This is a genomic window from Ancylobacter sp. WKF20, assembly GCF_029760895.1.
Lineage (GTDB): Bacteria > Pseudomonadota > Alphaproteobacteria > Rhizobiales > Xanthobacteraceae > Ancylobacter.
The window spans coordinates 3584249-3803213 of sequence record NZ_CP121679.1; the positions used below are offsets into that span (position 1 = coordinate 3584249).

General features: G+C 69.4%; 218 protein-coding genes, 2 tRNA genes and 1 pseudogene (2 of these 221 cut by a window edge). 106 read left to right on the top strand and 115 right to left on the bottom strand.

Translation table 11 applies throughout. The features are described from left to right. From infB to rimP, 4 genes are all read right to left on the bottom strand, one after another. Positions 1 to 1293 carry the start of a translation initiation factor IF-2 gene (gene infB, locus AncyloWKF20_RS16495; protein ID WP_279315074.1) on the bottom strand. The gene continues 1476 nt to the left of window position 1, outside the view, so the window shows 1293 of its 2769 coding nt (coding positions 1-1293); the start codon lies at positions 1291 to 1293; its stop codon lies off the left edge, out of view. A 66-nt stretch (positions 1294 to 1359) separates the two neighbouring features. After that, positions 1360 to 2124, bottom strand: coding sequence for an RNA-binding protein (locus AncyloWKF20_RS16500; protein WP_279315075.1), 765 nt, complete (start codon positions 2122 to 2124; stop codon positions 1360 to 1362). Between the two features lie 42 nt (positions 2125 to 2166). Beyond that, positions 2167 to 3786, bottom strand: coding sequence for a transcription termination factor NusA (gene nusA, locus AncyloWKF20_RS16505; protein ID WP_279315076.1), 1620 nt, complete (start codon positions 3784 to 3786; stop codon positions 2167 to 2169). After that, the gene (gene rimP, locus AncyloWKF20_RS16510) at positions 3786 to 4637 is read right to left on the bottom strand and encodes a ribosome maturation factor RimP (protein ID WP_279315077.1); all 852 of its coding nucleotides are present in this window, start codon (positions 4635 to 4637) and stop codon (positions 3786 to 3788) included. The genes nusA and rimP overlap by 1 nt, the downstream gene beginning before the upstream one ends. A 194-nt stretch (positions 4638 to 4831) precedes the next feature. Between rimP and AncyloWKF20_RS16515 the strand changes: the two genes are divergently transcribed. Next, entirely contained in the window at positions 4832 to 5722 is an 891-nt protein-coding gene (locus AncyloWKF20_RS16515) for a 4-(cytidine 5'-diphospho)-2-C-methyl-D-erythritol kinase (RefSeq protein WP_279315078.1), read from the top strand. Between the two features lie 15 nt (positions 5723 to 5737). After that, positions 5738 to 6076, top strand: a complete 339-nt coding sequence (locus AncyloWKF20_RS16520; RefSeq protein ID WP_279315079.1) for a YnfA family protein — start codon at positions 5738 to 5740, stop codon at positions 6074 to 6076. Between the two features lie 4 nt (positions 6077 to 6080). On the opposite strand, the gene AncyloWKF20_RS16525 is transcribed toward AncyloWKF20_RS16520, so the two are convergent. From AncyloWKF20_RS16525 to AncyloWKF20_RS16560, 8 genes are all read right to left on the bottom strand, one after another. After that, positions 6081 to 7034, bottom strand: a complete 954-nt coding sequence (locus AncyloWKF20_RS16525) for a patatin-like phospholipase family protein (RefSeq protein ID WP_279315080.1) — start codon at positions 7032 to 7034, stop codon at positions 6081 to 6083. Between the two features lie 56 nt (positions 7035 to 7090). Continuing rightward, entirely contained in the window at positions 7091 to 8362 is a 1272-nt protein-coding gene (gene purD / locus AncyloWKF20_RS16530; RefSeq protein ID WP_279315081.1) for a phosphoribosylamine--glycine ligase, read from the bottom strand. Positions 8363 to 8558: 196 nt separating this feature from the next. Further along, entirely contained in the window at positions 8559 to 10544 is a 1986-nt protein-coding gene (locus AncyloWKF20_RS16535; protein ID WP_279318005.1) for a MacB family efflux pump subunit, read from the bottom strand. A gap of 58 nt (positions 10545 to 10602) precedes the next feature. After that, positions 10603 to 11721, bottom strand: a complete 1119-nt coding sequence (locus AncyloWKF20_RS16540) for an efflux RND transporter periplasmic adaptor subunit (protein WP_279315082.1) — start codon at positions 11719 to 11721, stop codon at positions 10603 to 10605. A gap of 229 nt (positions 11722 to 11950) precedes the next feature. Further along, a complete protein-coding gene (locus AncyloWKF20_RS16545) occupies positions 11951 to 12142 on the bottom strand; it encodes a hypothetical protein (RefSeq protein WP_267584409.1) in 192 nt (63 codons plus the stop codon). Positions 12143 to 12166: 24 nt separating this feature from the next. Beyond that, positions 12167 to 13060: a S49 family peptidase gene (locus AncyloWKF20_RS16550; RefSeq protein WP_279315083.1), complete on the bottom strand. Its 894-nt coding sequence runs from the start codon at positions 13058 to 13060 to the stop codon at positions 12167 to 12169. A 104-nt stretch (positions 13061 to 13164) separates the two neighbouring features. After that, positions 13165 to 13959 (bottom strand): methyltransferase, encoded by a 795-nt coding sequence (locus AncyloWKF20_RS16555; protein ID WP_279318006.1) that lies wholly within the window; start codon positions 13957 to 13959, stop codon positions 13165 to 13167. A gap of 14 nt (positions 13960 to 13973) precedes the next feature. After that, positions 13974 to 14198: a DUF2007 domain-containing protein gene (locus AncyloWKF20_RS16560; protein WP_279315084.1), complete on the bottom strand. Its 225-nt coding sequence runs from the start codon at positions 14196 to 14198 to the stop codon at positions 13974 to 13976. Positions 14199 to 14450: 252 nt separating this feature from the next. Between AncyloWKF20_RS16560 and AncyloWKF20_RS16565 the strand changes: the two genes are divergently transcribed. Next, positions 14451 to 15473: a polyprenyl synthetase family protein gene (locus AncyloWKF20_RS16565; protein WP_279315085.1), complete on the top strand. Its 1023-nt coding sequence runs from the start codon at positions 14451 to 14453 to the stop codon at positions 15471 to 15473. Between the two features lie 10 nt (positions 15474 to 15483). On the opposite strand, the gene AncyloWKF20_RS16570 is transcribed toward AncyloWKF20_RS16565, so the two are convergent. Next, positions 15484 to 15912: a nucleoside deaminase gene (locus tag AncyloWKF20_RS16570; protein ID WP_267584405.1), complete on the bottom strand. Its 429-nt coding sequence runs from the start codon at positions 15910 to 15912 to the stop codon at positions 15484 to 15486. A gap of 150 nt (positions 15913 to 16062) precedes the next feature. Here AncyloWKF20_RS16570 and AncyloWKF20_RS16575 point away from each other — a divergent pair, with 150 nt between their 5' ends. Further along, a complete protein-coding gene (locus tag AncyloWKF20_RS16575; RefSeq protein ID WP_279315086.1) occupies positions 16063 to 18285 on the top strand; it encodes a pseudouridine synthase in 2223 nt (740 codons plus the stop codon). A gap of 17 nt (positions 18286 to 18302) precedes the next feature. Beyond that, positions 18303 to 18860: a 16S rRNA (guanine(966)-N(2))-methyltransferase RsmD gene (gene rsmD / locus AncyloWKF20_RS16580; RefSeq protein ID WP_279315087.1), complete on the top strand. Its 558-nt coding sequence runs from the start codon at positions 18303 to 18305 to the stop codon at positions 18858 to 18860. Positions 18861 to 18874: 14 nt separating this feature from the next. On the opposite strand, the gene AncyloWKF20_RS16585 is transcribed toward rsmD, so the two are convergent. After that, on the bottom strand, positions 18875 to 19654 hold the full coding sequence (locus AncyloWKF20_RS16585) for an alpha/beta hydrolase (protein WP_279315088.1): 780 nt from the start codon (positions 19652 to 19654) through the stop codon (positions 18875 to 18877). 333 nt (positions 19655 to 19987) lie between these two features. Here AncyloWKF20_RS16585 and infC point away from each other — a divergent pair, with 333 nt between their 5' ends. Continuing rightward, complete coding sequence (gene infC, locus AncyloWKF20_RS16590; RefSeq protein WP_279315089.1) at positions 19988 to 20512, top strand: translation initiation factor IF-3; 525 nt, start codon at positions 19988 to 19990, stop codon at positions 20510 to 20512. Positions 20513 to 20664: 152 nt separating this feature from the next. Here infC and AncyloWKF20_RS16595 read toward each other — a convergent pair whose 3' ends face one another. The 5 genes from AncyloWKF20_RS16595 to AncyloWKF20_RS16615 form a co-directional block, all read right to left on the bottom strand. Beyond that, the gene (locus AncyloWKF20_RS16595; protein ID WP_279315090.1) at positions 20665 to 22026 is read right to left on the bottom strand and encodes a bifunctional folylpolyglutamate synthase/dihydrofolate synthase; all 1362 of its coding nucleotides are present in this window, start codon (positions 22024 to 22026) and stop codon (positions 20665 to 20667) included. A gap of 8 nt (positions 22027 to 22034) precedes the next feature. Further along, a complete protein-coding gene (accD, locus tag AncyloWKF20_RS16600; protein WP_279315091.1) occupies positions 22035 to 22973 on the bottom strand; it encodes an acetyl-CoA carboxylase, carboxyltransferase subunit beta in 939 nt (312 codons plus the stop codon). A 137-nt stretch (positions 22974 to 23110) separates the two neighbouring features. Continuing rightward, positions 23111 to 23962: a tryptophan synthase subunit alpha gene (trpA, locus tag AncyloWKF20_RS16605; protein ID WP_279315092.1), complete on the bottom strand. Its 852-nt coding sequence runs from the start codon at positions 23960 to 23962 to the stop codon at positions 23111 to 23113. After that, entirely contained in the window at positions 23959 to 25191 is a 1233-nt protein-coding gene (trpB, locus tag AncyloWKF20_RS16610; protein ID WP_279315093.1) for a tryptophan synthase subunit beta, read from the bottom strand. Before trpB ends, trpA begins: the two co-directional genes overlap by 4 nt. Next, positions 25188 to 25922 (bottom strand): phosphoribosylanthranilate isomerase, encoded by a 735-nt coding sequence (locus tag AncyloWKF20_RS16615; protein ID WP_279315094.1) that lies wholly within the window; start codon positions 25920 to 25922, stop codon positions 25188 to 25190. Before AncyloWKF20_RS16615 ends, trpB begins: the two co-directional genes overlap by 4 nt. 243 nt (positions 25923 to 26165) lie before the next feature. On the opposite strand from AncyloWKF20_RS16615, the gene cysP reads away from it, so the two are divergent. The 3 genes from cysP to cysW all read left to right on the top strand — a co-directional run bounded on the left by cysP (position 26166) and on the right by cysW (position 29041). After that, on the top strand, positions 26166 to 27191 hold the full coding sequence (gene cysP, locus AncyloWKF20_RS16620) for a thiosulfate ABC transporter substrate-binding protein CysP (RefSeq protein WP_279315095.1): 1026 nt from the start codon (positions 26166 to 26168) through the stop codon (positions 27189 to 27191). Positions 27192 to 27311: 120 nt separating this feature from the next. Continuing rightward, positions 27312 to 28133: a sulfate ABC transporter permease subunit CysT gene (gene cysT, locus AncyloWKF20_RS16625; RefSeq protein ID WP_279315096.1), complete on the top strand. Its 822-nt coding sequence runs from the start codon at positions 27312 to 27314 to the stop codon at positions 28131 to 28133. Between the two features lie 2 nt (positions 28134 to 28135). Then, entirely contained in the window at positions 28136 to 29041 is a 906-nt protein-coding gene (gene cysW / locus AncyloWKF20_RS16630) for a sulfate ABC transporter permease subunit CysW (RefSeq protein WP_279315097.1), read from the top strand. 178 nt (positions 29042 to 29219) lie between these two features. Here cysW and AncyloWKF20_RS16635 read toward each other — a convergent pair whose 3' ends face one another. The 8 genes from AncyloWKF20_RS16635 to AncyloWKF20_RS16670 all read right to left on the bottom strand — a co-directional run bounded on the left by AncyloWKF20_RS16635 (position 29220) and on the right by AncyloWKF20_RS16670 (position 35304). After that, positions 29220 to 30179, bottom strand: coding sequence for an ornithine cyclodeaminase family protein (locus tag AncyloWKF20_RS16635; protein WP_279315098.1), 960 nt, complete (start codon positions 30177 to 30179; stop codon positions 29220 to 29222). A gap of 10 nt (positions 30180 to 30189) precedes the next feature. Then, positions 30190 to 30576, bottom strand: a complete 387-nt coding sequence (locus AncyloWKF20_RS16640) for a LapA family protein (protein WP_267584392.1) — start codon at positions 30574 to 30576, stop codon at positions 30190 to 30192. Positions 30577 to 30609: 33 nt separating this feature from the next. Continuing rightward, positions 30610 to 30903 carry an integration host factor subunit beta gene (gene ihfB / locus AncyloWKF20_RS16645; RefSeq protein ID WP_183188827.1) on the bottom strand — a complete coding sequence of 98 codons (294 nt, stop codon included), beginning with the start codon at positions 30901 to 30903 and terminating at the stop codon, positions 30610 to 30612. Between the two features lie 76 nt (positions 30904 to 30979). Then, positions 30980 to 31960, bottom strand: a complete 981-nt coding sequence (sppA, locus tag AncyloWKF20_RS16650) for a signal peptide peptidase SppA (RefSeq protein WP_279315099.1) — start codon at positions 31958 to 31960, stop codon at positions 30980 to 30982. A 107-nt stretch (positions 31961 to 32067) separates the two neighbouring features. Continuing rightward, positions 32068 to 32682: a DapH/DapD/GlmU-related protein gene (locus tag AncyloWKF20_RS16655; RefSeq protein ID WP_279315100.1), complete on the bottom strand. Its 615-nt coding sequence runs from the start codon at positions 32680 to 32682 to the stop codon at positions 32068 to 32070. A 3-nt stretch (positions 32683 to 32685) separates the two neighbouring features. Then, positions 32686 to 33378 carry a DUF1045 domain-containing protein gene (locus AncyloWKF20_RS16660; RefSeq protein WP_279315101.1) on the bottom strand — a complete coding sequence of 231 codons (693 nt, stop codon included), beginning with the start codon at positions 33376 to 33378 and terminating at the stop codon, positions 32686 to 32688. A 5-nt stretch (positions 33379 to 33383) separates the two neighbouring features. Further along, positions 33384 to 34526 (bottom strand): alpha-D-ribose 1-methylphosphonate 5-triphosphate diphosphatase, encoded by a 1143-nt coding sequence (locus AncyloWKF20_RS16665; protein ID WP_279315102.1) that lies wholly within the window; start codon positions 34524 to 34526, stop codon positions 33384 to 33386. A 361-nt stretch (positions 34527 to 34887) separates the two neighbouring features. Further along, positions 34888 to 35304 carry an Ohr family peroxiredoxin gene (locus AncyloWKF20_RS16670; protein ID WP_267584387.1) on the bottom strand — a complete coding sequence of 139 codons (417 nt, stop codon included), beginning with the start codon at positions 35302 to 35304 and terminating at the stop codon, positions 34888 to 34890. 239 nt (positions 35305 to 35543) lie between these two features. Between AncyloWKF20_RS16670 and AncyloWKF20_RS16675 the strand changes: the two genes are divergently transcribed. Genes AncyloWKF20_RS16675 through AncyloWKF20_RS16690 form a run of 4 tightly spaced genes read left to right on the top strand, consistent with a single transcriptional unit; the run spans position 35544 to position 38199 of the window. Continuing rightward, positions 35544 to 36395 carry a folate-binding protein gene (locus tag AncyloWKF20_RS16675; RefSeq protein ID WP_279315103.1) on the top strand — a complete coding sequence of 284 codons (852 nt, stop codon included), beginning with the start codon at positions 35544 to 35546 and terminating at the stop codon, positions 36393 to 36395. Next, positions 36392 to 36976, top strand: coding sequence for a DNA-3-methyladenine glycosylase I (locus tag AncyloWKF20_RS16680; RefSeq protein ID WP_279315104.1), 585 nt, complete (start codon positions 36392 to 36394; stop codon positions 36974 to 36976). Before AncyloWKF20_RS16675 ends, AncyloWKF20_RS16680 begins: the two co-directional genes overlap by 4 nt. Before the next feature lie 9 nt (positions 36977 to 36985). Beyond that, positions 36986 to 37696, top strand: coding sequence for an HD family hydrolase (locus AncyloWKF20_RS16685; RefSeq protein WP_279315105.1), 711 nt, complete (start codon positions 36986 to 36988; stop codon positions 37694 to 37696). Then, positions 37693 to 38199, top strand: coding sequence for a protein tyrosine phosphatase (locus tag AncyloWKF20_RS16690; protein WP_279315106.1), 507 nt, complete (start codon positions 37693 to 37695; stop codon positions 38197 to 38199). Before AncyloWKF20_RS16685 ends, AncyloWKF20_RS16690 begins: the two co-directional genes overlap by 4 nt. A gap of 205 nt (positions 38200 to 38404) precedes the next feature. On the opposite strand, the gene AncyloWKF20_RS16695 is transcribed toward AncyloWKF20_RS16690, so the two are convergent. Then, positions 38405 to 39082, bottom strand: coding sequence for a L,D-transpeptidase (locus AncyloWKF20_RS16695; protein WP_279315107.1), 678 nt, complete (start codon positions 39080 to 39082; stop codon positions 38405 to 38407). Between the two features lie 243 nt (positions 39083 to 39325). Next, a complete protein-coding gene (locus AncyloWKF20_RS16700; RefSeq protein ID WP_279315108.1) occupies positions 39326 to 40939 on the bottom strand; it encodes a gamma-glutamyltransferase in 1614 nt (537 codons plus the stop codon). 86 nt (positions 40940 to 41025) lie between these two features. Here AncyloWKF20_RS16700 and AncyloWKF20_RS16705 point away from each other — a divergent pair, with 86 nt between their 5' ends. Continuing rightward, positions 41026 to 41265: a hypothetical protein gene (locus tag AncyloWKF20_RS16705; RefSeq protein ID WP_279318007.1), complete on the top strand. Its 240-nt coding sequence runs from the start codon at positions 41026 to 41028 to the stop codon at positions 41263 to 41265. Positions 41266 to 41359: 94 nt separating this feature from the next. Here AncyloWKF20_RS16705 and AncyloWKF20_RS16710 read toward each other — a convergent pair whose 3' ends face one another. Further along, entirely contained in the window at positions 41360 to 42787 is a 1428-nt protein-coding gene (locus tag AncyloWKF20_RS16710; protein WP_279315109.1) for a homospermidine synthase, read from the bottom strand. A 367-nt stretch (positions 42788 to 43154) separates the two neighbouring features. Here AncyloWKF20_RS16710 and AncyloWKF20_RS16715 point away from each other — a divergent pair, with 367 nt between their 5' ends. Next, positions 43155 to 43445, top strand: coding sequence for a GIY-YIG nuclease family protein (locus AncyloWKF20_RS16715; protein WP_279315110.1), 291 nt, complete (start codon positions 43155 to 43157; stop codon positions 43443 to 43445). A gap of 134 nt (positions 43446 to 43579) precedes the next feature. Here the strand turns inward: AncyloWKF20_RS16715 and phaZ (AncyloWKF20_RS16720) are convergent, their stop codons facing one another. Beyond that, complete coding sequence (phaZ, locus tag AncyloWKF20_RS16720; protein ID WP_279315111.1) at positions 43580 to 44806, bottom strand: polyhydroxyalkanoate depolymerase; 1227 nt, start codon at positions 44804 to 44806, stop codon at positions 43580 to 43582. 359 nt (positions 44807 to 45165) lie between these two features. On the opposite strand from phaZ (AncyloWKF20_RS16720), the gene AncyloWKF20_RS16725 reads away from it, so the two are divergent. Further along, positions 45166 to 45948, top strand: coding sequence for a glutathione S-transferase (locus AncyloWKF20_RS16725; RefSeq protein WP_279315112.1), 783 nt, complete (start codon positions 45166 to 45168; stop codon positions 45946 to 45948). Between the two features lie 266 nt (positions 45949 to 46214). Here the strand turns inward: AncyloWKF20_RS16725 and AncyloWKF20_RS16730 are convergent, their stop codons facing one another. The 5 genes from AncyloWKF20_RS16730 to AncyloWKF20_RS16750 form a co-directional block, all read right to left on the bottom strand. Next, positions 46215 to 46814, bottom strand: coding sequence for an N-acetyltransferase (locus AncyloWKF20_RS16730; protein ID WP_279315113.1), 600 nt, complete (start codon positions 46812 to 46814; stop codon positions 46215 to 46217). Positions 46815 to 46977: 163 nt separating this feature from the next. Further along, positions 46978 to 48108 carry a type III PLP-dependent enzyme gene (locus AncyloWKF20_RS16735; protein WP_279315114.1) on the bottom strand — a complete coding sequence of 377 codons (1131 nt, stop codon included), beginning with the start codon at positions 48106 to 48108 and terminating at the stop codon, positions 46978 to 46980. A gap of 572 nt (positions 48109 to 48680) precedes the next feature. After that, positions 48681 to 49304: a hypothetical protein gene (locus tag AncyloWKF20_RS16740; RefSeq protein ID WP_279315115.1), complete on the bottom strand. Its 624-nt coding sequence runs from the start codon at positions 49302 to 49304 to the stop codon at positions 48681 to 48683. Further along, positions 49301 to 49702: a hypothetical protein gene (locus AncyloWKF20_RS16745; RefSeq protein WP_279315116.1), complete on the bottom strand. Its 402-nt coding sequence runs from the start codon at positions 49700 to 49702 to the stop codon at positions 49301 to 49303. The genes AncyloWKF20_RS16740 and AncyloWKF20_RS16745 overlap by 4 nt, the downstream gene beginning before the upstream one ends. Then, positions 49692 to 50744, bottom strand: a complete 1053-nt coding sequence (locus AncyloWKF20_RS16750; protein ID WP_279315117.1) for a hypothetical protein — start codon at positions 50742 to 50744, stop codon at positions 49692 to 49694. The genes AncyloWKF20_RS16745 and AncyloWKF20_RS16750 overlap by 11 nt, the downstream gene beginning before the upstream one ends. Before the next feature lie 320 nt (positions 50745 to 51064). On the opposite strand from AncyloWKF20_RS16750, the gene AncyloWKF20_RS16755 reads away from it, so the two are divergent. From AncyloWKF20_RS16755 to AncyloWKF20_RS16830, 16 genes are all read left to right on the top strand, one after another. After that, positions 51065 to 51619, top strand: a complete 555-nt coding sequence (locus tag AncyloWKF20_RS16755) for a NifU family protein (protein ID WP_267584373.1) — start codon at positions 51065 to 51067, stop codon at positions 51617 to 51619. A gap of 265 nt (positions 51620 to 51884) precedes the next feature. After that, positions 51885 to 52568, top strand: coding sequence for a tRNA (adenosine(37)-N6)-threonylcarbamoyltransferase complex dimerization subunit type 1 TsaB (gene tsaB / locus AncyloWKF20_RS16760; protein ID WP_279315118.1), 684 nt, complete (start codon positions 51885 to 51887; stop codon positions 52566 to 52568). After that, a complete protein-coding gene (rimI, locus tag AncyloWKF20_RS16765; protein ID WP_279315119.1) occupies positions 52565 to 53056 on the top strand; it encodes a ribosomal protein S18-alanine N-acetyltransferase in 492 nt (163 codons plus the stop codon). The genes tsaB and rimI overlap by 4 nt, the downstream gene beginning before the upstream one ends. 74 nt (positions 53057 to 53130) lie before the next feature. Continuing rightward, on the top strand, positions 53131 to 53559 hold the full coding sequence (locus AncyloWKF20_RS16770; protein WP_279315120.1) for a Fur family transcriptional regulator: 429 nt from the start codon (positions 53131 to 53133) through the stop codon (positions 53557 to 53559). A gap of 9 nt (positions 53560 to 53568) precedes the next feature. Next, positions 53569 to 54351 carry a lysophospholipid acyltransferase family protein gene (locus AncyloWKF20_RS16775; protein ID WP_279315121.1) on the top strand — a complete coding sequence of 261 codons (783 nt, stop codon included), beginning with the start codon at positions 53569 to 53571 and terminating at the stop codon, positions 54349 to 54351. A gap of 226 nt (positions 54352 to 54577) precedes the next feature. Then, on the top strand, positions 54578 to 56002 hold the full coding sequence (miaB, locus tag AncyloWKF20_RS16780) for a tRNA (N6-isopentenyl adenosine(37)-C2)-methylthiotransferase MiaB (RefSeq protein ID WP_279315122.1): 1425 nt from the start codon (positions 54578 to 54580) through the stop codon (positions 56000 to 56002). Between the two features lie 134 nt (positions 56003 to 56136). Beyond that, complete coding sequence (locus AncyloWKF20_RS16785) at positions 56137 to 57195, top strand: PhoH family protein (RefSeq protein ID WP_279318008.1); 1059 nt, start codon at positions 56137 to 56139, stop codon at positions 57193 to 57195. After that, a complete protein-coding gene (gene ybeY / locus AncyloWKF20_RS16790; protein WP_279315123.1) occupies positions 57192 to 57710 on the top strand; it encodes an rRNA maturation RNase YbeY in 519 nt (172 codons plus the stop codon). The genes AncyloWKF20_RS16785 and ybeY overlap by 4 nt, the downstream gene beginning before the upstream one ends. A gap of 7 nt (positions 57711 to 57717) precedes the next feature. Further along, complete coding sequence (locus AncyloWKF20_RS16795) at positions 57718 to 58950, top strand: hemolysin family protein (RefSeq protein ID WP_279315124.1); 1233 nt, start codon at positions 57718 to 57720, stop codon at positions 58948 to 58950. Beyond that, complete coding sequence (lnt, locus tag AncyloWKF20_RS16800; protein ID WP_279315125.1) at positions 58951 to 60561, top strand: apolipoprotein N-acyltransferase; 1611 nt, start codon at positions 58951 to 58953, stop codon at positions 60559 to 60561. 108 nt (positions 60562 to 60669) lie between these two features. Further along, the gene (locus AncyloWKF20_RS16805; RefSeq protein ID WP_267584364.1) at positions 60670 to 61077 is read left to right on the top strand and encodes a helix-turn-helix domain-containing protein; all 408 of its coding nucleotides are present in this window, start codon (positions 60670 to 60672) and stop codon (positions 61075 to 61077) included. Positions 61078 to 61202: 125 nt separating this feature from the next. Beyond that, a complete protein-coding gene (gene metK / locus AncyloWKF20_RS16810) occupies positions 61203 to 62396 on the top strand; it encodes a methionine adenosyltransferase (RefSeq protein WP_279315126.1) in 1194 nt (397 codons plus the stop codon). Between the two features lie 118 nt (positions 62397 to 62514). Further along, positions 62515 to 63216: a tRNA (guanine(46)-N(7))-methyltransferase TrmB gene (locus AncyloWKF20_RS16815; RefSeq protein ID WP_279318009.1), complete on the top strand. Its 702-nt coding sequence runs from the start codon at positions 62515 to 62517 to the stop codon at positions 63214 to 63216. A 79-nt stretch (positions 63217 to 63295) separates the two neighbouring features. After that, positions 63296 to 63643 (top strand): hypothetical protein, encoded by a 348-nt coding sequence (locus AncyloWKF20_RS16820; RefSeq protein WP_279315127.1) that lies wholly within the window; start codon positions 63296 to 63298, stop codon positions 63641 to 63643. After that, complete coding sequence (locus AncyloWKF20_RS16825; protein ID WP_279315128.1) at positions 63643 to 64071, top strand: phage holin family protein; 429 nt, start codon at positions 63643 to 63645, stop codon at positions 64069 to 64071. The genes AncyloWKF20_RS16820 and AncyloWKF20_RS16825 overlap by 1 nt, the downstream gene beginning before the upstream one ends. 147 nt (positions 64072 to 64218) lie before the next feature. After that, a complete protein-coding gene (locus tag AncyloWKF20_RS16830) occupies positions 64219 to 66054 on the top strand; it encodes a tetratricopeptide repeat protein (protein ID WP_279315129.1) in 1836 nt (611 codons plus the stop codon). 65 nt (positions 66055 to 66119) lie between these two features. Here the strand turns inward: AncyloWKF20_RS16830 and AncyloWKF20_RS16835 are convergent, their stop codons facing one another. The 4 genes from AncyloWKF20_RS16835 to AncyloWKF20_RS16850 all read right to left on the bottom strand — a co-directional run bounded on the left by AncyloWKF20_RS16835 (position 66120) and on the right by AncyloWKF20_RS16850 (position 70451). Further along, positions 66120 to 66545, bottom strand: a complete 426-nt coding sequence (locus AncyloWKF20_RS16835) for a DoxX family protein (RefSeq protein WP_279315130.1) — start codon at positions 66543 to 66545, stop codon at positions 66120 to 66122. 212 nt (positions 66546 to 66757) lie between these two features. Beyond that, on the bottom strand, positions 66758 to 67294 hold the full coding sequence (locus tag AncyloWKF20_RS16840) for a hypothetical protein (protein WP_279315131.1): 537 nt from the start codon (positions 67292 to 67294) through the stop codon (positions 66758 to 66760). Positions 67295 to 67498: 204 nt separating this feature from the next. Further along, a complete protein-coding gene (locus AncyloWKF20_RS16845; protein ID WP_279315132.1) occupies positions 67499 to 68743 on the bottom strand; it encodes an MFS transporter in 1245 nt (414 codons plus the stop codon). 1213 nt (positions 68744 to 69956) lie between these two features. Further along, positions 69957 to 70451 (bottom strand): universal stress protein, encoded by a 495-nt coding sequence (locus tag AncyloWKF20_RS16850; protein WP_279315133.1) that lies wholly within the window; start codon positions 70449 to 70451, stop codon positions 69957 to 69959. A gap of 323 nt (positions 70452 to 70774) precedes the next feature. Here AncyloWKF20_RS16850 and AncyloWKF20_RS16855 point away from each other — a divergent pair, with 323 nt between their 5' ends. Next, on the top strand, positions 70775 to 72040 hold the full coding sequence (locus AncyloWKF20_RS16855) for an EAL domain-containing protein (RefSeq protein WP_279315134.1): 1266 nt from the start codon (positions 70775 to 70777) through the stop codon (positions 72038 to 72040). 74 nt (positions 72041 to 72114) lie between these two features. Here AncyloWKF20_RS16855 and trpS read toward each other — a convergent pair whose 3' ends face one another. Both trpS and AncyloWKF20_RS16865 read right to left on the bottom strand, forming a co-directional pair. Further along, positions 72115 to 73146: a tryptophan--tRNA ligase gene (gene trpS, locus AncyloWKF20_RS16860; RefSeq protein WP_279315135.1), complete on the bottom strand. Its 1032-nt coding sequence runs from the start codon at positions 73144 to 73146 to the stop codon at positions 72115 to 72117. Positions 73147 to 73269: 123 nt separating this feature from the next. Next, positions 73270 to 74820, bottom strand: a complete 1551-nt coding sequence (locus AncyloWKF20_RS16865) for a lipid II flippase MurJ (protein ID WP_279315136.1) — start codon at positions 74818 to 74820, stop codon at positions 73270 to 73272. Positions 74821 to 74993: 173 nt separating this feature from the next. On the opposite strand from AncyloWKF20_RS16865, the gene AncyloWKF20_RS16870 reads away from it, so the two are divergent. Both AncyloWKF20_RS16870 and AncyloWKF20_RS16875 read left to right on the top strand, forming a co-directional pair. After that, positions 74994 to 75992 carry an adenosine kinase gene (locus AncyloWKF20_RS16870; RefSeq protein ID WP_279315137.1) on the top strand — a complete coding sequence of 333 codons (999 nt, stop codon included), beginning with the start codon at positions 74994 to 74996 and terminating at the stop codon, positions 75990 to 75992. 97 nt (positions 75993 to 76089) lie between these two features. Continuing rightward, positions 76090 to 76929, top strand: a complete 840-nt coding sequence (locus tag AncyloWKF20_RS16875; protein ID WP_279315138.1) for a class I SAM-dependent methyltransferase — start codon at positions 76090 to 76092, stop codon at positions 76927 to 76929. Between the two features lie 49 nt (positions 76930 to 76978). Here AncyloWKF20_RS16875 and AncyloWKF20_RS16880 read toward each other — a convergent pair whose 3' ends face one another. Continuing rightward, positions 76979 to 77527: an ActR/PrrA/RegA family redox response regulator transcription factor gene (locus tag AncyloWKF20_RS16880; RefSeq protein ID WP_279315139.1), complete on the bottom strand. Its 549-nt coding sequence runs from the start codon at positions 77525 to 77527 to the stop codon at positions 76979 to 76981. 117 nt (positions 77528 to 77644) lie between these two features. After that, positions 77645 to 79045: an ActS/PrrB/RegB family redox-sensitive histidine kinase gene (locus AncyloWKF20_RS16885; protein WP_279315140.1), complete on the bottom strand. Its 1401-nt coding sequence runs from the start codon at positions 79043 to 79045 to the stop codon at positions 77645 to 77647. A gap of 159 nt (positions 79046 to 79204) precedes the next feature. Here AncyloWKF20_RS16885 and phaZ (AncyloWKF20_RS16890) point away from each other — a divergent pair, with 159 nt between their 5' ends. Next, positions 79205 to 80572, top strand: a complete 1368-nt coding sequence (gene phaZ, locus AncyloWKF20_RS16890; RefSeq protein WP_279315141.1) for a polyhydroxyalkanoate depolymerase — start codon at positions 79205 to 79207, stop codon at positions 80570 to 80572. Between the two features lie 25 nt (positions 80573 to 80597). On the opposite strand, the gene AncyloWKF20_RS16895 is transcribed toward phaZ (AncyloWKF20_RS16890), so the two are convergent. Next, a complete protein-coding gene (locus AncyloWKF20_RS16895) occupies positions 80598 to 81518 on the bottom strand; it encodes a LysR family transcriptional regulator (protein ID WP_279315142.1) in 921 nt (306 codons plus the stop codon). A gap of 135 nt (positions 81519 to 81653) precedes the next feature. On the opposite strand from AncyloWKF20_RS16895, the gene AncyloWKF20_RS16900 reads away from it, so the two are divergent. Continuing rightward, positions 81654 to 82418 carry an SDR family oxidoreductase gene (locus AncyloWKF20_RS16900; RefSeq protein ID WP_279315143.1) on the top strand — a complete coding sequence of 255 codons (765 nt, stop codon included), beginning with the start codon at positions 81654 to 81656 and terminating at the stop codon, positions 82416 to 82418. Between the two features lie 83 nt (positions 82419 to 82501). After that, positions 82502 to 83599: a methylated-DNA--[protein]-cysteine S-methyltransferase gene (locus tag AncyloWKF20_RS16905; protein WP_279315144.1), complete on the top strand. Its 1098-nt coding sequence runs from the start codon at positions 82502 to 82504 to the stop codon at positions 83597 to 83599. A 15-nt stretch (positions 83600 to 83614) separates the two neighbouring features. On the opposite strand, the gene AncyloWKF20_RS16910 is transcribed toward AncyloWKF20_RS16905, so the two are convergent. From AncyloWKF20_RS16910 to AncyloWKF20_RS16945, 8 genes are all read right to left on the bottom strand, one after another. Next, entirely contained in the window at positions 83615 to 85018 is a 1404-nt protein-coding gene (locus tag AncyloWKF20_RS16910) for a hypothetical protein (protein WP_279315145.1), read from the bottom strand. A 244-nt stretch (positions 85019 to 85262) separates the two neighbouring features. Continuing rightward, a complete protein-coding gene (gene phoB, locus AncyloWKF20_RS16915; protein ID WP_279315146.1) occupies positions 85263 to 85964 on the bottom strand; it encodes a phosphate regulon transcriptional regulator PhoB in 702 nt (233 codons plus the stop codon). A 32-nt stretch (positions 85965 to 85996) separates the two neighbouring features. Continuing rightward, positions 85997 to 86710, bottom strand: coding sequence for a phosphate signaling complex protein PhoU (gene phoU, locus AncyloWKF20_RS16920; protein WP_267584343.1), 714 nt, complete (start codon positions 86708 to 86710; stop codon positions 85997 to 85999). A 19-nt stretch (positions 86711 to 86729) separates the two neighbouring features. After that, positions 86730 to 87551: a phosphate ABC transporter ATP-binding protein PstB gene (pstB, locus tag AncyloWKF20_RS16925; protein ID WP_279315147.1), complete on the bottom strand. Its 822-nt coding sequence runs from the start codon at positions 87549 to 87551 to the stop codon at positions 86730 to 86732. 8 nt (positions 87552 to 87559) lie between these two features. Continuing rightward, complete coding sequence (pstA, locus tag AncyloWKF20_RS16930) at positions 87560 to 88393, bottom strand: phosphate ABC transporter permease PstA (RefSeq protein WP_279315148.1); 834 nt, start codon at positions 88391 to 88393, stop codon at positions 87560 to 87562. Positions 88394 to 88403: 10 nt separating this feature from the next. Further along, a complete protein-coding gene (pstC, locus tag AncyloWKF20_RS16935) occupies positions 88404 to 89381 on the bottom strand; it encodes a phosphate ABC transporter permease subunit PstC (protein WP_279315149.1) in 978 nt (325 codons plus the stop codon). A 248-nt stretch (positions 89382 to 89629) separates the two neighbouring features. Then, on the bottom strand, positions 89630 to 90667 hold the full coding sequence (gene pstS / locus AncyloWKF20_RS16940) for a phosphate ABC transporter substrate-binding protein PstS (RefSeq protein ID WP_279315150.1): 1038 nt from the start codon (positions 90665 to 90667) through the stop codon (positions 89630 to 89632). Between the two features lie 148 nt (positions 90668 to 90815). Continuing rightward, positions 90816 to 92165: an ATP-binding protein gene (locus AncyloWKF20_RS16945; protein ID WP_279315151.1), complete on the bottom strand. Its 1350-nt coding sequence runs from the start codon at positions 92163 to 92165 to the stop codon at positions 90816 to 90818. Between the two features lie 115 nt (positions 92166 to 92280). Between AncyloWKF20_RS16945 and ppk2 the strand changes: the two genes are divergently transcribed. Together ppk2 and AncyloWKF20_RS16955 are read left to right on the top strand one after the other, a co-directional pair. Then, positions 92281 to 93312: a polyphosphate kinase 2 gene (gene ppk2, locus AncyloWKF20_RS16950; protein WP_279315152.1), complete on the top strand. Its 1032-nt coding sequence runs from the start codon at positions 92281 to 92283 to the stop codon at positions 93310 to 93312. A 36-nt stretch (positions 93313 to 93348) separates the two neighbouring features. Next, positions 93349 to 94020, top strand: coding sequence for a hypothetical protein (locus tag AncyloWKF20_RS16955; RefSeq protein ID WP_279315153.1), 672 nt, complete (start codon positions 93349 to 93351; stop codon positions 94018 to 94020). Between the two features lie 9 nt (positions 94021 to 94029). Here the strand turns inward: AncyloWKF20_RS16955 and AncyloWKF20_RS16960 are convergent, their stop codons facing one another. Together AncyloWKF20_RS16960 and AncyloWKF20_RS16965 are read right to left on the bottom strand one after the other, a co-directional pair. After that, a complete protein-coding gene (locus AncyloWKF20_RS16960) occupies positions 94030 to 95103 on the bottom strand; it encodes a UPF0104 family protein (protein ID WP_279315154.1) in 1074 nt (357 codons plus the stop codon). A gap of 262 nt (positions 95104 to 95365) precedes the next feature. Further along, a complete protein-coding gene (locus AncyloWKF20_RS16965) occupies positions 95366 to 97249 on the bottom strand; it encodes a KUP/HAK/KT family potassium transporter (protein ID WP_279315155.1) in 1884 nt (627 codons plus the stop codon). Positions 97250 to 97852: 603 nt separating this feature from the next. Here AncyloWKF20_RS16965 and AncyloWKF20_RS16970 point away from each other — a divergent pair. Then, complete coding sequence (locus tag AncyloWKF20_RS16970) at positions 97853 to 98479, top strand: TetR/AcrR family transcriptional regulator (RefSeq protein WP_279315156.1); 627 nt, start codon at positions 97853 to 97855, stop codon at positions 98477 to 98479. On the opposite strand, the gene AncyloWKF20_RS16975 is transcribed toward AncyloWKF20_RS16970, so the two are convergent. Genes AncyloWKF20_RS16975 through AncyloWKF20_RS16985 form a run of 3 tightly spaced genes read right to left on the bottom strand, consistent with a single transcriptional unit; the run spans position 98467 to position 101218 of the window. Next, the gene (locus tag AncyloWKF20_RS16975) at positions 98467 to 99348 is read right to left on the bottom strand and encodes an NAD-dependent epimerase/dehydratase family protein (RefSeq protein WP_279315157.1); all 882 of its coding nucleotides are present in this window, start codon (positions 99346 to 99348) and stop codon (positions 98467 to 98469) included. The two genes, AncyloWKF20_RS16970 and AncyloWKF20_RS16975, sit on opposite strands and share 13 nt — an antisense overlap. After that, entirely contained in the window at positions 99345 to 100553 is a 1209-nt protein-coding gene (queG, locus tag AncyloWKF20_RS16980) for a tRNA epoxyqueuosine(34) reductase QueG (RefSeq protein ID WP_279315158.1), read from the bottom strand. The genes AncyloWKF20_RS16975 and queG overlap by 4 nt, the downstream gene beginning before the upstream one ends. Continuing rightward, positions 100529 to 101218 carry a glutathione S-transferase family protein gene (locus tag AncyloWKF20_RS16985; protein ID WP_279315159.1) on the bottom strand — a complete coding sequence of 230 codons (690 nt, stop codon included), beginning with the start codon at positions 101216 to 101218 and terminating at the stop codon, positions 100529 to 100531. The genes queG and AncyloWKF20_RS16985 overlap by 25 nt, the downstream gene beginning before the upstream one ends. 250 nt (positions 101219 to 101468) lie before the next feature. Here AncyloWKF20_RS16985 and AncyloWKF20_RS16990 point away from each other — a divergent pair, with 250 nt between their 5' ends. The 13 genes and pseudogenes from AncyloWKF20_RS16990 (at position 101469) to AncyloWKF20_RS17050 (ending at position 112074) form a co-directional block, all read left to right on the top strand. Next, positions 101469 to 101855: a VOC family protein gene (locus AncyloWKF20_RS16990; protein WP_279315160.1), complete on the top strand. Its 387-nt coding sequence runs from the start codon at positions 101469 to 101471 to the stop codon at positions 101853 to 101855. 163 nt (positions 101856 to 102018) lie between these two features. Continuing rightward, entirely contained in the window at positions 102019 to 102945 is a 927-nt protein-coding gene (locus AncyloWKF20_RS16995) for a sugar phosphate isomerase/epimerase (protein ID WP_279315161.1), read from the top strand. Between the two features lie 87 nt (positions 102946 to 103032). Continuing rightward, positions 103033 to 103446 (top strand): hypothetical protein, encoded by a 414-nt coding sequence (locus AncyloWKF20_RS17000; RefSeq protein ID WP_279315162.1) that lies wholly within the window; start codon positions 103033 to 103035, stop codon positions 103444 to 103446. Then, the gene (locus AncyloWKF20_RS17005) at positions 103439 to 104671 is read left to right on the top strand and encodes a biotin/lipoyl-binding protein (protein ID WP_279315163.1); all 1233 of its coding nucleotides are present in this window, start codon (positions 103439 to 103441) and stop codon (positions 104669 to 104671) included. The genes AncyloWKF20_RS17000 and AncyloWKF20_RS17005 overlap by 8 nt, the downstream gene beginning before the upstream one ends. Positions 104672 to 104897: 226 nt before the next feature. Then, positions 104898 to 106793 (top strand): molecular chaperone DnaK, encoded by a 1896-nt coding sequence (dnaK, locus tag AncyloWKF20_RS17010; RefSeq protein WP_279315164.1) that lies wholly within the window; start codon positions 104898 to 104900, stop codon positions 106791 to 106793. Between the two features lie 201 nt (positions 106794 to 106994). Then, on the top strand, positions 106995 to 108134 hold the full coding sequence (gene dnaJ / locus AncyloWKF20_RS17015) for a molecular chaperone DnaJ (protein WP_279315165.1): 1140 nt from the start codon (positions 106995 to 106997) through the stop codon (positions 108132 to 108134). A 123-nt stretch (positions 108135 to 108257) separates the two neighbouring features. Then, positions 108258 to 109013, top strand: a complete 756-nt coding sequence (locus AncyloWKF20_RS17020; RefSeq protein WP_279315166.1) for an rRNA adenine N-6-methyltransferase family protein — start codon at positions 108258 to 108260, stop codon at positions 109011 to 109013. A gap of 70 nt (positions 109014 to 109083) precedes the next feature. Next, positions 109084 to 109665: an NAD(P)H-dependent oxidoreductase gene (locus AncyloWKF20_RS17025; RefSeq protein WP_279315167.1), complete on the top strand. Its 582-nt coding sequence runs from the start codon at positions 109084 to 109086 to the stop codon at positions 109663 to 109665. Positions 109666 to 109684: 19 nt separating this feature from the next. Further along, positions 109685 to 110404 carry an orotidine-5'-phosphate decarboxylase gene (gene pyrF / locus AncyloWKF20_RS17030; RefSeq protein ID WP_279315168.1) on the top strand — a complete coding sequence of 240 codons (720 nt, stop codon included), beginning with the start codon at positions 109685 to 109687 and terminating at the stop codon, positions 110402 to 110404. A 22-nt stretch (positions 110405 to 110426) separates the two neighbouring features. Beyond that, positions 110427 to 110729 (top strand): annotated as a pseudogene (locus tag AncyloWKF20_RS17035) (DUF1330 domain-containing protein); the annotation flags it as partial. A gap of 6 nt (positions 110730 to 110735) precedes the next feature. Then, positions 110736 to 111047, top strand: a complete 312-nt coding sequence (locus tag AncyloWKF20_RS17040) for a DUF1330 domain-containing protein (protein WP_279318010.1) — start codon at positions 110736 to 110738, stop codon at positions 111045 to 111047. Positions 111048 to 111255: 208 nt separating this feature from the next. Beyond that, positions 111256 to 111495, top strand: coding sequence for a 30S ribosomal protein S21 (gene rpsU, locus AncyloWKF20_RS17045; RefSeq protein ID WP_213755039.1), 240 nt, complete (start codon positions 111256 to 111258; stop codon positions 111493 to 111495). 102 nt (positions 111496 to 111597) lie between these two features. Further along, positions 111598 to 112074, top strand: coding sequence for a GNAT family N-acetyltransferase (locus AncyloWKF20_RS17050; protein ID WP_279315169.1), 477 nt, complete (start codon positions 111598 to 111600; stop codon positions 112072 to 112074). A gap of 3 nt (positions 112075 to 112077) precedes the next feature. Here the strand turns inward: AncyloWKF20_RS17050 and AncyloWKF20_RS17055 are convergent, their stop codons facing one another. The 3 genes from AncyloWKF20_RS17055 to AncyloWKF20_RS17065 form a co-directional block, all read right to left on the bottom strand. Continuing rightward, positions 112078 to 112350: a hypothetical protein gene (locus AncyloWKF20_RS17055; protein ID WP_267584319.1), complete on the bottom strand. Its 273-nt coding sequence runs from the start codon at positions 112348 to 112350 to the stop codon at positions 112078 to 112080. Positions 112351 to 112498: 148 nt separating this feature from the next. Then, positions 112499 to 112876, bottom strand: a complete 378-nt coding sequence (locus tag AncyloWKF20_RS17060; RefSeq protein ID WP_279318011.1) for a TIGR02301 family protein — start codon at positions 112874 to 112876, stop codon at positions 112499 to 112501. Between the two features lie 49 nt (positions 112877 to 112925). Then, positions 112926 to 113384, bottom strand: a complete 459-nt coding sequence (locus AncyloWKF20_RS17065) for an NUDIX hydrolase (protein ID WP_279315170.1) — start codon at positions 113382 to 113384, stop codon at positions 112926 to 112928. Between the two features lie 137 nt (positions 113385 to 113521). Here AncyloWKF20_RS17065 and AncyloWKF20_RS17070 point away from each other — a divergent pair, with 137 nt between their 5' ends. Next, positions 113522 to 113863 (top strand): porin, encoded by a 342-nt coding sequence (locus AncyloWKF20_RS17070; protein ID WP_279315171.1) that lies wholly within the window; start codon positions 113522 to 113524, stop codon positions 113861 to 113863. Between the two features lie 4 nt (positions 113864 to 113867). Here AncyloWKF20_RS17070 and dapE read toward each other — a convergent pair whose 3' ends face one another. The 4 genes from dapE to argB all read right to left on the bottom strand — a co-directional run bounded on the left by dapE (position 113868) and on the right by argB (position 117941). Next, on the bottom strand, positions 113868 to 115094 hold the full coding sequence (gene dapE, locus AncyloWKF20_RS17075; protein WP_279315172.1) for a succinyl-diaminopimelate desuccinylase: 1227 nt from the start codon (positions 115092 to 115094) through the stop codon (positions 113868 to 113870). A gap of 142 nt (positions 115095 to 115236) precedes the next feature. Continuing rightward, a complete protein-coding gene (dapD, locus tag AncyloWKF20_RS17080; RefSeq protein ID WP_279315173.1) occupies positions 115237 to 116079 on the bottom strand; it encodes a 2,3,4,5-tetrahydropyridine-2,6-dicarboxylate N-succinyltransferase in 843 nt (280 codons plus the stop codon). 83 nt (positions 116080 to 116162) lie between these two features. Then, on the bottom strand, positions 116163 to 116879 hold the full coding sequence (locus AncyloWKF20_RS17085; RefSeq protein WP_279315174.1) for a pyrimidine 5'-nucleotidase: 717 nt from the start codon (positions 116877 to 116879) through the stop codon (positions 116163 to 116165). Between the two features lie 171 nt (positions 116880 to 117050). Then, a complete protein-coding gene (gene argB, locus AncyloWKF20_RS17090; RefSeq protein WP_279315175.1) occupies positions 117051 to 117941 on the bottom strand; it encodes an acetylglutamate kinase in 891 nt (296 codons plus the stop codon). A gap of 229 nt (positions 117942 to 118170) precedes the next feature. On the opposite strand from argB, the gene AncyloWKF20_RS17095 reads away from it, so the two are divergent. Beyond that, the gene (locus AncyloWKF20_RS17095; RefSeq protein WP_279315176.1) at positions 118171 to 119628 is read left to right on the top strand and encodes an MATE family efflux transporter; all 1458 of its coding nucleotides are present in this window, start codon (positions 118171 to 118173) and stop codon (positions 119626 to 119628) included. A 5-nt stretch (positions 119629 to 119633) separates the two neighbouring features. On the opposite strand, the gene AncyloWKF20_RS17100 is transcribed toward AncyloWKF20_RS17095, so the two are convergent. Both AncyloWKF20_RS17100 and AncyloWKF20_RS17105 read right to left on the bottom strand, forming a co-directional pair. Further along, on the bottom strand, positions 119634 to 120164 hold the full coding sequence (locus AncyloWKF20_RS17100) for a chromate transporter (RefSeq protein WP_279315177.1): 531 nt from the start codon (positions 120162 to 120164) through the stop codon (positions 119634 to 119636). Continuing rightward, positions 120161 to 120766, bottom strand: coding sequence for a chromate transporter (locus tag AncyloWKF20_RS17105; protein WP_279315178.1), 606 nt, complete (start codon positions 120764 to 120766; stop codon positions 120161 to 120163). Before AncyloWKF20_RS17105 ends, AncyloWKF20_RS17100 begins: the two co-directional genes overlap by 4 nt. A gap of 157 nt (positions 120767 to 120923) precedes the next feature. On the opposite strand from AncyloWKF20_RS17105, the gene AncyloWKF20_RS17110 reads away from it, so the two are divergent. From AncyloWKF20_RS17110 to AncyloWKF20_RS17125, 4 genes are all read left to right on the top strand, one after another. Beyond that, positions 120924 to 121427 carry an MmcB family DNA repair protein gene (locus tag AncyloWKF20_RS17110; RefSeq protein ID WP_279315179.1) on the top strand — a complete coding sequence of 168 codons (504 nt, stop codon included), beginning with the start codon at positions 120924 to 120926 and terminating at the stop codon, positions 121425 to 121427. Between the two features lie 89 nt (positions 121428 to 121516). Then, complete coding sequence (gene mutS, locus AncyloWKF20_RS17115; RefSeq protein WP_279315180.1) at positions 121517 to 124261, top strand: DNA mismatch repair protein MutS; 2745 nt, start codon at positions 121517 to 121519, stop codon at positions 124259 to 124261. Between the two features lie 76 nt (positions 124262 to 124337). Then, positions 124338 to 124583 (top strand): type II toxin-antitoxin system Phd/YefM family antitoxin, encoded by a 246-nt coding sequence (locus tag AncyloWKF20_RS17120; protein WP_279315181.1) that lies wholly within the window; start codon positions 124338 to 124340, stop codon positions 124581 to 124583. Continuing rightward, positions 124573 to 124854, top strand: a complete 282-nt coding sequence (locus AncyloWKF20_RS17125) for a type II toxin-antitoxin system RelE/ParE family toxin (protein WP_279315182.1) — start codon at positions 124573 to 124575, stop codon at positions 124852 to 124854. The genes AncyloWKF20_RS17120 and AncyloWKF20_RS17125 overlap by 11 nt, the downstream gene beginning before the upstream one ends. 2 nt (positions 124855 to 124856) lie before the next feature. On the opposite strand, the gene AncyloWKF20_RS17130 is transcribed toward AncyloWKF20_RS17125, so the two are convergent. The 4 genes from AncyloWKF20_RS17130 to ppdK all read right to left on the bottom strand — a co-directional run bounded on the left by AncyloWKF20_RS17130 (position 124857) and on the right by ppdK (position 129173). Next, on the bottom strand, positions 124857 to 125411 hold the full coding sequence (locus tag AncyloWKF20_RS17130; protein WP_279315183.1) for a cysteine hydrolase family protein: 555 nt from the start codon (positions 125409 to 125411) through the stop codon (positions 124857 to 124859). A gap of 173 nt (positions 125412 to 125584) precedes the next feature. Then, entirely contained in the window at positions 125585 to 125998 is a 414-nt protein-coding gene (locus tag AncyloWKF20_RS17135; protein ID WP_279318012.1) for a carboxymuconolactone decarboxylase family protein, read from the bottom strand. Then, positions 125934 to 126362 (bottom strand): MerR family transcriptional regulator, encoded by a 429-nt coding sequence (locus AncyloWKF20_RS17140; RefSeq protein ID WP_279315184.1) that lies wholly within the window; start codon positions 126360 to 126362, stop codon positions 125934 to 125936. The genes AncyloWKF20_RS17135 and AncyloWKF20_RS17140 overlap by 65 nt, the downstream gene beginning before the upstream one ends. A gap of 132 nt (positions 126363 to 126494) precedes the next feature. After that, positions 126495 to 129173 carry a pyruvate, phosphate dikinase gene (gene ppdK, locus AncyloWKF20_RS17145; RefSeq protein WP_279315185.1) on the bottom strand — a complete coding sequence of 893 codons (2679 nt, stop codon included), beginning with the start codon at positions 129171 to 129173 and terminating at the stop codon, positions 126495 to 126497. Positions 129174 to 129467: 294 nt separating this feature from the next. Here ppdK and AncyloWKF20_RS17150 point away from each other — a divergent pair, with 294 nt between their 5' ends. Next, positions 129468 to 129860, top strand: a complete 393-nt coding sequence (locus AncyloWKF20_RS17150; RefSeq protein WP_279315186.1) for a DoxX family protein — start codon at positions 129468 to 129470, stop codon at positions 129858 to 129860. Between the two features lie 68 nt (positions 129861 to 129928). Here AncyloWKF20_RS17150 and AncyloWKF20_RS17155 read toward each other — a convergent pair whose 3' ends face one another. The 5 genes from AncyloWKF20_RS17155 to AncyloWKF20_RS17175 all read right to left on the bottom strand — a co-directional run bounded on the left by AncyloWKF20_RS17155 (position 129929) and on the right by AncyloWKF20_RS17175 (position 136984). Next, a complete protein-coding gene (locus tag AncyloWKF20_RS17155; protein ID WP_267584301.1) occupies positions 129929 to 130093 on the bottom strand; it encodes a DUF3096 domain-containing protein in 165 nt (54 codons plus the stop codon). Between the two features lie 957 nt (positions 130094 to 131050). Further along, positions 131051 to 133228, bottom strand: a complete 2178-nt coding sequence (glyS, locus tag AncyloWKF20_RS17160; protein ID WP_279315187.1) for a glycine--tRNA ligase subunit beta — start codon at positions 133226 to 133228, stop codon at positions 131051 to 131053. Positions 133229 to 133337: 109 nt separating this feature from the next. Further along, positions 133338 to 134648, bottom strand: coding sequence for an MFS transporter (locus AncyloWKF20_RS17165; protein WP_279315188.1), 1311 nt, complete (start codon positions 134646 to 134648; stop codon positions 133338 to 133340). Between the two features lie 97 nt (positions 134649 to 134745). After that, on the bottom strand, positions 134746 to 135981 hold the full coding sequence (locus AncyloWKF20_RS17170) for an FAD-dependent oxidoreductase (protein ID WP_279315189.1): 1236 nt from the start codon (positions 135979 to 135981) through the stop codon (positions 134746 to 134748). Positions 135982 to 136039: 58 nt separating this feature from the next. Next, the gene (locus AncyloWKF20_RS17175; protein WP_279315190.1) at positions 136040 to 136984 is read right to left on the bottom strand and encodes a glycine--tRNA ligase subunit alpha; all 945 of its coding nucleotides are present in this window, start codon (positions 136982 to 136984) and stop codon (positions 136040 to 136042) included. Positions 136985 to 137296: 312 nt separating this feature from the next. Here AncyloWKF20_RS17175 and xseA point away from each other — a divergent pair, with 312 nt between their 5' ends. Both xseA and AncyloWKF20_RS17185 read left to right on the top strand, forming a co-directional pair. Beyond that, positions 137297 to 138913, top strand: coding sequence for an exodeoxyribonuclease VII large subunit (xseA, locus tag AncyloWKF20_RS17180; protein WP_279315191.1), 1617 nt, complete (start codon positions 137297 to 137299; stop codon positions 138911 to 138913). An 88-nt stretch (positions 138914 to 139001) separates the two neighbouring features. Then, the gene (locus AncyloWKF20_RS17185; RefSeq protein ID WP_267584296.1) at positions 139002 to 139226 is read left to right on the top strand and encodes a DUF2093 domain-containing protein; all 225 of its coding nucleotides are present in this window, start codon (positions 139002 to 139004) and stop codon (positions 139224 to 139226) included. Positions 139227 to 139244: 18 nt separating this feature from the next. Here AncyloWKF20_RS17185 and lpxK read toward each other — a convergent pair whose 3' ends face one another. The 5 genes from lpxK to AncyloWKF20_RS17210 form a co-directional block, all read right to left on the bottom strand. After that, entirely contained in the window at positions 139245 to 140255 is a 1011-nt protein-coding gene (gene lpxK, locus AncyloWKF20_RS17190; RefSeq protein WP_279315192.1) for a tetraacyldisaccharide 4'-kinase, read from the bottom strand. Positions 140256 to 140258: 3 nt separating this feature from the next. Next, the gene (locus AncyloWKF20_RS17195; RefSeq protein ID WP_279315193.1) at positions 140259 to 141554 is read right to left on the bottom strand and encodes a 3-deoxy-D-manno-octulosonic acid transferase; all 1296 of its coding nucleotides are present in this window, start codon (positions 141552 to 141554) and stop codon (positions 140259 to 140261) included. Then, positions 141547 to 142242 (bottom strand): lysophospholipid acyltransferase family protein, encoded by a 696-nt coding sequence (locus AncyloWKF20_RS17200; protein ID WP_279315194.1) that lies wholly within the window; start codon positions 142240 to 142242, stop codon positions 141547 to 141549. Before AncyloWKF20_RS17200 ends, AncyloWKF20_RS17195 begins: the two co-directional genes overlap by 8 nt. A 56-nt stretch (positions 142243 to 142298) precedes the next feature. Beyond that, positions 142299 to 142535, bottom strand: coding sequence for a DUF4170 domain-containing protein (locus tag AncyloWKF20_RS17205; RefSeq protein WP_279315195.1), 237 nt, complete (start codon positions 142533 to 142535; stop codon positions 142299 to 142301). 67 nt (positions 142536 to 142602) lie between these two features. Further along, a complete protein-coding gene (locus AncyloWKF20_RS17210; RefSeq protein WP_279315196.1) occupies positions 142603 to 143430 on the bottom strand; it encodes a 3'(2'),5'-bisphosphate nucleotidase CysQ in 828 nt (275 codons plus the stop codon). A gap of 217 nt (positions 143431 to 143647) precedes the next feature. Between AncyloWKF20_RS17210 and AncyloWKF20_RS17215 the strand changes: the two genes are divergently transcribed. After that, positions 143648 to 144244, top strand: a complete 597-nt coding sequence (locus tag AncyloWKF20_RS17215) for a DUF6101 family protein (protein WP_279315197.1) — start codon at positions 143648 to 143650, stop codon at positions 144242 to 144244. A 106-nt stretch (positions 144245 to 144350) separates the two neighbouring features. Then, the gene (locus tag AncyloWKF20_RS17220; RefSeq protein WP_279315198.1) at positions 144351 to 144698 is read left to right on the top strand and encodes a hypothetical protein; all 348 of its coding nucleotides are present in this window, start codon (positions 144351 to 144353) and stop codon (positions 144696 to 144698) included. Positions 144699 to 144719: 21 nt separating this feature from the next. On the opposite strand, the gene AncyloWKF20_RS17225 is transcribed toward AncyloWKF20_RS17220, so the two are convergent. Both AncyloWKF20_RS17225 and AncyloWKF20_RS17230 read right to left on the bottom strand, forming a co-directional pair. Next, on the bottom strand, positions 144720 to 145394 hold the full coding sequence (locus AncyloWKF20_RS17225) for a YoaK family protein (RefSeq protein ID WP_279315199.1): 675 nt from the start codon (positions 145392 to 145394) through the stop codon (positions 144720 to 144722). A gap of 160 nt (positions 145395 to 145554) precedes the next feature. Continuing rightward, on the bottom strand, positions 145555 to 145881 hold the full coding sequence (locus AncyloWKF20_RS17230; RefSeq protein WP_279315200.1) for a hypothetical protein: 327 nt from the start codon (positions 145879 to 145881) through the stop codon (positions 145555 to 145557). A 184-nt stretch (positions 145882 to 146065) separates the two neighbouring features. On the opposite strand from AncyloWKF20_RS17230, the gene AncyloWKF20_RS17235 reads away from it, so the two are divergent. Then, complete coding sequence (locus AncyloWKF20_RS17235; RefSeq protein WP_279315201.1) at positions 146066 to 146767, top strand: AIM24 family protein; 702 nt, start codon at positions 146066 to 146068, stop codon at positions 146765 to 146767. 12 nt (positions 146768 to 146779) lie between these two features. On the opposite strand, the gene AncyloWKF20_RS17240 is transcribed toward AncyloWKF20_RS17235, so the two are convergent. From AncyloWKF20_RS17240 to AncyloWKF20_RS17250, 3 genes are read right to left on the bottom strand one after another with little or no spacing between them, the layout of a single operon-like run. Next, positions 146780 to 147304, bottom strand: coding sequence for a chromate transporter (locus AncyloWKF20_RS17240; protein ID WP_279315202.1), 525 nt, complete (start codon positions 147302 to 147304; stop codon positions 146780 to 146782). Continuing rightward, positions 147301 to 147912 carry a chromate transporter gene (locus AncyloWKF20_RS17245; RefSeq protein ID WP_279315203.1) on the bottom strand — a complete coding sequence of 204 codons (612 nt, stop codon included), beginning with the start codon at positions 147910 to 147912 and terminating at the stop codon, positions 147301 to 147303. The genes AncyloWKF20_RS17240 and AncyloWKF20_RS17245 overlap by 4 nt, the downstream gene beginning before the upstream one ends. A 10-nt stretch (positions 147913 to 147922) precedes the next feature. Further along, positions 147923 to 148762 carry a hypothetical protein gene (locus tag AncyloWKF20_RS17250; protein ID WP_279315204.1) on the bottom strand — a complete coding sequence of 280 codons (840 nt, stop codon included), beginning with the start codon at positions 148760 to 148762 and terminating at the stop codon, positions 147923 to 147925. 303 nt (positions 148763 to 149065) lie between these two features. Here AncyloWKF20_RS17250 and tal point away from each other — a divergent pair, with 303 nt between their 5' ends. Then, positions 149066 to 150037, top strand: a complete 972-nt coding sequence (gene tal / locus AncyloWKF20_RS17255; protein WP_279315205.1) for a transaldolase — start codon at positions 149066 to 149068, stop codon at positions 150035 to 150037. Between the two features lie 105 nt (positions 150038 to 150142). After that, positions 150143 to 150901, top strand: coding sequence for a sulfite exporter TauE/SafE family protein (locus tag AncyloWKF20_RS17260; protein WP_279315206.1), 759 nt, complete (start codon positions 150143 to 150145; stop codon positions 150899 to 150901). On the opposite strand, the gene AncyloWKF20_RS17265 is transcribed toward AncyloWKF20_RS17260, so the two are convergent. Further along, positions 150898 to 152133 carry an MFS transporter gene (locus tag AncyloWKF20_RS17265; protein WP_279315207.1) on the bottom strand — a complete coding sequence of 412 codons (1236 nt, stop codon included), beginning with the start codon at positions 152131 to 152133 and terminating at the stop codon, positions 150898 to 150900. The two genes, AncyloWKF20_RS17260 and AncyloWKF20_RS17265, sit on opposite strands and share 4 nt — an antisense overlap. Before the next feature lie 14 nt (positions 152134 to 152147). Next, positions 152148 to 153335 (bottom strand): M20 family metallopeptidase, encoded by a 1188-nt coding sequence (locus AncyloWKF20_RS17270; RefSeq protein WP_279315208.1) that lies wholly within the window; start codon positions 153333 to 153335, stop codon positions 152148 to 152150. A gap of 198 nt (positions 153336 to 153533) precedes the next feature. On the opposite strand from AncyloWKF20_RS17270, the gene AncyloWKF20_RS17275 reads away from it, so the two are divergent. The 6 genes from AncyloWKF20_RS17275 (at position 153534) to AncyloWKF20_RS17300 (ending at position 159239) form a co-directional block, all read left to right on the top strand. Continuing rightward, entirely contained in the window at positions 153534 to 155729 is a 2196-nt protein-coding gene (locus tag AncyloWKF20_RS17275) for a VTT domain-containing protein (RefSeq protein WP_279315209.1), read from the top strand. Next, a complete protein-coding gene (locus AncyloWKF20_RS17280; protein WP_279315210.1) occupies positions 155726 to 156634 on the top strand; it encodes an endonuclease/exonuclease/phosphatase family protein in 909 nt (302 codons plus the stop codon). The genes AncyloWKF20_RS17275 and AncyloWKF20_RS17280 overlap by 4 nt, the downstream gene beginning before the upstream one ends. Before the next feature lie 399 nt (positions 156635 to 157033). Next, positions 157034 to 157540, top strand: a complete 507-nt coding sequence (locus AncyloWKF20_RS17285) for a ferritin-like domain-containing protein (RefSeq protein WP_279315211.1) — start codon at positions 157034 to 157036, stop codon at positions 157538 to 157540. An 89-nt stretch (positions 157541 to 157629) separates the two neighbouring features. Next, the gene (locus tag AncyloWKF20_RS17290) at positions 157630 to 157824 is read left to right on the top strand and encodes a DUF3008 family protein (protein ID WP_279315212.1); all 195 of its coding nucleotides are present in this window, start codon (positions 157630 to 157632) and stop codon (positions 157822 to 157824) included. A gap of 34 nt (positions 157825 to 157858) precedes the next feature. Beyond that, entirely contained in the window at positions 157859 to 158719 is an 861-nt protein-coding gene (locus AncyloWKF20_RS17295) for a glucose 1-dehydrogenase (protein WP_279315213.1), read from the top strand. A 76-nt stretch (positions 158720 to 158795) separates the two neighbouring features. Beyond that, entirely contained in the window at positions 158796 to 159239 is a 444-nt protein-coding gene (locus AncyloWKF20_RS17300) for a low affinity iron permease family protein (protein WP_279315214.1), read from the top strand. 54 nt (positions 159240 to 159293) lie between these two features. Here AncyloWKF20_RS17300 and AncyloWKF20_RS17305 read toward each other — a convergent pair whose 3' ends face one another. Beyond that, positions 159294 to 160427: an ROK family protein gene (locus tag AncyloWKF20_RS17305; protein WP_279315215.1), complete on the bottom strand. Its 1134-nt coding sequence runs from the start codon at positions 160425 to 160427 to the stop codon at positions 159294 to 159296. A gap of 134 nt (positions 160428 to 160561) precedes the next feature. Here AncyloWKF20_RS17305 and AncyloWKF20_RS17310 point away from each other — a divergent pair, with 134 nt between their 5' ends. From AncyloWKF20_RS17310 to AncyloWKF20_RS17330, 5 genes are all read left to right on the top strand, one after another. After that, a complete protein-coding gene (locus AncyloWKF20_RS17310) occupies positions 160562 to 161116 on the top strand; it encodes a sigma-70 family RNA polymerase sigma factor (RefSeq protein ID WP_279315216.1) in 555 nt (184 codons plus the stop codon). Then, the gene (locus AncyloWKF20_RS17315; RefSeq protein ID WP_279315217.1) at positions 161100 to 161888 is read left to right on the top strand and encodes an anti-sigma factor; all 789 of its coding nucleotides are present in this window, start codon (positions 161100 to 161102) and stop codon (positions 161886 to 161888) included. Before AncyloWKF20_RS17310 ends, AncyloWKF20_RS17315 begins: the two co-directional genes overlap by 17 nt. Before the next feature lie 33 nt (positions 161889 to 161921). Continuing rightward, complete coding sequence (locus AncyloWKF20_RS17320; RefSeq protein ID WP_279315218.1) at positions 161922 to 162644, top strand: Bax inhibitor-1/YccA family protein; 723 nt, start codon at positions 161922 to 161924, stop codon at positions 162642 to 162644. A gap of 26 nt (positions 162645 to 162670) precedes the next feature. After that, complete coding sequence (locus AncyloWKF20_RS17325; RefSeq protein ID WP_279315219.1) at positions 162671 to 163447, top strand: DUF2076 domain-containing protein; 777 nt, start codon at positions 162671 to 162673, stop codon at positions 163445 to 163447. A 211-nt stretch (positions 163448 to 163658) separates the two neighbouring features. Beyond that, on the top strand, positions 163659 to 166352 hold the full coding sequence (locus AncyloWKF20_RS17330; RefSeq protein ID WP_279315220.1) for an HAD-IC family P-type ATPase: 2694 nt from the start codon (positions 163659 to 163661) through the stop codon (positions 166350 to 166352). Positions 166353 to 166355: 3 nt separating this feature from the next. Here AncyloWKF20_RS17330 and AncyloWKF20_RS17335 read toward each other — a convergent pair whose 3' ends face one another. The 8 genes from AncyloWKF20_RS17335 to AncyloWKF20_RS17370 all read right to left on the bottom strand — a co-directional run bounded on the left by AncyloWKF20_RS17335 (position 166356) and on the right by AncyloWKF20_RS17370 (position 172803). Further along, on the bottom strand, positions 166356 to 167207 hold the full coding sequence (locus AncyloWKF20_RS17335) for an NlpC/P60 family protein (RefSeq protein ID WP_279315221.1): 852 nt from the start codon (positions 167205 to 167207) through the stop codon (positions 166356 to 166358). Positions 167208 to 167233: 26 nt separating this feature from the next. Then, the gene (locus AncyloWKF20_RS17340) at positions 167234 to 167581 is read right to left on the bottom strand and encodes a MarR family transcriptional regulator (RefSeq protein WP_267584267.1); all 348 of its coding nucleotides are present in this window, start codon (positions 167579 to 167581) and stop codon (positions 167234 to 167236) included. Between the two features lie 84 nt (positions 167582 to 167665). Continuing rightward, complete coding sequence (locus AncyloWKF20_RS17345) at positions 167666 to 169045, bottom strand: leucyl aminopeptidase family protein (protein ID WP_279315222.1); 1380 nt, start codon at positions 169043 to 169045, stop codon at positions 167666 to 167668. 27 nt (positions 169046 to 169072) lie between these two features. After that, the gene (locus AncyloWKF20_RS17350) at positions 169073 to 169663 is read right to left on the bottom strand and encodes a histidine phosphatase family protein (protein ID WP_279315223.1); all 591 of its coding nucleotides are present in this window, start codon (positions 169661 to 169663) and stop codon (positions 169073 to 169075) included. Beyond that, complete coding sequence (locus AncyloWKF20_RS17355) at positions 169660 to 170244, bottom strand: hypothetical protein (protein WP_279315224.1); 585 nt, start codon at positions 170242 to 170244, stop codon at positions 169660 to 169662. The genes AncyloWKF20_RS17350 and AncyloWKF20_RS17355 overlap by 4 nt, the downstream gene beginning before the upstream one ends. A 41-nt stretch (positions 170245 to 170285) precedes the next feature. Beyond that, positions 170286 to 171101, bottom strand: coding sequence for an enoyl-ACP reductase FabI (gene fabI, locus AncyloWKF20_RS17360; protein WP_267584263.1), 816 nt, complete (start codon positions 171099 to 171101; stop codon positions 170286 to 170288). Positions 171102 to 171264: 163 nt separating this feature from the next. Continuing rightward, positions 171265 to 172230: a J domain-containing protein gene (locus AncyloWKF20_RS17365; RefSeq protein WP_279315225.1), complete on the bottom strand. Its 966-nt coding sequence runs from the start codon at positions 172228 to 172230 to the stop codon at positions 171265 to 171267. A 111-nt stretch (positions 172231 to 172341) separates the two neighbouring features. Then, positions 172342 to 172803 carry an RT0821/Lpp0805 family surface protein gene (locus AncyloWKF20_RS17370; RefSeq protein WP_279315226.1) on the bottom strand — a complete coding sequence of 154 codons (462 nt, stop codon included), beginning with the start codon at positions 172801 to 172803 and terminating at the stop codon, positions 172342 to 172344. Between the two features lie 73 nt (positions 172804 to 172876). On the opposite strand from AncyloWKF20_RS17370, the gene pdxH reads away from it, so the two are divergent. Together pdxH and AncyloWKF20_RS17380 are read left to right on the top strand one after the other, a co-directional pair. Then, positions 172877 to 173503 (top strand): pyridoxamine 5'-phosphate oxidase, encoded by a 627-nt coding sequence (gene pdxH / locus AncyloWKF20_RS17375; RefSeq protein ID WP_279315227.1) that lies wholly within the window; start codon positions 172877 to 172879, stop codon positions 173501 to 173503. Positions 173504 to 173602: 99 nt separating this feature from the next. Continuing rightward, positions 173603 to 174352, top strand: a complete 750-nt coding sequence (locus AncyloWKF20_RS17380; protein ID WP_279315228.1) for an SDR family NAD(P)-dependent oxidoreductase — start codon at positions 173603 to 173605, stop codon at positions 174350 to 174352. Positions 174353 to 174370: 18 nt separating this feature from the next. On the opposite strand, the gene AncyloWKF20_RS17385 is transcribed toward AncyloWKF20_RS17380, so the two are convergent. Then, positions 174371 to 175345, bottom strand: coding sequence for a magnesium transporter CorA family protein (locus AncyloWKF20_RS17385; protein ID WP_279318013.1), 975 nt, complete (start codon positions 175343 to 175345; stop codon positions 174371 to 174373). A 219-nt stretch (positions 175346 to 175564) separates the two neighbouring features. After that, positions 175565 to 175795, bottom strand: coding sequence for a hypothetical protein (locus AncyloWKF20_RS17390; protein WP_267584257.1), 231 nt, complete (start codon positions 175793 to 175795; stop codon positions 175565 to 175567). Positions 175796 to 176089: 294 nt separating this feature from the next. Here AncyloWKF20_RS17390 and AncyloWKF20_RS17395 point away from each other — a divergent pair, with 294 nt between their 5' ends. After that, positions 176090 to 176692: a L,D-transpeptidase gene (locus AncyloWKF20_RS17395; protein WP_279315229.1), complete on the top strand. Its 603-nt coding sequence runs from the start codon at positions 176090 to 176092 to the stop codon at positions 176690 to 176692. Between the two features lie 255 nt (positions 176693 to 176947). On the opposite strand, the gene AncyloWKF20_RS17400 is transcribed toward AncyloWKF20_RS17395, so the two are convergent. After that, entirely contained in the window at positions 176948 to 178330 is a 1383-nt protein-coding gene (locus AncyloWKF20_RS17400; protein ID WP_279315230.1) for an aminotransferase, read from the bottom strand. 101 nt (positions 178331 to 178431) lie between these two features. After that, entirely contained in the window at positions 178432 to 179901 is a 1470-nt protein-coding gene (locus AncyloWKF20_RS17405) for an extensin family protein (protein ID WP_279315231.1), read from the bottom strand. A gap of 46 nt (positions 179902 to 179947) precedes the next feature. Here AncyloWKF20_RS17405 and AncyloWKF20_RS17410 point away from each other — a divergent pair, with 46 nt between their 5' ends. Further along, positions 179948 to 180655, top strand: a complete 708-nt coding sequence (locus tag AncyloWKF20_RS17410) for an HAD family hydrolase (RefSeq protein ID WP_279315232.1) — start codon at positions 179948 to 179950, stop codon at positions 180653 to 180655. Between the two features lie 10 nt (positions 180656 to 180665). Further along, positions 180666 to 181451 carry a DUF1499 domain-containing protein gene (locus AncyloWKF20_RS17415; protein ID WP_279315233.1) on the top strand — a complete coding sequence of 262 codons (786 nt, stop codon included), beginning with the start codon at positions 180666 to 180668 and terminating at the stop codon, positions 181449 to 181451. Positions 181452 to 181484: 33 nt separating this feature from the next. Here AncyloWKF20_RS17415 and AncyloWKF20_RS17420 read toward each other — a convergent pair whose 3' ends face one another. Then, positions 181485 to 182396 carry an MBL fold metallo-hydrolase gene (locus AncyloWKF20_RS17420; protein WP_279315234.1) on the bottom strand — a complete coding sequence of 304 codons (912 nt, stop codon included), beginning with the start codon at positions 182394 to 182396 and terminating at the stop codon, positions 181485 to 181487. A gap of 171 nt (positions 182397 to 182567) precedes the next feature. Here AncyloWKF20_RS17420 and AncyloWKF20_RS17425 point away from each other — a divergent pair, with 171 nt between their 5' ends. Next, positions 182568 to 183188 (top strand): carbonic anhydrase, encoded by a 621-nt coding sequence (locus AncyloWKF20_RS17425; RefSeq protein ID WP_279315235.1) that lies wholly within the window; start codon positions 182568 to 182570, stop codon positions 183186 to 183188. 98 nt (positions 183189 to 183286) lie between these two features. Continuing rightward, positions 183287 to 183826: a DUF892 family protein gene (locus AncyloWKF20_RS17430; protein ID WP_279315236.1), complete on the top strand. Its 540-nt coding sequence runs from the start codon at positions 183287 to 183289 to the stop codon at positions 183824 to 183826. A 3-nt stretch (positions 183827 to 183829) separates the two neighbouring features. Here the strand turns inward: AncyloWKF20_RS17430 and AncyloWKF20_RS17435 are convergent, their stop codons facing one another. Both AncyloWKF20_RS17435 and AncyloWKF20_RS17440 read right to left on the bottom strand, forming a co-directional pair. Further along, positions 183830 to 184762, bottom strand: a complete 933-nt coding sequence (locus tag AncyloWKF20_RS17435; protein ID WP_279315237.1) for an amidoligase family protein — start codon at positions 184760 to 184762, stop codon at positions 183830 to 183832. A gap of 113 nt (positions 184763 to 184875) precedes the next feature. Next, positions 184876 to 184952, bottom strand: a tRNA-Pro gene (locus AncyloWKF20_RS17440). 156 nt (positions 184953 to 185108) lie between these two features. Here AncyloWKF20_RS17440 and AncyloWKF20_RS17445 point away from each other — a divergent pair. Continuing rightward, positions 185109 to 185183: transfer RNA gene (locus tag AncyloWKF20_RS17445), tRNA-Gln, on the top strand. Between the two features lie 13 nt (positions 185184 to 185196). Here the strand turns inward: AncyloWKF20_RS17445 and AncyloWKF20_RS17450 are convergent. After that, positions 185197 to 185841: a hypothetical protein gene (locus tag AncyloWKF20_RS17450; protein ID WP_279318014.1), complete on the bottom strand. Its 645-nt coding sequence runs from the start codon at positions 185839 to 185841 to the stop codon at positions 185197 to 185199. Between the two features lie 244 nt (positions 185842 to 186085). On the opposite strand from AncyloWKF20_RS17450, the gene AncyloWKF20_RS17455 reads away from it, so the two are divergent. Then, a complete protein-coding gene (locus AncyloWKF20_RS17455) occupies positions 186086 to 186835 on the top strand; it encodes an aspartate/glutamate racemase family protein (protein WP_279315238.1) in 750 nt (249 codons plus the stop codon). A 16-nt stretch (positions 186836 to 186851) separates the two neighbouring features. Here AncyloWKF20_RS17455 and AncyloWKF20_RS17460 read toward each other — a convergent pair whose 3' ends face one another. From AncyloWKF20_RS17460 to AncyloWKF20_RS17490, 7 genes are all read right to left on the bottom strand, one after another. Further along, positions 186852 to 187265, bottom strand: coding sequence for a MarR family transcriptional regulator (locus AncyloWKF20_RS17460; protein ID WP_279315239.1), 414 nt, complete (start codon positions 187263 to 187265; stop codon positions 186852 to 186854). Between the two features lie 149 nt (positions 187266 to 187414). Further along, positions 187415 to 188113: an ABC transporter ATP-binding protein gene (locus AncyloWKF20_RS17465; RefSeq protein ID WP_279315240.1), complete on the bottom strand. Its 699-nt coding sequence runs from the start codon at positions 188111 to 188113 to the stop codon at positions 187415 to 187417. Continuing rightward, positions 188110 to 188865, bottom strand: coding sequence for an ABC transporter ATP-binding protein (locus AncyloWKF20_RS17470; protein WP_279315241.1), 756 nt, complete (start codon positions 188863 to 188865; stop codon positions 188110 to 188112). Before AncyloWKF20_RS17470 ends, AncyloWKF20_RS17465 begins: the two co-directional genes overlap by 4 nt. After that, entirely contained in the window at positions 188862 to 190784 is a 1923-nt protein-coding gene (locus AncyloWKF20_RS17475) for an ABC transporter permease (protein WP_279315242.1), read from the bottom strand. Before AncyloWKF20_RS17475 ends, AncyloWKF20_RS17470 begins: the two co-directional genes overlap by 4 nt. 50 nt (positions 190785 to 190834) lie before the next feature. Continuing rightward, on the bottom strand, positions 190835 to 192052 hold the full coding sequence (locus tag AncyloWKF20_RS17480; RefSeq protein WP_279315243.1) for an ABC transporter substrate-binding protein: 1218 nt from the start codon (positions 192050 to 192052) through the stop codon (positions 190835 to 190837). A 96-nt stretch (positions 192053 to 192148) separates the two neighbouring features. Continuing rightward, complete coding sequence (locus AncyloWKF20_RS17485) at positions 192149 to 193066, bottom strand: DMT family transporter (RefSeq protein ID WP_279315244.1); 918 nt, start codon at positions 193064 to 193066, stop codon at positions 192149 to 192151. Positions 193067 to 193069: 3 nt separating this feature from the next. After that, positions 193070 to 193612 carry a GNAT family N-acetyltransferase gene (locus AncyloWKF20_RS17490; RefSeq protein WP_279315245.1) on the bottom strand — a complete coding sequence of 181 codons (543 nt, stop codon included), beginning with the start codon at positions 193610 to 193612 and terminating at the stop codon, positions 193070 to 193072. A gap of 199 nt (positions 193613 to 193811) precedes the next feature. On the opposite strand from AncyloWKF20_RS17490, the gene AncyloWKF20_RS17495 reads away from it, so the two are divergent. The 18 genes from AncyloWKF20_RS17495 (at position 193812) to AncyloWKF20_RS17580 (ending at position 216102) form a co-directional block, all read left to right on the top strand. Further along, positions 193812 to 194339 (top strand): hypothetical protein, encoded by a 528-nt coding sequence (locus AncyloWKF20_RS17495; protein ID WP_279315246.1) that lies wholly within the window; start codon positions 193812 to 193814, stop codon positions 194337 to 194339. 145 nt (positions 194340 to 194484) lie between these two features. Further along, on the top strand, positions 194485 to 195504 hold the full coding sequence (locus tag AncyloWKF20_RS17500) for a L,D-transpeptidase (protein WP_279315247.1): 1020 nt from the start codon (positions 194485 to 194487) through the stop codon (positions 195502 to 195504). A gap of 137 nt (positions 195505 to 195641) precedes the next feature. After that, positions 195642 to 196415, top strand: coding sequence for a bifunctional demethylmenaquinone methyltransferase/2-methoxy-6-polyprenyl-1,4-benzoquinol methylase UbiE (ubiE, locus tag AncyloWKF20_RS17505; RefSeq protein ID WP_279315248.1), 774 nt, complete (start codon positions 195642 to 195644; stop codon positions 196413 to 196415). 4 nt (positions 196416 to 196419) lie between these two features. Continuing rightward, the gene (gene ubiB, locus AncyloWKF20_RS17510) at positions 196420 to 197988 is read left to right on the top strand and encodes a 2-polyprenylphenol 6-hydroxylase (protein ID WP_279315249.1); all 1569 of its coding nucleotides are present in this window, start codon (positions 196420 to 196422) and stop codon (positions 197986 to 197988) included. Positions 197989 to 198000: 12 nt separating this feature from the next. Continuing rightward, positions 198001 to 198222 (top strand): amino acid transporter, encoded by a 222-nt coding sequence (locus tag AncyloWKF20_RS17515; protein ID WP_279315250.1) that lies wholly within the window; start codon positions 198001 to 198003, stop codon positions 198220 to 198222. A gap of 234 nt (positions 198223 to 198456) precedes the next feature. Further along, complete coding sequence (gene coaBC / locus AncyloWKF20_RS17520) at positions 198457 to 199686, top strand: bifunctional phosphopantothenoylcysteine decarboxylase/phosphopantothenate--cysteine ligase CoaBC (RefSeq protein ID WP_279315251.1); 1230 nt, start codon at positions 198457 to 198459, stop codon at positions 199684 to 199686. Next, complete coding sequence (gene dut, locus AncyloWKF20_RS17525) at positions 199686 to 200171, top strand: dUTP diphosphatase (RefSeq protein WP_279315252.1); 486 nt, start codon at positions 199686 to 199688, stop codon at positions 200169 to 200171. Before coaBC ends, dut begins: the two co-directional genes overlap by 1 nt. A 67-nt stretch (positions 200172 to 200238) precedes the next feature. Then, entirely contained in the window at positions 200239 to 200682 is a 444-nt protein-coding gene (locus AncyloWKF20_RS17530) for an Rrf2 family transcriptional regulator (protein ID WP_267584232.1), read from the top strand. A gap of 161 nt (positions 200683 to 200843) precedes the next feature. Then, positions 200844 to 201821: a cysteine synthase A gene (gene cysK, locus AncyloWKF20_RS17535; protein ID WP_279315253.1), complete on the top strand. Its 978-nt coding sequence runs from the start codon at positions 200844 to 200846 to the stop codon at positions 201819 to 201821. A 189-nt stretch (positions 201822 to 202010) separates the two neighbouring features. Then, complete coding sequence (locus AncyloWKF20_RS17540) at positions 202011 to 204623, top strand: PAS domain-containing sensor histidine kinase (protein WP_279315254.1); 2613 nt, start codon at positions 202011 to 202013, stop codon at positions 204621 to 204623. A gap of 4 nt (positions 204624 to 204627) precedes the next feature. After that, positions 204628 to 206502 (top strand): tRNA (adenosine(37)-N6)-threonylcarbamoyltransferase complex ATPase subunit type 1 TsaE, encoded by a 1875-nt coding sequence (gene tsaE, locus AncyloWKF20_RS17545; protein WP_347710381.1) that lies wholly within the window; start codon positions 204628 to 204630, stop codon positions 206500 to 206502. Beyond that, positions 206499 to 207233 (top strand): nucleotidyltransferase family protein, encoded by a 735-nt coding sequence (locus AncyloWKF20_RS17550; protein ID WP_279315255.1) that lies wholly within the window; start codon positions 206499 to 206501, stop codon positions 207231 to 207233. The genes tsaE and AncyloWKF20_RS17550 overlap by 4 nt, the downstream gene beginning before the upstream one ends. A gap of 22 nt (positions 207234 to 207255) precedes the next feature. Beyond that, positions 207256 to 210309, top strand: coding sequence for a double-strand break repair protein AddB (gene addB, locus AncyloWKF20_RS17555; protein ID WP_279315256.1), 3054 nt, complete (start codon positions 207256 to 207258; stop codon positions 210307 to 210309). Beyond that, entirely contained in the window at positions 210306 to 213728 is a 3423-nt protein-coding gene (addA, locus tag AncyloWKF20_RS17560; protein WP_279315257.1) for a double-strand break repair helicase AddA, read from the top strand. Before addB ends, addA begins: the two co-directional genes overlap by 4 nt. Positions 213729 to 213803: 75 nt before the next feature. Then, a complete protein-coding gene (gene trxA / locus AncyloWKF20_RS17565; RefSeq protein WP_279315258.1) occupies positions 213804 to 214124 on the top strand; it encodes a thioredoxin in 321 nt (106 codons plus the stop codon). A 165-nt stretch (positions 214125 to 214289) separates the two neighbouring features. Further along, positions 214290 to 214754: a DUF3429 domain-containing protein gene (locus AncyloWKF20_RS17570; protein WP_279315259.1), complete on the top strand. Its 465-nt coding sequence runs from the start codon at positions 214290 to 214292 to the stop codon at positions 214752 to 214754. Further along, on the top strand, positions 214751 to 215740 hold the full coding sequence (locus AncyloWKF20_RS17575; RefSeq protein ID WP_279315260.1) for an NAD(P)-binding protein: 990 nt from the start codon (positions 214751 to 214753) through the stop codon (positions 215738 to 215740). Before AncyloWKF20_RS17570 ends, AncyloWKF20_RS17575 begins: the two co-directional genes overlap by 4 nt. Continuing rightward, a complete protein-coding gene (locus AncyloWKF20_RS17580) occupies positions 215737 to 216102 on the top strand; it encodes a DUF393 domain-containing protein (protein ID WP_279315261.1) in 366 nt (121 codons plus the stop codon). The genes AncyloWKF20_RS17575 and AncyloWKF20_RS17580 overlap by 4 nt, the downstream gene beginning before the upstream one ends. Here AncyloWKF20_RS17580 and AncyloWKF20_RS17585 read toward each other — a convergent pair. From AncyloWKF20_RS17585 to mmsA, 3 genes are all read right to left on the bottom strand, one after another. After that, the gene (locus AncyloWKF20_RS17585) at positions 216099 to 217073 is read right to left on the bottom strand and encodes a hypothetical protein (RefSeq protein ID WP_279315262.1); all 975 of its coding nucleotides are present in this window, start codon (positions 217071 to 217073) and stop codon (positions 216099 to 216101) included. The two genes, AncyloWKF20_RS17580 and AncyloWKF20_RS17585, sit on opposite strands and share 4 nt — an antisense overlap. Before the next feature lie 121 nt (positions 217074 to 217194). Beyond that, a complete protein-coding gene (mmsB, locus tag AncyloWKF20_RS17590; protein WP_279315263.1) occupies positions 217195 to 218382 on the bottom strand; it encodes a multiple monosaccharide ABC transporter permease in 1188 nt (395 codons plus the stop codon). Further along, positions 218379 to 218965: the 3' end of a multiple monosaccharide ABC transporter ATP-binding protein gene (gene mmsA / locus AncyloWKF20_RS17595; RefSeq protein ID WP_279315264.1), read on the bottom strand. Its footprint extends 1018 nt past the window's final position; only the last 587 of its 1605 coding nucleotides appear in the window; the start codon falls outside the window, past its right edge; it ends in the stop codon at positions 218379 to 218381. Before mmsA ends, mmsB begins: the two co-directional genes overlap by 4 nt.

Below are 218965 nucleotides of genomic sequence, written 5' to 3' on the forward strand. Positions count from 1 at the left end.
GTCGACATGGCCCATGATGGTCACGACCGGCGGACGCGACACCAGCTCGTCGTCGGTGTCGGCCGTATCGAACAGGCCTTCCTCGACGTCGGATTCGGCGACGCGGCGCACGCTGTGGCCGAGTTCCTCGGCGATGAGCTGGGCCGTGTCGGCGTCGATCACGTCGGTGATCTTCACCATCTGGCCCTGCTTCATCAGCAGGCGGATGACGTCGACCGCGCGCTCGGCCATGCGGTTGGCGAGCTCCTGGATGGAGATCGTCTCCGGGACCGTCACTTCACGCGCGATCTTCTCCTTCGCCTCGACATGGCGATGACCGCTCATGCGCTGGGTGCGGCGGCGGAAGGAGGCGACCGAACGCTGGCGCTCGTCCTCGGAGGACTGGGCGGTGACGACGGTCAGGCGGCCACGGCTCTTCTCGGGGCCGGCCGGACGGGTCGGCTTGGGCGGGGTGACCGGACGCGCGGGAGCGCCACCGGGGCCACGACGGACCGGACGGCGATCGTCCTCCTCGGAATCCATCGCGTTCGGGCTGCGCGGGGTCGCCACGCGCGGCGCGCCGGGAGCGGCGGCCGTGGAGGGGGCGGGCGCGGCCGGCTGGGCGGCGCGCGGCGCTGCCGGGGCGGAGGGCGCGGCGGCCGGCTGGTTCTCGCCGAAACGCTTGCGGGCCTCTTCCTCGGACTTGCGCTTGGCTTCGTCGTCGGCGGCGCGGCGGGCCTCTTCCTCACGCTTGCGCGCTTCGGCGGCCTCACGCTCGATCTTCTCGCGCGCCTCGCGCTCGGCGCGGCGGCGGGCTTCTTCCTCGGCGCGCTTGCGTTCCTCGACCTCGCGGACGCGGGCGTCCTGCAGGGCCGCGGTGCGGGCGCGGGCCTCTTCCTCGGTCAGCGAACGCAGCACGACACCGCCCGGGCGCGGGCCCTGCGGGGCCGGACGCGGCGCCGAGAGGTTGGCGTTCGGCGAGGGCTGGGTGCTGCGCAGCGGCGGGCGCGCGGCCTGCGCCGCCGGAGCGGGGCGGGCCGGCGACGCGGCGGGAGCCGGAGCGGGACGGGACGGCTGGGCCGACGCCGGGGCCGGAGAAGGGGCAGCCGCGACCGGCGCCTCGGGCTTGTCGCCCGGGCCAAGTACACGACGCTTCACCTTCTCGACCACGACGGACTTGGACCGTCCATGGCTGAAGCTCTGGCGGACGACGCCCTGCTCGACAGGTCGCTTGAGCGTGAGGGTCTTGCCCCCCTGGCCAGCACCCTGGCCAACGCCCACCGTCTTCTCGCCCGGGTTCTTCGTATCGGTCATTCGGTATCCGTTCCTGTGCACTCCCGCCCCGTGCGTGAATGCGTCACTTATCGTTCGGCGACTGGCTTAGTCGGCGCGCCAGTCTTCGAGCCTTTTTACACGCGCGAGGAAGCCCGCGCTCGTCGGATGCGCAAGCAGCGCAGCATGTACCACATTTGCCCGCCCGAGTGCCAAGTCCAATTGCGCGCCCGGAAAGGCCATGACGCGGGCGATTTCCCGTCCCGCGGCCTCGCCGATCCGGCGGGCCAGTGCATCGAGTTTCGCCATCCCGTCCTCGGCCGCGTCCGCCGCGTGCATCAGCCCCGCGACGGGCACCTGCTTCATGCCCGGCCGCGGCGCCGCAGCCTGCAGCGCCTCGACCACCTTGGCATTGCCCGTCACCACCCGCCCGGCCTTGTTGGCGAGAGCGAGGGCGGCGAGCGCGTCCTTTTCGAGCAGCGCCCCCACCAGATCGGGGAGGCTCTCCTCGGCACGGCCACGGCCACGAAAGGCGCGGCCGAAAGCCTTCTTCTTCATCGCCTGGCGCAGCGCCGCGCGATTGGCGGCGACCCAGGCGCCGCGACCCGGCAGGCGGGCCGCGAGATCGGGAACCACCACGCCGTCGGGACCGACGACGAAGCGGATCATCCGGTCGACCGGCATCACCTCGCGGGTGGCGAGGCACTGCCTTGTGGTCTCCCGACGCGCGGCCGCGGGGCCGGCATCGGTTTCCGGCAGCTCCGGTTCCGCCACCTCGGTGCCGGCCGCAGCCGCATCGGCGGTGGGCACGTTAATCTCGGGCACGTTCGTCTCGGGCACGTCCGTGCCGGGCACCGTGTTCTCGTCAGGCATTCCCGCCTCCGTCCCCGGCGCCCAAGACGCGGCCAGAGCCGATCAGGCCCGGGCCTCGTCCTCGGCTTCCGCCTCGCCGTCCGCCGCGTCCTCACCGGCCACGGCCAGCTCCGACTCGTCGATCCAGCCGGCCTTGACGCGGGCCTGCATCACCATCGCCTCGGCCTCCTCGCGGGAGATCTCGAAGCCTTCCAGCGCGCCCGGCGTGCGGACGGTTTCGCCGTCCTTGCGCTCGGTCCAGCCGACGAGGTCGTCGGTGGCGCAGCCGGCAAGGTCCTCGACCGACTTGATGTCGTTCTCGCCGAACGCCACCAGCATGGCCGAAGTCACGCCCGGCACCTCGCGCAGGTCGTCGGCGACGCCCAGCTCGCGGCGGCGCGCGTCGAGATCGGCCTCGACCTGCGCCAGATAGTTCTGGGCGCGGCTCTGCAGTTCCTGCGCCGTGTCCTCGTCGAAGCCCTCAATGCCGGCGAGCTCGTTGAGCGGCACATAGGCCAGCTCTTCCAGCGTCGCGAAGCCCTCGGAGGCCAGAAGCTGGCCCATCATCTCGTCGAGATCGAGCGCCTCGGCGAAGATCTTCGAGCGCTCGGCGAATTCCTTCTGGCGCCGCTCGCTCTCTTCCGCCTCGGTCATGATGTCGATGTCCCAGCCGGTGAGCTGGGAAGCGAGGCGGACATTCTGGCCGCGACGGCCGATCGCCAGGCTTAGTTGGGCATCGGGCACCACGACTTCAATACGCTCGCTATCCTCGTCGAGCACCACCTTGACCACTTCGGCCGGGGCGAGCGCGTTGACGATGAAGGTCGCGACGTCCGGCGACCACGGGATGATGTCGATCTTCTCGCCCTGCAGCTCGTTCACCACGGCCTGCACGCGCGAGCCGCGCATGCCGACGCAGGCGCCGACCGGGTCCACCGAGGAATCGCGCGAGGTGACGGCGATCTTGGCGCGCGAGCCGGGGTCGCGGGCGACCGCCTTGATCTCGACGATGCCGTCATAGATTTCCGGCACTTCCTGCGCGAACAGCTTCGCCATGAACTGCGGATGGGTGCGCGACAGGAAGATCTGCGGGCCGCGCGGTTCGCGCCGCACGTCATAGACATAGGCGCGGATGCGGTCGCTGACCTTGAAGACTTCGCGCGGCAGCAGCTCGTCGCGGCGCAGCGAGGCTTCGCCCTTGCCGAGATCGACGACCACGTTGCCATATTCGACGCGCTTGACCGCGCCGTTGACGATCTCGCCGATGCGATCCTTGAACTCGTCATACTGCCGGTCGCGCTCGGCCTCGCGCACCTTCTGCACGATGACCTGCTTGGCGCTCTGCGCGGCGATACGGCCGAAATCGAAGGGCGGCAGCGTGTCGGCGATGGAATCGCCGACCTGCGCGGCCGGATTCAGCCGGTTGGCGCTGGCGAGGTCAATCTCGATGGCGGGGTTGTCGACCTGATCGACCACGAGAAGATGGCGCGCCAGGCGCAGCTCGCCGGTGCGCGGGTTGATCTCGGCGTGGATGTCGGTCTCCGCGCCGTAGCGCGAGCGGGCCGCCTTGGCGATCGCATCTTCCATGGCGGCGATGACGATGCCCCGGTCGATCGATTTCTCGCGCGCGACCGCATCGGCGATCTGCAGGAGTTCGAGCCGGTTTGCGCTGACCACTGCCATCAGTGGATCTCCTTCGCGAAAGATTTGCGTTTGGCGTTGGATTTCTTGCCGGGCTTGGCGGCGCCCTTCGGCTTGAAGGCGGGCTTCGCCTTCACCTTGCCGCGCACCGGCATCTTCTTCGGCGGGATGGCGCGCGTGGGGGAAGCCTCACCCGCCTCCTCGCTCGCGTCCTCGTCACCGTCGGTCTCGTCCTCGAGCGCGTCGCCGAGATCGGCCGTGTCGATGTCGTCCTCGTCGATGCCCGCGCCCTCGCGCAGCGCCTTGTCGCGCCGCAGCGCCTCGCGGATCAGCGCCTCGGTCATGACGAGGCGCGCCTCGCCAATGTCGGCGATCGGCAGGGCGAACAGGTCCGGCGTGCCGGCCGGGGCGTCGGGCAGGCGCACCAGCGCCTCGCCGTTCTGCGCGCCGGTCAGCATGCCGCGAAAGCGCTTGCGGCCCTCCAGCGGCACGGCCATCTCGACCTTCACCTCATGGCCGGCCCAGCGCTCGAAATCGCTGAGGCGCACCAGCGGGCGGTCGATGCCGGGCGAGGACATTTCCAGCGTGTAGGCGCCGGAGATCGGATCCTCGACATCGAGCACCGGCGAGATGGCGCGGCTCGCCGCCTCGCATTCCTCGATACCGAAACTGCCATCGGGCCGCTCGGCCATGATCTGCAGCGTTATGCCCTCGCGGCCCGACAGCCGGACCCGCACAAGGCGGAAGCCGAGGCCCTGGAGCACCGGGCCGACAATGCCGGCGACCCGCGCGGCCGGACCGGTCTCGGTCACGAGCCGCGGCTCGTCGAGGCGCGATTCCGGCGTGGTGGCCGCTTCGTTTGCCTGCTCGGCAGTGATGTTCTGTTCGCTCATCCGTCCCGTCCGAACCCATCAGGTCCGCAATGCAAAAAGAGCGGGTTCCGGCGGCGGAACCCACTCTCAACCGACCAGAAGTCGTTGTGAGATATTTGGATTGGCGGTCTTATACATCCAAACGCCCGCCGCTGGCAAGCACGGGCCGGAAGCGCCGCCTTGCGAGCCCCGGCCCGCCGTCGCATAAGCGGACCATGCTGCACCCGCCTGTATCCGCGCCATCCGCCGTGCTCACCGAACGCGCCCCCGCGAAGGTGAACCTGTCGCTGCGGGTGCTCGGACGGCGGGCGGACGGCTATCACGAACTGGCGAGCCTCGTCGCCTTTGCCGGCACCGCCGACCGGCTGTCGCTCCGGCCGGGAGACGAGCTGTCGCTGAGCCTCACCGGTCCGGGCGCGGCGGGGCTGGAGGCGGGGGCCGACAATCTGGTGCTGCGTGCCGCGCGCGACCTCGCCAGCCGCGTGCCCGGCCTTGGGCTCGGTTCTTTCACTCTCGACAAGCGTCTGCCCGTCGCCGCCGGCATTGGTGGCGGCTCGGCCGATGCGGCGGCGGCGCTGCGGCTGCTGGCCCGCGCCAATGGGCTGGCGCTGGGCGATCCGCGCCTCATGGCGGCGGCGCTCGTCACCGGTTCGGACGTGCCGGCCTGCCTTCTGGGGCGGGCCTGCCTCATGGGCGGGCGCGGCGAGAGCCTCACCCCCGTCGCCCTGCCGCGCTTCGGCGCCGTGCTGGTCAATCCGCGCGTGCCGGTCGCGACTTCCGGCGTGTTCCGCGCGCTGGCGCTGGAGCCGGGCACGGCACGGGCAAGCGCGACGCCGCTGCCCGCCTTCACCAGCCGCGCGGTGACGCTCAGCTGGCTCGCCGCCGAGCCGAACGACCTGGAGGCGCCCGCCCGCGCCCTCGCGCCGGTGCTGGATGAGGTGGAGGCGGCGTTGGCGGCGACACCGGCGGTCCGGCTGGCGCGCATGTCGGGTTCCGGCGCGACGATGTTCGCGCTCTATGACGACTGCCGCGCCGCCGCCCGCGCGGCTAAGCAGGTCGCCGCCGCCCGGCCCGGCTGGTGGGTGAAATCCACCGTGATCGGCTGAAGCGGGGGCCAACCCATGACCAGCGCGCTCGTCCCCACTGCCCTCCTCTTCGGCCTCGCCGCCTTTCTGGAAATTGCCGGCTGCTTCGCCTTCTGGGCGGTGTTGCGCAGCGGGGCGAACCCGCTCTGGCTGGTGCCGGGGGTGCTAAGCCTCATTGCCTTCGGCGCGGCGCTGACGCAGGTCGAGGCGAGCGCGGCCGGGCGCGCCTTCGCCGCCTATGGCGGGGTCTATGTCGCGGCCTCCCTCCTCTGGCTCTGGGCCGTCGAGGGCTTCCGGCCGGACCGCTGGGATCTGCTCGGCGGCGCCGTGTGCCTTTTTGGCGCGGCCATCGTGGTGTTCGGCCCACGCGGCTGACGCCTCAGCCCAGCACGGCCTCCAGCCGGCGCTTCACCTCGTCCTTGGCCGGCTCGGCGGCCTTGAGGATGGCCATTACGCGGAAGAAGTCGAGCACGCGGAAATCATGCACGTTCGGGCGGATGAGAATGTCCGGCGCGCCGGATTTCAGCTTCTCGCCGACAATCGAGCTCGCCATGATCTGCAGCGTGGCGAACATCGCCTCCAGCGATTGCGGGATGCCGCGCGTGTCCGCGCCATGGCCGCCGGTAATGTCCACCGCCAGCACGATGTCGGCCTTGGAGCGCAGGAGGTCGAAGGGCAGCGGGTTGACCGCGCCGCCATCGACCAGCGTGTGGCCGCCGAGTTCGACCGGGCGCATCAGGCCGGGAATGGCCAGCGAGGCGGCGATGGCCGGGCGGATCGGCCCGTGCTCGAACATCTTCTCGCAGCGGCCCCAATAATCCGTCGCCACCACCTGGAAGGGGATGGTGAGATCCTCGAAGCGCTCCGGCACCATATCGGGGAGGAAGCCGGCGACCACGCGCTCGGCATCGACCAGTACGGGATTGCCGAGGCCGCCGAACAGGTCGGCGATGCGCCCGACGCGGGCGGCGAGCAGGCGGCGCATCACCTCGCCGCGGTTGCGCAACGTGTGCGAGACGAGCTGCCGCAGATCCTTGGCCGGCATGCCGGCGGCGTAGATGCAGCCGAAGAAGCCGCCGATCGAGGCGCCGGCGATGGCGCAGGGGCGGATGCCGAGTTCGTCCAGCGCCTCCAGCACGACGATATGCGAGAGGCCGCGCGCCCCGCCTGAGCCCAGCGCCACGGCGATGCGCGGCCCGGCCGGTTCCGGCGTCGCCACGCTCTCGCCGGAGACGATGACGCCCTGATGGGGCGCCTCGCCGGGCGGATGGTGAAGGTCGGGGGCCGGGCGGGGATGGCGCCGACCGCGGGAAGAGGCGGGATGTTCGTCCATGGCCTCACCTCATGCCGCTGTCACGCGGCGATTCTGTGAACGGTGCCGCGCCGCGCCTATGTGGGGTCGCTGCCCAGCGCGCGCCAGGCAATGTCGCTGCGGCAGAAGCCGTCCGGCCAGTCGATGCGGGCGACCGCGTCATAGGCCCGTTCACGCGCCTCCGCCACATTGGCGCCGATGGCGGTGACATTGAGCACCCGCCCGCCATTGGCGACGAGCTCGCTGCCCGCCTGCTTCGTACCGGCATGGAACACCTTCACGCCGGGAATCTGCTCGGCAGCATTGATGCCGGCGATGCGCGTGCCCTTCTGGTAGCTGCCGGGATAGCCGCGCGCCGCCATGACGACGGTGATCGCCGCCTCGGGCTTCAGCGGCACCGGCTGGTCTTCCAGCCGGCCGGTGGCGACCGCGTGCAGGATCGGCAGCAGGTCGCCTTCCATGCGCAGCATCAGTACCTGGCATTCCGGGTCGCCGAAGCGGACATTGTATTCGATGAGCTTGGGCCCCTCGCGGGTGATCATCAGCCCGGCGAACAGCACGCCGCGATAGGCGCTCGCCGCATCGGCCAGCGCGCGGGCGGTCGGCTTGATGATGTCGTGCAGCGCGTGGCGCTCCATCTCGGCGGTGAAGACCGGGGCGGGCGAATAGGCGCCCATGCCGCCGGTGTTGGGGCCGCGATCGCCATCATAGGCGCGCTTGTGGTCCTGCGCCGAGCCGAAGGGCAGCACGGTCTCGCCATCCACGAGGCAGAAGAACGAGACTTCCTCGCCCTCCAGAAACTCCTCGATCAGGATCTCGGTGCCGGCCCCACCCATGGCGAACACCTCGTCGACGCCGTCCAGCGCCTCGTCGATGGTCATGGCGACGATCACACCCTTGCCCGCCATCAGCCCATCGGCCTTCAGCACGATGGGCGCGCCCTGGGCGCGGATGAAGGCGCGCGCGGCCTCGGCCTCAGTGAAGCGGCCGAAGGCGGCGGTCGGGATGTCGTGCGCCTTGCACAGTTCCTTGGTGAAGAGCTTGGAGCCTTCCAGCTGCGCGGCGACGCGGCGCGGGCCGAACACCGGCAATCCCTCAGTGATCAGCCGGTCGGCGATGCCGTCCACCAGCGGCGCTTCGGGGCCGACCACCACAAGGTCGATCTTCTCCGCGCCGCACAGGGTGACGATGGCGTCATGGTCGTCGAGCGGAATGTCGATGCAGGTCGCATGCCCGGCGATGCCCGGATTGCCCGGCACCGCAAAGAGCCGGCCGAGAAGCGGGCTCTGCGCCAGCTTCCAGGCGAGCGCGTGTTCGCGGCCACCCGAACCGAGCAGTAGAACATTCATGCGGCAAGCCTCCAGCACCCGGACATTGCGCTTCGCCTAAACGTTCAGGCGGCAGGGGGCAAGGGTTCGTGTCGCGGGCATCGGCCAAACGCCGTCATGGCCGGGCTTGGCCCGGCCATCCACGTCTCCTGGCCCCTCGCGCTAAAAGTCGTGGATGCCCAGGCCGAGCCCGGGATTAACGCGGCAGGTTCGCCGCTCACTCGTAGGCCAGCGCCACCACGGGGTCCATGCCGGCGGCCTTGCGGGCGGGGAGGTAGCCGAAGATCAGCCCGGTGAGGAAGGCGCAGCCAAAGGCCAGCACCGGCGGCAAGAGCGACAGCACGATGGTGACGCCGAGATATTCGAGCAGCAGCGCCACGCCGATGCCGAGCCCGACGCCCACCGCCCCGCCGACGCCGCACACCACCAGCGCCTCGGTGTTGAACTGCAGCATGATGTTGCTCATGCGCGCGCCGGTCGCCATGCGGATGCCGATCTCCCGGGTGCGCTCGGTGACGCTCACCAGCATGATGTTCATCACGCCGATGCCCGCCACCAGCAGCGAGATGGCGGCGACGCAGCCGAGCACGAGGGTGAGGGTGTTCTGCGTCTCCAGCGCCGTCTCGAGGAATTGCGCGGTGTTCCGCACCTGGAAATCCTCGACCTGATGGCGATCGGTGATGACGCGGGTGATGGCCTGCTCGACCTGCGGGATGTCCTCGGCCTTCTCCACCTTCACCGTGATGGAGTTGACGAAGCGCCGGCCGAACACCCGCACGAAGCCGGTGGAGATCGGCACCAGCGCCACGTCGTCCTGATCCTGGCCAAAGGCATTGGCGCCGCGCGGGGCGAGCACGCCGATCACCTCATAGGGCACGTTCTTCACCAGCACGTAGCGCCCAAGCGGATCATCCTCGCCGAACAGGTTGGTGACGACGGTCTGCCCGAGCACGATCACCGGCGCATAGGTGCGCACATCGGCGGCGGTGAACATCACGCCGCGCGCCAGCGCCCAGTCGCGGGCGTCGAGATAGTCGGCGCTGGTGGCGGTAACCGAGGTGTAATAGTCGGCCGAGCCGAAGCGCATCGTGTAGCGGCCGGCGCGCTCGGGCGCTACGGCGCTGATGCCCGGAATGACCCGTAACGCGTCGGCATCCTCCGGCAGAAGCGTCGCATTGTCGCCGCTGGTGCGGATGCCTGCCGCCCCCGGCCGCACGATCAGCAGATTGGTGCCGATCTGCGAAATGCGCTCCAGCACGCTCTGCTTGCCGCCATCGCCCACCGCCAGCATGGTGATGACCGAGGCGACGCCGATGACGATGCCGAGCAGCGTCAGCGCCGTGCGGAACACGTTGGCCGCCATGGAGGCGAAGGCCATGCGCACGGCTTCCGCCAGATCCGGCACGAAGCGGCCAAAGCCGCCCCCGCCGCCGGCGCGCGTTCCCGGCAGCGGCGCGCGGGCGGGTTCCGGCTCGCGCCGCTCGTCGGAGACGATGTGCCCGTCCTGAAAGCGCACCACGCGGCGGGCATGCGCGGCGACATCGGGGTCGTGGGTGATCAGGATGACCGTGTGGCCTTCCGCGTTCAGCTCGGTGAGCAGGGCCAGCACATCCTCGCCGCTGCGCGAATCGAGCGCGCCGGTCGGCTCGTCGGCGAGGATCACCGGCGCGGCGTTCATCAGCGCGCGGGCGATGGAGACGCGCTGCTGCTGGCCGCCGGAAAGCTGGTTCGGGCGGTGCTCGGCGCGATCGCCAAGGCCGAGCCGGGCGAGCAGCTGGTGCGAGCGGGTCTCTCGCCGCTCCTGCGGCGTGCCGGCATAAATGGCGGGAATTTCGACATTTTCCGCCGCCGTCAGCGTCGGCAGCAGATTGTAGCGCTGGAACACGAAGCCGAAGGTCGAGCAGCGCAGCGCCGCGAGCTGGTCGGGATCGAGATCCGCGACATCGACGCCGTCTACCCGGTAGGCGCCCGCCGAGGGGCGGTCGAGGCAGCCGACAATGTTCATCAGCGTCGACTTGCCCGAGCCGGACTGGCCCATGATGGCGACGAACTCGCCGGGATGGATGGCGAGCGACACGCGGTCGAGCGCGCGCACCACCGTCTCACCATTCGGGTAGATGCGGCTGACATCGGTAAGTTCGATGATCGGGCGCAGCGGCACCGCCTGCCCGGTTTCGGGGGCCGGCAATGCGTCGAGGCGCATCGCCACACCCTCGGTCCCATCCATCTCTCCCGGCATATCCTCGCTCATGCCGCCCTCCTCAGCCGAGGCGCGGCGGCATGGCGGGCGGGCGCTGGCCGCCCGGTCCACCCGGACGCGCGCCGGGGGCGCCGGTGCCGGTGACGACGGTGTCGCCGGGCGACAGCCCCTCGATCACCTGCGTCATGGTGCGGTTGGCGATGCCGATCTTGATGTTGCGCTCCTGCGGCCCCTGCGGGGTCATCACGCGCACGGTCGCGGTGCCGTCGCGGCGGGTGCGCACGGCGGCGGTCGGCACCAGCGGCACGCCCTTGGCCTCGCCGAGACGGAAGAAGACCTGCGCGGTCATGTTGGTCATCAGCGTCAGGTCGGGGTTGGGCACGTCGATCAGCACATTGTAGAGCACGACGTCGTTGACGATGGTCGGCGTCGGCTCGATCTGCCGCACCGCGCCCTCCCAGCGCCGGTCCGGCAGGCCGAGCGTGGAGAAATAGGCGGGGGTGCCGACGGTGATTTTCGGAATGTCGCCCTCGGCCACCTGCGCCGTCACCGTCATGGTCTGCAGGTCGGCGATGCGCAGCACGATAGGCGCGCTCTGGTTGGCGTTGAGCGTCGAGCCCTCGCGGGCGGTGATCGAGACCACCGTGCCGTCCATGGGCGCGTAAATCTTGGTGTAGCCGAGATTGGCGAGGTCGCCGTCGAGCGTCGCCTGCGTCTGGGCGATCTGGGCCTTCAGCGCGTCGATCTTGGCGATGGAGATGCGCATCGTGGCCTCGGCCGCCTCCGCCGCGTCACGGCTGCCGGCCTGCTTCGACCAGAGTTCCTGGGCGCGGTCGTTGCGCAGCCGGTCGAGCGTGAGCTGCGCCTCGGCCTGGGCGAGCTGGGCGCGCAGATTGTCGAGGCTGGCGCGGTCGCCATTCACGCGGGTCTGGTAGACGGTGGGGTCGATCTCGGCGAGCAGGTCGCCCTTCTTCACGATCGCCCCGACATCGGGATGGATCACCCGGAGCTGGCCGGAGACCTGCGTGCCGACATCGACATAGGTCTTGGGCTGCATATTGGCGATGGCGGTGACATTGGTCTGGATGTCGCCGATCTCGACCTTGGCGGTCTGGAACTCGGGCGCGGCCGGCGCCTGAGCGCGGGTGCCATAATAGTAGCCGCCCGCGCACGCCGCCACGAGAACGGCCAGGCCAACCCAGCGCCACCGCCTGCGTCGCCGCACCGTCGTTCCCGCCTTCCAGCCGCTCTCAGACCTTTGAAGCATCGCGTATCCACCCGCCTTTCCCACACTTTCGGGATAAGGCCGAAGCGGGGGCGGACCAAGTGAATTCGCGGTAATGATAGGCAGAGCCTATCGAATTGGAAAAGCTCCAAATTTCGGCATTTCCGGCCGACGGGCGGCGGCTTCAGGAATCGTGCGGGCGGTAGTCGCCGGTGGACGGGTCGCGGCGCAGCGTGCCGCGGCCGGCCTCGCGCGCCGCATCCGCCGCGCGCTGGGCATCCAGCTCGGCATTGACGCGCCGCGATTCACCGGCGAGCCGCTTCACCAGCGCGGCGGCGCCGAGGGCGCCGAGGGCGAGCACGAATAAGGGGGGCATGCGTTTGTCTCCCTCAGCCGGGTGTCACAGGCCGAAGCGGCCCCACAGGGCGCGCTCCTCGGCCTGGGCGGCCAGCGACTGGGCGAAGCCCGCCCCGGCGGCGCCGGCGGCATCCCCGCCAAGCGCGGAGAGGCCCGGCAGGCGGCGGCTGAAGAAGCCGGCGCGCTGTTCGATCACCGGGGTAAGCACCTTCTCGCCATAGCGCGCCCGCAGGAAGGAGCGCACCTCGCCGATGGAATCGACCAGCCCCAGCTCCTGCGCCTGCGGCGCCGCCCAGAACTCGCCGGAAAACAGCGTGTCGTCGTCGCCGGTGAGCACATCGCCCCGGCGCTGCTTCACCAGCCCGCTGAAGGCGGCGTGGATGTCCTGCTGGATCGCCTTGAGCCGCTCGATATCCTCGGCCTTTTCCGGCTGGAACGGGTCGAGCATCACCTTGCGCGTGCCGGCGGTGTAGACGCGCCGGTCGATGCCGAGCTTGTCGATCACCCGGTCGAAACCGAAGCCTGCGCTGACCACGCCGATCGAGCCGACGATCGAGAAGGGGTCGGCGACGATCTCATCCGCCGCGCAGGCCAACATGTAGCCGCCGGAAGCCGCGACATCCTCGACGAAGGCGATGACCGGGATCTTCTTTTCGTCCGCCAGCAGACGGATGCGCCGGTAGATGAGATGCGACTGCACCGGCGCGCCGCCCGGCGAGTTGATCACCAGCGCCACCGCCTTGGCGCCCTTCACCGCGAAGGCGCGGTCGAGCGTGCGGGAGATGCCGGCGAAGGTCAGGCCGGGATTGAACGGGCGCGCCATGCCGATGGCGCCGGAGAGCCGGACCACCGGGACGATGGCGGCACCCGCGCGCATACGCGCGGGCAGGATGGGATCGAGGCGGCGGCGGAGGTCGGCGAGAAATGAGCTGGCCATGGGTTCCCTGATGATCACCACCCGTCGTGATCTGCTTCTGACATAGGGTGCGAGGGGCCAAGGCTCAAGCGGGGGCCCTCAAGCGGTGCGCCTTGAACGCGCCGTCATAGCCCGCCCGCTTCCCGCAGCAGGCGCTCGGCGTTGAGGCTCGGGCGCCCGTCGTCACCGGCCAGCACGAGCGGCGGCAGAAAGGCCGGCGGGGTGCGCCGACCCTTGATCGCGCCGATCAGCAGGCGAATGGCCGGCGCGTCAGGGCGCGGATGCACCGCACGGATCGTCACGGCTCCGAAACGGCCTCTCAGCCCCGCCAGCAGCGCCTCGATGGCCTCCGGCCGGTGGATCAGCGCGAGACGCCCGGCCGGAGCGAGCAGCCGGTCGGCGGCCTTGATCCACATCTCCATCCCCACATCCGGCACGCTATGGGCGAGCGCTCGCCGCTCATGCGGGGAGGCGCGGTGGCGGGCGGGATCATTGAAGGGCGGGTTCATCAGCACGAGGTCAGCCGCCCCGGCCGCCGGTTCGGGCGGGCCGGCGGGCCGTCCCAGCGTCGCCACATCGGCCTCGACGACGCCCACGCGCCCGGCAAGATCCGGCGTCTGCCGGGCCGCGTTGCGGCGGGCGAGGGCAGCGGTGACGGGGTCGATCTCGACCAGCGTCACCACTACCTCGGGCACGCGGACCGCCAAGGCGAGCCCCGCCGTGCCGACGCCGGCGCCGAGATCGACCGCCATGCGGGCATCGGCCGGCGCGCTGGCGGCGAGCAGCAGCGCGTCATGACCGGCGCGGTGACCCCGCGCGGGCTGTAGCAGGTGCAGCCGCCCGCCGAGAAAGGCATCGTCGGTCAGCTCCGCGCGGATGTCAGCGGGCAAATTGGCAAAGGGCGCCGCGTCGGTTTCCATCACGCCGCCATCCCTCACTCGGCCCGCAGCTCGGCGCCGAGGCCGGCCTCGCGCAGCAGGGTGCGGGCGCGCGACATCTCGTCCTCCCCGACCAGAAGCCGGCGCGGCAGCAGGCCGATCGAGCCTTCCATCACGCTCATATGCTGGTCGAGCACGAGATGGACGATGCCCGCCCCGTCAAGCAGCGCCTCGACGGCGGAAAGCAGCACGATGTCGTTGGTCCGAAGCAGTTCACGCATGGCGCCATAGTGGCATGAAAGCGCGCGTCGCGCCTGACGCTGCGTCATTCGCGCCGGACGGAGTATTTCCGTCCGCCCGGCAATTGCGCTATGCCGGGACCGGCAGAGCGTGCGCGCCTTTCCCGATTGCCGGGTGGGCTTGCCGAACGTGCCGCCGGCGCCCACTTGTCGGCATCTACTTGCCGGTACTTGCCGGAACACCTGCCCGCCCTTCATATGGGCGTCCATAACCGACCAACCGGAAAGTCCGCCGTGGCCGTCGTCCTGCCTTTCAATCCCGCCGCCGAGGTCTCCGCCGCCCCGTCCATCGAGGGCATCGTCAACCTGGTGCGGGCCGATATGGACCGGGTGAACACCCTGATCCTCTCGCGTACCGGCTCGGACGTGACGATGATCCCGGAGGTCGCGCAGCATCTCATTTCCTCCGGCGGCAAGCGCCTGCGTCCCATGCTGACGCTCGCGACCGCCGATCTCTCCGGCTATCAGGGCGAGGGCGATGTGAAGCTCGCCGCCTCGGTCGAGTTCATGCACACGGCGACGCTGCTGCATGACGACGTGGTCGACGACAGCGAGATGCGGCGCGGCAAGCTCGCCGCCCGCATGCTCTGGGGCAATGAGGCGAGCGTGCTGGTGGGCGATTTCCTGCTCGGCCAGGCCTTCCGCATGATGATCGAGGTCGGCAACCTCTCCGCGCTCGACATCCTCTCCACCGCCGCCGTGGTGATCGCCGAGGGCGAGGTGGCCCAGCTCGCCGCCGCCAAGAACACCGCGACCAGCGAGGACGAATATCTCGCCGTCATTCGCGGCAAGACCGCCGAGCTGTTTGCCGCCGCCTGCGAAGTCGGCCCGGTGCTCGCCGGCCGTCCGAAGCTGGAACAGGCCGCCTGCCGCAGCTACGGCATGAATCTCGGCATCGCCTTCCAGCTCGTCGATGACGCGCTGGATTATGGCGGCTCGGGCGCCGCGCTCGGCAAGAATGTCGGCGACGATTTTCGTGAGGGCAAGATTACCCTGCCCATCGTGCTGGCCTTCCGGCGCGGCAGCGAGACCGAGCGCGACTTCTGGCGCCGCTGCCTGGAGCGCGGCGAGATCGCCGAGGGCGACCTCGATCAGGCCATCGAGCTGCTCGCCCGCCACCGCGCCATTGCCGACACGGTGGAACGCGCCCGCCATTACGGCGCCATGGCCAAGGATGCGCTCGGCATCTTCCCGGCCGGCCCCGCCCGCAGCGCGCTGGTCGATGTGGTGGATTTCTGCGTCTCGCGGGTGAACTGAACCGCCGGAATCAGCGCCGGCTGGCGAAGAAATCCTTCAGCAGCGCCGCCGCCTCGCTCTCGCCGAGCCCGCCATAGACATCCGGCCGGTGGTGGCAGCTCGGCTGGGCGAAGAAGCGCACGCCGCTCTCCACCGCCCCGCCCTTGGGGTCCGCCGCGCCGTAATAAACCCGGCGCAGCCGTGCCCAGGCGATGACGCCGGCGCACATGGTGCAGGGCTCCAGCGTCACATAGAGATCGCAATCGGTCAGCCGGTCCGAGCCCAGCGCCGCGGCTGCCGTGCGGATCGCCAGCATCTCGGCATGGGCGGAGGGATCGTTCAGCTCGCGCGTGCGGTTGCCGTCGGCGGCGATCACCACGCCCTCGCGCACCACCACCGCGCCGACCGGCACCTCGCCGCGCGCGGCCGCCGCCCGCGCCTCGTCCAGCGCGCGTGTCATGAAGCTCGAGCGTCCCGTCACCGCGCGCGTCCTCCCGTAAAAGCTCGCCTCGCGCCCCCGGACGTGCTAGCACCCGCGACCCATTACAGATATCGCTTGAGACGCCCGGCGCCTTTTCGCCCGGCGCGTAGCCCCGGACGGCCGCATCCCATGCCCAAGAATACCCCGCCCCGCAAGGAACAGAATCGCGTGCCGCGTGCCCCCCGCGCGCTGGCGCCGGCCGAACCGCGCGAGGCCGAGCGCATCGCCAAGGTCGTCGCCCGCGCCGGTCTCGGCTCGCGCCGCGAGATCGAGGAATGGATCCTCGCCGGTCGCGTCGCGGTCAATGGCGAGGTGCTGGAGAGCCCGGCCCGCACGGTGACGGCGGAAGACACCATCACGGTGGACGGCGTGAAGCTGCCGGAAAAGGAGCGCACGCGGCTCTATCTTTACCACAAGCCCAAGGGCGTGGTGACGACCAATTACGACCCCGAGGGGCGCCCGACCCTGTTCGAGATCCTGCCCGGCGGCCTGCCGCGCTTGGTCTCGGTCGGCCGGCTCGACCTCAACACCGAGGGTCTGATCCTGCTCACCAATGATGGCGGCCTCGCCCGCGTGCTGGAGCTGCCGGAGACCGGCTGGCTCCGCCGCTACCGGGTGCGCGCCAAGGGCGACATCACCCAGGACAAGCTCGACGCGCTGATCGCCGGCATCACGGTGGACGGTGTGCATTACGGGCCGATCGAAGCGGTGCTCGACCGCGTGCAGGGCGCCAATGTGTGGCTGACTCTGGCGCTCCGCGAGGGCAAGAACCGCGAGGTGCGTAACGTTCTCGGCAGCCTCGGCCTCGACGTGAACCGGCTCATCCGCCTGTCCTATGGCCCGTTCCAGCTTGGCGAGATCGTGCAGGGCTCGGTCGAGGAGGTGCGCACGCGCATTCTCATGGACCAGCTCGGCCCGGAGCTTGCCGCCGCCGCCGGCGCTGATTTCGAGGGCCCGGTGTTCGACCACGCGGTCGAGGACGAGGCGCCGCGCAAGCCCTCCAAGGCGCGCTACGCCAAGGTGGAAGGCGCCGAAGATCGCCCGCGCCGCCGGCCGATCGACACCGAGGCTGGCCCGGACAAGACCGTGAGCTCCGGCCTCGTCGCCGACCGCAAGGGCCGCAAGGTGCTGGTGCAGCGCGTGCGCTCCACCGAGCCGGCGCCGACCGAGGAGGAGCGCCCGTTCCGCGACGAGCGCCGCCCCGAGCGTCCCGGCCGTGGCCCGAGCCGCGACCGTAAGGCCGCCGGCCCGCGTCCCTCCCGCCCGCGTGACGCCGAGGACCGCGCCCCGCGCGCCGACCACGAGGAACGCGGCGGCGAGCGCACCTTCCGCGGCCGCAGCGAGCGCCCTGCCCGCAGCACGGAGGACCGCCCCGTCCGCAGTGAGGGCGACCGTCCGTTCCGCGAACGCGCCCCGCGTGCCGAGGGCGACCGTCCGTTCCGCGAACGCGCCCCGCGTGCCGAGGGCGACCGTCCGTTCCGCGAACGCGCCCCGCGTGCCGAGGGTGACCGTCCGTTCCGCGAGCGCGCCCCGCGTCCCGAGGGTGATCGTCCGTTCCGCGAGCGCGCCCCCCGTGCCGAGGGCGACCGTCCGTTCCGCGAGCGCGCGCCCCGCCCTGAGGGTGACCGCCCGTTCCGCGAGCGGGCTCCCCGTGCCGAGGGCGACCGTCCCTTCCGCGAGCGCGCGCCCCGTCCCGAGGGCGACCGTCCGTTCCGTGAGCGCGCCCCGCGCGCCGAGGGTGACCGTCCGTTCCGCGAGCGGGCTCCCCGTCCTGAGGGCGACCGTCCGTTCCGTGAGCGTGCGCCCCGTCCCGAGGGTGGTCGTCCCTACCGCGGGGCCGACAGCGACCGTCCGTTCAGCGGGCGGGTGAAGTCGGAAGAGAACCGCACCCGCCGTCCGCGCTTCGCCAAGCTGGCTGGCAGCGGTGATACCGAGCGCGCCCCGCGCGAGGAGCACCCGCGCCGCGAGGAGGGTGATCGTCCCGCGCGCAATTACGGCGCCAAGAACTTCGCCGACCGGCCCACTCGCTCCTTCGGCGACAAGCCGCGCGGCGAGCGCCCCGCCGTGGATCGTCCGCGTGGCGAGCGCCCGGCCGGCAAATCCTTCGGTGACCGGCCGTTCGGTGACAAGCCGCGTGGAAAGTCCTTCGGCGACAAGCCGGGCGGGCGTCCGGCGGGTGGTCGTCCGGGTGGCAAATCCTTCGGCGACAAGCCGTCGGGCGGCAAGTCCTTTGGCGGCAAGCCGTCCGGTGGCCGTCCCTCCGGCGGAAAGCCCTCGGGTGGCCGGCCTTCAGGTGGCAAGCCCTCGGGCGGCAAGCCGGGCGGGCGTCCCGGCCGTCCGCCGCGCGGCTGATCCGGCGAGGCTGAGCCGTGCGCATCGTCGGCGGGCGCTTCAAGGGCCGCACCCTGAGCGGCCCCTCTTCCAACGCCACGCGGCCGACCTCGGATCGGCTGCGCGAGGCGCTTTTCAACGTGCTCGCCCATGCCTATGGCGACCCGGCGGACGGCGCGCGCGTGCTCGACCTGTTCGCCGGCACGGGCGCGCTGGGGCTGGAAGCGATCTCGCGCGGGGCGAAATTCGCCGTCTTCGTCGATGAGGCGACCGAGCCGCGCGGGCTGATCCGGGCCAATGTCGAGGCACTCGGCCTCGGCGGCGTCACCCGCATCTTCCGGCGCGACGCCACCAAGCTCGGCACCGCCTTTGCCAATGACGCCTTCGATCTCGTCTTCTGCGACCCGCCCTATGGGCGCGGCCTCGCGCTGGCGGCGCTCACCAGCGCGCGCGACGGCGGCTGGCTGGCGCCCGAGGCGCTGATCGTCGTCGAGGAATCGGTCGAAGCCGCCTTCGCCGCGCCCGAGGGCTTCGAGGAACTGGAGCGCCGGCGCTACGACACCAGCGAACTCATCTTCCTGCGCGCCGCATCCTGAGGGGACGCAGGCCGCTACGCCACCGTCTCCACCGCCTCGATGATGCGGGCGATGTCCTCCTCGCGGGAGAGGCGGTGGTCGCCATCCTTCACCAGAGTGATCACCACATCGTCTTCGGCGAGGCAGGTGACGAGCTTCATCGCGTGCTGCCAGGGCACCACGTCATCGGCCACGCCCTGCAGGATGCGCACCGGGCACCCGACGGCGAAGGGGCTGCCCAGCACGAGATTGCGGCGCCCGTCCTCGATGAAGGCGCGGGTGATCGGGGTCGGCTCGCCATAGTCGGACTTGCGATACCACACGCCCGTCTGCTCGATCTCGGCACGGATCTCCGGCGTCATCGCGTTCCACATCAGTTCCTCGGAAAAGTCCGGCGCCGGGGCGATGAGGACGAGGCCGGCGAGGCGCTGGCTCTCCCCGCGCGCGGCAAGCGCCCGCGCGAGCAGCAGCGCGATCCAGCCGCCCATGGAGGAGCCGACGACGACCTGCGGGCCGGTGGTCGCGCGGTCGAACACGGCGAGCGCCTCCTCGGCCCAGCGCGAGATCGTGCCGTCGATGAAGGCGCCTTCCGATTCCCCATGGCCGGAATAGTCGAAGCGCACCACCGCGCGGCCGACACCTTCGCCCCATTGCGCGAGGCGCTCGGCCTTGGTGCCGCGCATGTCCGAGAGATAACCGCCGCACCATAGCACGCCGGGGCCGGCCTCCGGCGTGCTGGGCGTGTGGCGCAGGGCGATGCGGCGGGCATCCGCGCCCAAGGTGAGGAAGTCGGGCGGCGTGTCGGTGGCGGTCATCACGGTCCTCGTCCTTCGGACGGCACGCCGTCGCGGGGCTCTTGGCCGGTACAGCTTCTTGCGATTCGTGCCGGCGACGCCACATTCCCCTACAGGCGCCGGGCGGCGGCGCAAGAGCTTCGGCACGCGCGCGGCCCCGCCTTACCCGAACTTTGCCCTCACGGCGCAACTTTGGGTATTTTCCGTTTCGTCATGCCGTTGACTTCTGTCGGGTTTGTCACGATCTTCTGCGACCGTTTTACGCGCGCAGAAACGAGCCGGCCGGCAAGAATTCGCGGCGCGATGAGACGTACTTTCTGAAATGGCAGAGGAGAAGACGCCATTCGTCGCCCCATGAGACCCGTCGCGCCGGAAAAGGACGGTCCGCGCGTCAACGAAGACATCCGGATCCGCGAAGTGCAGCTCATCGACCAGGATGGGCAGAATCTCGGCGTCATCCAGACCCGGGACGCCATTCTGCGCGCGCAGGAAGCCGGCCTCGATCTGGTCGAGATCGCGCCGAATTCCGTGCCGCCGGTCTGCAAGATCCTCGATTACGGCCGCTTCAAGTACCAGAACCAGAAGAAGGCCAACGAGGCGCGCAAGAAGCAGCACATCGTCGAGATCAAGGAAATCAAGCTGCGTCCCGGCATCGACACCCACGACTATGAGGTGAAGATGAAGGCGATCCACCGCTTCTTCGACGAAGGCGACAAGGTGAAGATCACCCTGCGCTTCCGCGGCCGCGAGATGGCGCACCAGGAACTCGGCTACAAGCTGCTGAACCGCGTGAAGGAAGAACTCGCCACGATCGCCAAGGTCGAGGCGGAGCCCTCGCTCGAAGGTCGGCAGATGATCATGGTGCTGGCCCCGCGCTGAGCGGAGCCGGCCTGTCGACGGGCGCCGGCTCCCTGCGGGACCGGTGGCCCCTGGCGACTGCCTCTGGCGTCATCCCGGACGGTCCGCGGGGCCGGACCGGGATCGCCGCCCCTGCGCGCCTGCGATAAGCCTTCCAGAACGCCGCTGCGACATCAGTCCGGCAGGCTGCCATTCTCCGCGAGCACCGCCCCGGCGAGATAGAGCGAGCCGGCGATCAGCACGCGCGGCGCCGGGCCCGCGGACACTGTCCCCGACATATCCAGACTTTCCAGCGCCGCCGCGACGCTCACCGCCGTCGAGGCGCTGATGCCATGCGCGCTGGCCGCGGCCGCGACGGCTTCCGGCGGCTGGCCCTTGTGCTCGCCCGGCACCGGCACGGCGATGAGCTCGCGCGCCAGCCCGGCAAAGGGGGCGAGGAAGGTGCCGGAATCCTTCGAGCCGAGCATGCCGACGATCATCACCAGCGGGCGCGACACGCGGTCTTCCAGATCCGCCAGCGCGGCGGCCAGCGCCTGGCCGCCGGCGGCATTGTGCCCGCCATCGAGCCAGACATCGACACCCTCGGGCGCGCGCTGGGTGAGCGGGCCCGGCCCGAGCCGCTGCAACCGCGCGGGCCAGTTCGCCTGACGCATGCCATCCTCGAAGGCGGCGAAGGGCAGGCGCAGCGCCGGATCGCGCTGCCCGGCGATGCGCAGCGTCTCCACCGCCAGCCCGGCATTGCCGATCTGGTGCGGGCCGACGAGGCGCGGGCGCGGCAGGTCGATCAACCCGTCCTCATCCTGCACCACAAGACGGCCGCCTTCCTCATGGGCCTGGAAGCCTTCCCCCATGACGGTGAGCGGCACGCCGAGCCGCGCCGCCTGCCGTTCGATGACGGCCAGCGCCTCGCGCGGCTGCTGGGCGATCACCGCCGGCACGCCGCGCTTGAGGATGCCCGCCTTCTCGCCGGCAATGGCGGCAACCGTCTCGCCGAGGAAATCGACATGGTCGATGGAGACCGGCGTGATGACCGAGACCAGCGGGGCGTCGATCACATTGGTGGCGTCGAGCCGGCCACCGAGGCCGACCTCGAGCAGCAGCACATCCGCCGGCACCTCGGAAAACAGCAGGAAGGCCGCCGCCGTGGTGATCTCGAAGAAGGTGATGGGCGCGCCCTCATTGGCCACCTCGGCGCGGGCCAGCGCGTCGGTCAGCGTCGCGTCGTCGACAAGGTGGCCGGCGAGGCGGATGCGCTCGTTGAAGCGCACCAGATGGGGCGAGGTGTAGACATGCACGCGCTTGCCGGCGGCCTCCAGCACGGCGCGCATGAAGGCGACGGTCGAGCCCTTGCCATTGGTGCCGGCGACATGGATCACCGGCGGCAGGCGGCGCTGGGGATGGCCGAGCCGCTCCAGCACCCGCCACATGCGGTCGAGCGAGAGGTCGATCAGCTTGGGATGCAGCGCCAGCAGCCGCTCGAAAATGTCCTCGACCGGAGGCCGCTCCGAGGGGCCGGCAAGTGGCGCGGCGGACATGGCGGGCCTCAGGCGCTCGCGGGCGCGGGCAAAGCCGGGGCCTCGCCGGAACGGGCGGCGTCGGCGGGGGCTTCCACCGGGCGGGCGACCTCGACGGCGGGGGCGCGCATCAGGAGCCGGCAGAGCCGGCCGAGCGTCGCGCGCATCTCATGGCGGTGCACGACGAGGTCGATCATGCCGTGGTCGCGCAGATATTCGGCGCGCTGGAAGCCCTCGGGCAGCTTCTCGCGGATCGTCTGCTCGATGACGCGCGGTCCGGCGAAGCCGATCAGCGCACCCGGCTCGGCGATCTGGATGTCGCCCAGCATGGCGTAGGAGGCGGTGACGCCGCCGGTGGTCGGGTTGGTGAGCACCACGATATAGGGGAGCTTGGCTTCCCGCAGTTCCTGGATGGCGCAGGTGGTGCGCGGCATCTGCATCAGCGAGAGGATGCCTTCCTGCATGCGCGCCCCGCCGGAGGAGGCGAACATGATGAAGGGCGTGCCGCGCGAGGCGGCGGTCTCAAGCCCGGTCACGATGGCCTCACCGGCCGCCATGCCGAGCGAACCGCCCATGAAGCCGAAATCCTGCACGGCGATGGTGACCGGCAGGCCTTCCAGCTTGCCATAGCCGACCTTCACCGCGTCCTGCGCGCCGGTCTTGGCGCGGGCGTCCTTGAGGCGGTCGGCGTAGCGCTTCTCGTCGCGGAATTTCAGCGGGTCGGCGACCACCTGCGGCAGGGCGATGTCGTACCATTTGCCGCCGTCGAACATCGAGCTCAACCGCGCCTTCGGGTCCATCCGCATATGGTAGTTGGAGCCCGGGATGACGAAGAGGTTCGCCTCCAGATCCTTGTGGAACACCATCTGCCCGGTCTCGGGGCACTTCACCCAGAGATTCTCCGGCACCTCGCGGCGATTGAGGAAGCTGTTCAGCTTCGGGCGGACGACGTTCGAGATCCAGTTCAACGGCGTGGCTCCGGACGGGAAGGGATGGCGGCTGCCCGATGGACAGCCGCGCCCTCATCTAATCGCCGACAAGGGCGATGAAAAGGCAGGTAAGCGCGCGAAGGGGCCGGCGCGGCCGCAAAAAGGGGCGGTGGGGCCTATTCGGCCGCCGCGCGCCCTGTGCCGCGCACCGCATCGGCGAGGCGGCCGACGAGGGAGGTGACCGCCCCCACCGTGCCGGCGGTGGCGTGGCCGTCCGCGTCGAGCGTGCCGCGCAGCGCGTCGATCAGCGCCGAGCCGACCACCACGCCATCGGCACCCGCCGCGATCGCCGCCGCCTGCTCGGGCGTGCGCACGCCGAAGCCGACCGCGACCGGCAGCTCGGTGTGGCGCTTGATGCGCGCCACCGCCTGGCCGACCACAGTAGCGTCGGGCGTCGCCGCGCCGGTGATGCCGTTGATCGAGACGTAGTAGACGAAGCCCGCCGTATGGGCGAGCACGGCCGGCAGGCGCTTGTCGTCGGTGGTGGGCGTGGCCAAGCGGATGAAGGCAAGGCCCGCCTTCAGCGCCGGCAGGCACAGCTCATTGTCCTCTTCCGGCGGCAGGTCGACGACCACGAGCCCATCCACCCCGGCGGCCTTGGCGTCGGCGAGGAAGCGGTCGACGCCGTAAATATAGACCGGGTTATAATAGCCCATCAGCACCAGCGGGGTGGTGTCGTCGGTCTTGCGGAACTCGCGGACCATGGCGATGGTCTTGGCAAGCGTCTGCCCGGCCTTGAGCGCGCGCAGGCCCGCCGCCTGGATGGCGGGGCCGTCGGCCATCGGGTCGGTGAAGGGCACGCCGAGCTCGATGATGTCGGCGCCGGCGCCCGGCAGCGACTTCAGCAGGCTCAGCGAGGTGTCGTAATCCGGGTCGCCGGCGGTGACGAAGGTCACCAGCGCCGCGCGCCCCTCGGCGGCGCAGGCCTTGAAGCGATGGTCGAGCCGGGTGATCGGGCGCGTGGTCATAGGCGAGTCCCCAGAATTTCCGCCACCTGCGGAATGTCCTTGTCGCCGCGGCCGGACATGTTGACCACCATCAGGTGATCGTCGGCCAGGGTCGGCGCGAGTTCGATGACCTTGGCCAGCGCATGGGCCGGCTCCAGCGCGGGGATGATGCCCTCGAGCTTGGAGACCAGCTGGAAGGCGCTCAGCGCCTCGTCGTCGGTGGCCGAGATGTAGGTGGCGCGGCCGGTGTCGTGCAGCCAGCTGTGCTCTGGGCCGATGCCGGGATAGTCGAGACCGGCCGAGATGGAGTGCGCTTCGGTGATCTGCCCGTCATCATCCATCAGGAGATAGGTGCGGTTGCCGTGCAGCACGCCCGGACGCCCGCCGGTGAGCGAGGCGGCGTGCTGGCCGGACGGGATGCCATGGCCGGCCGCCTCGACGCCGAAGATCTGCACGGTCGGGTCGTCCAAGAAGGGATGGAACAGGCCCATCGCGTTGGAGCCGCCGCCGATGCAGGCGATCAGGCTGTCCGGCAGACGGCCTTCCTGCTCCAGCATCTGGGCGCGGGTCTCAACGCCGATGATCGACTGGAAGTCGCGCACCATACCTGGATAGGGGTGCGGGCCGGCAACGGTGCCGATGCAGTAGAAGGTGTCATGCACGTTGGTCACCCAGTCGCGCAGCGCCTCGTTCATGGCGTCCTTGAGCGTGCTGGAGCCGGAGGTCACCGGCACCACCTCGGCGCCGAGCATCTTCATGCGGAAGACGTTGGGTGCCTGTCGGGCGACGTCGACGGCGCCCATATAGACCACGCATTTCAGCCCGTAGCGGGCGCAGAGCGTGGCGGTGGCGACGCCGTGCTGGCCGGCGCCGGTCTCGGCGATGATCCGCTCCTTGCCCATGCGGCGGGCGAGCAGGATCTGGCCGAGCACGTTGTTCACCTTGTGCGAGCCGGTGTGGTTCAGCTCCTCACGCTTGAAATAGATCTTGGCGCCCTTGCCGGCCGGGGCGCCCTTGCGCAGGTGCTCGGTGAAGCGCTCGGCGTAATAGAGCGGGCTCGGGCGGCCGACATAATGCTTGAGCCCGGAATCCATCTCCGCCTTGTAGGCCGGGTCGGCCTTCGCCGCCTCATAGGCCTTTTCCAGGTCGAGGATGAGCGGCATGAGCGTTTCGGCCACGAAACGACCACCGAAAATGCCGAAATGCCCGTTCTCGTCGGGGCCGGTACGGAAGGAGTTCAGGACGTTCACGGCGGGCTCGTCTCTCTGGCGGGTGGGGTGGGCGTCGCGCCGGCCGGGCCCGGCAGGACGGCAGCCTCTCGCGCCGCGCGCACGAAAGCGGCGATGAGGGCGGGGTCCTTGATGCCGGGGGCCTGCTCGACACCGGAGGATACGTCCACGCCGCCCGGCTGGATGAGCCGCACGGCGGTGCCGACATTCGCCGGGTCCAGACCTCCTGACAGCATGAAGGAGCGGGCGCGGTCAAGATTGGCAAGGTCAAGATTGGCGAGGTCGAGGTCGGCGATCAGGTTCCAGTCGAAGGCGACGCCATTACCGCCGGGCAGCGCCGCGCCCTTGGGCGGCTTGGCGTCGAGCAGCAGACGGTCGGCGACGCCGGCATAGGCGGTGAGCGCGGGAAGATCCTCCGGCCCGCCAATGCCGAGTGCCTTCATCACCGGCCGGCCGAAGCGGGCGCGGATCGCGCTGACGCGCTCCGGCGTTTCATGGCCATGCAGCTGGAGAATGTCCGGGGCGGCGGCGTCGAGAATGGCGGCGAGCGCGGCGTCGTCGGCATCGACGGTGAGCGCGACGATCTGGGCGCGTCCGCGTGCCTGCGCCGCAAGGCGGGCGGCGCGCGCGACATCGACATGGCGCGGGCTGCGCGGGAAGAACACCAGGCCGACCATGTCGGCCCCGGCGGCAAGCGCTGCGTCCAGCGTCTCGGGCGTGCTCAACCCGCAGATTTTGATCTCAAGCGACACGGCCGCCTCCTCAAGCGCCAGCCAGTAGCACGGAACGCGCCGGGCTGGCGAGGGTCGCGGCGTTCTCACCGGCCGCGCCCCGGAACGTGCCCGCCATCGGCCTTGCATCTTTCCGACATCGGCGGCGAATTGCCCCTTCCGTGTCGGCAATTCACATGCTACTCAACATTATCTGTGAAATAGATAATTTCACGCATTAAATTTGCATTATCCGGCCTGCGGGCCGGCATTGGGAGAACCGCCATGCGCCTGTCGCGCCGCCTTGTCCTCGCCGCCGCCCTGGCGCCGCTCGCCCTCAGCGTTATCGCCCCGGGTGCCGCCCGCGCCCAGCAGGCGCCGACCTCCCTGCTCAACGCCTCCTACGACATCTCCCGCGAGCTGTTCGAGGCGGTGAACAAGGAGTTCGTGCCGGCCTACAAGGCGAAGACCGGCACCGAGGTGAAGGTCGACCAGAGCCATGCCGGCTCCTCCAAGCAGGCCCGCTCCATTGTCGAGGGGCTGGAGGCCGATGTCGTGACCTTCAACCAGGTCACCGACATCCAGTTCCTGGTCGACAAGGGCTTCGTCGCCAAGGACTGGCAGACCCGCCTGCCGAACGCCGCCTCGCCCTGGTACTCCTTCCCCGCCTTCCTGGTGCGCGCCGGAAACCCGAAGAACATCAAGAGCTGGGACGACCTCGTCCGCGACGATGTGAAGCTGGTCTTCCCGAACCCGAAGACCTCGGGCAATGGCCGCTACACCTATCTGGCCGCCTATGCCTTCGCGCTGGAGAAGTTCAACGGCGACGTCGCCAAGACCGACGCCTTCGTGAAGAAGTTCCTGTCGAATGTCGTGGTGTTCGACACCGGCGGGCGCGGCGCCACCACCTCCTTCGTCGAGCGCGAGCAGGGCGATGTGCTGCTCAGCTTCGAGGCCGAGGTGATCAGCGCCAAGGACGCCTACAAGGACAAGAACTTCGTCGTCGTCGTGCCGCCGGTCAGCCTGCTCGCCGAATTCCCGGTCGCCGTCGTCGACAAGGTCGTCGAGAAGCGCGGCTCGCGCCAGCTGGCCACCGACTACCTGACCTTCCTCTATTCGCCGGAGGGCCAGACGGTCGCCGCCAAGGCCAATAACCGCGTGGTCGATGCCAAGGTCGCCGAAAAGTTCAAGGACCGCTTTGCCCCGGTGCGTCTCGTCAAGGTCGAGGACGTGTTCGGCGGCTGGGCCAATGTGCAGAAGACGCAGTTCGCCTCGGGCGGCAAGCTGGACGAGCTGTTCGTCGGCCAGTGAGACGGCACGAGCGGGGCGCGAGCCGCCCCGCCACGCTGGACATCTCTCCCGTAATGCGGCAATGGCCGGGCTCGTCCCGGCCATAGACCGTTCGGAAGACCGCCGTTCAGGAGACCGCCGTTGAACCGCGTCATACCGGGCTTCCCGCTCGCGCTCGGCATCACCCTGTTCTATCTCAGCCTGATCGTGCTGCTGCCGCTCGGCGCGCTGATCTGGCAGGCGAGCGATGTCGGCCTCGCGCGCTATTTCACCATCATGAGCGGCGCGCGCACCTCGGCGGCCTTCCAGCTCACCCTCGTCACCGCCGCGCTCGCCACACTGTTCAACGCGATCTATGGGCTGGCGCTCGCCTGGGTGCTGGTGCGCTACGAATTTCCCGGCCGGCGCCTGCTCGACGCGCTGGTGGACGTGCCCTTCGCCCTGCCGACCGCCGTCGCGGGCCTCGCCCTCTCGGCGCTGTTCGTCAGCAATGGCTGGTTTGGCGCCCCGCTCGCCGCGCTCGGCATCAAGGTCGCCTACACCCCCATCGGCATCGCCGCCGCCATGGCCTTCACCTCCATCCCCTTCGTCGTGCGCACCGTGCAGCCGGTGCTGGAGGATCTCGCCGCCGATGTCGAGGAGGCCGCCGCGACGCTCGGCGCCTCGGACTGGCGCATCTTCGCCCGCATCATCTTCCCGGCGATCTTCCCCGCCTTCCTCACCGGCGCCTCGCTGGGCTTTGCCCGCTCGCTCGGCGAGTTCGGCGCCATCATCTTCATTGCCGGCAACCTGCCGATGAAGACCGAGGTGGTCTCGCTGCTGACCTTCATCCGCATCGAGGAATATGACTACCCGGCCGCCGCCGCCATCGCCGCCACGTTGCTGGCGCTCGCCTTCACCCTGCTGTTTCTCGTCAACATGATCCAGCTCTGGCAGCAGCGCCGCATCGGGACGGGAGACTGAGCATGAGCACCTCGCGCTCCAAGGCCTCTCCCGCCTCCGGCCGCATCCGCGTCGGCGACGGCCCGCTGACCCGCCGCCTGCTCATCGGCGCCGTGCTGGCGGTGACGGCGCTGGTTCTGGTCGCCCCGCTGCTCGCCATCTTCGCCGAGGCGTTCCGCCATGGCGTCGGGGCCTATGCCGCCTCCTTCGCCGATCCCTCGACGCGCTACGCCATCTGGCTCACCGTGCTCACCGCGCTGATCGTGGTGCCGATCAATGTGGCCTTCGGCATCGCCGCCGCCTGGGCCATCGCCAAGTTCCATTTCCCCGGCCGCAACCTCCTGGTGGCGCTGGTGGAACTGCCCTTCTCCATCTCGCCGATCATCGCCGGCGTCGCCTATCTCTTCGTCTATGGTGCGCAGGGCCTCTTGGGCCCGTGGCTGGAGGCGCATGATATCAAGATCATGTTCGCCATTCCCGCCATCATCCTGGCCAGCCTGTTCGTCACCGCGCCCTTCGTGGCGCGCGAGCTGATCCCGCTGATGATCGCGCAGGGCTCGGAAGAGGAGGAAGCGGCGGTGACGCTCGGCGCCGGCGGCTGGCGCATCCTGCGGCAGGTGACGCTGCCCAATGTGCGCTTCGCCCTGCTCTATGGCGCGGCGCTCTGCAATGCGCGGGTGATGGGCGAGTTCGGCGCGGTCTCGGTGGTCTCCGGCAATATTCGCGGCCAGACCAACACGCTGCCGCTGCAGATCGAGCTGCTCTATCAGGACAACAACGCCATCGCCGCCTTCGCCATCGCGACGATCCTCACCGCCGTGGCGCTGGTGACGCTGGTGGCCAAGGCGATCATCGAGCGACTCGACGCCCGCCGCGCCGCGCTCACCGGCGCCCCGACGCCCAAGGTCGCGGCGAAGGCAGGGCATTGAGGGCGGGGCATTAAGGGTGCGCGGGCGCCTGCCGTCCGTAACTGTCATCCCGGCCAAGCGTAGCGCAGAGCCGGGATCGTGGGCCGTTCTCGATCCGGGATGCGATCCCGGATCAGCCTTCGGCTGTCCGGGATGACAGAGGCGAACAGGGCGGGCTAAGTGCGCAGACCCCTCAACCTCAGCCCTTCAGCGCCTTCCAGACCAGCTCGGCGGCGGCGAGATCCTCGATGGCGGTGCCGACCGATTTGAACAGGGTGATCTCCTCCGCCCCACCACGACGCGGCGCCGTGCCGGCGGCGAGTTCGAACAGGTCGCCCTGAATGGCCTGCGGCGTCAGCACGCCGCTGGCCAGCGGGATGACGATGTCGCCGGCTTCCTTGCCCGCCCCGGCGCGGGTGTCGACATAGACCCGCGCCCGGCGGATGGCCTCGTCATCGGCCTCGCGCATGGTCGGCGTGAAGCCGCCGACGAGATCCACATGCTGGCCGGGCCGGAGATAGCGCCCCTCCACCAGCGGCGCGGCGGAGAGGGTGGCGGAACTCACAATGTCGGCGTCCGCGATGGCCGCGCCGCGATCGGCCTCGGCGCGGGCGTCGAACCCCTCGGTGCGCAGCGTGGCGGCCAGCGCGTCGGCGCGCTCCAGCGTGCGGTTCCAGATCGTCACCGTACGGATCGGCCGGACGCTCGCATGGGCGCGGGCGAGATAGGGCGCGAGCGCGCCGGCGCCGATGATGGTGAGCCGTGAGGCGTCCTCCCGCGCGAGATAACGCGCGGCGAGCGCCGAGGCGGCGGCGGTGCGCCAGACGGTGAGGGTGCGCCCGTCCATGACCGCGCGCGGCTCGCCGGTGGCGGCGGAGTTCAGCACATAGAGCCCGATCACGCTGTCGAGCCCGCGCGCATTATTGCCGGGAAAGACCGAGACGAGCTTGGTGCCCATCACGTCGTCTTCCGTGCCGTCGGCGCTCCAGGCCGGCATCAGCAGCAGCGTGCCGTCGCCGCCGGGGCGCTCGACATGGTGATGATGGCGCACCGGCGTGACGATGCGGCGCCGGAAGGCGTTGTCGAGCGCGTCGATCAGCGCGGGAAAGGTAAGGAGCCGGCCGATTTCCTCGGCCGAGACAAGGCGCAGCCCCTCCATCGCGGCGCGCTCAGGCGGCGCTGCGGCGGTCGGTCAGCGCCGGGCTGGCGGAACCGGAGGCGAGAGCGAGGCCTGCCGGACGCGCGGGCGCGGCGTTGCGGGCGGCAAGGCTGGCGCGCAGATCCTCCGCCTGCTGGGTGGCGCGGCGCGCCTCGCGCCCGTTGCGGCGGGCGGCGCGGCGGTAACGGCCCTGGTTGAGCCACACGCTGACCCCGCCGATCACCACGCCGAGGATCAGCGCGGCGAAGACGACGAGGAAGAGCGGGGCTTCCACCGTCCAGGCGCCACCGAAGGGATCCACCACCAGCCCGATCTTCTGCCGGTTGGCCACGGCGAGCATGACAAGCGCCACGGAGAGCGGCAGGAGGATGACGACCATCAGGATACGGCGCAGCACGGGGGCACTCCGGGAAGGTTGCGACAGGGCGTGTTACTCGAGATCGACGCCATCATTGAGGCGTTCGCGCATCTCCTTGCCCGTCTTGAAATAGGGCACCGCCTTGCCGTCGACAGCCACATGCGCGCCGGTGCGCGGGTTGCGGCCGGTGCGCGCCGGGCGCGCCTTGACGGAGAAGGCGCCGAAACCGCGCAGCTCGACCCGGTCGCCCCGCGCCAGTGCCGCAACGATCTCGTCGAGAATCGCGTTCACGATGTTCTCGACGTCACGCTGGTAGAGATGCGGATTGGCTTCAGCAATCCGCTGTACGAGTTCGGACTTAATCATCGACGCCCCGGCCCCTTGTTGTTTTCGGCTCGTCGGAAATCCAAAAACATCATATTTTGGAAAATCTTGGCCCCGTCTAGCCGCCGTGAGGGTGCCAGAGGGCCAACAGACCGTCAAGGCGGGCCTGCGCCGCTGCCTCACTTGCCGTGCGTAGCACCGTGGTCGCCAGTTCCTCAAGCCCGATCAGGGACATGGCGCCCACGACCATGCCCTTGAGCCAGCCGAACTCGTCGCCCGCGCGCTGGGTGCGCCAGGCGCGCACCGGCAGCTCCTTGGAGACGCCGCGCTCGCGGGCCAGCCAGTCGCGCGCGGTGCGCTCGTCGCCCACCTCGTCGATCAGCCGCAGCGGCAGCGCCTGATGGCCGGTGAACACCCGCCCGTCGGAAGCCTGCGCCAGCTTGTCACCCGTTATGAGCCGGCGCTCGGCCACCAACTCCTTGAACCAGCTGTACGAATCCTCGACCAGCGAACGCACGGCGGCGCGTGCATCCTCGCTCGGCGGGTCGAACATGTTCGGCGCGGCCTTGAGCGGGCTGGACTTGATCTCCTCATAGGAGATGCCGACCGTCTTCATCAGCTCGGCGAAATTCGGGAACTGGAAGATGACGCCGATCGAACCGACCAGCGAATTGCGCGGCGCGACGATGTGGTCGGCGCCCATGGCGGCGATATAGGCGCCGGAGGCCGCCATGCCGTCCACCACCGCGACCACCGGCTTCTTCGCGGCAAGCCGCCGCAGCCCGTCATAGAGCGCGGCCGAGCCGACCACCGTGCCGCCGGGGCTGTCGATGGAAAGGATCACCGCCCGCGCGCCGGAATTGCCGATCTCCTCCAGGAGTTCCAGCCGCTCGCGCTCATTGCGGATGATGCCGCCAATGGTCACCCGCGCCACATGCGGCTGGGAGCGCGGCAGGTAGTCACCATCGCTCCACCAGGCGAACAGGCCGACGCCGCCGCCGAGCAGCAGCAGGAAGGCGAAGATGCGCCAGGTCAGCAGTTTGCGGCGCAGCCGGCGCCGGGCGAGCAGCTCGTCCACCTCGATCGCGCCATAAGCCATCTTACCCGTCTCCGCCGGTCCATCCTCGGAAGCGACAGGGGTAAAGGCCGGCTCGCCCCCGCGCAAGGCGGCAAAAGTCGCGGGGGGTGACGCAGCGCCGGCGCGGCTCAGCCGGCGTGCTTGTCCAGAAACGCCTCGACGGGCAGCGCGCGGAAATCGTCCAGCGCCGCCCGCAGGCGGGCATGCTCCCAGTCCCACCAGCCGAGTGCCTGAAGACGTTCGCCGATGGCGGGGGCAAAGCGCGCCCGCACGGGCTTCGCGGGAACTCCGGCGACGATGGTGTAGGGCGCGACATCCTTGGTCACCACCGCGCCCGCCGCCACCACCGCGCCATCGCCAATGCTGCGGCCGGGCAGGATGATGGCGCCGTGGCCGATCCACACATCATGGCCGATGGTGACGCCATGGTCCCGGCGCCAGGCGAAGAACTCCGGCTCGTCGTCGGCATCCTCGAAATAGGCCGAGGCGCGGTAGGTGAAATGTGACTGGCTCGCCCGCTCCATCGGGTGGTTGCCCGGATTGATCCGGGTCATCGCGGCGATGGAGGTGAACTTGCCGATGCGCGCATAGGCGATGTCGGCATCGTTCACGACATAGGAATAGTCGCCGAGCGCCACTTCCAGCAGCTTGGTGCGCGGGCCCACCTCGGTGTAGCGCCCGAGCGTCGAGCGGATGACTTCCGCGGTGGGGTCGATGGATGGCGTGAGGCCGAGGCTTGCCATGGGTCAGTTCCCCAGCGGATAGCGGGCGATGAGGCGGAAGGCTCCGGTCTCCTGCCGGTAGAGGGCGATCTCGGAGACGATCAGCGGCCCGTCGCTGCCGGAGGCGGCGAACGCCTCCTCGAGTTCCGCCAGCGCCAGCGCCCGCTCGTCATCCTCCAGCGGGCCGGTCAGCGTCATGTGGAAGCGGAAATCGTCCAGCACATAGGGGTAGCCCCAACGGTCCAGATGGTCGCGCTGGCGCGGGGTGAGCGGGGCGCGCAGGCGCTTTTCCCGCTCGGCCTCGTTCATCGGCGCGCGGAAGTCGTCGAAGGCGGCGACCGCGCCGGCCGCCAGCCGGTCGAGCGCCGCGCAGTTCGAGGCGAGCTTCAGCGCGATGAAGCGGCTGATGGCGGAAACGCTGACCCCGGCGCAGGCAAAGCGCGTGCGCTCGGCGGCAAAGCGCGCGCAGGCCTCGCGCAGCTCGGCTTCCGTCCGGCCCTCGGCGAGGCGGAACGGCGCCTTCAGCGTGCCATGGAAGCCATAGCGGCGCGGCTCGCTGGTGATGTTGCGCCAGCGCGCCGCCTCAAAGCGGCGCAGCGGCGGGGGCGGCACATCCTGCCCGCTCTCCGCGTCATAACCGATGACGGCGGAGCCGAAGCGCCAGAGCGGCGAGGCCGCCGGAGGGGCGAAATAGACGGCGTAGCGGGCGGTGCTCATGCGCGTCAGAACACCCGCCGCCCGGCGCTGAACAATTCGCCCACCACCGGCGTGTCCTCGGCCATGCGAAAACGCACGAGATCGGCCCGCAGCCCCGGGGCCAGCCGGCCGCGATCCTCGAGCCGGGCGAGGCGGGCGGGCGCGGCGGTCACCAGCGCGAGCGCCGCCGGGATGGTGAGGCCGACCGTGCGGGTCAGCGCCATCGCCGCCTGCAACAGGCTCGCCGGCACATAATCGGAGGCGAGCGCGTCGAGCAGCCCTTCCGCCGCGAGGTCACGCATCGACACGCCGCCGGAATGCGAGCCGCCGCGCACCACATTGGGCGCCCCGCCAATGGTGGCCAGCCCCCCCGCATGCGCCGCGCGGGCGGCTTCCAGCGTGGTCGGGAATTCGGAAATGGTGCAGCCCGCCGCCAGCGCCTCGTCGACATGGGCCGGCGTGGTGTCGTCATGGCTCGACAGCACGATGCCGGAGGCGGCGAACAGCGCGACCATGCGGTCATAATTGCCGGCCACCGCGCCGCGCGCCCGCTCGATCCGGTCCGCCACCTCGCGGTCGAGATCGGCGCCGCCCTTGCCGATGCCGGAGAGATAGACCTTGAGATGCTCGACATTGCGCCATTGCCGCGTGCCGGGCGTGTGGTCCATCAGCGAGGCGAGCGCCAGCGTCGGGCGGCCGAGTGCGGCATCGACCAGTTCGGGCAGGCCGTGATCGGTCAGCTCGCAGCGCAGATGGATGCGGTGATCGACGCGGAACAGGCCGCGCGCGGTGCCCTCGTCCACGGCGTCCAGCATCACCTCATAGAGCGCGCGCCGGTCGGCCTTGGCCTGGTCGAAGCCACCGGCGCAGATCGCGTCGAACACGGTGGTGACGCCCGAGCCCGCCATCTGCGCGTCATGCGCCAGCGCGGCGGCGCGCTGATCCGGCCAGAAAACCTTGGGGCGCGGCACGAAATGGCCTTCGAGCGCGTCGGTATGCAGGTCAATGAGGCCGGGCGCGAGATAGTCGCCGCCGCAATCGACCGCGCCGGGAAGGCGTGAGGGGCCGTCGTCGATGGCGCGGATCACGCCGTCGGCGATCACCAGCGTGCCATCGACCAGCCGGTCTTCCAGCACGAGCCGGGCATGGGTCAGGACGGTCTCAGCCATGAACGGTCTCAACCATGACAGGTGCTCGCCGGTGCCGTGGGTGCGGGCCATCCCGGAGAGGGGGCCCGGCAAGGAGGGGATCGAAAGGCGCGTTCCATCGCCCGCCTCTCGCATGTTGGTGTGACGGTTCCATGAAGGGCGGGGCAGGGCAAGAGCGGTCGCGGTGGGTGGGCGCGCTCGGGGCGAGCCATCGCGCGGTGGCGTCATCCCGGAAGTCGTCGTCATCCCGGACGGCCGCAGGCCGAGCCGGGATCGCGTCCCGCCTCATTCTTCCGCCGATCCCGGCTCTGCGCTGCGCTTGGCCGGGATGACGGATTGTGGGGCGCGGGGGATTGACGTCGCCCCCGCACGCGCGCCCCCGTCAGCCGACGCTGAGCTCGACCGGGATGTTGCCGCGCGTGGCCTTGGAGTAGGGGCACATCTGGTGCGCGGCTTCCAGCACCTCGCGGGTCTCCTCCGGCGAGAGCGCGGGGGCCTTGAGCGAGAGCTTGGCGGCGAGGCTGTAGCCGTCATCGCCCTTCACCAGCGAGACCGCGACGGTGACGGCGGCGCCGGTCACGTCGAGCTTCTTCTGGTGGCCGACCGCCTCGACCGCCGAGCCGAAGCAGGCGGCGTAGCCGGTGGCGAAGAGGTGCTCGGGCGTCGTCTTGCCGGCTTCCAGCGTGCCGCCCTTGGGCATGCCGAGATCGACCGAGACGGAGCCGTCGCTGGTCTGCGAGTGGCCGTTGCGCCCGCCAATGGCGGTGGCGGTACCGGTGAACAGGACGGTGCCGGACATGGTGTTTCTCCTCGAATGCCGTTGCTGCGCCCAGCCTAGGACGCCCGTGTTGAAATGGTGCGACAGCGCCAAGGGGCAAGCCGTGGGCAAGCCGTGGGCAGGCGTGGCGGGCACGCGCTTTGCGCCGGCGCACGGCGTCGGGGCCGTTCGTCCTTTGTTCCTTTGCGCTTGCCCGCGGGCGGCGCAGGGCTTACCTGTCGAGGCGACCCCTCGCGTGAGCCGCCACCGGAACGCCCGCCATGCCGATCGCCATCTTGAAGGAGCGCGCCGTCGCCCGCATCGCCGGGGCGGACGCCGCGCATTTCCTCGACAATCTGCTGACCTCCCGCACGCCCGAGGCGCCGGGCGCGGCGCGCTATGCGGCGCTGTTGACGCCGCAGGGCAAGATCGTCGCTGACATGATCGTGCTGGCGACGGAGGGCGGCTTCCGGCTCGACGTGCCGCGGGCGGTTCTCCCGGACCTGCTGAAGCGGCTCCAGCTCTACCGCCTGCGCGCCAAGGTGGAGATCGGTCCGCTGGACGATCTCGCGGTCGCCGTGGCCTGGGGCGGGGCGACGCCGCTGGTCGACGCGCTCGCCTATGACGATCCGCGCCTGCCCGCGCTCGGCCGGCGCTTCCTGCTGCCGGCCGCCGAGGCGGCGCAGATCCAGATGGTGCCGGAGGAAAACTGGCAGGCCCACCGCATCGGCCTCGGCGTGCCGGAGGGCGGGCGCGACTTCCTCTATGGCGACGCCTTCCCGCATGAGGCGGATATGGACCAGCTCGGCGGCATCGACTTCGACAAGGGTTGCTATGTCGGGCAGGAGATCGTCAGCCGCATGCAGCATCGCGGCACGGCGCGCACCCGCATCATCCCCGTCGCGCTGTGCGGCGCGCCGCCCGCCGAGGGCACGCCGATCCTTGCCGGGGGCAAGACCATCGGCCGGCTCGGCTCGGGGGTGGAAGGGCGCGCCCTCGCCCTCGTCCGGCTCGACCGGCTGGAGGAAGCCCGCGCCGCCGGGCAGGTGGTGGAGGCCGATGGCGCCGCGCTCGTGCCGGAGCGGCCGGGCTGGGTGCGTTTCGCCATTCCGGGGACGGAGGATGCGGCGTGAGGGGGCATCATCATCCCGACGGCGTGACGCGCTGCGCCTGGTGCGGCACCGATCCGCTCTACATGGCCTATCACGACACCGAATGGGGCGTGCCGGAATATGACGACCGCGCTCTGTTCGAGAAGCTGATCCTCGACGGCTTCCAGGCCGGCCTCGCCTGGATCACCATCCTGCGCAAGCGCGAGGGGTTCCGCGCGGCGTTTGACGGGTTCAATCCCGAGATCATCGCCGGCTATGGGCCTGAGAAGGTCGAGGCGCTGATGCAGGACACCGGCATCGTGCGCAACCGCTCAAAGATCGTCTCCACCATCCGCTCGGCGCAGGTCTGGCTGGACATTCAGGAGCGCGGTCCGGGTTTTTCTGCCCTGCTCTGGGGCATCAACGGCCCGGTGCTCGACAATGCACGCCAGCCGGACGACCCGCCGCTCGTGACCTCGCCGGTGGCGCAGGCCATGTCGAAGGAGCTGAAGGCGCGCGGCTTCAATTTCGTCGGGCCGACCATCGTCTACGCCTTCATGCAGGCGGTCGGCATGGTCGACGACCATACGGTGACCTGCCACCGCCATGGCGCGCGGTCCTGAGGGGCATCGATGACGTCCCCCGGTACACCCGCCTGCGAAAGCAAGCCCGCCAAACCGCCGCGCTCGAAGCCCCCCCGCGTGTGGCAGCGCATGCTGTCCGGCCGCCGGCTCGATCTGCTCGATCCCTCGCCGCTCGACATCGAGATCGCCGACATCGCCCATGGCCTCGCCCGCGTCGCCCGCTGGAACGGGCAGACTTCGGGCGCGCACATCTTCTCGGTGGCGCAGCATTCGGTGCTGGTCGAGCTGATCGCCCGCCGGCAGGCGGCCGCGCGCGGGGTGAGCCTCGCCCCGCGCTGGCGGCTCGCGACGCTGCTGCACGACGCGCCGGAATATGTGGTCGGCGACATGATCAGCCCGTTCAAGGCGGTGCTGGGCGGCGATTACAAGGAGGTGGAGGCGCGCCTCCTCGCCGCCGTCAGCCTGCGCTTCGGCCTGCCCGCGCGCTGGCCGGCGGCGCTGGTCAAGCGGGTGAAGGACGCCGACCGCGCCAGCGCCTTTCTGGAAGCCACCCGCCTCGCCGGCTTCGCGGTAACGGAGGCGCGCGCCTTCTTCGGCGCGCCCTGCCCGCTCGACCCGGCGACGGAGAGGGATTATCTCACCCCCTGGAGCGCCGGTGAGGCCAGCGCGCGCTTCCTCGCCCGCTTCCATGAGCTGGAGGCCGAGGCGGGCGCCTGTCCGCCCACCGCCGCCGCGCCTGATCTTCGGAGCCCGTTATGATCCATGTCTGCCCGCTCTCGCGCCTTGCCGAGACCGTCGAGCGCACCGGCGCCGAGCATGTGCTGAGCGTCATCAATGTCGCCACGCCCGTCGCCCTTCCGGCGCGCGTGATGGCCGACAATCATCTCTTCGTCGGCTTCAACGACATCCTTGCCCCTCAGGAGGGGCTGATCCACCCCTCCGATGAGCACGTCGCGGCGATCCTCGGCTTTGCCCGAAGCTGGCCGCGCCGCGCGCCGCTGGTGGTGCATTGCTATCTCGGCGTCAGCCGCTCGACCGCCGCGGCCTATATCGCCGCCTGCGCGCTGGCGCCCGAGCGCGACGAGGCGGAGATCGCGCAGGAGCTGCGCGCCGCCTCGCCCATCGCCACGCCGAACGCGCTGCTGGTGTCGCTGGCCGACGCCGCGCTCGGCCGGCAGGGCCGCATGAGCGCCGCGATCAAAGCCATCGGTCGCGGCAAGGAGGCGATGGAGAACGAGCCGTTCGAGCTGCGGCTGGGGTAGGCACGCCTCTGCGGCGCGCGATCCCGGATCGGCCTGCGGCCGTCCGGGATAACGACCTCACCCCATCCCCGCCGTCATCCCGGCCGAGCACAGCGAGAGCCGGGATCGCTCTCCGCGTTCAGTGGTGCTGGCACCGGCTTTTCGGCCCGCGATCCCGGATCGGCCCTCGGCCGTCCGGGATGACGTGCATGCCGGCGCGTGACCCTCAGCTCAGCGCGCCGCCGGTTGCCGGCAGCACCACCACGCGCGAGCCGGTGGGCACACGGCGGTACAGGTCGATAATGTCCTGATTGATGAAGCGGATGCAGCCGGAGGACACCATGGTGCCGATGGTCAGCGGCTCCGTCGTGCCGTGCAGGCGGTAATAGGTGTCGCGCCCGTTCTTGTAGAGATAGAGCGCGCGCGGCCCCAGCGGATTGTCCGGTCCGCCGGGCAGGCCGCCGGCATAGGGGCCATAGCGCTCCGGCTCGCGGGCGATCATGTCGGGGGTGGGCGTCCAGCGCGGCCATTCGGCCTTGCGGGCGATGATGCCCTCGCCGCGGAAATTGAAGCCTTCCTGCCGGCCGACACCGACGCCGTAGCGCAGCGCCCGGCCATTGGCCATGACGAGATAGGCGAAGCGCTCATTGGGATCGACCACGATCGTGCCCGGCTGGTAGGGCGAGTTGTAGGCCACTTCCTGGCGCAGGAAGCGCGGGTCGATCTGGCTGATGTCGACCGCCGGAATCGGGAACGGCTCGTCGGTGACCGCCCCGTACATCCGCACATATTGCGGGTCGAGCGCGGGCGGCAGCATCTGGCTGACGCGGGGGCTTCCCGTCGTGGTGCAGCCGGCGAGGGCGACAGGGGCGGCAAGCAGAAACAGGCGACGGTCAATGAGCATGGGGGAACGCAACCGGGAATGGGACAGCAGGTCTCCCCTATACTCCCCACCCCTTGCTTTGCTCCTAATCCGGGCTTCACGGTGGCGTTATGCGCCGGATTCCCCGCCCCCCTGTGGCGCCAGCGCCGCACTTGGCGGGCCATTCCGCCGTGTCCCGGCACGCGAGCGGTAGGCTGATCCCGTCGAGGCCCGCGCGGCGGTCCTGTGCGGCGGTGGCGGCTCCCTGCCGGGCGTGGCGTGCCCTCAGATTCCCGCCGCGCCGCCATCCGCACGCGGGTCGTGCGTGCCTTCAAAACCGCGCTTGGCGGGGTGGATGACCACGGCGCCGGCGTGGCCAAAGCTGTCGGCCTCGGCGGCGCCGAGCATTTCCACCTCATGGCCGGCGCGCTCCAGCCGTTCGGCGAGGGCGCCGTCAAAGCCGTCCTCGAGCTTCAGCGTGGTGGAGGGCGAACCCCAGCTACGCCCGAGCAGCCAGCGCGGGCGGGCCACCGCGTCGCCGAGCGGCACGCCGTGGAGGGCGTAGCGGCTCATCACCGCCGCATTGGTCTGCGGCTGGCCTTCCCCGCCCATGCAGCCAAAGGCGACGAGCCGACCGTCCGCCAGCTCGGTCATGCCGGGGTTGAGCGTGTGGAAGGGGCGCCGGCCCGGCTCCAGCGGGTTCAACGCCTTGGGATCCAGCGAGAAGCTGGTGCCGCGATTCTGCATGAGCACGCCGGTGCCCGGCAGGACGAGGCCGGAGCCGAACTCCCAGTAGATCGACTGGATGTAGGAGACGAGCGTGCCGTGCCGGTCGGCGGCGCCGAGCCAGATCGTGTCGCCGGGCGCCGCCTTGTGCGGCCAGGGCAAGGCGCGGCCCATGTCGATGGCGGCGACCTCGCGCTCCAGAGCGAGAGCGGTGAGGAACTCCGCCGGCTCCTCCTTCACGCGGTTGAAATCCGTCACTACACGGTCGCGGATGAGGAAGGCGCGCTTGGTCGCCTCGATCAGCCCGTGGACATGGGCGAAGCTCTCCGGCTCCTTCACGCCTAGTTTGGCGAACAAAGCGAGGATCATCAGCGTCGCCAGCCCCTGCGTCGGCGGCGGCGAGCCCCAGAGCCGCAGCGTGGGCAGGGTGACGGTGAGCGGTGGGCGGCGCACCGCCTCATAGCCGTCGAGATCCTCGCGCGTCACCGGGCTGCCGGCGTGGTCGAGATCCGCCGCCAGCTCGCGGGCGACGTCGCCGCGGTAGAAATCGCTGAGACCCGCCCGGCCGAGCTGCTCCAGCGTGTCGGCGAGGCGCGTCTGGCGCAGCAGGGTGCCGATGGCGGGCGCCTCGCCCGTCTCATCGAGGAAGGTGGCGGCAAAGCCCGGCACGGGGGCGAGCTCGGCCTTTTTCTGCGCGGTGTGCCGGTGCTGCGAGGCGGAGACCGGCGCGCCGGCGCGGGCATGGGCGATGGCGGCTTCCAGAAGGCGGCGCACCGGCATCTTGCCGCCGAGCGCGGTGGCAATCTCGCCGGCGAGCTTCCAGCCGCCGACCTGGCCGGGCACGGTGAGCGCGGCCAGCGCCCCGCGCGTCGGCAGCTCGTCATAGCCGCGCTCGCGGTAGAAGGCCGGGGTCGCCTTCGCCCCCGCCGGGCCGGCCGCCTCGATATAGGCGACGCGGCCCTTGGCGTCGCGGATCAGCCAGAAGCCGTCGCCGCCGAGATGATTCATATGCGGGTAGACCACCGCGATGGCGGCGGCGGCGGCGAGCGCGGCCTCGATGGCGTTGCCGCCCTCTTCCAGCACCGCGCGGCCGGCCTCGGTGGCCAGATGATGCGGGCTTGCCACCATGCCGGCGCCCGCGCGCACGCTCTCATGAACGGAACCGTGACCCATGGCGTCGCCCCCCGCGGCAGGCCCCGCTTGACCCGCGCGCCGTGGCATAGCAGTTTGCCGGCCGCCGAATAAGACGGAACATGATGATGAGCACGGGCCGACGCATCCGCTGGGACAATGTGAGCACGGTGCTGAGCGCCGCGATCCTGCTCGGCGCCGAACTCATCGGCGCGGGCCTCGCCGCCGGCTGGGCGATCGCCGCCCTGTTCAATGCGAGCTGGATGGTGGAGCTGGCCTTCGAGGGCGCCTTCGCCCTGCTCGCCCTCTACGGCATCTACCGCTTCGTGATGAAGGCCAAGTCGGTCGAACCCTTCGTCGAGGGCTAGGCCTTCGAAGGCTAGGGCTTTAGAGGGCTGACGGCTCCCCCGCCGACCGCCGCATGAGAAATGGCCGGGTTTCCCCGGCCATTTGCTTGTTCGATCAGCGCACCAGCACGTTGCGGAACTGCCAGGGATCGCTCTCGTCGATATCCTCCGGGAACAGGCCGGGGCGGCCGACCAGCGGGTTCCAGTCGGTGTAATAGCCCTTCACCGTGCCGAGATAGGGCTTCTGGATCTGAAGGCAGCGCCGGTAGTCCATCTCGTCGGTCTCGACGATCCCCGCCTCCGGGTTCTCCAGCGCCCACACCATGCCCGCCAGCACGGCGGAGGTGACCTGCAGGCCCGTCGCGGTCTGGTAGGGCGCCAGCGCGCGGGCTTCCTCGATGGTGAGCTGCGAGCCGTACCAATAGGCGTTCCTGGCGTGGCCATAGAGCAGCACGCCGAGCTCGTCGCGCCCGTCGACGATCTCGTTCTCGGTCAGGATCGACCACTCGCCGGAGAACTTGCCCTCATTGCCGAACATCTCGTGCCAGGACAGCAGGGCGTCGTTGCAGGGGTGGTAGGCGTAGTGGCAGGTCGGCCGGTAGGCGACCTGCGCGCCGTTGCGCACGGTGAAATAGTCGGCGATCGAGATCGACTCGTTGTGCGTGACGAGGAAGCCGTGCTGCGCCCCGAGGCTCGGGCACCAGGTGCGCACCTTGGTCGCCGCGCCTGGCTGCATCAGATAGATCGCCGCGCCGGAGCCGAAATTATGGGTGAAGCCGTTCGCCGGCATCCAGCCCTCATGCGTGCCCCAGCCGAGCTCGGCCGGCTGCAGCCCTTCGGAAATGAAGCCCTCGACCGACCAGGTGTTGACGAAGGTGCCGAAATCGCGCGGGTCGCGCGCGCGCTGGGTGTCGCGCTCGGCGATGTGGATGCCCTTGACGCCGGCGCGGTGCATCAGCGCCGCCCAGCCCTCGCGCGTGGTCGGCTCCTCGAAATCGAGCGCGGTCTCGGTGGCGATGTCGATCAGCGCCTGCTTGACGAACCAGGACACCATGCCGGGATTGGCGCCGCAGCAGGAGATCGCGGTCGGCCCGCCCGGATTGGCGCGCTTGGCCTTGAGCATGGATTCGCGCAGCGCGTAGTTGGAGCGGCTGGCGGGGGTGGCGTCCTTGTCGAAATAGAAGCCGAGCCAGGGCTCGACCACCGTGTCGATATAGAGCGCGCCGCATTCGCGGGCGAAACTCATCAGATCGACCGAGCCGGTATCGACCGACAGGTTGATGACGAAGCCGCGCCCGCCGGCGGTCAGCAGCGGGCCGAGCACCTCGCGGTAGTTTTCGCGGGTGATGGCAAGCTGCAGGAAGCGGATGCCGCGTTCATCGAGCAGGTTGCGGTGGTCGTCCACCGGGTCGATGACGGTGAGGCTTTCCTTGTCGAAATCGAAATGCCGCTCCAGCAGCGGCAGCGTGCCTCGGCCGATCGAGCCGAAGCCGATCATCACGATGGGACCATCGATTTTTCCATAGACCGGCCATACCGACATTCTCGGGGGGACTCCTTTTGTTTCAACGGGTCAGAAGATGCGGGCGCACCATGGGGATCGCAGCCTGCCGCGTCAATGGTGACGCCCGCGTGACGGGGAACGGTCGGGTTGCCGATGAAACACGGGCGGTGGCATGAGGGGTCGCCCAGGCCGATCTCGGTTGCACGGGAGGCTGCCACAAGAACCACGTCATGGCCGGGCTTGGCCCGGCCATCCATGACTTTCAGCGGGCGTCACAGGCAAGTCGTGGATGCCCGGCCCAAGGCCGGGCATGACGGTGCGTGGGGTGGGGAGTCCAGTGCCTTCATGCAGTCTGCGTCGCGGTGCCGATCTTGCGCGGGTATGGGCCAGCTGCCACGCTCCGTCCATGAAGGGCGGCTTCGTCTATCTCCTCACCAACCGGCCGAACGGGACGCTTTATGTCGGCGTGACGTCGGACGTTGTCCGCCGCGTCTGGGAGCACCGGGAAGGCGTGGTCGATGGCTTCACCAAGCGGCACGGTCTGAAGCGGTTGGTCTATGTCGAGGCGCATGACGACATCGTGCTGGCGATTACGCGCGAGAAGGCCATCAAGCATTGGCCGCGCGCATGGAAAGTCCGGCTTGTTCACGCGGCCAACCCGGAATGGCGTGACCTTTACGACGAGATCGCGCGTTGATGGAGGCGACCCGCTAGAACCACGTCATGGCCGGGCTTGGCCCGGCCATCCATGACTTTCAGCAGGTGCCACAGGGAAGTCGTGGATGCCCGGCCCAAGGCCGGGCATGACGGTGCGTGGGACGGGAAGCCCCCTCACGCATCCGCGGCGAGGATGTGGTTGCGCACGAGCGGGTAGACCTGGCCCTTCCAGCGGCGGCCGGAGAAGACGCCGTAATGGCCGACGCCGGCCTGCAGATGGTGGCGGCGCAGATGCGGGCGCAGGCTGGTGCAGATGTCCTGCGCGGCGACTGTCTGGCCCACCGCACAGATGTCGTCGCGCTCGCCCTCCACGGTGAGCAGCGCGGTGCGGCGGATGGCGCGGAAGTCGATCGGGTCGCCGCGATAGGTCAGTACCCCGCGCGGCAAATCGTGCTCCTGGAAGACGATGCGGATGGTCTCCAGATAGAACTCGGCGGAGAGATCGAGCACCGCGAAATATTCGTCATAGAACGCCTTGGCGGTGCGCGCCTTGTCGTGCTCGCCCATGGCGAGGTTCTCGAACAGCTCCACATGCGCCTTCACATGGCGCTCCATGTTCATCGACATGAAGGCGCCGACCTGGATGAAGCCGGGATAGACCCGCCGCCCGGCACCGGCAAAGCCCGGCGGCACGGTGGCGATGAGGTTCTTCTCGAACCAGTCGAGGGGCTTCGAGGTGGCGAGCTCGTTCACCTTGGTCGGGTTGACGCGGGTATCCACCGGCCCGGCCATCAGCGTGATGGAGAGCGGCTGCGCCGGGTTGTCCTCCTGCGCCATCACCGCGCTCGCGGCGAGCACCTGCACGCAGGGCTGGCACACGGCGAGGGCGTGCGCGCCCGGCCCGATGGTCTCCAGGAAGCGGATGACATGGGCGACATATTCGTCGAAGCCGAAGGAGCCGACCTTCAGCGGCACGTCGCGCGCATTGGTCCAGTCGGTGATGTAGACGTCGTTCTCCGGCAGCAGGGTCTTCACCGTGTCCTGCAGCAGCGTGGCGAAATGGCCGGAGAGCGGGGCGACCACCAGAAGGCGCGGCTGCGGCTGGTCGATGTCTTTGGCGAAATGGATCAGCCGGCCGAAAGGCAGGTCGAGCGCCACCTCCTCGCGCACCTCCACCTCGCGGTTGCCGACGCTCACCGTGTCGATGCCGAAGGAGGGGCGGGCATGGCTGAGGCCGGTGCGCTCCACCATTTCCAGCGCGGCGGTGAGGTTGCGCAGCAGCGCCGTGTCGGCGAGGCCGATGCCGCCCAGCGTGGTGTCGAGAAAGCGGCGCGACATGCGGGCGGCCAGCCGCACCGGGTCGAACAGGTCGGACTGGGCCTGATAGGCGGCGTAGATCATGCGGGTGCGCCCGGACGGAACCGGGACGACCGGCGGCAGGCAGAGACAGGGCAGGCGGGGTCGGGGCAGGCGAGCTTCACGGCAAGTCCTCACAGGCGGCGGGACGTGTGAACGGCGACAGGCGGGCGGGCAATAACCGGCAGCCAGCCGGCAAGGCTCGCGCGCCGGCGCGCGGCCGGCAAGCGGAAAGATGACCGGCCGGTGACAGGAGAGGGGCAAACACCGTGCCGCGCCCCGGCGCGGTGCCGGCCCGGCCGATGAGGGCCGCTATCGGGGATGGCACGAATAGTGTTTGCCGCTCCGTTACCGATCATCCGGCGGGGTCGGCGCCCTGCCCTCCGCCGAGCTGGAACAATTTCATGCCGCCCGCCTCCAAAGCCGCCGCCACCAAAACCACCGGAAGCAAGACCACCGGCGCCAAAAAGGCCGCGAAACCCCGGCCGGCCAAGGCTGTGGCGGGCGAAGCGACCCCCACGCCGGTCGCCGCGCCGGCGGCGGTGCTCACCATTTCCAGCAAGAACTACTCGTCCTGGTCGCTGCGCGGCTATCTGCTCTGCCGCATGGCGGGGCTCGAGATCACGGAAGCCCGCGTCTCGGCGGATGATCCCAGCATCCGCGCCGAGCTGCTGCTGCAATCCTCGTCCTTCCTCGTGCCCCGGCTCGATCATGAGGGCCTGCGCATCTGGGACACGCTGGCCATCGCCGAATATCTCAACGAACTCACACCCGAGGCCGGGCTTCTGCCTAGGGATCGCGCAGCGCGGGCCCATTGCCGCGCCATTTCCGGCGAAATGCATTCGGGCTTCGCCAATCTGCGGTCGGCCCTGCCGATGAACCTGAAAGCGCGCCATCCCGGCTTCAAGGTCTGGGCGGGCGTGCAGGGCGACATTGCGCGCATCCTCGCCATCTGGAGCGAGTGCCTTGCCACCTATGGCGGGCCGTACCTCTTCGGCGCCGCGCCGACGGTGGCGGATGCGATGTACGCCCCGGTCTGCACGCGCTTCCACACCTATGACGTGGCGCTGCCGCCCGACGCCGCGGCCTATTGCCGGACCATGCTCGATTTCGCCCCGCTGCGGGACTGGACCGCCGAGGCGCTGGTGGAACCGGACGAGATGGAGGAGCTCGACGTCGAGTTCTGAACCCGGGGGCGGGCGAACCGGCGGAGCTCGACCCCATCCCGTCCGATGGGGAAAAGGGCAGGGAAAGGGGACGGAGGGGCGGGCGCCGCGCCATCAATCCCGGCCGCGGGTGCGGCGGCCGGGAGACCGCGAGGCTCGACAGCGCCCCTCCGATGGGAATGGGGTGGTAACCGGTTCGACCCCGTCACCGTGAATCCTCAGGCTTGCCCGAGGATGGCGCCGGCGATGGGCTCCCGGACGATCCTGCGACCGTCCGGGGAAAAGCCTCAGGCGCTGCGCTTCAGCGCCGGGGCGGTGGCGCGGGCGATGAGGTCCGTGAGGCTCGGCGCCTCAATGAGGGCGCCGGTCGGGCTGACAAGGCCGCGCGCGCCGGTGAGCGCGCCCGGCTGCAGCTCCAGCCCGAGGAAGCGGGCGCGGTCGAACGAGCCCGGCAGCCACAGCCCTTCCGTCAGCGCCACATCGAAGCCGAAGCGCGCATAATAGGGCGCGTCGCCGACCAGCAGGATCGCGCCATGGCCGAGCCGCGCCGCCTCATTGATGGCGGTGGTCATCAGCGCCTTGCCGAGGCCCCGGTCGCGGAACCACGGATGCACGGCGAGCGGGCCGAGCAGCAGCGCCGGGCGCGACGGGCCGGCCGTCACATGCCACAGGCGCAGCGTGCCGATCAGCCGGCCATCCGCGCCATGCGACGCGAAGGCGAGGCCGTCGGCCGGCTTGCGGCCTTCGCGCAGGCGCTCGGAGGTCTTGGCGAGGCGCGCGGCGCGGCCGAAAGCGAGATCCAGCAGCGCCTCGCGCGGGGCGACATCGGCCGCGGTCTCGAGCGAGATCACGGGGGCAGCGGTTTGGGTGGTGGCGACGTAGGTCATGGCAGCCTCCAACGCCCGGGATCGGCCGGGCAAAGAGGTGAAGGGAATTGTGAAAGCGTCGTCATCCCGGCCGGAGCCGGAGGCGGAGCGCCGGGATCGCCTTCCGCCTCTCGCGGTTGGCGATCCCGGATCGCCGTGCGGCGTCCGGGATGACGTAAGGCGCTCAGATCACGTAGGAGCGCAGCGGTTCGAAGCCGTTGAACGCCACCGCCGAATAGGTGGTGGTGTAGGCGCCCGTCGCCTCGATCAGCACCTTGTCGCCGATGGCGAGCGACACCGGCAGCATCACCGGGGTCTTCTCATAGAGCACGTCGGCCGAATCGCAGGTCGGGCCGGCGAGCACGCAGGGCTCCACCGCATCGCCATCGCGCGGGGTGCGGATGGGGTAGCGGATCGCCTCGTCCATCGTCTCGGCGAGGCCGCCGAACTTGCCGATGTCGAGATAGACCCAGCGCACCTCGTCGGTGTCCGCCTTCTTCGAGATCAGCACCACCTCGGCCTCGATCAGGCCGGCCGCGCCGACCATGCCGCGGCCCGGCTCGATGATGGTCTGCGGGATGGCGTTGCCGAAGTGACGCGACAGCGCGCGGAAGATCGCCTCGCCATAGGCTTCCGCCGCCGGCACGTCCTGCAGGTACTTGGCCGGGAAGCCGCCGCCGAGATTGACGAGGCTCAGCGAGAAGCCGCGCTCGGCGCAGGCCGCGAAGATCGCCGCGGCCGAGGCCAGCGCCGAATCCCAGGCGTCGACATTCTTCTGCTGCGAGCCGACATGGAAGGAGACGCCATGCGCCTCCAGCCCCAGCCGGTGCGCGTGCTCGAGCACGTCGACCGCCATTTCCGGCTCGCAGCCGAACTTGCGCGAGAGCGGCCATTCGGCGCCCGCGCCGTCGCACAGGATGCGGCAGAACACCCGGGCCCCGGCGGCGACGCGCGCGACCTTCTCCACCTCTTCCACGCTGTCGACGGCGAAGAGCCGCACGCCCAGCTCGAAGGCGCGCGCGACATCGCGCTCCTTCTTGATGGTGTTGCCGAAGGAGATGCGCTCGGCGCCCGCGCCGGTGGCGAGCACCATGGTGATCTCGTTCACCGAGGCGCAGTCGAAGCACGAGCCCATCTCGGCCAGCGCGTTGAGGATCGCCGGGTCGGGATTGGCCTTCACCGCATAGAACACGCGGGTGTCGGGCAAAGCGCGGGCGAAGGCGGCATAATTGGCGCGCACGACCTCGAGGTCGACGACGACGCAGGGACCATCCTCGCGTCGGTTGCGCAGGAATTCGCGAATACGGTCGGTCATGGCGCTCTCCACAGACCCGAAGCAAGACCCATGGATGCGAACACCCGCCCGCGGCGCCAATGGGCCGCAGGAGTGGCAGGAATGCGCATCCGTTCGCCGGCCGCACGGTTTTTGCCGCAAGGCCGGATGGAAGGGAGCCGTGGCACGAAAGCGAGCCGGCGCGTGTGGAGAGCGCCAGCGCGTGTCCGATGCCTTCGCTTGGTACGGGAGACCCGACCGCACGCCCGGCAAGAAGTAGTGCCTCTTCAGTTTCCCGACCTTTGGAGGGCCGACAGAGACCAAAAAAGCCCGCTACGTCGTTGCTTCAAGTCACGTTCCCCGCTGAGAGCGAGGTGCGCCGGTTTCGCCTCCGGCTACCGATCTGACTGGCGACTTTCCGGCCTCTTGTCCGGACTTCCGCCGATCGGCACGCGACCACAGGCACGTGCGAATATTGGGCGAGAAGGGATTTAGGGAATCAGGCTGTCACATGCAAGCGGGTGGGGGAGATTTTTTTAGGGGGCATACGCTCGAGGTGCGGGCAGCTCGATCTAATCCCTGTTTGGGATTGATTGGGCATCGCCTTCACTTCGCTAATTAGTATCACGAGGTGAAAAATAAAGAGAAACGGGAATGTGCCGAACCCGAAAAGGAAGTCCCGTCCGCTGATGAAGGTGAGTGCTGATCCTTCGATTTGGATCAGTTTGGCAATGATTTATAGTCACATCAGTTCGCTCAGATTGCAGCTTCTCGACCCATTTTTCTATAACATGGTCAATTCTTTGCTGAAAAATGAATATGATTAGGTCACCACTATCCTGCCCTGGCATTCCCGTGGAGTAACGAGTGTCAATTTGATTAAACCCCTTCAGAAGCCAGTCATATGACCCATGTATTTTAGATTCTCCTATCCATAAAAATCCACCTCTAAGCTGTATTACGATGTCGCAATGCCCCCCTATCTGTGTATCATGAGTAGGGTTTAGTCCCAATCCAGACAAGAAATTCATCATAGAGTTTGTAAGTTGATCTTCCGTCATGCCCTGATATAGTTGCGGAACCTTTATCATTTCTTGAACAGCATAATCAATGCCGCGTTCGACGCAAGATAGCTGCTTTGAAGGGCTATCTGCACAAAGTAAGTCGAGCACAATCTGAGCTGGCGTGGATTGTGACGCCATCAACTTCAAGTCTCTGAGAGTAATTTCATCGTTCATTGAGCGCTAAACCGCTCAGATGGGACAAAAAAAGGAACAATACGATCTTCGAAATCAGGAACTAGTCGCCCACTACTAGGGTGCGCAAATTCTCCGGACGACTGAGCTTGAAATAAATCTTCAGCAGAAATCTCAAACTCATCGTCATTTTCATCAATGAAAAGCCCGAAAATATCAAAAGCATGAATATTAGAAGTTGAGAGTATTGTAAGTGCGGCCATTAAATCTTGGTCAACGCGCTCTTTTCCAGCCGCTTTAATGAAGGTCCTGTATGTCAGCATTTCACGCTGGTCTGAGGGTAGACTTGCAACGTAATCAACAAGACGGAGGCATAGCTGTAGGATCGGGGAATTGGCGCCCCGCTCTTTCAGGTCTCGTTTGATGGCGTCAGCAACCATCCTCTATGTTCTCATTTCGTTCTTCGTTCATCAATCGATAAAAATGTAGCATACGGCTGCGCACGTGTTCGAACTCCGTATCGTCTGCACAGTTCCGAATCATCGCATTGGTTAAGATCGGATGCGTTGCACCTGCGCTCCTGGCCGAGGCGCTCAAAGTAAGTTCGGGCCTTGAGAGGGCGCGCCCCAGCGGGAGGGGCCAAAGTACGCTCAGTCGGTGTATCTCAATATCGGACGCCAGAGCGCGCTTCCCTCCTCGATGATAAGCTTCTTGCCGCAGGCAAGTCCTTCGGCGCCTCATTTTTTCGTGCTTGAGTGAGGCTGTCGTTGTGCCAAACGCGAGTTCAACGACTATGCCCTCTCCCTCCGCCTTGTAAATTCGGTCGATCAGCGGGAACAGGTTCATCGGTTGAGGCAACAGGTCGCCGACCGTCATAAGCGCCAGCTCTTTCCGAATGAGAGCGTGAACGACGTCACCCGCGGTGGAAGGCATTCCTAGCGGGGCGTCGACTCTCACATCAATCTCAGTAAAGTCTGGCGAAATCTTTACCACGTCCATTGCTTGCCACTTGACGTGGCGTATCCCCACCAATTCGTCAAATCGACTAAGAGCGTCGGCAGCTTCCTCGGGAAAGTCTTCACGCTCCAGCTCCTCCCTAACGGAAAGCACTCTCACCGATGCGAAAGTTGCTACCGTGCCGCCGTCGCCGACCGTCACATTCACGAGGGTGGGCGTCGTCGACAGGCCGTTCAACTGGTCGCTGGGGACGAGGGCCGGATAGTGCTCCAGAAATGACGATGGAGGAATTACCGCATCACGAATTGCCGACGCGATCTGCTCGCCGATAGCGCGATCAACGGAATGCAGTCTCAGCATTTTCTCGCCGCACTGATAGTGCTTAATAAGATATTCCAGTACGCGATTACGATATTCGTCGAGGTTTTCACCCTCAGCGATGATTTTTTCTACGGTCTTATCCCATCCTTGACCTCGCGGGAGCTCAAGGAAAGAAAGGATTTTCTGGCCGACGTTCCACGGCATGCGATCTCGCATACATCTTGCTTCTACAGCTAAAGTCATGGATTCGTTTCCTGTGATTTGCTTAATTTGGTCCCGGACTCGGTTGACGAGCAACCTCCATCCAAGAGTTCTCAACAGGGCCAACAGCAAATTTGGATACATTTCGCCTAGCCTGCGTACCCTAGGGTACGTTGCGAAATGCGGCACTTGAGCTCCAGCGGAATCTGATTGGAAGCTCCATGCAGTCCTCCCCTTCCCCTTCCCCCCGCGACCGCCTATCTAAAAAGCGATCCATCCCCGTCGCCGCGGCCTTGAACCGTGGTTGGCAAGGAGCGCTAAAAATGTTCATCCAGACCGAAGCCACCCCCAATCCCGCCACGCTGAAGTTTCTGCCGGGCCGTTCCGTGCTCGGGGCCGGCACCTTCGAGGCGCGCAATGCGGAGGAGGCGGCGCGTTCGCCGCTCGCCGCGAGCCTGTTCGAGGTGCCGGGCGTCACCGGCGTGTTCTTCGGGTCGGATTTCGTCACCGTCACCAAGGAAGGTGGCGAGTGGGCGCATCTCAAGCCCGCCATTCTCGGCGCCATCATGGAGCATTTCGTCTCCGGCAAGGCGATCCTGCCCGAGGACCACTCCCATGCGGCGGACGATGCCTTCTATGAGGAGAAGGATGCCGGGGTGGTCGATACCATCCGCGAGCTGATCGACACGCGCGTGCGCCCGGCGGTGGCCAATGATGGCGGCGACATCACCTTCCGCGGCTATAAGGACGGCATCGTCTTCCTGGCGATGAAGGGCTCCTGCGCCGGCTGCCCCTCCTCCACCGCGACGCTGAAGAACGGCATCGAGAATCTGCTGCGCCATTTCGTGCCGGATGTGGTCGAAGTCCGTCCGGTGTGAGGGACGCCCTGTGTGAGGCGCGCCCGGTCGGACCGGGCTCGCCGAGGGGTTGGACCGGGGGAGCGGATCGGGGCCGGGCGGCGGCGGGACGGGCGGTCGCGCACAGACTGGCCTGACCGGCCATTCGCCCCCGGTTTTTCCGCACAGACTGGCCTGATCGTCCACCTGACTGCACTCACTGGTCACCGGTTTCGCCCACCGGTTCCCGCGCTCTTTTCTTCCCGCGCGCGACCTGCGCATGGTGGGGGCCGGTGAAGGATTTTCGATGCTGATTCTGGCTCTGGATACCGCCCTCGAGGCATGTTCGGTCGCGCTGCACGACATGGCGCGCGACATGACGCTGGCCCGCGCCGGCCGGGTGATGGAGCGCGGCCACGCCGAGGCGCTCATCCCGATGGTCGAGGGGGTGATCGCCGATTCCGGGCTAAATATCTCAGATATCGGGATTTTTGCCGTGACCGTGGGACCGGGCAGCTTCACCGGGCTGCGGGTTGGGCTCGCCGCCGCGCGCGGTTTCGGCCTCGCCACCGGCCGCCCGGTGCTCGGCATCTCGACGCTGGCGACGCTCGCCGCGCCCTTGCTGGCGGAGGACGACACCATCCCCGTCGCCGCCGCCATCGACGCCCGGCACGGCAATGTCTATCTGCAAATGATTGGCCCCTCCGGGCGCATCCTCGTGGGCGCCCGTGCAATGGCCGCCAAGGATGCCGCCCGCGCCGTCGCCATCGGCCCGGTGCGTCTGGTCGGCTCCGGTGCGGCGCTGCTACTGGACGCCTGGCCCCCCGGCGAGCGCCCACCTGTTGAGGTTTATCAAGAGGTTACGCCCGATCCGGTGTGGCTCGCCCGGCTCGCCAGCGTGGCCGATCCCGCCCGTTCCGAGCCCCGCCCGCTCTATTTGCGCGACGCCGATGCCAAGCCGCAGACGGCGGGGCGCATCGCCCGGCGATGAGCGGGGGCTTCCTCGATTTCCTCGGGCTCGGCCGTCCCGACGCCAGCCTGCGCGCGGCCGTGCCCGGCGATGCCGAGGCGCTGGCGGCGCTTCACGCGGGCGCCTTCCGCATCGGCTGGGACGCGGCGGAGTTCGAGCGCCTGCTGGCCAACCGGCTGACCCGCGCGCTGGTCGCCACCGAGGGCGAAAAGCTCATTGGTTTCATTCTGTTGAGTGGCGTGGCGCCGGAGATCGAGATCCTCTCCGTTGCGGTATCAAAACACCGGCAGGGGCGCGGCATCGGCGGCAGGCTGATCGCGAGCGCCTTCGGCACGCTGGCGGCGGAGGGCTTCACCACGGTTTTCCTCGAGGTGGAGGAGGGCAATGCCCCCGCGATCCATCTCTATGGGCGCTGCGGTTTCACCCAGATCGGCCGCCGCACCGGCTATTACCGCGACAAAACCGGCCACCCCGTCGCCGCCCTCGTCATGCGCCGGGATATCGCCTGAATCCGGCGGACGAAACGATTGCCCTTCCCGCCCCTCCTGCGCGATAACGCAGCACAGACGGAGTGCAGGCGTAGATGAACGAGAAGCTGACCGCCATTGAGGAAGCCTGCGTGACGCGGGGTTTGCGCATGACGGACCAGAGGCGCGTCATCGCCCGCATCATCGCCGACGCGCAGGACCACCCCGATGTCGAGGAACTGCACCGGCGGGCGGCGGCGGTGGATGACCGCATCTCCATCTCCACCGTCTACCGCACGGTGAAGCTGTTCGAGGATTCCGGCATCATCGAGCGCCATGATTTCCGCGACGGCCGCTCGCGCTACGAGCCGGTGCCGGACGAGCACCATGACCATCTGATCGACCTGCGCTCCGGCCATGTGGTGGAGTTCCGCTCGGAGGAAATCGAGCTTCTGCAGGAAGAGATCGCCCGCAAGCTCGGCTACCGGCTGGTCGGCCACCGGCTGGAGCTCTATGGCGTGCCGCTCGACACCAAGAAAAGCTGAGCGACCTTCATGCGCGCCTGGCTGGTGCTGGTGCCGGTGGCGCTCGTGACCCTGATCGGCCTGCCGCTGCAATGGCTGTCGATCGCCCTCAACCTGCCGACGCGCCGCGTCATCCCCTTGATCTATCACCGGATTCTGCTCGCACTGATCGGTGTGCGGGTCACCCTCCATGGCGCGCCGGCCGCCACCCGGCCGCTGCTGATCGTGTCCAACCACGTCTCCTGGCTGGATATCCCCGTGCTCGGCGCGCAGCTGCCGCTGTGCTTCGTCGCCAAGAGCGAGGTGGCGCGCTGGCCGGGCATCGGGCTGTTGGCGAAGCTGCAGCGCACGGTCTTTGTCGACCGCAGCTCGCGCACCGCCACGGCCAAGGTCGCCGGCGAGATGGCGGCGCGGATGAAGGATGGCGATCCCGTCGTGCTGTTCGCCGAGGGCACGTCGAATGACGGTAATAAAATACTCCCGTTCCGCTCGGCGCTGATTGGCGCCGCCCGCCACGCCATGGCGGAGGGCGAGGGCCGGGACGCACCGGCGGCCACGATCCAGCCGCTCGCCATCGCCTATGTCGGGCAGCAGGGCATCCCGCTGGGGCGGGCCCGCCGCCCGCTGGTGGCCTGGTATGGGGATATGGAGCTCGTGCCGCATCTGATGGCGCTGCTGCGGCAGGGCGCCATCGATGTCGAGCTGCATTTCGGCCCGCCCCTCGATGGCACGAACCGCAAGAGCGCCAGTACCGAGGCCGAGGCGAGCGTCCGGCGGATGCTGGCGGGCGCGCTCACGGGCCGCCCGCGCTGATGGCGCGCCAAAGCGTTGACCGGCCTGCCGCGCGCATTCCCTTTTGGCGGGAATCCCGTTACACAGGACGCAGGGCGTTCTTTGTGGAGACGTGGACGATCTCGACCTCGGTGCGAGCGGCGATGTGCGAGAGCGCCCTTTCAGGGGCGCGATTGGCGCGTGCCCGCAGCTTCAACGGAAATGACCGCCGGCGCCCTGGCGCCGCGTGGCAGGTCGAACGAACCGCATGAGTGAGCCGCGCAAACTTTACGTCCGCTCCTTCGGCTGCCAGATGAACGTCTATGACGCCCAGCGCATGACGGACACGCTGGCGAAGGAGGGCTATGTCGAGACCGACACGCCCGATGACGCCGATCTCGTCATCCTCAACACCTGCCATATCCGTGAAAAGGCGGCTGAAAAGGTCTATTCCGAGCTCGGCCGGCTGCGGAAGGGCCAGGAGGAATCCGGCCACCGCGCGATGATCGCCGTCACCGGCTGCGTCGCGCAGGCCGAGGGCGCCGAAATCGTCAAGCGCGCCCGCGCGGTCGATCTGGTGGTCGGGCCGCAGAGCTACCACAAGCTGCCGGAACTGATCGCGCAGGCCGAGGCGCGCGGCGGCAACCGGCGCGCCGGCATTGTCGAGACCGAGTTCCCGGTCGAGGACAAGTTCGATTTCCTGGCGCCGCCGAGCCGCGCCGCCATCGCCAAGCGCGGCCCCACGGCGTTCGTCACCGTGCAGGAAGGCTGCGACAAGTTCTGCACCTTCTGCGTCGTGCCCTATACGCGCGGCGCCGAGGTCTCCCGTCCGCTCTCCAAGATCCTCGATGAGGTGATCCGCCTCGCTGATGGCGGGGTGCGCGAGATCACCCTGATCGGTCAGAACGTCAACGCCTATCACGGCCCCGACGCCGCCGGCCGCCCGGTGGGGCTTGCCGAACTGGTGCGCAAGGTGGCCGAGGTGCCCGGCATTGCCCGCGTGCGCTACACCACCAGCCACCCGCGCGACATGGATGACGAGCTGATCGCCGCCCATCGCGAAATGCCGGCGCTGATGCCCTATCTGCACCTGCCGGTGCAGTCCGGTTCCAACCGCATCCTCGCGGCGATGAACCGCAAGCATGATCGCGAGCTGTTCTTCGAGATCGTCGCCAAGGTGCGGGCCGCCCGCCCGGACATCGCCTTTTCCTCGGATTTCATCGTCGGCTTCCCCGGCGAGACGGACGAGGATTTCGCTGACACCATGGACCTGGTGGAGAAGGTCGGCTTCGCCAGCGCCTTCTCGTTCAAATATTCCTCGCGGCCCGGCACGCCGGCAGCGGGGCTCGGCGAGCAACTGCCCGAAGAGGTAAAATCAAACCGTATCTACGCCCTGCAGGCGCTTCTCGACCGTCAGAAGGCAGCCTTTGACGCGGCGTGCCGTGGTCGGTGCTTCGACATCCTGCTGGAAAAACCCGGCCGCTTCCCCGGTCAACTCATCGGCCGCTCGCCCTATCTGCAGTCCGTGGTGGTCGAGGCGCCCGTGGAGGCGATCGGAACGCTGGCGAGCGTGGTGGTGCGCGAGGTCAGCACCAAGAGTCTTTCAGGCGACATCGTCGGCGGTGAATTCTTCACGGCCGGCAGCGGTGTGGAATCCCAGTTCCGAAGGCAGAGCGAGAAGGTGGAGGCGTGAGCGTGCGTCGACCTGGTTCTTATCCTGACCGTGCCTTGGTAGCCCCCCGCAGCAGCGCGGGCGCAACGACGACGCCGAAACCGAGCCGTCCCGAGGCCCGCTGGACAGAGACCCAGGACGACGCCACCGGACAGATCGTGCTGGCGTTCGACGACAACCGCCTCGCCAGCCTGCTGTTCGGCCATTACGGCCAGAACCTTGCCCTCATCGAGCGGCGGCTGGAAATCGTCGCCGAGCAGCGCGGCAACCATGTCACGCTGGAAGGCCCGCGCGATGCCTGCGACCAGGCGCGTCATGTGCTGGAAACGCTCTATGCCCGCCTGAAGAAGGGCGGCGAGATCGCCCCCGGCGATGTCGAGGGCGTGCTGCGGGAAGCCGCGAGCCAGGGCATCCTGTTCGAATTCGACCCCGCCACCAAGCGCCAGAGCTTCGACGAGATCCAGCTCCGCCGCCGCCCGGTGCGCGCCCGCACCGCCGCGCAGGACGCCTATATTCGCGCCCTCAAGCGCCACACGCTGGTGTTCGGCGTCGGCCCGGCCGGCACCGGCAAGACCTGGCTGGCGGTCGCCTATGCCGTCCATCTGCTGGAACGGCGGGTCGTCGACAAGCTGATCCTCTCCCGCCCGGCGGTGGAGGCGGGCGAGCGGCTCGGCTTCCTGCCCGGCGACATGAAGGAGAAGGTAGATCCCTACCTTCGCCCGATCTATGACGCGCTGCATGACCTGATGGACCGCGCCTATGTCGAGCGGGCGCTGACCTCCGGCGAGATCGAGATCGCCCCGCTGGCCTTCATGCGCGGGCGCACGCTGGCCAATGCCTGCGTCATCCTCGACGAGGCGCAGAACACCACCTCGATGCAGATGAAGATGTTCCTCACCCGCCTGGGCGAGAACTCGCACATGATCGTCACCGGCGATCCCAGCCAGATCGACCTGCCGCCCGGCCAGACCTCCGGCCTCGGCGAGGCGGTGGCGCTGCTGAAGAATGTCGAGGGCGTCGAGGTCTGCCATTTCGAGGCGGCGGACGTGGTGCGCCATGAGCTGGTCGGGCGCATCGTCGCCGCCTATGACGGCAAGCTCGCCGGCGCCCGTGCCCGGGCCGAGGCGCAGGCGGCCGCGCTCGCCCGCACCGACGCGCCGGCCGAGACGGTGCCGGACGCGCCGCGCGCCGCCGTCGAGACGCCGTCGCAATGACGCAGGCCCTCACCATCGAGGTTGATGTCCTCGTGGAAGCACCCGCCTGGGAGGCTCACCCCCAGGCGGCTGACCTCGTTCTCAACGCCGTCCGCGCCGCCTGCGCGGGCGCGCTCGACGCCTTCGAGCTCGACATTGACGGCGCCGAGATCGCGGTGAAGCTCACCGATGATGCGGCGATCCGCGCCCTGAACCGCGACTGGCGGGGCAAGGATTACCCGACCAATGTGCTCTCCTTCCCCACGCCTGAGATGGCGCGGGCGGGTGGTGATCCCCATCTCGGCGACATCGCCATCGCCTATGAGACCCTGGCGCGCGAGGCGGAGGAGGAAGGCAAAGCCTTCGCCGACCACCTCCAGCATCTGGCGGTCCATGGTACGCTGCATCTTCTCGGCTTCGACCATGAGGTCGCCGAGGATGCCGAGGAGATGGAGGCCATGGAGCGCGACGTGCTTGCCGGCCTCGGCGTGCCCGACCCTTATGCCGATACCGACCCCGTTCAACAGCTGAACTGAAAGACCAATGTCCGATCCAGTTTCGAGCGCCGCCTCCAGCACGGGCAGCGAAGGCTCCTCCAGCGGCCCAAGTACCGGCTCCAGCACCGGTTCCAGTACCGGGGTCTCCCAGAGTAGGGGCGCCCCCGCGACCGGATCGGGCGATCTTCGCCCGGCCGACAGCCGCGGTGGCCTGTTCGACCGGCTGCGCCAGCTCATCGGCGGCCGGCGCTTTTCCGGTTCCCTGCGCACCGATCTCGCCGAGGCGCTCTCGGCCAATATCGACACGGCGGCCGACCTCACCCCGACCGAACGCTCCATGCTCAAGAGCGTGCTGGGCCTGCGGGAACTGCGCATCGGCGATCTGATGGTGCCGCGCGCCGACATCGTCGCGGTGCAGAAGGATATTTCGCTCGGCGAACTGCTCACCGTCTTCGCCAATGCCGGCCATTCGCGCCTCGTCGTCTATGACGACACGCTGGATGACCCGGTCGGCATGGTCCATATCCGCGATCTCGTGGCCCACCTCACCCAGCGGGCGATGACGCCGCGCCGGGAAGGCGCCGCCAAGGCGCTGGGGGGCGAGCGTGAGCCTGCCGCGCCCACCTCCAAGACCGTGCCGAGCTTCAATCTCAAGGCCATCGACCTCACCACCTCGCTCAGCGCCGCCAAGCTGATCCGCCGCCTGCTCTTCGTGCCGCCGTCCATGCCCTCGATCGAGCTGCTGGCCAGCATGCAGGCGAGCCGCATCCACCTCGCTCTGGTCATTGATGAGTATGGTGGTACCGACGGCATCGTCTCGATGGAGGATCTGGTCGAGGTCATCGTCGGTGACATCGAGGACGAGCATGACGACGATGACGGCCCGCTGATCGCCCGACAGGCCGATGGTAGCTTCATAGCCGATGCGCGCGCTGGCCTCGAGGAAGTGGCCGAACTGGTCGATCCCGCCTTCGCGCTCGGCGAGGAGGCCGAGGAAGTCGATACGCTCGGCGGCCTGCTGGTCACGCTCGCCGGCCGGGTGCCGGTGCGCGGCGAGATCGTGCCGGGCCCCGGCGGCTTCGAGATCGAGGTGCTCGATGCCGATCCCCGCCGCGTGAAGCGCTTGCGGCTCAGCCCCAGCGGCACGGGCACCAACCGGAACGCCGCTGCCCGCGCCGAGCGGGATGAGCGCGCGTCGCTCGGGAGCCTGCCGCCGCCGGCCGAGCAGGGCGCTGCGCGGGGCGGTGCGAACCGCCAGGATCCGGATGCGGCCGCCTAAGTGTCTCCCGCCATGCTGATGCCGGAGCGGCTGCGGGCCGCGCCCGCCCGCCTCCGCGCACTTGCCGCGTTGTTCGCCGGGGCCTTCTCGGCGCTGGCCATGCCGCCTTTCGGGCTGTGGCCGGTGCTGGCGGCGACGCTCCCCGTCCTCGTCTGGCTGGTCGATGACGCCGCCCGGCTGGAGAGTCGCGGACGCCGCTTCCGCGCGGGCTTCATCGCCGGCTGGCTGTTCGGGCTCGGCTACTTCATCGCCGGCCTGTGGTGGATCGGCATGGCCTTTCTGGTCCAGGCGGACATGTTCGTCTGGCTCATGCCCTTCGCCGTGGTCGGGTTGCCGGCCTATCTCGCTCTGTTCATCGGTCTCGGCTGCGGCCTCGCCAGCCTCCTCTGGAGCCGGGGCGCCGAGCGCGTTCTGGTGCTGGCGATCGCCCTCACCCTGACCGAATGGCTGCGCGGCCATGTGCTGACCGGCTTTCCGTGGAACAATTTCGGCTACGCGCTGGCCGATGATCTGCGCTTTGCGCAGGCGAGCGCCGTCATCGGCCTGCCCGGCCTGTGCTTTCTGACGCTGGCGACCCTCGCCACCCCCGCGCTGCTGTTCGACCGGGACGGCTCAAACGTCGCGCGCCGGGCGCCGCTCGGCCTCGCCGTGCTGCTCCTCGCCCTTCTCTGGGGCGCCGGGCAATGGCGTCTGGCCACGACGGAGATCGGCACGGTGCCGGGCGCGCGGCTGCGCATCATGCAGCCGGACCTGCCGCAGGATCAGAAGTTCCGCTACGACGCGCGGCGCAGCGTGATGGATCGCTACATCGCGACCAGCGAGAGCCAGGGCGGGCTGGCGGGCGTCACGCACCTGTTCTGGCCGGAATCGGCTTTCCCCTTTTTCCTGGAGCGCGACAGCGAGGCGCGCGAGCGCATCGCCGCGCTCCTGCCGCCCGGCGCGGTGCTCATCACCGGCGCGGTGCGGCTCGGCGCGATGCTGCCAAGCGGACGGCCGGAAGCCTTCAACAGCCTGCGGATCATCGACAGCGACGGGGGCTTCGCGGGCGACGCCGATAAGGTCCACCTCGTTCCGTTCGGCGAATATCTGCCGTTTCAGGAAACGCTGGAGAGCTTCGGCCTGGAGCAGTTGACTCGCCTGCGCGGCGGCTTCACCGCCGGCGAGGCCCGCCATCTCTTCACCATTCCCGGCCTGCCGCCCGCCGTGCCGCTCATCTGCTACGAGGCGATTTTCCCGGACGACCTGCTGCCTCCCGCGGCGGAGGGCGCGCCAGCCGTTCGCCCCGGCTTCCTGCTCAACGTGTCGAATGATGCCTGGTTTGGCCTTACGCCGGGGCCCTATCAGCACTTCGAGCAGGCCCGCCTGCGGGCGATCGAGCAGGGCCTGCCGCTTGTGCGTGCCACCAATAACGGCATTTCTGCCATCGTCGACCCGCTCGGCCGCACGACCGGATTGCTACCTCTGGGTGTGCGCGGGGTGCTTGATGGCACGCTGCCGACCCCAATACCTGCGACGATTTATGCCCGATACGGCAATTTGATACCGTTCGGTGTCCTGATATGTGCTGCTCTGCTAGCACTTGGTATGCGGCAGCGCACTATACACGCTTAGATTGATCGACGGTGTGGCGAGCTTTGCCTAGACTGGCCTTGCCAAGGTTCGCTTCCCCCGGTTCCGCCCCCGGGAGAGGTGCTTTTTTGCTTGTCGTCGAGGACGCTCATGACCAAGAAATCTCCGAACCCCATCGATAAGCATGTGGGCAGCCGTGTTCGGATGCGCCGCATGATGGTCGGCATGAGCCAGGAGAAATTGGGCGAGAATCTCGGTATCACCTTCCAGCAGATTCAGAAATACGAGAAGGGCACAAACCGCATCGGAGCCAGCCGGCTTCAGCATATTTCCTCGGTTCTGGGCGTACCGATCTCGTTTTTCTTCGATGGCGCGCCGAGCGCCCAGCCGGCCGCGCAGGGCTTCGCCGACGACGCCTCCCCGGCCTATGTTTCCGACTTCCTCGCGACTGCCGAAGGCATTTCGCTGACCCGCGCCTTCCTCAAAATCACCGACGCCAAGGTGCGTCGCCGCATTGTCGATCTTGTGGAAGCACTGGCTGGCGAGAGCGCAACCTGAGGTGAGGCTTGCATCGCGTTCGTTCTTCCGAACGATTTTCGACCTTAAATCTTGACCGCCGCGTGGCCTCTTGCGAATAAGTTGGGGCCGGATGCGAGCGCGCCGGTCTGATTGAGGAGCGACGCGTGTCCCGCCAAGCCTATCTTTTCACGAGTGAATCGGTCTCCGAAGGGCATCCCGACAAGGTGTGCGACCGGATCTCGGACGAGATCGTGGACGCCTATTTCCGCGCCGCCGTCGATAATGGCTTCGATCCGACGCAGGTGCGCGTGGCCGCTGAAACGCTCGCCACCACCAACCGCGTCGTCATCGCCGGCGAAACCCGTGGCCCCTCCTCCGTGACGCCCGAGCTCATCGACAGCCTCGCCCGCAAGGCGATCAAAGAGATCGGTTACGAGCAGGACGGGTTCCACTGGGAAAACGCCAAGATCGAGATTCTCCTGCACGCCCAGTCTGCCGACATCGCGCAGGGCGTCGACATCGCCGGCAACAAGGATGAGGGCGCGGGCGATCAGGGCATCATGTTCGGTTATGCGGTCAACGAGACCCCCGAGCTGATGCCGGCCCCCATCTTCTACGCCCACAAGATCCTCAAGGTGCTGGCCGATGCGCGCCACTCCGGGGCCGCCAAGCAGCTCGGCCCGGATGCGAAGAGCCAGGTCACCGTGCGCTATGAGAACGGCAAGCCGGTCGGCGTGACGCAGATCGTGCTCTCGACCCAGCATCTGGACGAGAGCATGACCTCGCAGGACGTGCGCGCGCTGGTCGAGCCCTACATCCTCACGGCGTTGCCGGATGGTTGGGTCGATATCGACACCGTCTGGCACGTGAACCCGACCGGCAAGTTCGTCATCGGCGGCCCGGACGGCGATTGCGGCCTCACCGGCCGCAAGATCATCGTCGATACCTATGGTGGCGCGGCCCCGCATGGCGGCGGCGCTTTCTCGGGCAAGGATCCGACCAAGGTCGACCGCTCGGCCGCCTATGCCGCGCGCTACCTCGCCAAGAACGTGGTCGCGGCCGGCCTCGCCGACCGCGCGACCATCCAGCTCGCCTATGCCATCGGCGTTTCTGATCCGCTGGCGATCTATGTCGACCTTCACGGCACCGGCAACGTCGCCGAGGACAAGCTGGAGGAGGTGCTGCGCGAGGTGGTCAATCTGCGTCCCCGCGGCATCCGCGAGCATCTCGGCCTCAACAAGCCGATCTATGCGCGCACCGCCGCCTATGGCCATTTCGGCCGGGCGCCGGACGCCGATGGCGGCTTCTCCTGGGAAAGCACCGATCTCGTTGCCGCGCTGAAGTCGGCTCTCGCCTGAGCCGGTTGCACGCGTCCCCTCGGGACGATAAGGGGGCGGGCGGCAACGTCCGCCCCTTTCGTTTGAACGCCATGTGTTGCCGATGATCCCGACCGATGAGCCCGCCCCGCGTGGCGACCTGAGCGACGACGGCGCATCGCCGCCGCGCGAGCTCGCCTTTTATGGCCGGCGCAAGGGCAAGCCGCTGCGGGCGCAGCAGGCGGCGCATCTGGCGCAGGAACTGCCCTCGCTCGCCATCGCGCCGGAGGATCTGGACGGGCGCCCGCTGGCGAGCCTGTTCCGCGTTCCGGTGCGCGCGGTGCGGCTGGAGATCGGCTTCGGCGGCGGCGAGCATCTGCTGGCGCGGGCGCGCGCCAATCCCGACATCGGCTATATCGGCGCCGAGGCGTTTCTCAACGGCATCGCCAAGGTGACGGCGGCGGTGGCCGAGACCGGGCTCGACAATCTGCGCCTGCACGGCGACGACGTGGTTCCTCTGCTCGACCGCCTGCCCGCCGGCTCGCTCGACCAGATCGACCTGCTTTATCCGGACCCCTGGCCGAAGCGCCGCCATTGGAAGCGCCGCTTCGTGCGGGCCGACAACATCGCGCGCTTCGCCCGTCTGCTCGCCCTCGGCGGGCGCTTCCGCTTCGCGACCGACATCGAGCATTACGCCGCCTGGACGCTGTCGCGCCTTGCCGGCGACCCGCGCTTTGCCTGGACCGCCGAGCGCGCCGACGACTGGCGCCAGCCCTGGGCCGGCTGGCCCGGCACGCGCTATGAGGCCAAGGCGAAGCGCGAAGGACGGACACCGGGCTATTACGAGTTCCTGCGCATCTGATTACCGCGTAAGGTGGAACCTCACCGGCGGGTCGGCGTTGTCAGGCGCATTCCCCGGGGACGTGGCGAAGGAGACCATCATGGCCGAACCGAACGCGCAGGAAGATTTCTCCAAGCTCACCAATGATCTGGCCGTTCTGCGCGCCGACGTGGCGAAGCTGGCCGATACTCTCACCACGCTCGCCCGCAGCCAGAGCGGCGCTGCCGCCGATGCGGTGACGAGCCGCGTGCGCGAGGGCAAGGCGAAGGCCGAGGCGACCGCCGCCGAACTGCTCGACGAAGGCCGCGCGGCCTATGACGAGGCCCGCGAGCGCGCCAGTCAGCTGGGCGGCGATGTCACCTCCGCCATCGAGCGCAACCCGCTCGGCGCCGTTGCCGCCGCGCTCGGCGTCGGATTCCTGCTCGGCCTGCTGACCCGGGGTCGCTGATGCTCCGCTTCCTGCTTGGCATGGTCGGCGTCGAACTGCGTCATACGGCGCGGCGGGCGGCCATTACCGGCCTGCTCTTTGCGCTCGGCGCGCTCATGCTGAGCGGGGCGGCCATCGCCTTCCTGACCGCTTTCTACATCCTTCTGGCGGTCCGCTACGATCCGATCGTCGCCGGGTTCATCATCGGCGGGATTTGCCTCATCCTGGCGCTGATCTTCTTCTTCATCGCCTATGTGCGCCTGCGCTCGCCGCGTCGCACGGTAAGCTATGGGAATGTGGCCGGCCTTGCCGCGCGGGCGCCGGTTTCGCGCCCGGTCGCCGTGGTCGATCCCGCCGCTGTGCCGACGCGCCCCGTCGGTTCCACAACTGTGATCGCGGTTGCCGCGGGAGCAGCACTCCTCGGCCTTATTCTTGGCCGACGCATCTGAAACCGTCGCGCGGAGTCGGCAAGTGACCCGCTGAGACGGTCCTGGATTGTTGCAGGGGACGTCAAAAAGGACCAATCTGCCGGCACTTCGTGAGCGGCGCGAGTCACCCTCGCCCGTTCTGTTTGCGCGCCGCAGGAGGCTTCCAACTTGACGTTCCGCCGTTTGTCGCTGCGGCCCGGTGCGGCCCTTCTCGCGACCCTTGCCGCGCTTGGCGCGACACCGGTTCTGGCGGAGGCGCCTCCGGACGCCTTCATTGCCCATTCCGCACCCGCCGGCAATTATCTCGCCGCCCGCCTTGCCACCGCCGAGCGCGACACGCCGGCGGCCGCCGCCTATTACCGCGCTCTGGCCCGCACCTTCCCGCGCAGCGGCGAAATTCTTGAGCGCGCCTTCCTCGCGGTGTTGTCGCAGGGCAATATCGACGAGGCGGTGGATTACGCCCAGCGCATCGTGCGCATTGATCCCGACCACTCGCTGGCGCGGCTGGTGCTTGGCGTGCGCGCCATCAAGTCCAAGCAGTTCGTCACCGCCCGCAGCAATCTGCGCCGGGCCGGCGGCCAGGGTGCCATCGCCGAGCTGAACGCCACGCTCCTCGGGGCCTGGACGCAATATGGCTCGGGTAATCCGCGCGCCGGCGTCACCGCGATCGACGAGCTGAAGGGGCCGGAATGGTATGCCGGCTTCAAGGATTTCCACGCCGGTCTGCTGCTCGACGCGGCCGGCGCCAAGCGCGAGGCCGGCCCCCGGCTTGAAGCGGCGCTGAAGCTCGATCCGCGCACGTTGCGCGTGGTCGATGCCTATGGCCGCTGGGCGTCGCGCTCGGGCAACAAAAAGCTCGCCATCGACACTTATGAGGCGTTCGACAAGCTGGTGCCGAATGATCCGCTGGTCGCGCAGGAACTGGCCGATCTGAACGCCGGCAAGACGCTCGCCCCGCTCATCACCACCGCGAATGGCGGTGCGGCCGAGGTGCTGTACGGGCTGGGCGCGGCGCTGGGGCGGCAGGGCGGCGAGGATCTCGCGCTCATCTACCTGCAGCTTGGCCACTGGCTTGATCCCTCGCACCCGCTGATCGAGATCACCCTCGCCGATCTTTTCGAGAGCCTGAAGCGCTATGACGAGGCCATCGCGCTCTATCGGGAGGTCGACAAGGACTCGCCCTTCAAGGTCAATGCCGAGGTGCAGCTCGGGCTCAATCTCGAGCAGACCGGCAATTTCGACGAGGCCCGCAAGATCCTGACCGGCGTCGTCGCGGCCAATCCGAAAGACCTGCGCGCCATGATGGCGCTCGGCGACGTTCTGCGTTCCAACGAGAAATATGCCGAGGCCGCCGAGGTCTACTCGCAGGCCATTGCCCAGCTTCAGGCGCCCACCGGCAATAATTGGATGCTCTATTACTTCCGGGGCACCTGTTATGAGCGCACCAAGCAGTGGGACAAGTCGGAAGCAGACCTGAAAAAGGCGCTGGAGCTGAAGCCCGACCAGCCGCATGTGCTGAACTATCTGGGCTATAGCTGGGTCGACCAGGGCATCAACCTGGAGGCCGGGCTCGACATGATCCGCAAGGCGGTCGAGCTGCGGCCGGATGACGGCTTCTTCATCGACAGTCTCGGCTGGGCCTATTACCGCCTCGGCCGTTATGACGATGCGGTGCGTGAACTTGAGCGCGCCGTTGAGTTGAAGCCGAATGAAACGGTGATCAACGACCACCTTGGCGACGCTTACTGGAAGGTTGGCCGTAAACTTGAGGCGCGCTTCAAGTGGAGCCACGCCAAAGACCTGAAGCCGGACGCGGAAGAGCTTGTGCAGATCGACCGAAAGCTAGCGGTCGGGCTCGATGAGGCGGAAAAGCTGAAGGATCAGAAGCCGGACGTGCAGAAGACCGAGGCGCCGGCCGAGCCGACGCAGAAGGCCGAAGCTGCGACGCCGGCCCCGGCCGCCGCGCCGGCACCGGCCGAGGCGAAGCCCGACGGCGGCGGCTAAGCGCTTGATCTCAATGAAAAAAGGGCGGGCGCCGGAAGGCGACCCGCCCTTTTCTTTTGGGAGCGTCAGGCGGTGGCGGGGCGGCCGACGAAGAGCAGCGGGCGCGAGCGCAGGGCGAAGGCGCCGTCGCCAATAAGCCAGAGCGCAAAAGAGGTTACGATCAGGAAGCCGGGATATTCCCAGCCGCCGCCGGTGGAGGAGAACAGCCAGCCATTGGGGATGTGCACGCTCATCGCGCCGGCCATGACCGGGATCAGCAGCAGGGCGACGTGGCGGGCGTAAACCCCTGAAATGATGAGCAAACCGCCGATCAGCTCGGCGAGGAACACCGGCCAGGCGAGGCCGGCCGGCAGGCCGAGGCTGCCGAGATAGCCGGCGAAGCCCGGAATGGTGAAAACCGCATATTTCAGAAGGGCATGGGAGACCCACATGGCGCCGAGCGCGACGCGGAGCAGGAACACGCCATAGGGCGCGGAGCGGGTGTCGATCATGGTCAGAATCCCGTGGCTGGTCAGTGCAGTGAGGTGGACGATCAGGCCGGTCAGGCCGGTGTGTCCAAAGTGCTAGCTGACAGTGCCGCGCAAGGCGATAGCCGCAATTACCGTTCCGTCATTGCGCGGTTGCAATGAGGGGGTCGGCCTATCGCGGGTCACGGGACAACAGGGAGAGAGACGCTCGGGCGCGCAGCCCGGCGCCCGCCCGCTCAGTGGCGGTCGTCGGGGAGCGCCGGCAGCGGCTCGCTGGCGACGGTGACCTCGACGGTCGGGGCGCGGCCGGCGACCGGGGCGGGCTCGCTCACCTTCGGCGCGCTGCGCTCGGCGAGGCGCGTGCGCCCGCTGCCGCCGCGCTTGAACTCGCACCACATGCGCTCAGCCCCGGCGAGGTTGCCCCGGAAGCTCTGCTCGCTGGTCTTCTCCAGCTCGAAGCAGGGCTGGAAGGCGAGGCCCTTCATCTTGGCGCAGACCTTCTCGCCCTTCACCATCACGGTGCCGGCCGGCAGCGTGACATAGCGGACATTGCCCTTGCCGCGGATTTGCACCGTGCCCTCGACCGAGCCGTCGGGCAGGATGCGCCCGGCGCCGGCCGTGCCTTCGAAGCAGCTATAGGAGAAGGTGCGCCCCACCACGAAGCGCTGGGCCGCGACCGCCGTCAGCGTCTCGCCGGCCTGCGCGGGCGCGAGCGGCGCCAGAGCGGGCGTGAGGAGCGACGCGGCGGCCAGAAGGGCGGAGGAAGCGCGCATGAAGGGTTCCACGGGTCGTTGACAGGCTTACGATGCGCCGCGAAAGCCCTGTCTTGTCAAGGCGCGGCACCCCTGCGCGGCCCGGATCGGGGCCATGCGGCAGGCACCTGTGGCCACCGCGCAACGCCGTCGGCACCACCGCACCGCAGAATGACGCAAGACGGTTAATGTCCTGCAAATGCCGGCGCCGATGCGTCGCCCGCCTCAGGCCGGTTGCGTCTCGCGGGCGACCGGGCGCTCGACGATGGGCAGGTTGATGATGGCGGAGGCGAAGCTCAGCGCTACCGAGAGCCACCAGACGCCGTCATAGGAGCCGAGCTTCTCATAGAGCAGGCCGCCCAGCCACACGCCAAGGAAGCCGCCAACCTGGTGGCTGAAGAAGGCGAAGCCATAGAGCATGGCGAGGTAGCGCGTGCCGAACATCAGCATCACCAGCCCCGAGGTCGGCGGCACGGTGGAAAGCCAGAGCAGGCCGAGCACGATGCCGAAGCCGATGGAGGTGACGGGGCTCGCCGGCAGCAGCACGAAGACAGCGATGGCGACGCCGCGGGCGAAATAGATCGCCGCCAGCAGATAGCGCCGCGACATCCGGCTCGACAGCCAGCCGGAGGAGAGCGAGCCCACCATATTGGCGAGGCCGATCACCGCCAGCGTCCAGCCGCCAATGGCGAGCGAGAGGCCACGATCAGCGAGATAGGCCGGCAGATGGGTGGTCACGAAGGCGAGCTGGAAGCCGCAGGTGAAGAAGCCCAGCACCAGGAAGATGTAGCTCGGGTGGCGGAACGCCTCGCCCAGCGCCGCGCCAATGGATTGCGGGCGCGCCTCGCCGGCGCGGGGGGCGGCGCTCGGCGTCGCCAGCGCCGTGGCGAAGGGCATGACCAGCAGCATGGTGACGCCGAAGACGATCAGCGTCTCGTGCCAGCCGATGCTCGCATTCAGCCCGGCGGCGAGCGGCGGAAACAGGAACTGGCCGAAGGAGCCCGCCGCCGTGCCCGCGCCGAACGCCATGGGCCGCCACTTCTCCGGCAGCACTTTGCCGAAGGCGGCGAGCACGATGTTGAAGGAGCAGCCGGAGAGGCCGAAGCCGATCATCATGCCGGCGGAGAGGTGCAGCGCGCCCGGCGTCGCCGCATAGGCCATGGCGATCAGCCCGAGCGCATAGAGCGCGGCGCCGGCCCACAGCACGCGCACCACGCCGAACCGGTCGGCCACCGCGCCGGCAAAGGGCGTGCCGACGCCCCAGAGCAGGTTCTGGATGGCGATGGCGAGGCCGAACGTGTCGCGCCCCCAGCCATATTCCCCGGTCATCGGCAGCAGGAAGATGCCGGAGGAGGCGCGCGGCCCGAAGGTCAGCATGGCGATCATGCAGCCGCACAGCACCACCAGCAGCGGCGCGCGGGCGGCAAGCGAGGCGGTCGGCGCGGGGGCAGACGCGGGGGGCTGGCTCATCGGGCGACACTCACCGGGGAAGGGGCGGGACGGGCGGAGGGCACGTGAGGCGGGCAAACGGGCTGTGACGAGGCACGATGATCGCGGACGGATGGGCGCACCTTGTTGGCGCACCATCGCGGGCACCGCGCCGCCCGGTCTGAACACCCTCAAGGCGGCCCGGCTCACACCGCGCCATGCTGTGGAATAGGCCCGCCCGTGCCGCGAGGGAAACAAATAGTTTTGCGGACGGTGATCAGCAATGATGATGGAAGGGGGCCGACGGCGGGGGGCGATGTCATCCCGGACGCGATGCCCGTCCGGCCATCCACGTCATCCGGAACGGCATGGCATTGTCGACGTGACGTCATCCCGGACGGCCAAAGGCCGCGCCGGGATCGCGTCCCGCGCGAGGCTGACGGGCCACCGCCAGAACCACGTCATCCCGGGGCTTGGCCCGGGGATCCACCACGTCGACCGGGTGGGCGCCTGACAAGACGTGGATGGCCGGGTCAAGCCCGGCCATGACGGCGCTATTGCGTCTCGGGTCATCCCGGACGGCCAAAGGCCGAGCCGGGATCGCGCAGAACGCGGCGGGTTCCTTCCCGTGTCCCGGACCAGCCACGCCAAGCGTGGCGCCGATCCGGGATCCAGGGGAAAGTCTTTGGCCGTGATCCCTGCACCCACCGAGAACGATTCGGCCCAAGACTCGTGCGCTGGGCCCCGGCTCGGCGCTCCGGCTACGCCGTCGCTGGGCCGGGGAACGTCGCCGGTGGCGACGCGCAGGGTGGTCGAGGTCGGGTCGGCGACGGGACCGGCCGGCGCCGTGACCGTCATCCCGGACAGCCGAGGCCCAGCCGGGATCGCGCGCCACTGCATTCCACGGCCGATCCCAGCGGCACGCTTCCCGGACAAGCCACGCGCCGCGACACACTCGCTGGCTCGCCGTCATGGCCGGGCTTGACCCGGCCATCCACGACTTACTGCCACGTACCCGGTCAACGTCGTGGATCCCCGGGCCAAGCCCGGGGATGACGGCGTAAGGGAGGGGTAGGCCGTCCTAGACAAATACGCCGTCGCTGGGCCGGGGAACGTCGCCGGTGGCGACGCGCAGGGTGGTCGAGGTCGGGCCGACAGCGTCGTGGATCCCCCGATCAAGTCCGGGGATGACGGTGCAAGGGAAGGCCGCCGCCATCCCGGACGGCCGCAGGCCGCGCCGGGGCCCCACCCACGCCTAGGCCAGCGCCTCGATGTCGGCGTCGGTCAGGGTGCCCGGCACGATGGTGATGGGGATGGGCAGCGCCCAGTGGCCGGAGACGAGGGCGGTGAGGAGAGGGCCGGGGCCGTCGGAGCCGGCGGCGCTCGCTAGAGCGAGGATGGCGATGTCTTCATCGGCCTCGACCACCGCATGCAGCGCTTCGGCGACGCTGCCCTCGCGGATCACCGTCTCGGCCTCGACGCCGGCGACGGAGCGGGCGCGGGCGACGTAATGGGCGAGGCGCATCTCCGCCTTGTCGGTCTCCTCCGCCCGCATCAGATTGGCGACGCCGAGCCATTGCGCCGGCGCGTCAGTGAGTTCCAGCACCGCCAGCAGCACCAGCCCGCCTTGCGTGCGGGCGGCGCGGCGCGCGGCATAGGTGACGGCGCGGTCGCATTCCGGCGTGCCGTCGACCATGACCAGGAACTTGCGGCGGTGGCCGGGCGCGAAACTCTGGCGGGTGCGGGGCATGGCGGCTCCTGCGGAAGGGGCGGGCGGCACGGATCGGCGGGACAGGGCGAACGGGCGGGGCGACCTGACGGGGTTTGCGGTCCCGCCCGAGGTCTTACCACAGGTGGCGCCCGGCGGCAGGTGCGGCGTCCCATCTTACCAGTCCAAGCCTGTGCACCGTCCAAGACTAGAGGCAAAACCGCGTAGAACTACGGACATACTTGTACGTTCACGCAAGGTGAGGTTTGATCTTCGTTATCGGGCGCGGCTTTACCGGCTGCAGGCCGAAGGGACAACTTCTGGTACGGGCGCCAGGCGCTGGCCGTGGCCCCGGCGGAGGCTCCATGACCGGACGTGCCATGCCGGCGCCGGGCGCCCATCTCGTCGAGGACGCTCCGCTCGGCGCCATGATCGAGCAGGAAGTGCTGCGCGCCGGCCTCGACCGGGTGCTGCGGGCCGTGCGCCGTCATCTCGGCATGGATGTCGCCTTCATCGCCCGCTTTGGCGATACCGACCGGGTGTTCGAATATGTCGATGCCGACGGCGCCGCGCCCATCGCGGCCGGGCAGAGCCTGTCGCTTCAGGAAGGCTATTGCCAGAAGGTGGTGAGCGGGGAGCTGCCGCAATGCATCCCCGACACCGCGGTCCTGCCGGCGACACGGGAAATCCCCGCGACCGTGGCGGTGCCGATCGGCGCCCATATGAGCGTGCCGATCAGCCTGGAGAGCGGGGCCGTCTATGGCACGCTGTGCTGCTTCAGCTATGTGCCCAATCCCGATCTGACCGCGAGGGACATGCGGCTGATGCACGCCTTCGCCGACGTGCTGGCCGCGCGCATCGACGAGGCGCTGGCCGCCGGCGCGCGCAGCCGTGGCCTGCATGAGGAGATCCGCCGGGCGCTGGAGGGCGGCGCGCCGCGCATGGTGTTCCAGCCGATCTACCGCGTCGGTGGGGGCCGTCCGGGCGTGACCGGGGTGGAGGCGCTGGCCCGCTTCGATGGCGAGCCGCTGCGCGGGCCGGACCGCTGGTTCGAGACCGCCGAGGCCGTAGGATTGCGGCACGAGCTGGAGCTGGCCGCCATCGCCCATGCGCTGCCGGCGCTGGAGCGGCTGCCGCGCGCGCTCTTCCTGGCGCTGAACGTGTCGCCGTGCCTCATCCTGTCGGGGCGTCTCGGGCCGGCGCTGGCGGGCGTGCCGGGCGAGCGGCTGATGCTGGAGGTCACCGAACACGCCACCATCGCCGATTATGCCGCGCTCGAGACGGCGCTGTGCCCGTTGCGCGCCCGGGGAATCCGCCTCGCGGTGGACGATGCCGGGGCGGGCTTCGCCAGCATGCGGCACATCCTCAATCTCGCGCCGGATATGATCAAGCTCGATATCAGCCTGACGCGCGGCATTGACGGCGATGCCCGCCGGCGGGCGCTGGCGCGCGGGCTGGTCGCCTTCGCCCATGACATCGGATGCGCCATCGCCGCCGAGGGCGTGGAGACGCCGGCCGAACTCGACACGCTGCGGGGCCTCGGCGTGGACGAGGCGCAGGGCTATCTGCTCGACCCGCCACTCGGGCTCGACGAGGTGCTGCGCCGCCGCCCGGCCGCCAGCGCGGCGTGAGGGGGCTGGCCCGTGCGCTCAGCGCAGAAGGCCGTCCCCCGTGCGCTCAGCGCACGAAGCCGCCCCCTGTGCGCTCAGCGCACGAAGCCGACAATGTCCTTCACCTGGCCGAGGGTCTCGTCGGCGATGACGCGGGCACGGGCGGCGCCGTCGCGCAGGATGGCGTCGATATGGGCGGGATCGTCCATCAGCCGCTTCATCTCGCCGCCGATCGGACCGAGCTTGGCGACCGCGAGATCGACCAGCGCCGCCTTGAAGGTGGAGAACTGGCCGCCGCCGAATTCGGCGAGCACCGCCGCCTTCTCCGAGCCGGCGAGCGCGGCATAGATGCCGACGAGGTTTTCCGCCTCCGGCCGGCCCTTGAGTCCGTCGGCCTCGGAGGGCAGCGGCTCGGGATCGGTCTTGGCCTTGCGGATCTTCGAGGCGACGGCGTCGGCATCATCCGTGAGGTTGATGCGCGAGAGGTCGGAGGGGTCGGACTTCGACATCTTCTTGGCGCCGTCGCGCAGGCTCATGACGCGCGCCGCCGGCCCGCCGATCAGCGGCTCGGTGAGCGGGAAGAAGCTCTCGCCAAGGCCATGGGCGGCGATGGAGGGGCCGAAGTCGTTGTTGAATTTCTGCGCGATGTCGCGCGTCAGCTCCAGATGCTGCTTCTGGTCCTCGCCGACCGGCACATGGGTGGCGCGGTAGATCAGGATGTCGGCGGCCATCAGGTTCGGGTAGGCGTAGAGCCCGACCGAGGCGTTCTCGCGGTCCTTGCCGGCCTTGTCCTTGAACTGGGTCATGCGGTTGAGCCAGCCGAGGCGGGCGACGCAGTTGAACACCCAGGCGAGCTCGGCATGGGCCGAGACCTGGCTCTGGTTGAAGACGATGTGGCGCGTGGGGTCGATGCCGGCGGCGATGAAGGCGGCGGTGACCTCGCGGATCTGCTTCTTCAGCTCGGCCGGATCCTGCCAGACGGTGATGGCATGCATGTCCACGACGCAATAGATGCAGTCATAGCTGTCCTGCAGCTCGACGAAGCGCTTGATGGCGCCGAGATAATTGCCGAGATGCAGGTTTCCGGTGGGCTGGACGCCGGAAAAGACGCGCTGCTTGAATTCCATGTCGGGCCGTCCTGTCGTGCGCTCGCGTGATCGTCGCGCGCGTGGCGCTATCGCATACGGGCACCAGTCGGGCAAGCGAAGCGTGCCCGCTCCAGCGCTTGCCGGGCACGCGAAGCGTGGCGCCTAACGGGTTCTCAGCCCGGCCTTGAGCGCCGCCGGTGACAGGCCACCGAACAGCACCGCTCCCGCGCCATAGGCGAGCATCCCCGCGAGCACGAGGGCGGCCAGCGCCGCCACGGCATGAAGCCCCCCGCCCCCGAGCATTCCCTCCAGCGGCAGGCGGGCGGCCCACACCGCGCCCGCCATGAGGAGGCCGGCGGCGAGAAGCCCGATGAGCCGGCGCCGGTTCGCCCCCGGCAGGCGCAGAAGGCCGCGCCGGATCAGCGACCCGGCGAGCGCGCCGAGGCTCACCGCGCTCGCTGCCAGCACGCCGAGCGCCGGGCCGGCAAGGCCGAGCGGGCCGGCGGCGAGGAAGCCCGTGAGCGCCCCGACCGGCAGGCCGATCAGCGCGGCACGGGTCACGTCCCGCCCGAAGCCGGCAGCAAAGGCGATGGCGGCCAGCACCTTCTCCGCCGCCTGAAGCGGCAGGGTGAGGGCGAGCAGGGCCAGCGCCTGCGCGGTCAATTCGGCGGCGGCGGGATCGAAGGCGCCGCGCTGGAACAGCACGATGACGATGGGATGGGCGAGCACGGCAAGGCCGAGCGCCGCCGGCAGCGAGAGCGCCAGCGCCGCCTCGACGCCCAAGGCGCCGGTCTGCGCCCCCGTCTGGTCGCCAATCTCCTCGCCGACCCCGCCCCGCGCGGCGAGTGCCGGCAGCAGCACCGCCCCGGCGCTGGCGCCGATCAGCCCGAGCGGCAGCTCGACGAGGCGCGTGGCGTAGAACAGCGCGGCGATGCCGCCGGGAATGCCGGAAGCCGCCGCCGCCGCGATGAGGAAGCGCAGCTGCGGCAGGCCGGCGGCGAGCAGGCTGGGACCTGCGGCGGCGAGCATGGGCAGCGCCGACGCCAGCGCCGCGCGCGAGGGCAGCGCCAGCGTGCCCCTCGGCACGGCGAGGAAGATCAGCACGAGCTGTGTCACCGCCCCGGCCATAACGCCGGCGGAGAGCCAGACCAGCGCGGTCTCCATCGCCATGGCATGGGCACCGGAGAGCCAGAGCAGGCCGAGCAAGGCGAGCACCGCGACATTGCCGGCGGCCGGCGCCATGGCCGGGCGAGCCAGCGCCCCGCCGGCATTGGCGAGGGCGGCGAGAGTGCCAGCGGTGAGCGCCAGCGGCACGCCGAGCACGGTGAGCCGGCCGGCGAGCACCGCGCCGGTCTCCCGCGCGCCGTCATCGGGAAAGCCCGGCGCCAGCACGGCGATCACCTGCGGCATGAACACCGCCAGCACGCTCGCGAGGGCGAGGCCAGCACCTGCGAAGATCAGCACCGCCGCACCCGCCCGCCGGGGGCGTTCCGCGCCATCCACCGGGGTCAGGGCCGGCAGCACGGCGGCGTTGAGCGCGCCCTCACCGAGCAGGCGCCGGGCGAGCTGCGCCAGCGACAGGCCGGCGACCGAGGCATCCGCCACCACGCCGGTGCCGAACAGCGCCGCCACCCCGGCGTCGCGGGCAAAGCCCAGCAGCCGCGAGGCGAGGGTGAGGGAGGCGACGGTGGAGGCGCGACGCAGGAGGGCCATGGCGCTAGCAATAGACGGCCCGCCGTGGCGCGCAAAGCGCCGCAATGGCCCGGCCCCATCGCCCGACCTTGCGGCAGCAACGTTGCGGCGGGGCGCCCGCTCTGCTACCGCGAGAGCCCGGCTTACCCGCTCCCGCGGGAGCTTGTTTTCCCCTGCGCAGGAAAAGGGCGTCCATGACCACCCAGCAGCTCGACGTCATCGGTTTCGGCAATGCCATCGTCGATGTGATCGCCCGCTCCGAGGAGGCCTTCCTCGACCGCCACGGCATGCGCAAGGGCGGCATGACGCTGATCGACGAGCCGCGCGCCGAGGCGGTCTATGGCGATATGGGGCCGGGCGTGGAGATTTCCGGCGGCTCGGCCGCCAACACCATGGTCGGCATCGCCTCGCTCGGCGGGCGCGCCGGCTTCATCGGCAAGGTGCGCGACGACGAGCTGGGCGGCATCTTCGCCCATGACATCCGCGCCGCCGGCGTCGCCTATGCCACGCCCGCCGCGACCAGCGGCCCGACCACGGCGCGCTGCCTCATTCTGGTGACGCCCGATGGCGAGCGCACCATGAACACGTTTCTGGGCGCGGCGCAGGATCTGACGCCGGGCGATGTCGACGCGCCGACCGTCGCGGGCGCCGCCGTCACCTATCTCGAAGGCTATCTGTGGGATCCGCCGGCTGCGAAGGAAGCCTTCCTCACCGCCGCGCGCATCGCCCATGAGGCCGGCCGCACCGTGGCGCTGACGCTGTCCGATGCCTTCTGCGTCGGGCGCTACCGGGCCGAGTTCCTGGAGCTGATCCGCTCCGGCACGGTCGATCTGGTGTTCGCCAATGAAGCCGAGCTGATGTCGCTCTACGAGACCGATTTCGACGCCGCGCTCGCCGCCCTGCGCAAAGATGCCAAGCGCGCCGTGGTGACGCGCAGCGCCAAGGGCGCGCTCTCGGTGGCGGGCGATGATCTCGTCACCGTGCCGGCCTTCCCGGTGGCGCAGGTGGTGGACACGACCGGCGCGGGCGATCTCTTCGCCGCCGGCTATCTGCACGGCTTCGCCCGTGGCTTCACGCCCGAGGAATCGCTGAAGCTCGGCGCACTCGCCGCCGCCGAGATCATCAGCCATATCGGCGCCCGCCCGGAGAAGAACCTGCGCGACCTCGCTCTGGAGCACGGCCTGCGGGTGTGAGGGGGCGGCCGGCGGGCGTGTCGCCGGCGCCTGTCGAACGAGCGACATGATTGGGGCGGATGCTAGGGGTTCTCTATGCTGACGCAGGAGCCCCGTGATGGATGCCGCTCTTTCGCCTGTCGCCGCGCCGACCGTGCCTGCCCCGATCATGCCGTTCGACGCCGCGCGGTTCCAGTCGACCGTCGCCTTCTATGAGCGCTACCGCACGCCCTACCCAGCCGAGCTGATCGCCTCCGTCGCCCGCCATCTCGGCCTGCGCTACGCCGACCGCGTGCTCGATCTCGGCTGCGGGCCCGGCCCGCTCGCCCTCGCCTTCGCCCGGCTGGGGCTGGAGGTGACCGCGATGGACCCCGAGCCGACCATGCTTGAGGCGGTGCGCGCGGCCGCGGCGGCGGCGGGTGTGGTCATCACCACGGTGGAGGGCTCATCCTATGACCTGCCGGGCGCGCTGCCGCGCTTTCGGATGGTGACCATGGGCCGCTCCTTCCACTGGATGGACCGGCCGGCCACGCTGGCCGGTCTCGACCGCCTGATCGAGCCCGATGGCGCAGTGGTGCTGATGGGCGACCGCGCCCTCTGGGCCGCGCCGGACTACCGGCCGATGCTGGAAGAACTGGGCGATCACTATGCGGCGGAGCGGGCGGCCGAGCGCCGGCTGCGCCGCTCTTCCGCCTGGGCGCCGCATGAGGCGGTGCTGCTCGCCTCGCCCTTCACTGAAGTCGAGCGCCTCGCCCGCATCGTTCGGATCGAGCGGTCGGTGGAGGATATTGTCGGGCTCGCTCTGTCGCGCTCGGGCACCTCGCCGGCCGTGCTGGGCGATCGGCTGGACGCCTTCACCGATGAATTGCGGGCGCGGCTCGACGCTCTCGCGCCGGAGGGGCGCTTCGAGGAGGTGACGGAGATCAGTGCCGTGGTGGCGCGCCGCCCGGGCGGCTGAACCTAAGGTGCGCCGCCCGGCCTCGTGAGCGGACGGCGCGGGATCAACCTCAGCGCGGGGCGCGTTTGGCCAGGATGCGCTGGAGCGTGCGGCGGTGCATGGAGAGGCGCCGGGCCGTCTCCGAGACGTTGCGCCCGCACAGCTCATAGACCCGCTGGATGTGTTCCCAGCGCACCCGGTCGGCCGACATCGGGTTTTCCGGCAGCTGGGGCTTGTAGTCGCCCTGCGCGTTGAGCGCGGCGCAGATGTCGTCGGCATCCGCCGGCTTGGCGAGATAATCCACCGCGCCCACCTTCACGGCGGTGACGGCGGTGGCGATGTTGCCATAGCCGGTGAGGATGATGCCGCGCGCTTCCGGCCGGCGCCGCTTCAGCGCGGAGATCACGTCGAGGCCATTGCCATCGCCGAGGCGCATATCCACCACGGCATAGGCCGGGGCGGAGCCTTCGACGCTGGCGAGGCCGTCGGCGACGGTCTCGGCGGTGGTGACGTTGAAACCGCGCGATTCCATCGCACGGGCGAGCCGTTGCAGGAACGGGCGATCGTCGTCGACGATCAGCAGCGAGCGGTCCTGCGCGTCCGAGGTGATATCAAGCATCTGGGCCTTCCCATGTGCCGCGCCGGGCGACATTTCTTTTTCTGGTCTTTGTACGAACGTACACGACCCGGCTCGGCAGCGCAAAATTGTCGCATGTTGCGCAAGGTCAAGGCAGTGTCACAAACCGGTGCGCGGGATCGGATCTTCCGTCAACTCGCTCTCCGGGGCGGGCTCGTCCCCTTCTTCCGAAATGTCGATCTTGGCGCGCGGCCAGCGCACGGTGACCGAGGCGCCATGAGCGGGCGCGGCGCGGTTGACGAAGCTCAGCTCTGCCCCGGAGCGCTCCAGCAGCGTCTTGGCGATGAAAACGCCGAGCCCGAGCCCCTGGCGCGTCTCCTCCTCGGCCTCGGGAGCGGCGTCGCGCCGCCAGCGGTTGCGCCCACGGCTGGTCACATAGGGCGCGCCGATGGAATCGATCAGCTCGGGCGGGAAGCCCGGCCCGTCATCGGTGAAGGTGACGGCGACTTCGGTCTCGCTCCAGCTGGCGATGACGTTCACCGCGCTCTCGGCGAAATCGACGGCATTCTCGACGATGTTGCCGAGGCCGTAGAGCAGGCCGGGATTGCGCGCGATCACCGGCTCGTCGCCGGCGGGGGCGGGCACGGCGATGGTGATGGCGATCCCGAAATTGCGGTGCGGGGCGACCACATCTTCCAGAATGTGCGACAGCGGCATGCGGTCGAAGGGCGCGTCGCCCGCCTCCAGCGAGGTGAGGCGGCGCAGGATGGTGCGGCAGCGCTCGGATTGCTCGCGCAGCAGGCGGATATCGTCGGCGAGCGGGCTGTCGTCGGGCACGGCGCGGGCGAGTTCCTTGGCCACCACGGTGATGGTGGCGAGCGGCGTGCCCAGCTCATGCGCGGCGGCGGCGGCGAGCCCGTCCAGCGCCGAAATGTGCTGCTCGCGGGCCAGCACCAGCTCGGTGGCGGCCAGCGCCTCCGACAATTCGCGCGTCTCTTCCGCCACCCGCCAGGCATGCACGCCGATGAAGCCGATGGCGATGGCCAGCGCCAGCCAGATGGCGGCGAGGTAGAGCGGGGGCAGCACCGGCGCCATCGGCGTGCCGTCGGTCGCCCAGGGCAGCGGCATCTGCCACAGCCCGACGAGGCCCGCGCAGATCGCCGCCAGGATGCCGAGCAGGATCGTCGTGCGCGGCGAGAGCGCGGTGGCCGAGATCAGCACCGGGGCGAGGAAGAGCAGCGCGAAGGGGTTGGCCAGCCCCCCGGTGAGGAACAGCAGGGCGGCGAGCTGGAGGATGTCATAGGCCAGCAGCCAGGCCGCCTCGACATCGGAGAGCCGGCGCGCGCCAGGGTTGCGCAGCCGCAATGCAAGGTTCAGCCAAGCCGAGAGCGCGACAACGGCGAGGCACGCGCCGAGCGGCAGGGTGAAGCCGAGCAGCCATTGCACCACCACGATCGCCAGCGTCTGGCCGGAAATCGCCAGCCAGCGCAAGCGGATGAGCGTGTCCAGCCGGAGGCCGAAAAACCGTTCGCCAATGGGATGATCGAGCGAAAGCGTCATGTGTTCCCCGTCGCGGCTTCCTCTATACAGGCAGATACGACGAAAGGGCGAGGGCGCGCCCGATTTGACGGCGCGGCGAAAGAGCCTATTTATGCTGCAACGCACAAAGCATCGCGTCTCCGGCGGACAGTCCCGCCGGCACGGAGATGGAGGACTTCAATGGCCATCGGCGTCTTCGGCGATCTGACGGATCTCGACGAGGCGGCCCCGCCGCCGGAGGCCACGCTGGAAGCGGCATCGGCCTTCTCGCGTCCGCTCTACTGGATGTATGAGATGGGCCATGCGGCGCTCGATCCGCTGCGCATGCTGGTGGATGCCAACCGGCTCTACTACCGCAACCCGGCCAACCCGCTCGCCCATACCGGCTTCGGCAAGTCGATCTCCGCCGCCTGCGAGATGTTCGAACGCACGACGCGGCGCTACGGCAAGCCGGACTGGGGCATCACCGAGACGGTGGTCGGCGCTACCCGCGTGCCCGTCCATATCGAGACGGTGTGGGAGCGGCCCTTCTGCCGCCTGCTGCATTTCCAGCGCGATTTCCCGGTCAATCCGCGCCGGCCGCAGCCGCGCATGCTGATCGTCGCCCCGCTCTCCGGCCATTACGCGACGCTGCTGCGTGGCACGGTGCAGACGCTGCTGCCCAATCACGACATCTACATCACCGACTGGACGGACGCCCGCAACGTGCCGATGAGCGAGGGGCGTTTCGATCTCGACGACTATATCGACTATGTCATCGACATCTTCCGCCATCTCGGCGGCGGCGTTCACGCCCTCGCCGTCTGCCAGCCGGCGGTGCCGGTGCTCGCCGCCGTGGCGCGCATGGAAGAGATGGGCGACCCGGACGTGCCGGCCTCCATGGTGCTGATGGGCGGGCCGATCGACACGCGCGAAAGCCCGACCGCGGTGAATGATTTCGCCAAGGAGCGGGGCATCGACTGGTTCCGCCGCAACGTCATCACCACCGTGCCGTGGCCTAAGAGCGGCTTCATGCGGCAGGTCTATCCCGGCTTCCTGCAGCTGCACGGCTTCATGGCGATGAATTTCGAGCGCCATCTGCAGGCCCATGCCGACATGTTCCGCCATCTGGTGAAGGGCGACGGCGATTCCGCCGCCAAGCACCGCGAGTTCTATGACGAGTACCTCTCGGTCATGGACCTGCCGGCGGAATATTATCTGCAGACGCTGCAGACCGTGTTCATCGACCATGCGCTGCCGACGGGTCAGATGACCCATCGTGGTGCGAAGGTGGACCCGTCCAAGATCCGCAATGTCGCGCTGCTCACCATCGAGGGCGAGAACGACGACATTTCCGGCGTTGGCCAGACGCGCGCGGCGCAGACGCTGTGTTCGGGCCTTTCCGACGACAAGCGCGCGCATTACCTCCAGCCGACCGTCGGCCATTATGGCGTGTTCAACGGCTCGCGCTTCCGCGCCGAGATCGCCCCGCGCATCTCCGACTTCGTGCTCTCGCACAACTGGCCGCGCAAGGGCCACAACGCGCCGGCCGACGCGCCCGCCTCGTGAGGTGAGCGCGCCCTGACCGAACCGGTCACATGGCCGGCTCGGCCTCTATCCCGGCTTCCCAATAGGGCGGATCGCCGAAGGCCGCGCGCAGGCACTCCGCCAGCGCGCGCAGCTTGGCGGTGGGATTGCGGCCCTCGGGATGCGCGACATAGATGAATTCTGCTTCCGGTTCGGCGCCGACCTCGATCACGCGCAGCGTACCGTCGCGGATGGCGGGTCCGGCGATGAACAGCGGCAGCATGGTGATGCCGAGCCCGGCGATGGCCGCGTCGCGCATGATCATGCCGTTATTGACCTGCAACCCGACCTTGGCGCGCACCTGCACGCGGCCGGACTCGGCCATGAACTGCCAGTCGGCAAGGCCGCGATGGGTGTAGAAAATCCCGCGATGGTCATTGAGTTCTGTCAGGTCGCGGGGCGTGCCGTGCTGTTCCAGATAATCGGGTGAGGCCACCAGCACGCGCCGGCTGCGGGCGAGAAGCCAGGCGGTGAGCGGGCTGTCGCGCATCGGCCCGTGGCGGATGACGCCGTCATAGCCTTCCGCCTGCGCGTCGACCACGCGGTCATCAAGCTCGATGCTCAGCTCGATCTGCGGATGGCGGCGCAGGAACGGGTAGAGCGCCGGGCCGATATGCAGGGCGGTGAGCGTCACCGGGGCGGAAATCCTCAGCGGGCCGGCCAGCGTGCCGCGCCGCTCCGCCAGCGTGGCGACCGCCGCGTCGAGCCCGCGCAGCGATTCCGACGCCATCTCCAGAAAGGCCGCGCCATCCTCCGTCAGCGACAGCCGGCGGGTCGAGCGATGCACAAGGCGCGCGCCCAGACGCTGCTCGAGCTGCGCCAGCCGATCACTGACCACCGATTTCGACAGGCGCAGCCGGCGCGCCGCCTCGCTGATCGAGCCGGCCTCGGCGATGGCGACGAAGGCGGCGATGCCGTCGAGTTTCATCGTTCGGTTTTTCCGGACATGAATTCCATTTCCGGCAGTCTAATCCGAACGCACAGCGCGGGCCATACTCTGTGACGAAGCGGGCCGGCCGGGATCGTCCGGTGGCAGGCCCTTCTGGAATCACGGAGAAATCTCATGTCACGTCTCAATGGCAAGGTGGCGATCGTCACCGGGGCCAGCTCCGGCATTGGCCGCGCCACCGCGCGGCTGTTCGCCGCCGAGGGCGCGAAGGTCGTGGTCGGCGCCCGCCGCCAGGCGGAGCTCGACACGCTGGTCGCCGAGATCGCGGCCGGCGGCGGCGAGGCCGTGGCGCTGGCGGGCGACGTGCGCTCGGAAGACTACGCCAGGGCGCTGGTGGCGCTGGCGGTCGAGCGTTTCGGCCGGCTCGACATTGCCTTCAACAATGCCGGCACGCTGGGCGAGAAGGGGCCGAGCACCGGCGTCTCCGGTGGGGGGTGGGAGGACACGCTGGCGACCAACCTCACCAGCGCCTTTTTCGGTGCCAAGCACCAGATTGCCCAGATGCTAACGACCGGCGGCGGCTCGGTGATCTTCACCTCGACCTTTGTCGGCTACACCACGGCGTTTCCGGGCCTTGCCGCCTATGCCGCCTCGAAATCCGGGCTGATCGGCCTCACCCAGGCGCTGGCTTCCGAATTCGGCCCGCAAGGGGTGAGGGTCAATGCCGTGCTGCCTGGCGCGGTGGAGACGGAGATGTACCGCGAGGCCAATGACACGCCCGAGGCGCAAGCCTTCGTCACCGGCCTGCATGCGCTGAAGCGCGTCGCGCGCCCCGAGGAACTGGCCCGCTCGGTGCTCTATCTCGCCTCGGACGAGTCGTCCTTTGTCTCGGGCACCGCGCATCTGGTCGATGGCGGCCTGTCGATCACCCGGACCTGAGAGGCCGCGAGGGAAGGACGGGCGGGGAAATAACCGCCCGTTTTCCGGCGGCGAGGGCGCCCGCGCGGTGCTAGCGTCCGATCATGGCGACCGACACGCTACATGATTTGTTCGACCTGACCCTGCCGGACCCGGCGACACTCTACCGGGCGCTGCTGGCGCGCGAGGCGACCTATGAGGGGCGCGTCTATGTCTGCGTCGCCACTACCGGCATTTTCTGCCGGCTGACCTGCCCGGCGCGCAAGCCGCTCGCCGAGAACTGCACCTTCCGGCCGACCATCGGAGAATGCATCGAGGCGGGGTTCCGCCCCTGCAAGAGGTGCCACCCGCTCCAGCCGGCGGCGGAAGCCGATCCGATGATCGCCGCCCTGCTCGCCGCGCTCGATGCCCGCCCGGCCTACCGCTTCGGCGAGGAGGACATCACCCGCATGGGTTATGACCTCTCCACCGTGCGGCGCGCCTTCAAGCGGCATTTCGGCATGACCTTTCTCGACATGGCCCGCCACCGGCGGCTGCGCGAGGGCTTCGAGACGATGGCGCTTGGCGGCTCGGTGATCGCCGCGCAGCAGGAGGCGGGGTTTCAGTCGGCGAGCGCCTTCCGCGCCGCCTTCGCCCGGCTGATCGGCTGCGCCCCCGGCGACATCGCCGGCGAAGGGCGGCTGCTGGCCGACTGGATCGGCACGCCGCTCGGCGACATGATCGCCATTTCCAGCCCCACCCATCTGCACCTGCTCGAATTCGTCGAGCGGCGCGGCCTGCCGGCCGAGATCGCCCGGCTGCGCCAGGGCGTGAAGGGCGCGCTCGGCATTGGCAGCACGGCGCCGACCGAGCAAATCCGCGCCGAGCTCGGCGCCTACTTCGCCGGGCGCTCGGCGGATTTCGCGACGCCCGTCGCGCTCGACGGCAGCGCCTTCACCCGCGCCGTCTGGGCGGAGCTGCGGCGCATCCCGGCGGGGGAGAGCGTGAGCTATGCCGAGATCGCCCGCCGCATCGGCACGCCCGCGGCCATTCGCGCGGTGGCGCGGGCGAACGGCGCCAACCAGCTGGCCCTCATCATCCCCTGCCACCGCGTCATCGGCGCGGATGGCGCGCTCACCGGCTATGGCGGCGGCCTCTGGCGCAAGCAGCGCCTGCTGGAGATCGAGGCGCAGTACCGCGTGCGGCCGCAGCGGACGGGGTGAGGCGCGCGTCTTTCCCTACAGCGCTAGGACGCGGCGCGCGTGGCGCGCGCGGGCAATGCAGGCCAGCGAGGTGACGATGACCAGTGCCGCGAACACGCCGGGCGGGAAGATGTAGCGCGCATCCCCCGCCGGGGCGGCGACGAAGAGCAGTCCCAGAAAACCGAGCGTGCCGGCATAGAGCGCGAGCGGCAGTATTGCGCCCCGCCGGTCGATCCACAGCGCCGGCAGCAGGAAGAACAGGGCAAGCCCCGCCAGCACATAGCCACGCCGCCACGGCGCGTTGGCGCCCTCGACGATCATCTGGATGAGGCGGGCCGCGCGCTCGGGAAAGGCCAGGGTGAAGCCGTAGGGATTGTCGTCGATGCCGCCATGGGTCGGGTAATAGGTGACGGGGGTGTTGAGGCCCATCTGCTGCTCGAACACCGCAAGGCGGGTGGCGAGATAGCAGCCGGGATGCGCGACCAGAATCTCCCGCCAGCGCTGCTCGATGGCCGGCACGCTGCGCCACACATAGCGGGTGCCGAGGCGCTCATTCCATAGCGGCGTGTCGAAGGTCAGGTTGATATGGCGGGGATTGTACAGCGCCCGCAGCTCCTCCACCGTGAACGGGTCGCCGGGGGTGACGACATCGGTCAGCAGGGACTGCCCGGCGCAGACCGAGGTGCCGGCGATGTCCCACAGCTTGATGTTCGTCATCATCGGCGCGACCGACGGCAGCCGCTGGAGGTCCGGCAGGCGCCAGAGCGTGCTCGCATAGGCAAGAGCCAGCGTCACCACGATGCCGAGACCGGCCGCCGCCTGCTGCCGGCCGGTCGATGCGGGACCGGCGGGCCGCCAGACGACCAGCAGCATGAAGGGCAGCACCAGCGGCAGGGCGTTGTAGCGCAGTGCGATGGAGATGGTGACGCAGGCGAACAGCGCGAGGAATCTCGCCCAGGAGAAGCGGCGCGTGCCTGAGAGCCAAAGGGCGACCGCCATGACGGCGAAGGTGCCGACGGTCACGTCCTTCCACAGCACGATCAGGGCGCCGAGCAGCGTGGGAAACGCGACGAACAGGCCGAAGAACATCGCCATGAGCGGGACCGACACGGTGGCCGATGGCGCGAGATGGCGGATGATGAGGTTGGCCGAGAGGAACAGGGCGAAGGACTGGAAGAGCAGCAGCCCGCCGGGATTGCCGGGCAGGTGCCGGAAGATGAAGAACAGATAGTCATGCACGGGCGGCCATAGCGCCGTGTCGACCCCCTCAATGGACTGGCGGTAGGCATAGAGGCTGTCGAACGACATCAGCCCCGGCCAGACTGTGAAGGCGATAAAGGCGGTCGCGAGGCCCGCCAGCAGGAAGGCGGCCCATAGATCGGCCCGTCGGGCCTCGCCGGCGTCTGCCTCCGGCAGAGGCGCGCTCTCGGGCGCTGACATTGACGTGACCATCCGCTCTCCATCGGGAGGACCGCGCCGGCAGGGAGCGAATGAGACGCGCACCGTCGCGGTAGGCGGATGATGTTTCATATCCCGCCGCGGGAGGCAACGCGGCAGGGGCGCGGTAGGGGCTGGCACGCGGGCTCCGCGCCTTCATGAAAAAGCCGCCGGTCCTCGCGGATCGGCGGCTTGTCATTCAGGTTCCGCGCCTAGGGCACGGGGGCGAACATCGCTTCGCCCCCGCTCAATGGGCGCGGGCGAACATCTCGTTGAACGAGTAGCCCGAGCCGCGCACGGTGCGGATGGGGTCCGGCTGGCGCGGGCGATTGAGCGCCTTGCGCAGGCGGCCGACATGCACGTCGACCGTGCGCTCGTCGATATAGACGTCCTGGCCCCACACGCCATCGAGCAGTTGCTCGCGCGAATAGACCCGGCCGGGCGACTGCATGAGGAATTCGAGCAGCCGGAATTCGGTCGGGCCGAGATGCAGCTCGCGCCCGGCGCGGTGGACGCGCTTGGTCTCGCGGTCGAGCTCGATGTCGCCGGCGCGCAAGAGCGTCGAGACATGCTCGGGCTTGGCCCGGCGCAGCAGGGCCCGCACGCGGGCGACCAGCTCGGGCACCGAGAAGGGCTTCACCACATAGTCGTCGGCGCCGGTGGCGAGGCCGCGCACCCGCTCGGTCTCCTCGCCGCGGGCGGTGAGCATGAGAACGGGCATGCGCTCGGTCTCCGGCCGGGCCCGCAGGCGCCGGCACAGCTCGATGCCGGAGAGGCCCGGCAGCATCCAGTCGAGGATCAGGAGGTCCGGCACGCTCTCGCGCAGCCGGGTCTCCGCCTCGTCGCCGCGCCCCACGCTGTCGACGGCATAGCCTTCGGATTCGAGGTTGTAGCGCAGCAGGAGGGTGAGGGGCTCCTCATCCTCCACGATCAGAATATTGGTGGGCATGGCGTCATCCCCGGTCGTCGGTCACGCCGGCCTCAGGCCGGGAAGGGCAGCGAGGTGAGGCTGCTGGTATCCTGCTTCGGCCGCTCGTCGGTGAGCTGCTGACCGGTGGCGAGATAGTTCACGGTCTCGGCGATGTTGGTGGCGTGGTCGCCGATGCGCTCGATGTTCTTGGCGCAGAACAGCAGATGCGTGCACAGCGAGATGTTGCGCGGATCCTCCATCATATAGGTCAGGAGTTCGCGGAACAGCGAGGTGTAGAGGACGTCGATGTCGCCATCGCGGCGCCAGACTTCCAGCGCGCGGTCATTGTCGCGGCTGGCATAGGAGTCCAGCACCATCTTGAGTTGCTCCAGCACCATGCCGGACATGTGCTCGACGCCGCGCACCAGCTTCTGCGGGTGGAACTCGCCGGTCAGCGCCAGCACGCGCTTGGCGGTGTTCTTGGCGAGGTCGCCGATGCGCTCGAGGTCGTTGGCGATGCGCATGGCGGCCACGATCTCGCGCAGGTCGCCGGCCAGCGGCTGGCGGCGGGCGATGGTGAGGATGGCCTTTTCCTCGATCTCGCGCTGGAGCAGGTCGACCGGGCCGTCGAGCACGATCACCTTCTGGGCGAGCTCGGTGTCGCGCTTGACCAGCGCCTCGACCGAATCCGCGACGAGGCGCTCGGCCTGACCACCCATCTCCACCACGCGGCGGCTGAGTTCCTTGAGGTCGGCGTCGAAGGACGAAACGATATGTTCGGTCATGGGAGGCTCCTCTGCCGGCTCAGCCGAAGCGGCCGGTGATGTAGTCGCGGGTGCGGGCCTCGCGCGGATTGGTGAAGATCTCGTTCGACGCGGCGACCTCGATCAGCTCGCCGAGATAGAAGAAGGAGGTGATGTCGGCGCAGCGCGCCGCCTGCTGCATGTTGTGCGTCACGATGACGATGGTGAATTCCTGCTTCAGCTCGTCGATCAGGTCCTCGATCTTCGAGGTCGAGATCGGGTCGAGCGCCGAGGTGGGCTCGTCGAGCAGGATCACTTCCGGGCGCACGGCGATGGTGCGGGCGATGCACAGGCGCTGCTGCTGGCCGCCGGACATGCCGAGCGCGGAGGTGTGGAGACGGTCCTTGGTCTCCTCCCAGATCGCCGCCTTGCGCAGGCACCACTCCACGCGCTCGTCCATCTGCGCCTTGGAGAGCCGCTCATGCAGCTTCACGCCGAAGGCGATGTTGTCATAGATCGACATCGGGAAGGGCGTCGGCTTCTGGAACACCATGCCGATGCGCGAGCGCACCACGGTGGAGTCCAGCTCCTTGGAGAGCAGGTCGACGCCGTCGAACAGGATCTTCCCTTCCGCGCGCTGGCCCGGATAGAGCTGGTACATGCGGTTGAAGATGCGCAGCAGCGTGGACTTGCCGCAGCCCGAGGGGCCGATCATCGCGGTGACGCGCTTCTCGGGGATCTCGAAATTGATGTTCTTCAGGGCGTGGTTGTCGCCATAGAAGAAATTCAGCCCCTCGACCTTGAGCTTGGGCTCGGCGGACGGCGCGGTGGCGCGGTTCACGGCGGAGGCGATGTCGATCGACGTTTCAGCAGCGAAATTCATGGTCCGTCTCACTTCATCTTCGCCAGGACGAGGCGGGAAAGAATGTTCAGGGTCAGCACCCCGACGGTGATGATGAGCGCGCCGGCCCAGGCCAGGGCGACCCAGTCCTCGAAGGGGCTGGCGGCGTACTGATAGATGGCGATCGGCAGCGAGGCCATCGGCGCGTTGAGGCTGATCGACCAGCCATTATTGCCGAGCGAGGTGAACAGCAGCGGCGCGGTCTCGCCGGCGGCGCGGGCGACGGCCAGCAGGATGCCGGTGACGATGCCGGCGCGGGCCGCGCGCCAGGTGATGAAGGTCACGACCTTCCACTGCGGCGCGCCGAGCGCGAAGGCCGCCTCGCGCAGGCCGATCGGCACCAGGTTCAGCATGTCCTCGGTGGTGCGCACCACGACCGGGATGACCAGGATCGCCAGGGCGATCGAGCCGGCCCAGCCGGAGAAGCCACCGACCGGGACGACGAGGAGCTGGTAGACGAACAGGCCGATGAGGATCGAGGGCGCCGAGAGCAGCACGTCATTGACGAAGCGCACGGCGTTGGCGATCTGCGTGCCCCGGCCGTTCTCGGCGAGGAAGGTGCCGCACATCAGCCCGATCGGCGTGCCGATGACGAGGGCGACGCCGATCTGGATCAGCGAGCCGACGATGGCGTTGAGCAGGCCACCGCCCGCGCCGGGCGGCGCGGTGATCTTGGTGAAGACGTGCGGGCCGAGCGCGGGCAGGCCGCGCGAGAGCAGGGTCCACAGGATCCAGGCGAGCAGCACCAGCGACAGGGCGGCAAAGCCGGTGGAGATGGCCTTGACCGTGTAGTCGGTGGCGCGACGGCGGGCGAGCGATGACATCGGCGTTCCCTCAGCCCTTGAGTTTCGAGCGGACCAGCAGGCGCGAGAGCGCCAGCACGATGAAGGAGATGACGAACAGGATGAAACCGAGCTCCAGCAGCGCCTGCAGCTTCAGCGAGCCCTGCGAGGCTTCCGGGAACTCGTTGGCGATGGTCGAGGCGATGGTGGCGCCAGGGGCGAAGAGCGAGGCGCTCATGCGCGTGGCGTTGCCGATGACGAAGGTCACGGCCATCGTCTCGCCCAGCGCGCGGCCGAGGCCCAGCATCACCGCGCCGACCATGGCGGCACGGCCATAGGGCACCGAGACGTTGCGGTAGACCTCATAGGTGGTGGCACCGACGCCATAGGCCGATTCCTTGATCATCGGCGGCACCGATTCCAGCACCTCGACGAACATGGCGGTGATGAAGGGCAGGATCATCAGCGCGAGGATCAGGCCGGCGGTCAGCATGCCGGCGCCGAGCGGCGGGCCCTGGAACAGCGCGCCGATGAACGGGATGGGGCTGAGCAGTTCGATCAGCGGCGGCTGCACATAGGCGGCCATCAGCGGCACGACGATGAAGAAGCCCCACATGCCATAGATGATGGAGGGGATCGCGGCCAGAAGCTGGACGGCGACGCCGATCGGCCGGCGCAGCGGGCCGGGCGCGATCTCGGTCAGGAAGAAGGCGATGCCGAAGGACAGCGGCAGCGCCACGATGACGGCGATGACGGCGCTGAACAGCGTGCCCGACACCATGACGCCGGCGCCGAAACGCTCGGTCACCGGGTTCCACGAGGTCGACCACAGGAAGCTGATGCCGAATTCCTTCAGCGCGGGCAGCCCGCCCTCGAACAGCATGGCGATGATGAGGCCGAGCAGGATCAGCACGAAGATCCCGCTGGCCCAGAGCAGGGCGACGAAGATCGGATCGCTGATGCGGCCGGTCGGCTTGTGTGCGGTGGCGATGACCGAACTCGCCTGCGTTCCGGTGAGAGTGGCGTCCATGTTCCTGTGATCCTGACGGCGCCGGTGGGGGCCCCGCGGGCGACCTTTACGGCCGGCATCCGGGACCGGGCTCGGGCGGCCCGTATGTCGGGCGGGTGCTCGAAAAACGTGTCGGTTCGTCGGTTCGGGTCGTTGTCGGGCCGCCGTCGGAAGGCGGCGGTGCCGGGAGAGGCTGGTGAGCGCCTAGCACTGACACAAAAGGGGCGGCCGCCGCAACGGCCGCCCCTTCGGCAGGGATCGGGATCCGATCAGTTGGTCCAGACGGCCTTGCCGTCGGCCTTGACCTCGGCGGACCAGGCCTTCTTGATGTCGGTGACGACGGCGTCGGGAAGCGGGATGTAGTGCAGCTTCTCGGCGATGGCGTCGCCCTCGGCGGTGTAGGCCCAGTTGAAGAACTTGATGACGTCGGCCGACTGGGCGGCGTTGGTCGGGTTCTTCGGCAGCAGGATGTAGGTGGCGGAGGTGATCGGCCAGGCGCCCGGGCCGGCGGTGTCGATCATCGAGGCGGCGAAGTTCTTCGCGCCCTTCCAGTCGGCGGCGGCGGCGGCCTCGACGAACGCCTTGGTCTCGGGCTTCACGACCTTGCCGGCCTTGTTCACGAGATCGGCGGCCGAGAGCTTGTTGGCGGCGGCGTAGACGAACTCGACGTAGCCGAGGGCGCCCTTGGTGTTCTTCACGGTGCCAGCAATGCCTTCATTGCCCTTGGCGCCCGCGCCGGTCGGCCACTGGACGGAAGAAGCGGCGCCGACGTTCGACTTCCAGTCGCCGCTGGCGGCGGCGAGGTAGGAGGTGAACACGAAGGAGGTGCCCGACGAGTCCGAACGGTAGACCGGCACGATCGCCTGGTCGGGGAGCTTGGCGCCCTTGTTCAGCTCGGCGATCTTGGCGTCGTTCCACTTGGTGATCTTGCCCTGATAGATATCGGCAAGCACCGGGCCGGAGAGGACGAGGCTGTCCACGCCGTCGAGGTTGAAGATGGCGACGACCGAGCCGATCACGGTCGGGAACTGCAGCAGGTTGGCTTCGACCAGCTTGTCGTCCTTCATCGGCGCGTCGGAGGCGCCGAAATCGACGGTGCGGTTGACGATCTGGTTCTGACCGCCGCCGGAGCCGATCGACTGATAGTTCAGGCCCGTGCCGGTCTTCTCCTTATAGGCCGCAGCCCAGGCCTGATAGACCGGGGCGGGGAAGGACGCGCCAGCGCCGTTGATATCGGCCGCGAAGGCGGCGCCCGGCAGCGTGAGGCTGAGCGACAGCGCAGCGCCGAGGATGTGGGTGAGCTTCAAGGGTCTTCTCCTGATCTGGGAGACCAGCAGCACACGGGCCCTTGCCCGGTGCTCCGTTGGCCGGAGGCGGCGGAAATGGGTGACACGGGCTTATCTAACGTCCCGGCGCCACGGTTGTATGACGGGTGGGTGACGCCTTGATGACAGCCTAAGCTGTTGAATTATCGCGCGCTTTTGCGTCGGTCGCGGCGAGTGCGGCAAGCCGTACGGAAAAGGTCGAGCCCTCGCCCGGCGTGCTCTCGATACCGAGCCGTCCGCGGTGGCGCGCGACGATGTGCTTGACGATGGCGAGGCCCAGCCCCGTGCCGCCCTGCTCGCGCGAATGGGCGGTGTCCACGCGGTAGAAGCGCTCGGTGAGCCGCGGCACATGCTCGGGCGCGATGCCCGGGCCGAAATCACGCACCGCCACAAGGGCATCGCCCCCCTCGCGGGTGATGGTGACCTCCACCTTGCCGCCGGTCGCGCCATATTTCAGCGCGTTCTCGACGAGGTTCTCGAACACCCGGAACAGCTCGTCGCGGTCGCCCTTCACCGTCACCGGCGCGGCGGGATGGACGAAGGCGACCTCGACGCCGCGTTCGCGCCCGAGCGGGGCCAGCGTGTCGCGCACATGGCCGACAATGGCGACGAGGTCGATCTCGGTCTCCGGCCGCAAATGGGCGTTCAGCTCGATGCGCGAGAGCGAGAGCAGGTCGTCGATGAGCCGCGACATGCGGCGCGCCTGCTCGCCCATGATCTTTAGGAAGCGCTCGCGGGCGTTGGTGTCGTTGCGGGCCGGGCCCTGCAGCGTCTCGATGAAGCCGGAGAGCGAGGCGAGCGGGGTGCGCAGCTCGTGGCTGGCATTGGCGATGAAGTCGACGCGCATCTGCTCGATGCGGCGCTGCTGGGTGAGGTCGATGAAGCTCACCAGCACCGCGTCAGTGGCGCGCCGGTCGGCCCGCTCGCGGGTCTCGGCCGAGCGGATCGGCACGATGTCGGCGCGCAGCCAGCGGTCGATCGGCACGCGCTCGGCGAATTCGATGCGGCGCGGCTGGCCGTCGGCGGCGGCGGCGCGGATCGCCTCCAGCACTTCCGGCACGCGCACGGCGAAGGAGACGGGATCGCCGACCCGGACGCTGGCGACGATGCCGGTGGCGCGGGCATTGGCGACCAGCACCGTGCCGCGCGGATCGAGCAGCAGGGCCGCCTCGGGCAGTGCGCGCACCAGCGCGGTCAGGCGCTCCTCGCCGGCGCCGAGGCGCAGCGGGCGGGGTTCGCCTTGCGTCGTGAGCCGCGCGAGGGCGGCGGCCACGGGGCGACGCGGGCCGGGCAGGAGGGCGCCGGCGAGCACCAGCGCGCCGATTATCAGGGCGGGTGTCGGCGCTATAGCATCCATCCACACCGCCCCGGCGAGCCCCAGCGCGGCCGCGCCCAGCGTGCCGCGCGCGCCGGCGAGGCGCCCGCCGAGCGTGTCTTCGGCGGTGGACGCGGGAGCGTGAGATGCGGGTTCGCTGGCCATGCTGACCGTTTCCTGAGAGCGGGGGAATTCGCTATGCTTGCCGCCCGATACGGAATCGGTCCCCGCGCGAGCATGAACGAGACCGCGCCTTATTGTACAGTTGCGAGGCTTCCATATGACGAAGAAGCCGGAAACGGCCGCCAAGGCTTCCCGGAGCGAGTCTTCCCGGAGCGAGTCGGCCTCGGCAAGCGGCTCCCGCAAGGCCGACAAGAAGGCTGACAAGAAGGCGGCCAAGGGCGCCGCCAAAGCCAACGGGACGGCGGCATCGGGCATCGACGGCGAGGAGAGCCGGCTCGCCCGCGCGCTCGCCACCTTCTCGGTGGACGCCCCCGAGCTGCCGGAGATCATCGACAGCCGCGCCTATGGCAGCGGCAACTACCCCTACACCGACCGGCCCAAGCGCGGCGTGTATGAGGAGGAGTTGCGCGCGCTGCAGATCGAGCTGCTCAAGGTGCAGGACTGGGTGAAGAAGTCGCGCGAGCGCATCGTCATCGTCTTTGAGGGGCGCGACGCCGCCGGCAAGGGCGGCACGATCCACCGTTTCGTGCAGCATCTCAACCCGCGCTATGTGCGGGTGGTCGCCCTCGACAAGCCGACCGAGATCGAGAGCGCGCAATGGTACTTTCAGCGTTATGTCGCGCACATGCCCTATAAGGGCGAGATCGTGATGTTCGACCGCTCCTGGTACAACCGCGCCGTGGTCGAACCTGTGATGGGCTATTGCACCCCCGCGCAGACGGCGCAGTTCCTCGACCAGGTGCCGATCTTCGAGAAGATGCTGGTGGATGACGGCATACGCCTGTTCAAGATCTGGCTCGATATCGGCCGGGAAATGCAGCTCAAGCGTCTGCATGCGCGGCACAAGGATCCGCTCAAGCAGTGGAAGCTCTCGCCGGTGGACCTCTCCGCGCCCTCGCGCTGGGACGCCATTTCGGCGGCGCGCAACGCCATGATTGAGGCGAGCCACAGCGCGGCCGCGCCGTGGACCGCCGTGCTCTCCAACGACAAGATGCGCGCCCGCCTGGGCGCCATCCGGCAGATCCTGTCGCATCTTCCCTATGAAGGGCGCGACGACCGCGTGGTCGGCGTGCCCGATCCGGCCATCGTGATGGATGGGCGGACCTTTCTGGAACGCCAGGCGTTCTGAGGTATTAAGGTCGGTATGACGGGCGGATTCGAGGACATGATGACGGCGCTGGAACGGGCACGGCACCATAGCCGAGGAGGCGCGGCGGCCCGGTGGGCGGCGTTGCCGGTCTGCGCCGTGCTGGCCTTCCTGCCCGTCCGGCCGGTGGGTGCAGGGCAGGCGACCGAACCCTTGCCACGCCCGCAGGTCGATTATCGTCTCACGGCCAAGGGCCCGCAGGACGCCCGGATGACGATCGCCCATAGCGGCGAACGCATGCGTGTCGAGCTCACGCAGGCCGACATGCCCGGCGACATGACCGGTATCGTCGATCTCGCCCGCAACCGCATGCTGATGCTGGTCGCCCTACCCGGCATGGGCAACCGGGCGTTCGATGTCGAATTGCCGGCCGATTTCGCCGCCTTCGATCCCGGCGGGCAAGGCACGCGGGGCGGCACGGAGAAGGTGGCGGGCGAGACCTGCCATGTCTGGCGCACCCGCGAGGACCGCACCGGCACGCCGGTCGAGGCCTGCATCACCGAGGACGGCATCGCGCTGCGGGCGAAGGCCGAGATCAGCGGCAAGCCGCGCGTGCTGTTCGAAGCCACCGAGGTCGTGCGCCAGCCGCTGGACGCGGCCTTGTTCGAGCTGCCGGCGGGCGTGAAGGTCACCCGCCTGCCCACCGGCATGCAGAGCATGATGCCCGGTTTGCCCAGCCTGCTGCGCTAGCGAGCGCGATCAGCCATTCAGCACGCGGCGTGGCGCGGGCTCGGCCGCCTCAGGTTCCAAAACCGGCGGCTCGGCCAGCGGATCGACCGATACGGCCGGCGGGGGAATGTGGCGCTTGCGCCGGCTCATCAGCACCTCGCGAATGCCGAGGATGATGAGGGCGAGCGCGAAGGGCGTCACATAATAGAGCAGGCGCAGCAGCAGCAGCGCGCCCAGCAGCGCCTCGGTCTCGAACTGCGACAGCGCCACCAGCATCGCCGCGTCGAACACGCCGAGCCCGCCCGGCGCGTGGCTGGCGAAGCCGAGCAGCGTCGCCGAGATGAAGACGACGCCGAGCGCGATCGGGTCGATATAGGGCGTCTGCGGCATCAGCACATACATCGCCGCCGCGCAGAAGGCCAAGTCGATGATGCCGATGCAGATCTGCAGCAGCGTCAGCTTCCAGCCGGGCAGCGTGACCGTCCAGTGGCCCTGCCCGACGCCGATGCGGCGCGGCTTGAGCCCCACCCAGACGACATAGGCGGCAAGGCCGGCCAGCAGGCCGAGGCCGATCAGCCGGTTGATCCAAGCCGGCAACTGGTCGACGGCGCTCGCCGCCCAGGGCTCGACGGTGATGCCGAGACCGAGCATGGCGATATTGCCGAGCCAGAAGGTGAGGCCGGTGACGAAGCAGAGCTTGGCCACATCCACCGCGCCGAGCCCGTGCGCCGAATAGATGCGGTAGCGCACCGTGCCGCCGGTGAAGGCGGAGAAGCCGATATTGTGGCCGATCGAGTAGGAGGTGAAGGAGGCGAGCGCCGCCGTGCGGTAGGGCACATGCGGCTTGCCGATGGTGCGCAGGGCGAACCAGTCATAGAAGGTCAGCGTGAAATAGGCCGCCGCTACGAACAGCGCGGCCAGCGCCACCCGCCACGGATCGGTGTCCGTGAGGGCGTCCAGCACCTCGGCCGGATGGATGTTGCGGAGCATCTCGTAGAGCACCACGGCGGCGATGCCGATGATGACGAGACTGGCGACCACGCCGAGCGTGTGCCAGCCCACATGCCCGCGCAGCCATCCAAGTATGGCCTTAAGCCCCTTCATCGCTCGCTCACCATCATCTTTGCCGCGTTCGTGGTGGTTGGCCGCAGCCCTATCAGACCCGAGGGCCGGGCGAAACCGCTTAGGCGCCCGGGCGGCGCATTACCGCATGTCGGCATGGGTGGGGGTGTGACAGCCACGCGGCGGCTGGCTTGTGCGCACAGATGGGGGCGGCGGCGTGGCGGCGCGCCCCCGCTCGCGCCAGCGTGATCGCCCAAGCCCGATGACGTCGCGCCGTATTGCTCCGTCTTGATGACCCCCGGCCTCACAAGCGGACGGGGTAGCCGATCTCGATGGTGCGCGGGCGCGGCAGCCCGAAGCGATCCACCGAGCGTTCGGCGTTGCGCGCCAGGAAGGCGAAGACATGGGCCAGCACGTCGCGCACGCCACGTATGTCTTCCGGCGGGATGATGCGCTCATGGCCGATGACATAGACCGCCTCGTCCGGGTCGATGCCCTGCGCGTAGAGCGCCGGGCCGAGCACCGCCGGCACGTCGATCGGCTGCATGTAGCCGAAGCGCACATCCACCCGCACATGGAACGGGTCGAGCGGCAGCACCCGCACGCGCTCGTCCACCGGAACGCGCGGGCGCGAGGCGATCCAGACCGACACGATGACGGATCGCTCGAACTGGACGTTGAGCAGGTCCGACACCCGCCCGAGCGCCACCGGCGTCACCGCCCCGCCGCGCGACAGGAAGATGGCGGTGCGCGGGCTGATCGCGCAGGCCGGCGGCCGGCCGCGGGCGACGAAGGCGTCGAGCGGCTCGGTGAAGCGGCGCTGCTGAATACCCAGCCCCTCCAGCCCGCGCCGCCACGACACCATGATGAGGAGCACGATGGCGGCGATGGTCACCGGCAGCCAGCCGCCATCATGCAGCTTGGTGAGGTTGGCGGCGGCGAAGGACAGGTCGATGACCAGAAGGCCGCCGGCGAGCACGATGAGCAGAGGCAGCGGCCAGTGCCAGCTGCGCCGCACATAGGCGACGAACAGGATGGTGGTCGAGACCATCGCCATCGCGACCGCGATGCCATAGGCCGAGGCGAGCCGGTCCGACGAGCCGAAGGAAATGACGATGAGCGCGCAGGCGATCATCATGATCCAGTTCAGCCGGCCGACATAGATGTGCTGGTCGTTGTGCTCGCTGGTGTAGCGGATGCGCATCGGCGGCAGGTAGCCCAGCTCTATGGCCTGCTTGGCCAGCGAGAACACGCCGGTGATGATGGCCTGCGAGGCGATCACCGTCGCCGCCGTGGCGAGGATCAGCAGCGGCACGTCGAACAAATCGGGCGACAGGTCGTAGAACGGGTTGCGCACCGCGTCGCGGTTCACCAGCACGATGGCGCCCTGGCCGTAATAGTTGAGCAGCAGGGCCGGCATGGCGACCAGGAGCCAGGCGCGGGTGATGACCTTGCGCCCGAAATGGCCGAGATCGGCATAGAGCGCCTCGCCGCCGGTGATGGCGAGGAAGGTGGCGCCCAGCACGGCGCCGGCGAACCAGATGTGATCGTTGAGCAGGGCGATGCCGTGGCGCGGATCGAGCGCCCACAGCACCTGCGGCGCCTGCAGAATGCCGTACACGCCGAGCGCCGCGAGCGAGCCGAACCAGAGCAGCATGACCGGCCCGTAGAAGGTGCCGATGCGCTCGGTGCCGGCCCGCTGCGAGAAGAACACCAGCAGGATCACCAGCACGGTGACGGCGACGATCCAGTGGTCGAGCGCGGGGGCGATGACCTCGAGCCCCTCGATGGCGGAGAGCACCGACATGGCCGGGGTCAGCACGCCGTCGCCGATCAGCATGGCGGCGCCGATCAGTCCGGCGACCAGCAGCAGCAGCCTCTTGCCGGTCGCGCTGCGGTGCAGGTCGAGCAGGGTGACGAGGGCGAGAATGCCGCCTTCGCCGTCATTGTCCGCCCGCAGCACCAGCGAGACATATTTGATCGAGATGGAAAGGATGATGGCCCAGGTAACCAGCGAGAGCAGGCCGAGCACCTCGGCATCCGTCACCGCCGCGCCGCCGACCGCGATCAGGCCCTGCTTGAAGGCGTAGAGCGGGCTGGTGCCGATATCGCCGAACACCACGCCCAGCGCGGCGAGCTCGGCGGCGAGCGGCAAGGCTCGCCCGGACGTCGCGCTGCGGCTAGCCATGATGGGGATGAGCCGCCCGTACGCGGACGCATACGTCCGACGCCGGGCGCGCAGCGCGGCCTTGCCGTCGGCGAACAGGGAATATCAGCGTCATGAGGCTCCGCAATCGCGCAGACCGGCCGGGGCACGGCAGCGCAGCATTACCCCGCTCTGGCCCGCGCGCCAAGGGGGAGCCGACTGCGGTGACCGTTCGATCGCGCGATCCCGGCGGACGGCGCGGCGCAACGGGTGGCCGCGACGGCTTCGTTGGCCGGTACGCCGGTGCGGGGGAGGCTGAGGGAGGAGGATTGGGGGGCGGAATTAACCCTCCTCCCTCGACCATCGGTGCCGGCTTCGATGAAGGCTTGCGGGGACCTTCAAGCCAGCGCCGCGGCTGAGCACTCTTCTACCCACGACGCGGGACGTCGGCAAGCAAAACTGAACGGTTTGGTCAAAAATTTCGACGGAGCCATCTGACGCTTGGGAGAAGGGGCGCTTCGTGGCATGGTGTCGCAATCGCACTTTGAACCTTTTTCCGGTTGTTTTGCGCCTAGTCAGGTCCGACTCGTGAACGTATTTCCCGCCCTGTCGCCGACCCTCGCCTGTGATGCGCCAAGCTGTGGCGTGTCGGTCCCGCCGGGACGCGATAAGTCGCGGCAGATCCTGAACGGCGCCCGCGAGGTGTTTCTGGCGCAGGGTTTCGACGGCGCCAGCATGGGTGAGATCGCCCGCGCCGCCGGCGTCTCCAAGGGCACGCTCTATGTCTACTTTCCCTCCAAGGAGGAGCTGTTCGCCGCGCTGGTGCGCGAACAGTCCGAGCGGACGGCCGAGCACTGTTTCGTGCTCGACCCCAACGAGGACGTGCAGGCGGCGCTGGTGGCGCTGAGCCATCGCTACATCCGCGCCATGATCCAGCCGGCCAATGTCGCCACGGTGCGCATGGTGATCGGCGTGGCGGAAAAGCTGCCGCAGATCGGCCGGCTCTACTACGCCTCGGCGCAGGAGCGGGCGGTCGCGCTGCTTTCCGAGTGGCTGCGGGCCAAGGTCGCCGCCGGCGAGCTGGTGATCGACGATGTGGAGCTCGCGTCCTGGCAGTTCGTCATCGGCTGCCATTCACGCATCGTGCTGCCGGCCTTCTTCTGCGGCAGTTCCTCCTCGGATGAGGAGATCGACCGGGTGGTGACCTTCACGGTCGGGGCCTTCCTGCGTGCCTATGCGCCCCGGTGCTGCCCGAGCGATCAGCCCGGCTGACCGGGCGCGGCGCGGCCTTCGCCCTCCGCGAGCAGCGCGGTGAGCCCCTCGCGATAGGTCGGGTAGGTGAGAGCCCCGCCGAGCAGCGCGTGCAGTCGGTCGTTACGCACCCGCCGGTTATCCGCCCAGAAGGACAGCGCCATGGGCGACATGGTGGCCGCCGCGATCTCGAAGGGGACGGCGGGCGGCGGTTCCACCCCGAGTAGCCCGGCGGCGAAGCGCACCGGGGCGCAGGAGGGCGAGGGCTCGTCATCCACCACATTGACCACGCCGTCGAAAGCCTGCGTCGCCGCCGCATGGATGGCCCCGGCGATGTCCCCGACATGGATACGGTTGAACACCTGGCCCGGCCGCTCGATGCAGCGGGCGGTGCTGGCCCGAATGTCGAGCAGCGCGTTGCGCCCCGGCCCGTAAATGCCGCCGAGCCTGAGCACCGCGACCGGCCGGCCGGCCGCCTGACCCGCCCTCCGCCACGCCGCCTCCGCCGCCACGCGCCGGCGGGCGCGGGGGGCTTCCGCGTCGAGCGGGGCCGTCTCGTCGATCCAGGCGCCGCCGCTGTCGCCATGCACGCCGATGGTTGAGAGGTAGATCAGCGGGCCTTTTCCGCGCGCGGTGGCGAAAGCGGGGCCGAGAGGCCCGAGAAACGGATCGCCCGCCTCGCCCGGCGCGGCGGAGGCGAGCACGACATCGGCCGTCTCCAGCGCCGCGTAGAGCTCATCGCTCGGCACCCCGTCAAAGGCGAGCATGTCCACGCCCGGCTCAAACCGGGGCGCACGGGCAGTGCCGATGATGTGCGTGAAGGACGCCCCGTGCCGGGCGACGAGGTGCCGGGCGCTATAGCCATAGCCGAGGCAGAGAAGCGTGGTCATGCGGTCGTCCGTTCGGCGGCGGGCGGCAGGGAAGCTGGCGGCGGGGAGGCGGGGTGCCCGGCGAGGTGCCATTCGGCCCGCACCTCGGAATCGGGCTCCCCGGCATGGCGTGCGGCATGACGGGCGAAGGCGTCGGCGTCAAGCAGCCGTGCCAGCGCCCACACCGCCGCGCCGCGAATGAGCGGGGCGGGATCGTCGAGCAGTCGTTCCGCCGCCGGAACGAGAGCGATATCACCCGAGTTTCCAATGGCGATCAGCACATTGCGCAGGAAGCGGGTGCGCCCGGTGCGCTTGATCGGGCTCTTGGTGAAGCGCGCGCGAAAGGCGGCATCGTCCAACCCCGCCAGTTCGGCGAGCGGCGGGGCGCGGTTCTCGTCGCGAGCGGCGAGGCGCGCCTCGTGGCCGGCCTGCGCGAACTTGTTCCACGGGCAGGCGGCGAGGCAGTCGTCGCAGCCATAGATGCGGTTGCCAATGCCTGCGCGCAGCTCCTGCGGGATCGGTCCGCGATGCTCGATGGTGAGGTAGGAGACGCAGCGCCGGGCGTCGATCTGGTAGGGCGCGGGAAACGCGCCCGTCGGGCAGGCATCGAGACAGGCGCGGCAGGAGCCGCAATGGTCGATCTCGGGCGCGTCCGGCGGCAGCGGCAGCGTTGTGGCGATGGCGCCGAGGAACAGCCACGAGCCCTTGGCCCGGGAGACCAGATTGGTGTGCTTGCCCTGCCAGCCGAGGCCGGCGGCCTGCGCCAGCGGCTTTTCCATCAAGGGCGCGGTATCGACGAACACCTTCACCGCGACCGCCTCCGGCCCGCCGGCGCGCGGCACGAAGCGCGAGCAGATGCGCTTGAGCTTGCCCTTGATCAGCTCGTGATAATCGTCGCCGCGCGCATAGACCGAGATTGCCCCGTTGGAGCGGGCGGCCAGCACGGCGCGGGGATCCTCGTCCGGCCCGTAATTGAGGCCGAGCATGACGACGGCGCGCACCTCCGGCCACAGATGGGCGGGGGAGGCGCGGCGCTCCGCCGTCTCCGGCATCCAGTCCATGTCGCCATGACGGCCCTGCGCGATCCAGTGCTGGAGGCGGGGGCCGGCCTCGGGGATGGAGTCTGGCGCGGCGACGCCGATGGCGTCGAAGCCCTCCTCGCGGGCAAGGGCGGCGATAAGCGCCTTGGCGGCGGCCGGGTCTAGAAGTCGAGATCCGCGTAGCACGGCGCCGGCGGCATCCCCGCCATGGTCACGGCGAGCAGCGGCCGGAAGGCCGGACGCGACTTGATGCGCGCGTACCAGATCTTCGCTCCCTCATCCTCGTCCCACGGCACGTCGCCCAGATAGTCGACGCAGGAGATATGCGCGGCGGCGGCAAGGTCGGCATAGCTCATGCGCTCGCCCGCCAGCCAGTTCCGCGACTTCAGCAGCCAGCCGATATATTGCAGATGATAGCGGATATTGGCCCGCGCCGCGCGGATCACCGCCATGTCCGGCGGCCCGCCGCCGAGCTCGCGCGGCATGTAGCGCTTGTACACCTTCTCGCGCACCAGCGGCTCGGACACCTCGGTGTAGAATTTGTGGTTGAACCAGGAGGCGAGGCGGCGCACCTCGACGCGGGCATAGATGTCCTGCGGCAGCAGCCGGCGGTCGCCCATGGCGTGGCCGCGTGTCTCGTCGATGTATTCGCTGATCGCGTCGACGCCCGGCACGACGAGGCCATCATCCTCCACCAGCACCGGCGTGGTGCCGGCCGGGTCGAGCATCAGGAACTCGGGGCGGCGCTCCCAGGCCCGCTCTTCGATCAGCACAGGCGTGATCCCCATCTCCCCGAGAGCGAGGCGGATGAGGCGCGAATGCGCGCAGAAGGGATGATGATAAAGCTGCATTGTCCGGGAAAAGCCTCGGCGCGCCCCGACGACGGCGCCGCCTGAAGGACCGATCTAGAAGGGTTGACGCCTCATCGCAAGTTATCGCGGCGTCAACATGGCACCCCGCCCCGCCCGTGCGCAGGGTAAGGTTCATGCATTTTTCGCGGCAGGGTGTAAGGATCGTTAACGCGCCGACGGCGTTTTCACCCGCGCGCCCCGCGCGCGCGGCCCACGTGGCCGCTCGTCCGGGGGCTTATGGGAGATCCACATGGCGAACCAACCCGAGCACGGCAATTTCATCTGGAACGAGCTGAACACGCACGACCCCGAAAAGGCCAAGGCGTTCTATACGGAAACGCTCGGCTGGACCTTCGAGGCGATGCCGATGGAAGGCGGCGCCGACTACACCGTCATCACCCGGGGCGAGCGCCGCATCGGCGGCATCTTCACCCTGGCGGCGGCCGAGTTCGCCGGCATTCCCGATCACTGGATGACCTATGTGGCGGTGGATGACGTCGATGCGCGGCTCGCCAAGGTGGAGGCGGCCGGCGGCAGCATCATCCGGCCGGGCTTCGACGTGGCGGGTGTCGGACGAATCGGCATCGTGCGTGATTCGGGCGGGGCGTTTCTTGCCTGGATGACGCCGCGCATGTGAGCCGCGATGCCGGCTAAGTTGCTGGCGACACGCCGGATTCGGCGCTTTGTAATGCGTGTGCCATAAAACCGGCGCAAGCGTGAACGGGCGCGGCCCCTCAAAGCCGTTTCCGTCGTTACCGCCCCACGGCCCTTGCGGGCCCCCGTCGAAGGAACAGCGACGCATGCAGATGCATAGGCCGGCCTCCCCCATTCGCGCCAGCGGCTATTCGATCCTCGAAGGCAGCCCGGAATTCGACGATCTCGGCGCGCATCTCGACGAGGCCGAGGCCCTCGGCGTCGATCTGGTGGAACTCCCGGCCTATGCCTGGCACCTCATCGTCGGCGGCCGCCTGCTGAAGAACCGGCTGGACGACCTGGTGCGTGCCCTTTCCGGCCGCAAGCTCGCCTATTCCATGCACGGCACCCTCGCCATCAACCTGATGGACATTCCCGAGCGCCTGCCGCGCCACGAGGCGGTGCTGGCCGCCAATATCGAGATCGCCGCCGCCATCGGCGCGCATCACCTCGTCATGCACACCGGCCATGTCTCGGACCCGGCGGATGATGTCGAGGTCGCCTATTCCCGCCAGCGCGAGGCGCTGGTGCGGGCGGGCGACCACGCGGCACGGCTGGGCGTGCTGCTCTGCGTCGAGAACATCTTCCGCTTCCGCGACGTGCGGGAGACGGCGACGCCCGCCAAACTCGCCGGGGAATTGTCGGCCATCGAGCACCCGGCGGTGCGGGCGACGCTCGACGTGAGCCACGGCTATATTCGCTGCACCGATGCTCGGCTCGATCCGATCGCGGAGATGGCGCAGCTCGCGCCCTATGTGGCGCATTTCCACCTGCACGATTCCTTCGGCCGGCCGAGCGAGATGTGGACCTACCACCCGGCGGAAGCGGTGGCGCTGGGCGAGGGCGACCTGCACCTTCCCATCGGCTGGGGCTCCATCGACTGGGACGCGGTGGTCGAGGCGGTGCAGCCGCCCGCCGGCGCCGTCGCGGTGATGGAGCTGGAGCCGCGCCACTGGCGCGAGCTGAAGGACCAGGTCGGCGTGCTGCAGGCCCTCGCCGCCCGCTTCCGCAGCCCGGCCGCGCTCGTGGTCTGAGCCCGTCTGGAGCCGCTAGACAGTAAGGTAGCGGGGTGGCACTGATCGTCTCCAAACCCGCATTCGCCGCGCTTATGGGGACATGTCGTGTCATCCTCGCTTCCGGTCACGCCTGACCATCTGCCCTTCTTCATTACCGCGCCCGGAGGCACCGACTTTCTGCTCGGCATGGCGACCGCCACGCTGATCGGCGCGGTTCTGGTCGGCGGCGTCCTGTTCCTGGCGCTGCACTCGCTGCCCGAGCGCATGGCGCACAAGGCGCAGAAGCTGCAGATGGAAATCGTCGCGGTGCTGTGCCTCTTGGCGCTGTTCACCCACATCCACCTGTTCTGGGTCGCGGCGCTCTTGCTGGCCTTTATCGACCTGCCGGATTTCGGCACGCCGCTGACCCGCATCGCCCGCGGGGTCGAGCGGCTGGCGGGTGCCTCTCCGCCGGCCGAGGCCCCGCCGCCGGAGACGCCGGCCGGCAGTCCCGCCAGCGCGAGCCGTCCCCATGCTTGAGCTGCTGCTGTGCTCGCTGGTCACGGTGTTCCCGGATTATCTCATCCGCCGCTACGCGCAGGGAAAGCGCTTCGGCCATGAGATCACGCTCTATTCGGTCTGGTACGAGCTGCGCTGGGGTATCACCGCCTGCCTGATGCTCACCGTCGGCCTGATCGCGGTGATCTTCTACAACCACCCCGCCTCCACCAATGTGACCGCCTATTTCCGCGCCGTGCCGATCGTGCCGGAGGTTGGCGGGCGCGTGAGCGAGGTTCTGGTCGGCCAGAGCGCCCATGTCGCCGCGGGCCAGCCGCTGTTCCGGCTCGACGATTCGCTTCAGAAGGCGCAGGCCGAGACCGCGCGCCGCCGCATCGCCGAGACCGATGCCGCGCTCGTCGCCGCCCGTGCCGACATCGCCGCCGCCGAGGGGCAGCTGCGCCAGGCCGAGGAAGCGCTGCAACAGGCGCGCGACGAGCTGGCGACCCGTAGCGAGCTTCAGCAGCGCAATGCCGGCGTGGTGAGTGTGCGCGAGATCGAGCGGCTGCAGAATGTCGTCGATGGCCGCGAGGGCGGTGTCGCCGCCGCGCTGGCCGCGCGCGAGGCGGCGCAGGCCCGCGCCACGCTGCTCCTGCCGGCGCAGAAGGCGAGCGCCGAGGCCGCGCTGGCCGAGGCGCTGGTCGCGCTCGACAAGACGGTGATCCGCGCCGGCACGGCCGGGCATGTCGAACAGTTCGCCCTGCGCGTCGGCGATCTCGTCAGCCCCATGCTGCGCCCCGCCGGCGTGCTGATCCCCGATGGGGCGGGCCGCCAGCGCCTCGTCGCGGGCTTCGACCAGCTTGAGGCGCAGGTGCTGCGGCCGGGCATGGTGGCCGAGGCGGTGTGCCTGTCGAAGCCGCTCACGGTCATCCCAATGGTGGTGACGGATGTGCAGGACGCCATCGCCGCCGGGCAGTTGCGCGCCGCCGAGCAGCTGCAGGACGCCCGGCAGGTCGCCGCGCCGGGCACGCTGACCGTGATGCTGGAGCCGCTCTATGAGGGCGGCCTTGCCGGCGTGACGCCCGGTTCGAGCTGCATCGCCAATGCCTATTCCAGCAATCACGCGCGCCTCGCCTCCGGCGAGGTTGGCGGGCTCACGGCGCTTTATCTGCACGCGGTCGATGCGGTCGCGGTGGTGCACGCGCTGCTGCTGCGGCTGCAGGCGGTCATCCTGCCGCTGCGCATCCTGGTGTTCAGCGGGCACTGAAACAGGGCGGGCCGGGGCGCCGGCTTCACGAGCGCGCGATTTTCGCCGCCGGCACCTTCTTGCGGCGGAAACGGGCGCCCCCTATATCGGCCACGAACGGCGCGCATGGCGCCGTACCCAATTGCTATGGGGGCCGGTCCCGGGGGACGGCGGCGGTTCGCCGCCGCGCTGTTCCTCTCCGGGTGCTTCAATAAGGTCCGGCCGGCCTGCCGGAAGGAGAAACAATATGTCTAAAGTCATCGGCATCGACCTCGGCACGACCAATAGCTGCGTCGCCGTCATGGAAGGCAGCACGCCCAAGGTGATCGAGAACGCGGAAGGTGCGCGCACCACCCCGTCCATCGTCGCCTTCACCGAGGACGGCGAGCGCCTCGTCGGCCAGCCGGCCAAGCGCCAGGCGGTTACGAACCCGGAGCGCACCTTCTTCGCGGTGAAGCGCCTCATCGGCCGCCGCTATGACGACCCGACCGTGGCAAAGGACAAGGGCCTCGTGCCCTACCAGATCGTGCGCGCCGACAATGGCGACGCCTGGGTCGAGTCGGACGGCAAGAAATATTCGCCCTCGCAGATCTCCGCCTTCACGCTGCAGAAGATGAAGGAGACCGCGGAGGCCTATCTCGGCGCCAAGGTCACGCAGGCGGTCATCACCGTCCCGGCCTATTTCAACGACGCCCAGCGCCAGGCCACCAAGGACGCCGGCAAGATCGCCGGCCTCGACGTGCTGCGCATCATCAACGAGCCGACGGCGGCCGCGCTCGCCTATGGCCTCGACAAGAAGTCGGCCGGCACCATCGCGGTCTATGACCTCGGCGGCGGCACCTTCGACGTGTCGGTGCTGGAGATCGGCGACGGCGTGTTCGAGGTGAAGTCCACCAATGGCGACACCTTCCTCGGTGGCGAAGACTTCGACATGCGCCTCGTTGGCTACCTCGCCGATGAGTTCAAGAAGGAGCAGGGCATCGACCTGCGCAACGACAAGCTCGCCCTTCAGCGCCTGAAGGAAGCGGCCGAAAAGGCCAAGATCGAGCTGTCCTCCGCCACCCAGACGGAGATCAACCTGCCCTTCATCACGGCGGATGCCTCGGGCCCGAAGCATCTCACCATGAAGCTCACCCGCGCCAAGTTCGAGGCGCTGGTGGACGACCTGATCCAGCGCACCGTCGAGCCCTGCCGCAAGGCGCTCAAGGATGCGGGCCTTTCGGCCGGGCAGATCGACGAGGTCGTGCTCGTCGGCGGCATGACCCGCATGCCCAAGGTCCAGGAAGTGGTGAAGCAGTTCTTCGGCAAGGAGCCCCACAAGGGCGTCAACCCGGATGAAGTGGTCGCCATCGGCGCCGCCATCCAGGCCGGCGTGCTCGCGGGCGACGTGAAGGACGTGCTGCTGCTCGACGTGACCCCGCTCTCGCTCGGCATCGAGACGCTGGGCGGCGTGTTCACGCGCCTCATCGACCGCAACACCACCATCCCGACCAAGAAGAGCCAGACCTTCTCGACCGCCGAGGATGGGCAGACCGCGGTGACCATCCGCGTCTTCCAGGGCGAGCGCGAAATGGCGGCGGACAACAAGATCCTCGGTCAGTTCGACCTCGTCGGCATCCCGCCGGCGCCGCGCGGCGTGCCGCAGATCGAAGTCGCCTTCGACATCGACGCCAACGGCCTTGTCAACGTGTCGGCGAAGGACAAGGGCACCGGCAAGGAGCAGCAGATCCGCATCCAGGCCTCCGGTGGTCTCTCCGACAGCGACATCGACAAGATGGTGAAGGACGCCGAGGCGCACGCCGAGGAAGACAAGAAGCGCCGTGCTGTCGTCGAGGCGAAGAACCACGCCGAGGCGCTGGTGCATTCGACCGAGAAGGCGCTGGCCGAGCATGGCGACAAGGTCGGCGCGCCGGAGAAGGCGGCCATCGAGACCGCCATCACCGAGCTCAAGAGTGCGCTCGAAGGTGACGACGCCGAGGCGATCGCCGCCAAGACCAACACGCTGGCCCAGGCCTCCCTCAAGCTCGGCGAGGCGATGTACGCCTCCCAGCAGGGTGGCGACGATGCCGGCGCGGCGCCGAAGGACGACGTGGTGGACGCCGAGTTCACCGAGGTCGACGACGACAAGAAGAAGTCGGCCTGACCTCTTCACGGCTCATGCCGCCCCCGGAAGCCATTCCGGGGGCGGAACTCTGTTTGGCAGTGCCGGACGATGTGGGCGCCCGCCGGGGCTTAAAGGCTCGGACGCGGCAGGATTCCTGCATGAAGCGGCTGCTTTGACCGGAACGGGATGGCGAGGGCGCCGCCTTCATCCGGTCCAAACCGTGCGACGGCTCAACCATCCATGTCCAAGACCGATTATTACGAGCTGCTCGAAGTCTCCCGCACCTGCAATGACGGGGAGCTGAAGAGCGCCTATCGCAAGCTCGCCATGAAGTGGCACCCGGACAAGAACCCCGGCAATGCCGAGGCCGAGGTGCGCTTCAAGGAAATCAGCGAGGCCTATGACTGCCTGAAGGATCCGCAGAAGCGCGCGGCCTATGACCGCTTCGGCCATGCCGCCTTCGAGAATGGCGGCGGCGGTGGTGGGCCCGGTTTCGGGGCGGACTTCGCCTCGACCTTTTCCGACATTTTCGACGACCTGTTCGGCATGGCCGGCGGGCGGCGCGGCGGCGGTGGCCAGCGCGGCGGGCGCGAGCGCGGGGCGGACCTGCGCTACAACATGGAAATCACGCTCGAGGAGGCCTTCTCCGGCAAGAACGCCACGGTGCGGCTGCCGACCTCCATCGTCTGCGAGACCTGCTCCGGCTCGGGCGCCAAGCCCGGCACGCAGCCCACCACCTGCCGCACCTGCGGCGGCGCCGGCCGCGTGCGTCAGGCCCAGGGCTTCTTCACGCTGGAGCGGACCTGCCCGAGCTGCCAGGGCCGTGGCCAGGTGATCGAGGATCCCTGCCCGTCCTGCGCGGGCGCCGGGCGCACCACCAAGGAGCGCACGCTCGAAGTCGCCATTCCGGCCGGCGTCGAGGACGGCACGCGCATTCGCCTCGCCAATGAGGGCGAGGCCGGGATGCGCGGCGGGCCGCCGGGCGATCTCTACATCTTCCTGTCGCTGGCCCCGCACGAGTTCTTCCAGCGCGACGGCGCGGACCTGTTCTGCCGCGCGCCGATCTCCATGGTCACGGCGGCGCTCGGCGGCACCTTCGAGGTGCCGACCATCGAGGGCGACACCCACAAGGTGAAGGTCCCCGAGGGCACGCAGTCCGGCAAGCGCTTCCGCCTCGGCGGGCGCGGCATGCCGGTGCTGCGCAGCCGCACGCGCGGCGACATGTATGTGCAGGTGGTGGTGGAAACGCCACAGAACCTCACCCGACGTCAGCGCGAATTGCTCACCGAATTCGAGCGGGAATGCTCCGGCGAGACGCACCCAGAATCGAGCGGCTTCTTTGCCAAGGTAAAGGATTTCTTTGCCGGGGATGCGGATTAGTGATGACGGCGTAACGCCGCCGTCATCGCGGGGACTTAACATCGTCAGGCAACCACTTTAGTCTGACGCCGCTTCCGCCCGTGGCCCTGCCGTTTCTTCGCGGCCGAATGGAATCAAAGTCGCATGCTCGACCGCGCTACCGACGCCTCGAAGTCCGACCGCCTGAAGGCCAAGGCCCGCAAGCTGCGCTCCCTGAAATTCCGCGACCTCAAGATCGGCGACCGCACCCTCGGCGAGCACGCCGCGGCGGGCCGCAAGGTGGGTGGCGATGCCCGCCCCGACGAAGTGCGGTTTCTCCAGTCCTGGCTGCAGAACCCGCTGCGCACCGGCGCGCTCTCGCCCTCCGGCCGGGCGCTCGCACGCACCATGGCCGGCTATGTCGATCCCGCCGGCGATGGCCCGGTCATCGAGCTCGGGCCCGGCACCGGCCCGGTGACGGCGGCGCTGATCGCGCGCGGCGTGGCCGAGGAGCGGCTGGTGCTCATCGAGTACAACCCGGAATTCTGCACGCTGCTGCGTGCCCGCTTTCCCCGCGCCACCATCATCGAGGGCGACGCCTACGGCATGAAGGCGACGCTCGACGGCCGGCTGACTGGCAAGGCGGCGGCCGTGGTCTCCAGCCTGCCGCTGTTCACCCGGCCGGTCGAGGAGCGTTACAGCCTGCTCGACCAGGCGTTTGAGCTGTCGCAGGCCCGCGCGCCCTTCATCCAGTTCACCTATGCCGTGGTCTCGCCCATGCCGCTGGCGCCCTCGCGCTTCGAGGCGCATGTCAGCCCGCGCATCTGGGCGAACCTGCCGCCGGCGCGCGTGTGGGTCTATCGCGGCCATGAAGCGGGCGTGAAGCTCGTCCACGACCTGCCGCTCGCCGCCGCTGGCTGATCCCTTCCGGCCGCGCCTCCTTTCAGCCCCGGGGTGCCCCGCGCCACGGGCGACGACCGGGAGAACCCCCATGCGCCCGCCTCGCATCCTCACCTTCGCCGGCTCGATCCGCACCGGCTCCTACTCCCACGCGCTGGCGGCGCTCGCGGCGAAGGAACTCTCCAGCCTCGACTGCGAGCCGGTGCTGATCTCGCTCGCCGACTACCCGTTGCCGATCTACGACGCGGATCTCGAAGCCGCCGAGGGCGTTCCCGGCCCGGCGAAGCAGTTGCGCGACCAGCTTGCGCAGGCGGACGGCGTGTTCATCGTCACCCCCGAATATAATGCGGGCCTGCCGTCGCTGCTGAAGAACGCCATTGACTGGGCAAGCCGCGCCAAGGGCGAGGGCGACGCCTTCAAGAAGCCGGTCTACGCCATTGGCTGCACCTCGCCGGGCGCGCTCGGCGGCTACCGCGCCTCGATGATGCTGCGCCAGGTGCTGGCTCTCGGGCTCGGCGCACTGGTGCTGGCCGAGCAAGCGATGGTGGCGGGCGCGGGCAGCGCCTTCGCCGAGAATGGCGATCTCAAGGACGAACGCGCGCAGCAAAGGTTGCGCGCGCTGATGACTGCGCTTATCGAGCAGGCGGCGCTCAGGGCGGGTCTGCGCGCCTGACCAGCCGCGGAGACAGACTGTGACGAGCGCGCCCCTTACCGATCCGAAAGACCGGCTCATTGTCGCGCTCGACCTTTCCTCCGTCGGGGCGGCCGAGAGCATCGTCGCCCGGCTGGGCGACAGCGTGACCTTCTACAAGATCGGCTATGAGCTCGGCTTTGCCGGCGGCCTCGGCTTTGCCCGCGAGCTGATCGCCGACGGCAAGAAGGTGTTCATCGACTTCAAGCTGCACGACATCGGCAACACGGTGGCGCGCGGCGTCGCCAGCCTCGCCGCGCTGGGGGCGAGCTTCGCCACCGTGCACGCCTACCCGCAGACCATGCGCGCGGCGATGGAGGGCAAGGGCGCGAGCCCCTTGCGCATCCTCGCCGTCACCGTGCTGACCTCCTATGATGAGGCGGATCTCGCCGAGGCCGGCTATGGCGCCGGCGTGGACGAGACCGTCGCCCGCCGCGTCGCGCAGGCGCGCGAGATCGGCGTCGATGGCATCGTCTGCGCCCCGACCGACGCCACCCGCGTGCGCGGCATCCTCGGCCCCAAGGGCGCCATCGTCACCCCCGGCGTGCGCCCGGACGGCGCCGCCACCGGCGACCAGAAGCGCATCGCGACTCCCTATGCGGCGATCCGCGCCGGGGCCGACCATCTCGTGGTCGGCCGGCCCATCGTCGCCTCGCCCGATCCCGCCGCCGCCGCCCGCGCGGTGCAGGCCGAGATTGCCGCGGCGCTCGCCGCCTCCTGACCCGCCACGAAGGACACATGCTATGGCCAAGGGCTACTGGATCAGCCGCCTCGATGTGAGCGATGCCGAGGGCTACAAGCCCTATCTGCAGGGCGCCATCCCGACCATTGCCGCCTTTGGCGGGCGCTTCCTCGCGCAGGGCGGGGCGTTCGAGACGCTGGAAGGCACCTCCCGCGCCCGCAATGTCGTGGTCGAGTTCAAGGATTACGAGACCGCGCTCGCCTGCTTCCACTCGCCCGAGTACCAGGCCGCCTACACCCACCGCCTCGCCCATTCCGAAGGCGAGCACCTCGTCATCGAGGGCTATGAGGGCGACCAGCCGGCGGCTGGCGTGATCGACGGGCCCGCGCAGGGGCCGGGCACCGCCTATTGGGTCATGCGCATCGATGTGCACGACCTCGAGACCTACAAGTCCTACATCGCCGCCGATGCGTTGGCGGTGCGCAAATATGAGGGCTGGTTCCTCGTGCGCGGCGGCCGGCACGAGGCGGTGCATGGCAGCGCGCGCTCGCGCAATGTGATTCTCGCCTTCAAGGACTATGAGACCGCGCTCGCCTGCTACCACTCGCCGGAGTACCAGGAGGCGTTCGGCTTCCGCTCCAAGGCGGCGGTGGCCGAAGTGCTCGCCATCCACGGCGCGTGAACGCGGCAGGTAACCGGATAGCGCGCGGCGATTGTGCAGCGCGCTGAGTCGCTTGGCAGCGCGTGCATCGCGCGGGGGGCGATGGACAAGGCCGCGGCGGTCTGCTATGTGCCCTCACCTTGATCGGTGGCCCGTGTCCTTGGGCGCCCGCCCCGGTCGCCCAAATTCAACGCATGCGCGGCACCGCGAAGCACGAAGAGGAAGACACGTGCAGGTTCTCGTTCGGGACAACAACGTCGATCAGGCCCTGAAGGCGCTCAAGAAGAAGATGCAGCGCGAGGGCATTTTCCGCGAGATGAAGCTGCGCGGCCACTACGAGAAGCCGTCCGAGAAGCGCGCCCGCGAGGAAGCCGAGGCTGTTCGCCGCGCCCGCAAGCTGGCCCGCAAGCGCGCCCAGCGCGAGGGTCTGCTGCCGTCCAAGCCGAAGGTCGTCCCCGGCGCCCGCTGATCGGCTCGGCCTTCCGGCCGTCCCAGCACTTAAGATTGCACGAAGCGCGGTGACGCAGGTCACCGCGCTTTTGCCGTTTGTAGCCGCCGGAGAAGCCGCGTGATGCCGGACTGCTGTGCCATCCTTGATTTGCGCGACGCGCCCGGCTTTGCCGAGATCGTGGCGTATCGGGTCTGGCGGGCGTGGTGGAAAGATGAGGGTGTGCCCTTCGCCGCGCTCAAGGCGCGGCTGAGCGAGAGCCTCGGCCCATCCGAGGCCGCGATTCCCACCAGCTTCATCGCCTGTCGGGGGGCAGAGTTCCTCGGAACGGTCGCGCTGATCGCCAGCGATGTCGAGGAGAGGCCGGGCCTCACGCCCTGGGTCGCCGCGCTGTGGGTCGAAGAGCCCGCGCGGGCGCAGGGTATCGGGCAGGCGCTGCTCACCCATGCGAGCGATGTCGCCTTCGCCGCCGGCCATGCCGGCCTGTATCTGTGCGCCACCGCCGCCAACGCGCCCTATTATGCGCGGCGCGGCTGGAAGCGGATCGAGCGAGATGTCGACGGCGTCGACATCTTCATGCGCGAACGCGACGACGCCTGAGGCTTATTGCCGGTTGAACGGCACGGTGTATTCGCCCGCGCGGATGCGTTCGGCGAGGCGCTCGGCAAAGCCGGCGGCGGCTTCCTCGCCATAGGTCGCAACCATGGAGCGGATGGCGGTGAACAGCGCGGCCTGCGCCAGGCAATCTTCGTCGAGGCCGTCATAGACCGCCTCGTTCCACGCTTCATCGAGATAAGCGAGCGCCGCGTGACGCTCGTCCTCCTGCGCCTGATCGGCCGGACCATCGATGTCGTGCGTTTCCGGAAGCTCGGACAAACTCATTCCTCCGCTGAGCGAAACGCTCGGTTGGACCTTAGCACGCAGCGCGGGGTGATCTGCCCAAGAATTGAAGGAGGGTTAACATGGCGCGGCATAAAAGTAACAGGTGCGGCCAAAAGCGCACAGAAAGCGCCGGGAACGGTGCCTAGTTGCTGCCGTAGCGGGCGGCGATGTCGCGCGAGAGCTTGGCGCCGGCTTCCAGATACCTCTGGCTGGCCAGTTCCGCCGAGGGGGTGCAGCTCCGGTAGACCTGCTTGTAGCTCTCATAGCCGAGATTGAACGCGCCGATGAGCTGGCCGCGCCGGGCCTCGGAGGGCGCCTCGGTCTGCAACAGCCCCGCCATCTCGTCGCGCCAGCGCGTCTCCTCCGCCGCGCCGCAGAGCGGGCGGATATAGTGCAGCGCGCCGAGAATCTCCGCGAGCCGCAGCAACTCGCCCTCATAGGGCGGCGTGCCGCCCTCGTTCTGGGCGCGCGCGGGGGCGGCGCCGAGCACGGCGAGGATGAGAAGGGCGCGCGCGAACATCGTCATGGCGTTGTGGTGATCCGGCGCGCGGGCAAGGTCAAGCGGGTTGTCACGGGGTGAGCCGGGCGCCGGCGTCTGCGCTCTGCGCGCCGGCGACGAGGCGGGCCGCCGCCGCGACGATCTCCCCGAGGCCCGGCGTGATGTCGGCGGGCAGCGCCTCCGGCTCGAACCAGCCGACCTCCGCCGCTTCCGGCCCGATGGCGGGCTCGCCCGCCTCCCAGCGGGCGGCATGGCTGACGACGACGTAATGCGCCTTCAGGCTCCCGTCGTCCGCCCGCAGGATCACGTCCACCGCCCCGGCAACGCCGATGATCGCGCAGGCGACGCCGACTTCTTCCATCACCTCGCGGGCGGCGGCCGCCGCCAGCGTCTCGCCCGGCTCGACCCGCCCACCCGGCAGCGTCCACACGCCGATGGAGGGGCGCTGGCCGCGCCGCGCCAGCAGCACGCGCCCCGCGCGGAACACGGCGGCGCTGGTGGCGAGGACGGGACGCTCGACGGCAACCATGGCGGGGGATCTCACGCGAATCGGTACAGGGCGGACGATAGCAGGCCCGCCGGCGCGGATTGGCCGCAATTCGCGCGGAAGATTCAGGCCATCCGCGCCGGATCGGCGGCCGGAGGATGGCTGAAACGGGAGGCCGCATGAACCGGGTGATGCATCTGCGCCGCCGTGGAGCCCACGCCGTCACAGGGATGGGGTTCGCCCTTTTGGCGCTCGCCTTGGCGATGGCGCTCGTCCTGCCGGCGCGCGCCGAGACACCGCCCGGCGTATCGGCCTCCCCCGCCAAGACCACCAGCGCGGCTATGCCGCCCGCCGCGTCACCCGATCCGTTCTGCGCGGCGCAGGGGGCCGGCTTCGTGCGGCTGGAGGGCACACAGACCTGCCTGAAGCTCGGCGGCTATGTGCAGATCGACAGCACGACGCAGAACGGTCCCGCCGCGGGCCTTCCCGCCGCGCGCGCCCCGGCGCTCCAGTCGCGCTGAACCCTCAGCGGCCGAGCGCGGCGAAATAGCGGGCGATGATGCCGGCATAGACGCGCGTCAGCGCCGCCACCTCGTCCACCGGCGTCGCCTCGTCCACCGCGTGCATGGTGGTGCCGACGAGGCCGAACTCGATCACCGGGCAATAATCCTTGATGAAGCGCGCATCCGAGGTGCCGCCGGTGGTGGAAAGCTCGGGCCGCTGACCGGTGGTCTGCGCAATCGATTCGACCACCAGATCGACGAAGGGGCCGGGCGCGGTGAGGAAGCTGTCGGACGAGCGGAACTCGAAGGCCGCGCTCCAGCGCACGCTGTTGCCGGCAGCGCGGGTCAGCCGCCGCTCGATCTCGGCCTGCAGCGTCTGCGGCGTCCAGAGATCGTTGAAGCGGATATTGAACCGTCCCTGCGCCTGCGCCGGGATGACGTTGAAGGCGGGGTTGCCGACATCGACCGAGACGATTTCGAGGTTCGACGCCTGGAAATGCGCGTTGCCGCCATCGAGCGGCTCGGCGATCAGCGCGCCGAGCAGGGTGATGAGGCCGGGAATGGGGTTATCGGCGAGATGCGGGTAGCCGACATGGCCCTGCTTGCCATGGACGGTAAGGGTGCAGGAAAGCGAGCCGCGCCGGCCGATCTTCACCATGTCGCCGAGCACGGCGCGCGAGGAGGGCTCGCCCAGCACGCAATGGTCGAGCCGCTCGTCGCGGTCGGCGAGCCAGCGCAGCAGCTTTGCCGTGCCGTTGATCGCCGGGCCTTCCTCATCGCCGGTGAGCAGGAAGGAGATCGAGCCAGGCAGCGCGGGATTGTCGGGGTCATTGCCATGGGCGCGGGCGAAATCGAGCCCGGCGGCGATGAAGGCGGCGACACCGCCCTTCATGTCCACCGCGCCGCGGCCATAGATCAGTCCGTCATGGATCGCGCCCTCGAAGGGCGGGAAACGCCACTGCTGGGGATCACCGGGCGGCACCACGTCGGTATGACCGGCAAAGCACAGATTGGGCCCGCGCGTGCCGAAGCGGGCATAGAGATTCTCGATGTCCGGCGTGTCGGGCGCGGTGAGCTTCACCCGGTGCGTGGCGAAGCCGGCGCCGCTGAGCAGCGCGTCGAGATAGGCCAGCGCGCCGCCTTCCGCCGGGGTGACCGACGGGCAACGGATAAGGGTGCGCAGGATCTCGACGGGGTCAGCGGGGGGGTGGAGGACCGGCTCGGAGTGCCCATTCGGGGTGGTCGCCATGCTCGTGTCCTCTCCTCGTCATCCCGGACGGCCGAAGGCCGATCCGGGATCGCGTCCCGGCAGCGTCGCCGCCTGTCGCGAACGATCCCGGCTCTTCGCTACGCTTCGGCCGGGATGACGGTCAAGCGGTGCCCCGGGCCGCTCAATCGCGCAGCAGGTCGTTGATCGAGGTCTTGGAGCGGGTCTGCTCGTCGACGCGCTTGACGATCACCGCGCAGTAGAGCGAGGGGCCGGGCTGGCCGTTCGGCAGCGGCTTGCCGGGCAGCGAGCCGGGCACCACGACGGAATAGGGCGGCACCTCGCCGACGAAGACCGCGCCGGTGGCGCGGTCGACGATCTTGGTGGTGGCGGAGATGAACACGCCCATGGAGAGCACCGAGCCCCGGCGCACGATCACGCCTTCCACCACTTCCGAGCGCGCGCCGATGAAGCAGTCATCCTCGATGATGACCGGGCCGGCCTGCAGCGGCTCGAGCACGCCACCAATGCCGACGCCGCCCGACAGATGCACATTCTTGCCGATCTGCGCGCAGGAGCCGACCGTCGCCCAGGTGTCGACCATGGAGTTGGAATCGACGCGGGCGCCGAGATTGACGAAGGAGGGCATGAGCACGACGTTCGGCGCGATGAAGGCCGAGCGGCGCACGATGGCGCCCGGCACGGCGCGGAAGCCCGCCGCGCGGAATTCGCTCTCGCCCCAGCCCTCGAACTTGGAGGGCACCTTGTCCCACCATACGGCCTGGCCGGGGCCGCCGGGAATGACGCTCATGTCGTTGAGGCGGAAGGAGAGCAGTACCGCCTTCTTCAGCCACTGGTTCACCGTCCAGTCGCCATTGGCGCCCTGTTCGGCGACGCGGGCCTTGCCGGCGTCGAGCAGGCCCAGCGCCTCGTTCACGGCCGCGCGAATCTCGCCGCCGGTCTCGAAATTGACCTCGGCGCGGTTCTCGAAGGCGGTCTCGATGATGCTCTGAAGCTGGCTCGACATCTGGCTCTCCCTGTTCGCGGCCGTCTTGTCCGGTCGCGGCGGGTTTCTGTCAACGGCAGAGTGCGGTAAGGCGGGCGCCCGCCTCAGGCGAGCGAGCGCAGGAAGGCGGTCAGGTCGTCCGTCACCACGTCGATATGGTCGCCGTCGCGGCCTTCATGCTCCCACGCCTCGCGGTCGGCGGGGCTCACGGCTTCGCCCGGCGGCACCACCAGCACGGTGCGCATGCCGAGCTGGGCGGGCACTTCGAGGTTGCGCGCGAGATCCTCGAACATCGCCGCCTTGGCCGGGTCCACGCCGAAGCGGGCGAGGAAGCCGCGATAGGCGGTCTCCTGCGGCTTGGGGTGGAATTCGGCGGCAACGATGTCGTGCACATCGGCGAAGTGCTCGGAAATGGCGAGCTTGTTGAGGATCTGCTCGGCATGGCCGCGCGAGCCATTGGTGTAGACCAGCTTGCGGCCGGGCAGCGCGCCGAGTGCTTCGCCAAGCTCAGGTGCGGGGTCGAGGGAGGACAGGTCGATCTTGTGGGCGTTGGCGAGGAACGGGTCCGGGTCCATGCCGTGCTCGATCATCAGCCCGCGCAGCGAGGTGCCGTATTTGCGGTAATAGCCCTTTTGCAGCGCGAAGGCGTCGTCCAGCGACAGGCCGAGATAATCGGCGATGTAGCTGCGCATGCGCATGTCGATCTGCCGCCACAGGTCGAGCCCGGGCGGGTAGAGCGTGTTGTCGAGGTCGAACACCCAGGTCTCGACATGGGCGAAATCGACGCGCGCGGGGGAGTCGGTGCGGAAGGACGTGGTCATGGCGCCATCCATAGCGAAGAGCGGCCGGCGCGGCGAGGGGCAAAGGTTCGCCTCAAGGCATCGTCATGGCCGGGCTTGACCCGGCCATCCACGACTTGATTATGCCCCCGAAGACGTGGATCCCCGGGCCAAGCCCGGGGAAGACGTGCAGCGTGGCGGGAGACACCCGCCTCAGCGCGTGATCAGCGTGCCGGCGCCGTGGTCGGTGAGCAGCTCCAGCAGCACCGAATGCGGCACCTTGCCGTCGAGGATCACCACCCCTTCCACGCCCTGCTCCAGCGCGTAGATGCAGGTCTCGACCTTCGGGATCATGCCGCCGGAAATCGTGCCGTCGGCGATGAGCGCGCGGGCCTGGGCGATGGTCAGCTCCTTGATGAGTTGCTTGTCGCGGTCGAGCACGCCGGGCACGTCGGTCAGCAGCAGCAGCCGCTTGGCGCCGAGCGCGCCGGCGATGGCGCCAGCGAAGGTGTCGGCATTGACGTTGAACGTGCCGCCCTCGAGGCCGGTGGCGACGGGGGCGAGCACCGGGATCAGCTCCCGGCCGAGGATCTGGTCGAGCACGGTGGTGTCGACGGCGGAAGGTTCGCCGACAAAGCCGAGGTCGATCTCATGCTCGATATTGGAATCGGGATCGCGCACCGAGCGCGTGACCTTGGTCGCGCGCACCATGTTGCCGTCCTTGCCGGTCAGGCCCAGCGCCTTGCCGCCGGCCTCGTTGATGAAGCCCACCAGCGATTTGTTGATCGAGCCGGCCAGCACCATCTCGACGATCTCGACGGTGGCCTTGTCGGTGATGCGCAGCCCGGCGGCGAATTCCGACTTGATGCCGAGCTTGGCCAGCATGGCGCCGATCTGCGGCCCGCCGCCATGCACCACCACCGGGTTCACGCCCGACTGTTCGAGCAGGACGATATCCTGCGCGAAGTCGCGTGCCACCTGCTCGTCGCCCATGGCGTGGCCGCCATACTTCACGACGATGATGGCGTCGTCATAGCGCTGCATGTGCGGCAGCGCCTGGACGAGGACGCGGGCCTTGGCGTGGTCGTCGGTGATGTCGGTCATGGCGGATTCCAGTGCGGGCGGGCGACGGCAGGGCCTGAAGCCCACGGGGCGTGAAGGCGAGCCCTTCTAGCCGATTTCGATGACGCTTCTCAATCGCCACGCCGCGCGTCTTCGCGCTGGCGCCGCAGGCGCGCGCGGCCCGGCAATGCCGCAATCGCACGGTTGCGTGCCATCGCCTATCTGGAGGCGGCCGCGCCGTGGCATAGATGGCCGGCAACAGCGAGATGTCATGAGTAAACCCGCCCGTTCCTCCCGCCCGATCAAGGCCCGTTTCGTCGAAGGCTCGACCATGCGGCATGTGGCGGTGATGACCGCCACCGGCTCGATCGGCCTCGTGGCGGTGTTCGTCGTCGACCTTTTGAACCTGTTCTACATCTCGCTGCTCGGCGAGGAGGAGCTGGCGGCGGCCATCGGCTATGCCGGCACGGTGATGTTCTTCACCACCTCGGTCGCCATCGGGGTGATGATCGCCGGCTCGGCGCTGGTCTCGCGCGCGGTGGGCAGCGGCGACCCACAGGAAGGCCGGCGGCTCTCCACCTCCGCCTTCGTCTATATGACGCTCGCCACCGTGGCGATGACGGCACTGATGCTGCCGCTGCTCTCTCCCATGCTCGGCCTGCTCGGCGCCACCGGCCGCACGCAGGAACTCGCCCGCGACTTCCTGCTGATCGTGCTGCCCTCGACCCCGCTGCTGGGCATCGGCATGGCCGCGTCCGGCACGCTGCGCGGCGTGGGCGATGCGCGCCGTTCCATGTGGGTCACGCTGTCCGGCGGCATCGCCACCGCCGTGCTCGACCCGCTGCTTATTCTCGCTCTCGGCCTCGGTGTGGAGGGCGCGGCGATCGCCTCGGTGCTCGCGCGCCTCGTCATGGCGGGCTACGGGCTCTACGCCGTGGCGAAGGTCCATGGCCTCGCCGAGCGCCCGCGCCTTGCCGCCTTCCTGCGCGATGTCGGCCCGCTCTCGGCCATCGCCGTGCCGGCGATCCTGACCAATATCGCCACTCCCGTCGGCAACGCCTATGTCACCTTCGCCCTCGCCCCGCATGGCGATGCGGCGGTGGCGGCCTGGGCGGTGATCGGGCGGTTGATCCCGGTCGCCTTCGGGCCGATCTTCGCCCTCACCGGCGCCATCGGCCCGGTGATCGGCCAGAATGTCGGCGCGCTGCGCTATGACCGGGTACGGCAGGCGGTGCGCGACAGCTTGGTGCTGATCCTCGTCTATGTGGCGCTGGTCTGGCTGGTGCTGGCGCTGGCCCGCCAGCCGCTCGCCAGCGTGTTCGGCCTGTCGGATGAGGGCGTGCGGCTGGTCGAGTTCTTCTGCCTCTACGCCGCCGGCAGCTTCATCTTCATGGGCGCGCTGTTCGTCGCCAATGCCGCTTTCAATAATCTCGGCGCCCCGCTGCTCTCAACCCTGTTCAACTGGGGCCGGGCGACGCTGGGCACCATGCCTTTCGTCTGGCTCGGCGGGCGCTGGTATGGCGCGGAAGGGGTGATCGGCGGGCAGGCGGCGGGTTCGGTCGCCTTCGGCGTCGCCGCGCTGATCTGCGCCTTCGCCGTGGTCCGCCGGCTCGGCGCCAGCAACGCCCCGCCGCCGGCCCCGCCCGCGCCGCTCACCGGCGCGCAACTCCCCGCCTTCTCGCGCGGCGAGGACGCCGCCGCCATCGAGACTGCGCCACTGCCGGAGTAAGCCGTTCAGATCACCCCGAGCGCGCCCAGAGCGCCGCCGGCGGCGAGCATCCAGAGCGGGCTCAGGCGGGTGAAGAACAGCACCAGCGCGGCGATGAGGGTGAAGGCGGCGGTAGCGGGCGTGCGGGCGGCGCCGTCGCTCAGCAGCACGCCGGAGGCGGCGATGAGGCCGATGGTCAGCGGCATCAGCCCGCCCTGTACCACGCGGCGCCAATGCGCCTCGCGGAAGCGGTGCCAGGCCCCGCCCACCACATAGGCGAGCACGCAGGTCGGCCCGCACATGGCGAGCGTTGCCACAAGCGCGCCCCAGATGCCCGCGACATGCCAGCCGATCAGCGTCACTACCAGCATGTTCGGGCCGGGCGCGGCCTGCGCGATGGCGAAGGTCTGGGCGAATTGCGCGTCGGTCATCCAGCCGGCGATGTCCACGACCTGCCGGTGGATCTCCGGCAGCACGCTGTTCGCCCCGCCAATGGCGAAGAGCGAGATGATGAGGAAGTGCAGCGCCAGCGCGCCCAAAGGGTTGCTGTCGTTCATGCCCGCCGCTCCGCCCACCAGGAGAGCAGGATCGACAGCGGCGCGAGCACCAGCATCATCACCGGCAGCGACAGCGGCGTCGCGAGGATGCCGGCAAAGGCGAGCAGCGCGATGAGGAGGGGGTGCAGGCGCGGGCGCCCCCACAGCGGCTCGGCCATGCGCGCGGCCATGGCCAGCACCAGCCCGGCGGCAGCGGCGGCAAGGCCGGCCAGCATGTCGGAGACCGCCGACACATCGGCGTAGCGGGTGAACAGCATGCCGGCGAGCACGACGCCGATGGCCGGCACCGCCGTGAGGCCGAGAAAGGCCGAGATCGCGCCCGGCACGCCGCGAAAGCGCGCGCCGACAATGACCGACAGATTGATGATGTTCGGCCCCGGCAGGAACTGCGAGAGCCCGACCAGTTCGGTGAACTCGTCCGCCGTGAGCCAGCCATGGCGTTCGACCAGCGCCCGGCGGGCGATGGGCAGCACGCCGCCAAAGGCCACCACCGCGACCGACAGGAAGCCGAGGAACAGCGCCGCGCAGCTCGGGCTCGGGCGCTCCGGGATGCCGGGCGTGGCCGCATCGGTCGAGAAGGCGGGGAGGGGCCGTTCGGTCATGGCGCAAGCCCGTGTGAGCCCGCCCGCTATAGACGAGTCGCCCCCGGCGCATAAGCCGCGCCCGCGATGTTTTCGCGGCATGGTTGGGCGGCTTGGGTGAGGCTGGCTCCGGCATCCCACTTCCCATCGCGCCATGAGAACGGATAGGGTACACGCCATGAGCGAGATGCGCGGCGATACGCGTGGGGGCGAGGCCCTCGCCCTGCCGGTGGACGGGCGGCAATCGGAAGCCGCGCGCGCCATCCAGCGCGGGGCGCTGCGCTATCTCGCGGCTCGCGGGCTGGTGGGGCTGCCGGAATTCGTCCTCGCCTCCGGCCGCCGGGCCGACATTGCCGCCATTGATTCGCGCGGCGAGGTCTGGGTGATCGAGATCAAGTCCTCGGTGATGGACTTCCGCACCGACCGCAAATGGGCGGAGTACCGGCTCTATTGCGACCGGCTGTTCTTCGCCGTCGGGCCGGATTTCCCGGTCGAGATCCTCCCCGAGGATGCCGGGGTGATGCTGGCCGACCAGTTCGGCGCCGGCCTCGTGCGCGAGGCGCCCGCGCATCCTTTACCCGCCGCCACCCGCAAGGCGCTGACGCTCCGCCTCGCCCGCACCGCCGCCGGGCGGCTGATGGGGCTGATGGACCCGGAGGCGCTGCGCGGCATCGAGCTGTGAGGCCGGGCGGCTCACCTAGGAGGGGATAAGCGGCCCCACCAGGCCGGCGTGGCTTGAAAGCCGCCCCCTGCCTCTGCCAGCGTCAAGCCATGAACGCTCCCCTTCCGACCGCCGCCGACGAGACGCCCGCCGCCGCCGTGGAGGCGCGGGTGACGCCGATGATGGCGCAGTACATCGAGATCAAGACCGCCAATCCCGGCAGCCTGCTGTTCTACCGGATGGGCGATTTCTACGAGCTGTTCTTCGAGGATGCCGAGCATGCCTCGCGGGCGCTCGGCATCGTGCTGACCAAGCGCGGCAAGCATCAGGGCGAGGACATTCCGATGTGCGGCGTGCCGGTCGAGCGCGCCGAGGAATATCTCAACAAGCTCATTGTCGCCGGCTACCGCGTCGCCGTCTGCGAGCAGGTGGAAGATCCCGCCGAGGCGAAGAAGCGCGGCCCGAAAAGCGTGGTAAAACGGGACGTTATCCGCCTCGTGACGCCCGGCACGCTGACCGAGGACGCGCTGCTCGATGCGCGGCGCGAGAATGTGCTGGCGGCGCTGGCGCGGGTGAAGAGCGGCGAGGGCGAGGACGGCTATGCCTATGCGCTGGCCTTTGCCGACATCTCCACCGGCTCGTTCCGCGTCGCCGAGACCGACGCGCTGCGCCTTTCCGCCGACCTCGCCCGCATCGAGCCGGCCGAGCTTCTGGTGCCGGACGCGATCTATGACGAGCCGGCTTTCCGGCCGATCTGGCGCACGCTCCCCGCCGTCACGCCGCTGCCCAAGGACAGCTTCGACGGGACGAGCGCCGAGCGCCGCATCGCCGGTTTCTTCCAAGTGGCGACCCTTGATTCCTTTGGCGTTTTCACCCGTGCCGAGCTCGCCGCCGCCGGCGCCGTGGTCGCCTATATCGAGCGCACCCAGCTCGGCGCCCGCCCGCCGCTGAACCGGCCCCGCCGGGAATCCTCGGCCGACGTCATGGTCATCGACCCGGCGACGCGGGCCAATCTTGAGATCCTGCGCACCACCACCGGCGACCGCGCCGGGAGCCTCTGCGCCGCCATCGACCGCACCGTCACCTCCGCTGGTGCGCGCCTGCTCGGGCGGCGCCTCGCCGAGCCGTTGACCGACCCGAAACGGGTGGCCGATCGGTTCGATGCGGTGGAGCATCTGGCCAATGAGACCAGCTTGCGCGCCGCCCTGCGCGCGCGCCTCGCCGGTGCGCCGGACCTTGCCCGCGCCCTCTCGCGCGTGGCGCTGGGCCGTTCAGGGCCCCGTGACCTCGCCGCCATCGGGCGCGGTCTCATGGAAGGCGCCGCGATGGCCGAGCTGATCGCCGCCTCGCCCGCCCCGCTCGAACTCGCGCAGGCCGCCGGCGTGCTGGCCGGCATTGATCCGTCACTCGCGGCGACGCTGCAAAGCGCGCTCGACGACGAACTGCCGCTCAATCGGCGCGATGGCGGCTTCATCCGGCCGGGCTATGCCGAGGACCTCGACGCCACCCGCGCGCTGCGCGATGAGAGCCGGCGCGTGGTCGCCGCCCTTGAGCGCCGCTATGTCGAGGAAACCGGCGTGCGGGCGCTGAAGATCCGGCACAATGCGGTGCTCGGTTATTATGTCGAGGTCAGCCAGCAGAACGCCGACAAGCTGCGCGAGCCGCCCTTCGACGCCATCTTCATGCACCGCCAGACCATGGCCGGGGCGATGCGCTTCACCTCCACCGAGCTGGCCGAGCTGGAGGCGAAGATCTCCAGCGCCGGCGACCGGGCGCTTGCGCTGGAGCAGCGCCTGTTCGACGAACTGGCGGCCGCCATTCTGGAAAAGGCCGACGCCATCCGCGCCTGCGCCGAGGCGCTCGCCGTGATCGACGTCACCGCCGGCCTCGCCAAGCTGGCGGTGGATGAGGGCCATGTGCGGCCCGAGGTCGATGACGGGCTCGATTTCCGCATCGAGGGCGGGCGCCATCCGGTGGTGGAGCAGGCGCTGCGCCGGGATGGCGGGCCCTTCGTTGCCAATGATTGCGACCTCTCCCCGCCGGAGCGGGCGCGGGCCGGGCGCATCTGGCTGGTCACCGGCCCGAACATGGCGGGTAAATCGACCTTCCTGCGGCAGAACGCGCTGATCGCCATTCTCGCGCAGGCCGGCGCCTTCGTGCCGGCGACGATGGCGCGCATCGGCGTGGTCGACCGGCTGTTCTCCCGCGTCGGCGCGGCCGATGATCTGGCGCGCGGGCGCTCGACCTTCATGGTTGAGATGGTCGAGACCGCCGCCATCCTCAACCAGGCGACCGAGCGCTCGCTCGTCATTCTCGACGAGATCGGGCGCGGCACGGCGACCTTTGACGGCCTGTCCATCGCCTGGGCGAGCCTCGAGCATCTGCATGAGAGCAATCGCTGCCGGGGCCTGTTCGCCACCCATTTCCATGAGCTGACCGCGCTGTCGCAGCGCCTTGCCCGCCTCGTCAATGCGACGGTGAAGGTGAAGGAGTGGGAGGGCGAGGTGATCTTCCTGCATGAGGTGGTGCCCGGCGCGGCGGACCGCTCCTACGGCATTCAGGTCGCCAAGCTCGCCGGCCTGCCGCACGCCGTGGTCGAGCGCGCACGCGCCGTGCTCACCGAGCTGGAAAGCGCCGACCGCGCCGCCCCAACCCAGCGCATTCTCGATGATCTCCCGCTCTTTGCGGCCCTCAACCGCGCCCCGCCGCCCGCGCCGGTGTCACCGGCCACCAAGGCGGACCCAGTGGCCGAGGCGGTCAAAGCCCAGCTCGGCGCGCTCGACCCCAACGAGATGACCCCGCGCGAGGCGCTGGAAGCGCTGTACCGGCTGAAGGCGGCGGCGAAGGGCGGGTAGTGGCCTTTGCGTTTGGCGGGTGAAGACCTATATTCAGACCCGAATAAAGCACTGTTCTGGATCGTAGGAAGCCGCCATGCAGCGTGTCGAAGCCGAGATGGCGGTGAGCGTCTCCGACCTCAAGAAGAACCCGACCGCCATTGTCGAGGATGCCCGCGGCGCGGCGGTGGCGGTGCTGAACCATAACCGCGTCATGGCCTATATGGTGCCGGCCGCCACCTATGAGGCGATGATCGACGCGCTGGACGACCGCGCTCTGGTGGAGATCGCCAAGGCCCGCGCCGGCGAGCGTGGCGTGCCGGTCCGCCTTGATGAGCTATGAGCTCGAATTCCTGCCCTCCGCCCGCAAGGAATGGGACAAGCTCGGCGCCACGCTGCGCCAGCAGTTCAAGAAGAAGCTGGCGGAACGGCTGATCCGCCCGCGCGTGCCGGCCGATGCCCTCAGCGGGATGCCAGACCACTACAAGATCAAGCTGCGGGCCGCTGGCTATCGCCTGGTCTACCGGGTGGAGGAGGCGCGGATCACCGTAGTGGTCGTCGCAGTCGGCAAACGCGAGCGTGGCGACGTCTATGAGGCGGCGCGCCAGCGATAGGGTCAGATCACTTCAGCCGCCCGCACCACGCGGCAATATTCGCCGTCCATGTTGGCCAGCGACATGGCGTGGACCTCGGCGGCGCTGCGCAGCGTGCCGGCGTGGTCGCGGCGGGCGAAGGTGAAGCAGGCGTCTTCTACCAGATGCACGTCGAAGCCGAGATTGCCGGCCATGCGCACGGTGGCTTCGACCGAATTGTTGGTGATGACGCCGCAGATTACCAGCGTGCCGATGCCGTCCGCGCGCAGCCGGGCCTCCAGATCGGTGCCGATGAAGGCGCTGTTGACGTTCTTGGCGATCACCGGCTCGCCCGGCAGCGGCGTCGCCTCGGGCTTGAACGGGCTGCCCGGCCCGTCCGGGGCATAGGTCGAGCCGGGCTCGGTCGATTCATGGCGCACATGGAACACGGGCCGGTCCCCCGCGCGCCAGGCCGCGAGCAGCCGCGCGACGGTCGCCTCGGCCTGCGGGTTGTTGCGCGGGCCCTGCGCCGCCCATTTGGGATGGTCGATGGCCTTTTGCAGGTCGATCACGATCAGCGCCGCATTGGCTGGCAGCATGGCGGTCCTCCCTGCGCGATGGTAACGCAAAATGGCCGGGCGTCAGCCCGGCCATCTGGCAGTCAACTGTCATCCCGGACGGCCCGCAGGCCCAGTCCGGGATCGCGTGATCGGGCGGCGATTCCGGTCTTCTGCGCGACGGTCGGGAGGCCGGCTCTCGCGGCGCTGGAGGGCTATGCCCCCGATTCTGCGGCGCTTTGCGGCGCGAAGACCTCCTTGGCGGCAAACAGTCCGTTGAGTGCCGCGGGGAAGCCGGCATAGACCGCCATCTGCATGATGATCTCGGTGATCTCATTGCGGGTCAGGCCGACATTCAGCCCGGCGGCGATATGGACCTTCAACTGCGGGGCGGCGTTGCCGAGCGCGGTCAGCGCGGCGATCGTCGCGATTTCCCGCGCGCGCAGATCGAGACCGGGGCGGCAATAAATGTCGCCGAAGGGGAACTCGAGCAGATAGGTGGCGAAATCCGGGGCGATGTCGGCGAGGGCGGCGACGACCTTTTCGCCCGCCTCACCGTCGATCTCAGCGAGGGCGCGCCGCCCGCGCTCCAGCCGGCTGTCGTCTGCGCTGCAATTGTGTTGCGTCATCATCCCGAATCCTCTGCTCCAGACCGGCATAGCCGGCGATCTTGGTGTCGAGGACGAGAAGGCAGTCCTGAAGCTCGGCCAGATGAAGCGCCACGCGCTCGCGGTGCTGCACCAATAGCGCGCGTCGCTCGGCTTCGGTTGCGACCCCGGCTTCCCGCAAGGCTGCGTAGCGCAGCATGTCGCGGATCGGCATTCCGATCGTTTTCAGGCGACCGAGAAAGGCGATCCACGTCAGGATGGAGGCATCGTAATCGCGCTGGCTCGAACGGTTCCGGTCCGCATAGGGCAGCAGTCCGATCCGCTCGTAATAGCGGATGGTGTGGACCGATAATCCCGATAGCTTGGCCAGTTCCCCGATCTTCATGATCGCCCTTTTCGCCACGACGCAGCCGAGGCTAGGGGTTCGAGCGCGCTCGAAGTCAAGCGGGACTGTCTTTCACGCAGGTGTCTGTCGCGGCCGGCCGGGCCGGCCGCGACAATGTTATCGCCGGTCAGGTCACGCCTGCGAGGCGACCTTGCTCTTCAGCGCGGCCTGCGCGGCGGCCAGCCGGGCGATCGGCACGCGGAAGGGCGAGCAGGACACGTAGTCGAGCCCGACTTCCTCGCAGAAGGCGACCGAGGCGGGGTCGCCGCCATGCTCGCCGCAAATGCCGAGCTTGAGGTTCGGGCGCACCGCGCGGCCGCGCTCGGTGGCGATCTTCACCATCTCGCCGACGCCGTCCTGGTCGATCGACACGAAGGGGTCGACCTCGAAGATGCCCTTGGCGATGTAGGTGCCGAGGAACGTGCCGGCGTCGTCGCGCGAGATGCCGTAGACGGTCTGGGTGAGATCATTGGTGCCGTAGGAGAAGAACTCCGCCGTCTCCGCGATCTCGCCCGCCTTCAGCGCCGCGCGCGGCAGCTCGATCATCGTACCGACCTGGTACTCGATCGTGTCGCCGGTCTCCTGCTCGACGGTCTTGGCGGCGGCGTCGATCACCTCCTTGACCAGGTCGAACTCGCGCTTGCCGGTGATGAGCGGCACCATGATTTCCGGCACCACCGGCTTGCCGGTGCTCTTCTGCGCCGCCACGGCGGCCTCGAAGATGGCGCGGGCCTGCATTTCCGCGATCTCCGGGAAGGCGATGGCGAGGCGGCAGCCGCGGAAGCCGAGCATCGGGTTGAACTCGTCGAACTCGCGCTTGCGGGCGGCGAGCTTGGCGGCGCTCACCCCGAGCCCTTCCGCGACCTCGGCGATTTCCGCGTCGGTATGCGGCAGGAATTCGTGCAGCGGCGGGTCGAGCAGGCGGATCGTGACCGGCAGGCCGTCCATGATCTCGAACAGCTCCTGGAAGTCCGAACGCTGCGCGGCGAGCAGCTTGGCGAGCGCGGCGCGGCGGCCCTTCTCGTCATCGGCCAGGATCATTTCGCGCACGGAACGGATGCGGTCGCCCTCGAAGAACATGTGCTCGGTGCGCGAGAGGCCGATGCCCTCGGCGCCGAAATTCTTCGCGGTGCGCGCGTCCAGCGGGGTTTCCGCATTGGCCCGCACCTTGAGCCGGCGCACCCCGTCCGCCCAGCCCATGAGGGTGGCGAACTCGCCGGACAGCTCCGGCTGGAGGGTGGGCACGGCGCCGGCGATCACCTGGCCGGTGCCGCCGTCGAGGGTGAGGATGTCGCCCTTCTTCAGCGTCACCCCGCCCGAGGTCAGCGTGCCCGCCGCATAGTCGACGCGGATGGTGCCGGCGCCGCAGACGCAGGGCTTGCCCATGCCGCGCGCGACCACCGCCGCGTGGGAGGTCATGCCGCCGCGCGTGGTGAGGATGCCCTGCGCGGCGTGCATCCCGTGGATGTCTTCCGGCGAGGTCTCGATGCGGACCAGGATGACCTTGCGGCCTTGCGTCTTCAGCAGCTCCGCCTCGTCGGCCGAGAACACGATCTCGCCCGAGGCGGCGCCGGGCGAGGCCGGCAGGCCGGAACCGATGATCTTCTTGTCGGCCTTGGGGTCGAGCATCGGGTGCAGCAGCTGGTCGAGCGCGGCGGGGTCGACGCGGGCGATGGCTTCCTCGCGGGTGATCACGCCGTCATTGGCGAGCTCGACCGCGATGCGCAGCGAGGCTTTCGCGGTGCGCTTGCCCGAGCGGGTCTGCAGCATCCACAGCTTGCCGCGCTCCACCGTGAATTCGAGGTCCTGCATGTCGCGGTAATGGCTTTCCAGCACACCGGCGATGCGGGTGAATTCGGTGTAGACCTCCGGCAGCGCCTTCTCCATGGAGGGCTTGTCGGAGCCGGCCTCGATGCGCGCGACCTCGGTGATGTTCTGCGGCGTGCGGATGCCCGCCACCACGTCCTCGCCCTGCGCGTTGATCAGGAACTCGCCATAGAGCGCGTTCTCGCCGGTGGAGGGGTTGCGGGTGAAGGCGACGCCGGTGGCGGAGGTCTCGCCCATATTGCCGAACACCATGGCCTGCACGTTCACCGCCGTGCCCCAGCTCTCCGGGATCTGGTGGAGGCGGCGATAGACGATGGCGCGCTGGTTCATCCAGGAGCCGAACACGGCCCCGATGGCGCCCCACAGCTGGTCATGCGCGTCCTGCGGGAAGGGTCGGCCGAGCTCGTGCACGACCAGCGCCTTGTAGCGCGCGACGATGTCCTTCCAGTCCTCGGCGGTGAGGTCGGTGTCGAGGGTGTAGCCGTGGTCGGACTTGTAGCCGTCCAGCACTTCCTCGAAGTGGTGGTGCGGGAAGTCGAGCACCACATTCGAGTACATCTGGATGAAGCGGCGGTAGCTGTCATAGGCGAAACGGGCATCGCCCGAGGAGGCCGCCAGCGCCTCGACCGTGACGTCGTTGAGGCCGAGATTGAGCACCGTGTCCATCATGCCTGGCATGGAGGCGCGGGCGCCCGAGCGCACGGAGACCAGAAGCGGGTTGGCGGGATCGCCGAAGGTGCGGTTGGCGAGAGCGCCAACCTGGCCGAGAGCTGCCTCGACCTGGGACGCGAGTTCGTCCGGGTACTTGTTGCCGTGAGAATAGTAGTAGGTGCAGACCTCGGTCGAGATCGTGAATCCGGGCGGCACTGGCAGCCCGAGGTTCGACATTTCCGCAAGGTTCGCGCCCTTGCCACCCAGCAGATTGCGCAGTTCCGCTGTACCTTCCGCGGTGCCGTCGCCGAAGGTGTAGACCCATTTCGTCATGTCAGAGTCCTTTGGTGAGGCGCAACCTGGTGCGCCCTCAACGTGTGGTGGACATTCAACCGAAGTCGAAATTTAAGCACCGTCAAAGGGTTCGTCCGCCCGGCCGTCGCCGCGCAAAACCGCTCCCCATAAAGTGATCTAGCGGTTTGAGGGGCCCCGTTCAATCCATCATTTGCACTGCACCATCCCTAGCGGCAGCGCACCACAATGTGACCGAATGGACGTATTGTCGCGGGGTCGGCAATCGGGCACCTCTGTGCGGGCCGGAAACCGATCCGTCGCAAGGGGCATCCTATGATTGCAACACTGAACCGACTCGCGCCGCATGTGCTCAGCCTGCTGCGCGTCGCGTCCGCCCTGCTGCTGCTGCAGCATGGCACCACCAAGATTCTGGGCTATCCCGCCACGCAGATGACGGGTGTCAGCCTCACCTCCCTGCCCGGCATCGCCGGCATTTTCGAGCTGGTCGGCGGCGTGCTGCTGCTGATCGGCCTGTTCTCCCGGCCCGTCGCCTTCATCCTGTCGGGCCTGACGGCGGTGGCCTATTTCCTCGTCCACGCGCCGCAGGCCTTCCACCCCATCGTCAATGGCGGCGAACTCGCGGCGCTCTACAGCTTCGTGTTCTTCTACCTGACCTTCGCCGGCCCCGGCCCGTGGAGCGTCGACAAGCTGCTCGGCAAGGCGTGATCCGCGCCGGCCATCTCTGACGTAGGGCCCGGACCGGCTTGGGGAAGCCCGGTCCGGGCCGTCGTGTTTTACAGGCCCAGCCGCTCCAGCCCGCCGGAGCCGAGCAGGCCCATGACGCCGATGAAGATCAGGTAGACCGCGACGATGTAGGCGAGCAGGCGCGGCATCACCAGAATGAGGATGCCCGCGATCAGCGCGACGATCGGCTGAAGGGCGACAAAGCTGACGGCCATAAGGGGTACTCCTGTGAGGTCCCCCTAGAACGGCCGGCGGTTGGGATGGTTCCGTGATGGGGGGCTTACGTCTGGCCCGGGGATGACGTGGTGAGCGGCGGGAACCGTTAGCAGAGAGACCGTTCGCGTAATGCGCGGGCGGGGTTCTTCACCCTCTCCGTGCAACGTCTTGGCCGGGCTTGGCTCGGCCATCCACGTCTTCCCTCCGATGCGCCACCCTAGTCGTGGATCCCCGGATCAAGTCCGGGGATGACGTTGAGGGTGAGGCACCGGTCCGGCAGGGGTGGTGCGCCGGGCGAGGCGCCTATCCCCACACGCCGTCATCCCGGCCGCAGGCGAAGCCGGAGAGCCGGGATCGCGTGGGAGTGGGGCGGGAACAGCGGGACGCGATCCCGGATACGGCCTGCGGCCGTTCCGGGATGACGATTTCCAGAGGGATGACGTGGCGAGAAGTAGGACGCCCGCCCATGACGCTCTTCATCCCACACGCCGTCATGGCCGGGCTTGACCCGGCCATCCACGACTTCCCTCCGATGCGCCACCCTAGTCGTGGATCCCCGGATCAAGTCTGGGGATGACGTTGAGGGTGAGGCACCGGTCCGGCAGGGGTGGTGCGCCGGGCAAGGCGCCTATCCCCACACGCCGTCATCCCGGCCGCAGGCGAAGCCGGAGAGCCGGGATCGCGTGGGGAGTGGGGCGGGAACAGCGGGACGCGATCCCGGATACGGCCTGCGGCCGTTCCGGGATGACGATTTCCAGAGGGATGACGTGGCGAGAAGTAGGACGCCCGCCCATGACGCTCTTCATCCCACACGCCGTCATGGCCGGGCTTGACCCGGCCATCCACGACTTCCCTCCGATGCGCCACCCAAGTCGTGGATCCCCGGATCAAGTCCGGGGATGACGGTGTGAGGGGTGGCATCGACTCGGCAGATGACAGCGGGACGCCGCCGGCGCCTAGCCCTCGATGCGGTCGAAGTCGGCGACGGTGCGGGTCAGCGCCCGGATTTCCGCCAGCAGGCGCAGGCGGTTCTGGCGCAGGGCGGCGTCCTCGGCGTTAACCGTCACCTTGTCGAAGAAGGCGTCGACCGGCGCGCGCAGGCGGGCCATCAGGCCCATGGCGCCCTCGAAATCCTCCGCCACCAGCGCCGCCTCGATCTGCGGGCGCAGGCCAGCCAGCGCCTCGCTGAGCGCGCGCTCCTCCGGCTCGGCCAGCAGGCCGGCGTCGATGCCGCCCTCGTAAGTATGGCCGTCCTTCTTTTCCTCGATGCGCAGAATATTCGCCGCGCGCTTGGTGCCGGCGAGCAGCGTCTTGCCGTCCTCGGAGCTGAGGAAGCGGGACAGGGCTTCGACGCGCTTCACGATGAGGAGCAACACGTCATTCGTGTATTGGCTGACAACGGGTGCCGTCGTTTGTCCGTTTGCTCCGATGGTCCCATGATTGACCAACTGTCCCGAAACTAGCACCGCATCGACAAGATCATGTCGCGTCCCTTGCTCGCGAAGCTGCACTTTCAGACGATCAACAATGAACTCAAGCAAGCTATAGCTTTCGAGAGTATTGTCGACTGGCCTGTTCAGAAGGTCAAAATGCTTAAAGAATACAGGGAGTAGGCCCAGCTTGATCTGGTTCTCCAGCACCATGCGCACCACGCCCAGCGCGGCGCGGCGCAGCGCGTAGGGGTCCTTGCTGCCCGTGGGCTTCTCGTCGATGGCCCAGAAGCCGACCAGCGTGTCGAGCTTGTCGGCCAGCGCCACGGCGACGGAGACCGGGGCGGTGGGCACGCGGTCGGTCGGGCCCTGCGGCTTGTAATGTTCCTCGGCCGCGGCGGCGATGGCGGGGTCGAGCCCTTCCAGCTCCGCATAATAGCGGCCCATAAGGCCCTGCACTTCCGGGAACTCGCCGACGACTTCGGTGCGCAGGTCGGACTTCGCATAAAGCGCGGCCTGCTCGGCAAGGTCCGGGTCGGCGCCGACCAGCGGGGCCAGCGTCTTCGCCAGAGCCGCGATGCGCCGGATGCGCTCCAGCTGCGAGCCGAGCTTCTCGTGGAAGGTGACATTGCCGAACTTCGCCAGCCGGTCCGGGAGCGAAACCGTGGCGTTGGTCTTCTTGTCGGTCTCCCAGAAGAACTTGGCGTCGGACAGGCGGGCGCGGATGACGCGCTCATTGCCGGCGATGATCGCCGCGCCGCCATCGGAGGCGATGAGGTTCGACACCAGAATGAACTTGTTGGCGAGGCGCCCGGTGGCCGGGTTCTTCAGGACGAAGCACTTCTGGTTGGCGCGGATGGTGGCGCGGATCACCTCGTCCGGCACATCGAGAAAGGCCGGGTCGAAGGCGCCCATCAGCACGACTGGCCATTCGACGAGGCCGCAGATTTCCTCCAAGAGGCCGGCATCCTCGACCAGCTCCAGCCCCTGCGCCAGCGCAAGATCCTTGGCGTCGTTGAGGATGATGTCCTTGCGCCGCTCGCGGTCGGCGACGACATTGGCGGCCTCAAGCTTGGCCATCCAGTCCTCCAGCCGGCGGACCTTGATCGGGCCGGGGCTGAGGAAGCGGTGGCCGCGCGTCACGTCGCCGGCCGTGATGCCGTCGACATCGAAGGCGACGATTTCCGGTTCCTCGGTCTCCGGCCCGAAGGTGCAGAGGATCGACTGCAGCGGGCGCACCCAGCGCAGCGCGCCGGGCTGGGCCGAGGCCTTGCCCCAGCGCATCGACTTCGGCCACGGGAAAGAACGGATGATGGCCGGCACGATCTCGCCGATCACCTCCGGCGTCGGGCGGCCATGCTTGTGGATATGGGCGACGTAGGAATCGCCCTTCTTCGGGTCGCTGACGATCTTCGCCTGGTCGAGCGAGGTCAGCCCCGCCGCCTTAAGGAAGCCGTCGATGGCGCCCTGCGGAGCGCCGACGCGCGGGCCCTTGCGCTCCTCATGCGTGTCCGGCTGCTGCGCCGGCAGGCCGTGCACGGCGAGCGCGAGGCGGCGCGGGGTCACGAAAGCCTTGGCGCCCTCATAGACCAGACCGCGCTCGACCAGCGCATCGGTGACGAGCTTCTTCAGGCTGTCCGCGGCGGCCGCCTGCATGCGGGCGGGGATTTCTTCGCAGAACAGTTCGAGCAGGAGATCGGGCATGGCGCTGTCGGCTGATGTGGCGGGGCAGGATGAGGTCCGCACGCCCTAGCACGTCACGCCGGGCGAGGGGAGTGCGTTTAGCCCAAGGGACGCGTTAGCCAAGGGATGGTTAGCCCAGAGGCGCGCCGCGCCGCTCGGTCATGGTCAGCGTCGCCGCGAGCGAGATGACGGAAAGCCCGATCAGATACCAGGCCGGGCCCATGTCCCAGTGCTCGCGGCTGACCAGATAGACCGCGACCATCGGCGCGGTGCCACCGGCAAGGCCCACCGAGATGTTGTAGGACAGCGAGAGCGCCGAGCAGCGCGTCGCCGAACGGAACATCTCCACCAGCGCGCAGGGGATCGGCCCGGCATACATGGCGATCAGCACGGCAAAGCCGATCTGGCCGAGCAGCGCGCCTTCCGCCGTGCCGGAATCCAGCAGGCGGAACAGCGGCCAGGACAGCAGCACCATGCCGATGAGGCCGCTGGCGATCATCCATTTGCGCCCGATGCGGTCGGACAGCCCGCCGAACACCGGCGCGAGGATCAGCACCGTGACCATGGAGATGGTGTTGATCTGCAGCGAGAGCCGGGCGGTCAGGTTGTCCACCTGCTGCATGTAGGTCGTGAGGTAGACGAAGATCAGGTAGAAGCTGACGCCCAGCGTCAGGTTCATCAGCAGGGCGCGCAGCATGTTGGCGCTGTCGGTGCGCAGCGCGAGCGCCAGCGGCAGCCCTTCCGTCACCGCGCGGGCCGGGGGCGCCTCATCCTCGCCGATGGAGGCGCGGCGCAGATAGAGCGTGAAGCCGCCGAGCAGGATTCCCGCGAGGAAGGGGATGCGCCAGCCCCAGGCGGTGAGGTCGTCGGTGCTCATCATCATCGCGGTGACCGCGCCCACCGCCGAGCCGAGCAGCGTGCCCGCCGAGGCGCCGCAGCCGGCGAAGGAGGTGATGAGCCCGCGCCGCTCGGCCTTGGCGTTTTCCGCCAGATAGATCGCCGAGGTCGTGTATTCCCCGCCGATGGACAGCCCCTGCAAGAGGCGCATCACCAGCAGCAGCACGGGCGCGGCCGCGCCCAGCGTCGCGTAGGTCGGCAAGAGGCCGATGGCGACGGTCGAGCCGGTCATCAGCGCGGCGGAGATCAGCAGCGCGCGCCGGCGGCCATAGCGGTCGCCGATATGGCCGAACACCACGCCGCCGACCGGGCGCATCAGGAAGGAGGCGGCGAACACGCCGAAGGCCGAGATCAGCCCGACAAAGGCGTCGCTGTCGGGGAAGAAGTTCTTGGCGAAGATCGCGGCGAGGAAGCCATAGGCGGCGAAGTCGTACCACTCCAGCACATTGCCGAGCGCGCCCGCGACCAGGCTGCGCACCGGCGCGCGCCGGGTCGAGCGGAGATCATCGATGCGTCCTGCGTCACTGAATTCGGCGACCGACACCGGCGCGCTCCCTTGCGGCGCCGCCGGAATGGCGGCCTGTGGGCGGCCAGCCTAACCGCCCTCGCCGTTCAGGAACATGGCTTTTCTGCGGGCAGCGTCAGGGAGCGGCCCGGTCGAGCGCCACATCCTCATACCAGGGCTCGCGGTGGCCGGCGATGAGCCGGGCGATGATGCGCGAGGCCATGTAGCTGAAGGTGATGCCGTTGCCGCCATAGCCATAGGCCGCGAACAGGCGCGGATGGCCGGGAACCTCGCCGATCAGCGGCAGGCCGTCGCTGGTGCGGCCGAAGACGCCGGACCAGACCATGTCGGCGGCGATTTCCGCCTGCGGGCGGAGCGTAGCGAGCTTGCCCAGCAGCGCCGCCGCCTTGGCCGGGCCCTTGGCGGCCCGCTCCGGCGCGTCGGTCATGCCGTCCTCGTCCTCGCCGCCGATGACGATGCGCCCGTCGGCGGTCGTGCGCGCGTAGAGATAATCCTCGGAGGCTTCCCAGATCAGCGCGCGCTCGCGCCAGAGCGCGGCGGGTGCCTGCGCGGGGGTCGCCAGCGCCCAGCTCGCGCCGATGTCGTGCAGGTCCGACCGGACGATGTCGGGCAGCACATAGCCGGTGGCGAGAACCACCGCGCCCGCCTCGATGCTGTGGCCGCTGGCGAGCGTCACGCCGGCGCGGCGGCCGAGGCTTTCATAGCGGACCGCCTCGTCATGAAAGAGCCGCGCCCCGCGCGACAGGGCGCGCGTCAGCAGGCCGTGGGCGAGCCGCAGCGGATCGGCCTCGGCCGAGCCGGGCGACAGGAGGGCGCCCTCGCGGGTGATGCCGAAGGTGCCGAGCAGGTCGGCATGGCCGAGGAAGGCGCCGGGCAGCTCGGCGCGGTGGCGCAGCGCCAGCTCGTCCATCAGTGCCCGCGCGCCCACCTCCTCCGCCGCGAGATAGAGCGAGGGGCGGAGCGTGAAATCGCAGGCGATGGCCTGTTCCTGCACGAGGGCGGCCAGCCCCGCGACCGACCGGTAGCTGTAGCGGTAGATGTTGGCGGCCCGTTCGAAGCCGATGCGGTCGGTGAGGAAGCCCAGCCGGCGGTCGATCTCCCACAGCAGCATGGCGGTCGAGGCGACGGTCGAGCCCCGCCCCGGTTCCTCCCGGTCGATGAGCACCACATCATGGCCGAGCGCGGTGAGATGCTCGGCCATCAGCGCGCCGCTGATGCCGGCGCCGACGATCAGCACGTCGCAGGAAATGTTCTGCGCCAGCGGCCGGAACGGGCTGGCGACCCCGTCGCTGTGCCAGGGGGACCGGCCTTCGCGAAGGTCGGATTGCTCGGTGGTCTCGGGATCGAACATGGGGTCTCGCTGCTGGAGGCGATGCGAGAACCCCGGCCGGTGCGAAAGGTTGCGCGGGTCAGCCCGCCGGCGTGCCGCCCGCTTCCGTGGCGAGCCAGGCGGCGCCGCAGGCCTTGGCCAGTTCGCGCACCCGCAGGATGTAGCTCTGGCGCTCGGTCACCGAGATGACGCCGCGCGCATCCAGCAGGTTGAAGACGTGGCTCGCCTTGATGCACTGGTCATAGGCCGGCTGCGCCATGAGGTGGCGGGTCTTGGAGTCATCCTCCCAGCCGGCCTCGAGGTACTTCGCCGCCGCGCTCTCGGCCATGCGGAACTGCTCGAACAGCATGGCGGTGTCGGCGTGCTCGAAATTGTGCCGGGAATATTCCTTCTCGGCCTGCAGGAACACGTCGCCATAGGTGACCTTCTCGTCACCCTCGCGGCCGTTGAAATTGAGGTCGTAGACGTTTTCGACGCCCTGCACATACATGGCGAGGCGTTCCAGACCATAGGTCAGCTCGCCCGCGACGGGGGCGCATTCAAAGCCGGCGACCTGCTGGAAGTAGGTGAACTGCGAGACTTCCATGCCGTCGCACCAGCACTCCCAGCCGAGGCCCCAGGCGCCGAGCGTCGGGCTCTCCCAGTCATCCTCGACGAAGCGCACATCGTGCAGCTTGAGGTCGATGCCGATGGCTTCCAGCGAGGCGAGGTAGAGTTCCTGCAGGTCCGGCGGCGAGGGCTTCAGGATCACCTGATACTGGTAATAGTGCTGGAGCCGGTTGGGGTTCTCGCCATAGCGGCCATCCTTGGGCCGGCGCGAGGGCTGCACATAGGCCGCCTTCCACGGCAGCGGCCCGAGCGCGCGCAGCGTGGTCGCCGGGTGGAAGGTGCCGGCGCCGACTTCCATGTCGTAGGGCTGGAGCACGACGCAGCCCTTGTCCGCCCAGAAGGCATGGAGCGCGAGGATGAGCCCCTGGAACGACTTGTCGGGGCGCATATGCGGCGGCAGCTTGGGATCGATCATCGGGAAGGCCGGCGGTTGGCGGGAAAAATCGCGCGCAACCTAGGCCGCGCGGGGGCGGGGATCAAGGTGGCGGGGCCTGTTCCGCGCAGCGTCCCGCGGGACGTCATCCTGAGTTGCCCGGTCAGCGGCCGGGCCGCGCCCGCTTGCCGTCATCCCGGACGGCCGCAGGCCGATCCGGGATCGTGAGCCGGATGGAGAGCGATCCCGGCTCTACGGCTGCGCCTCCGGCCGGGATGACGGTGGGCCTGCGGCCGGGATGACGGTAGACCCCACCGGTTCCCGCCCTCGGCAAAACCGACTATCACTCCCCCCATGCCCGACCTCGCCCCCGAATCGCCCGTCTCCAACGCCCCCGACTGGACCGTCTCGGAACTCTCCGGCGCGCTCAAGCGCACGGTGGAGGATGCGTTCGGCCATGTGCGGGTGCGCGGAGAAATCTCCGGCTATCGCGGGCCGCATTCCTCGGGCCACGCCTATTTCAGCCTAAAGGACCAGAACGCCCGCATCGACGCGGTGGTGTGGAAGGGCGTGTTCGGCCGGCTCAAGCTGCGGCCCGAGGAAGGGCTGGAAGTGGTCGCCATCGGGCGCATCACCACCTTTCCCGGCAAGTCCTCCTACCAGATCGTCATCGAGCAGCTGGAATTCGCCGGCGCCGGCGCGATCATGGCGATGCTGGAGGAGAGGAAGCGCCGGCTCGGCGCCGAGGGCCTGTTCGCGCCCGAGCGCAAGCGCCGCCCGCCCTTCCTGCCGCGCGTCATCGGCGTCGTCACCTCGCCGACCGGCGCGGTGATCCGCGACATTCTCCATCGCCTCGCCGATCGTTTCCCCCGCCATGTGCTGGTCTGGCCGGTGCGGGTGCAGGGCGACACGTCCGGGGCGGAAGTCGCCGCCGCCATTCGCGGCTTCAACGCGCTTCCCGCCAACGGTCCCATTCCCCGCCCGGACGTGCTGATCGTCGCGCGCGGCGGCGGCTCGCTGGAAGACCTCTTGGGCTTTTCCGATGAGGCTGTGGTGCGGGCGGCGGCGGAAAGCGCCATCCCGCTCATTTCCGCCGTCGGTCACGAGACCGACGTGACGCTCATCGACTTCGCGGCGGATGTGCGCGCCCCGACGCCCACGGCGGCGGCGGAAATGGCGGTGCCGGTGCGCGGCGAGCTGATCGCCGGCATTGAGAGCCTCAAGGCCCGGCTCACCGGCGCGCTGGTGCGCGGCACGGAGCGCCGGCGCACCGATCTGCGCTCCCTCGGCCGCCTGCTGCCGAGCGCCGATGCGCTGCTCGCCGGCCCACGCCAGCGGCTGGACCTCGCGAGCGGGCGCCTGCCGCGCGCGCTGAAAGCCAATGCCGGCGCGCATCGCCTGCGCCTCACCCGCGCCGAGGCGCGCTTCTCGCCGCAGATGCTGGCGACGGCGCTGGGGCGGCGGCGCGAGCGGTTGATGCTGGTCGCCCCGCGCCTGCCCCTCTCGCTCACCGGAAATACCGGTACGCACCGCAAGCGCCTGTCGCGCCTCGAAACCGGGCTCGGCCTTGCCGCGCAGGCCCAGCGCAACCGGCTGGAGCGCGGCCGCGACCGGCTCGCCGGCCTTCTCGACCGGCTGCACCGCTGCCACCTGCAAAGCCGGCTCGACCGCGAGCGGCGGCTGGAGCGCGCCAGCCGGCTGCTCGACGCGCTGTCCTATAAGGGCGTGCTGGAACGCGGCTTCGCGCTGGTGCGCGATGGCGAGGGCACGCCGCTCCACGCCGCGGCGGCGGTCAGCGCCGGGCAGGCGCTGGAGATCGAGTTCCGCGACGGCCGCGTGGCGGCGACCGCAGGCGAGGGGCTTGCCCCGTCCGATCCCGGCACGCCCCCGCCCGCGCGCGCCCCGCGCAAGGCAAAGTCGTCACGCTCCTTGCCGGACGCGACCCGCCAACCCACCTTGTTCGGCAATTAGCCGCTTCTCGCCGGTTGCCCCCTCGCTTGCGGGAAGGGCGGCCGATCCTTATTGTCGGGTAAAGCCGACCAACCGCATGAGCGGAAGCATGAACCGCTTCGAACGTTTTTCTGCCTCCGGCGAAGCCGAGGTGCGCTATCTCGACGGCGACTTCCGGGTCGTGCGTCCCGGCACCTTCGTGCGCTGCGCCGTGACCGGCCAGTCCATCCCGCTCGACGAGCTCCGCTACTGGAGCGTCGATCTGCAGGAAGCCTATGCGACGCCGCAGGCGGTGCTGGCGCGCCTGCACCCGGATCGGCTCAAGTCCAGCTGACGTCCCGCTGACGCCCGTTCAGTCGACGCGCAGGGCGCTCGCCATCAGCCGGTCGAGCGTCTTGGCGCTGCTCGGCTCCAGCGCCAGCCGCACCGGCAGAACCTCGCTCATTTCCAGCAATCCCCGCCCGGCCTCGGTGCTGGCGAGCCGCGCCGCGTCCTTTTCCGTGGTGACGAGCAGCAGGTCCGCGCGCGCCGCCTGCACCTGAAGCTCGGCGATCTCACCGGGCGTGAACACATGGTGGTCGGGGAAGGCGCGGGTGACCGTGGTGAGCACGCCGAGCGTGCGCAGCGTGTCGAAGAACTTGGCCGGGCGGCCGATGCCGGCATAGGCCAGCACGCGCCGGCCGAACAGCCGGGCGACCGTGTGCGCATCCGGCGCGAGGCGCCCGCGCAGCACATGGATGCCCGCCGCATAGCCGTCGCGCGCCACGCGCTCGCCCGGCGCGCCCTCGCCGACGATCAGCAGCGCCTGCGCCCGGTCGAGCTGCGGGCGCAGCGGCGCGCGCAGCGGACCCGCCGGCAGGCACAGCCCGTTGCCGACGCCGACCCCCGCATCGACCACGAGGATGGACAGAGTCTTGGCGATGGCGGGGTTCTGGAAGCCGTCATCCATCAGCACGATATCGGCGCCGCTCTGCGCCGCCATCTGCGCGCCGAGCAGCCGGTCGCGCGCCACATAGGTCGGCGCGGCGCGGGCGAGCAGCAGCGGCTCGTCGCCGACATCGGCGGCGGTGCTGCCGCGCGGATCGACCCGCAGCGGCCCGCGCTCGCGCCCGCCATAGCCGCGCGTGACGATGACCGGGGTGTGCTTCTGCGCCAACAGCCGCCGCGCGAGCTGGATCACCGTCGGCGTCTTGCCGGCCCCGCCCACCGTCGGGTTGCCGACGCAGATCACCGGCACGCCGATGGCGGTGCCGGCGGTGCGCAGCCGCGCCAGCGTCACCCCGCCGACCAGGGCGCCGAGCGGCGAGAGCAGATGCGCCGCCAGCGTGGGGTCGCGTTGCCACCAGAACTTCGGCGCCTGCATCCTTCAGCGCCTTTCGAGACGGATCTGCACCAGATAGGGGTCGATGGCGACCAGCGTGCGCCCCAGCGCCCCGCCGAAGCTGTCGATGGTCGCCTGTCCGTCGCGGATCATGCGCTCGCGCGCCGCCGTGTCCTTCAGCAGGGTGAAGGCGGTGGCGGCCAGCGCGCGGGCGTCCTCCACCTGCACCGCGCCGCGATTGGCGTCGAGCTCGCTGTAGAGATCGCTGAAATTGGTGGTGTGCGGGCCGTGCAGGATGGCCATGTCGAGCTTGATCGGCTCGATCGGGTTCTGCCCGCCCTTGCGGGCCAGCGAACCGCCGAGAAAGGCGACGGCGCCGAGCCGGTAGAACAGGCCGAGCTCGCCGATCGTGTCGGCGACATAGATCGCGGTGCCCTTGTCGGGCAGATAGCCGTCGCTGCGCAGCACCGCCGGGCAGCCGGCCTCATTGGCGAGGCGCGCCACCTCCAGCCCGCGCTCGGGATGGCGGGGGGCGATGATGGTGAGCAGGTTCGGAATTTCCGCCGCGAGGCGCTGATGCGCCTCGATCAGCACCTCCTCCTCGCCCGGATGGGTGGAGGCGGCGACGAACACGGTGCGCCCGGTGGAGGCGGCGCGGAGCTGGTCGAAGGCGACGAGATCAACCGGCGGCGGGGGCGAGTCGAATTTCAGATTGCCGGTCACCGCCACGCGCGGCGCGCCGAGGCCGCGCAGCCGCTCGGCATCGTCCGGCGCCTGCGCGAGGCACAGATCGACCCGCGCCAGCAGCGCGCCGACGCTGCCGCCCACCTTCTGCCAGTTGGCGAAGGATTTCGGCGACATGCGCGCATTGACCAGCACCAGCGGCGTGCGCCGGGCATTCACCTCGATCAGCAGGTTCGGCCACAGCTCGGATTCGACCAGCAGCACGAGGTCCGGCCGCCAGTGCTTGAGGAAGCGGCGCAGAAAGAGCGGGGAATCCAGCGGCACGAACTGGTGCACGATGTCCGGTGGCAGGCGTGAGGCGGCGAGCCGGGCCGAGGTCACCGTGCCCGAGGTCAGCAGCACCTTGAAGCCGCGCGCCCGCAGCTTGTCCATCAGCGGCAGCACGGCCAGCATCTCGCCGACGCTCGCGCCATGCACCCAGACCAGCGGCCCCTTGGGGCGCGGCAGCCCGGCCCGGCCGAAGCGCTCGCGCAGCCGCGCCGGTTCCTCCTTGCCGCGCTTCAGCCGGCCGATCAGCATCAGCCGGACAAAGGGCGTGGCCAGCCAGGTCGCCAGCCGATAGCCGCGGATGAGGAAGGTCGAGCGGGCCTTAGCCATTGGGCGTTCCGGCGCCGGCATCCCGGCCGGCGCTGGCCGGTGCGGGCCGCCCGACCAGCGCCTCGGCGCGCGCGGTGGCTTCCTCGAGCTGGCGCTGCAGCTCGCGGCGGGCGGCCTCCAGCTCCTGCGGCCCGGCATCCGCCGGCACCAGCACGCCATCGCCCGCCACCACGGCGGCGCGGCCGAAGGGCAGATGGATCGCCGCGCGGTCCCAGCTCTTCGCCAGGATGCGGCGCGAGGTGGCGATGGCGACGGGATAGATCGGCCGGCCGGAATGCTTGGCGATGGTGATGACGCCGAGCCCGGCGATGCGGGAGATCTTCGGCACATCCGCCGTCATCGCGACATTGGTGCCTTCCGACAGATGGCGGATCATCTCCAGCGTCGCGTTGAACCCGCCCTTGACGCGGAAGTCGCGCCCCTGCGCGCCCGAGCCGCGCACCGTGCCGATGCCCAGCGCCTCGGCGGCGATGGCGTTCACATCGGCATCGGCGCTGCGCGAGATCATGACACGGGCCCGGTGATACGGCTTCACCAGGAACGGGGTGAGGAAATGCTGCCCATGCCAGAAGGTCAGGATCATCGGCAGTTGGGCATCGGCCAGATCATAGAGATTGGCCGGCTCCATCACCACGCGCTGGGTACGCCAGACGAAACGCAGATAGCCGGCCATGCTCCGGCCGAGCACGGTCCGCACTGTCTGCGACGTGCGCAGTCTACGCCACATTGTCCGGGGCCGCAGCGTCAGCGCGCGGCCGGGCTGGTCTCGGGATCCAGCAGGCGATGCAGATGGACGACGAAATAGCGCATCTGGGCATTGTCCACCGTCTGCTGCGCCTTGGCTTTCCAGGCGGCATGGGCGGTGGCGTAGTTCGGAAAGATGCCCACGACGTCGAGCTTGTCGAGATCCTTGAAGGTGACGCCGTCAAGGCTTTCGAGTTCGCCGCCGAAAACCAGATGAAGAAGCTGAGGGGTGGTCATGAGCCCAGTCTGCTGCCGTTGTTTCCGATCCGGGTAGCTCGCCCGCGCGGATTCCGTCGCCGCGCCCTCAGCGCACGGCATCCATCAGCGAGGGATGCAGCAGCGCGCCGGACGACACCAGCGCTCCATGGCGCGGTATCGGAGCGTTGTAGGCGAGCGGAAGCCCGTCGAGGGTGGTGAGGCGTCCCCCTGCTTCGTGCACCAAAAGGTCGGCGGCGGCAAGGTCCCAGTCGTTACCATTGGGCGAGGCGAAGGCGGCATCGAGCTCGCCGGTGGCGACGCGGGCGATGCGCAGGGCGAGCGAGCGGATCCGCTGCACCCGGTGGGCGGTGCCCGCGCGGTCGATATGGTTGAGGAAGGGCACCGGCCCGTCGACGCGCGCCCCGGCAAGATTCGGCGCCTGCGAGGCCTCGATCGCCCGCCCGTTGCGGGTCGCCCCGCCGCCGCGCACGGCGATGAACAGTTCTTCCGTCACCGGGGCGAACAGCGCGCCGGCGATGGGGCGGCCATCCTCCACCAGCGCGGCCTCGACGCACCAGTCCGCCCCGCCGGCCATATAGGCGCGGGTGCCGTCGATCGGATCGACGATCCAGACCCGGCGGCGCGTCAGGCGCGAGGGCTCGTCCACCGTCTCTTCCGACAGCCAGCCATAATCCGGGCCGATGAGGCTGAGCCGCTCGCGCAGCATCAGGTCGACGGCCAGGTCCGCCTCGGTCACCGGCGAGTCATTGTGCTTCGACCAAGACTTCACCCCGTCGCGGAACATGGCGACCGCCACGGCGCCGGCGGCGACCACGGCTTCGGCAAGGTGCCCTGCCGCGACGGCCGGATCGGCCAGCGGATCAGCCAGTGGGGCGTGCGGCGGGGTTGGGCGGTCGGCGGCGTTCTCGCTCATGCCGGGGGCTTAAGCGCAGCGGCGGGCGCTGGCAACCGCCAGATGAGCATGGAGGCCCCGCGCGGCAAGCTTCCGTCAAGCATAGCGGGCGGAAGTGGCTGTGCTTCCGGCGCGAAGAAACGGTCAACCATGTCCCTTAAGCCGGAAGCGAGGGGTCGAACGTTAGCTTGCCGATACGACCGGGGCCGTCAGAGCCTGAAAACCGGCAGGGATTACGATGATGCGTCCATTCCGAGCGGCGGCGCGAGCTGCCGAGCCGATCTTTCCCTATGTCTGCCTGGAACGCCCGCGGGCGGCGACCGACTGGCCGCTGGTGTTCCAGTCGATCGACCCCCCCGCCGACAATGGCGTGCGCCGGGTAGAGCTGCATCCTGACCATCTGGTGCTGCGCCGGCGCACGGCTGGCGTGCCGATGAAGCTCACTCTGCCGCTCGCGGCCTATCAGGGCCTCGCGGTCGCGCTGCTCGACCCGCAGGGCGAGGATGAGGGCGTCGCCATCGTGCTGGTCCATGCCGATCCGGCGCTGTCGGTGACGCTCTATTCCGCGCCGCATATCGACGATGTCGTCGCCGAATGGCGCGGCTGGAGCGCGGCGCTCGGCCTGCCCATGCTGGTGACGGAAGCCGACGGTACCCGCCGCCCGGCCTATGGCATGATCGGGCGCGTCACGGTCGCCACGCCCCGGCTGCGCCGGCGCGGGCGCGGCGCGCTCAAGCACCGCCGCCCGACCATGCTGCGCCGCCGTGCCGCCGGCCGTCCGCTCGGCGATCTCGACGTGCATCGTGGCGAGCGCGAGCTGATCGCGCGGGACTGACGCGGCCCTTGGGCGCGCGCCGCCATGGTGCTGCTGCAATGGCGGGACATGACACGGGCATTCCGTCACCCCGCGCGTTGCAGCGCCGTCGCGTTCGAGACCCATCATGACGAACAGGCTGTCCCTCGCTTTCGCCGCCTTGCTGCTGGCGTCGACCGTTGCCTCCGCCAGCCCCTGCACCCAGGCCGCCGACGACACGCAGGCGGCGCTCGACCGGATGATCGCGGATCTCGCCGCCGGCGGCCCGCCCGCGCCGGAAAGCGACGCGGCGCTGCTTAGCCATGACCCCTCGCCGTCCAGCATGGCCAAGGTCGAGGCGGAGATCGGCGATGGCGTGAAGCCGGAAATCGCGCAGAAGGCGCTGGAGCGCGCCCGCGCCGCCGCCGCCGCCGGCAATGAGGATGGCTGCCAGAAAGAGGTCGCCGCCGCGCGCGACGCCATCGGGCTGCAGTAGCGGCCGGCCTGCAGGAGCGGTTCAGTCGCCGCCGGAGCGGCCGACCGGATGGATGAGGTGGCCGTGAAACGCCCAGGCGGTCAGCGATAGCCCCGCCAGCAGCACCGCGCCGCTGATGAGCGCCCGGCTGAGGCCGGCGGCGTCCAGCATCAGGGCGCCGATGCCGGCACCCACGACGAAACAGCCCCAGGAGCCCGCATAGGCGATGGCCTCGGCCGGCTTGCTCGTGCCCTTGGACAGCCGCGCCAGCGACTGGCCGAGGCCGAACAGCGCCCCGGTGACGAAGCTCTTGCCGATATCGGCGCCGGCGATGATCTGGTGCACGCTGTTCTGCATGCCCATCGCCACGGCCACCGGCACCAGCGAGGACACGCCGAGCCCGGCGGCGGTGAGCCCGGCCGCCAGCGCGAACAGCGCCACCTCGACGCCGAGAATGCTCACCAGCTTCCAGTCACCGGTGGCATCGGCCACCCGCGTGCCGACAAAGGCGCCGAGCACGAAGCTGGCGATGATGGTGGCGGTGAGCCCGGCGAGATCCCAATGGGCGTTGGCGATCTGGATGCCGAGGCGCGTGCTGTTGCCGCTCATGAAGGAGAGGAACAGTCCACCCAGATGCGCATAGCCGACCGCGTCGACAAAGCCGGCGATCAGCGTGGCCAGGCTGGCGAAGATGAGCGGGCGATAGGCCGTGGGCATGGCGGAGAATTCAGCTCGGCGAAGAAAAGGGCGCTCGAGGCGCCCCTTTCGATGCGATACGGCGCGCGCGGCGCCGGGCGGGCAGGCGACGATGCCGCCTCATCCGGCCGATCCGAGGTGAGCCGGATCAGGCCGGACGCGATCCGGGGATCACGCGATATCAGGGGCAGACGTGGGTCCAGCCGCCACCCCAGTTGCGGCGCCAGAAGCAGCCGGGACGCTCCGGCGGGCCCCAGGCGCGGGCATAGGGCGGCACGGTGCCGTAGGTCCAGTTGGGGCGCCACCAGCAGTGCCACACGCCGCAGACCCAGCGCACATTCTCGGTGAGCTGGATGGAGGGCATGGCGGTGCCGAGCGCCGGGCCGGCGACCGCGGCGTGCGCCGAGGTGCCGCCAAGGCCGGCGGCCGCGAGGGTGGCCGCGCCGACAGCGAGGCCGAGAAGGTTCTTGCGCAGGGATGAGGAGAAGGCCGCGAAACGGTTCCGCATGGAACGCTCCCGAGGATGTGACCAGACGGGTCAAACTATCACGGGCTTTGCGGCCCGGCACGCCTAAGTCCATGCCAAGGCGAAAATTTCTTGAACATGGTTTCTTCTCAGCCGGCTGGATTTCGTCCCGCCGGCTCCCTTAAGCTCACGGACAAACGCGCCCTGACGCGCCGGAGGTAACGCCATGCGCTCGAAGATCATCGGCACCACCCTGCCCGTGCTCGAAATCTATCTGGAAGCCGGCGAAAGGGTGGTCGGCGTGCCCGACCAGCTTTCCTGGATGTCCGGCGACATCGCCATGACCACCTCGACCGCCGTGGGCGGCGGTGGGGGTGGCGGCCTGTTCGGGCTGGTCAGCCGCGCGGTCTCCGGCGGCGGGCTGTTCATGACCGAGTTCGCCGCCCAGCGCGGGGCGGGCAATGTGGCCTTCGCCGCCAAGCTGCCGGGCACCATCATCGAGGTCGAGGTGACGCGCGAGCGCGGCTATCTCGTCCACCGCCACGGCTTTGTCTGCGGCACGCCGGGGGTCGAGATCGCCTCCGCCTTCCAGCAGACGCTGGGCGGGGCGGTGTTCGGCGGGGAGGGCTTCATCCTCCAGCGGCTCTCGGGCGACGCCAAGGCCTGGATCGAGGTCGGTGGCGAGATCGTCACCTATGATCTCCAGCCCGGCCAGTTCCTCATGGTGCATCCCGGCCATGTCGGCTTTTTCGAGGACAGCGTGTCCTTCGAGCTCACCGCCATTCGCGGCGTGCGCAACGCGCTATTCGGCGGTGACGGGCTGTTCCTGGTGAAGCTGTCCGGCCCCGGCAAGGTGTGGCTGCAGACCCTGACCGCGCCGGGCCTTGCCCACACGATCAGCCATTACCTGCCAGCCAAGCAGGGGTGAGAGGCGCGAGCGTCAGCTCAGCAAAGCCAGCCCGACCACGCCCCCGCCGAGCACGAAGATGGCGGGGTTGACCTTCTTGACGAAGAACACGCCGAGGAACACCGCCACCGCGATGGCGACGGTGAGCGCGCCGTCGATCGCCGTCTTGGCGATGGAAATGGCGCCCGCCGCCATCAGCCCGACCACCAGCGGCGCCATGCCCTTCTGCAGCGAGGCGCGCCAGGGCGAGCCCTCGAAATGGTCCCAGACCCGCGAGGCGCCCCAGGAGATGATACCCGCCGGCACGAAGAAGCCGAGAAAGGCCAGCAGCGCGCCGGTATAGCCGGTGACGTGATAGCCGATCACCATCACCATCAGCATGTTCGGGCCCGGCACCACCTGGCCGAGGCCATAGATGTCGCGGAACTGGTCGTCATTCAGCCAGTGATGGGTTTCCACCACCAGCGCCTTGGTTTCCGGCAGCACCGCCGCGCCGCCGCCGACCGCGAGCACCGAGAGCAACGAGAAGACCGCGAGGACGGAGAGGTTCTCATTCATTCGCCGGTCTCCGGTGGCACGTCCTTGCGGGGGCGATAGATGAACACCGCTGCCGGGCCGACGGTGATGAGCACCCAGACCAGCGAGATGTGCAGCACGCTCACCATCAGCACGGTGACAGCGATGATGGCGGCGTCGATCAGCCCGCCGAACTGCTTGCGGCCGATCTGCACGGTCACCGCGGTGAGCATGCCCACCGCCGCGGCGCCAACGCCGACCAGCGCGGCGTTGACATAAGGATTATGCGCGTTCGAGGCGTAGAGCACGCCGAGCAGCATCACCAGCGCCGCGCCGGGCAGGGTGATGCCGAGAAAGGCGATGATCGAGCCGGGCACGCCGCGCAGCCGGTCGCCGACGATGATGCTCATATTGGTCGCGTTGAGCCCCGGCAGCGCCTGCGAGATCTCCAGCGCCGACATGAAGTGCTCCTCGTCGAGCCAGCGCTTCTTCAGCACCAGCCCGGCGCGCAGATAAGCGACGACGCCGCCGCCGAAGCTGGTGGCGCCGATGACCAGGAAGGTGACGAAAATCTCCCACAGCGAGACGTCGCGCGGCAGGCTGTAGCCGCCGGCATCCTCCGCCGGGGCGGGCTCGACGGTGCCGCTCATCGCCGCGGGCTCACTCGTGGCTTTCCGCGAGCTGCTTGCCGAAATTATAGACCAGCGAGGTCTTGGTGGTGCCGAGCTGCACCCATTCCGGCGCCTCGTTCTGGATCGCCTTGAAGAATTCCTCGGAGCGGGTGCGGGCCTTGGCGTGGAGCTGGTCATAGCGGTCGAACTTCGCCTGGAAGGCGAATTCGCCGATGATCGAGCTCTCGGTCGCCCGGTCGCGCCACACGGCGATGGTCGCCTTGGCGACCAGCCCGTGGCCGAAATCGAAGGAGCCGACATTCACCTGCACCTCTTCGACCGGCAGGTTGTTCACCAGCGAGACCTTGTCGTCATTATGCGAGTCGCAGCGCTCGCCAATGGCCGGGAAGACGCGGGAGATGCGCTCCAGCCCCTCGTCGAGGATGAGGCCGGGCGAGAGCAGCACGCAATTATGCGAGTAGAGCGAGCGCATGCCGCCGAGGCTGTCCTTCAGCGGCAGCAGCTCTTCCTTGAACTTGATGTTGGCCGTGCCGCTCAGATGCGGCGTGACATCGACGCTCGCCGCCGTATCGAAGTCGGCATGGCGGAACTTGAAAGTCAGCTCGTGCTCGGGATCGGGCCAGCCATCGGTGTAGAAGGTGCGTTTGCGCAGGATGAAGGCGTGCCGGTAAAGATTGTAATCCGGCGTATCGTAGAACAGCACCTCGCGCACATGGCGCTTGAAGCCGTCCTTGTTCGTGGTCACGCCGACCTTGAACTCGGGGGCAATGAGGCCCAGTTTGTGCCAGTAGACCTCGAACTGGTGCGGGTCAAAGAAACGCTCCGGCCGCAGCAGGATCTTGTATTCACGGTAGTGAATATCGTCCATCGAACGCCTCGCACGCGCCGGTCCGGGACCGGCAGGGGGATTACGAGCCCGGTATGATGTCACCTTGGAGCGGGCTGCGCCAGAGCCCTGCGCGACCCGGTGGACTGTCCCGCCGGATGGTTTCATCCGGTTGTGAAGATCGCTAGGATTTACGCCTAGTCGCGATGTGTCACAAGAGCGTCGCCGGGACGGTGCAAGGCCGAACACAGCTTGAACCGGGGGACCAGTCCATGGTCCAACCCGCCCGACCATCCGCCGTCGCCGACGCCCCTCACGGGTAGCCGCAAGAAGAGAGATCGTCCCATGCCGTCCAAGCTCGACCAACTCCGCTCCATGACCGTCGTCGTCTCCGATACCGGCGACATCGAGACGGTCCGCCGGCTCAAGCCGCAGGACTGCACCACCAACCCGACCCTGCTGCTCAAGGCGGCGGAGATGCCGGCCTATGCGCCGCTGGTCGACGAGGCGATCGCATGGGGCCAGACCCAGAGCGGGGCGCGCGAGGCGGTGGTGGACGCCACCTGTGACCGGCTGGCGCTGAATTTCGGCGCCGAGCTCTCCAAGATCGTGCCCGGCCGCGTCTCCACCGAGGTGGACGCCGACCTCTCCTTCGACACGCAGGCGACGCTCGCCAAGGCGCGGCGCTTCATCGCCGATTACGAGGCGCGCGGTGTCGGCCGCGAGCGCATCCTCATCAAGATCGCCTCGACCTGGGAAGGCATCCGCGCCGCCGAAGTGCTGCAGAAGGAAGGCATCGACTGCAACCTGACGCTGCTCTTCTCCATGGCGCAGGCGGTGGCGGCGGCCGATGCCGGCGCCTTCCTCATCTCGCCCTTCGTCGGTCGCATCCTCGACTGGCACGTCAAGGCGGGCGAGGGCCCCTTCACCTCGGAGACCGATCCGGGCGTGAAGTCGGTGCGCGAGATCTACGCCTATTACAAGACGCACGGCATCAGCACCGTGGTGATGGGCGCCTCCTTCCGCAACACCGGCGAAATCGAGGCGCTGGCGGGCTGCGACCGGCTGACCATCGGCCCCTCGCTGCTCGACGACCTCGCCAAGGATGAGGGCGTGCTGGAGCGCAAGCTCGACCCGGCGAAGATCGACGTGACCCCCGCCAAGATCGTGCTCGACGAGAAGGCCTTCCGCTTCGCCCTCAACGAGGACGCGATGGCGACCGAGAAGCTGTCGGAAGGCATCCGCCAGTTCGTCAAGGATCTGCGCACGCTGCGCGGGCTGGTCGCCAAGCGGCTGGAAGGCGCGAAGGCCGCCTGATAGAGGAGGGCCCCGCCCGCCTCATCGCACCCGAGAGGAGGGCTCCCGCCCTCCTCGTTTCGTTCAGGAGGAGGGCTCCCGCCTTTCTCAGCCACGTTGCCGCTTATGCTCCCCATTGATCCGGCCTTTGCCGCCGCCGCCGTCCTCGCGGCCTTCTGCGTCGGCATGGGCAAGGGCGGCGTGCCGATGATCGGCACGCTCTCCGTGCCGATCATGGCGCTGGTCATGCCGCCCATCGCCGCCGCCGGCCTGCTGTTGCCGGTCTATGTGGTCAGCGACATGTTCGGCGTCTGGGCCTATCGGCGCGAATTCTCCCGCCGCGTGCTCGCCATCGTCATTCCCGCCGCCGCCATCGGCATTGCCATTGGCTGGGCGACCGCTTCCATCGTCACCGATGCGATGGTGGAGGTGATCGTCGGGCTGATCGGCCTCGCCTTCTGCCTCGTGCGCTGGTTCGGCAATGTCGGGGCGACGCCGCGCCCGGCCGATATTCCACGCGGCCTGTTCTGGGGCGCGGTGTCCGGCTTCACCAGCTTCGTCACCCATGGCGGGGCGCCGCCCTACCAGATGTATGTGCTGCCGCAGCGCCTGCCGAAAATGGTCTATGCCGGCACCACCACCATCGCCTTCGCCGCCATCAACGCGATGAAGCTCCCGCCCTATTGGGCGCTCGGCCAGCTCAACCCGTCCAATCTCAAGATCACCGCCGCGCTGATGCCGGTGGCGATCCTCGCCACCTTCGCCGGCGTCTGGGTGACGCGCCGCCTGCCGGAGAAGCTGTTCTACCGGCTGATCGTGGTCGCGCTGTTCCTGCTCTCGCTGAAGCTCTTGTGGGACGGCACGCGCGGCATGCTCGGGATCTAAACCCGGTCGGCGCCGCGCGTGAAAAACACCGCGCTCCAGAAGCCGGCGGCGACCACCAGCGCGGCGAGGATGATGGCGGTAAGCACCGCGTCATAGGAGCCGGTCAGGGTCCACAGCCCCGCCATGCCGACGGGGGCCAGCGCCCGCGCGATGGTGGCGGGCACGGCCATCGCCCCGTTCACCGCGCCATAGGCCCGCCGCGTCAGCATTTCCGGCACGACGAGGCCGCGCACGATGGTGGTGATGCCGTTCACCGCGCCGAACACCATGCCGAACAGCGCCACCCAGACGAAGTCCGGCGGCATGAATTCCAGCGCCAGGAAGGCCACCGGGAACTCCGCGACGGCGAGCGCGCCAACAAGGCGCATCGGCGCGCGCGGCGCCAGCACCCAAAGCGCGATGCGCCCGGTCACCTGCGCCGGGCCGATGATGGCGATGGCGCTCACCACCGTATGCGTGTCGAAGCCGCGCTCGATCAGCAGCGGGTAGGCGTGGAAGGTGAAGCCCGAGAACACTACCGCATAGGCGGTGAAGGCGATGGCGAGCGCCCAGAAGGCGGGCTGGCGCATCACCTCGGCGATAGCCGAGCGGCCGGGCGCTTCGTCCTGCGGGCGCGGCGGGGCGATGGGCGCGTCCGCGCGCGGGTCGATCACGACGAAGTTCAGCACCGCCGCGACTAGAATGTTGATCGCGCCGAGGATCATCAGCGTGTCGCGCCAGCCCACCGCGTCGAGGAGAAGCTGCACCAGCGGGATGAAGACGGTGGAGGCGAAGCCGCCCCACAGGGTCAGCGCGGTGATGCCGCCGCGCGCCTGAAGCGGGCCGACGCGGCGCGCGACCACGGCGAAGGCGGGGTCGTAGAGCGTTGCCGCCTGCATGGCGCCGATGCCGGCGACCGCGAGGTAGAACAGCGCCATGCTTTCGGCCTGGGACCACAGCATGAACAGCAGCCCCGCCAGCACCGAGCCGCCGGCCATGATGAGCCGGCCATAACCGGCATCGATGCCCGCGCCGACCGGATAGGCGACGAGGCCGGCGAGCGCGAGGCCGAGCGTCGCCGCGCCATAAAGCTCGGCCTTGGACCAGCCAAGCTCGACCCCCATGGCCTGCGCGATCAGCGGGAAGCTGTAATAGAGCGTGCCCCAGGAAATCACCTGCCCGACGCCGAGCCCGGTGATGAACAGGCTGCGCCCGCCGGGGGGCCGGTGCGGGGCGGCGGCGGCGGCGCTCATGGAAGATCTCGGGCTCAGGCCGCCGGGCGCAGCAGGGAATGGACGAGGTTGACCCAGTAGCTGGCGCCGATCGGCAGCAGCGCGTCGTTGAAATCATATGCGGCGTTGTGCAGGTTCGGTCCCGGCCCGCTGGCCAGGCACACATAGGCGCCGGGCACCGCCTCCAGCATGTAGGCGAAATCCTCCGCCGCCATGATCGGCTCGAAATCCGTCACCACCTTGTCGGCGCCGACCGTGGCGCGGGCGGCGGCGAAGGCGGTCTCCAGCTGGGTCGGCCAGTTCACCGTCGCCGGGTAGCGCCGCTCATAGCGGATCTCGGCGTTTGCTCCCTGCGCGGCGCAGACGCCCTCGACGACCGCACGGAAGCGCGTCTCAATGAGGTCGCGCACCTCTTTGGCGAAGGTGCGCACCGTGCCGCGCAGCACCACCTCGTCGGGAATGACGTTCCAGGTGTCGCCGCCATGGATCTGCGTGACGGTGACGACCGCCGCCTCCTGCGGGCTCACCGAGCGGGCGACGATGCTTTGCAGCTGGGCGACGATGAGCGAGGCCGCCAGCACCGGGTCGATGCCGCGCTGGGGCATGGCGGCATGGGCGCCGCGCCCGATCACCTTCACCTCGAAAATGTCGAAGGCGGCGAACATCGGGCCATGCCGGCCGAGCACCGTGCCGAAGGGGGCGTTCGGCCAGTTGTGCAGGCCATAGACCTGATCCATCGGGAAGCGCTCGAACAGGCCCTGCTCGACCATCACCTTGCCGCCGCCCTCATTTTCCTCGGCCGGCTGGAAGATGAAATGCACCGTGCCGGCGAAATCCGGGTTCGCCGCCAGATGCCGGGCGGCGCCGAGCAGCATGGTCATGTGCCCGTCATGGCCGCAGGCGTGCATCTTGCCCGGCGTGTCCGAGTGGTAGGGCAGGTTGGTGGCTTCCAGAATGTCGAGCGCGTCCATGTCGGCGCGCAGGCCGATGGAGGGGCCGGCGCCCCGCGTGCCCTTCAGCGTCGCCACCAGACCGGTGCCGGCAAGGCCGCGCACCACCGGCAGGCCGAAGCTCTCCAGCCGCTCGGCGACAAAAGCGCTGGTGCGGTGCTCCTCGAAGGCGGTTTCCGGCATCGCGTGCAGCGTGCGCCGCCACTGGGTGAGTTCCCCGGCCTGCGCCGCGAGCGCAGGAACAATGCCGGCCTGTGACTGCTGTTCGCTCATGCGTCCGCTCGCCCTGCGGGGTGCCCGCCGCCTGTATGGCGCGGGCGGGCGGACGAGACAAGCGCGCGGGGGTGGCGTTTGCGCAGGACCGATCTGTCCTGTCTGCAGGGCGGTACTGCGCGGGGGAACCTTGGCGCGCGGCGGCGGTTGACGGCGGGAATCAGGCGCCGCCCCGCGCGACCCGGAGACCCGACCACCATGCCGCAGCTCGCCGAAGACATGATGGAAAACGCGCTCGCCGAGCGCCCGACGCCGGTCAAGGCCTCCCCGCCCGCGCCGCTGTCGGAAGGGCCGGTGCTGCGGCCGGGCCGCAATGTCTGGCGCATCGAGCACGCCCCGCGCGCCGCAATCATCGCCGATGGCGCGAATTATTTCGGCGCGCTGCGCCGCGCGCTGATCGAGGCGCGCGAGACCATCCACATCGCCGGCTGGGATCTCGACAGCCGCATGAAGCTGGTCGGCCCGGAGGGCACCGCCGATGACGGCCTGCCGGAGACGCTCGCCGCCTTCCTCTCGGCGCTGGTGGCGCGCAACCCGCGCCTGCGCGTGCGGCTGCTGCTGTGGGACTATTCCGTGCTGTTCGCCTTCGAGCGCGAGCTGACGCCGATCTATTCCTTCCTGTGGTCCACCCCGCCGCAGATCGAGCTGTGCCTCGACGATTCGCTCCCGCTCGGCGCCTCGCACCACCAGAAGATCGTGGTGATCGACGACGCCATGGCGTTTTCCGGCGGGCTCGACCTCACCCGCCGGCGCTGGGACACCAGCGACCATGTGCCGGACGACCCGCGCCGGATCGACCCGACGGGCGCGGCCTACGCCCCGTTCCATGATGTGCAGATGGCGGTCGATGGCGCCGCCGCGTCCGCCCTCGGCCGGCTTTTTCGCGACCGCTGGAAGCGCGCGGCCTGCGAGCGCCTGCCCCCGCCCCGCCGGCGCGTCACCACTGACCGCTGGCCCGAGGGGCTGGCGCCGGATTTCCGCGACATCGGCATCGGCATTTCCCGCACCCTGCCCGCCTTCGAGGCGGAGCCGGAGGTGCGCGAGGTCGAGGCGCTGTTCTTCGACATGATCGACAGCGCCGAGCGCCAACTCTACCTCGAGAATCAGTTCTTCACCTGCGAGCGCTTCACCGAGCGGCTGATCGCGCGGCTGCGCGAGCGGCCCGCGCTCGAAGCCATCATCGTCGTGCCGCAGGGCTACCGCAGCTGGTTCGAGCACCAGTCCATGGGCGCCGGCCGCGCCCGCGTGCTGCAGCGGCTCGATGCCTCCGGCGTCGCCGACCGCGTGCGCGTCGTCTTCCCGCAGGTGGAGGGCGAGGGCGAGGGTGACGCGGCGTCGGCCCCGATCATGGTGCATTCCAAGGTCACCATCGTCGACGACCGGCTGCTGCGCATCGGCTCGGCCAATCTGTGCAACCGCTCCATGGGCTTCGACAGCGAGTGCGACCTCGTGATCGACGCCGATGACGCGGATGAACGCGCGGCCGTGCTCGCCGTGCGCGACCGCATGCTCGGCGAGCATCTCGGCCTTTCCGCCGAGGAGGTCGGCGCCGCCATCGAGCGCGCCGGCTCGCTCACCGCCCTCATCGACAACGCCGCGCCCGCCAAGGGGCGCCGTCTCGTGCCGGTGCCGCGCGAGGGCGAGGCGGACATGCTGATCGGCATCGATTCCCTCGCCGATCCCGTCGAGCCGATCTATGAGGAGCGCCCGGAAGAGGCCGCCCGCAACCCGCGCAAGCGCTGGCTGGTGGCGCTCGGCGTCGCCGCGCTGGTGGTGGTGGGGCTGCTGATCGCCTGGGCCTATTCCCCGCTCTCCGAGCCCGAGCGCATCATCGCCGCGCTGGACAGCATCGCCCACCGGCCCTGGGCGCCGGCCTTCATGGTCGGTGTCTTCATCGTTGCCGGTTTCCTCATCTTCCCGGTCTCGGTGCTCATCGTGGCCACCGTCGCTTTGTTCGGCGGCTGGACCGGGGCGCTGATCGCCGGCATCGGCGCCATGGCGAGCGCGCTCGCCACCTATGGCATCGGCCGCCGGCTGGGTTCCGGGCTGGTGCGCCGCTTTATCGGCCCGCGCATCAACCGCATCCGCCGCCGCCTCACCGAAAGCGGCGTGCTGGCGGTGGCGACGGTGCGCATGGTGCCGGTGGCGCCCTTCACCGTGGTCAACCTCGTCGCCGGCGCGGCGGGCGTGCGCTTTCTCGACTACACGGCGGGCACCGCGCTGGGGCTGCTTCCCGGCCTCGTCGTGCTCACCGCGCTCGGCCGGCAGATCGTCGATGTCATCAGCCAGCCCTCGCTGGGCAGCGTCGCCATGCTGGCCGGCTTCGTCGTGCTGTGGATCCTGGTCTCGCTCGGCCTGCAAATGCTGGTGGCGCGGATGCGGGGCCGCGCGTGAACGCCGTGCAGCCCCGTCCCTCGGCCGCGACGCTGAAGGTGATGAGCTGGAACATCCATGGCGGGGTCGGGCCGGATGGCGCTTTCGACCTCGACCGCATCGCCGCGCTGATCGCCCGCCACAAGCCGGATATACTTGCCCTTCAGGAGATCGACACGCGTGGGCGTGGCATTGAGTGCCTCGCCCCGCTGGAGGGGCTCGGCATCGGCCATTTCACCGAGGCGCGCACCATCGTCGCGCCGGACGGGCATTACGGCCACGCCCTGTTCTCGCGCTGGCCGACGCGGGCCGTCGAGCTGCACGACCTCTCCGTGCGCCGGCGCGAGCCGCGCATCGCGATCGAGGCGCAGGTGCTGACGCCTTCGGGCCCGCTGCATGTGGTCGCCGTCCATGTCGGGCTGGCGATCGGCGAGCGGCGCCGGCAGGTGATGACGCTCGCCGCCATGGCCAAGCGCCGCCGGCCGCTGCCGACGGTGATGATGGGGGATTTCAACGACTGGTTCTCCTTCGGGCTGGTGACCCGCACGCTGACCCGCGTGCTGCCCGAGCGCACCGAGCTGCGCAGCTTCCCCGCCCGCTGGCCGGTGATGCGGCTCGACCGTATCTATGGCAGCCATGAGGGCATGATCGCGCGAGCCTGGACCGACCGCGAGGCGCGCTTCGCCTCCGACCACCTGCCCGTCATCGCCGAGATCCGCCTGCCGTCGGGCACGGCGGCGTGGGAACCCGCGGGCGAGGGGGACGTTGCCCCGGACTGGTGGCAGACCGGAGGCTCAGTCCATGGCGCCGCAACTGACTCCCGACAACCCGTCTCCCTCACCGATCCCGCCGGGAGGCCCGCCCCTGCCGGGGCCGGCCCCGACGCCGGAACCGATCCGCGACCCGGTGCGCCCGCCGGTGCGTGATCCGGAGGTGCCCGCCATTCGCGACCCCCGGCCGCCCGTCATCAGCGACCCGCCGCCCGCGCCGCCCGTTCCAGGCGAGCGCCCGACCCCCGGTCCCGACCAGCAGCCGACGCAGATGTGAAGGGGGCGGTGAGCCGCGTGCGGCGGGGGTGAATGAGACGCGCTTGCCTGCACACATTCGTCCACCTCCTCGTACACATCGTCCACCTGACTGCACTGACTGGTCATCCGGTTCGATGTGTGCAGCCTGTCGCGGTGTTCCGATCCTGCGGATATTACGGTTAATAAATCCGGGAACGGCCCGTCTCCTCGTGTGTTGTTCTGCCAGAAGCTGCCGGTGCGAGCTCCTAATACCGCGCGCGATGGCGGTAGAACCAAGCCATTCAGGAGGAAAATACAATGGGTCTGTTTTCCAAGGACATCCAGACGATGGACGATCTGTTCGTCCATCAGCTTCAGGATATTTACTACGCCGAGAACAAGATCGTGAAGGCTTTGCCGAAGATGATCGACAAGGCAACCGATCCGCAGCTCAAGGCAGATTTCACGGGCCATCTCACCGAGACCAAGAATCACATCGTGCGCCTGGAAGAAGTTTTCCGGCTTCACGGCGTAGAAGTGAAATCCGTTACTTGTCCGGCGATCGACGGGATCATCGACGAGGCCGAGGAGGTCGCCGGCGAGGTGGCCGATAAGCAGGTGCTCGACGCCGCCCTGATCGCCGCCGCGCAGGCGGTCGAGCATTACGAGATGACCCGCTACGGCACGCTGGCCGCCTGGGCCAAGCAGCTGGGCCGGCCTGACTGCGCGAGCATCCTCGAAAAGACCCTTGCCGAGGAAAAGAACGCCGATTCCAAGCTGACCCAGCTTGCGGAATCCAAGGTCAATCTGCGCGCTGCCGAGTAAGGCAGGTGGCAGATGACGGTGGCGGGAGGGCTTGTCCCTCCCGCTACAGCCGCGTTCGGTTTCCCGAACAATCATGGAAGGAGGCTGTCATGCCCGCAAAATCCAAGGCCCAGCAGAAAGCGGCCGGCGCCGCCCTCGCCGCGAAGCGCGGTGACATGCCGGCGCGTGCGCTCAAGGGTGCCTCGAAGTCGATGGAGCAGTCGATGAGCGAGCGCCAGCTTGAGGAACTCGCCGCCACGCCCCGCACGGGCAAGCCCGACCATGTCGATGACCGCAAATCCTGAGGTCATGCCGCCCGACGATCCGAGGAGATCCGCGATGACCGCCCATTACCCGAAGCCGCCTTTTGCCGAACAGCCCCAGCCCATGCCCGGCATGACCGCCAGCATGCAGCCCCGCCCGGACCATGGCGAGGAGAGCTATAAGGGCTCCGGTCGGCTCCAGGGCAAGCGCGCGCTCATCACCGGCGGCGACAGCGGCATTGGCCGCGCCGTCGCCATCGCCTATGCCCGCGAAGGCGCGGATCTCGTCATCTCCTACCTCAATGAGGGCGACGACGCGGCGGAGACCCAGCGTCTGGTCGAGGAGGCCGGCCGCCGCGCTATCCTCGTGCCCGGGGATATCCAGCACGCCGACCACTGCCGCGAACTGGTGGAAACCGCGCAGCGCGAGCTCGGCGGCATCGACATCCTCGTCAACAATGCCGCCCATCAGGCAAGTTTCGAGACGATCGAGGATATTTCCGACGAGGAGTGGGAGCTGACCTTCCGCGTCAACGTCCACGCCATGTTCTACATCTGCAAGGCGGCAGCGCCGCACATGGAAGAGGGCGGCTCGATCATCAACACCGCCTCGATCAATTCCGACAAGCCGAGCCCGAACCTGCTGGCCTATGCCACCACCAAGGGCGCGATACAGAACTTCACCGCCGGCCTCGCCCAGATGCTGGCGGCGCGCAATATTCGCGTGAACGCGGTGGCGCCGGGGCCGATCTGGACCCCGCTGATCCCCTCGACCATGCCGCCGGAAAAGGTGAAGCATTTTGGCGAGCAAGTGCCGATGAAGCGGCCGGGCCAGCCGGCCGAACTCGCCACCGCCTATGTGATGCTGGCCGATCCGCTCTCCAGCTATGTGTCGGGCGCCACCATCGCGGTGACCGGCGGCGCGCCGATGATCTGACGCGGGCGATGATGGGCGGGAACGCGCGCCGCGCGCGGGCGTTCCCCTCGGTCCCGTCATGTGGACGGCCGAGTGGATGTCAATGAGCCCCCGCAGCACGTCCGGCGCCCCGCGCCGCTCCTTCTTCACCCGTTTCTCGCAATGGATCTCGCTTCAGACCGGCAAGCCCGTGGTTTTCGCGGGCGCGCTCGGTCTGATCGTGCTGTGGGGCGCCAGCGGGCCGCTCTTCGGCTTCGGCGATACCTGGCAGCTGGTGATCAACACCTCGACCACCATCATCACCTTCCTGATGGTGTTCGTCATTCAGAACAGCCAGAACCGCGACACCGCCGCGCTGCACATCAAGATCGACGAGCTGATCGCCAAGAACGACCGCGCGCGGCGTATCCTGCTCGATCTCGAGGAGCTGGATGACACCGCTCTCGAGCGGATCCGCCGGGAATATGAGGAACTCGCCCGCCGCGAGCGGGAGAGCGGCGCCACCGCCGACGGCAAACCGGCGGTTCCGCCCGGCGACTGAGCGGCGCGGTTGCGACGGGCGCCGCGCCCGGAAAGGGCGGCGCCCGTCACCGGATCAGTCCTTCGCCTTTTCTTTGGTTTTACTCCGCTTGGCAGCGGCTTTTTCTTCCGCATTCGGCCGGTTGCGATTGGTGAAGCGGGCATTGCCCAGCCCGGTGCCGATGGTCAGCACGCCCCAATGGGCGACGTCCTGCATGAAAGGTACGACGCTAAGTCCCTGAACAACCGCATCATTATGCATCACGATGGTGGTCTCGCGACCGCCGATCTGCGGGATCGCCTCCCACAGCGCCGCCGGCAGGTTGAAGCGCGAGCTCTCCCAATTCCCCGGCAAATTCTGCGCTCCCGCCGCGATAGAGCCATCGGATTCAATCAAGCCGGGGCAGCCAATGCCAATGAAGGGGGCGAGCGATAGTCCCTCCTTCTCCGCTTCAGCGACCATATCCTTGAGCATGTCGACCAGCCGCTCCACCGCGTGCTCGCGCTTGGGATCCTCGTCGCCATGCCGCCAGATCTGGCTGGTGCGGACCTTCGCCTTCGACAAATCTTCAGCTTTATCAAGGCTCAAGCGCACAATGCCGGCGCGGATGTTGGTGCCGCCAATATCGACGGCAAGGATCTCGCCGAAGCTGGCGAACATCCAGCTCGGCGCCAGATGAACCGCGCCGATCAGCCCGGCCTCGTCCGGGTGATGGGGAATCGGGCGCAGTTCGATGGGCACATCCTGCGCGCGGGCGATGAGTTCGGCGCGGGCAATGGCGATTTCCGCGAACCGCCCCGCCTTCAACCCGCCACCGACGGCGATCCGCTCGGTCCCGCGCCACTCCTTGGTCCGCAGCAGCCGGCGCACGACGGTAGAGAGCTCCTGCGCGTATTCCTCGATCGCGCTCAGCACGATGGCCTGCTCGACCGGGTTACCCTCGCGCAGGAAATCATCGATCTGCCGCTTGGAGATAGCCGAGGTTGGTTCCTCGCCGAGCGGATTTTCGCCCCCCGCCACCTCGCGCCAGCGGTCGAGAAACTCGAAAAATGCCGCCCGCCGCGCCCGGTCACCGAGGAAGCCGTCCTCCTCGCGAAGCTGGCTGTTGCTGGCGTCGATCGTTACCGCGCTGAGGGTTGGCGAACCATGCGACACGGCGGGTGGGGCGGGTTTGGCGGGAACGGCGGCGGCACGGGATTTTTCAGCCATGATGGTTCGTCACACTCCGCCCGAATTGATGCTGCGGGAGAACGGATGGAACGGCCCGGCGTTCCCTGTTCGCCGGTCGCGAAAAATTCGTGCGAGGGTGGGAATAATCTGCGGCAGGGCTCCGTATACCCCACATGAAGCGCGATCAGACCATGTTCGACGTACCGGCCCAGTTGGGGGTGCTGCGACGCTATGCGCGTTCGCTCACCCGCGACGACGCCGATGCGGAGGATCTCGTCCACGACGCGCTGGTTCGCGCCTATGAGAAGCGCGGCAGCTTTTCGCCCGAGCGCGCGGCGGCGAAGGGGTTGCGCGGCTGGCTCCTGTCCATCCTGCACAACACCTTCATCGACAAGCGCCGCGCCCGCCTGGCCGACGATGAACGCAGCCGCCGCGTGCTGGAGCTTGCCGAGCCGGCGGGCGAACCGGCGCAGGAGCATCATGTGCGCCTCGCCCAGGTGCGCGAGGCCTTCATGCAGTTGCCGGAGGAGCAGCGCGCCGCGCTGCATCTCGTGGCGATTGAAGGCCTTGGCTATGCCGAGGCGGCGGCCGCGCTCGGCATTCCCGTGGGCACGCTGATGTCCCGCCTGTCCCGCGCCCGCGCCAGTTTGCGGGCGATGGAGGAAGGCGGGGCGGCGCGCCCGACCCATTTGCGACTTGTAGGAGGTGCGGATGAACCGTCCGCTTGATCCCGTCTCCGATGACGACCTGCAGGCCTATGTCGATGACGAGCTGAACGTCGCCCGCCGTATCGATGTCGAGGCGTATCTCAGCGTCCATCCGGCTGAGGCCTCGCGGGTGATGGCCGATCTGCGCATTCGCGACGAACTGCGCCTTGCGCTGGCGGATACGCCGCGCTCGGTGCTAAGCGCCCCGGCGCGGCTGGCCACCGCCGATGCGGCGCGCCGGCTGGAAGGGGCGCTGTCGCGCGAGCGCTGGATGCGCCGGCTGCGCCTGGCCGCCTCGGTCGCGCTGCTCATCGGCGCGGGCTGGCTGGCGCATGGGCAGTTCGGTCCGCTCGGTGTGAGCCGGGTCGTCGCCTCCGATCTGCCGCCGGCCTATCTGGAGGATGCGGTGCGCGCGCACCGCACCAGCCAGCTGCGCGCCGGCATGAGTTCGCAGCCCGGCTCTGCCGCCTATGACCCGGCGGAGATCCGAGCCGCGACCGCCATCGTCGTTCCGCAGCTGCCGGAGGACTGGCAGGTCTCGGACGTCCAGGTCTTCCCGTCGGCCTTCGGTCCGAGCGTGGAAGTCGCTGTGAAGACAAAAGATTTCGGCGCCGTGTCGCTGTTCGCCGTCCGGCCGGGCAGTTTCGACGTGGTGCCGGCCACCACTGTTCCGCGGGAAGACCTCAACGCCGCCTATTGGCAGGTCGGGGAGGTCGCCTATGCCCTGGTCGCCCAGGGCGAGACCCGCGAACTCGATCGGGCAGCCGCCGCTCTGGCGCGCTCGCTCTACTGACCCTGACGGGTCGTTTTCTCGATGGAGAGAGACATGAACACGCCGAATTTCGGCTACCAGTGGCAGACCGCGTCGCGCGGCATCGACCAGGCCGTCTTCGACGAGGGCCTGCGCCGCCACATGCTGCGCGTGTACAACTACATGGCGCTCGGCCTCGTCATCACCGGCGCCGTGGCCTTTATCGTCGGCACCACGCCGGCGCTTTACGTGCCGATCTTCTCCACCCCGCTGAAGTGGGTGGTGATGCTCGCCCCGATCGCCTTCGTGCTGTTCTTCTCGTTCCGCATCCAGTCGATGTCGGCCAGCGCGGCGCAGTCCATGTTCTGGGCCTTCTGCGCGGTGATGGGTCTGTCCATGGCGTCGATCTTCCTGGTGTTCACCGGCACCTCGATCGCGCGGACCTTCTTCATCGCCGCGACCATGTTCGGTGCGACCAGTCTTTATGGCTATACCACCAAGCGTGATCTGTCGCAGTTCGGCTCGTTCCTGATCATGGGCCTGATCGGCGTCGTCATCGCCAGCGTGGTCAACATCTTCCTCGGCTCGACGATGCTGCAATTCATCGTCTCCGTGGTGGGTATTCTTGTGTTCGTCGGTCTGACGGCTTGGGATACGCAGAGCATCAAGGAGCAGTACGCCGACAACTTCGATGCGGAATCGCAGCAGAAGCTCGCTGTGTTCGGCGCGCTGTCGCTCTATCTCAACTTCGTCAACATCTTCCAGCTTCTGCTCAACCTCGCGGGCGAGCGGGAGTGAGATTGGACGAAGCGAGGGTATCCGTGATGAACGACCAGGATCGCCAAGCTATTGACGGGCTTTTCGAAAAGCTCGTCGAGGCGGAACGCCGCTCGCCCCCGCGCGACGGGCAGGCCGAGGGCTACATCGCCGAGCGCATCGCCCGCCAGCCGGCGGCGCCCTACCTGATGGCGCAGACCATCGTGATGCAGGACTACGCCCTTCAGCAGGCGCAGGCGCGCATCGAGGAGCTGGAGCGTCAGGCCGAAGAGGTGGAGCGTCAGGCCAGTGAGTCGCGTCCGGCCAGCTCCGGCGGGCTGTTCGGCAGCCTGTTCGGCTCGGGTGCGACGCCGGCCCGGCGCGGCTCGGTCCCGTCCATGCCGCGCACGACCAGCACCGCCTTCGGCTCGGGCGCCGGCGCGGCGGCGGGGGCTTCCTCCCCCGCCTGGGGCGGCGCGCCCACGGCACAGCCGGGACAGCCCGGCTATGGCCAGCCCGGCATGGGAGCTCCCGGCATGGGGCAGCCGGGGATGGCCCAGCAGCCCGGCGCCTTCGGCCGGCCGGGCTTTGGCGGCGGTGGCGGCGGGTTCCTCGCCGGCGCGGCGCAGACGGCGATGGGCGTGGCGGGCGGCGTGCTTCTGGGCAGCGCCATTTCCAGCATGCTCTCCGGCGGCGAGGCGAAAGCCGCGGAAGCGCCGGCCGAGCCGGCGGCGGATGCGCCTGCCGACAATGCGGCCGATGCGGGCGCCGACGACATCAACGCCGCCGATGAAGGCGGCTGGTTCGACGGCGGCGGCTGGTTCGGCGGCGACGAAGAGATTTGACCCTTCCCTCGGATCCCCCGTGGATCCTCTCCTTGGGGCCGGTTCACGCCGGCCCCATTTTTCTGTCGCCAGCTCGGTTGCCGGGCCAGCGAGGCTCCGTGCCCTCGGCTTTGTGAGCGAGCTTTCCGCCGGGCATCCGGGAAAGTCCGGTTGTCGGACGGGGCTCAGCCGCTAGCGTCGCTTTTCGCTCACGCAACGGAAGGCGCCCGCCATGACCCTCGCCGATCCCGCGCACGCCCCCGAGGCCCGCTGGCACGCGCTGAGCCACACCGACGTCGCCGCGCGGCTGGACGCCCCCGCCACGGGGCTTCCCACCGAGGAGGCGCGCCGTCGCCTCGCCGCGCATGGGCCGAACGCGCTGCCGGAGCCCAAAGGGCCCTCGCCGCTCCGCCGCTTCCTCGCCCAGTTCAACAATGCGCTGATCTACTTCCTGCTGGCCGGCGCGGTCGCGGCGCTGATTCTCGGCCATTATGTCGATGCCGGCGTCATCATCGCGGTGGTGCTGGCGAACGCCATCGTCGGCTTCGTGCAGGAGGGGCGGGCCGAAGAGGCGCTGCGGGGGATCCGCAATCTGGTCGCGCCGCACGCCAACGTCATTCGTGCCAGCCAGCGTCAGAGCATCGCCGCGCGCGATCTTGTGCCCGGCGACCTCGTGCTGCTGGAGGCGGGCGACCGGGTGCCGGCCGATACCCGGCTGATCGAGGCGCGGGGCATGCTGATCGACGAGGCGATGCTGACCGGCGAATCGCTCGCCGCGCAGAAGCGTGAGGCGCCCGCCCCGGCGGAGGCGCCGCTCGGTGACCGGCACTCCATGGCATTCTCCGGCACGACGGTCGCGGCCGGGCAGGGGACCGGCATCGTCGTCGCCACGGGGGCGCGCACGCAGATCGGCCGCATCGGCACGCTGATGGCGGGGGTCGAGCCCATGGCGACGCCCCTGCTGCGCGAGATCGACGCCTTTGCCCGCCGCTTCACCGGCGCGGTGCTGATCGCCGGCGGCGTGCTGTTCCTCGTTGCCGTGCTGCTGCGCGGCTATGGCTGGAGCGAGGCGCTGATGGCGGTGGTGGCGCTCGCGGTCGGCGTGGTGCCGGAGGGGCTGCCGGCGGTCATCACCATTACCCTCGCCATCGGCGTGCGCCGCATGGCCCGGCGCAACGCGGTGATCCGTCTCCTGCCGGCGGTGGAGACGCTGGGCGCGACCTCGATCATCTGCTCGGACAAGACCGGCACGCTCACCCGCAACGAGATGACGGCGCGCCGGCTCTTCGTTCCCGGCGACGCCGTATCGGTGGCCGCCATTGACGTCTCCGGTATCGGCTACGCGCCGGAGGGCGAGCTGAGCGGGCCGGAGGCGTCGGGCGCCGCCGTGGAGGCGCTGCTGCGCTGCGGGCTGCTGTGTAATGACGCGCATCTGCGCGCCGAGGCGGGCCATTGGCACGCCGAGGGTGATCCAATGGAGGCGGCGCTGGTGGCGCTTGCCGTGAAGGGCGGGCTGGTGCCGGCCTTTGAGCGCGGGGCGTGGCAGCGGCTCGACGCCATCCCTTTCGATGCCGCCTATCGTTTCATGGCGGTGCTGGCGCGCGGGCCGTCCGGCGAGGCGGTCATCTTCGCGAAGGGCGCACCGGAGGCGGTGCTGGCGCTCTGCGCGGGGGAGGGTGAAGCGCGCTGGGGCGCCGCCATCGAGGCGACGGCCCGGCAGGGCGAGCGGTTGCTCGGCTTTGCCGCGAGGCGCCTGACCGACACCGGGAGCGGTCGCCTCGCCTTCAGCGACCTTGAGGACATGGAGTTCCTCGGTCTGGTCGGCTTCATCGACCCGCCGCGTGCCGAGGCCATGGCGGCCATCGCCGAGTGCCAGACCGCCGGCATCGGCGTGAAGATGATCACCGGCGACCACGGGGCGACCGCCCAGGCCATCGCCCGCCAGCTCGGGCTCGGCGCCGAGCCGCGGGTGATGACGGGCGCGGAGGTGGATGCCACCGACGATGACGCCCTTATCGGCCGGGCGAAGGAGACAACGGTGTTCGCCCGCACCAGCCCGGAGAACAAGCTGCGCATCGTGCGTGCGCTGCAGACGGCTGGCGCGGTGGTGGCGATGACCGGCGACGGGGTGAATGACGCGCCCTCGCTCAAACAGGCCGATGTTGGCATCGCCATGGGCCGCAAGGGCACCGAGGCCGCCAAGCAGGCCGCCGAGGTGGTACTGCTCGATGACAATTTCGCCTCCATCGTCGCGGCGGTGAAGGAGGGGCGCACCGTCTATGACAACATCCGCAAGATGATCGCCTGGACCCTGCCGACCAATGGCGGCGAGGTGCTGGGCGTCGTCGTCGCCATTCTCATCGGCGCGACGCTGCCGATGTCACCGGCGCAGATCCTCTGGCTCAACCTCATCCTCAGCGTGACGCTGGGCCTTGCGCTGGCCTTCGAGCCGACCGAGCCCGGCACCATGGCGCGCCCCCCGCGCCCGGCACGGGCGAGCCTGCTCACGCCCTTCATGATCTGGCGCATCGCGCTGGTGTCGCTGCTGTTCATGCTGGCGTCCTTCGCCATCCTGCATCTGGCGCTGGCGCGCGGGCAGGATCTCGCCACCGCCCGCACGCTGGTGGTGAACACCATCGTGGTGATGGAGATCTTCTACCTGTTCAATGTGCGCTTTCTGCACATGACGTCGCTCACCTGGCGCGGGGCGCTCGGCACGCGGGCGGTGCTGATCGCGCTGGCGGGGGTGACGCTGGCGCAGTTCGCCTTCACCTACGCGCCGCCGCTGCAGGCGGTGTTCGACACGCGACCCGTCAGCTTCCTCGACGGGGTGATGGTGGTGGGCGTCGGCGTGCTGCTGATGGTCGTGCTGGAAGCCGAGAAGGCCGTGCTGCGCCGGCTCGGCCTGTTCCGCGACGAGCTGTGAGGCTCAGAGCCGGCGCACGCTGCGCAGGGGCGTGCCGCTGGCCTCGATGCGGGCGAGCGCCGCGCCGAGCGGCTCGCGCACCACGGACATGAAGAAGGCGGTGGCGTGGAGCAGCGTCTCCCCGTCCTCGACGATGCCGACATGGCCGGGCCAGAACAGCAGGTCGCCGCGCCCGAGCGCGGTGAGATCGCCGTCGAAGGCAAGAGCGGCGCCGAGCGCCTTTTCCTGCATGTCGCTATCGCGCGGGCAGGCGATGCCGCAGGCGGTGAGCGCCATTTGCACGAGGCCCGAACAGTCGAGCCCGAGGCTGGAGCGCCCGCCCCAGAGATAGGCGGCGCCGAGATAGCGCGCAGCCTGCGCGACGACATCGCCCTCCACCACATCGAGCGGGGCGAGATGGGCGCTGAAGATGAAACCGCCTTCCGCCGTCACGCTGAACCGCTCGCGCGCCTCGACCACGATGACCCGGCTGCCGAGCGAGAGCAGGCCCTGCGGCGGCAGCTTGATCGAGGGACCGGCGAAGACCGGCGTGCGCAGCGCCACGACCTTGTGGGTGGCGGGTGCCGCCACCGGGCCGAGCGCTTCCGCCGGCAGCCACCCGACATAGCCGTCGCCATCAAGCTGGCCCCAGGCCCAGCCTTCCTCGGTGAATTCGTAGATCGTCGCCGTCTCGCCGAACAGCGCCTCGGTGGTCAGCGGCGCGTCGGGGGCGGGCTCCTTGCGCACCGGAGCGGCGGGATGCACGACGCGGTAGGCCGTGCCCTCCACATAACGCGGCGCCTCGATAAGGCCGCGCAGGTGGGCGGCGGCGAGGTCCGGCCGGGCGGGGGTGAGGCGCGGATCGAGTTCGGTCACGGAAGTCCTCGTACAGGCGCAGCCGGTCAGCGCAGATGGCGGGCGACGGCGACGACCTGGTCGCCCAGCTTTTCCAGATACAGCGCGCCGTCAACCGTGCGCTGGATGATGACGTTGCGCTTGTCCGCCTCGTCGCGGCGGCGCGAGACGAGGCCGAGCGCGCCCATCGTGTCGAGGGCGCGGGTGATGACCGGCTTGGTCACGCCGAGGCGAGCGGCGAGGCCGCGCACCGTGTGCGGCGGGGCTTCGAGATAGACGCAGAGCAGGATGGCGAGCTGGCGCGGGCTGAGGTCGGGCGCGTCATCGCGCACCTGCGCGAGCGACAGCTCGTGCAGCAGGCGCAGCGCCTGCGATGGGCGCAACTCGACCGCCATGGTCCGAACCTCGTTGGCCCCGTAACGCTAATCGTTACGGCTGCGGATTGTTCGTACCATGCGGCGGCCTGCGCCAACAATTCCTTAACGCGCGTAACGCTCCGCCAGCAGGGCGTCGAGGGCACGGATGGTCTGCGCCTCGCCCCCCTCTGGCCGGCCCGGCCGGTTGGACGGGTTCCAGGCGTAGATATCGAGATGCAGCCAGCTTCCCGCCCGCTCGACGAAGCGCTGGAGGAACAGCGCGGCGGTGATGGAACCGGCAAAGCCGCCGCCGGGCGCGTTGTTCATGTCGGCGATCGGGCTGTCGAGCATGGAGGCATAGGGTCGCCACAGCGGCATGCGCCAGAGCGGATCGGCCTCCGCCGTCGCGTGGCGGGCGAGGTCGAGGGCCAGCGTGTCGTCATCCGTATAGGCGGGCGGCAGCTGCGGGCCGAGCGCGACGCGGGCGGCGCCGGTGAGGGTGGCGAAGTCGATCAGCAGCTCCGGGGCTTCCTCATCGGCCAGCGCCAGCGCGTCGGCGAGGATCAGCCGGCCCTCCGCATCGGTGTTGCCGATCTCGACCGAGAGGCCCTTGCGCGAGGGCAGGATGTCGCCCGGCCGGAACGAGGCGCCGGACACCGCATTCTCCACCGCCGGCACGATGAGGCGCAGGCGGATGGGCAGGTTGCGGCCCATGATCATCTGGGCGAGGCCGATAGCGCTCGCCGCGCCGCCCATGTCCTTCTTCATCAGCAGCATGCCGGCGGACGGCTTGATGTCGAGCCCGCCGGTGTCGAAGGCCACGCCCTTGCCGACCAGCGTGACCTTCGGCGCGTCCTCGTCGCCCCAGGCGAGGTCGATGAGGCGCGGCGCGCGCGGGCTGGCGCGGCCGACGGCATGGACCATCGGGAAATTGGCGGCGAGCAGATCATCGCCCGTCGTCACCCGGACGCTGCCGCCGAAGCGCGCGGCCAGCGTGCGCACGGCAGCCTCGATCTCGGCCGGGCCGAGGTCGTTGGCGGGCGTGTTGACGAGATCGCGGGTGAGCGTCACCGCCTCCGCCGTGCGCTCCAGCGCCGCCTTGTCGACGCCCTCGGGCACAACGAGACGGATGGCCGGCTGGCTGCGCTTGCGGTAGCGCGTGAAGCGGTAGGCGCCGAGCAGCAGGCCGAGCGCGGCAAGGCGCGGGTCCGCCGGGGCGCGTTCCAGAACATAATCGCCGGCGGGCAGGGAGGTGGCGAGCTTGCCGAAGGCGAGCGGGTCGCGCGGGGCTTCCTCGCAGCCGAACAGCACGCCGGCAATGCTGCCATCGGCCGCCGGCAGGACGAGGAGCGCGCCGGGCTCGGCCTTGAAGCCGGTCGCTTCGCCGAAAGCGAGCGCGGGGGCGGGCAGGCCCTTGGCCACCTCGCGCCAGTTCTGCGGCGTCACGCACCAGATCGGGCGGGGATTGGCGGCCTCCGAGGCGGTGATCAGCGTGGCGGCCATGATGTTCCCCTGTTGTGCGGGCGGCCGTCAGGCGACGGCGAGTTCAAACGCGCCGTTCTCGACCATGTAGACCGCGCCCTGGCGCACGGGCAGGTCGACAGCCTGTTCCGGCGGCATGCCGGCGAGGACATGCAGCATGGCGCGCACGACGCCGCCATGGGTCACTACCACGCTGTCGGTGGTGATCTCGTTGATCGCCCCCATGACGCGCTCGGTCAGCATGGCGTAGCTCTCCCCGCCCGGCGGCACGAAGTTCCACGGGTCGGTCTTGCGCACGGCGACGCTGGCGGGATCGCGGCGGCGCAGCTCGGTCCAGCTATAGCCTTCCCAGCGGCCGAAGCCGATTTCCTTCAGCCGCGCGTCGCGGCGGAACTCGTCCGGGGGCAGACCAAGCTCGGCGCGCAGGATCGCCATGGTCTGCGAGGTCCGCCCGAGCGGGCTCGCCACATAGTCGAGCCCGGCCGCGCCGCCAGCGAGGCGGTCAACCACGCGCGCGGTCTTGGCCGCCTGCTCGCGGCCGAGATCGTTCAGCGGAATGTCGTGATGGCCCTGGAGACGCCCGGCGAGGTTCCAGTCGGTTTCGCCATGGCGAACGAGAAAAATGCGGCAGCGGCTCATCGGGCGGGCAGCGCCACGGTCTGGGTGTAGCTGCGGCCGAGCCGGCCCACCTGCGGGTAGGAGATCTTCAGCGTCGCCGTGGCGCCGCTGCGCGGCAGGCGGCCGGTGACGAAGACCCGTGTGCCCTGGATGACGCGGCCGAGGCAGAAGGAGGAGCCCGCCTGCACCGCGTCCACGGTGAAGTTGCCATAGTCGGTCGAGAGCTTCACACCGGCCGGGGCGTTGAGAATGGTGATGGTCGGCGCCTGCTCGGTCTGGCAGCGCGTGTCGGCGGTGCCGGCCGCGAACACCATCCGCCCGCCGCCGCCGGTGAGCAGCGAGACGCGGGTGTCCTCGTTCTGGTCGATCGGCGAGACATAGCCGGGGAAAATCGCCCCACCCGGCCCGAAAATGCGCGGCAGGAGCGGGTATTGCTCGAGCGTCGGCGGCACGCCGCGGTCCTGCGGGCCGGGTGGCGGCTGCACGGTGAGGGAGGTCTGTGCCTGCGCGCCCGTCGCCAGAGCGAGGCCGAGAGCCACGATCGTCGCCAGTGCCGCAAGACGCGGAGAAGCCAAGGTCGGAGCGGGGTGAGGCTGGGTCATCGCTGTCTCCTTAACCGGGGCTCGGGCGGCGCGTGGGCGGATCAGTCGCGATCCAGCGTCAGATCCGGCGCCTCGGGATTCTTCATGCCGACGACATGATAGCCCGCATCGACGTGGTGAATCTCGCCGGTGACGCCGCGTCCGAGATCCGAGAGCAGGTACATGCCGGTATCGCCGACCTCGTCGATGGTGACGGTGCGGCGCAGCGGGGCGTTCAGCTCGTTCCACTTCAGGATGTAGCGGAAGTCGCCAATGCCGGACGCGGCCAACGTCTTGATCGGGCCGGCGGAGATGGCGTTCACGCGGATGTTCTTCGGGCCGAGATCGGCCGCGAGGTAGCGCACGCTCGCCTCCAGCGCCGCCTTGGCGACGCCCATGACGTTGTAATGCGGCATCCACTTCTCGGCGCCGTAATAGGTCAGCGTCAGCATGGAGCCGCCATTGGTCATCAGCTTCTCGGCGCGCTGGGCGACGGCGGTGAAGCTGTAGCAGGAGATCAGCATGGTCTTGCTGAAATTGTCCGCGGTGGTGTCGACATAGCGCCCGTCCAGCTCGCTCTTGTCGGAGAAGGCGATGCAGTGGACGAGGAAGTCGAGCCCGCCGAGCTGGCGCTCGGTCTCGGCGAAGACGGCGTCGATGGTGGCGGGGTCGGTGACGTCGCAATGGCCGACAATGGCGGCGTCCAGCTCATTGGCGAGCGGCTCGACGCGCTTCTTCAGCGGCTCACCCTGATAGGTGAAGGCCAGCTTCGCGCCCTGAGCATGGACGGCCTTGGCGATGCCCCACGCGATGGAACGGTTATTGGCGACCCCCATCACGAGCCCGCGCTTGCCGTTCATCAACCCAACCGATGCCATGCCCGTCACACCGTGCTCCGTCCTGTCGTCCCACCTTGCGGTGGCGAGGGGTTCCTATCGCACAGCGGCAAGACGCGCTCAAGCGAGCGGTTACAGTCAGACATGCGGCCGCGAAAGAGGCGGGCGCGGCCGACGTAGCGGCAGGTGGGTGCCGCCCGCCCGCTCAGGCCCCGCTGCGCTTGCGCAGCAGCGCCTCCAGCTCGGGGTCGCGCTCGGCCGGGAGGGCAATGCGGACGGTGGCCAGAAGATCGCCGTCGCCCCCATCGGGCTTGGGCAGGCCCTTGCCGCGCAGGCGGAAGGTGCGCCCCGAATCGGTCCAGGCCGGGAGGGAGAGCTCGACCTCGCCCTTCAGCGTCGGCACACGCAGCTTGCCACCGAGCACCGCCTGGGCGAGCGGCAGCGGCACGTCGGCGCGCAGATCCGCGCCCTCCACCTTGAACAGGCGGTGCGGGGCATAGGCGACGACGACATAGGCGTCGCCCGGCGTGCCGCCAAAGGCACTGGGCTCGCCCTGCCCCTTCATGCGCATGCGATGGCCCTCGGCGACGCGGGCGGGGATCTTGACCTCCATCACCCGGCCATTGGGGAGGTGGACCTTGACCGGGCCACCCTCGACCACGGTTTCCAGTGGCACCGGCACGGTGATGTCGATGTCGTTGCCGCGCGGCGTTTCCGCCCGGCCACGCCCGCGCGCCCGGCCGCGTCCGCCGCCGAGGCCGCTCAGAATGTCGGAGAGCACGTCGTCGAAGCCGCCGGCGTCATGCGGGCCATGGCCGGAGCGCCGCGCGCCCTCCTGGCCGAAGGAGAAGCTCTCGAATATCGTCTCGCCCGCCGGGCCCTGCTGGAAGCCACCGCCGCCCCGGCGAAAACCGCCGGCGCCGCCGGGAAAACCCTCGAAGCCTTTCGGCTTGCCTTCGGCGTCGATCTCGCCGCGGTCGAACTTGCCGCGCTTGTCGGGGTCCGAGAGAATTTCGTGCGCGGAGTTCAGCTCGGCGAACTTGTCCTGCGCCTTCGGATCATCCGGGTTGGCGTCAGGGTGCAGTTTCTTGGCGAGCTTGCGGAAAGCCCGCTTGATCTCGGTTGCGTCGGCGCTGCGGGCAACGCCGAGGATGTCATAGGGGTCGCGCATGGATGATACGTCTCGTCCGGCGGTTCCGGCTCTGCGTCATGTAGGAGACGTGTTGCCGCTCTGCAACGGCGCGCGGCAAAGCTGGGTGCGGCCGGATGGAGGGATGCGGGGCTAGCTGCGCTCCAGCAGGCGGGCCTGATCTACCTTCCAGCCGGTCTTGGTGCGGCAGGCCGCGCCCTGCAGCCATTCCTCGCCGCTGTCCTTGACGAAGCTCATGAGGAACTCGCGGCAATGGCCACCACTCGCGTCGGCGGTCTTGCTGAGCGGGGTGACGGTGCCGCGCGTGGCGCTGACATAATTCTCCCACGGCACGCTCGGGGCGGCGTCCTTTTCGACCAGCGCCTCGGCTAGCGCCTTGCGCGCGGCCACCCAGTCCTCCGGGGCGACGCCCTTGGGCACGGGTTCGGCGGCATAGGCGGCCGGGGTGGCGCTGATCGAGCCGGTGGCGATGGGATCGAGCGCGGAGGTGCCCGAGCAGCCGGCGAGCAGCAAAGCGACCGCGACGAAGGATACGGAGCAAGCCGCTGTCCGAAGCGCGCCGGCGTGCGTATATGGAGCCGGAATGCGCATCATCGCGGATGATGCCGTCCGTCGCCGCCTTAGGAACATCGTCGGGCCCTCGGGTCCACTTATCGAGACTGCCCTTATGGAAGCGCCTGAAGAGTTAACATCCGGTGATTTCACGGAAGCCGCCGAGCCGTTCCAGCTCTTTGAGGACTGGTTCGCGGAGGCAAAGGCGAGTGAACCCAACGACCCCAACGCCATGGCGCTGGCGACCGTCGATGCCGACGGGCTGCCGGATGTGCGCATGGTGCTGCTGAACGCCCGTGACACGCGCGGCTTCGTGTTCTTCACCAACTCCAACAGCGCCAAGGGCCGCGAGCTCGCCGGCACGCCCAAGGCGGCGGTGCTGTTCCACTGGAAGTCGCTGCGCCGGCAGATCCGGGTGCGCGGGCCGGTGGAGATGGTGACCGAGGCGGAGGCGGACGCCTATTTCGCCAGCCGTCCGCGCCTGTCGCAGATCGGTGCCTGGGCGAGCCAGCAGTCGAGCGCGCTCGAAGGTCGCTTCGCGCTGGAGGCGGCGGTGGCGAAGTTCACTGCCAAGCACGCCCTGGGCGAGGTGCCGCGCCCGCCGCACTGGAACGGCTACCGCATCCGCCCGGTGCAGATCGAGTTCTGGCACGACCGCCCGTTTCGCCTGCATGACCGCGTGGTCTTCGAGCGCGCGACGCCCGAGGTGGACGGCTGGAGCAAGACGCGGCTCTACCCTTGAGCCTATTCTTCGCTGCGATGCGGGGTCCGGCATCCTACGGACGTCACCCGGCCGCGCTATTGTCCTGACACCCGCCCCGAGCTGAGCTAAGACTGCCCCATGACCAAGGGTTCCAACCAGCCTCGCCGTACCTTGCTGCTCACCGGCGCCTCGCGCGGGATCGGCCACGCCACCGTCAAGCGGTTCTCCGCTGCCGGCTGGCGGGTGATCACCTGCTCGCGCCATGCCTTCCCGGAAAACTGCCCGTGGGAGATGGGGCCGGAGGACCATATCCAGGTCGACCTCTCCAATCCCGAGGACACGCTGCGCGCGGTCGACGAGATCAAGAGCCGGCTGGAGAATGGTGAGCTGCACGCGCTGGTCAACAATGCCGGCATCTCGCCCAAGGGCGCGGGCGGGTCGCGGCTCAGCACGCTCAACACGCCGCAGGAGGCCTGGCACAAGGTCTTCCAGGTCAATTTCTTCGCCCCCATCCTGCTGGCGCGCGGCCTGCTGGAGGAGCTGAAGCGCACCCATGGCGCGGTGGTGAACGTCACCTCCATCGCCGGCTCGCGGGTGCACCCCTTCGCCGGCGCGGCCTATGCGACCTCGAAGGCGGCGCTGGCCGGGCTGACGCGCGAGATGGCGGCGGATTTCGGCCCGCTCGGCGTGCGGGTGAACGCCATCGCCCCCGGCGAGATCGACACCTCGATCCTCTCGCCCGGCACGGAGAAGATCGTCGAGCAGATCCCGATGCAGCGCCTTGGCACGCCCGACGAGGTGGCCAAGATCATCTATGTGCTGTGCACGGAGACCTCGTCCTACCTCAATGGCGCCGAGATCCACATCAATGGCGGCCAGCACGTCTGAGCGTGCGGGCCTGCCGGCTCACAGCCAGCGGCGCCATTTGAAGATCCAGTAGGGCACGATCGCCGCGATCAGCATGGCGATCAGCGCCGCCGGGTAGCCCCATGTCAGGGCGAGCTCGGGCATGTGCTCGAAATTCATGCCGTAAATCGAGGCGATCAGCGTCGGCGGCATCAGCACCACCGAGAGCACCGCGAAAATCTTGATGATGTTGTTCTGCTCGATGCTGACGAGGCCCAGCGTGGCGTCGAGCAGGAAGGTGATCTTGTCGCCGAGATAGCTCACATGGTCGGTGAGCGATGTGGCGTCGCGCTGGAGGCTCTTCAGCGCCGTCTTCTGGTCCTTCGACATCGCCTTCAGCTCGCCCTCGGCGGCGAGGAAGGTGAAGATGCGGGCCATGCTGACGAGGCTTTCGCGCACCTTGGAGGCGAGGTCGCCGAGCCGGGCGATTCGCGCCAGCAGCGCGCGGTAGCGCTGGTTCTGGTCGGTGCGGGCCTCGCGGTCGAAGATGCGCTCGGACAGCGCCTCGATATGGGCGCTGAGGCGCTCGATGATGTCGGCGGCGCGGTCGACGATGGTGTCGAGCAGTTCCATCAGCAGCCGCTCGCCGGTCATGTCGGCCGGGCAGCCGCGGCCGAGCTCGGCGGTGACCAGCCGGAAGGGCTTGGGCTCGTCATAGCGCAGCGTGACCAGCCGGTGGCGGGCGAGAATGAAGGTGACGGCGGAGAGCGTCGGGCGCTCGTCTTCCGAATGGCAGACCAGGCTGCCTGTGAGGTAGATCGCGCCATTTTCCAGCCGGAGGCGGCTCGATGGCTCGATCTCGATCATCTCGTCGCGCGTGGGGATGGCGATGCCGAGCGCCGATTCGACCAGATCGTCCTCCGCCTCGGAGGGGCGCAGCACGTCGATCCAGATCGTGTCGGGCGGCAGCGTGCTGTCGGGCGTGACGGGCACTCCCGTGAGCGCGCCCTCGCGCACGCAATAGGCGGTGATCATGCGGTTCTCCCCGGAAAGGCCGGCGACGATGGCGGGCGGCGCCATGGGACGGCCGGCTGCGGCTCCCCGGTAATCCCGGAAGGCCGCAGCCGGTTTCAGCCGTCCCTATAGCAGCGACGCGTCATCGGGTCGCCCGCGGCCTGACGGCGGCGGGAGACGATGTCGGTGCGTGGGGGGAGGGGTGCGGACGAGCTCGTCCCGGCCGTTGGCCGGTGGCAATCAGGCCGCGAAATATTCGATGTCGCGAAGCGTTACGACTTTGGCATCACCACCATCGGTCCGCGCCGCACCCGTATTGGGGGCATCGGATACCGTCTTCTTGTCAGACGCATAACGCGCCGCGGCGGCAACCGCGGAAATACCGATCTCGCGCCAGTGAGCACTCTGCTCCGCGCGGTCCCAGCGGTCACTCGGCCGGCTTTGGGGGGCCGGCTTGTCTTCGGTAGACATGACTTCCTCCAAGGTGTCCCACCCGCTCGCCGGGTGGCTGCCGACGAATTGACCGTCGACTGCGACAAAAATAAGCAAAATCGGGGTCGCCGGTAAGGCTCTTGACGTTACGGAGGGGTTTTGCCGCCGATTTTGGATGTCTTCCAGAAGAAGTGAGCTTTTTGCGCAACATTTTCTGCCCGCCTTGCACCGCCACTCATGTGGCCCCTTCAAGGCGGAACCAAGTTCGGTTAATCGACAGTCAAGGGTGAAGCCGCACGCTTGGGGCGTGCAATTGATTCGGAGCATTGAGAAATGAATTTGCGCGGGGCGGGTATCATCCTGTTTGCGCTTCTCGTTGGCGCTTGTACCAGCGTCGAGCGTGAGCCGGCGCCGACGGCGTCGCTGACGCCGCGGGACAAGCAGCTTCTGGCCAACGCGCCGTATCAGAAGGTCCTGCCGCCGGACATCTACCAGCGCTCGATCGTCGATTACGCCGGCACCGAGAAGCCGGGCACGATCGTGGTCGATACCGAGAAGAAGTATCTCTACTTCGTCCAGGACAACGGCAAGGCGATCCGCTACGGCGTGACCGTCGGCGAAGAAGGCCTGGCGTTCAAGGGCGAGGCCAAGGTGGGCCGCAAGGCCGAATGGCCGACCTGGACCCCCACCCCCGAGATCAAGCAGCGTCTGGCCGGCATTCCGAACTTCGTCGGCCCCGGCCCGCACAACCCGATGGGCGCCCGCGCGCTCTATCTCTATCAGGGCAACAAGGACACGCTGTTCCGCATTCACGGCACCAACCAGCCGGAATATATCGGGCAGGCGATCTCCTCGGGCTGCATCCGCATGCTCAATGAGGACGTGATCGACCTCTACAGCCGCGTGCCGCAGGGCACCGAAGTCGTGGTGCTCTGAGCCTCCGCTCCGAGCCTTCACAGGCGAATATGAAAAGGGCGCTGCCGGTCGGCAGCGCCCTTTTTGTTTGCGGGGATCGAAGGCTTCCGCCGATCCGCCGTCATCCCGGCCCCTCGGGTCTTGCCTCCGGCAAGCCCAAGGGCAGCCTCCGCGAAGCCGCAGAGCCGGGATTGCTGGCCGCTCTTTTCCTTCGCGCGATCCCGGAGCGGTCCTGCGGACCGTCCGGGATGATGGTGGAGGAGAGAACCGGCTCTCTCAGGCCGCCAGCAGCTTCTGGCTCACCGCCCAGTCGAGCGTCTTGTCGAGCGCGCGGGTGAGGCGGTCGAACAGCTCGTCGATCTCGGCCGGCGAGATGACCAGCGGGGGGCAGATGGTGACCGCGTCGCCGAACACGTTGCGCACGATCAGCCCCTCGGCCTGCGCGAAGGCGACGCACTTGGCGGCGAGGCCGAGCTTCGGGTCGAACTGGTGCTTGGTCTTCTTGTCGGCGACGATCTCGATCGCCGCGACGAGGCCGGCGCCGCGCGCCTCGCCGACCAGCGGGTGATCCTCCAGCGCCGCGCGGCGGGCGACGAACTGCGGGATCTTGGCCCGCACGCGCTCGAAGATGCTCTCGCGCTCATAGATCTCCAGCGTCTTCAGCGCCACGGCGGCGGCGACCGGGTGACCGGAATAGGTGTAGCCATGGCCGAAGCTGCCGAGCTTGCGGCTCTCGTCCAGCATCGCCTGGTACATGTCCTCGGGGATCATGACGCCGCCGATCGGCTGGTAGGCCGAGGACAGCGCCTTGGCGATGGAGATGGAGTGCGGCTTCATCTCCATGGCTTCGCTGCCGAAGGCCGTGCCGAGGCGGCCGAAGCCGGTGATGACCTCGTCGCCGATGAAGAACACGTCGTACTTGGCCAGCACTTCCTGGATCTTCGGGTAATAGGTCTTCGGCGGCACGATGACGCCGCCAGCGCCCATCACCGGCTCGGCAATGAAGGCGGCGACCGTCTCCGGCCCCTCGGCGAGGATCAGCGCCTCGAGATCGGCGGCGAGGCGGGTAGCGAAGGCCTCCTCGGTCTCGCCCTCCTCGGCCTGCCGGTAATAATGCGGGCAGGTGGTGTGGCGCACGCCGGCGATCGGCAGGTCGAAGTCGTTATGGTTGCCGGGCAGGCCGGTGAGCGAGGCCGAGGCGATGGTGACGCCGTGATAGCCGCGCATGCGGGCGATGATCTTCTTCTTCTTCGGCCGGCCGAGCGCGTTGTTCATGTACCAGACGAGCTTCATCTGGGTGTCGTTGGCCTCCGAGCCCGAGGAGGTGAAGAACACCTTCGAGACGGGGATCGGCGCCATCTCCTTGAGCTTCTCGGCGAGCTCGATCGCCGGGTCATGGCTCTTGCCGCCGAAAATGTGGGTGAAGGGCAGCTTGCGCATCTGCGTCGCGGCCGCTTCCACCAGCTCCTCATTGCCGTAGCCGAGCGCGGTGCACCACAGCCCCGCCATGCCCTCGAGATAGGGCTTGCCCTCGACGTCGTGGACCCACACGCCCTTGCCGTGGTCGAGGATGAGCGGCCCCGCCTCGCGGAAGGCGGCGAGGTTGGTGTAGGGGTGGATCAGCGTCTCGACATCGCGAGTCTGCAGGTTGGTCAACATGGGCGCGGCTCCAGGAAGGTCTATGAGACCAGCCTAGTGCTTCCGCGCCTCGCCCGGAAGCGCGCCCTTCGCATCATTCCGCCACGACCTGTCTTATCCCGTCACGGTGTGGGCGCCTCATCCGCCGGGCCTTCCTCATCCGGCTCGGCGCCCTCGCGTCCCGGCGCCTCGGCCGGGCGGGCGGCAGGAGTTGGTGTTTCCCCAGTTTGTGCCCCAGTTGGCGTTTCCCCCGTCGGCGTGGCCTGCGGCGCGGCGATGCCGGGCGCCTTGGGCGGCGGGCCGGCGACGGCCCATTGGCAGAGCACCGCCCCGCTGCGCCGCTCGGCGCGGTCGAGATGCAGATGCTGCTCGTGATAGTCATCCGAGCCCGGCCCGAGAATGGTGGTGAAGTCGGCGCAGGCCCCCATTTTCAGCCGCTCGCGAAAGGCCAGCGGCATGGCTTCCTCCTTGCCGCCTTCCGGGGTGCCGATGACCACGCGCCGGCCGTCTTCCAGCATCAGGCCCCGCACGTCGATGGCGTTACCGCGCCCGTGCTCGCTGATCTTGGCGCCGGCCACGCGGTTGCGCGGGCGGCATTGCTGGGACGCGGCGACCATGAGGCCGGAGAGCTTCGAGCCCAGCGTGGCGGCGGCGGGGTCAACCTCGTCGCGCAGCCAGTGAGCGACCGACGCCGCCATCTCGCAGCGGAGCACGGCGGCGGGCTGGAGCGGAATGCTCCGGCCATCCTTCAATCGCACCGAGGTGAGGCTGACGCCGCGATCCACCGCGCAGGCCGGATCCGTCGCGGTGACGGTGATCGGGGTGAACGCGCCGAGATCCTGCGCGGAGAGTTCCGGGCAGATGGTGGGGATGCTCGCGCCCGCGGAGGGTTTCTCGGCGGGTGCGGCCTCGGCGGGCGGCAAGGCGGCGACGCGGTCCGATTCGGGCTCGGCCGGCCGGGGCGTCGGGCGTGGGACATCGGCCGCTCCCGTCGCGGCGCGGCGCGTGGCTTCGGGTATCGCGGGAGGCTTAGCCGAAGGCGTGGCTAGAGCCGGAGCCTTGGGCGCAGCCGGCGGGGCCGCTTCGAACGGCGGCGCTACCGGCGCGGCGGCCTCGGTGCTGGTCTGGGCCTCTTGCCGGTCGGATGGCGTCGGCTTCACCGCCTCGCGCGCCACGCCAGGAGCGGGAAGCGCCGCGACCCTGACCGCGTCGGGCGCGGGTGGCGGTGTCGGCGCGGTGGCCGTGGGTGACGGCTCGGCGGGCGGCGGCGGGGCTTCCGCTGGCGCAGGGGGCGCTGTGGGCAAAGCGGCGCTGGCGGCCGGGCCCCCTTCTGCCGGGCGCGGCAGGGGGAGCGGCGCGGTGGCCGGAAGCCGGCGGCGCGTGGTGCGGGCGGGCTTGCCGTCACTGAACCACGCGCCGACCTGCCGGTTGAGCGCGCGGCCTGCCTCGTCGAAGCCGCTGCCGATCTCTTTCAGCGGATCGGCAGCGGCCGGCGTCGCCAGCATCAGCGTGACGGCGGCAAGGGCGGGGAGACGGCGGGCGCCGGGCGAGGTCAGGCACGCGCGGCGCGATGGGAGCCTCGGAAAATCCATGCTATCAGGCCCTTCTCTGTTCTGTTCGGCCGGGCATCGACTTACCGTGAACGCTCCACGCGCCATTCTGTTCGACAAGGACGGTACTCTGGTCGATTTCGACCGTACCTGGGGCCCGGCCGCCGGTGCCGTGATGGCAGCGCTGGCGGGCGAGGACGATGCCGGGCTCGCCGCGCTCCACGAGGTCAGCCACTACATTCCCGCCGAGCGGCGCTTCCTGCAGACCTCGCCGCTGATCGCCGGCTCCTCGCGCCAATACGGCCCCACCTGGGCCAAGGCGCTGGGGCGCGAGGCTGACCTTGCCTTCTTCCGCGAGGTGGACCGGCTGTTCGTGCAGGAAGGCCGGCGCTACCTCACCCCGCTCGGACGTCCGGCGCAGACGCTGGCGCGGTTCCGCGAGCTTGGCCTGCCGCTCGGCATCGCCACCAATGACGGCGAGGCCAATGCCCGTATCCAGGCGGAGATCCTCGGGCTGACGGCGCTGCTCAGCGCGGTCTATGGCCATGATTCCGGCTTCGGCTCGAAGCCGGCGCCGGGCATGGTCGAGGCCTTCGCCACGCTGATGGGGCTGAAGCCCAGCGAGATCGCTCTGGTCGGCGATACCAAGCACGACCTCGACACGGCGAAGGCGGCGGGGGCGCAGGCCATCCTCGTGCGCTGCGGCTCGCAGCCGGTGGACGGCTTTGCCGATGAGGCCGATCTCATCGTCGATTCGGTCGAGCACCTCGCCGAATTGATGCTGGAATGCGTGTGAGGGCGCCGCGATGATCCGCCGCCGGCTTTATGTCGAGGAGCGTGTCTCCAAGCTCGCCGTGTGGAGCCTGCGCGCGGCGGTCTTCGCCCTGCCGGTGACGGCGATCGCCCTCGGCCTCTACGCCACCGAGACGCTGGATTTCCGCAGCGCGGTCTATGCGGTGTTGGCCGGTGTCGGCCTGTCCGCCCTGGCGCTCTTGCTGGCACTCGCCGGCTTCGTGGTGATCTGGAACGAGGGGCTGCGCGGCCTTGGACGGGTGATTGGCGCGGCGGCGCTGGCGCTCCTCCTCATTGCCCCGACCGCGACGGTGGCGGCGCTCAGCGTCGGCCTGCCGGCGCTGCACGATATCACCACCGACATGGACGACCCGCCGACCTTCCAGACGCTCGGCCAGTTGCGCTCGCGGGCGGCCAATAATCTCGCCTATGCGGGGGCGAGCGCCAGCGCCGAGCAGCGCGACGCCTATCCCGGCATCAAGCCGATGATCGTCGATGTGCCGCCGGATGACGTCTACAAGTCGCTGATGGGTCTGGTGACCCGCCACAAATGGCTGGTGGTCGATGCGGTGCCGCCGCGCGGCGGCCAGCGCGAGGGACGCATCGAGGCGGTGGCGCGCAGCCTGCCCTTCGGCCTGCGCGACGATGTCGTCATCCGCCTGCGCCGCACCGCCGAGGGCACGCGCATCGACATGCGCTCGGTCTCGCGCAATTCGGATCGCGATTTCGGCGCCAATGCAAGGCGCATCGACCAGCTTCTGGCGGAACTCGCTGACGCGCAGGGCCGCGCGCGCCGCTGACGCGCGGATCCGCGCCTTCAGCCGCGACCGCCCTCAGCCGAGCCGGAACGTGCCGTCAAAGGCCGCCGGCCCCTCGGTCAGCACCTCGCCGCGCCCGACCAGATCTTCCAGATGCGCCAGCGTCGAGAGCCCAGCCGCGTTGAACAGGCGCGGGTTCAGGCCGATATAGATCGCCCGCACGATCTCCGGGATGCTCATCGGCCCGCGCGCCAGCGCCCGCAGGATGGCGGTCTCGCGCGCCTCGCGGTGGCGGATATAGCGCTCGACGAAGGCGTGCCCCTCCCGCACCGGCCCGCCATGGCCGGGCAGGTAGAAGGTCTCGGGCCGCGCCCGCAGCCGGTGCAGCGAGGCCATGTAGTCGCTCATCGCCCCATCGGGCGGGGCGACGATGGAGGTCGACCACGCCATCACATGATCGCCGACGAAGATGAGCCCGGCGCCCTCAAGCGCGAAGGCCATGTGGTTGGCGGTGTGGCCGGGCGTCGCCAGCGCGGTGAGCGCCCAGCCGCGGCCGTCGATGCGGGCGCCATCGGCCAGCGCAACATCCGGCAGGAAGGCGCGGTCGGCGGCGGCGTCGAGCGTGTTGACCTCGCCCGCATGCAGCGCGCGCGCCGCCCGGTGCGGGCCCTCGCCATAGGTTGCGGCACCGGTCTGGGCGACGATGGCGGCGAGCGCCCCGCTATGGTCGCGATGGGTGTGGGTGAGGATGACGTGGGTGACGGTCTCCCCGCGCACCGCCGCCAGTAGCGCGGCGACATGGGCGGGATCGTCCGGGCCGGGGTCGATGATCGCCACCTCGCCATGCCCGACAATGTAGCTGCAGGTGCCGGTGAAGGTGAACGGCCCGCTATTCGGCGCCAGCACGCGGCGCACGCCAGGCGCCACTTCGTCCGCCACGCCGGGGGCGGCGTCGAAGCGGCGGTCGAACGGGATGTCCTCGGCCATGCGCGTGGCTCCTTCTCGCTTGCCCGCGCTGTCGCCCTAGCTCAGCCGATGGCCGCTGTCGAGGCGCCCGCCCCTCCTTATGCCGTGCGGGCCGGCCGTCTCTCCATGCGGCAGGATTGCCTCCTGCGCGACACGCCTTTAAGGAGCGAAGGCGGCGTGCGTGAGCGAGGGATGACGATGGATCAGCTGGTGGACGGCTATCGCCGGTTTCGCGCGACCTCCTGGCCGGAGCGGAAGGCGTTGTTCGAGAAGCTGGCGGCACGTGGCCAGCGCCCGCAGACCCTGGTGATCGCCTGTTCCGACAGTCGCGTCGATCCCAGCATGATCTTCGATGCCGGGCCGGGCGAACTGTTCGTCGTGCGCAACGTCGCCAATATCGTGCCGCCCTATTCGACCCCAGACCACCACCACCACGGCACCAGCGCGGCTCTCGAATTCGCGGTGCGGGTGCTGGAGGTGCGCGAGATCGTCGTGATGGGCCACGCGCTGTGCGGCGGCGCCGGCGCGCTGATCGACGGCGCGCCCGATGCGGCGCAGGACTTCCTGCCGGACTGGATCCGCATCGCCACCCCCGCCCGCGACATCGCGCTCAACCTCTCGAGCGACCCGGCCGAGCAACGCCGCATTCTGGAACACCAGTGCGTGAAGCTCTCGCTGCGCAATCTCGAGACATTTCCCTGGGTCCGCGAGCGGCTGGAGGATGGCCGTCTGGTGCTGCATGGCGCCTATTTCGCGGTGGCCACCGGGGTGCTGGAACGGCTGGACGAAGACGGCGTGTTCCGCCCGGCCTGAGCCCGGCTCCGCCCCTCCCATGTGGAACTCCAACCGGCAATCCGCGTTAGGCGGGTTGCAGGCTGTGTCCTGCCAATCAAAGCATTGGGAGAGACGCGATGGGGTTGCTCACGAAAGACATCAAATCGCTCGACGACCTCCTTCTGCAGGCCCTCGCCGAACTGCGCTACACCGAGCGTCGGATCCAGCGGGCCCTGCCGATCCTCGCCGGCAAGCTCTCCGACGCCCGCCTGCAGGACGAGATGCAGACATGGGTCGAGGCCTCCGAGGCCTATATGGAGCGCGTCGACGACGTGTTCCGCCTGCATGGCGCGACGCCGTGCCTGGTCGAATCCCCGGCGATCGACGGGATATTCATCAGCGCCGACGAGCTGAATGACGAGATCGACAGCTATCATGTGCTGGACACCGCCATCATCGGCGCGGTCGAGGCGGTGGCGGCCTACAGTCTCACGCGCTATCAGACGGTGATCGGCTGGCTGCGCCAGGGCGGCCGAGTGGAGAGTGCGCGCCTGCTGCATGAGAATCTGAGCAGCCGCCGTCGCGCCACAGCCGCGCTTCAGGTGCTCGCCGAGCGCTGCCTCGCCGAGCAGCGTGTGCGCCGCTCGGGTCGCCTGCCCGCCGTGCTCGCCGGCTAATATCTACCGCTGCAGCGCCCTTGCCGTGCGGGCGGCGAGGGCCTCCGTGTCCGCCGCCAGCCGCTCGACCCGCACCCACAGATTCCAGTCTGCCGCCAGGCTCCAGCCGGCCACGCCGACGCGGGCCACCGGCAGCCGATAGTGCAGCACGGGGCGCGGCTTCACCTTGTCGGTGATGCGCCCGGCTACACGGTCTCCCAGCAGTTCCAGGAACAAGGGCAACAGGTCGAGCCCGCGCTTGCGCGTCGGGTTGGCGGCCAGATAGTCGTCGCACAGCGTCGGCAGGTCCGGCGCATAGGCGGGATCGAGCACGTGCCGCCGATAGGCCGCCGGAAATGGCTCCGGCGCATGCAGCCGCGCCAGCGCGGACGGCAGGATCTCCCCGCGCAATTCGTCCTCCAGCAGCAGATAGGCCCGCAGCAGCGCCAGGATCGTCGCTGGCGCCGGATCGGGGGGCACGATGTTGAGGTGCAGCCCGAGCGAGCCCGCCAGCGTGGCGCGGTCCCCGCCCGCGCCCGCGGCCTGCAGCCGGGCAAGAGCCGCGTCGACGGCCGGAAGGTCTTCCGGCGGCAGGGGCTCGGTCACCAGTTCGCGCGGGATGATCAGGCCGAGGCACGCGGCGACCAGCGTGGAGGCCGGTGGGCGCAGCCAGGGCGCGGGGTGCCGATAGGGCCGGTGCGGGTGGATGTGCCGCAGGTCGCGCTCGACGCTGATACGCCCGAGCGCCGAGTCGACCAGATGGAAGGCGAAAGGGTCTTCCTCCTCCACCCGTCCGCCCAGATGCGCCGCCAGCACGCCGGCGGCCCGGCGCTCCGAGAGGCCGGTGAACTCGACCTCGATCCCGACGCGGCGCGGCCGCCCGGCCGAATCGAGCGGGCGAGGCAAGGCATCAAAGGCGAGGGGAGAACCGGGCTCGACCCGGGGCGCGGCGTTCATCCGCCCAATCTGGGCACGACACCCGGCTTTTTCGAGACGTAACGTCAACCTTCTCCCGACTCGCCCGGAGGCGCGCGGGGAAAGACCAGATGGGGATGGATCTCGGGAATGGATGGTCGGAGTGGCAGGATTTGAACCTGCGACCCCCTCGTCCCGAACGAGGTGCGCTACCAGACTGCGCTACACTCCGCCGCGGCGCGAGCCTCTAACATGCGAATGAGCCGGGTAGCAAGTGCAGGGGGGTCGGAAATCGTGGATCGTGCCCAGCCTGTGGATGACGCGGACCGAGGGATGGTTGAAAGCCGCGCCGTCCTGTGGCTATGTCCGCCCCGCGCCAGCCGGCTGATGGGGCGTCGCCAAGCGGTAAGGCAGGGGATTTTGATTCCCCCATGCGGAGGTTCGAATCCTCCCGCCCCAGCCAGCGGCCGCGCCGTTCACCATCCATCCCGCCAGGCAAAGCCCAGAACGTTCGCCGTATAGCTCTCGACCAGCGCGCTGAAGGCCCGGCCGTCCGGCAGCGTCAGCACGGCGCGGTGTTCCAGCACGAAGCGCGGCATGGCGAGGGGCTGCGCGCCTGGAGCGGGCAGCGGCGTGGTCATCTCCCATCCGTCGGGCAGCGGTTGCCACAAAAGTGTCGCGGCCAGCGTCTGCCTGCGGAAGCGCAGCGGCTGCACGACGCGGCCGAAAGACGTGTCGGTGGTGTCGAGCTGCTGGTTCATCTCAGGCGTAAGCCGCGCGGGCACGTACCAATTGTCGGCTTCCGACAGCACGCGCTCCCCGCAGGCCAGCCGCACACGGCGATAGCGCACCGGCTCCTCCGCGCCGACCCCCAGCATTTGCCGGATGGCGTCGGTGGCGGGCTTGTCGGCGCCCGTCACTCGTTGCGCGACGATCTTCGCGCCGGTCGGCGCCAGCCGGTGCGCGGCGCACCAGCGGTCCAGCGTCAAAGTCGCGCTGGGGTTGCTCAGGAGCTCGGCATTGAGGGTCTGCAACAGGGCGAGCGCGCCGAGGCGGGCGGTGGCCGTGTCCGGCCAGGTGGGCGGCGGGGGCTCCTGCGCCCGCAGGGGGCTGGCGAGCAGGGCGAGGAGGACGGTGGCGGCGAGGCCGGATCGGAGGGGGAAGGAGAGCACGACATAGCCTCGCGGGGAGGGGCGAAAGGGCGACCACCTTTGTGCCTGCCCTCGACGCGAGCTGGCAATCCCGTCGCGTCGCTACCCGCGCCTCTGTGGCCTGGCGCAGGGCGATCTCCGCTCAAATAGTCCTTTGCCCGACGGGGCCCCATGCTAGAAGCGGGCGATCCTTTTCCAGACAGGCGCGTTTCCCGTGCGCATCCATCTCGTCAATCCCAACACCACCGTCTCCATGACCGAGAAGGCCGCCGCCGCCGCGCGGGCCGTCGCGTCGCCGGGCACGCAGATTGTGGCCGCGACGTCCAGCATGGGCCCGGCCTCGATCGAGGGCTTCTATGACGATGCGCTGGCGCTGCCGGGCCTGCTGCACGCCATTGCCATGGCCGAGGCGGGCGAGGGGAGCGCGGTCGACGCCCATATCATCGCCTGTTTCGACGATACCGGCCTCGATGCCGCCCGCACGCTGGCGCGGGCTCCCGTGGTCGGCATTGGCGAGGCGGGCTTTCATCTCGCTAGCCTGATCGCCCATCGCTTCGCCGTGGTGACGACGCTGTCGCGCTCCGTGCCGGTGATCGAGGCCAATCTCGCCCGCTACGGGCTGCTGGCGCGTTGCTGCGCCATTCGTGCCTCGGAAGTGGCGGTGCTGGAGCTCGAAGACCCGGCCTCGGATGCGCGCGCGCGCATTTCCGCCGAGATCGGCCGTGCCGTCGTCGCGGACAAGGCCGAGGCCATCGTGCTCGGCTGCGCCGGCATGGCGGACCTCGCCCGCGCCTTGGCCGACGAACATGGCGTGCCGGTGATCGACGGTGTCGCGAGCGCGGTGGCGCTGGCCGAGGGGCTGGTGCGCACCGGCCTCGCCACCTCCAAGGCCGGGCCCTATGCCGCGCCGCGCGCGAAGCCCTATGCGGGCCTGCTGGCAGACTTCGCCCCGCGCCAGCCCTGAAGGGCTTCAGGCAGCATCACGTCAGTTTCTGCAACAGGGCGACCAGTTGCGCGCCTTCTTTGGGGGTGAGCGGCTCAAGCGTGCGCTGGGTGATGTCCCGCGACGCCTCGATGGCGGCATCGGCAACGGCGAGGCCGCGCTCGGTGAGGCCGGCGGCCTGGCGCCGCTTGTCGAGCGGGTCGTCGGCGCTGAGCACGAAGCCGCGGCCGGTCAGCCGGTCGATCACGCCCTTCACCGTCGGCAGGTCGAGATGCAGCAGGCGGCCGAGGCGCTGATGCGAGCAGGGGCCGACCTCGCGCAGCCGCACGAGCACCGCGAATTGGGGCGCTGTCAGACCCTCGACCATGCCGGCCTCGAACAGCCCGGCATGGCGCTGGGCGGCGAGGCGCAGGACAAAGCCGAACTGGTCGTCGAGACGATAGGGCGCCATCGGGGCGTCGTCCGTCGTCTCGCTGCCCCCGCGTCGCCCGGCCATCATCCCGTCCCTGATCTGTGCGACGCATCTCAGCATGAATGAGCCGGCTCGCAAATCTCGAAGCCGGAACATCGTTAAATTACAGGATGATGCACAGGAATTGGTCAGGCCCCGGTCGGCAGGAGGGGGCCGGCCGGGATGGAGCCGTCGATCAGGCAGCCATGGTCGATGCGATAGCTGCGGTCGCAGATGGCGTCGGTCAGGTCGCTGTTCTGCTCCGAGATGAGGATGGACAGGCCCTGCGCCTTCATGGAGGCGATCGCTTCCATCATCTGATCGACAATGATGGGCGCGACGCCTTCCGAAGGTTCGTCGAGGAGAAGCAGGGCCGGGTTGCTGACGAGCGCGCGCGCCACCGCCAGCATCTGCTGCTCGCCGCCGGACATCTGCCCGCCCGGCCGGTGGCGCATCGTCGCAAGGTTCGGGAACAGCGCGAACACTGCGGCCTCGTCCCACACCACTCCACCGATGCCGGGACGTGGCGGGCGGCGGGCGATGGCGAGGTTCTCCGCGACGGTGAGGTCGGTGAAGATGCGGCGGTCCTCGGGTACATAGCCGACACCGCATCGGGCGATGCGGAAGGTGGGCAGGGCGGTAATATCCTGCCCCTCCAGAGAAAGGCGGCGCGCGCGGCGCTGCACCAGACCGAGGATCGCCTTCAGCGTGGTGCTCTTGCCGGCCCCGTTCGGCCCGATCAACGCCACCGCTTCGCCGCGCGCCACGGTGAGCGACAGGTCGAACAGGATCTGCGCGGCGCCGTACCACGCCTCGAGGCCGTCGATTTCCAGGATCGGGGAGCTCATGGCTGGCCTCCGCCGCGCCGGCCGAGATAGAGCGCGGCCACATTGAGATCGGCCCGCACCGCGTCCGGCGTGCCCTCCGCGATGAGGGCGCCGCGCGCCAGGACGATCACCCGGTCGGCATGGCCGAAGACCACATCCATGGAATGCTCGGTGAACAGTACAGAAATACCGCTGCGCTTGGCGAGGTCGCGCACCAGACCCATCAAGGCGAGGCGCTCCGTCACGCTCATGCCGGCGGTCGGCTCGTCCATCAGCAGCAGTTTCGGCTGCGCGGCCAAGGCCATGGCGAGTTCGAGGCGCTTCACGTCGCCATAGGCGAGCGTCGCGGCGGGCGCCTCGGCCAGCGCGTCCATGCCGGTCTGAGCGAGCAGCGCGTCGGCCTCGCTGCGCATCCGCGTGGCGGTGGGGCGGATGAAGCGGAAGATCTGCCGGGCGGCGGCCAGCAGCGCCATCTGCACATTCTCGCGCACCGTCATCGAGCCGAATACCTGCGCGACCTGGAAGGTGCGCCCGACGCCGGCAAGCGCCATGCGGCGGGGCGAGGCGCCGGTAACATCATGCTTGCCCAGCCACACCCGACCGGAATCGGCGCGGATCTGGCCATTGACGATGTTGAAGCAGGTGGATTTGCCGGCGCCGTTGGGGCCGATCAGGGCGAGCAGTTCGCCGGCGGCGAGGGTGAAACTCACCCCGTCGAGCGCCTGCACGCCGCCATAGGCCTTGCTGAGCTTCTCGACCGCGAGCACGCTCATCGCCCGCCCCCGCGCCGCAGCAGGGCGACCGCGCCAGCGATGCCGCCGGGGACGGCGACGACGATTACGAGGATCAGCACGCCCATAAGTGCCCGCCAATACTCGGTTTCCCGCATGACCGTGTCCTGCAGCACGGTGAAGCCGGCGGCGCCGAGCAGCGGTCCGGCAAGGCTCTGCACGCCGCCGAGCAGCACCATGACCAGTCCGTCGATGGAGCGGCTGACCGCGATGGTCTCCGGCGAGATCGAGCCCTTGGCGAAGGCGAAGAGCGCGCCCGCCGCGCCGCCCAGCGTGCCCGCCACGATGAAGGCCAGCCAGCGCACCCGCTGTACGAAAATACCGCTCGCCTCCGCCCGCCGGGCGGAATCCCGTGCCGCCCGCAAGGCGTAGCCGAAGGGCGAAAATGCCAGTATCCGCAACAGCATGACGCCCGAAGTCACGAGGGTGAGGGCGGCGAGATAGAGCCCGGTGCGCGTGTCGAAGGGCGCTTGCGGCCAGATGCCGAACAGCCCGTTGGAACCGCCGGTAACATCCTCCCACTGATAGACCACGGACCAGACGATCTGCGCCACGGCGAGCGTCAGCATGGCGAAATAGACGCCTTCCAGCCGAACTGCGAGCCCGCCCACCAGCGCCGCGCCGAGCGCGGCGACAGCGAGGCCGACGGCGAAAGATGTCGGCGTATCAAGGCCTAAGGCGGTGGCGGCGAAGGCGGCGCCATAGGCGCCGAGCCCGAAGGATGCGGCGTGGCCGAAGGAGGCGAGGCCGCCCGGCCCCATGAGGAAATGCAGCGAGGCGGCGAACAGCGCGGCGATCATCACATCGAGCGCCAGCACCGGCGCATAGGCCAGCGCGCCGCCGAGGAAGGGCAGGGCCGCAAGGCCCAACCCTATGATAATGAACGTGAATCGCCCCCCGCCGGAGAGCGGGCGCAGCGGCGGCTCGATATGGGCGCGGCTGGTCGATGGCGGTATAAAAACACCGAAAAGACCGTGCGGACGCAGGATAAGTACTACGGCCATCACGAGAAATTCCGCCACCAGCGTCAGCTTGCTCATGTTGAAGCCGAAGCCGGCAACTTCCACGATTCCGAGGGCGGTACACAGCGCCTTGATCTGCGCCACCAGCAGCGCGGCGAGGTAGGCGCCGCGGATCGAACCCATGCCGCCGACCACCACGACGACGAAGGCGTCGCCCAGAACTGTCAGGTCGATCAACAGGTTGGCAGGTTCGCGCGGCATTTGCAGCGCCCCACCCAGCCCCGCCAGCCCCGCCCCCAGCGCGAAGACGGCGGTGAACAGCAGCGCCTCGTTGATGCCGAGCGCGGCGACCATCTCGCGGTCCTGCGTGGCGGCGCGGATGAGGTGGCCGAAGCGGGTGCGGGTGAGTGCAGTGTGGAGGACAGTCAGGACAATGGGGCCAATGAGTGCCAGCAGAATGTCGTATTGCGGCAGCCGCCGGCCGAGCAGGTCGACCGCCCCCGTCAGGCCGGGTGCGCGGGGCCCGAGAATGTCCTCCGGCCCCCACAGCCAGAGCGCGGCGTCGTTGATGATGAGCAGCAGGGCGAAGGTGGCCAGCAACTGGTAGAGCTCGGGCGCGCGGTAGATCCGCCGGAGCACGGTGAGCTCGACCAGCGCGCCGAGCGCCCCCATGGCCAGCGCAGCCGCCAGCACGGCGCCCCAGAAGCCCAGCGGCCCCGGCATCATCGGTGCCAGCGTCACCGCGACATACAGCCCGAGCATGTAGAACGAGCCGTGGGCCATGTTCACGATGCGGGTGACGCCGAAAATGATCGACAGGCCGGCCGCCACCAGAAACAAGGTGGAGGCGGAAGCCAGCCCGTTGATCGCCTGAAAGGCCAGGGCGGGAACCAGCGGCCATTCGGCGGAGAACGCCTGAAACGACGCCTCGAAGGACATGATGGCGGGTTCCCCGGCGCGTTCAGTCGTTGCGCGTCAGTCGAGTGCGGTCAGTCGGCGGCGGGGCGCAGCGCCTTCACCTCGGCGTCGGAAGGCAGCACGCTGGCGCCGTCGATATAGCGCGCGCCCGTCATCACCCCCGTGCCGTGCTTCACCGCCGTGGTGCCGACAAAGGCGCCCATCGTCGCCTGATGATCGCTGGCGCGGTAGATGAACGGCCCGAACGGCCCGCTGACCTCCAGCCCCTTGAAGGCGGCGACCATGCGCTCGGCGTCGATGCCGCCCGCGGCGCTGGCCTTGGCGAAGCCGGCGGCGAGCGACTTGATCGTCGCATAGCCGACCACGGAACCAAGGCGCGGCGGTTCGCCATAGGCGGCCTGATAGGCGTCGAGGAAGGCTTTGTGCGCGGGAAGGGCGATGTCGTACCAGGGATAGCCCGTCACCACCCAGCCGACCGGCGCCTCGGCCTTCAGCGGGTCGAGATATTCCGGCTCGCCGGAGAGCAGGCTGACCACGAACACGCCGTCCAGCGCCGAGCGCGTATTGGCCTCGCGGACGAATTTCGCGAGGTCCGCCGCGAACAGCACGTTGAACACCGCGTCGGGCTTTGAATCGGCGATGGCCTGCACCACCGGGCCGGCATCGAGCTTGCCGAGCGGGGTGGCCTGCTCGGCGACGAACTCGACATCCGGCTGGGCAGCGCTGAGCAGCTTCTTGAAGGTGGCGGCGGCTGACTGGCCATATTCATAGTTGGGGTAGACGATGGCCCAGCGCTTGCGCTTGGCGGCCACCGCCTCCGGCATCAGCATGGCGACCTGCATGTAGGTCGAGGCGCGCAGGCGGAAGGTGTAGCGGTTGCCGTCCGACCAGGTGATCTTGTCGGTGAGCGGTTCGGCGGCGAGGAAGAACACCTGCCGCTTGGCCGCATAGCCGGCGACCGCCAGCCCGACATGGGAGAGGAAGGTGCCGGTGAGCGCGTCCACCTTTTCGCGCGTCACCAGTTCCTCGGCCACGCGCACCGCGTCACCGGGATTGCCGCCATCGTCGCGGGTGATGAGCTCAAGCGGGCGCCCGGCAATGCCGCCGGCGGTGTTGATCTGGCTGACCGCCAGCTCCATGCCCTTGCGGTAGGGCTCAAGGAAGGCCGGCTGCGCCTTGTAGCTGTTGAGCTCGCCGATGCGGATCGGCTCCGCCGCACCCGCTGGCGCCGTGAGACCCAAGGGAGCGCCGAGCGCGAGGGCCGCGCCGAGCAGCACCGTCTGAACCATCCTGCCGCGCATCATCATCTGCCCCACGCTTTGAAACTCGGCGACAAGGTATCGCCCGCCCGCCCCACGTCCAGCCCCAACCCGCCAGCGCTGCCCTTATGGCCCGATCTCGACCTCGGGCTCGGGCACCGGCGAGGGCCGGCGGGACGCCATGAGCGCGCCGCCGACGATCAGCGCGGCGCCCGCGAGCGTGCTCATGGAGGGCACCTCGGCGAAGGCGAAGAAGCCGATGCCGACCGCCCAGATGAAGGCGGTGTATTCGAACACGCCGAGCCGGCTGGCATCCGCGCGCTTGTAAGCCGAGGCCATCAGCAAATGACCGCCCGTGCCCAGCGCGCCGATGATGAGGAAGGTGCCGAGTTCCGAGGGCGCCGGCGCGGTCCAGACCGGCACCGCCAGCGGCACAATGATGAAGGCGGGGAGCAGGTTCTGCAGCAGCACGATGGTCGGCAGCGGGTCATGCGCGGCCCGGCTCTTCAGCGCCACCATGGAGAGCGCATAGGTCACGGCCGAGGTGAGCGCGGCCGCCAGCCCCCACGCATTGCCGGCACCCGCGCCCTCCACCTCGTGCCAGAGCACGACGAGCACGCCGGCAAAGCCCAGCACCAGGGCGACGAGGATGGTGCGGTCCGGGCGCTCGCCCAGCAGGAGGGCGGCGAACAGGGCGATGAAGATCGGCGCGGTGAAGGAGAGCGCCAGCACCACGGCGAGCGGCAGCACGGCGAGGGCGTAGAAGAAGCTCAGCGCCGTCGCCGCCACCACCAGCGAGCGCCACATATGCGGGCGCAGCGTGGCGCGGCTCGGCCAGGGCGTGCGCAGCGCCCGGAACACGGCGAAGGCGATCAGCGTGCCGCAGACATAGCGCATGGCCGCGATCTGCGGCGTCGAATGGCTCGCCGAGGCGTGCTTGATGACGGCGTCCATGATGGAGAGCAGGCCGATGCCGGCAATCGCCGCCATGGCGGGACCGAGCAGGGCCAGCTTGACGCCGGCGCCGGAGGGAAAGCGGATCATGGATCAGTCCGCCCGGCCGGTGACAGCGTGTGGTTCCGCCGGGGCGCCAGCGCCGAGCGGAAGGCGGTAGGCATATTCCCACGTCGCGGAGAGGTCATGGCATTCGCGCGGCTCGCCCTGCCGGCGGAAGCCGCAGACCTCGTAGAAGCGGTGCGCGTTGGTGAAACGGGTGTCGGTCCACAGCCGGATCTCCGGTGCGCCGCGCGTCCGGGCCACCGCGAGGGCGGCGTCCATCAGCGCGCGGGCGATGCCCCGGCGGCGGGCGCGGGCGGCGACATAGACCTTGGTGATCTCCAGCGCGCCGGGCGGGGCGTCGGTATCGCGCGTGGGGGCGATGGCGAGCGAGCCGATAACGCCCGCCTCGTCCTCGGCCACCCAGATGAGGCCGTCGCGGGCGGCGAAATGGCGGGCGATGGCGTCGAGCTCGGGGAATTCAGCGGCGCGGTCGAAGATGCAGCCGGGATATTCCGCGAAGGCCGATTCGATCAGCGCGGCAATGGCATCGCCATCGGCATCCTCGGCCGGGCGCAGGTGAAAGGCGGTCACGACAGCACTCCGGCCACCGGCGTCGTAAAAAATCGGGCGGGACTGCGTGTAGAATTCGACGCGGCGGCGCGGGCGGACTATGTTCGCAAGGTCTTTCCGCGTAAAGCGTAATCCGTATGCTGGTGCACGAATTGAATGTGATGGGCCCATGCCGGACCCTCGAGCGTTGTACCGGCACCCGTCCGTCCCGGAGTCGTCGATGAAGCTTGCCCGTCTCCCCGATAGCCGCCCCACCAGCCGCCTGATGGACCGCCGCCGCCTGGTCAATCTGGCCGGGCTGACGGCGCTCGCCGCGCTGACCGCGGCCTGCTCGGCCACGAATCAGACCTCGGCGCCGCAGCCGATGGAGCCGGCCATGCCGCGCTTCACCTCGCCCATCACGGCGCAGCAGGTCATCGGCAAATGGGGCCTCGCCGCCTATCACCGGCCGGAAGACGCGGCGCGCACCGAGGCGCAGGCCCGCGAAGGCTGCCGCCAGCCTTATGTCATCACCGCCGGCCCCTCGGGCGGCTTCATGATGTATCTCGCCGACCAGTCGCAGCCTTCCGAGGTGGTGTCGAAGCAGGTCGCGCCCGGCCCGATCTATATCGGCCTGCCGGACGAGCCGCCGGGCGCTCAGACCGACCGCGAGGTGGTGCGCTTCGACGGGCAGGTGCTGGTGCTGAAGTGGATGGACCCGGAAGTGGCCGGCCGCTACGGCACCATGGTCTATGTGCGCTGCCCCTGAGAGCGGCTGAGCCAAGCGCGCCTGAGCTGACCCTGCCCTGAGAACGGGCCGCGCCCACGCTGGCGCGGCGGTAATTCGGCACTAACCGGAAATTAACCATGGGGAACCAACCTGTGGTTCATTCCCTGGTGCCGGATTGCCCCCTATGCGCGCTGATTCGTGCCTTGCCCGCCTTACCGCCGCGCTGCGCGGGAGCGTCCTGACCGGCAGCGCCGCCCTGCTTCTGCTGGCGGCCACCGGCGCCGCGCAGGCGCAGAGCGGCATGGAGGGCTTCGCCTCCTCCTACCAGCTCTATTCCGGCCAGCGCAGCGGCGCGGCGCCCGCCCGTGCCCGCCCGGCGAATAGCTGGGGCGGCTCCGGCTGGCAGCCGGGCGCGGCGAGCGTCTATCCCCCGAGCTATGGTGGTCCGCGCCCGAGCGTCGATGTCGGCGCCGGCTATGGCGGCACCGCGCGTGTGGTGGGCGGGGGAGCGGGCAGCACCACTGCGGCCCCGCGCGGCACCATCACGGTCTCGACCTCCGCCACGACCTATTCCACCGCGACCTATGCCGGCGGCGATGTCGTGCTGCCGCCTGGCGCGGTGGGCGCCGCCCCGGCCCACGGCGCGAGCACCCGCACCGCCGCCGTCGCGCCGCGCGCCGGCTACGATGTCGAGAACTCCTATGACGAGGACGGCCCGCCTTTGCCGATCCACCGCAGCGCCAGCGGCGGCAAGGGCGTCGATCCCAAATACAACAAGCAGCTCGTGCGCTATTCCAGCGCCGATCCGCCGGGCACCATCATCGTCGATACCGGCGCGCGCTATCTCTATCTCGTGCAGGGCAATGGCACGGCGCTGCGCTACGGTATCGGCGTCGGGCGCGAGGGCTTTGCCTGGAGCGGCACGCAGCGCGTCTCCAACAAGCGGGAATGGCCGGAATGGCGCCCGCCGGCGGAAATGATCGCCCGCCGCCCGGACCTGCCGCGGGTGATGGAAGGCGGGCCGGAAAACCCGCTCGGCGCCCGCGCGCTCTATCTCGGCGACACGCTCTACCGCATCCACGGCACCAATGAGCCGGAGACCATCGGTCAGGCGGTGTCCTCCGGTTGCATCCGCATGCGCAACGAGGATGTGACCGATCTTTATAACCGCGTGAACGTCGGCGCCCTGGTGCGCGTCATCTGATGCGGGTGATCTGACCCGCCATCCCCCGTCTGCATGGCTCCTGCCCCCGGCGGGCGCTTGGAGCCGGCCGGTCCCTCCGCTATGGTCCGCGCGATTTTGGGTCCGCGCGATTTTGCGAGCGCGAGCAGGAGCGGCACATGGCGGGTAGCGAGGCTGAGAGCGGCGGCGAGACCCATTTCGGCTTCCGCACCGTGCCGCTGGGCGAGAAGCAGCGCATGGTGGACGAGGTGTTCCACTCGGTCGCGCGCCGCTACGACCTGATGAACGACCTCATGTCGATGGGCCTGCATCGCGTCTGGAAAGACCTCCTGGTCTCCCGCCTGCGCCCGCCCAAGACCGACCGGCCCTTCGCGCTCTTGGATGTCGCCGGCGGCACGGGCGACGTGTCGTTCCGCACGGTCGAGGCGGGCGGGGCCGGCACGCGGGCGACGGTCGCCGACATTAATGGCGGGATGCTCGGCGTCGGGCGCGAGCGCGCGGCGTCGCTGGGCCTCGCCGAGCGGGTCGAGTTCGTCGAGGCCAATGCCGAGAGCTTGCCTTTCGCCGACCGCTCCTTTGACGCCACCACCATCGCCTTCGGCATCCGCAACGTGCCGCGCATGGACAAGGCGCTTGCCGAGATGCGCCGCGTGCTGAAGCCCGGCGGAAAGTGCTTCGTGCTGGAATTCTCCCGCGTCGACATGCCGGTGCTGGACGCGATCTACGACACCTATTCGTTCAAGCTGATCCCCGGCATGGGCAAGATGGTCACCGGCGACGCCGAGTCCTACCAGTACCTCGTCGAATCGATCCGCCGCTTTCCCGCGCCCGAGCTGTTCGCGCAGATGATGCGCGAGGCCGGGCTGAAGCGCGTCGGCTACACGCCGCTGACCGGCGGCATCGTCTGCCTGCACGCCGGCGTGCGGATCTGAGCCGGTGGCCACTCCCCTCGGTGATTTCCTTCGCCTCGCCCATGCCGGCTTCGTGCTGGCGCGCGAGGGCGTGCTCTCGCGCATCGACCCCGACCTGCTGCCGCCCGGCTCCGAGCCGCTGTTCCGCCTCGCGCGGCTGGTGGAGCGGCGCGGGCCCGCTTCCAGCGCCGAGCGCCTCGGCGCCGCGCTGTCCCGGCTCGGCCCGTCCTATGTGAAGCTCGGCCAGTTCCTCGCCACGCGCCCGGATGTCGTCGGCCCGCAGCTCGCCCGCGACCTGGAACTCCTTCAGGACCGGATGCCACCCTTCCCGCAGGCGGTGGCGGACGCGACCATCGCGCGCAATTTCGACCGGCCGACCAGCGCGGTCTACGCGAGCTTGAGCGGCCCGCTCGCCGCCGCCTCGATCGCGCAGGTGCATCAGGGCACGGTGGTGGGCGCCGACGGGGCGACCCGCCGCGTCGCCGTGAAGGTGCTGCGCCCGGATGTGCAGCGGCGCTTCCGGGTGGACCTGTCCTCCTTCTACCGTGCCGCCCGGCTCGGCGAGCGGGCCTCGCCGGAGGGGCGGCGCCTGCGCCTCGTCGCGGTGGTGGACACGCTCGCCCGCTCCGTCGCCATGGAAATGGATTTGCGGCTGGAAGCCGCCGCGCTCTCCGAACTCGCGCAGAACACGGAGGCGGAAGAGGATTTCCGCGTGCCGGCGGTCGACTGGGACCGCACGGGCCGGGAGGTGCTGACCACCGAATGGATCGACGGCGTGAAGCTGAACGATGCCGAGGGGTTGCGCGCCGCCGGGCATGACCTGCCCGCGCTCGGGCGCATCGTCATGCAGTCCTTCCTGCGCCACGCGCTGCGCGACGGCTTCTTCCACGCCGACATGCATCCGGGAAACCTGTTCGTCGATCCGCAGGGCCGGCTGGTGGCGGTGGATTGCGGCATTATGGGCCGGCTCGGCCACAAGGAACGACGCTTCCTCGCGGAAATCCTCTACGGCTTCATCACCCGCGACTGGCTGCGCACCGCGCAGGTGCATTTCGAGGCCGGCTATGTGCCGCCGCACCATTCGGTGGAGGATTTCGCGCAGGCGATCCGCGCCATTGGCGAGCCGATCCATTCGCGCCCGGCCGACCAGATCTCCATGGCAAAGCTGCTGACCCTGCTGTTCGAGGTCACCGCGCTGTTCGACATGAAGACGCGGCCCGAGCTGCTGCTGCTGCAGAAGACCATGGTCGTCGTCGAAGGCGTCGCCCGCAATCTCGATCCCCGGCTCGACATGTGGAAGACCGCCGAGCCGGTGGTGCGGACCTGGATCGAGCGCAATCTCGGCCCGGCCGGGCGGCTGGAAGAGGTGGCGGACGGCTTTGGCGCGCTCGGCCGCTCGCTGCAGACGCTGCCCGAGCTAATCGCGCAGGGCCAGCGCATCGCCAGCCAGCTCGACGCCGCCACCCGCGACGGCATCGCCCTCGCCCCGCAGACGATGGAGGCCATCGGCCGGGCGGAAGGGCGCGGCAATCGCTGGATGACCATCGCCCTCTGGGTGATCGCCGCCCTGCTGGCGGGGCATCTGCTGTTCTGAGGGAGGTGCTGCGTGAGCCTCGTTCACAATGAGCGAACGAAACTGTCCGCAACCTATCTGAACGGGGTCGCCATCGCGGTGATGGCCGTCGGCGGCGTTGGCCCGATTGTCTCGGTCCTGAACGGCGGCGCGGCCCCCGCCCTTGGCATCGCCGCCATCAGCGTGATTTGCCTTGTGGGCAGCATCGCCCTACATTTTCTCGCACGGCGTCTTCTCGGGAGCCTTGTGTCATGACAACTGCGGACTTTCTGCTGCTGCTGATCATGCCGGTCGGCGCCCTCATCGTCGGCGGCATCGTCTATCTGGTCGCCTCACGTGCCCGCCGTCCTCATATCGGCCCGGCGGAGTGACGCCTGAACGCTGACGGCGTTGGGCGCCGTCACGGCCGGCCTCGCTGGCCACCTGCCCCCTGTGCGCGGCGGGCGGGGCGCGCTATAGCGCAAGGCGACTTCCCCCGGGGACATCGGCATGTTCGCAGGCAAGACGGTTCTGCTCATCATCGGCGGCGGCATCGCCGCTTATAAGAGCCTCGACCTCATCCGCCGGCTGAAGGAGCGCGGCACGCGGGTGCGCGTGGTGATGACGGCGGCCGCGCAGCATTTCGTCACGCCGCTGGCGGCCGGCGCGCTGGCGCATGACCGGGTGTTCACCGATCTGTTCGACCGCGAGGCGGAGCAGGATATCGGCCATATCCGGCTCTCCCGCGAGGCGGACCTCGTGATCGTCGCGCCGGCGACCGCCGACCTCATGGCGAAGATGACGCATGGCCTCGCCGATGACCTCGCCAGCGCCGTGCTGCTGGCGAGCAACCGGCCGATCCTTCTCGCCCCTGCCATGAACCCGCTGATGTGGGCGAACCCGGCGACCACACGCAATGTCGGCCAGCTCCGCGCGGACGGCCTCCATTTCATCGGCCCCAATGCGGGGGAGATGGCTGAGCGCGGCGAGGCGGGGGCCGGACGCATGGCCGAGCCGCTGGAAATCGTCGCCGCCGCTGAGGCGCTGCTGGCGCCCGCCACGCCCGGCCCGCTCGCCGGGCGGCATCTGCTCATCACCTCCGGCCCCACCCATGAGCCGATCGACCCGGTGCGCTATATCGCCAACCGTTCTTCCGGCAAGCAGGGCCACGCCATCGCCGCCGCCGCCGCAAAGGCCGGCGCGCGGGTGACGCTGGTGGCCGGCCCGGTCAACCTGCCGGACCCTGTTGGCGTCACTGTCCATCACGTCGAGACCGCCCGGCAGATGCTGGCGGCGGTGGAAGGCGCGCTCCCAGTGGATGCCGCCATCTTCGCCGCCGCCGTGGCCGACTGGCGGGTGGCGCGCGAGGCGGGCGAGAAGATGAAGAAGGAGGGCGGTGCGCTGCCGCCCCTGAGCCTCACCGAGAATCCCGACATTCTGGCCGGCGTCGCCCAGCGCAGCGCGGGGCGCCCGCGCCTCGTCGTCGGCTTCGCGGCGGAGACGCAGAATGTCGTCGCCTATGCCACCGCCAAGCGTGCCCGCAAGGGCTGCGACTGGATCGTCGCCAATGATGTCTCCGCCCAGAGCGGCATTGCGGGCGGGGTGATGGGCGGCGACCGCAACGAAGTGCATCTCATCAGCGCCGAGGGTGTGGAGCCCTGGCCCGCCGCCTCCAAGGCGGAGGTGGCCGAGCGGCTGGTGGCGCGCATCGCCGCCTTTCTCGGACCGGAGACCCCCTGATGACCGCCCCCGTCCTTCTCGACCTGCCCATCGCGGTGCTGCCCCATGGCGAAGGCCTGCCGCTGCCGGCCTATGCCACCGCCGGGGCGGCGGGGCTCGATCTCGTCTGCGCCCTGCCCGAGGACGCGCCGCTGACGCTTCTCCCGCTCGCCCGCGCGGCGGTGCCGACCGGCATCGCCATCGCCCTGCCGGCGGGCTTCGAGGCGCAGGTGCGCCCGCGCTCCGGCCTCGCCCTCAAGCAGGGGCTGACGGTGTTGAATGCGCCGGGCACGGTGGACGAGGATTATCGCGGCGAGGTGAAGGTGATCCTGGTCAATCTCGGCGCCGAGCCGGTGGAGATCGCCCGCGGCCAGCGCATCGCGCAGATGGTGGTGGCGCCGGTGACGCGGGTTCATCCGGTTGTTGTCGGGAATTTGGATGAAACAACACGCGGTAGCGGTGGATTCGGCTCCACGGGTCTCGACGCGGCGGCAATAACGGGTTAGCCAAGGCTTGCCGGCCCTTTGCGGCCGGTGCCTCGCGACCGTCCCGCCGCCCCAACCGACGAGAGCCATGCCGCGCCTGTCCGACAAGAGCCTGCTCGCCATCGCCGCTGTCGTCGACGTCGCGCTGCACGCGCGCGGCATGCCGGTGGCCGCCAAGGCGCTGGCCGCGCGGCACGACCTCCCGCCCCGCCATCTGGAACCGGTGCTGCAGGCGCTCGTCCATGCCGGCGTGCTGAAGGGCGTGCGCGGCCCGCGCGGCGGCTATGAACTCGCCCGCGAGCGCCGCCGCATCACCGTGGCGGAAGTGGTTCGCGTCGTGGAGGCGGAGGCCGACGAGGCGCTGGAGACGGCGCCCGCCATTGTCCGCGACATCGTGCAGCCGGCGGTGGCCGAGGCCGAGCGTGCCTTTGAATCCGCGCTGGACGGGGTGACGGTGGAGGATCTCTGCCGGGCCGCCGCGCAGGACACGCTGCGCAAGGGACTGCCCGAAGGCATCGATTTCACCATATAATTTCGTTAATTATTTATATCCTCGACACATCGTCGTGAATAGGCTAGCCATAGCTCAACGAGCGGGGCTGCGCTAAGCGGTTCCGCGCAACAAGCAACGTCGCGGGAGGATGCTGGTTCCAAGCTCCTGGCTTCCAGCCCCCGTGTTCGCAGGAGACGTTTATGGCCGAGGCCGTCAACACGTCCGCTCCCGCCAAGGTGGGGCGCGGCAAGGTCTATAGCTCGATCACCGAGACTGTCGGCGACACCCCGCTGGTGCAGCTCAACCGGCTGCCCGCCGAGCGTGGCGTGAAGGCCCGCATCCTCGCCAAGCTCGAATTCTTCAACCCGATCGGCTCGGTGAAGGACCGCATCGGCGTGTCGATGATCCAGGCTCTGGAAGAGGCCGGCCTCATCCGTCCGGGCACCGTGCTGGTCGAGCCGACCTCGGGCAATACCGGCATCGCGCTGGCCTTCGTCGCCGCCGCCCATGGCTACCGGCTGATCCTCGTCATGCCCGAATCCATGTCGGTGGAGCGGCGCAAGATGCTTGCTCTGCTCGGCGCCGAGCTGGTGCTGACCCCGGCGGCGCAGGGCATGCGCGGCGCGGTGGCCAAGGCCGAGGAACTGGTGAAGGATCTGCCGGACGCGATCATCCCGCAGCAGTTCCGCAACCCGGCGAACCCGGCCGTGCACCGCCGCACCACGGCGGAGGAAATCTGGAACGACACCGACGGTGGCGTGGACATCATCGTGTCCGGCGTCGGCACCGGCGGCACCATTACCGGCATCGGCCAGGTGCTGAAGCCCCGCAAGGCGAGCCTGCGCATCGTCGCCGTCGAGCCCGAGGATAGCCCGGTGCTCTCCGGCGGCCAGCCCGGCCCGCACAAGATCCAGGGCATCGGCGCCGGCTTCGTGCCGGAGGTGCTGGACCGCTCGGTGATCGACGAGGTGGTGACCGTCGGCAACCAGACCGCGTTCGAGACCGCCCGCGCCATTGCCCGCCTTGAGGGCATTCCGGTCGGCATCTCGTCCGGCGCGGCCATCGCCGCGGCGCTGGAAGTGGGCGCCCGCCCGGAGAATGCCGGCAAGACCATCGTCGTCATCATCCCGTCCTTCGCCGAGCGTTACCTCTCCACGCCGCTCTTTGAAGGCCTCTGATCCACCGCCATCCCCAGAGGGCGGCGCCGCTTTCGGTCGCCGCCCTTCTAGTGCGACTCCCGCTTGGGTAAAGTCTCGGTGATTCGGTTGCGCGGCAGGCGGCGCGACCGGACCGTGACGCACCGGGAATCGACAGTCGGCAAGGGGGGACGGGCGCGGATGGCGCAGCCGGCCGGCAGAGACCAGGCCATGGACGGGAACGGGGCGGAGCCGCGCGCGGCGCAGCATCCGTCCGTGCCGCGCGCCCCCGTGTTCGGCCTGTACGCCGCCTCGCCGGAGCCCGAGCGCGACCTGCCCCTGTTCTCCGCCACGCCGCGTCCGAAGCGCGGGCCGCGCCTTATGCGCCGCCTGCTGGCCGTGCTGCTCGTCGCGCTGCCGGCTGGCGGTCTTGCGGCGCAAACCGGCACGACGACCCCCGATGCCGTGGCCGGGCTGCTGGCGGCGGTCGCCGCGCTGGAGCCGGAGGCGCTGATCGCGCTTGCTCTCGTGCTCGGCCTCATCGCCTTTGCCACCACCACAGCCATCGTGCATGTGCGCTTCCGCCGGCTCGCCGCCGAGCGTGAGGGCTTCGCCTTTGGCGAGATCTCGCGGCTGGAGGCCCGGATCGAGGAAGGGCGCGCTTTGCTGATGGCGGAGCCGCAGATCGTCGTGGTCTGGCGGGAGCCGGGCGCCGATCCCGAGATCATCGGCAACACCCCCGCCTTTACCGGCGTCGCCGCGCCGACCCGCATCCTCGCCTATGGCGCCTGGCTCGCCCCGTCTTCCGCCCGTGAGCTGGAAGCGGGTGTCGACCGGCTGCGCGCGTCCGGCATGCCGCTGGCGCTGACGCTGGCGACGCAGGATGGCCGCCATATCGAGGCGGATGGCCGCCCGGTCGGCTCGGCGGTGATCCTGCGCCTGCGCGACATTACCGGCGTGCGGCTCGACCATGCGCGGCTCAGCGATTCCTACCGCGCGCTCGACGCCGAGACCGCCGCGCTGCGCCGCCTGCTCGACGCGCTGCCGGCCCCCGCCTGGATGGGCACCACCGACGGGCAGCTGCGCTGGGTGAACGCCGCCTATGTCCATGCGGTGGAGGCGCGCGACGGCCACGAAGCCGCCCAGCGCGGCCTGCATCTCATCGACCAGCAGGCCCGCGCGCAGGCCGCGCAGGCCCGCGCCAACGGCACGCCCTTCGCCGTCCGCATGCCCGTGGTGGTCGCCGGCAGCCGCCGCGTGCTCGACGTGCTGGAGGTCGGCACACCCGCCGGCGTCGCCGGCATCGCGCTCGACGCCACCGAGGCGGAAAGCGTGCGCACCGAACTCGCCCATGTGGTGAGCGCGCACCGCCGCACGCTCGACCAGCTTGCCACCGCCGTGGCGATCTTCGGTGCCGACCAGCGCCTCGTCTTCCACAACGCGGCCTATGCCAGCCTGTTCGAGCTCGACCCCGGCTTCCTCGACGACCGGCCGACCGACCCGGCGGTGCTGGACCGGCTGCGCGCCGCCCGGCGCCTGCCGGAGCAGGCCGATTTCCGTCTGTGGCGCGAGGAACTGCACAGCGCCTACCGCGCCATCGAGCCGCGCGAGCACTGGTGGCATTTGCCGGGCGGGCGCACGCTGCGCGTCGTCACCGCGCCGAACCCGGAAGGCGGCGTCACCTATCTGTTCGACGAGGTTACCGAGCGGCTCGCGCTGGAGAGCCGCTACAACGCGCTGATCCGCATCCAGAGCGAGACGCTGGACGCGCTCGCCGAGGCGGTCGCGGTGTTCGGCAGCGATGGCCGGCTCGGCCTCAGCAATTCCGCCTTCGCCCGGCTGTGGAAGCTCGACGCGGCGCTGCTCGCCGCCCATCCGCATATCGACAAGGTGGCCGAGGCCTGCCGGGCGCTGGGCGGCGACGCGGAAGTCTGGGCGCGGCTGCGCGCCGCCGTCACCGGTATCGAGGCACGGCTGCCGACCGAATTCCGCATGGAGCGGCGCGACGGCGCCATTCTTGATGGCTCGACCCAGCCGCTGCCGGATGGGGGCACGCTGGTGACGCTGCGCAACGTGACCGACAGCGTGCATGTCGAGCGCGCGCTGGTGGAGCGCAATGAGGCGCTGGTGGCGGCCGACCACCTCAAGAGCACCTTTGTCAGCCACGTCTCCTATGAGCTGCGCTCACCGCTCACCACCATCATCGGCTTCGCCCAGCTGCTCGACGATGCCGGCGTCGGCCCGCTCAATACCCGCCAGCGCGCCTATGTCGGCCACATCACCGAATCCAGCGCGGCGCTGCTCGCCATCATCAACGACATTCTCGACCTCGCCACCATCGACGCCGGGGCGATGACGCTCGACGTCACCGAGGTGGAGGTCCGCGCGGCCATGGAGGCGGCGGCCGAGGGCGTGCGCGACCGCCTCGCCGAGGGCGGCATCCGCCTCGCCATCGAGCCCGGCAGCGCCTCCGGCACCTTCCGCGCCGATGCCAAGCGTGTGCGGCAGATCCTCTACAATCTGCTGTCCAACGCCGTCGGCTTCGCGCCGGAAGGCACCACCGTCACGCTCTCGGCCGAACGCGGCAAGGGCGAGGTGATCTTCCGCGTGCGCGACGAGGGGCCGGGCGTGCCGCCGGAGCTGGCCGAGCGCGTGTTCGACCGCTTCGAGAGCCACACCGCCGGCTCGCGCCATCGCGGCGCGGGGCTGGGCCTCTCCATCGTGCGCTCGCTGGTGGCGCTGCATGGCGGCACCATCACCTTGAGCCCGGCGCCGGGCGGCGGCACGCTGGTTACCTGTACGTTCCCCCTGGAAGCCGGCACCGGCCGGATCGCGGCGGAGTAGCGCCATGGCCGATCCCCGCAGCACCGCCCCCGTCGCCGCCCCGGCCGTCGCCCATTGGGAGGTGGTGCTGCCGGACGAGCACGCCACAGGCCGCCTCGCCATGGATCTCGCCGCCCTGCTTCAGGCGGGCGACGTGGTGGCGCTGGAAGGCGACCTCGGCGCCGGCAAATCCACGCTCGCCCGCGCGCTGATCCGCGAGCTGGCGCAGGATCCGCTGCTGGAAGTGCCGAGCCCGACCTTCACGCTGATCCAGACCTATGACCTGCCGCGCCACCGCGTGGTGCATGCCGATCTTTACCGGCTCGGCGATTCCTCCGAGCTCGAGGAAATCGGCTGGTACGACCTGACCGATGGCGCGGTGACGCTGGTCGAATGGCCCGAGCGGGCCGGCGAGGGCGCGCTGCCGGCCAACCGGCTGGAGCTGCGCATCAGCATCCCGCCGGACGCGCCGGAGCAGCGCCGCCGGGTGCGCCTGCTCGGTCATGGACGGCTCGCTGGCGCCCTGCAGCGCATGCGCGCCATCCGTTCGCTGATCGACACCGCCGGCTTCGGCCCGGCCCAGCGCCGCCATTTGCAGGGCGATGCCTCGACCCGCACCTATGAGCGCCTCGTCGGCTCGCGCCGCAACGCCGTGCTGATGAACGCGCCGCGCCGGCCGGACGGCCCGCCGGTGCGCGACGGCAAGCCTTACAGCGCCATCGCCCATATCGCCGAGGACGTGAAGCCCTTCGTCGCGCTGGCGCGCGGGCTGAAGGGGCTCGGCTTCTCCGCCCCCACCATCTACGCCGCCGATCTCGAGGCGGGGCTCTTGGTGATGGAAGATCTCGGCGAGGAGGGCGTGCTCGCCGGCACCCCGCCCGCGCCCATGCCGGAGCGCTATGAGGTAGCGATCGACGTGCTCGCCGCCCTGCACGCGAGCGAGCTGCCGGACACGCTGCCCGTCGCGCCGGGCATCGACCATGTGATTCCGCCCTATGACCTTGAGGCGATGCTGATCGAGGTCGAGTTGCTGCTCGACTGGTATCTGCCGCATCGCGGCCTGCCGCCGGCCGGTCCGCTCGCCCGCGCCAGCTTCCGCCGGCTGTGGACGCAGGCGCTCGCCGCCTCGCTGGCGCAGGCGCCGACCTGGGTGCTGCGCGACTACCACTCGCCGAACCTCATGTGGATCGAGGAACGCGACGGGCTGGAGCAGATCGGCCTCCTGGATTTCCAGGACGCGCTGATGGGCCCGCCGGCCTATGACGTGGTCTCGCTCACCCAGGATGCGCGCGTCGATGTGCCGGAGGAGCTGGAGCTGGCGCTGCTCGGCCGCTACCTCAAGGCGCGCCGGGCCGAAGAGCCGGGGTTTGACCTCAAGGCCTTCGCCGCCTCCTATGCGGTGATGGGCGCACAGCGCGCGACCAAGATCCTCGGCATCTTCGCCCGGCTGAATCACCGCGACGGCAAGCCCGGCTATCTCCGGCATATTCCGCGCATCTGGCTCTATCTCCAGCGCAGCCTGGCCTTTACCGATCTCGCCCCGCTGCGGGCCTGGTTCGCCCAGCATGTCCCCCCGCCCGAGGGCGAGGTGCCGGCCGAGATGATCCGCGCCGCCCGCGCCGCCGCGCCGCCCTCCTTCCTGGCGCGCGAGGCGCCCGCTCCGGCGGCAACGGTGGCGCCAGCCCCCGCGCCGGTTCCGCCACCGCCAATGGAGGCCGCTCCCGCCGCCCCGGCGGCGGATGTCATCGCCCCGTCATCCGCTTCCGTCACGCCGGAGGAGCCGGGCGTGCCCGATCCGGTCGCTCCCGCCGAGACCACTGAGCCCTCATCCGACCTGCCGTCCGATCCGCAGCCTGACTCTGTATCTGACGGCACGACCAACCCGACACCGCATCCATGACGTCTCCCGCTTCCCCGATCCGCCGCGCCATGGTGCTTGCCGCCGGCCTCGGCACACGCATGCGCCCGCTGACCGACCGCATTCCCAAGCCGCTGGTCGAGGTGGACGGCAAACCGCTCATCGACCATGTGCTGGACCGCCTCGCGGATGCCGGGGTCGAGACCGCCGTGGTCAACCTGCACTACAAGGCGGACATCCTCGAGGCCCATCTCGCCGGCCGCAGCGGACCGCCCGCGCTCATCCTCTCCGACGAGCGCGACGCGCTGCTCGACACCGGCGGCGGCATCGTCCGGGCGCTGCCGCTCTTCGGGGCGGAGCCCTTCTATTCTATCAATTCCGACACCATCTGGATCGAGGGCATCCGGACGAACCTCGTCCAGCTTGCCGCCGGCTTCGATCCCGCCACCATGGATGCGCGCCTGCTGCTAGCGGCGACCGCGACCTCCATCGGCTATGACGGGGCGGGCGACTTCACCATGGACCGCGAGGGCCGGCTGGAGCCGCGCCATGAGCGGCTGGTGACGCCTTTCGTCTATGCCGGAGCGGCGGTGCTGTCGCCGCGCCTGTTCGAGGGGGCGCCCGCCGGGGCCTTCTCGCTGGCGCGGCTGTTCCGCAGCGCGGTGCAGGAGGGGCGGCTCTTCGGGATGCGGATGGAAGGGACATGGATGCATGTCGGCACGCCCGAGGCCATTGCCGAGGCGGAGGAAGCCATCCGCCGCTCGACCGCGTGAGCCAAAAGTGGGATGACGCCGCATGACCGACGTGTTGCGCCGCCCGCCGCGCCTTTTCACCATCCCGCCCTCGGCGCCCTTTCTGCCGACGCTCACCGATGCGCTGCTCGACGGCCGGCTGATCGAGGGCTTCGCCCCCGGCCATGACCCGCTGGCGCTCGCTTCCGCCACCATCTTCCTGCCGACCCGCCGCGCCGGACGCCTGCTGGCCGAGGCGCTGACCGCGCGCATGCCCGGCGGGGTGACGCTGCTGCCGCGCATCGTGCCGCTGGGCGATGTCGACGAGGATGCGCTGGCCTTCGCCGAGAGCTTCACCGGCCCGCCGCGCGCCGTGCCGCCGACCACGCGTCGCCTTGCGCTGGCCAATCTCGTCGCCGCCTGGCGCCGGGCGTTGCGCGCTGATGATGGCCGCGTCGCTGTCGCCGCCGGTCCCGGCGCGGAACTGGCGCTGGCCGACGCGCTCGGCAAGCTGATCGACGAGATGGCGGCGCAGGAAGTGCCGTGGTCGCGCTTCGACACGCTGGTGCCCGGCGAGCACGATGCCTATTGGGACATGGCGCTCGATTTCCTGAAGGTGGCCCGCGATTTCTGGCCGGCGCTGCTGGCCGAGCGTGGCGAGGTCGATGCCAGTGTGCGGCGCGACACGCTGATCGCCGCCGAGGCCGCCCGCCTTGCCAGCCTGCCGGATGCCGGACCGGTGATCGCGGCGGGCTCGACCGGCTCGATGCCGGCGACCGGGCGGCTGCTCGCCACCGTCGCCCGCCTGCCGCGCGGCTGCGTCGTGCTGCCGGGCCTCGACACCCATCTCGACGAGCGCTCCTGGGCGGCGCTCGGCGATGAGGAGGCGCCCGCCGCCAGCCACCCGCAATTCGGTCTGGCGCTGCTGCTGGAGCGCCATATGCGTGTCCCGCGCACGAGTGTCGTCAGCCTCGCGGAACCCGCCCCGTATGGGCGCGAGGCGCTGCTCTCCGAGGCGCTGCGCCCGGTCGCCACCACGGAAGCCTGGGCGAGCCTCGACGAGCGCCTGCCGGGCCCCGCCATTGACGCCGCCTTTGCCGGTCTCAGCCTGATCGAGGCGGAGGATCAGCGCGAGGAGGCGTTGTCCATCGCCGTCGCCTTGCGCGAGGTGCTGGAGACGCCCGGCGCCACCGGCGCGCTCATCACGCCCGACCGCGACCTCGCGCGCCGCGTGGCGGCGGAGCTGCTGCGCTTCGGCGTCGCCATCGACGATTCCGCCGGTGAGCCGCTGTCGGAAAGCGTGCCCGGCCGCTTCGCCCGGCTGGTGGCGGATGCCTGCGCGGAAGGTTTCGCGCCGGTGCCGCTTACCGCGCTGCTGCGCCATACGCTGGCGCGCTTCGGCCTGGCCGCCGACGAGCTTGATGCCGCCGCCGATGCGCTCGAACTCATGGTGCTGCGGGGCCCCCGCCCGGCCGCCGGCCCCGATGGCCTGCGCGCGGCGGTGGAAGGCTTCGACCCGGCCCAGCATCACCGCAGCGACCCGCGCGCGGCGCTGGACGAGGGCGCGCGCGCCCATGCCGCCACGCTCGCCGCCCAACTCGCCGCCGCCCTTGGTCCGCTGGCGGCGCTCGGCGGGGGCACCCATCCCTTCGCGACCCTGCTCGCGGCGCATCGTGCGGCCATCGAGGCGGCGTGGAGCGGGCCGGACGGCGGGACACTCACCGAGGAGGCGGCGCTCGCCGACCTTGCCGGCGCCTTTGAGGCAATGGCGGAAGGCGCCGGCCTCGCCCCGGCGATGACCCTTGCCGATTACGCCGCCGCATTGCCGCTGCTGCTGGCCGACCGGCCGGTGCGACCGCCGCTGGTCGTAGGCGCCCGGCTGCGCATCTTCGGCCCGCTGGAAGCGCGCATGGTGCATGCCGACCGCGCGGTGCTGGCCGGCCTCGTCGAGCAGACCTGGCCGAGCACGGTGCGCACCGACCCCTGGCTCAGCCGGCCGATGCGGGCGGCGCTGGGACTGGAGGCGCCGGAGCGGCGCATCGGCCTGTCCGCTCATGACTTCGTGCAGGCGTGCGGCGCGCCCGAACTCATCCTCTCCCGCCCGCGCAAGATGGGCGGCGCGCCGACCGTGCCCTCGCGCTTCCTCCAGCGCCTCGCCGCCGTCAGTGGCCCGGAGCGCTGGGCGGCGGCGCTGGCGCGCGGCGACCGCTTCCGGCGGCTCGCCGGCCTCATCGAAACCGCGCCGCGGGTGAAACCCATCGAGCGCCCGCAGCCCGCCCCGGATCTGGCGCTGCGGCCGACGCGGCTCAGCGTCACCGAGATCGAGACCTGGCTGCGCGACCCCTACACCATCTATGCCCGCCATGTGCTGCGCCTCGTCCCGCTCGACGGCTTCGACGAGGAGCCGGGCGCGGCCGAGCGCGGCAGCGCCATTCATGAGGCGCTCGGCGCTTTCGCCCGCGATTTTCCCGAGGCGCTGCCGACGGATGCCGAGGCGGTGCTGCGGGACTATGGCCGGCGCGCTTTCGCCCCGCTCGAAGCCTTTCCTGCGGAATATGCGCTGTGGTGGGCGCGCTTCGAGCGGCTGGTGCCGCGCGTTCTCGCCTGGGAGCGCGGGCGACGGCCGCAGGCGCGGCGCGTCTTCGCCGAGATCGGCGGACGGTTGCCGCTGGCGGGCGGGCGCTTCACCCTGACCGGCCGCGCCGACCGCATCGAACAGCTCCGCGCCGGCGGTCTCGCTATCGTCGATTTCAAGACCGGCGTGGTGCCGAGCGCCAAGCAGGTGGCGGCCGGCTATTCGCCGCAACTGCCGCTGGAAGCCGCCATGGCGGCGGAAGGCGGTTTCCGCGACGTGCCGGCGGAAGACGCCGCGGGGCTGGTCTATGTCCGCCTCGGCGTCACCGAGGTGAAGGAGACCAGCGGCGTGGAGAAGGACACGACCGCCACGCTGCTGGCGCAGGAGACGCGCGCGCGGCTGGAACAGCTCATCGCCGCCTTCGAGAACCCCTCCGTCGGCTATGCCTCGCTGGCGCGGCCGATGTTTCGCGGGCGCTTCGGTGATTACGACCACCTCGCCCGCGTGAAGGAATGGTCGACGGCCGGGGAGGGCGATGAATGAGCGGACTTCCCGCCACGCCGGCGCTGCGCGCCGCGACCGAGCTTCAGTCCCGTGCTTCGGACCCGGCCATCTCCGCCTGGGTGTCGGCCAATGCCGGCTCGGGCAAGACGCATGTGCTGGCGCGCCGGGTGATCCGTCTCTTGATGCGCGGCGTGCCGCCCGGTCGCATCCTCTGCCTGACCTATACCAAGGCCGCCGCCGCCAATATGGCGAACCGCGTGCTGGACGAGCTGCGCCGCTGGGTGACGCTTGACGATGCCGCTCTCGACGCCGCCATCATCGCCGCCGATGGCGGGCGGGTGGATGCGGCCCGCCGTGCCCGCGCCCGCCGGCTGTTCGCGCAGGCGCTGGAAACGCCGGGCGGGCTAAAGATCCAGACCATCCATGCCTTCTGCGGCGCGCTGCTGCACGCCTTCCCCTTCGAGGCCGGCGTGCCGGCGGGCTTTGGCGAGCTGGACGAGCCGAGCCGCCAGGAGTTGCTCGCCCGCCTGCGTTCCGAGGTCGTGCTGGAGGCCGCTGGCGCGCCGGCGAGCGCGCTGGGCGAGGCGCTGGGTCTGCTCGTCGATCAGGTGTCGGACGCCGGCATTACCGAGATCATCGAGGCGGTGGTCGCCGACCCACAGGCGCTGGAGGCGAGCGACGAGGAACTGGCCGATGCCGTCGGCCTCGCCGGGCCGATCGACCCGCGCGATGTCGAACGCCTCATCGTCAATGAGGCGCTGCTGCCGCGCGGCGCGTGGCGCGGGCTGGGTGAGGCGTTGATCGAGGAAGGTGGCAATTGCGCCCGGCGCGGGCGTGCCTTGCTCGCCGCCGATGCCGCCCCGGCCGATGCGGCGGCGGACGCTTATGCCTCGGTCTTCCTGAAGGATGATGGCGAGGCCTATGGCGAGAGCCAGTTCGGCGCGGCCAAGGTGCGCGCGCGCTATCCGGCCCTGCTCGCCGAGCGCGACCGCGTGGCCCCGCTCGCCAAGCTGCTCGCCGCCGCCCGCGCCTATCAGCGCAGCCGCGCCGTGCTCACCTTGGGGCGCGAATCGGTGCGGCGCTATGAGCGGGCCAAGGCGGCGCGCGGGGTGCTGGACTTCGCCGATCTCGTCAACAATGCCCGGCGGCTGCTCGCCTCCGGCGCCTCGGCCTGGGTGCATTACAAGCTCGATCAGGGCATCGACCATGTGCTGCTCGACGAGGCGCAGGACACCAGCCCCGAGCAATGGGAGGTGATCCGCCCGCTGGTCGCCGAATTCTTCGCCGGGGAGGGCGCGCGGCCCGATCCGCTCGGCATCGGCCGCTCGCTCTTCGTGGTGGGCGACGAGAAGCAGTCGATCTTCTCCTTCCAGGGCGCCGATCCCCGCCGCTTCGACACGGTGCGCCGCGATTTCGAGCGTGCCGGCGGCAGCGGTTTCGCGCATATCCCGCTCAAGCACTCCTTCCGCTCGGCGCCGGGCATCCTTGCCGCGGTGGACGCGGTGTTCACCGAGCCGGCGGCGCATCGCGGCCTGTCCGCCGAGAATGTGCGGCCGGTGCATGAGGCGATCCACGACGCGCTGCCGGCATTGGTCGAGCTGTGGGAGCCGGAGGCACCGACGCAGGCGGTCGACATCGACGCCTGGCAGCGCCCGCTCGACGCGCCGGCCGCCGATGATCCCAAGGCCCGGCTCGCCCGCAACATTGCGAGCCACATCGCCGCCCGCATCGCCCAGCGTTTTCCCTTGAGCGGGCGGCATGGCGCGCGCCCGGCGCGGCCGGGGGACTTCCTCATTCTGGTGCGCCGGCGCGACGGCCTGTTCGAGGCGATCATCCGCGAGCTGAAACAGGCGCATGTGCCGGTCGCCGGCGCCGACCGTCTGGTGGTCGCCGAGCATATCGCGGTGATGGACCTGATGGCGCTGGGCGACGCGCTGCTGGCGCGCGATGATCAGCTGGCGCTGGCCTGCGCGCTGAAAAGCCCGCTCTTCGGCTTTGACGACCACGACCTGATGGCGCTCTGCCCCAGTCGCACGGGCCGGCTCGAGGAGACGCTGCGCGCCCGCGCGGGGGAGAACCCGCGCTGGGCGGCGGCGGTGGAGCGGCTGGCGCGGCTGCGCGTCGAGGCGCGGCGGCTGCGGCCCTTCGATTTCTTCGCCCGCGTGCTCGGCCGCGAGCGCGGGCGCGCCGCCATGCTGGCCCGGCTCGGGCCGGAGGCGGCGGATGCGCTCGACGAGATGCTGGCGCTCGCCCGTGCCTATGAGAGCGTCGAGGCGCCCTCGCTCGCCGGCTTCCTCGCCTTCCTGCGGCGCGGCGGGGCCGAGGCCAAGCGCGACATGGAGGCGGGGCGCGACGAGGTGCGGGTGATGACCGTGCACGGCGCCAAGGGGCTGGAGGCGCCCTATGTCATCCTCGCCGACACCACCGGTGCGCCGATGATCCGCCGCACGGCGGGGTTGGTCCGGGTTGAGCGGGCGGACGGGCGGCGCATCGCCGTCCACGCCCCCTCGAAGAAGCGCGACACGCCCGCCATCGCCGCTGCCCGGCAGGCCGAGGATGCCGCCCAGCAGGACGAGCAGCGCCGCCTGCTCTATGTCGCGCTGACCCGCGCGGAGACGGCGCTGGTGCTGTGCGGGGCTGATGGCAACCGCGCCCGGCCGGCGGAGTGCTGGTACAACCTCGTCCATGATGCGCTGGCGCCCGACGCGGTGGAGCATCCCGCCCTCGGCTTCGAGGGCACGGTGAAGCGCTGGCGCGCGCCCGATGAGGCGCTGCCCGGCAGCGTGAACGCCGCTTCAGAGGCGACGCCCGCCCCCGACGCCGGCGAGATCGAGACCGCCCGGCGCCTTGCTTTGCCGCCAACTGGTGGGGCTATTCCGCGCCCGGCGCTGCGGCCCTCCGCGTCGCCGGCCGGGCCGGTCATTCCGCCCGACCGGCAGGCGATGGAAGCCGCCCGCGCGCGCGGCGAGCTGCTGCACCGGCTGATGGCGGGGCTTGCCGGCGTGCCGGTACATGAGCGCGCGGCGCCCGGCCGGCGCCTGCTGGCCGCGGCTTCGGACCTGCCGGAAGCCGCCCGCGAGGCGCTGCTGGCCGAGGTGCTGGCGGTGTTGGAGCTGCCGGAGCTCGCCCCGCTCTTCGCTGCTGGCGGGCAGGCGGAGGTGCCGCTTGTCGGTACGCTGGAGGATGGCACCCCGGTCTCGGGCCGAATCGACCGCCTCGCGGTGACGGAAAACCGCGTGCTGGTGGCCGACTTCAAGACCGACCGGCATGTCCCGGCGCGCGCGGCAGACCTGCCCGCCGCGCATGTGCGGCAGGTCGCGGTCTATGCCCGGCTGCTGAGGAAACTGTTTCCGGGCAAGGAGATCGGCGCCGTTCTGGTCTATACGGCGGGTCCGCGTGCCTTCACGCTGGATGCCGTGACGCTGGCGCAGGCTGGGGACGGCGTCACGTCGCCGTGACGCTGCCTTGACGCAAGCTAGGCGGGCTACCTACGTTGGGGGCAACTTGTTAATTCCCGTATAGAGGTATGCGCCATGAGCGTTGAAAAAGTGTCGGACAGCAGCTTCGAGGCCGACGTGCTGAAGTCGTCCGAGCCGGTGATCGTCGATTTCTGGGCCGAGTGGTGCGGCCCCTGCCGCATGGTCGCCCCGGTGCTCGACGAAGTGTCCGGCGAGCTGGACGGCAAGGTGAAGATCGTCAAGCTGAACGTCGACGAGAACCCGAACACCGCGTCGAAGTACGGCATCATGTCGATCCCGACCCTGCTGCTGTTCAAGGACGGCCAGATCGCCGCTCGCCAGGTCGGCGCGGCGCCCAAGGCCAAGATGCTGCAGTGGATCAACAGCTCGATCTGAGACGGCTGTCGCCGCCCTGACCGTGCCGTGACGACAAGCATTGCGAAACCCCCGGCCCGCTCCGCCGCGCCGGGGTTTTTCGTGTGTGCCGCCTGCCGTTTCGGCCTTGCTGTCCGCGCGTGAACGGTCGCGCATCCGGGCAGGGCGCTGCTGCGTATCCGTCGTATGGACACGCGTACCATCGCCGCCGCGCCACCACCCGCCTTTACCCGTCTCGCCTGGCTGCTGGCGGGAGCGGGCACGCTGCCCTTTCTCGGCGGCATCGTCGATCTCGCCTCGGGAGGCGGGGCCGCGCTCATCGTTGTGCCGATCTATGCGGCGGTGATCGCCTCCTTCATCGCCGGCATTCACTGGGCGGCGGCACTGCTGGAGCCGCGCCGCTTCGGCATAAGGCTGCTCATCGCCAGCAATGGCGCGGCGCTGCTCGGCTGGCTTGGCGCGCTGCTGCCGCCGACGCCGGGTTTCCTGCTCTTCGCCGTGCTGTTTCCGGCGCTGGCGGGGGTGGACCGTCAGCTCTGGCGGGCGGGGCTGTGGCCGCTCTGGTTCTGGCGTCTGCGCGCGGCGATCAGCGCCGTCGTCACCCTTGCCTGCCTCGCGCTGGCCGCCCTTGCCGCCGGGAGGCTCGCATGACGCGGATCGCCATTATCGGCGGTGGGGTTGGCGGGCTGACGCTGGCCCATGCGTTGAGGGACGTCGCCGCCATCACCGTGTTCGAGAAGGGCCGGGGGCTGGGCGGGCGCACCTCCACCCGCCGCGAAGGGCCCTTCAACTTCGACCATGGCGCGCCCTGCTTCACCTGCCGCACGCCGGAGTTCGACGCCTGGCTGGCCCCGCTGCGCGCGGCGGGCGTGGTGGCGCAATGGGCGGGACCAGTGGTGAACCTTGCCGGCGGGCGGGTCACCGGGCCGCGCCTGTGGACCGAGCGCCATCTGGTCGGCGTGCCCGGCATGAACGCGATCGCCCAGCACCTCGCCACGGGGCTCGACATACGCGTTGGGACTGAGGTCGCCCCGCTGGTAGCCAGTGGGAGAGAGCGGCGCTTGTATGATCTCACATCCCCCACTGGCGCGCCGCTCGGCCATTTCGATGTGGTGGTCTCCACCGCCCCGCCGCACCAGACACGGGCATTGTTCGGGCCGGCGGTGCCAGCCGAGACGCTGCCGCAGGGCGCGATGAAGCCACGCCATGCGCTGATGGCCGCGTGGGAGCGCCCCTGGCCGGAGCCGTGGATCGCCGCCAAGGTGCAGGATGGGCGGATCCGTTTTGTGTCGGTAGACAGTTCCAAGCCCGGCCGAAACGCCGGCCACACGACCCTCGTCGCCCATACCCGCAGCCGCTGGTCGGCGCTGCATGAGGCGAGTACCAGTGCCGCGCTGGAACCCTTATTGCTGGAGGCGCTGCGCCGGGCGCTGCCGGTCGATCTCGGCGCCCCGGCCCTGGTGCGGGCCCATCGCTGGCGCTCGGCGCTGGTCGCCTCCACACCGCGCTCGGGCCCTTGGTATGATGCCGCCTCTGGGCTTGCCGCCACCAGCGACTGGGCGTTGACCAGCCGGATCGAGGAGGTATGCCTCGCCGCGCTGTCGCTGGCCGACCGCATCAAAGCGGGGCTGTCATGAGCCGGGTCACCGTCTGGTACGATTCGCAGTGCCCGCTCTGCCGGCGGGAAATCGCCGCCATGCGCCAGCTCGACCGCGCCAACCGCATCGCCTTCGTCGATCTGCATGGGGACGGGACTTGTCCGCGCGACCGGGGCGCGATGCTCGCGCGCTTTCACGCGCAGGAGGATGGCGTGCTCTATCAGGGCGCTGCCGCCTTCGCCGCCATGTGGCGGCAAATCCCGCTGCTGCGCCCGCTCGGCCTTGCCGCGCGCAACCGGCTGGTTCTGGCGGGGCTGGAGGTGACCTATCGCGGTTTTCTCCGCCTGCGGCCGCATCTCCAGCGCTTCGCGCGGCGCCTTGAACCCCGCGCGGGGGCCTAGCCGATCTCCACGCCGCGCGCGGGCAGCCCGTAGCGGACGCGAAGTTCGGCCAGCGGCACATCGACGACGCTCCAGAAATCCCAGCCGGGCGCGAAGGTGTCCACCGTTGCCGCCGCGCCGGCCGCCCAGGCGCGCCAGAACACCACCGGGTCCATTCCCCCCGAGGCACCGCCCGCGACCGCGTTGATCTCCAGCCGCAAATGCCAGGAGAAAATCGCCGGCAGGATGTGACCGGCCATGGGGTAATGCGGGTGCATGGCGGCGGTGAAGGTGGAGGTGAGTACTTCGCCGCGCGGGCTGGTGTCGAAGCCGGTCAGCACATGGTTGGTGTCGTGCGGCACCGAGAACACCGCGTTCAATGCCGAGGGGGCGCCGGGGAAGGCATAGCCATTCTCGGTGAAGTGACGCCAGAAGGCGTGGCCGAAGCTCGCCGGATCGCTCTCGGCCAGCGCGGCAAAACGGGCGGCGAGAGCGGGGTCCGCGCCGGCCCCTTCATAGGGCAGCAGCCAGGGGGCGATCGCGCCGGACCATGGCTTGCCCGTGAGGCTCTCCATATTGCGGCGGGCCATGTCGGCCAGGGCCTCCTGCACATGGCCGGCGGCAGCCTCGCGGATCTCGTCAAGATAAGGCGCGGAAAGGTCGAGCGCCCGCGCATAAGTGAGCACGGCGGTGATCTTCGCCGGGTCGAGCGTGCCGTCGACAAAGGCCATGGCGGTGAGCAAGCGCACAGCATCCGCCGCCAGCGTATTGCCGGCCAGGGCGCCGGCCAGCGCCTCCGGCTGAACGGGTGCCAGCCCGGCGGCGTCGCAGGCGGGAAGGCCGAACATATAGAGGGCGGCGCTGTCCAGCGCGAGCCGGTCGCTGGCGCTCAGCGCGCCCCCGCTCTCGGCGACCGCGCGCATCGCCCCCAGAACCGCCTGGGCCTGCGCCGGTGTCGCCCGGCCCAGCAGCGGCCGGATGTCGTCCGTCATCCCAGCCCTGATCGTTCCGCTTGCCATCCCGCCCCTCCGTCGCCACCGCCGGGCCAGTGTGGCGCGAAACCGGCAGCGGAGCCAGAGCCGCTGCCGCAAGGAGAGGGTCGGCGCGGTTGGGTCAGGCGCGCTTCTGGTTGTAGACGTCGAGGCAGACGGCGCCGAGCAGGACGAGGCCCTTGATGACCTGCTGGTAGTCGATGCCGATGCCGAGGATCGACATGCCGTTGTTCATCACGCCCATGATGAGCGCGCCGATCACCGCGCCGCCGACCCGGCCGACGCCGCCATAGGCCGAGGCGCCGCCGATGAAGCAGGCGGCGATCACGTCAAGCTCGAAGCCGAGGCCGGCCTTGGGCGTCGCCGTGTTGAGCCGCGCGGCGAAGATGAGGCCGGCCAGCGCCGCCAGCACGCCCATATTGACGAAGGTCAGGAAGGTCAGCCGCTCGGTCTTGATACCGGAGAGCTTGGCCGCCTTCTCATTGCCGCCGACCGCGTAGATCTGCCGGCCGATCGTCGTGCGGGTGGTGATGAAGGCGTAGAGCGCGATCAGCGCCGCCATGATCACCAACACATTGGGCAGGCCGCGATGCGAGGCGATCAGATAGGCGAAATACACCATGATCGCGAACAGCAGCAGGTTCTTCAGCACGAAGAAGCTGTAGGGTTCGGTCTCGATATGGTGGGCCTCCTGCCGGGCGCGGCCGCGGAAGTTCAGCCACACCAGAGCGAGCGCCAGCAGCGCGCCGAGCGCGAGCGAGGTCGGGTAGAGCGAACCGGCATCCGGCACCAGTTCCGGGATGAAGCCGGAGGAGAGCTTCTGGAACTCGGGGGGAAAGGGGCCGACCGACTGGCCGGCGAGGATGGCGAGCGCCAGCCCCTTGAACACCAACATGCCCGCCAGCGTGACGATGAAGGACGGGATCTTGAAATAGGCGACCCAATAGCCCTGCGCCGCGCCGATGAGCGCGCCGAGCGCGAGGCAGATCAGCGTCGCCGGTATGTAGTGGACGCCGAACTTCACCATCAGCACCGCCGCCACCGCGCCGATGAAGCCGGCGACCGAGCCGACCGACAGGTCGATATGGCCGGTGACGATGACCAGCAGCATGCCCAGCGCCATGATGACGATGTAGCTGTTCTGCAGCACGAGGTTGGTGAGATTGAGCGGGCGCATCAGCGTGCCGTTCGTCACCACCTCGAAAAAGATCATGATGGCGAAGAGCGAGATCATCATCCCGTATTCGCGCAGATTGTTCTTGATGAAGCCGGCGTGGCTCGGCTTGTCCTTCAGCGCGGTGTCGCTCATGCCCGTGTCTCCGTTGTGCGCGGCTCTGCCTTACGCATGATCGCGCGCATGATCTTTTCCTGGGTGGCCTCCGAGCCGGGGAATTCCCCGACAAAGGCGCCCTCGTTCATGACGCAGATGCGGTCGCAGATGCCGAGCAGTTCTGGCATCTCCGAGGAGATCACCACGACGCCTTTGCCGGCATCCGCCAGCTCATTGATGATGCAGTAGATTTCGTATTTGGCGCCGACATCGATGCCGCGCGTGGGCTCATCGAGGATCAGCACCTTGGGGTCAGTGAACAGCCATTTCGACAGCACCACCTTCTGCTGGTTGCCGCCGGAGAGCTTGCCGGTCTCCTGGAACACGCTGTGGCAGCGGATGCGCATGCGCCCGCGGTAATCGGTGGCCACCCGCAATTCCTTCATCTCGTCGATCACCCGCGCCGAGGCGATGGCCGGCAGGTTGGCGAGCGTGACGTTCTTGCGGATGTCCTCGGCCAGCAGCAGGCCGAGATGCTTGCGGTCCTCGGTGACATAGGCGAGGCCGGCATCAATGGCGGCGCGCACATTGGAGAGATCGAGCTCGCGCCCTTCCAGCTCCG

What these genes read in the sequence shown, in the direction of transcription:
- AncyloWKF20_RS16500 (WP_279315075.1), bottom strand. Translation starts at nt 2,124, where the DNA reads ATGCCTGACGAGAACACGGTGCCCGGCACGGACGTGCCCGAGACGAAC.
- nusA (WP_279315076.1), bottom strand. Translation starts at nt 3,786, where the DNA reads ATGGCAGTGGTCAGCGCAAACCGGCTCGAACTCCTGCAGATCGCCGAT.
- rimP (WP_279315077.1), bottom strand. Translation starts at nt 4,637, where the DNA reads ATGAGCGAACAGAACATCACTGCCGAGCAGGCAAACGAAGCGGCCACC.
- AncyloWKF20_RS16515 (WP_279315078.1), top strand. Translation starts at nt 4,832, where the DNA reads ATGCTGCACCCGCCTGTATCCGCGCCATCCGCCGTGCTCACCGAACGC.
- AncyloWKF20_RS16520 (WP_279315079.1), top strand. Translation starts at nt 5,738, where the DNA reads ATGACCAGCGCGCTCGTCCCCACTGCCCTCCTCTTCGGCCTCGCCGCC.
- AncyloWKF20_RS16525 (WP_279315080.1), bottom strand. Translation starts at nt 7,034, where the DNA reads ATGGACGAACATCCCGCCTCTTCCCGCGGTCGGCGCCATCCCCGCCCG.
- purD (WP_279315081.1), bottom strand. Translation starts at nt 8,362, where the DNA reads ATGAATGTTCTACTGCTCGGTTCGGGTGGCCGCGAACACGCGCTCGCC.
- AncyloWKF20_RS16535 (WP_279318005.1), bottom strand. Translation starts at nt 10,544, where the DNA reads ATGCGCCTCGACGCATTGCCGGCCCCCGAAACCGGGCAGGCGGTGCCG.
- AncyloWKF20_RS16545 (WP_267584409.1), bottom strand. Translation starts at nt 12,142, where the DNA reads ATGCCCCCCTTATTCGTGCTCGCCCTCGGCGCCCTCGGCGCCGCCGCG.
- AncyloWKF20_RS16550 (WP_279315083.1), bottom strand. Translation starts at nt 13,060, where the DNA reads ATGGCCAGCTCATTTCTCGCCGACCTCCGCCGCCGCCTCGATCCCATC.
- AncyloWKF20_RS16555 (WP_279318006.1), bottom strand. Translation starts at nt 13,959, where the DNA reads ATGGAAACCGACGCGGCGCCCTTTGCCAATTTGCCCGCTGACATCCGC.
- AncyloWKF20_RS16560 (WP_279315084.1), bottom strand. Translation starts at nt 14,198, where the DNA reads ATGCGTGAACTGCTTCGGACCAACGACATCGTGCTGCTTTCCGCCGTC.
- AncyloWKF20_RS16570 (WP_267584405.1), bottom strand. Translation starts at nt 15,912, where the DNA reads ATGACACGCGCGCTGGACGAGGCGCGGGCGGCGGCCGCGCGCGGCGAG.
- AncyloWKF20_RS16575 (WP_279315086.1), top strand. Translation starts at nt 16,063, where the DNA reads ATGCCCAAGAATACCCCGCCCCGCAAGGAACAGAATCGCGTGCCGCGT.
- AncyloWKF20_RS16585 (WP_279315088.1), bottom strand. Translation starts at nt 19,654, where the DNA reads ATGACCGCCACCGACACGCCGCCCGACTTCCTCACCTTGGGCGCGGAT.
- infC (WP_279315089.1), top strand. Translation starts at nt 19,988, where the DNA reads ATGAGACCCGTCGCGCCGGAAAAGGACGGTCCGCGCGTCAACGAAGAC.
- AncyloWKF20_RS16595 (WP_279315090.1), bottom strand. Translation starts at nt 22,026, where the DNA reads ATGTCCGCCGCGCCACTTGCCGGCCCCTCGGAGCGGCCTCCGGTCGAG.
- trpA (WP_279315092.1), bottom strand. Translation starts at nt 23,962, where the DNA reads ATGACCACGCGCCCGATCACCCGGCTCGACCATCGCTTCAAGGCCTGC.
- cysP (WP_279315095.1), top strand. Translation starts at nt 26,166, where the DNA reads ATGCGCCTGTCGCGCCGCCTTGTCCTCGCCGCCGCCCTGGCGCCGCTC.
- cysW (WP_279315097.1), top strand. Translation starts at nt 28,136, where the DNA reads ATGAGCACCTCGCGCTCCAAGGCCTCTCCCGCCTCCGGCCGCATCCGC.
- AncyloWKF20_RS16635 (WP_279315098.1), bottom strand. Translation starts at nt 30,179, where the DNA reads ATGGAGGGGCTGCGCCTTGTCTCGGCCGAGGAAATCGGCCGGCTCCTT.
- ihfB (WP_183188827.1), bottom strand. Translation starts at nt 30,903, where the DNA reads ATGATTAAGTCCGAACTCGTACAGCGGATTGCTGAAGCCAATCCGCAT.
- sppA (WP_279315099.1), bottom strand. Translation starts at nt 31,960, where the DNA reads ATGGCTTATGGCGCGATCGAGGTGGACGAGCTGCTCGCCCGGCGCCGG.
- AncyloWKF20_RS16655 (WP_279315100.1), bottom strand. Translation starts at nt 32,682, where the DNA reads ATGGCAAGCCTCGGCCTCACGCCATCCATCGACCCCACCGCGGAAGTC.
- AncyloWKF20_RS16660 (WP_279315101.1), bottom strand. Translation starts at nt 33,378, where the DNA reads ATGAGCACCGCCCGCTACGCCGTCTATTTCGCCCCTCCGGCGGCCTCG.
- AncyloWKF20_RS16665 (WP_279315102.1), bottom strand. Translation starts at nt 34,526, where the DNA reads ATGGCTGAGACCGTCCTGACCCATGCCCGGCTCGTGCTGGAAGACCGG.
- AncyloWKF20_RS16670 (WP_267584387.1), bottom strand. Translation starts at nt 35,304, where the DNA reads ATGTCCGGCACCGTCCTGTTCACCGGTACCGCCACCGCCATTGGCGGG.
- AncyloWKF20_RS16675 (WP_279315103.1), top strand. Translation starts at nt 35,544, where the DNA reads ATGCCGATCGCCATCTTGAAGGAGCGCGCCGTCGCCCGCATCGCCGGG.
- AncyloWKF20_RS16685 (WP_279315105.1), top strand. Translation starts at nt 36,986, where the DNA reads ATGACGTCCCCCGGTACACCCGCCTGCGAAAGCAAGCCCGCCAAACCG.
- AncyloWKF20_RS16690 (WP_279315106.1), top strand. Translation starts at nt 37,693, where the DNA reads ATGATCCATGTCTGCCCGCTCTCGCGCCTTGCCGAGACCGTCGAGCGC.
- AncyloWKF20_RS16695 (WP_279315107.1), bottom strand. Translation starts at nt 39,082, where the DNA reads ATGCTCATTGACCGTCGCCTGTTTCTGCTTGCCGCCCCTGTCGCCCTC.
- AncyloWKF20_RS16700 (WP_279315108.1), bottom strand. Translation starts at nt 40,939, where the DNA reads ATGGGTCACGGTTCCGTTCATGAGAGCGTGCGCGCGGGCGCCGGCATG.
- AncyloWKF20_RS16705 (WP_279318007.1), top strand. Translation starts at nt 41,026, where the DNA reads ATGAGCACGGGCCGACGCATCCGCTGGGACAATGTGAGCACGGTGCTG.
- AncyloWKF20_RS16710 (WP_279315109.1), bottom strand. Translation starts at nt 42,787, where the DNA reads ATGTCGGTATGGCCGGTCTATGGAAAAATCGATGGTCCCATCGTGATG.
- AncyloWKF20_RS16715 (WP_279315110.1), top strand. Translation starts at nt 43,155, where the DNA reads ATGAAGGGCGGCTTCGTCTATCTCCTCACCAACCGGCCGAACGGGACG.
- phaZ (WP_279315111.1), bottom strand. Translation starts at nt 44,806, where the DNA reads ATGATCTACGCCGCCTATCAGGCCCAGTCCGACCTGTTCGACCCGGTG.
- AncyloWKF20_RS16725 (WP_279315112.1), top strand. Translation starts at nt 45,166, where the DNA reads ATGCCGCCCGCCTCCAAAGCCGCCGCCACCAAAACCACCGGAAGCAAG.
- AncyloWKF20_RS16730 (WP_279315113.1), bottom strand. Translation starts at nt 46,814, where the DNA reads ATGACCTACGTCGCCACCACCCAAACCGCTGCCCCCGTGATCTCGCTC.
- AncyloWKF20_RS16735 (WP_279315114.1), bottom strand. Translation starts at nt 48,108, where the DNA reads ATGACCGACCGTATTCGCGAATTCCTGCGCAACCGACGCGAGGATGGT.
- AncyloWKF20_RS16740 (WP_279315115.1), bottom strand. Translation starts at nt 49,304, where the DNA reads ATGAACGATGAAATTACTCTCAGAGACTTGAAGTTGATGGCGTCACAA.
- AncyloWKF20_RS16745 (WP_279315116.1), bottom strand. Translation starts at nt 49,702, where the DNA reads ATGGTTGCTGACGCCATCAAACGAGACCTGAAAGAGCGGGGCGCCAAT.
- AncyloWKF20_RS16750 (WP_279315117.1), bottom strand. Translation starts at nt 50,744, where the DNA reads ATGCCGTGGAACGTCGGCCAGAAAATCCTTTCTTTCCTTGAGCTCCCG.
- AncyloWKF20_RS16755 (WP_267584373.1), top strand. Translation starts at nt 51,065, where the DNA reads ATGTTCATCCAGACCGAAGCCACCCCCAATCCCGCCACGCTGAAGTTT.
- tsaB (WP_279315118.1), top strand. Translation starts at nt 51,885, where the DNA reads ATGCTGATTCTGGCTCTGGATACCGCCCTCGAGGCATGTTCGGTCGCG.
- rimI (WP_279315119.1), top strand. Translation starts at nt 52,565, where the DNA reads ATGAGCGGGGGCTTCCTCGATTTCCTCGGGCTCGGCCGTCCCGACGCC.
- AncyloWKF20_RS16770 (WP_279315120.1), top strand. Translation starts at nt 53,131, where the DNA reads ATGAACGAGAAGCTGACCGCCATTGAGGAAGCCTGCGTGACGCGGGGT.
- AncyloWKF20_RS16775 (WP_279315121.1), top strand. Translation starts at nt 53,569, where the DNA reads ATGCGCGCCTGGCTGGTGCTGGTGCCGGTGGCGCTCGTGACCCTGATC.
- miaB (WP_279315122.1), top strand. Translation starts at nt 54,578, where the DNA reads ATGAGTGAGCCGCGCAAACTTTACGTCCGCTCCTTCGGCTGCCAGATG.
- ybeY (WP_279315123.1), top strand. Translation starts at nt 57,192, where the DNA reads ATGACGCAGGCCCTCACCATCGAGGTTGATGTCCTCGTGGAAGCACCC.
- AncyloWKF20_RS16795 (WP_279315124.1), top strand. Translation starts at nt 57,718, where the DNA reads ATGTCCGATCCAGTTTCGAGCGCCGCCTCCAGCACGGGCAGCGAAGGC.
- AncyloWKF20_RS16805 (WP_267584364.1), top strand. Translation starts at nt 60,670, where the DNA reads ATGACCAAGAAATCTCCGAACCCCATCGATAAGCATGTGGGCAGCCGT.
- AncyloWKF20_RS16820 (WP_279315127.1), top strand. Translation starts at nt 63,296, where the DNA reads ATGGCCGAACCGAACGCGCAGGAAGATTTCTCCAAGCTCACCAATGAT.
- AncyloWKF20_RS16825 (WP_279315128.1), top strand. Translation starts at nt 63,643, where the DNA reads ATGCTCCGCTTCCTGCTTGGCATGGTCGGCGTCGAACTGCGTCATACG.
- AncyloWKF20_RS16835 (WP_279315130.1), bottom strand. Translation starts at nt 66,545, where the DNA reads ATGATCGACACCCGCTCCGCGCCCTATGGCGTGTTCCTGCTCCGCGTC.
- AncyloWKF20_RS16840 (WP_279315131.1), bottom strand. Translation starts at nt 67,294, where the DNA reads ATGCGCGCTTCCTCCGCCCTTCTGGCCGCCGCGTCGCTCCTCACGCCC.
- AncyloWKF20_RS16845 (WP_279315132.1), bottom strand. Translation starts at nt 68,743, where the DNA reads ATGAGCCAGCCCCCCGCGTCTGCCCCCGCGCCGACCGCCTCGCTTGCC.
- AncyloWKF20_RS16850 (WP_279315133.1), bottom strand. Translation starts at nt 70,451, where the DNA reads ATGCCCCGCACCCGCCAGAGTTTCGCGCCCGGCCACCGCCGCAAGTTC.
- AncyloWKF20_RS16855 (WP_279315134.1), top strand. Translation starts at nt 70,775, where the DNA reads ATGACCGGACGTGCCATGCCGGCGCCGGGCGCCCATCTCGTCGAGGAC.
- trpS (WP_279315135.1), bottom strand. Translation starts at nt 73,146, where the DNA reads ATGGAATTCAAGCAGCGCGTCTTTTCCGGCGTCCAGCCCACCGGAAAC.
- AncyloWKF20_RS16865 (WP_279315136.1), bottom strand. Translation starts at nt 74,820, where the DNA reads ATGGCCCTCCTGCGTCGCGCCTCCACCGTCGCCTCCCTCACCCTCGCC.
- AncyloWKF20_RS16870 (WP_279315137.1), top strand. Translation starts at nt 74,994, where the DNA reads ATGACCACCCAGCAGCTCGACGTCATCGGTTTCGGCAATGCCATCGTC.
- AncyloWKF20_RS16875 (WP_279315138.1), top strand. Translation starts at nt 76,090, where the DNA reads ATGGATGCCGCTCTTTCGCCTGTCGCCGCGCCGACCGTGCCTGCCCCG.
- AncyloWKF20_RS16880 (WP_279315139.1), bottom strand. Translation starts at nt 77,527, where the DNA reads ATGCTTGATATCACCTCGGACGCGCAGGACCGCTCGCTGCTGATCGTC.
- AncyloWKF20_RS16885 (WP_279315140.1), bottom strand. Translation starts at nt 79,045, where the DNA reads ATGACGCTTTCGCTCGATCATCCCATTGGCGAACGGTTTTTCGGCCTC.
- phaZ (WP_279315141.1), top strand. Translation starts at nt 79,205, where the DNA reads ATGGCCATCGGCGTCTTCGGCGATCTGACGGATCTCGACGAGGCGGCC.
- AncyloWKF20_RS16895 (WP_279315142.1), bottom strand. Translation starts at nt 81,518, where the DNA reads ATGAAACTCGACGGCATCGCCGCCTTCGTCGCCATCGCCGAGGCCGGC.
- AncyloWKF20_RS16900 (WP_279315143.1), top strand. Translation starts at nt 81,654, where the DNA reads ATGTCACGTCTCAATGGCAAGGTGGCGATCGTCACCGGGGCCAGCTCC.
- AncyloWKF20_RS16905 (WP_279315144.1), top strand. Translation starts at nt 82,502, where the DNA reads ATGGCGACCGACACGCTACATGATTTGTTCGACCTGACCCTGCCGGAC.
- AncyloWKF20_RS16910 (WP_279315145.1), bottom strand. Translation starts at nt 85,018, where the DNA reads ATGTCAGCGCCCGAGAGCGCGCCTCTGCCGGAGGCAGACGCCGGCGAG.
- phoB (WP_279315146.1), bottom strand. Translation starts at nt 85,964, where the DNA reads ATGCCCACCAATATTCTGATCGTGGAGGATGAGGAGCCCCTCACCCTC.
- phoU (WP_267584343.1), bottom strand. Translation starts at nt 86,710, where the DNA reads ATGACCGAACATATCGTTTCGTCCTTCGACGCCGACCTCAAGGAACTC.
- pstB (WP_279315147.1), bottom strand. Translation starts at nt 87,551, where the DNA reads ATGAATTTCGCTGCTGAAACGTCGATCGACATCGCCTCCGCCGTGAAC.
- pstA (WP_279315148.1), bottom strand. Translation starts at nt 88,393, where the DNA reads ATGTCATCGCTCGCCCGCCGTCGCGCCACCGACTACACGGTCAAGGCC.
- pstC (WP_279315149.1), bottom strand. Translation starts at nt 89,381, where the DNA reads ATGGACGCCACTCTCACCGGAACGCAGGCGAGTTCGGTCATCGCCACC.
- AncyloWKF20_RS16945 (WP_279315151.1), bottom strand. Translation starts at nt 92,165, where the DNA reads ATGGCCAGCGAACCCGCATCTCACGCTCCCGCGTCCACCGCCGAAGAC.
- ppk2 (WP_279315152.1), top strand. Translation starts at nt 92,281, where the DNA reads ATGACGAAGAAGCCGGAAACGGCCGCCAAGGCTTCCCGGAGCGAGTCT.
- AncyloWKF20_RS16955 (WP_279315153.1), top strand. Translation starts at nt 93,349, where the DNA reads ATGATGACGGCGCTGGAACGGGCACGGCACCATAGCCGAGGAGGCGCG.
- AncyloWKF20_RS16960 (WP_279315154.1), bottom strand. Translation starts at nt 95,103, where the DNA reads ATGAAGGGGCTTAAGGCCATACTTGGATGGCTGCGCGGGCATGTGGGC.
- AncyloWKF20_RS16965 (WP_279315155.1), bottom strand. Translation starts at nt 97,249, where the DNA reads ATGGCTAGCCGCAGCGCGACGTCCGGGCGAGCCTTGCCGCTCGCCGCC.
- AncyloWKF20_RS16975 (WP_279315157.1), bottom strand. Translation starts at nt 99,348, where the DNA reads ATGACCACGCTTCTCTGCCTCGGCTATGGCTATAGCGCCCGGCACCTC.
- AncyloWKF20_RS16985 (WP_279315159.1), bottom strand. Translation starts at nt 101,218, where the DNA reads ATGCAGCTTTATCATCATCCCTTCTGCGCGCATTCGCGCCTCATCCGC.
- AncyloWKF20_RS16990 (WP_279315160.1), top strand. Translation starts at nt 101,469, where the DNA reads ATGGCGAACCAACCCGAGCACGGCAATTTCATCTGGAACGAGCTGAAC.
- AncyloWKF20_RS16995 (WP_279315161.1), top strand. Translation starts at nt 102,019, where the DNA reads ATGCAGATGCATAGGCCGGCCTCCCCCATTCGCGCCAGCGGCTATTCG.
- AncyloWKF20_RS17005 (WP_279315163.1), top strand. Translation starts at nt 103,439, where the DNA reads ATGCTTGAGCTGCTGCTGTGCTCGCTGGTCACGGTGTTCCCGGATTAT.
- dnaK (WP_279315164.1), top strand. Translation starts at nt 104,898, where the DNA reads ATGTCTAAAGTCATCGGCATCGACCTCGGCACGACCAATAGCTGCGTC.
- dnaJ (WP_279315165.1), top strand. Translation starts at nt 106,995, where the DNA reads ATGTCCAAGACCGATTATTACGAGCTGCTCGAAGTCTCCCGCACCTGC.
- AncyloWKF20_RS17020 (WP_279315166.1), top strand. Translation starts at nt 108,258, where the DNA reads ATGCTCGACCGCGCTACCGACGCCTCGAAGTCCGACCGCCTGAAGGCC.
- AncyloWKF20_RS17025 (WP_279315167.1), top strand. Translation starts at nt 109,084, where the DNA reads ATGCGCCCGCCTCGCATCCTCACCTTCGCCGGCTCGATCCGCACCGGC.
- AncyloWKF20_RS17050 (WP_279315169.1), top strand. Translation starts at nt 111,598, where the DNA reads ATGCCGGACTGCTGTGCCATCCTTGATTTGCGCGACGCGCCCGGCTTT.
- AncyloWKF20_RS17060 (WP_279318011.1), bottom strand. Translation starts at nt 112,876, where the DNA reads ATGTTCGCGCGCGCCCTTCTCATCCTCGCCGTGCTCGGCGCCGCCCCC.
- AncyloWKF20_RS17065 (WP_279315170.1), bottom strand. Translation starts at nt 113,384, where the DNA reads ATGGTTGCCGTCGAGCGTCCCGTCCTCGCCACCAGCGCCGCCGTGTTC.
- AncyloWKF20_RS17070 (WP_279315171.1), top strand. Translation starts at nt 113,522, where the DNA reads ATGAACCGGGTGATGCATCTGCGCCGCCGTGGAGCCCACGCCGTCACA.
- dapE (WP_279315172.1), bottom strand. Translation starts at nt 115,094, where the DNA reads ATGGCGACCACCCCGAATGGGCACTCCGAGCCGGTCCTCCACCCCCCC.
- dapD (WP_279315173.1), bottom strand. Translation starts at nt 116,079, where the DNA reads ATGTCGAGCCAGCTTCAGAGCATCATCGAGACCGCCTTCGAGAACCGC.
- AncyloWKF20_RS17085 (WP_279315174.1), bottom strand. Translation starts at nt 116,879, where the DNA reads ATGACCACGTCCTTCCGCACCGACTCCCCCGCGCGCGTCGATTTCGCC.
- argB (WP_279315175.1), bottom strand. Translation starts at nt 117,941, where the DNA reads ATGACCGACATCACCGACGACCACGCCAAGGCCCGCGTCCTCGTCCAG.
- AncyloWKF20_RS17095 (WP_279315176.1), top strand. Translation starts at nt 118,171, where the DNA reads ATGAGTAAACCCGCCCGTTCCTCCCGCCCGATCAAGGCCCGTTTCGTC.
- AncyloWKF20_RS17100 (WP_279315177.1), bottom strand. Translation starts at nt 120,164, where the DNA reads ATGAACGACAGCAACCCTTTGGGCGCGCTGGCGCTGCACTTCCTCATC.
- AncyloWKF20_RS17105 (WP_279315178.1), bottom strand. Translation starts at nt 120,766, where the DNA reads ATGACCGAACGGCCCCTCCCCGCCTTCTCGACCGATGCGGCCACGCCC.
- AncyloWKF20_RS17110 (WP_279315179.1), top strand. Translation starts at nt 120,924, where the DNA reads ATGAGCGAGATGCGCGGCGATACGCGTGGGGGCGAGGCCCTCGCCCTG.
- mutS (WP_279315180.1), top strand. Translation starts at nt 121,517, where the DNA reads ATGAACGCTCCCCTTCCGACCGCCGCCGACGAGACGCCCGCCGCCGCC.
- AncyloWKF20_RS17120 (WP_279315181.1), top strand. Translation starts at nt 124,338, where the DNA reads ATGCAGCGTGTCGAAGCCGAGATGGCGGTGAGCGTCTCCGACCTCAAG.
- AncyloWKF20_RS17125 (WP_279315182.1), top strand. Translation starts at nt 124,573, where the DNA reads ATGAGCTATGAGCTCGAATTCCTGCCCTCCGCCCGCAAGGAATGGGAC.
- AncyloWKF20_RS17130 (WP_279315183.1), bottom strand. Translation starts at nt 125,411, where the DNA reads ATGCTGCCAGCCAATGCGGCGCTGATCGTGATCGACCTGCAAAAGGCC.
- AncyloWKF20_RS17135 (WP_279318012.1), bottom strand. Translation starts at nt 125,998, where the DNA reads ATGACGCAACACAATTGCAGCGCAGACGACAGCCGGCTGGAGCGCGGG.
- AncyloWKF20_RS17140 (WP_279315184.1), bottom strand. Translation starts at nt 126,362, where the DNA reads ATGAAGATCGGGGAACTGGCCAAGCTATCGGGATTATCGGTCCACACC.
- ppdK (WP_279315185.1), bottom strand. Translation starts at nt 129,173, where the DNA reads ATGACGAAATGGGTCTACACCTTCGGCGACGGCACCGCGGAAGGTACA.
- AncyloWKF20_RS17150 (WP_279315186.1), top strand. Translation starts at nt 129,468, where the DNA reads ATGATTGCAACACTGAACCGACTCGCGCCGCATGTGCTCAGCCTGCTG.
- AncyloWKF20_RS17155 (WP_267584301.1), bottom strand. Translation starts at nt 130,093, where the DNA reads ATGGCCGTCAGCTTTGTCGCCCTTCAGCCGATCGTCGCGCTGATCGCG.
- glyS (WP_279315187.1), bottom strand. Translation starts at nt 133,228, where the DNA reads ATGCCCGATCTCCTGCTCGAACTGTTCTGCGAAGAAATCCCCGCCCGC.
- AncyloWKF20_RS17170 (WP_279315189.1), bottom strand. Translation starts at nt 135,981, where the DNA reads ATGTTCGATCCCGAGACCACCGAGCAATCCGACCTTCGCGAAGGCCGG.
- AncyloWKF20_RS17175 (WP_279315190.1), bottom strand. Translation starts at nt 136,984, where the DNA reads ATGATCGATCCCAAGCTGCCGCCGCATATGCGCCCCGACAAGTCGTTC.
- xseA (WP_279315191.1), top strand. Translation starts at nt 137,297, where the DNA reads ATGCCCGACCTCGCCCCCGAATCGCCCGTCTCCAACGCCCCCGACTGG.
- AncyloWKF20_RS17185 (WP_267584296.1), top strand. Translation starts at nt 139,002, where the DNA reads ATGAACCGCTTCGAACGTTTTTCTGCCTCCGGCGAAGCCGAGGTGCGC.
- lpxK (WP_279315192.1), bottom strand. Translation starts at nt 140,255, where the DNA reads ATGCAGGCGCCGAAGTTCTGGTGGCAACGCGACCCCACGCTGGCGGCG.
- AncyloWKF20_RS17195 (WP_279315193.1), bottom strand. Translation starts at nt 141,554, where the DNA reads ATGGCTAAGGCCCGCTCGACCTTCCTCATCCGCGGCTATCGGCTGGCG.
- AncyloWKF20_RS17205 (WP_279315195.1), bottom strand. Translation starts at nt 142,535, where the DNA reads ATGACCACCCCTCAGCTTCTTCATCTGGTTTTCGGCGGCGAACTCGAA.
- AncyloWKF20_RS17210 (WP_279315196.1), bottom strand. Translation starts at nt 143,430, where the DNA reads ATGAGCGAGAACGCCGCCGACCGCCCAACCCCGCCGCACGCCCCACTG.
- AncyloWKF20_RS17215 (WP_279315197.1), top strand. Translation starts at nt 143,648, where the DNA reads ATGATGCGTCCATTCCGAGCGGCGGCGCGAGCTGCCGAGCCGATCTTT.
- AncyloWKF20_RS17220 (WP_279315198.1), top strand. Translation starts at nt 144,351, where the DNA reads ATGACGAACAGGCTGTCCCTCGCTTTCGCCGCCTTGCTGCTGGCGTCG.
- AncyloWKF20_RS17225 (WP_279315199.1), bottom strand. Translation starts at nt 145,394, where the DNA reads ATGCCCACGGCCTATCGCCCGCTCATCTTCGCCAGCCTGGCCACGCTG.
- AncyloWKF20_RS17230 (WP_279315200.1), bottom strand. Translation starts at nt 145,881, where the DNA reads ATGCGGAACCGTTTCGCGGCCTTCTCCTCATCCCTGCGCAAGAACCTT.
- AncyloWKF20_RS17235 (WP_279315201.1), top strand. Translation starts at nt 146,066, where the DNA reads ATGCGCTCGAAGATCATCGGCACCACCCTGCCCGTGCTCGAAATCTAT.
- AncyloWKF20_RS17240 (WP_279315202.1), bottom strand. Translation starts at nt 147,304, where the DNA reads ATGAATGAGAACCTCTCCGTCCTCGCGGTCTTCTCGTTGCTCTCGGTG.
- AncyloWKF20_RS17245 (WP_279315203.1), bottom strand. Translation starts at nt 147,912, where the DNA reads ATGAGCGGCACCGTCGAGCCCGCCCCGGCGGAGGATGCCGGCGGCTAC.
- AncyloWKF20_RS17250 (WP_279315204.1), bottom strand. Translation starts at nt 148,762, where the DNA reads ATGGACGATATTCACTACCGTGAATACAAGATCCTGCTGCGGCCGGAG.
- tal (WP_279315205.1), top strand. Translation starts at nt 149,066, where the DNA reads ATGCCGTCCAAGCTCGACCAACTCCGCTCCATGACCGTCGTCGTCTCC.
- AncyloWKF20_RS17260 (WP_279315206.1), top strand. Translation starts at nt 150,143, where the DNA reads ATGCTCCCCATTGATCCGGCCTTTGCCGCCGCCGCCGTCCTCGCGGCC.
- AncyloWKF20_RS17265 (WP_279315207.1), bottom strand. Translation starts at nt 152,133, where the DNA reads ATGAGCGCCGCCGCCGCCGCCCCGCACCGGCCCCCCGGCGGGCGCAGC.
- AncyloWKF20_RS17270 (WP_279315208.1), bottom strand. Translation starts at nt 153,335, where the DNA reads ATGAGCGAACAGCAGTCACAGGCCGGCATTGTTCCTGCGCTCGCGGCG.
- AncyloWKF20_RS17275 (WP_279315209.1), top strand. Translation starts at nt 153,534, where the DNA reads ATGCCGCAGCTCGCCGAAGACATGATGGAAAACGCGCTCGCCGAGCGC.
- AncyloWKF20_RS17285 (WP_279315211.1), top strand. Translation starts at nt 157,034, where the DNA reads ATGGGTCTGTTTTCCAAGGACATCCAGACGATGGACGATCTGTTCGTC.
- AncyloWKF20_RS17290 (WP_279315212.1), top strand. Translation starts at nt 157,630, where the DNA reads ATGCCCGCAAAATCCAAGGCCCAGCAGAAAGCGGCCGGCGCCGCCCTC.
- AncyloWKF20_RS17295 (WP_279315213.1), top strand. Translation starts at nt 157,859, where the DNA reads ATGACCGCCCATTACCCGAAGCCGCCTTTTGCCGAACAGCCCCAGCCC.
- AncyloWKF20_RS17300 (WP_279315214.1), top strand. Translation starts at nt 158,796, where the DNA reads ATGTCAATGAGCCCCCGCAGCACGTCCGGCGCCCCGCGCCGCTCCTTC.
- AncyloWKF20_RS17305 (WP_279315215.1), bottom strand. Translation starts at nt 160,427, where the DNA reads ATGGCTGAAAAATCCCGTGCCGCCGCCGTTCCCGCCAAACCCGCCCCA.
- AncyloWKF20_RS17310 (WP_279315216.1), top strand. Translation starts at nt 160,562, where the DNA reads ATGAAGCGCGATCAGACCATGTTCGACGTACCGGCCCAGTTGGGGGTG.
- AncyloWKF20_RS17315 (WP_279315217.1), top strand. Translation starts at nt 161,100, where the DNA reads ATGAACCGTCCGCTTGATCCCGTCTCCGATGACGACCTGCAGGCCTAT.
- AncyloWKF20_RS17320 (WP_279315218.1), top strand. Translation starts at nt 161,922, where the DNA reads ATGAACACGCCGAATTTCGGCTACCAGTGGCAGACCGCGTCGCGCGGC.
- AncyloWKF20_RS17325 (WP_279315219.1), top strand. Translation starts at nt 162,671, where the DNA reads ATGAACGACCAGGATCGCCAAGCTATTGACGGGCTTTTCGAAAAGCTC.
- AncyloWKF20_RS17330 (WP_279315220.1), top strand. Translation starts at nt 163,659, where the DNA reads ATGACCCTCGCCGATCCCGCGCACGCCCCCGAGGCCCGCTGGCACGCG.
- AncyloWKF20_RS17340 (WP_267584267.1), bottom strand. Translation starts at nt 167,581, where the DNA reads ATGGCGGTCGAGTTGCGCCCATCGCAGGCGCTGCGCCTGCTGCACGAG.
- AncyloWKF20_RS17345 (WP_279315222.1), bottom strand. Translation starts at nt 169,045, where the DNA reads ATGGCCGCCACGCTGATCACCGCCTCGGAGGCCGCCAATCCCCGCCCG.
- AncyloWKF20_RS17350 (WP_279315223.1), bottom strand. Translation starts at nt 169,663, where the DNA reads ATGAGCCGCTGCCGCATTTTTCTCGTTCGCCATGGCGAAACCGACTGG.
- AncyloWKF20_RS17355 (WP_279315224.1), bottom strand. Translation starts at nt 170,244, where the DNA reads ATGACCCAGCCTCACCCCGCTCCGACCTTGGCTTCTCCGCGTCTTGCG.
- fabI (WP_267584263.1), bottom strand. Translation starts at nt 171,101, where the DNA reads ATGGCATCGGTTGGGTTGATGAACGGCAAGCGCGGGCTCGTGATGGGG.
- AncyloWKF20_RS17365 (WP_279315225.1), bottom strand. Translation starts at nt 172,230, where the DNA reads ATGCGCGACCCCTATGACATCCTCGGCGTTGCCCGCAGCGCCGACGCA.
- AncyloWKF20_RS17370 (WP_279315226.1), bottom strand. Translation starts at nt 172,803, where the DNA reads ATGATGCGCATTCCGGCTCCATATACGCACGCCGGCGCGCTTCGGACA.
- pdxH (WP_279315227.1), top strand. Translation starts at nt 172,877, where the DNA reads ATGGAAGCGCCTGAAGAGTTAACATCCGGTGATTTCACGGAAGCCGCC.
- AncyloWKF20_RS17380 (WP_279315228.1), top strand. Translation starts at nt 173,603, where the DNA reads ATGACCAAGGGTTCCAACCAGCCTCGCCGTACCTTGCTGCTCACCGGC.
- AncyloWKF20_RS17385 (WP_279318013.1), bottom strand. Translation starts at nt 175,345, where the DNA reads ATGATCACCGCCTATTGCGTGCGCGAGGGCGCGCTCACGGGAGTGCCC.
- AncyloWKF20_RS17390 (WP_267584257.1), bottom strand. Translation starts at nt 175,795, where the DNA reads ATGTCTACCGAAGACAAGCCGGCCCCCCAAAGCCGGCCGAGTGACCGC.
- AncyloWKF20_RS17395 (WP_279315229.1), top strand. Translation starts at nt 176,090, where the DNA reads ATGAATTTGCGCGGGGCGGGTATCATCCTGTTTGCGCTTCTCGTTGGC.
- AncyloWKF20_RS17400 (WP_279315230.1), bottom strand. Translation starts at nt 178,330, where the DNA reads ATGTTGACCAACCTGCAGACTCGCGATGTCGAGACGCTGATCCACCCC.
- AncyloWKF20_RS17405 (WP_279315231.1), bottom strand. Translation starts at nt 179,901, where the DNA reads ATGGATTTTCCGAGGCTCCCATCGCGCCGCGCGTGCCTGACCTCGCCC.
- AncyloWKF20_RS17415 (WP_279315233.1), top strand. Translation starts at nt 180,666, where the DNA reads ATGATCCGCCGCCGGCTTTATGTCGAGGAGCGTGTCTCCAAGCTCGCC.
- AncyloWKF20_RS17420 (WP_279315234.1), bottom strand. Translation starts at nt 182,396, where the DNA reads ATGGCCGAGGACATCCCGTTCGACCGCCGCTTCGACGCCGCCCCCGGC.
- AncyloWKF20_RS17425 (WP_279315235.1), top strand. Translation starts at nt 182,568, where the DNA reads ATGACGATGGATCAGCTGGTGGACGGCTATCGCCGGTTTCGCGCGACC.
- AncyloWKF20_RS17430 (WP_279315236.1), top strand. Translation starts at nt 183,287, where the DNA reads ATGGGGTTGCTCACGAAAGACATCAAATCGCTCGACGACCTCCTTCTG.
- AncyloWKF20_RS17435 (WP_279315237.1), bottom strand. Translation starts at nt 184,762, where the DNA reads ATGAACGCCGCGCCCCGGGTCGAGCCCGGTTCTCCCCTCGCCTTTGAT.
- AncyloWKF20_RS17460 (WP_279315239.1), bottom strand. Translation starts at nt 187,265, where the DNA reads ATGGCGCCCTATCGTCTCGACGACCAGTTCGGCTTTGTCCTGCGCCTC.
- AncyloWKF20_RS17465 (WP_279315240.1), bottom strand. Translation starts at nt 188,113, where the DNA reads ATGAGCTCCCCGATCCTGGAAATCGACGGCCTCGAGGCGTGGTACGGC.
- AncyloWKF20_RS17470 (WP_279315241.1), bottom strand. Translation starts at nt 188,865, where the DNA reads ATGAGCGTGCTCGCGGTCGAGAAGCTCAGCAAGGCCTATGGCGGCGTG.
- AncyloWKF20_RS17475 (WP_279315242.1), bottom strand. Translation starts at nt 190,784, where the DNA reads ATGTCCTTCGAGGCGTCGTTTCAGGCGTTCTCCGCCGAATGGCCGCTG.
- AncyloWKF20_RS17480 (WP_279315243.1), bottom strand. Translation starts at nt 192,052, where the DNA reads ATGGTTCAGACGGTGCTGCTCGGCGCGGCCCTCGCGCTCGGCGCTCCC.
- AncyloWKF20_RS17485 (WP_279315244.1), bottom strand. Translation starts at nt 193,066, where the DNA reads ATGATCCGCTTTCCCTCCGGCGCCGGCGTCAAGCTGGCCCTGCTCGGT.
- AncyloWKF20_RS17495 (WP_279315246.1), top strand. Translation starts at nt 193,812, where the DNA reads ATGAAGCTTGCCCGTCTCCCCGATAGCCGCCCCACCAGCCGCCTGATG.
- AncyloWKF20_RS17500 (WP_279315247.1), top strand. Translation starts at nt 194,485, where the DNA reads ATGCGCGCTGATTCGTGCCTTGCCCGCCTTACCGCCGCGCTGCGCGGG.
- ubiE (WP_279315248.1), top strand. Translation starts at nt 195,642, where the DNA reads ATGGCGGGTAGCGAGGCTGAGAGCGGCGGCGAGACCCATTTCGGCTTC.
- coaBC (WP_279315251.1), top strand. Translation starts at nt 198,457, where the DNA reads ATGTTCGCAGGCAAGACGGTTCTGCTCATCATCGGCGGCGGCATCGCC.
- dut (WP_279315252.1), top strand. Translation starts at nt 199,686, where the DNA reads ATGACCGCCCCCGTCCTTCTCGACCTGCCCATCGCGGTGCTGCCCCAT.
- AncyloWKF20_RS17530 (WP_267584232.1), top strand. Translation starts at nt 200,239, where the DNA reads ATGCCGCGCCTGTCCGACAAGAGCCTGCTCGCCATCGCCGCTGTCGTC.
- cysK (WP_279315253.1), top strand. Translation starts at nt 200,844, where the DNA reads ATGGCCGAGGCCGTCAACACGTCCGCTCCCGCCAAGGTGGGGCGCGGC.
- AncyloWKF20_RS17540 (WP_279315254.1), top strand. Translation starts at nt 202,011, where the DNA reads ATGGACGGGAACGGGGCGGAGCCGCGCGCGGCGCAGCATCCGTCCGTG.
- tsaE (WP_347710381.1), top strand. Translation starts at nt 204,628, where the DNA reads ATGGCCGATCCCCGCAGCACCGCCCCCGTCGCCGCCCCGGCCGTCGCC.
- AncyloWKF20_RS17550 (WP_279315255.1), top strand. Translation starts at nt 206,499, where the DNA reads ATGACGTCTCCCGCTTCCCCGATCCGCCGCGCCATGGTGCTTGCCGCC.
- addB (WP_279315256.1), top strand. Translation starts at nt 207,256, where the DNA reads ATGACCGACGTGTTGCGCCGCCCGCCGCGCCTTTTCACCATCCCGCCC.
- addA (WP_279315257.1), top strand. Translation starts at nt 210,306, where the DNA reads ATGAGCGGACTTCCCGCCACGCCGGCGCTGCGCGCCGCGACCGAGCTT.
- trxA (WP_279315258.1), top strand. Translation starts at nt 213,804, where the DNA reads ATGAGCGTTGAAAAAGTGTCGGACAGCAGCTTCGAGGCCGACGTGCTG.
- AncyloWKF20_RS17570 (WP_279315259.1), top strand. Translation starts at nt 214,290, where the DNA reads ATGGACACGCGTACCATCGCCGCCGCGCCACCACCCGCCTTTACCCGT.
- AncyloWKF20_RS17575 (WP_279315260.1), top strand. Translation starts at nt 214,751, where the DNA reads ATGACGCGGATCGCCATTATCGGCGGTGGGGTTGGCGGGCTGACGCTG.
- AncyloWKF20_RS17580 (WP_279315261.1), top strand. Translation starts at nt 215,737, where the DNA reads ATGAGCCGGGTCACCGTCTGGTACGATTCGCAGTGCCCGCTCTGCCGG.
- AncyloWKF20_RS17585 (WP_279315262.1), bottom strand. Translation starts at nt 217,073, where the DNA reads ATGACGGACGACATCCGGCCGCTGCTGGGCCGGGCGACACCGGCGCAG.
- mmsB (WP_279315263.1), bottom strand. Translation starts at nt 218,382, where the DNA reads ATGAGCGACACCGCGCTGAAGGACAAGCCGAGCCACGCCGGCTTCATC.